The organism is Bacillus sp. z60-11 (genome assembly GCF_046464135.1).
Classification (GTDB): Bacteria; Bacillota; Bacilli; order Bacillales; family Bacillaceae; genus Bacillus; species Bacillus sonorensis_A.
Genome location: NZ_JBIYSN010000004.1, coordinates 1 through 230,686 on the forward strand (window position 1 = coordinate 1; position 230,686 = coordinate 230,686).

Annotated in this window: 217 protein-coding genes, 7 tRNA genes, 2 rRNA genes, 4 pseudogenes, 1 riboswitch and 1 other annotated feature; of the genes and pseudogenes, 155 read left to right on the forward strand and 75 right to left on the reverse strand. The window is 45.4% G+C overall.

What is annotated here, in order from left to right:
- From ACINLD_RS12345 to ACINLD_RS12360, 4 genes are all read left to right on the forward strand, one after another.
- Positions 1–120 (forward strand): 23S ribosomal RNA (locus ACINLD_RS12345); the annotation flags it as partial.
- Between the two features lie 55 nt (positions 121–175).
- Positions 176–291, forward strand: a 5S ribosomal RNA gene (rrf, locus tag ACINLD_RS12350).
- Positions 292–333: 42 nt separating this feature from the next.
- A tRNA-Asn gene (locus ACINLD_RS12355) sits at positions 334–408 on the forward strand.
- 2 nt (positions 409–410) lie between these two features.
- Positions 411–483, forward strand: a tRNA-Thr gene (locus ACINLD_RS12360).
- Between the two features lie 534 nt (positions 484–1,017).
- On the opposite strand, the gene ACINLD_RS12365 is transcribed toward ACINLD_RS12360, so the two are convergent.
- Entirely contained in the window at positions 1,018–2,193 is a 1,176-nt protein-coding gene (locus tag ACINLD_RS12365) for a serine hydrolase domain-containing protein (protein ID WP_077735851.1), read from the reverse strand.
- A 154-nt stretch (positions 2,194–2,347) separates the two neighbouring features.
- Between ACINLD_RS12365 and ACINLD_RS12370 the strand changes: the two genes are divergently transcribed.
- The 3 genes from ACINLD_RS12370 to ACINLD_RS12380 all read left to right on the forward strand — a co-directional run bounded on the left by ACINLD_RS12370 (position 2,348) and on the right by ACINLD_RS12380 (position 4,145).
- Positions 2,348–2,572 (forward strand): hypothetical protein, encoded by a 225-nt coding sequence (locus ACINLD_RS12370; protein ID WP_026585602.1) that lies wholly within the window; start codon positions 2,348–2,350, stop codon positions 2,570–2,572.
- 118 nt (positions 2,573–2,690) lie between these two features.
- A complete protein-coding gene (locus tag ACINLD_RS12375) occupies positions 2,691–3,668 on the forward strand; it encodes a bile acid:sodium symporter family protein (RefSeq protein ID WP_077735850.1) in 978 nt (325 codons plus the stop codon).
- A 60-nt stretch (positions 3,669–3,728) separates the two neighbouring features.
- Positions 3,729–4,145, forward strand: coding sequence for a DUF5391 family protein (locus ACINLD_RS12380; protein ID WP_372708730.1), 417 nt, complete (start codon positions 3,729–3,731; stop codon positions 4,143–4,145).
- Between the two features lie 49 nt (positions 4,146–4,194).
- Here ACINLD_RS12380 and ACINLD_RS12385 read toward each other — a convergent pair whose 3' ends face one another.
- From ACINLD_RS12385 to ACINLD_RS12420, 8 genes are all read right to left on the reverse strand, one after another.
- Positions 4,195–5,064, reverse strand: a complete 870-nt coding sequence (locus tag ACINLD_RS12385; RefSeq protein WP_026585605.1) for a PhzF family phenazine biosynthesis protein — start codon at positions 5,062–5,064, stop codon at positions 4,195–4,197.
- A gap of 123 nt (positions 5,065–5,187) precedes the next feature.
- Positions 5,188–6,417, reverse strand: coding sequence for a DUF1343 domain-containing protein (locus ACINLD_RS12390; protein ID WP_277692283.1), 1,230 nt, complete (start codon positions 6,415–6,417; stop codon positions 5,188–5,190).
- A gap of 12 nt (positions 6,418–6,429) precedes the next feature.
- Positions 6,430–8,346 (reverse strand): glycoside hydrolase family 3 protein, encoded by a 1,917-nt coding sequence (locus tag ACINLD_RS12395; protein ID WP_077735847.1) that lies wholly within the window; start codon positions 8,344–8,346, stop codon positions 6,430–6,432.
- Between the two features lie 15 nt (positions 8,347–8,361).
- Positions 8,362–9,717 (reverse strand): penicillin binding protein PBP4B, encoded by a 1,356-nt coding sequence (gene pbp4b, locus ACINLD_RS12400; RefSeq protein WP_077735846.1) that lies wholly within the window; start codon positions 9,715–9,717, stop codon positions 8,362–8,364.
- Between the two features lie 31 nt (positions 9,718–9,748).
- Positions 9,749–11,116: a PTS transporter subunit EIIC gene (locus tag ACINLD_RS12405; RefSeq protein WP_277692287.1), complete on the reverse strand. Its 1,368-nt coding sequence runs from the start codon at positions 11,114–11,116 to the stop codon at positions 9,749–9,751.
- 14 nt (positions 11,117–11,130) lie between these two features.
- Positions 11,131–11,988: a MurR/RpiR family transcriptional regulator gene (locus ACINLD_RS12410; protein ID WP_026585610.1), complete on the reverse strand. Its 858-nt coding sequence runs from the start codon at positions 11,986–11,988 to the stop codon at positions 11,131–11,133.
- A gap of 16 nt (positions 11,989–12,004) precedes the next feature.
- The gene (gene murQ, locus ACINLD_RS12415) at positions 12,005–12,922 is read right to left on the reverse strand and encodes an N-acetylmuramic acid 6-phosphate etherase (protein WP_077735845.1); all 918 of its coding nucleotides are present in this window, start codon (positions 12,920–12,922) and stop codon (positions 12,005–12,007) included.
- 174 nt (positions 12,923–13,096) lie between these two features.
- The gene (locus tag ACINLD_RS12420) at positions 13,097–13,549 is read right to left on the reverse strand and encodes a DUF523 domain-containing protein (protein WP_026585612.1); all 453 of its coding nucleotides are present in this window, start codon (positions 13,547–13,549) and stop codon (positions 13,097–13,099) included.
- Positions 13,550–13,722: 173 nt separating this feature from the next.
- Between ACINLD_RS12420 and ACINLD_RS12425 the strand changes: the two genes are divergently transcribed.
- From ACINLD_RS12425 to glmS, 12 genes are all read left to right on the forward strand, one after another.
- Positions 13,723–13,797: transfer RNA gene (locus ACINLD_RS12425), tRNA-Glu, on the forward strand.
- A gap of 81 nt (positions 13,798–13,878) precedes the next feature.
- Positions 13,879–13,954 (forward strand) — tRNA-Val (locus ACINLD_RS12430).
- A gap of 52 nt (positions 13,955–14,006) precedes the next feature.
- Positions 14,007–14,079, forward strand: a tRNA-Thr gene (locus tag ACINLD_RS12435).
- A 9-nt stretch (positions 14,080–14,088) separates the two neighbouring features.
- Positions 14,089–14,173 (forward strand) — tRNA-Tyr (locus tag ACINLD_RS12440).
- A 4-nt stretch (positions 14,174–14,177) separates the two neighbouring features.
- A tRNA-Gln gene (locus tag ACINLD_RS12445) sits at positions 14,178–14,249 on the forward strand.
- Positions 14,250–14,375: 126 nt separating this feature from the next.
- Positions 14,376–15,290 (forward strand): arginase, encoded by a 915-nt coding sequence (gene rocF, locus ACINLD_RS12450; protein ID WP_077735844.1) that lies wholly within the window; start codon positions 14,376–14,378, stop codon positions 15,288–15,290.
- A gap of 229 nt (positions 15,291–15,519) precedes the next feature.
- A complete protein-coding gene (gene sigW / locus ACINLD_RS12455; protein ID WP_026585614.1) occupies positions 15,520–16,083 on the forward strand; it encodes an RNA polymerase sigma factor SigW in 564 nt (187 codons plus the stop codon).
- A 13-nt stretch (positions 16,084–16,096) separates the two neighbouring features.
- Positions 16,097–16,735 (forward strand): anti-sigma-W factor RsiW, encoded by a 639-nt coding sequence (rsiW, locus tag ACINLD_RS12460; RefSeq protein WP_026585615.1) that lies wholly within the window; start codon positions 16,097–16,099, stop codon positions 16,733–16,735.
- Between the two features lie 138 nt (positions 16,736–16,873).
- Positions 16,874–17,695, forward strand: coding sequence for a diadenylate cyclase CdaA (gene cdaA / locus ACINLD_RS12465; RefSeq protein ID WP_026585616.1), 822 nt, complete (start codon positions 16,874–16,876; stop codon positions 17,693–17,695).
- Positions 17,688–19,004: a YbbR-like domain-containing protein gene (locus ACINLD_RS12470; RefSeq protein WP_026585617.1), complete on the forward strand. Its 1,317-nt coding sequence runs from the start codon at positions 17,688–17,690 to the stop codon at positions 19,002–19,004. Before cdaA ends, ACINLD_RS12470 begins: the two co-directional genes overlap by 8 nt.
- Before the next feature lie 20 nt (positions 19,005–19,024).
- Entirely contained in the window at positions 19,025–20,371 is a 1,347-nt protein-coding gene (glmM, locus tag ACINLD_RS12475) for a phosphoglucosamine mutase (RefSeq protein WP_077735842.1), read from the forward strand.
- A gap of 450 nt (positions 20,372–20,821) precedes the next feature.
- Positions 20,822–22,624, forward strand: coding sequence for a glutamine--fructose-6-phosphate transaminase (isomerizing) (gene glmS, locus ACINLD_RS12480; protein ID WP_026585620.1), 1,803 nt, complete (start codon positions 20,822–20,824; stop codon positions 22,622–22,624).
- A gap of 283 nt (positions 22,625–22,907) precedes the next feature.
- On the opposite strand, the gene ACINLD_RS12485 is transcribed toward glmS, so the two are convergent.
- Positions 22,908–23,597 (reverse strand): DUF6273 domain-containing protein, encoded by a 690-nt coding sequence (locus ACINLD_RS12485; protein WP_026585621.1) that lies wholly within the window; start codon positions 23,595–23,597, stop codon positions 22,908–22,910.
- Between the two features lie 194 nt (positions 23,598–23,791).
- On the opposite strand from ACINLD_RS12485, the gene ACINLD_RS12490 reads away from it, so the two are divergent.
- A complete protein-coding gene (locus ACINLD_RS12490) occupies positions 23,792–24,493 on the forward strand; it encodes a TioE family transcriptional regulator (RefSeq protein ID WP_026585622.1) in 702 nt (233 codons plus the stop codon).
- A 161-nt stretch (positions 24,494–24,654) separates the two neighbouring features.
- On the forward strand, positions 24,655–25,215 hold the full coding sequence (locus ACINLD_RS12495) for an NAD(P)H-dependent oxidoreductase (RefSeq protein WP_409444774.1): 561 nt from the start codon (positions 24,655–24,657) through the stop codon (positions 25,213–25,215).
- A 33-nt stretch (positions 25,216–25,248) separates the two neighbouring features.
- Here the strand turns inward: ACINLD_RS12495 and ACINLD_RS12500 are convergent, their stop codons facing one another.
- Complete coding sequence (locus tag ACINLD_RS12500) at positions 25,249–25,593, reverse strand: winged helix-turn-helix transcriptional regulator (RefSeq protein ID WP_026585624.1); 345 nt, start codon at positions 25,591–25,593, stop codon at positions 25,249–25,251.
- A gap of 451 nt (positions 25,594–26,044) precedes the next feature.
- Between ACINLD_RS12500 and ACINLD_RS12505 the strand changes: the two genes are divergently transcribed.
- The 3 genes from ACINLD_RS12505 (at position 26,045) to ACINLD_RS12515 (ending at position 28,127) form a co-directional block, all read left to right on the forward strand.
- Positions 26,045–26,365, forward strand: a complete 321-nt coding sequence (locus tag ACINLD_RS12505) for a hypothetical protein (protein ID WP_277692303.1) — start codon at positions 26,045–26,047, stop codon at positions 26,363–26,365.
- 148 nt (positions 26,366–26,513) lie between these two features.
- Positions 26,514–26,816: an ArsR/SmtB family transcription factor gene (locus tag ACINLD_RS12510; protein WP_026585626.1), complete on the forward strand. Its 303-nt coding sequence runs from the start codon at positions 26,514–26,516 to the stop codon at positions 26,814–26,816.
- Positions 26,817–26,951: 135 nt separating this feature from the next.
- Positions 26,952–28,127 (forward strand): MFS transporter, encoded by a 1,176-nt coding sequence (locus ACINLD_RS12515; RefSeq protein WP_277692304.1) that lies wholly within the window; start codon positions 26,952–26,954, stop codon positions 28,125–28,127.
- A gap of 111 nt (positions 28,128–28,238) precedes the next feature.
- Here the strand turns inward: ACINLD_RS12515 and ACINLD_RS12520 are convergent, their stop codons facing one another.
- Positions 28,239–28,763, reverse strand: coding sequence for a DinB family protein (locus ACINLD_RS12520; protein ID WP_145608037.1), 525 nt, complete (start codon positions 28,761–28,763; stop codon positions 28,239–28,241).
- Between the two features lie 246 nt (positions 28,764–29,009).
- Between ACINLD_RS12520 and ACINLD_RS12525 the strand changes: the two genes are divergently transcribed.
- The 5 genes from ACINLD_RS12525 to ACINLD_RS12545 are packed head-to-tail and all read left to right on the forward strand — an operon-like array spanning position 29,010 to position 33,277.
- Complete coding sequence (locus ACINLD_RS12525) at positions 29,010–29,714, forward strand: lantibiotic protection ABC transporter ATP-binding protein (RefSeq protein ID WP_410207017.1); 705 nt, start codon at positions 29,010–29,012, stop codon at positions 29,712–29,714.
- A gap of 11 nt (positions 29,715–29,725) precedes the next feature.
- Positions 29,726–30,484, forward strand: coding sequence for a lantibiotic immunity ABC transporter MutE/EpiE family permease subunit (locus ACINLD_RS12530; RefSeq protein ID WP_026585630.1), 759 nt, complete (start codon positions 29,726–29,728; stop codon positions 30,482–30,484).
- On the forward strand, positions 30,484–31,251 hold the full coding sequence (locus tag ACINLD_RS12535; protein WP_026585631.1) for a lantibiotic immunity ABC transporter MutG family permease subunit: 768 nt from the start codon (positions 30,484–30,486) through the stop codon (positions 31,249–31,251). The genes ACINLD_RS12530 and ACINLD_RS12535 overlap by 1 nt, the downstream gene beginning before the upstream one ends.
- A 14-nt stretch (positions 31,252–31,265) precedes the next feature.
- Entirely contained in the window at positions 31,266–31,934 is a 669-nt protein-coding gene (locus ACINLD_RS12540) for a response regulator transcription factor (RefSeq protein WP_026585632.1), read from the forward strand.
- A complete protein-coding gene (locus tag ACINLD_RS12545; RefSeq protein ID WP_410207018.1) occupies positions 31,925–33,277 on the forward strand; it encodes a sensor histidine kinase in 1,353 nt (450 codons plus the stop codon). The genes ACINLD_RS12540 and ACINLD_RS12545 overlap by 10 nt, the downstream gene beginning before the upstream one ends.
- A gap of 62 nt (positions 33,278–33,339) precedes the next feature.
- Here ACINLD_RS12545 and ACINLD_RS12550 read toward each other — a convergent pair whose 3' ends face one another.
- A complete protein-coding gene (locus tag ACINLD_RS12550) occupies positions 33,340–35,079 on the reverse strand; it encodes an ABC transporter ATP-binding protein (protein WP_026585634.1) in 1,740 nt (579 codons plus the stop codon).
- A gap of 168 nt (positions 35,080–35,247) precedes the next feature.
- On the opposite strand from ACINLD_RS12550, the gene ACINLD_RS12555 reads away from it, so the two are divergent.
- Positions 35,248–35,892 carry a DsbA family protein gene (locus tag ACINLD_RS12555; protein WP_277692311.1) on the forward strand — a complete coding sequence of 215 codons (645 nt, stop codon included), beginning with the start codon at positions 35,248–35,250 and terminating at the stop codon, positions 35,890–35,892.
- A gap of 842 nt (positions 35,893–36,734) precedes the next feature.
- Entirely contained in the window at positions 36,735–37,787 is a 1,053-nt protein-coding gene (locus ACINLD_RS12560) for a tellurite resistance/C4-dicarboxylate transporter family protein (RefSeq protein WP_026585636.1), read from the forward strand.
- 332 nt (positions 37,788–38,119) lie between these two features.
- Here ACINLD_RS12560 and ACINLD_RS12565 read toward each other — a convergent pair whose 3' ends face one another.
- Positions 38,120–38,812, reverse strand: a complete 693-nt coding sequence (locus tag ACINLD_RS12565; RefSeq protein WP_077735839.1) for an aspartate/glutamate racemase family protein — start codon at positions 38,810–38,812, stop codon at positions 38,120–38,122.
- A 455-nt stretch (positions 38,813–39,267) separates the two neighbouring features.
- Here ACINLD_RS12565 and ACINLD_RS12570 point away from each other — a divergent pair, with 455 nt between their 5' ends.
- From ACINLD_RS12570 to ACINLD_RS12580, 3 genes are all read left to right on the forward strand, one after another.
- Entirely contained in the window at positions 39,268–40,092 is an 825-nt protein-coding gene (locus tag ACINLD_RS12570) for a pentapeptide repeat-containing protein (RefSeq protein ID WP_026585638.1), read from the forward strand.
- Between the two features lie 38 nt (positions 40,093–40,130).
- Positions 40,131–40,838, forward strand: coding sequence for a YjjG family noncanonical pyrimidine nucleotidase (locus ACINLD_RS12575; RefSeq protein ID WP_410207019.1), 708 nt, complete (start codon positions 40,131–40,133; stop codon positions 40,836–40,838).
- A gap of 246 nt (positions 40,839–41,084) precedes the next feature.
- Positions 41,085–42,455, forward strand: a complete 1,371-nt coding sequence (locus ACINLD_RS12580) for an amino acid permease (RefSeq protein WP_026585640.1) — start codon at positions 41,085–41,087, stop codon at positions 42,453–42,455.
- Between the two features lie 248 nt (positions 42,456–42,703).
- On the opposite strand, the gene ACINLD_RS12585 is transcribed toward ACINLD_RS12580, so the two are convergent.
- Positions 42,704–43,918 carry a DUF5667 domain-containing protein gene (locus tag ACINLD_RS12585; RefSeq protein WP_277692317.1) on the reverse strand — a complete coding sequence of 405 codons (1,215 nt, stop codon included), beginning with the start codon at positions 43,916–43,918 and terminating at the stop codon, positions 42,704–42,706.
- An 86-nt stretch (positions 43,919–44,004) separates the two neighbouring features.
- A riboswitch (cyclic di-GMP riboswitch) is annotated at positions 44,005–44,089 on the reverse strand.
- Between the two features lie 312 nt (positions 44,090–44,401).
- Here ACINLD_RS12585 and ACINLD_RS12590 point away from each other — a divergent pair.
- The 3 genes from ACINLD_RS12590 to ACINLD_RS12600 all read left to right on the forward strand — a co-directional run bounded on the left by ACINLD_RS12590 (position 44,402) and on the right by ACINLD_RS12600 (position 49,353).
- Positions 44,402–45,397: a zinc-dependent alcohol dehydrogenase family protein gene (locus ACINLD_RS12590; protein ID WP_026585642.1), complete on the forward strand. Its 996-nt coding sequence runs from the start codon at positions 44,402–44,404 to the stop codon at positions 45,395–45,397.
- Between the two features lie 175 nt (positions 45,398–45,572).
- On the forward strand, positions 45,573–47,627 hold the full coding sequence (locus ACINLD_RS12595; protein WP_277692320.1) for a BglG family transcription antiterminator: 2,055 nt from the start codon (positions 45,573–45,575) through the stop codon (positions 47,625–47,627).
- Between the two features lie 4 nt (positions 47,628–47,631).
- Positions 47,632–49,353 carry a PTS transporter subunit EIIC gene (locus ACINLD_RS12600; protein ID WP_410207020.1) on the forward strand — a complete coding sequence of 574 codons (1,722 nt, stop codon included), beginning with the start codon at positions 47,632–47,634 and terminating at the stop codon, positions 49,351–49,353.
- Positions 49,354–49,469: 116 nt separating this feature from the next.
- On the opposite strand, the gene ACINLD_RS12605 is transcribed toward ACINLD_RS12600, so the two are convergent.
- Positions 49,470–50,741 carry an MFS transporter gene (locus ACINLD_RS12605; protein WP_410207021.1) on the reverse strand — a complete coding sequence of 424 codons (1,272 nt, stop codon included), beginning with the start codon at positions 50,739–50,741 and terminating at the stop codon, positions 49,470–49,472.
- 221 nt (positions 50,742–50,962) lie between these two features.
- Entirely contained in the window at positions 50,963–51,856 is an 894-nt protein-coding gene (locus ACINLD_RS12610) for a LysR family transcriptional regulator (protein WP_026585645.1), read from the reverse strand.
- A 206-nt stretch (positions 51,857–52,062) separates the two neighbouring features.
- On the opposite strand from ACINLD_RS12610, the gene ACINLD_RS12615 reads away from it, so the two are divergent.
- From ACINLD_RS12615 to ACINLD_RS12630, 4 genes are all read left to right on the forward strand, one after another.
- Complete coding sequence (locus tag ACINLD_RS12615; RefSeq protein WP_236251298.1) at positions 52,063–53,196, forward strand: ATP-grasp domain-containing protein; 1,134 nt, start codon at positions 52,063–52,065, stop codon at positions 53,194–53,196.
- Positions 53,180–54,403 (forward strand): MDR family MFS transporter, encoded by a 1,224-nt coding sequence (locus tag ACINLD_RS12620; RefSeq protein ID WP_026585647.1) that lies wholly within the window; start codon positions 53,180–53,182, stop codon positions 54,401–54,403. The genes ACINLD_RS12615 and ACINLD_RS12620 overlap by 17 nt, the downstream gene beginning before the upstream one ends.
- A gap of 69 nt (positions 54,404–54,472) precedes the next feature.
- Positions 54,473–54,721 carry a sigma-G-dependent sporulation-specific acid-soluble spore protein CsgA gene (locus ACINLD_RS12625; RefSeq protein WP_077735831.1) on the forward strand — a complete coding sequence of 83 codons (249 nt, stop codon included), beginning with the start codon at positions 54,473–54,475 and terminating at the stop codon, positions 54,719–54,721.
- Between the two features lie 16 nt (positions 54,722–54,737).
- The gene (locus tag ACINLD_RS12630; RefSeq protein ID WP_026585649.1) at positions 54,738–54,929 is read left to right on the forward strand and encodes a YbxH family protein; all 192 of its coding nucleotides are present in this window, start codon (positions 54,738–54,740) and stop codon (positions 54,927–54,929) included.
- Positions 54,930–55,177: 248 nt separating this feature from the next.
- Here ACINLD_RS12630 and ACINLD_RS12635 read toward each other — a convergent pair whose 3' ends face one another.
- Both ACINLD_RS12635 and ACINLD_RS12640 read right to left on the reverse strand, forming a co-directional pair.
- The gene (locus tag ACINLD_RS12635) at positions 55,178–55,453 is read right to left on the reverse strand and encodes a hypothetical protein (RefSeq protein ID WP_026585650.1); all 276 of its coding nucleotides are present in this window, start codon (positions 55,451–55,453) and stop codon (positions 55,178–55,180) included.
- Between the two features lie 52 nt (positions 55,454–55,505).
- The gene (locus ACINLD_RS12640) at positions 55,506–57,557 is read right to left on the reverse strand and encodes a thioredoxin domain-containing protein (RefSeq protein ID WP_410207022.1); all 2,052 of its coding nucleotides are present in this window, start codon (positions 57,555–57,557) and stop codon (positions 55,506–55,508) included.
- A 282-nt stretch (positions 57,558–57,839) separates the two neighbouring features.
- Between ACINLD_RS12640 and ACINLD_RS12645 the strand changes: the two genes are divergently transcribed.
- The 9 genes and pseudogenes from ACINLD_RS12645 to ACINLD_RS12685 all read left to right on the forward strand — a co-directional run bounded on the left by ACINLD_RS12645 (position 57,840) and on the right by ACINLD_RS12685 (position 63,060).
- The gene (locus tag ACINLD_RS12645) at positions 57,840–58,187 is read left to right on the forward strand and encodes a sulfurtransferase (protein ID WP_077735869.1); all 348 of its coding nucleotides are present in this window, start codon (positions 57,840–57,842) and stop codon (positions 58,185–58,187) included.
- Entirely contained in the window at positions 58,177–58,437 is a 261-nt protein-coding gene (locus ACINLD_RS12650) for a metal-sensitive transcriptional regulator (RefSeq protein WP_026585655.1), read from the forward strand. The genes ACINLD_RS12645 and ACINLD_RS12650 overlap by 11 nt, the downstream gene beginning before the upstream one ends.
- Before the next feature lie 125 nt (positions 58,438–58,562).
- Positions 58,563–59,045 (forward strand): DsrE/DsrF/DrsH-like family protein, encoded by a 483-nt coding sequence (locus tag ACINLD_RS12655; RefSeq protein WP_077735826.1) that lies wholly within the window; start codon positions 58,563–58,565, stop codon positions 59,043–59,045.
- Between the two features lie 25 nt (positions 59,046–59,070).
- Positions 59,071–59,439: a rhodanese-like domain-containing protein gene (locus ACINLD_RS12660; RefSeq protein WP_409444783.1), complete on the forward strand. Its 369-nt coding sequence runs from the start codon at positions 59,071–59,073 to the stop codon at positions 59,437–59,439.
- A 68-nt stretch (positions 59,440–59,507) separates the two neighbouring features.
- Complete coding sequence (locus ACINLD_RS12665) at positions 59,508–60,077, forward strand: sulfurtransferase TusA family protein (protein WP_077735824.1); 570 nt, start codon at positions 59,508–59,510, stop codon at positions 60,075–60,077.
- Positions 60,040–61,207: pseudogene (locus ACINLD_RS12670) on the forward strand (MBL fold metallo-hydrolase). The gene ACINLD_RS12665 and the pseudogene ACINLD_RS12670 overlap by 38 nt, the downstream one beginning before the upstream one ends.
- Before the next feature lie 25 nt (positions 61,208–61,232).
- Complete coding sequence (locus ACINLD_RS12675) at positions 61,233–61,460, forward strand: sulfurtransferase TusA family protein (RefSeq protein WP_026585659.1); 228 nt, start codon at positions 61,233–61,235, stop codon at positions 61,458–61,460.
- 61 nt (positions 61,461–61,521) lie between these two features.
- On the forward strand, positions 61,522–62,298 hold the full coding sequence (locus tag ACINLD_RS12680; protein WP_026585660.1) for a sulfite exporter TauE/SafE family protein: 777 nt from the start codon (positions 61,522–61,524) through the stop codon (positions 62,296–62,298).
- Between the two features lie 219 nt (positions 62,299–62,517).
- Complete coding sequence (locus tag ACINLD_RS12685; protein WP_026585661.1) at positions 62,518–63,060, forward strand: cupin domain-containing protein; 543 nt, start codon at positions 62,518–62,520, stop codon at positions 63,058–63,060.
- A 270-nt stretch (positions 63,061–63,330) separates the two neighbouring features.
- On the opposite strand, the gene ACINLD_RS12690 is transcribed toward ACINLD_RS12685, so the two are convergent.
- Positions 63,331–63,684, reverse strand: a complete 354-nt coding sequence (locus ACINLD_RS12690) for a winged helix-turn-helix transcriptional regulator (protein WP_410207023.1) — start codon at positions 63,682–63,684, stop codon at positions 63,331–63,333.
- Between the two features lie 97 nt (positions 63,685–63,781).
- Between ACINLD_RS12690 and ACINLD_RS12695 the strand changes: the two genes are divergently transcribed.
- Positions 63,782–64,444 carry an MBL fold metallo-hydrolase gene (locus tag ACINLD_RS12695; RefSeq protein ID WP_410207024.1) on the forward strand — a complete coding sequence of 221 codons (663 nt, stop codon included), beginning with the start codon at positions 63,782–63,784 and terminating at the stop codon, positions 64,442–64,444.
- A 39-nt stretch (positions 64,445–64,483) separates the two neighbouring features.
- Here ACINLD_RS12695 and ACINLD_RS12700 read toward each other — a convergent pair whose 3' ends face one another.
- Complete coding sequence (locus tag ACINLD_RS12700) at positions 64,484–65,203, reverse strand: MerR family transcriptional regulator (RefSeq protein WP_410207025.1); 720 nt, start codon at positions 65,201–65,203, stop codon at positions 64,484–64,486.
- A gap of 149 nt (positions 65,204–65,352) precedes the next feature.
- Here ACINLD_RS12700 and ACINLD_RS12705 point away from each other — a divergent pair, with 149 nt between their 5' ends.
- Together ACINLD_RS12705 and ACINLD_RS12710 are read left to right on the forward strand one after the other, a co-directional pair.
- On the forward strand, positions 65,353–66,225 hold the full coding sequence (locus ACINLD_RS12705) for an alpha/beta fold hydrolase (RefSeq protein ID WP_409444784.1): 873 nt from the start codon (positions 65,353–65,355) through the stop codon (positions 66,223–66,225).
- 342 nt (positions 66,226–66,567) lie between these two features.
- Positions 66,568–66,723 (forward strand): hypothetical protein, encoded by a 156-nt coding sequence (locus ACINLD_RS12710; protein WP_236251296.1) that lies wholly within the window; start codon positions 66,568–66,570, stop codon positions 66,721–66,723.
- A gap of 22 nt (positions 66,724–66,745) precedes the next feature.
- Here the strand turns inward: ACINLD_RS12710 and ACINLD_RS12715 are convergent, their stop codons facing one another.
- On the reverse strand, positions 66,746–67,501 hold the full coding sequence (locus ACINLD_RS12715; protein WP_077735816.1) for a class I SAM-dependent methyltransferase: 756 nt from the start codon (positions 67,499–67,501) through the stop codon (positions 66,746–66,748).
- 33 nt (positions 67,502–67,534) lie between these two features.
- Complete coding sequence (locus tag ACINLD_RS12720; protein WP_077735815.1) at positions 67,535–68,974, reverse strand: pyridoxal phosphate-dependent decarboxylase family protein; 1,440 nt, start codon at positions 68,972–68,974, stop codon at positions 67,535–67,537.
- A gap of 434 nt (positions 68,975–69,408) precedes the next feature.
- Between ACINLD_RS12720 and ACINLD_RS12725 the strand changes: the two genes are divergently transcribed.
- Positions 69,409–70,029 (forward strand): nitroreductase family protein, encoded by a 621-nt coding sequence (locus tag ACINLD_RS12725; protein WP_256860245.1) that lies wholly within the window; start codon positions 69,409–69,411, stop codon positions 70,027–70,029.
- Positions 70,030–70,063: 34 nt separating this feature from the next.
- Here ACINLD_RS12725 and ACINLD_RS12730 read toward each other — a convergent pair whose 3' ends face one another.
- Together ACINLD_RS12730 and ACINLD_RS12735 are read right to left on the reverse strand one after the other, a co-directional pair.
- Positions 70,064–70,720 (reverse strand): GntR family transcriptional regulator, encoded by a 657-nt coding sequence (locus ACINLD_RS12730; RefSeq protein WP_077735868.1) that lies wholly within the window; start codon positions 70,718–70,720, stop codon positions 70,064–70,066.
- A 112-nt stretch (positions 70,721–70,832) separates the two neighbouring features.
- Positions 70,833–71,570, reverse strand: coding sequence for a sulfite exporter TauE/SafE family protein (locus tag ACINLD_RS12735; protein ID WP_077735814.1), 738 nt, complete (start codon positions 71,568–71,570; stop codon positions 70,833–70,835).
- A gap of 256 nt (positions 71,571–71,826) precedes the next feature.
- Between ACINLD_RS12735 and ACINLD_RS12740 the strand changes: the two genes are divergently transcribed.
- The 4 genes from ACINLD_RS12740 to ACINLD_RS12755 all read left to right on the forward strand — a co-directional run bounded on the left by ACINLD_RS12740 (position 71,827) and on the right by ACINLD_RS12755 (position 76,714).
- Positions 71,827–72,702, forward strand: coding sequence for an SDR family oxidoreductase (locus ACINLD_RS12740; RefSeq protein WP_410207026.1), 876 nt, complete (start codon positions 71,827–71,829; stop codon positions 72,700–72,702).
- A gap of 155 nt (positions 72,703–72,857) precedes the next feature.
- Positions 72,858–73,313: a MarR family winged helix-turn-helix transcriptional regulator gene (locus tag ACINLD_RS12745; RefSeq protein WP_026585681.1), complete on the forward strand. Its 456-nt coding sequence runs from the start codon at positions 72,858–72,860 to the stop codon at positions 73,311–73,313.
- On the forward strand, positions 73,310–75,970 hold the full coding sequence (locus tag ACINLD_RS12750) for an MMPL family transporter (protein ID WP_077735812.1): 2,661 nt from the start codon (positions 73,310–73,312) through the stop codon (positions 75,968–75,970). Before ACINLD_RS12745 ends, ACINLD_RS12750 begins: the two co-directional genes overlap by 4 nt.
- 102 nt (positions 75,971–76,072) lie before the next feature.
- Positions 76,073–76,714, forward strand: coding sequence for a DUF4396 domain-containing protein (locus ACINLD_RS12755; protein ID WP_026585683.1), 642 nt, complete (start codon positions 76,073–76,075; stop codon positions 76,712–76,714).
- Between the two features lie 85 nt (positions 76,715–76,799).
- On the opposite strand, the pseudogene ACINLD_RS12760 reads toward ACINLD_RS12755, so the two are convergent.
- Together ACINLD_RS12760 and ACINLD_RS12765 are read right to left on the reverse strand one after the other, a co-directional pair.
- Positions 76,800–76,910 (reverse strand): annotated as a pseudogene (locus ACINLD_RS12760) (DUF2798 domain-containing protein); the annotation flags it as partial.
- Positions 76,911–76,972: 62 nt separating this feature from the next.
- Positions 76,973–77,479 (reverse strand): DUF1648 domain-containing protein, encoded by a 507-nt coding sequence (locus ACINLD_RS12765; RefSeq protein ID WP_026585684.1) that lies wholly within the window; start codon positions 77,477–77,479, stop codon positions 76,973–76,975.
- A gap of 223 nt (positions 77,480–77,702) precedes the next feature.
- On the opposite strand from ACINLD_RS12765, the gene ACINLD_RS12770 reads away from it, so the two are divergent.
- A complete protein-coding gene (locus ACINLD_RS12770) occupies positions 77,703–79,337 on the forward strand; it encodes a Na/Pi cotransporter family protein (RefSeq protein ID WP_026585685.1) in 1,635 nt (544 codons plus the stop codon).
- 149 nt (positions 79,338–79,486) lie between these two features.
- Entirely contained in the window at positions 79,487–79,747 is a 261-nt protein-coding gene (locus tag ACINLD_RS12775; protein ID WP_026585686.1) for a YiaA/YiaB family inner membrane protein, read from the forward strand.
- Between the two features lie 17 nt (positions 79,748–79,764).
- Here the strand turns inward: ACINLD_RS12775 and ACINLD_RS12780 are convergent, their stop codons facing one another.
- From ACINLD_RS12780 to ACINLD_RS12820, 9 genes are all read right to left on the reverse strand, one after another.
- Positions 79,765–80,244: a hypothetical protein gene (locus tag ACINLD_RS12780; RefSeq protein ID WP_026585687.1), complete on the reverse strand. Its 480-nt coding sequence runs from the start codon at positions 80,242–80,244 to the stop codon at positions 79,765–79,767.
- Between the two features lie 63 nt (positions 80,245–80,307).
- The gene (locus ACINLD_RS12785) at positions 80,308–80,754 is read right to left on the reverse strand and encodes a hypothetical protein (protein WP_026585688.1); all 447 of its coding nucleotides are present in this window, start codon (positions 80,752–80,754) and stop codon (positions 80,308–80,310) included.
- A 36-nt stretch (positions 80,755–80,790) separates the two neighbouring features.
- Entirely contained in the window at positions 80,791–81,258 is a 468-nt protein-coding gene (locus ACINLD_RS12790) for a hypothetical protein (protein WP_003178521.1), read from the reverse strand.
- 98 nt (positions 81,259–81,356) lie between these two features.
- Positions 81,357–83,555 (reverse strand): glycoside hydrolase domain-containing protein, encoded by a 2,199-nt coding sequence (locus ACINLD_RS12795; RefSeq protein ID WP_077735811.1) that lies wholly within the window; start codon positions 83,553–83,555, stop codon positions 81,357–81,359.
- A gap of 113 nt (positions 83,556–83,668) precedes the next feature.
- On the reverse strand, positions 83,669–84,088 hold the full coding sequence (locus tag ACINLD_RS12800; RefSeq protein ID WP_026585690.1) for a DUF2000 domain-containing protein: 420 nt from the start codon (positions 84,086–84,088) through the stop codon (positions 83,669–83,671).
- A complete protein-coding gene (locus ACINLD_RS12805; RefSeq protein WP_277692359.1) occupies positions 84,085–84,993 on the reverse strand; it encodes a DMT family transporter in 909 nt (302 codons plus the stop codon). Before ACINLD_RS12805 ends, ACINLD_RS12800 begins: the two co-directional genes overlap by 4 nt.
- Positions 84,990–85,826: an AraC family ligand binding domain-containing protein gene (locus ACINLD_RS12810; protein WP_026585692.1), complete on the reverse strand. Its 837-nt coding sequence runs from the start codon at positions 85,824–85,826 to the stop codon at positions 84,990–84,992. The genes ACINLD_RS12805 and ACINLD_RS12810 overlap by 4 nt, the downstream gene beginning before the upstream one ends.
- Positions 85,827–86,450: 624 nt before the next feature.
- Positions 86,451–87,182, reverse strand: coding sequence for a putative immunity/bacteriocin fusion bifunctional protein (locus ACINLD_RS12815; protein WP_179115669.1), 732 nt, complete (start codon positions 87,180–87,182; stop codon positions 86,451–86,453).
- 51 nt (positions 87,183–87,233) lie between these two features.
- The gene (locus ACINLD_RS12820; protein WP_077735806.1) at positions 87,234–87,500 is read right to left on the reverse strand and encodes a hypothetical protein; all 267 of its coding nucleotides are present in this window, start codon (positions 87,498–87,500) and stop codon (positions 87,234–87,236) included.
- Between the two features lie 324 nt (positions 87,501–87,824).
- Here ACINLD_RS12820 and ACINLD_RS12825 point away from each other — a divergent pair, with 324 nt between their 5' ends.
- Positions 87,825–88,292 (forward strand): helix-turn-helix transcriptional regulator, encoded by a 468-nt coding sequence (locus tag ACINLD_RS12825; protein WP_026585695.1) that lies wholly within the window; start codon positions 87,825–87,827, stop codon positions 88,290–88,292.
- Positions 88,293–88,714: 422 nt separating this feature from the next.
- Here ACINLD_RS12825 and ACINLD_RS12830 read toward each other — a convergent pair whose 3' ends face one another.
- Positions 88,715–89,761 (reverse strand): helix-turn-helix transcriptional regulator, encoded by a 1,047-nt coding sequence (locus ACINLD_RS12830; RefSeq protein WP_026585697.1) that lies wholly within the window; start codon positions 89,759–89,761, stop codon positions 88,715–88,717.
- Positions 89,762–89,871: 110 nt separating this feature from the next.
- Here ACINLD_RS12830 and ACINLD_RS12835 point away from each other — a divergent pair, with 110 nt between their 5' ends.
- The 5 genes from ACINLD_RS12835 to ACINLD_RS12855 all read left to right on the forward strand — a co-directional run bounded on the left by ACINLD_RS12835 (position 89,872) and on the right by ACINLD_RS12855 (position 95,678).
- Positions 89,872–90,564, forward strand: a complete 693-nt coding sequence (locus ACINLD_RS12835; protein ID WP_051290322.1) for a class I SAM-dependent methyltransferase — start codon at positions 89,872–89,874, stop codon at positions 90,562–90,564.
- Entirely contained in the window at positions 90,558–91,631 is a 1,074-nt protein-coding gene (locus ACINLD_RS12840) for a saccharopine dehydrogenase family protein (RefSeq protein WP_077735805.1), read from the forward strand. Before ACINLD_RS12835 ends, ACINLD_RS12840 begins: the two co-directional genes overlap by 7 nt.
- 65 nt (positions 91,632–91,696) lie before the next feature.
- Positions 91,697–92,752 carry an iron-containing alcohol dehydrogenase family protein gene (locus ACINLD_RS12845; RefSeq protein WP_077735804.1) on the forward strand — a complete coding sequence of 352 codons (1,056 nt, stop codon included), beginning with the start codon at positions 91,697–91,699 and terminating at the stop codon, positions 92,750–92,752.
- 129 nt (positions 92,753–92,881) lie between these two features.
- Positions 92,882–94,588 carry a methyl-accepting chemotaxis protein gene (locus tag ACINLD_RS12850; RefSeq protein ID WP_077735803.1) on the forward strand — a complete coding sequence of 569 codons (1,707 nt, stop codon included), beginning with the start codon at positions 92,882–92,884 and terminating at the stop codon, positions 94,586–94,588.
- Between the two features lie 25 nt (positions 94,589–94,613).
- The gene (locus tag ACINLD_RS12855; RefSeq protein WP_026585702.1) at positions 94,614–95,678 is read left to right on the forward strand and encodes a sugar ABC transporter substrate-binding protein; all 1,065 of its coding nucleotides are present in this window, start codon (positions 94,614–94,616) and stop codon (positions 95,676–95,678) included.
- A 238-nt stretch (positions 95,679–95,916) separates the two neighbouring features.
- On the opposite strand, the gene ACINLD_RS12860 is transcribed toward ACINLD_RS12855, so the two are convergent.
- Positions 95,917–96,657: a SurA N-terminal domain-containing protein gene (locus tag ACINLD_RS12860; protein WP_026585703.1), complete on the reverse strand. Its 741-nt coding sequence runs from the start codon at positions 96,655–96,657 to the stop codon at positions 95,917–95,919.
- A gap of 139 nt (positions 96,658–96,796) precedes the next feature.
- A complete protein-coding gene (locus ACINLD_RS12865; protein ID WP_026585704.1) occupies positions 96,797–97,561 on the reverse strand; it encodes a sulfotransferase family 2 domain-containing protein in 765 nt (254 codons plus the stop codon).
- A 469-nt stretch (positions 97,562–98,030) separates the two neighbouring features.
- On the opposite strand from ACINLD_RS12865, the gene ACINLD_RS12870 reads away from it, so the two are divergent.
- On the forward strand, positions 98,031–98,912 hold the full coding sequence (locus ACINLD_RS12870) for a hypothetical protein (RefSeq protein WP_026585705.1): 882 nt from the start codon (positions 98,031–98,033) through the stop codon (positions 98,910–98,912).
- 13 nt (positions 98,913–98,925) lie between these two features.
- Here the strand turns inward: ACINLD_RS12870 and mmuP are convergent, their stop codons facing one another.
- Positions 98,926–100,356 carry an S-methylmethionine permease gene (mmuP, locus tag ACINLD_RS12875; protein ID WP_077735802.1) on the reverse strand — a complete coding sequence of 477 codons (1,431 nt, stop codon included), beginning with the start codon at positions 100,354–100,356 and terminating at the stop codon, positions 98,926–98,928.
- Positions 100,356–101,300, reverse strand: coding sequence for a homocysteine S-methyltransferase (gene mmuM, locus ACINLD_RS12880; RefSeq protein WP_409444795.1), 945 nt, complete (start codon positions 101,298–101,300; stop codon positions 100,356–100,358). The genes mmuP and mmuM overlap by 1 nt, the downstream gene beginning before the upstream one ends.
- A gap of 358 nt (positions 101,301–101,658) precedes the next feature.
- Between mmuM and chbG (ACINLD_RS12885) the strand changes: the two genes are divergently transcribed.
- From chbG (ACINLD_RS12885) to ACINLD_RS12905, 5 genes and pseudogenes are all read left to right on the forward strand, one after another.
- Entirely contained in the window at positions 101,659–102,399 is a 741-nt protein-coding gene (chbG, locus tag ACINLD_RS12885) for a chitin disaccharide deacetylase (protein ID WP_410207027.1), read from the forward strand.
- A 13-nt stretch (positions 102,400–102,412) separates the two neighbouring features.
- Positions 102,413–103,792 carry a PTS transporter subunit EIIC gene (locus ACINLD_RS12890; protein ID WP_410207028.1) on the forward strand — a complete coding sequence of 460 codons (1,380 nt, stop codon included), beginning with the start codon at positions 102,413–102,415 and terminating at the stop codon, positions 103,790–103,792.
- Between the two features lie 33 nt (positions 103,793–103,825).
- Complete coding sequence (locus tag ACINLD_RS12895) at positions 103,826–104,134, forward strand: hypothetical protein (RefSeq protein ID WP_077735866.1); 309 nt, start codon at positions 103,826–103,828, stop codon at positions 104,132–104,134.
- 67 nt (positions 104,135–104,201) lie between these two features.
- Positions 104,202–104,324 (forward strand): annotated as a pseudogene (locus tag ACINLD_RS12900) (MerR family DNA-binding transcriptional regulator); the annotation flags it as partial.
- Between the two features lie 7 nt (positions 104,325–104,331).
- Positions 104,332–104,520: a hypothetical protein gene (locus tag ACINLD_RS12905; protein WP_179115657.1), complete on the forward strand. Its 189-nt coding sequence runs from the start codon at positions 104,332–104,334 to the stop codon at positions 104,518–104,520.
- Positions 104,521–104,550: 30 nt separating this feature from the next.
- On the opposite strand, the gene ACINLD_RS12910 is transcribed toward ACINLD_RS12905, so the two are convergent.
- On the reverse strand, positions 104,551–105,273 hold the full coding sequence (locus tag ACINLD_RS12910) for a DUF421 domain-containing protein (protein ID WP_077735799.1): 723 nt from the start codon (positions 105,271–105,273) through the stop codon (positions 104,551–104,553).
- Between the two features lie 324 nt (positions 105,274–105,597).
- Between ACINLD_RS12910 and ACINLD_RS12915 the strand changes: the two genes are divergently transcribed.
- Entirely contained in the window at positions 105,598–107,739 is a 2,142-nt protein-coding gene (locus ACINLD_RS12915; RefSeq protein WP_410207029.1) for a SpaA isopeptide-forming pilin-related protein, read from the forward strand.
- 21 nt (positions 107,740–107,760) lie between these two features.
- Here ACINLD_RS12915 and ACINLD_RS12920 read toward each other — a convergent pair whose 3' ends face one another.
- A complete protein-coding gene (locus tag ACINLD_RS12920) occupies positions 107,761–108,153 on the reverse strand; it encodes a DUF2809 domain-containing protein (protein WP_026585712.1) in 393 nt (130 codons plus the stop codon).
- A 128-nt stretch (positions 108,154–108,281) separates the two neighbouring features.
- Between ACINLD_RS12920 and ACINLD_RS12925 the strand changes: the two genes are divergently transcribed.
- On the forward strand, positions 108,282–109,007 hold the full coding sequence (locus ACINLD_RS12925; protein WP_077735797.1) for a vWA domain-containing protein: 726 nt from the start codon (positions 108,282–108,284) through the stop codon (positions 109,005–109,007).
- A gap of 24 nt (positions 109,008–109,031) precedes the next feature.
- Here ACINLD_RS12925 and ACINLD_RS12930 read toward each other — a convergent pair whose 3' ends face one another.
- Both ACINLD_RS12930 and ACINLD_RS12935 read right to left on the reverse strand, forming a co-directional pair.
- Positions 109,032–110,462, reverse strand: coding sequence for an alanine/glycine:cation symporter family protein (locus ACINLD_RS12930; protein ID WP_026585714.1), 1,431 nt, complete (start codon positions 110,460–110,462; stop codon positions 109,032–109,034).
- A 26-nt stretch (positions 110,463–110,488) separates the two neighbouring features.
- Complete coding sequence (locus ACINLD_RS12935; RefSeq protein ID WP_077735796.1) at positions 110,489–111,472, reverse strand: glutaminase; 984 nt, start codon at positions 111,470–111,472, stop codon at positions 110,489–110,491.
- 383 nt (positions 111,473–111,855) lie between these two features.
- On the opposite strand from ACINLD_RS12935, the gene ACINLD_RS12940 reads away from it, so the two are divergent.
- Both ACINLD_RS12940 and ACINLD_RS12945 read left to right on the forward strand, forming a co-directional pair.
- Positions 111,856–113,184 carry a sensor histidine kinase gene (locus ACINLD_RS12940; RefSeq protein WP_077735795.1) on the forward strand — a complete coding sequence of 443 codons (1,329 nt, stop codon included), beginning with the start codon at positions 111,856–111,858 and terminating at the stop codon, positions 113,182–113,184.
- Between the two features lie 8 nt (positions 113,185–113,192).
- On the forward strand, positions 113,193–114,128 hold the full coding sequence (locus tag ACINLD_RS12945; protein ID WP_026585717.1) for a response regulator: 936 nt from the start codon (positions 113,193–113,195) through the stop codon (positions 114,126–114,128).
- Positions 114,129–114,172: 44 nt separating this feature from the next.
- On the opposite strand, the gene ACINLD_RS12950 is transcribed toward ACINLD_RS12945, so the two are convergent.
- Genes ACINLD_RS12950 through ACINLD_RS12960 form a run of 3 tightly spaced genes read right to left on the reverse strand, consistent with a single transcriptional unit; the run spans position 114,173 to position 116,932 of the window.
- Entirely contained in the window at positions 114,173–114,709 is a 537-nt protein-coding gene (locus ACINLD_RS12950) for a GNAT family N-acetyltransferase (protein ID WP_026585718.1), read from the reverse strand.
- A gap of 35 nt (positions 114,710–114,744) precedes the next feature.
- Positions 114,745–116,544, reverse strand: a complete 1,800-nt coding sequence (locus ACINLD_RS12955) for a BlaR1 family beta-lactam sensor/signal transducer (RefSeq protein ID WP_077735794.1) — start codon at positions 116,542–116,544, stop codon at positions 114,745–114,747.
- Between the two features lies 1 nt (position 116,545).
- The gene (locus tag ACINLD_RS12960; RefSeq protein WP_026585720.1) at positions 116,546–116,932 is read right to left on the reverse strand and encodes a BlaI/MecI/CopY family transcriptional regulator; all 387 of its coding nucleotides are present in this window, start codon (positions 116,930–116,932) and stop codon (positions 116,546–116,548) included.
- Positions 116,933–117,366: 434 nt separating this feature from the next.
- Here ACINLD_RS12960 and bla point away from each other — a divergent pair, with 434 nt between their 5' ends.
- The 19 genes from bla (at position 117,367) to ACINLD_RS13055 (ending at position 139,387) form a co-directional block, all read left to right on the forward strand.
- Complete coding sequence (gene bla, locus ACINLD_RS12965) at positions 117,367–118,299, forward strand: class A beta-lactamase (protein ID WP_026585721.1); 933 nt, start codon at positions 117,367–117,369, stop codon at positions 118,297–118,299.
- A 369-nt stretch (positions 118,300–118,668) separates the two neighbouring features.
- On the forward strand, positions 118,669–120,420 hold the full coding sequence (locus ACINLD_RS12970; RefSeq protein WP_026585722.1) for an alkaline phosphatase D family protein: 1,752 nt from the start codon (positions 118,669–118,671) through the stop codon (positions 120,418–120,420).
- Positions 120,421–120,441: 21 nt separating this feature from the next.
- The gene (locus ACINLD_RS12975; RefSeq protein WP_026585723.1) at positions 120,442–120,654 is read left to right on the forward strand and encodes a twin-arginine translocase TatA/TatE family subunit; all 213 of its coding nucleotides are present in this window, start codon (positions 120,442–120,444) and stop codon (positions 120,652–120,654) included.
- A 72-nt stretch (positions 120,655–120,726) separates the two neighbouring features.
- On the forward strand, positions 120,727–121,461 hold the full coding sequence (gene tatC / locus ACINLD_RS12980) for a twin-arginine translocase subunit TatC (RefSeq protein ID WP_026585724.1): 735 nt from the start codon (positions 120,727–120,729) through the stop codon (positions 121,459–121,461).
- 191 nt (positions 121,462–121,652) lie between these two features.
- Positions 121,653–122,594 (forward strand): 5-dehydro-4-deoxyglucarate dehydratase, encoded by a 942-nt coding sequence (gene kdgD / locus ACINLD_RS12985; protein WP_026585725.1) that lies wholly within the window; start codon positions 121,653–121,655, stop codon positions 122,592–122,594.
- Positions 122,595–122,596: 2 nt separating this feature from the next.
- Entirely contained in the window at positions 122,597–124,069 is a 1,473-nt protein-coding gene (gene gucD / locus ACINLD_RS12990; RefSeq protein ID WP_026585726.1) for an alpha-ketoglutaric semialdehyde dehydrogenase GucD, read from the forward strand.
- A gap of 84 nt (positions 124,070–124,153) precedes the next feature.
- Positions 124,154–125,530: an MFS transporter gene (locus ACINLD_RS12995; RefSeq protein ID WP_077735791.1), complete on the forward strand. Its 1,377-nt coding sequence runs from the start codon at positions 124,154–124,156 to the stop codon at positions 125,528–125,530.
- Positions 125,531–125,567: 37 nt separating this feature from the next.
- On the forward strand, positions 125,568–126,935 hold the full coding sequence (gene gudD, locus ACINLD_RS13000) for a glucarate dehydratase (protein ID WP_077735790.1): 1,368 nt from the start codon (positions 125,568–125,570) through the stop codon (positions 126,933–126,935).
- Between the two features lie 108 nt (positions 126,936–127,043).
- Complete coding sequence (locus ACINLD_RS13005; RefSeq protein WP_372708732.1) at positions 127,044–127,745, forward strand: FadR/GntR family transcriptional regulator; 702 nt, start codon at positions 127,044–127,046, stop codon at positions 127,743–127,745.
- 104 nt (positions 127,746–127,849) lie between these two features.
- Complete coding sequence (gene garD / locus ACINLD_RS13010; protein ID WP_077735788.1) at positions 127,850–129,382, forward strand: galactarate dehydratase; 1,533 nt, start codon at positions 127,850–127,852, stop codon at positions 129,380–129,382.
- A gap of 172 nt (positions 129,383–129,554) precedes the next feature.
- Positions 129,555–130,235: a response regulator transcription factor gene (locus ACINLD_RS13015; protein WP_142246063.1), complete on the forward strand. Its 681-nt coding sequence runs from the start codon at positions 129,555–129,557 to the stop codon at positions 130,233–130,235.
- Position 130,236: 1 nt separating this feature from the next.
- Positions 130,237–131,172 carry a HAMP domain-containing histidine kinase gene (locus ACINLD_RS13020; RefSeq protein WP_077735786.1) on the forward strand — a complete coding sequence of 312 codons (936 nt, stop codon included), beginning with the start codon at positions 130,237–130,239 and terminating at the stop codon, positions 131,170–131,172.
- 95 nt (positions 131,173–131,267) lie between these two features.
- Positions 131,268–132,191: an ABC transporter ATP-binding protein gene (locus ACINLD_RS13025; protein ID WP_077735785.1), complete on the forward strand. Its 924-nt coding sequence runs from the start codon at positions 131,268–131,270 to the stop codon at positions 132,189–132,191.
- Positions 132,192–132,205: 14 nt separating this feature from the next.
- Complete coding sequence (locus ACINLD_RS13030; RefSeq protein WP_026585734.1) at positions 132,206–132,904, forward strand: ABC transporter permease; 699 nt, start codon at positions 132,206–132,208, stop codon at positions 132,902–132,904.
- A gap of 970 nt (positions 132,905–133,874) precedes the next feature.
- Positions 133,875–134,585, forward strand: a complete 711-nt coding sequence (locus tag ACINLD_RS13035) for a lipoprotein YvcA (RefSeq protein ID WP_077735784.1) — start codon at positions 133,875–133,877, stop codon at positions 134,583–134,585.
- Between the two features lies 1 nt (position 134,586).
- Positions 134,587–136,509: a DUF6792 domain-containing protein gene (locus tag ACINLD_RS13040; protein WP_410207030.1), complete on the forward strand. Its 1,923-nt coding sequence runs from the start codon at positions 134,587–134,589 to the stop codon at positions 136,507–136,509.
- Between the two features lie 15 nt (positions 136,510–136,524).
- The gene (locus ACINLD_RS13045) at positions 136,525–136,875 is read left to right on the forward strand and encodes a hypothetical protein (protein ID WP_077735782.1); all 351 of its coding nucleotides are present in this window, start codon (positions 136,525–136,527) and stop codon (positions 136,873–136,875) included.
- A 138-nt stretch (positions 136,876–137,013) separates the two neighbouring features.
- Positions 137,014–138,087 (forward strand): DUF3900 domain-containing protein, encoded by a 1,074-nt coding sequence (locus ACINLD_RS13050; RefSeq protein WP_077735781.1) that lies wholly within the window; start codon positions 137,014–137,016, stop codon positions 138,085–138,087.
- Between the two features lie 391 nt (positions 138,088–138,478).
- A complete protein-coding gene (locus ACINLD_RS13055) occupies positions 138,479–139,387 on the forward strand; it encodes a macrolide 2'-phosphotransferase (RefSeq protein WP_077735780.1) in 909 nt (302 codons plus the stop codon).
- A gap of 228 nt (positions 139,388–139,615) precedes the next feature.
- Here the strand turns inward: ACINLD_RS13055 and ACINLD_RS13060 are convergent, their stop codons facing one another.
- Positions 139,616–140,035, reverse strand: coding sequence for a MarR family winged helix-turn-helix transcriptional regulator (locus ACINLD_RS13060; protein ID WP_026585745.1), 420 nt, complete (start codon positions 140,033–140,035; stop codon positions 139,616–139,618).
- A gap of 258 nt (positions 140,036–140,293) precedes the next feature.
- Here ACINLD_RS13060 and ACINLD_RS13065 point away from each other — a divergent pair, with 258 nt between their 5' ends.
- The 9 genes from ACINLD_RS13065 (at position 140,294) to ACINLD_RS13105 (ending at position 148,408) form a co-directional block, all read left to right on the forward strand.
- On the forward strand, positions 140,294–141,805 hold the full coding sequence (locus tag ACINLD_RS13065; RefSeq protein ID WP_256860233.1) for a class I adenylate-forming enzyme family protein: 1,512 nt from the start codon (positions 140,294–140,296) through the stop codon (positions 141,803–141,805).
- Positions 141,806–141,895: 90 nt separating this feature from the next.
- Entirely contained in the window at positions 141,896–143,125 is a 1,230-nt protein-coding gene (locus ACINLD_RS13070) for a serpin family protein (RefSeq protein WP_236251173.1), read from the forward strand.
- A gap of 111 nt (positions 143,126–143,236) precedes the next feature.
- A complete protein-coding gene (locus ACINLD_RS13075; protein WP_026585748.1) occupies positions 143,237–144,064 on the forward strand; it encodes a PPC domain-containing protein in 828 nt (275 codons plus the stop codon).
- A gap of 22 nt (positions 144,065–144,086) precedes the next feature.
- Positions 144,087–144,908 (forward strand): DUF4885 domain-containing protein, encoded by an 822-nt coding sequence (locus ACINLD_RS13080; protein ID WP_077735778.1) that lies wholly within the window; start codon positions 144,087–144,089, stop codon positions 144,906–144,908.
- A complete protein-coding gene (locus ACINLD_RS13085; RefSeq protein WP_077735777.1) occupies positions 144,901–145,227 on the forward strand; it encodes a hypothetical protein in 327 nt (108 codons plus the stop codon). The genes ACINLD_RS13080 and ACINLD_RS13085 overlap by 8 nt, the downstream gene beginning before the upstream one ends.
- Positions 145,228–145,333: 106 nt before the next feature.
- Positions 145,334–146,086, forward strand: a complete 753-nt coding sequence (locus ACINLD_RS13090) for a MerR family transcriptional regulator (RefSeq protein ID WP_026585751.1) — start codon at positions 145,334–145,336, stop codon at positions 146,084–146,086.
- Between the two features lie 318 nt (positions 146,087–146,404).
- The gene (locus ACINLD_RS13095) at positions 146,405–146,482 is read left to right on the forward strand and encodes a putative holin-like toxin (RefSeq protein ID WP_003180750.1); all 78 of its coding nucleotides are present in this window, start codon (positions 146,405–146,407) and stop codon (positions 146,480–146,482) included.
- A 470-nt stretch (positions 146,483–146,952) separates the two neighbouring features.
- Positions 146,953–147,205, forward strand: a binding site (T-box leader).
- A 71-nt stretch (positions 147,206–147,276) separates the two neighbouring features.
- On the forward strand, positions 147,277–147,438 hold the full coding sequence (locus ACINLD_RS13100; RefSeq protein ID WP_026585752.1) for a tryptophan RNA-binding attenuator protein inhibitory protein: 162 nt from the start codon (positions 147,277–147,279) through the stop codon (positions 147,436–147,438).
- 16 nt (positions 147,439–147,454) lie between these two features.
- Positions 147,455–148,408: a DMT family transporter gene (locus ACINLD_RS13105; RefSeq protein ID WP_026585753.1), complete on the forward strand. Its 954-nt coding sequence runs from the start codon at positions 147,455–147,457 to the stop codon at positions 148,406–148,408.
- A gap of 1 nt (position 148,409) precedes the next feature.
- On the opposite strand, the gene ACINLD_RS13110 is transcribed toward ACINLD_RS13105, so the two are convergent.
- A complete protein-coding gene (locus tag ACINLD_RS13110) occupies positions 148,410–148,799 on the reverse strand; it encodes an RDD family protein (RefSeq protein ID WP_077735776.1) in 390 nt (129 codons plus the stop codon).
- A gap of 211 nt (positions 148,800–149,010) precedes the next feature.
- Between ACINLD_RS13110 and ACINLD_RS13115 the strand changes: the two genes are divergently transcribed.
- Complete coding sequence (locus ACINLD_RS13115) at positions 149,011–150,075, forward strand: YecA family protein (protein WP_077735775.1); 1,065 nt, start codon at positions 149,011–149,013, stop codon at positions 150,073–150,075.
- Positions 150,076–150,177: 102 nt separating this feature from the next.
- Here the strand turns inward: ACINLD_RS13115 and ACINLD_RS13120 are convergent, their stop codons facing one another.
- Complete coding sequence (locus tag ACINLD_RS13120; RefSeq protein WP_410207031.1) at positions 150,178–151,317, reverse strand: flagellin; 1,140 nt, start codon at positions 151,315–151,317, stop codon at positions 150,178–150,180.
- A gap of 923 nt (positions 151,318–152,240) precedes the next feature.
- Here ACINLD_RS13120 and ACINLD_RS13125 point away from each other — a divergent pair.
- The 5 genes from ACINLD_RS13125 to ACINLD_RS13145 are packed head-to-tail and all read left to right on the forward strand — an operon-like array spanning position 152,241 to position 156,538.
- Positions 152,241–152,957 carry a lantibiotic protection ABC transporter ATP-binding protein gene (locus ACINLD_RS13125; RefSeq protein ID WP_026585758.1) on the forward strand — a complete coding sequence of 239 codons (717 nt, stop codon included), beginning with the start codon at positions 152,241–152,243 and terminating at the stop codon, positions 152,955–152,957.
- Entirely contained in the window at positions 152,954–153,712 is a 759-nt protein-coding gene (locus ACINLD_RS13130; RefSeq protein ID WP_035427835.1) for a lantibiotic immunity ABC transporter MutE/EpiE family permease subunit, read from the forward strand. The genes ACINLD_RS13125 and ACINLD_RS13130 overlap by 4 nt, the downstream gene beginning before the upstream one ends.
- 1 nt (position 153,713) lies before the next feature.
- On the forward strand, positions 153,714–154,484 hold the full coding sequence (locus ACINLD_RS13135; RefSeq protein WP_277692383.1) for a lantibiotic immunity ABC transporter MutG family permease subunit: 771 nt from the start codon (positions 153,714–153,716) through the stop codon (positions 154,482–154,484).
- A gap of 21 nt (positions 154,485–154,505) precedes the next feature.
- Positions 154,506–155,168, forward strand: a complete 663-nt coding sequence (locus ACINLD_RS13140) for a response regulator transcription factor (RefSeq protein WP_410207032.1) — start codon at positions 154,506–154,508, stop codon at positions 155,166–155,168.
- Positions 155,159–156,538: a sensor histidine kinase gene (locus ACINLD_RS13145; protein ID WP_026585762.1), complete on the forward strand. Its 1,380-nt coding sequence runs from the start codon at positions 155,159–155,161 to the stop codon at positions 156,536–156,538. Before ACINLD_RS13140 ends, ACINLD_RS13145 begins: the two co-directional genes overlap by 10 nt.
- 59 nt (positions 156,539–156,597) lie before the next feature.
- Here ACINLD_RS13145 and ACINLD_RS13150 read toward each other — a convergent pair whose 3' ends face one another.
- Positions 156,598–157,482, reverse strand: coding sequence for a LysR family transcriptional regulator (locus tag ACINLD_RS13150; protein ID WP_026585763.1), 885 nt, complete (start codon positions 157,480–157,482; stop codon positions 156,598–156,600).
- Between the two features lie 108 nt (positions 157,483–157,590).
- Between ACINLD_RS13150 and ACINLD_RS13155 the strand changes: the two genes are divergently transcribed.
- The 5 genes from ACINLD_RS13155 (at position 157,591) to ACINLD_RS13175 (ending at position 161,606) form a co-directional block, all read left to right on the forward strand.
- The gene (locus tag ACINLD_RS13155; protein ID WP_026585764.1) at positions 157,591–158,004 is read left to right on the forward strand and encodes a tautomerase family protein; all 414 of its coding nucleotides are present in this window, start codon (positions 157,591–157,593) and stop codon (positions 158,002–158,004) included.
- A complete protein-coding gene (locus ACINLD_RS13160) occupies positions 158,004–158,318 on the forward strand; it encodes a carboxymuconolactone decarboxylase family protein (RefSeq protein ID WP_026585765.1) in 315 nt (104 codons plus the stop codon). The genes ACINLD_RS13155 and ACINLD_RS13160 overlap by 1 nt, the downstream gene beginning before the upstream one ends.
- Before the next feature lie 76 nt (positions 158,319–158,394).
- Positions 158,395–159,123 (forward strand): SDR family NAD(P)-dependent oxidoreductase, encoded by a 729-nt coding sequence (locus ACINLD_RS13165; RefSeq protein WP_077735771.1) that lies wholly within the window; start codon positions 158,395–158,397, stop codon positions 159,121–159,123.
- Positions 159,124–159,141: 18 nt separating this feature from the next.
- Positions 159,142–159,492, forward strand: a complete 351-nt coding sequence (locus ACINLD_RS13170; protein WP_372708729.1) for an SDR family oxidoreductase — start codon at positions 159,142–159,144, stop codon at positions 159,490–159,492.
- A gap of 35 nt (positions 159,493–159,527) precedes the next feature.
- The gene (locus ACINLD_RS13175; RefSeq protein WP_077735770.1) at positions 159,528–161,606 is read left to right on the forward strand and encodes a class I SAM-dependent methyltransferase; all 2,079 of its coding nucleotides are present in this window, start codon (positions 159,528–159,530) and stop codon (positions 161,604–161,606) included.
- Between the two features lie 38 nt (positions 161,607–161,644).
- Here ACINLD_RS13175 and ACINLD_RS13180 read toward each other — a convergent pair whose 3' ends face one another.
- On the reverse strand, positions 161,645–162,712 hold the full coding sequence (locus ACINLD_RS13180; RefSeq protein WP_077735769.1) for a DUF4352 domain-containing protein: 1,068 nt from the start codon (positions 162,710–162,712) through the stop codon (positions 161,645–161,647).
- A 601-nt stretch (positions 162,713–163,313) separates the two neighbouring features.
- Positions 163,314–164,714 (reverse strand): YfcC family protein, encoded by a 1,401-nt coding sequence (locus ACINLD_RS13185; RefSeq protein WP_026585770.1) that lies wholly within the window; start codon positions 164,712–164,714, stop codon positions 163,314–163,316.
- A 120-nt stretch (positions 164,715–164,834) separates the two neighbouring features.
- Here ACINLD_RS13185 and ACINLD_RS13190 point away from each other — a divergent pair, with 120 nt between their 5' ends.
- A complete protein-coding gene (locus tag ACINLD_RS13190) occupies positions 164,835–166,001 on the forward strand; it encodes a M20 family metallopeptidase (protein ID WP_410207033.1) in 1,167 nt (388 codons plus the stop codon).
- A 175-nt stretch (positions 166,002–166,176) separates the two neighbouring features.
- Positions 166,177–167,307, forward strand: coding sequence for a type II asparaginase (locus ACINLD_RS13195; protein ID WP_372708728.1), 1,131 nt, complete (start codon positions 166,177–166,179; stop codon positions 167,305–167,307).
- 25 nt (positions 167,308–167,332) lie between these two features.
- On the opposite strand, the gene ACINLD_RS13200 is transcribed toward ACINLD_RS13195, so the two are convergent.
- On the reverse strand, positions 167,333–167,785 hold the full coding sequence (locus ACINLD_RS13200; RefSeq protein WP_077735768.1) for a GNAT family N-acetyltransferase: 453 nt from the start codon (positions 167,783–167,785) through the stop codon (positions 167,333–167,335).
- 87 nt (positions 167,786–167,872) lie between these two features.
- Between ACINLD_RS13200 and ACINLD_RS13205 the strand changes: the two genes are divergently transcribed.
- Positions 167,873–169,363 (forward strand): amidase, encoded by a 1,491-nt coding sequence (locus ACINLD_RS13205; RefSeq protein ID WP_077735767.1) that lies wholly within the window; start codon positions 167,873–167,875, stop codon positions 169,361–169,363.
- Between the two features lie 56 nt (positions 169,364–169,419).
- Here ACINLD_RS13205 and pepF read toward each other — a convergent pair whose 3' ends face one another.
- On the reverse strand, positions 169,420–171,234 hold the full coding sequence (gene pepF, locus ACINLD_RS13210) for an oligoendopeptidase F (RefSeq protein ID WP_077735766.1): 1,815 nt from the start codon (positions 171,232–171,234) through the stop codon (positions 169,420–169,422).
- Between the two features lie 114 nt (positions 171,235–171,348).
- Positions 171,349–171,606 (reverse strand): GlsB/YeaQ/YmgE family stress response membrane protein, encoded by a 258-nt coding sequence (locus ACINLD_RS13215; RefSeq protein WP_026585778.1) that lies wholly within the window; start codon positions 171,604–171,606, stop codon positions 171,349–171,351.
- Positions 171,607–171,772: 166 nt separating this feature from the next.
- On the opposite strand from ACINLD_RS13215, the gene ACINLD_RS13220 reads away from it, so the two are divergent.
- Complete coding sequence (locus ACINLD_RS13220) at positions 171,773–173,491, forward strand: serine hydrolase (RefSeq protein WP_077735765.1); 1,719 nt, start codon at positions 171,773–171,775, stop codon at positions 173,489–173,491.
- Between the two features lie 60 nt (positions 173,492–173,551).
- Here the strand turns inward: ACINLD_RS13220 and ACINLD_RS13225 are convergent, their stop codons facing one another.
- The 6 genes and pseudogenes from ACINLD_RS13225 to ACINLD_RS13250 form a co-directional block, all read right to left on the reverse strand.
- On the reverse strand, positions 173,552–174,883 hold the full coding sequence (locus tag ACINLD_RS13225) for a (Fe-S)-binding protein (protein ID WP_026585780.1): 1,332 nt from the start codon (positions 174,881–174,883) through the stop codon (positions 173,552–173,554).
- On the reverse strand, positions 174,880–176,292 hold the full coding sequence (glcD, locus tag ACINLD_RS13230; protein ID WP_077735764.1) for a glycolate oxidase subunit GlcD: 1,413 nt from the start codon (positions 176,290–176,292) through the stop codon (positions 174,880–174,882). Before glcD ends, ACINLD_RS13225 begins: the two co-directional genes overlap by 4 nt.
- A gap of 133 nt (positions 176,293–176,425) precedes the next feature.
- A complete protein-coding gene (locus ACINLD_RS13235) occupies positions 176,426–176,728 on the reverse strand; it encodes a PTS sugar transporter subunit IIB (RefSeq protein WP_026585782.1) in 303 nt (100 codons plus the stop codon).
- A pseudogene (locus ACINLD_RS13240) lies at positions 176,725–177,046 on the reverse strand (PTS lactose/cellobiose transporter subunit IIA). The gene ACINLD_RS13235 and the pseudogene ACINLD_RS13240 overlap by 4 nt, the downstream one beginning before the upstream one ends.
- 30 nt (positions 177,047–177,076) lie before the next feature.
- Entirely contained in the window at positions 177,077–178,360 is a 1,284-nt protein-coding gene (gene celB / locus ACINLD_RS13245) for a PTS cellobiose transporter subunit IIC (RefSeq protein ID WP_026585784.1), read from the reverse strand.
- A complete protein-coding gene (locus ACINLD_RS13250) occupies positions 178,357–179,682 on the reverse strand; it encodes a 6-phospho-beta-glucosidase (RefSeq protein WP_077735763.1) in 1,326 nt (441 codons plus the stop codon). Before ACINLD_RS13250 ends, celB begins: the two co-directional genes overlap by 4 nt.
- A 163-nt stretch (positions 179,683–179,845) precedes the next feature.
- Between ACINLD_RS13250 and ACINLD_RS13255 the strand changes: the two genes are divergently transcribed.
- The 5 genes from ACINLD_RS13255 to ACINLD_RS13275 all read left to right on the forward strand — a co-directional run bounded on the left by ACINLD_RS13255 (position 179,846) and on the right by ACINLD_RS13275 (position 185,668).
- The gene (locus ACINLD_RS13255) at positions 179,846–180,562 is read left to right on the forward strand and encodes a GntR family transcriptional regulator (RefSeq protein WP_026585786.1); all 717 of its coding nucleotides are present in this window, start codon (positions 179,846–179,848) and stop codon (positions 180,560–180,562) included.
- A gap of 14 nt (positions 180,563–180,576) precedes the next feature.
- Positions 180,577–181,311: a chitin disaccharide deacetylase gene (gene chbG / locus ACINLD_RS13260; protein WP_026585787.1), complete on the forward strand. Its 735-nt coding sequence runs from the start codon at positions 180,577–180,579 to the stop codon at positions 181,309–181,311.
- 469 nt (positions 181,312–181,780) lie between these two features.
- Positions 181,781–183,517 carry a glycosyl hydrolase family 18 protein gene (locus ACINLD_RS13265; RefSeq protein WP_077735864.1) on the forward strand — a complete coding sequence of 579 codons (1,737 nt, stop codon included), beginning with the start codon at positions 181,781–181,783 and terminating at the stop codon, positions 183,515–183,517.
- Between the two features lie 64 nt (positions 183,518–183,581).
- Positions 183,582–185,201, forward strand: coding sequence for a glycoside hydrolase family 18 protein (locus ACINLD_RS13270; RefSeq protein WP_256860232.1), 1,620 nt, complete (start codon positions 183,582–183,584; stop codon positions 185,199–185,201).
- Positions 185,202–185,224: 23 nt separating this feature from the next.
- Positions 185,225–185,668, forward strand: a complete 444-nt coding sequence (locus tag ACINLD_RS13275) for a chitinase C-terminal domain-containing protein (protein ID WP_256860231.1) — start codon at positions 185,225–185,227, stop codon at positions 185,666–185,668.
- A gap of 49 nt (positions 185,669–185,717) precedes the next feature.
- Here the strand turns inward: ACINLD_RS13275 and ACINLD_RS13280 are convergent, their stop codons facing one another.
- Positions 185,718–186,671 (reverse strand): trypsin-like serine peptidase, encoded by a 954-nt coding sequence (locus ACINLD_RS13280; protein ID WP_051290328.1) that lies wholly within the window; start codon positions 186,669–186,671, stop codon positions 185,718–185,720.
- 369 nt (positions 186,672–187,040) lie between these two features.
- On the opposite strand from ACINLD_RS13280, the gene ACINLD_RS13285 reads away from it, so the two are divergent.
- Positions 187,041–188,405 carry a YcdB/YcdC domain-containing protein gene (locus ACINLD_RS13285; protein WP_077735762.1) on the forward strand — a complete coding sequence of 455 codons (1,365 nt, stop codon included), beginning with the start codon at positions 187,041–187,043 and terminating at the stop codon, positions 188,403–188,405.
- Positions 188,406–188,472: 67 nt separating this feature from the next.
- On the opposite strand, the gene ACINLD_RS13290 is transcribed toward ACINLD_RS13285, so the two are convergent.
- A complete protein-coding gene (locus ACINLD_RS13290) occupies positions 188,473–189,315 on the reverse strand; it encodes a sulfurtransferase (protein WP_256860230.1) in 843 nt (280 codons plus the stop codon).
- A 159-nt stretch (positions 189,316–189,474) separates the two neighbouring features.
- Here ACINLD_RS13290 and ACINLD_RS13295 point away from each other — a divergent pair, with 159 nt between their 5' ends.
- Positions 189,475–189,903 carry a cell wall hydrolase gene (locus tag ACINLD_RS13295; protein ID WP_026585793.1) on the forward strand — a complete coding sequence of 143 codons (429 nt, stop codon included), beginning with the start codon at positions 189,475–189,477 and terminating at the stop codon, positions 189,901–189,903.
- A 69-nt stretch (positions 189,904–189,972) separates the two neighbouring features.
- Here ACINLD_RS13295 and ACINLD_RS13300 read toward each other — a convergent pair whose 3' ends face one another.
- Positions 189,973–190,965 (reverse strand): LLM class flavin-dependent oxidoreductase, encoded by a 993-nt coding sequence (locus ACINLD_RS13300; RefSeq protein WP_077735760.1) that lies wholly within the window; start codon positions 190,963–190,965, stop codon positions 189,973–189,975.
- 320 nt (positions 190,966–191,285) lie between these two features.
- Here ACINLD_RS13300 and ACINLD_RS13305 point away from each other — a divergent pair, with 320 nt between their 5' ends.
- Positions 191,286–192,614 carry an NlpC/P60 family protein gene (locus tag ACINLD_RS13305; protein ID WP_026585795.1) on the forward strand — a complete coding sequence of 443 codons (1,329 nt, stop codon included), beginning with the start codon at positions 191,286–191,288 and terminating at the stop codon, positions 192,612–192,614.
- A gap of 256 nt (positions 192,615–192,870) precedes the next feature.
- On the opposite strand, the gene ACINLD_RS13310 is transcribed toward ACINLD_RS13305, so the two are convergent.
- Together ACINLD_RS13310 and ACINLD_RS13315 are read right to left on the reverse strand one after the other, a co-directional pair.
- Positions 192,871–193,683, reverse strand: a complete 813-nt coding sequence (locus ACINLD_RS13310; RefSeq protein WP_077735759.1) for an ABC transporter permease subunit — start codon at positions 193,681–193,683, stop codon at positions 192,871–192,873.
- A complete protein-coding gene (locus ACINLD_RS13315; protein ID WP_077735758.1) occupies positions 193,680–194,567 on the reverse strand; it encodes an ATP-binding cassette domain-containing protein in 888 nt (295 codons plus the stop codon). The genes ACINLD_RS13310 and ACINLD_RS13315 overlap by 4 nt, the downstream gene beginning before the upstream one ends.
- 151 nt (positions 194,568–194,718) lie before the next feature.
- Here ACINLD_RS13315 and ACINLD_RS13320 point away from each other — a divergent pair, with 151 nt between their 5' ends.
- Together ACINLD_RS13320 and ACINLD_RS13325 are read left to right on the forward strand one after the other, a co-directional pair.
- Positions 194,719–195,306, forward strand: a complete 588-nt coding sequence (locus ACINLD_RS13320) for a TetR/AcrR family transcriptional regulator (protein ID WP_026585798.1) — start codon at positions 194,719–194,721, stop codon at positions 195,304–195,306.
- A 134-nt stretch (positions 195,307–195,440) separates the two neighbouring features.
- Positions 195,441–197,330 (forward strand): DUF2207 domain-containing protein, encoded by a 1,890-nt coding sequence (locus tag ACINLD_RS13325; RefSeq protein ID WP_026585799.1) that lies wholly within the window; start codon positions 195,441–195,443, stop codon positions 197,328–197,330.
- Between the two features lie 37 nt (positions 197,331–197,367).
- On the opposite strand, the gene ACINLD_RS13330 is transcribed toward ACINLD_RS13325, so the two are convergent.
- The gene (locus ACINLD_RS13330) at positions 197,368–197,838 is read right to left on the reverse strand and encodes a DUF4188 domain-containing protein (protein ID WP_077735757.1); all 471 of its coding nucleotides are present in this window, start codon (positions 197,836–197,838) and stop codon (positions 197,368–197,370) included.
- A complete protein-coding gene (locus tag ACINLD_RS13335) occupies positions 197,831–198,397 on the reverse strand; it encodes a PadR family transcriptional regulator (protein WP_077735756.1) in 567 nt (188 codons plus the stop codon). Before ACINLD_RS13335 ends, ACINLD_RS13330 begins: the two co-directional genes overlap by 8 nt.
- A 299-nt stretch (positions 198,398–198,696) precedes the next feature.
- Between ACINLD_RS13335 and ACINLD_RS13340 the strand changes: the two genes are divergently transcribed.
- From ACINLD_RS13340 to ACINLD_RS13395, 12 genes are all read left to right on the forward strand, one after another.
- Complete coding sequence (locus tag ACINLD_RS13340) at positions 198,697–199,299, forward strand: TerD family protein (RefSeq protein ID WP_026585802.1); 603 nt, start codon at positions 198,697–198,699, stop codon at positions 199,297–199,299.
- 27 nt (positions 199,300–199,326) lie between these two features.
- Positions 199,327–199,908 carry a TerD family protein gene (locus tag ACINLD_RS13345; protein ID WP_026585803.1) on the forward strand — a complete coding sequence of 194 codons (582 nt, stop codon included), beginning with the start codon at positions 199,327–199,329 and terminating at the stop codon, positions 199,906–199,908.
- A gap of 57 nt (positions 199,909–199,965) precedes the next feature.
- Positions 199,966–200,544, forward strand: a complete 579-nt coding sequence (locus ACINLD_RS13350) for a TerD family protein (RefSeq protein WP_026585804.1) — start codon at positions 199,966–199,968, stop codon at positions 200,542–200,544.
- A gap of 70 nt (positions 200,545–200,614) precedes the next feature.
- Positions 200,615–201,388 carry a TerC family protein gene (locus ACINLD_RS13355; RefSeq protein WP_026585805.1) on the forward strand — a complete coding sequence of 258 codons (774 nt, stop codon included), beginning with the start codon at positions 200,615–200,617 and terminating at the stop codon, positions 201,386–201,388.
- Positions 201,389–201,473: 85 nt separating this feature from the next.
- Entirely contained in the window at positions 201,474–202,667 is a 1,194-nt protein-coding gene (locus ACINLD_RS13360; RefSeq protein ID WP_026585806.1) for an HpcH/HpaI aldolase/citrate lyase family protein, read from the forward strand.
- A complete protein-coding gene (locus tag ACINLD_RS13365) occupies positions 202,657–203,979 on the forward strand; it encodes a phosphoribosyltransferase family protein (protein WP_035427883.1) in 1,323 nt (440 codons plus the stop codon). Before ACINLD_RS13360 ends, ACINLD_RS13365 begins: the two co-directional genes overlap by 11 nt.
- Positions 203,969–205,078 carry a cysteine protease StiP family protein gene (locus ACINLD_RS13370; protein ID WP_277692394.1) on the forward strand — a complete coding sequence of 370 codons (1,110 nt, stop codon included), beginning with the start codon at positions 203,969–203,971 and terminating at the stop codon, positions 205,076–205,078. The genes ACINLD_RS13365 and ACINLD_RS13370 overlap by 11 nt, the downstream gene beginning before the upstream one ends.
- On the forward strand, positions 205,075–205,884 hold the full coding sequence (locus ACINLD_RS13375; RefSeq protein ID WP_277692395.1) for an HAD family hydrolase: 810 nt from the start codon (positions 205,075–205,077) through the stop codon (positions 205,882–205,884). The genes ACINLD_RS13370 and ACINLD_RS13375 overlap by 4 nt, the downstream gene beginning before the upstream one ends.
- 11 nt (positions 205,885–205,895) lie before the next feature.
- On the forward strand, positions 205,896–206,132 hold the full coding sequence (locus ACINLD_RS13380) for a helix-turn-helix domain-containing protein (RefSeq protein WP_026585809.1): 237 nt from the start codon (positions 205,896–205,898) through the stop codon (positions 206,130–206,132).
- Positions 206,122–207,726, forward strand: a complete 1,605-nt coding sequence (locus ACINLD_RS13385) for a YceG family protein (RefSeq protein WP_409444827.1) — start codon at positions 206,122–206,124, stop codon at positions 207,724–207,726. Before ACINLD_RS13380 ends, ACINLD_RS13385 begins: the two co-directional genes overlap by 11 nt.
- Before the next feature lie 16 nt (positions 207,727–207,742).
- Positions 207,743–208,831 carry a toxic anion resistance protein gene (locus tag ACINLD_RS13390; RefSeq protein WP_077735753.1) on the forward strand — a complete coding sequence of 363 codons (1,089 nt, stop codon included), beginning with the start codon at positions 207,743–207,745 and terminating at the stop codon, positions 208,829–208,831.
- Between the two features lie 143 nt (positions 208,832–208,974).
- Positions 208,975–209,676 (forward strand): cytochrome c biogenesis CcdA family protein, encoded by a 702-nt coding sequence (locus ACINLD_RS13395; RefSeq protein WP_077735752.1) that lies wholly within the window; start codon positions 208,975–208,977, stop codon positions 209,674–209,676.
- Positions 209,677–209,914: 238 nt separating this feature from the next.
- Here ACINLD_RS13395 and ACINLD_RS13400 read toward each other — a convergent pair whose 3' ends face one another.
- Together ACINLD_RS13400 and ACINLD_RS13405 are read right to left on the reverse strand one after the other, a co-directional pair.
- On the reverse strand, positions 209,915–211,120 hold the full coding sequence (locus ACINLD_RS13400) for a nitrate/nitrite transporter (protein ID WP_026585813.1): 1,206 nt from the start codon (positions 211,118–211,120) through the stop codon (positions 209,915–209,917).
- A 119-nt stretch (positions 211,121–211,239) separates the two neighbouring features.
- Positions 211,240–212,487, reverse strand: a complete 1,248-nt coding sequence (locus ACINLD_RS13405; RefSeq protein ID WP_051290329.1) for an MFS transporter — start codon at positions 212,485–212,487, stop codon at positions 211,240–211,242.
- Between the two features lie 253 nt (positions 212,488–212,740).
- Here ACINLD_RS13405 and ACINLD_RS13410 point away from each other — a divergent pair, with 253 nt between their 5' ends.
- The 3 genes from ACINLD_RS13410 to ACINLD_RS13420 all read left to right on the forward strand — a co-directional run bounded on the left by ACINLD_RS13410 (position 212,741) and on the right by ACINLD_RS13420 (position 216,106).
- Positions 212,741–213,703: an L-lactate dehydrogenase gene (locus ACINLD_RS13410; protein ID WP_026585814.1), complete on the forward strand. Its 963-nt coding sequence runs from the start codon at positions 212,741–212,743 to the stop codon at positions 213,701–213,703.
- Between the two features lie 30 nt (positions 213,704–213,733).
- Positions 213,734–215,356 (forward strand): L-lactate permease, encoded by a 1,623-nt coding sequence (locus tag ACINLD_RS13415; protein WP_277692397.1) that lies wholly within the window; start codon positions 213,734–213,736, stop codon positions 215,354–215,356.
- A 111-nt stretch (positions 215,357–215,467) separates the two neighbouring features.
- Positions 215,468–216,106 carry a LysE family translocator gene (locus ACINLD_RS13420; RefSeq protein ID WP_409444876.1) on the forward strand — a complete coding sequence of 213 codons (639 nt, stop codon included), beginning with the start codon at positions 215,468–215,470 and terminating at the stop codon, positions 216,104–216,106.
- 6 nt (positions 216,107–216,112) lie between these two features.
- Here the strand turns inward: ACINLD_RS13420 and ACINLD_RS13425 are convergent, their stop codons facing one another.
- A complete protein-coding gene (locus ACINLD_RS13425) occupies positions 216,113–217,444 on the reverse strand; it encodes an amino acid permease (RefSeq protein WP_026585817.1) in 1,332 nt (443 codons plus the stop codon).
- 163 nt (positions 217,445–217,607) lie between these two features.
- Between ACINLD_RS13425 and nadE the strand changes: the two genes are divergently transcribed.
- From nadE to ACINLD_RS13465, 8 genes are all read left to right on the forward strand, one after another.
- A complete protein-coding gene (gene nadE / locus ACINLD_RS13430) occupies positions 217,608–218,426 on the forward strand; it encodes an ammonia-dependent NAD(+) synthetase (protein ID WP_026585818.1) in 819 nt (272 codons plus the stop codon).
- 270 nt (positions 218,427–218,696) lie between these two features.
- Positions 218,697–219,254, forward strand: coding sequence for a shikimate kinase (locus ACINLD_RS13435; RefSeq protein ID WP_026585819.1), 558 nt, complete (start codon positions 218,697–218,699; stop codon positions 219,252–219,254).
- A gap of 33 nt (positions 219,255–219,287) precedes the next feature.
- A complete protein-coding gene (locus tag ACINLD_RS13440; RefSeq protein ID WP_409444828.1) occupies positions 219,288–219,917 on the forward strand; it encodes a Vat family streptogramin A O-acetyltransferase in 630 nt (209 codons plus the stop codon).
- 250 nt (positions 219,918–220,167) lie between these two features.
- Positions 220,168–220,938 carry a nucleotidyltransferase domain-containing protein gene (locus tag ACINLD_RS13445; protein WP_026585821.1) on the forward strand — a complete coding sequence of 257 codons (771 nt, stop codon included), beginning with the start codon at positions 220,168–220,170 and terminating at the stop codon, positions 220,936–220,938.
- 381 nt (positions 220,939–221,319) lie between these two features.
- Positions 221,320–222,231, forward strand: a complete 912-nt coding sequence (locus ACINLD_RS13450; protein ID WP_179115672.1) for a proline dehydrogenase family protein — start codon at positions 221,320–221,322, stop codon at positions 222,229–222,231.
- A gap of 23 nt (positions 222,232–222,254) precedes the next feature.
- Positions 222,255–223,805 carry an L-glutamate gamma-semialdehyde dehydrogenase gene (gene pruA / locus ACINLD_RS13455; RefSeq protein ID WP_026585823.1) on the forward strand — a complete coding sequence of 517 codons (1,551 nt, stop codon included), beginning with the start codon at positions 222,255–222,257 and terminating at the stop codon, positions 223,803–223,805.
- Positions 223,806–223,919: 114 nt separating this feature from the next.
- On the forward strand, positions 223,920–225,368 hold the full coding sequence (gene putP, locus ACINLD_RS13460; protein WP_026585824.1) for a sodium/proline symporter PutP: 1,449 nt from the start codon (positions 223,920–223,922) through the stop codon (positions 225,366–225,368).
- A 166-nt stretch (positions 225,369–225,534) separates the two neighbouring features.
- Positions 225,535–226,779 carry a PucR family transcriptional regulator gene (locus tag ACINLD_RS13465; protein ID WP_026585825.1) on the forward strand — a complete coding sequence of 415 codons (1,245 nt, stop codon included), beginning with the start codon at positions 225,535–225,537 and terminating at the stop codon, positions 226,777–226,779.
- Between the two features lie 43 nt (positions 226,780–226,822).
- On the opposite strand, the gene ACINLD_RS13470 is transcribed toward ACINLD_RS13465, so the two are convergent.
- Complete coding sequence (locus ACINLD_RS13470; RefSeq protein WP_026585826.1) at positions 226,823–227,665, reverse strand: TIGR03943 family putative permease subunit; 843 nt, start codon at positions 227,663–227,665, stop codon at positions 226,823–226,825.
- 4 nt (positions 227,666–227,669) lie between these two features.
- Positions 227,670–228,557, reverse strand: coding sequence for a permease (locus ACINLD_RS13475; protein ID WP_026585827.1), 888 nt, complete (start codon positions 228,555–228,557; stop codon positions 227,670–227,672).
- A 189-nt stretch (positions 228,558–228,746) separates the two neighbouring features.
- Here ACINLD_RS13475 and ACINLD_RS13480 point away from each other — a divergent pair, with 189 nt between their 5' ends.
- The 3 genes from ACINLD_RS13480 to ACINLD_RS13490 all read left to right on the forward strand — a co-directional run bounded on the left by ACINLD_RS13480 (position 228,747) and on the right by ACINLD_RS13490 (position 230,556).
- Complete coding sequence (locus tag ACINLD_RS13480; protein ID WP_026585828.1) at positions 228,747–229,703, forward strand: acetylxylan esterase; 957 nt, start codon at positions 228,747–228,749, stop codon at positions 229,701–229,703.
- 98 nt (positions 229,704–229,801) lie between these two features.
- Positions 229,802–230,224 (forward strand): MarR family winged helix-turn-helix transcriptional regulator, encoded by a 423-nt coding sequence (locus ACINLD_RS13485; protein ID WP_409444829.1) that lies wholly within the window; start codon positions 229,802–229,804, stop codon positions 230,222–230,224.
- The gene (locus tag ACINLD_RS13490; protein ID WP_409444830.1) at positions 230,215–230,556 is read left to right on the forward strand and encodes a DUF3147 family protein; all 342 of its coding nucleotides are present in this window, start codon (positions 230,215–230,217) and stop codon (positions 230,554–230,556) included. The genes ACINLD_RS13485 and ACINLD_RS13490 overlap by 10 nt, the downstream gene beginning before the upstream one ends.
- The last annotated feature ends 130 nt before the right edge of the window (positions 230,557–230,686 follow it).

Below are 230,686 nucleotides of genomic sequence, written 5' to 3' on the forward strand. Positions count from 1 at the left end.
AGATTTCCCATTCCGTTAAGGAAGTAAGATCCCTGAAAGATGATCAGGTTGATAGGTCTGAGGTGGAAGTGTGGTGACACATGGAGCTGACAGATACTAATCGATCGAGGGCTTAACCAAATGAATGTCTTACGACACCGTTATCTAGTTTTGAGAGAACACCTCTCAAATAAGGTTTGGTGGCGATAGCGAAGAGGTCACACCCGTTCCCATGCCGAACACGGAAGTTAAGCTCTTCAGCGCCGATGGTAGTTGGGGGCTTCCCCCTGTGAGAGTAGGACGCCGCCAAGCCATTTATATATTTTACCTTGCATGAAATGAAGCTTAATTTATTCCGCAGTAGCTCAGTGGTAGAGCAATCGGCTGTTAACCGATCGGTCGTAGGTTCGAATCCTACCTGCGGAGCCAATGCTTCCATAGCTCAGCAGGTAGAGCACTTCCATGGTAAGGAAGAGGTCAGCGGTTCGAGCCCGCTTGGAAGCTTAATAAAAACTGACGATCTGGTTTCTCAAGAATGAGAAAGCTTTTTTTGTTTTGATGATGAATTATACAGCGGTCGCTTTAACGTAAGGTTTAAACAAACGTTTAAATAAGTGATCACAATAGGGAAGAATCCTCAAATCACGGTCTCTTGTTAAAAGCTAGAGGCCGTGTTTTTGTTTTGCCAGCAATAATTAGGTTATCGGGAAGTTTTCCTTATGTGTTATTTGTAGTGGGAATATATTCTGAACCCTCGTTAGAGAAAAGACAAAAGCAGGCACGATGCCTGCTTTTGTTATCCGGAGCCAAATAATACGATTGCCGCTATTTCTAAAACCAAGAGATAGATCATGTACCTGCCGTATTTGAATATTTCCTGATCGAAATGCTTTTGGCCTCTAAAAGTCCAAACAAATAAGCCTAAAACTGTGATGACAAGCAGTAATTTGCTAATCGTTAAAGCTGACATTCTAAACAACCCTCATGTCTTTTTAGTCTTATTACTTCTTCGACGAAAGCGAATAAATCCCTTTCAATTTAAGATCCGTTTAAAATAGAGAAGATGCGATTGTTGACGGTCCCAAATGATTTAATATTATTTTGGATATTGGAAAAGAGTATCACGTATCTGTCCCCTGTCAGGCTGAAGCTGTTTAAAATATTATACCCGGGCATCACGCCGTGGCTTGAATAGCTTCCCGGAGAAATATAAAAGCCCATCCCGTATGTGGCTTTGTTTGGCGTAAACATTTTTGTGAAACTTTTATCGCTAATAATTTTTCTGTCGTAAAGCGCCTTATCAAACAAGTACATGTCATAAGCGGTCATGTATATATCCCCTGCTCCGTAAAGCTGTGATAAATCAGGCATATCAGGCGTATACAGCTTTTTAAGTGCATTGAGCTTATAACCTGTTGACTGGTAAGACTGATCGGAAAAGGTTTTATAAAACCCTGCATGCTTCATGCCGGCAGGTTTAAAAATATGTTCTTCGACATATTGATCTAAAGGTTCGCCGCTTACCTTTGAAACAATGTAAGCCAGAACAGAATAGTTGGAGTCTTTGTAATTCCATTGTCCGGGCCCTGATTTAACCCCGCGATCCTCAATGTCTTGTATAAGGTCGTCTGGTGAAATATAGCCAGTGCCTTCTTTATGCCCGCGAATGCCTGATGTGTGTGTCAGAAAATGATAGAGGGTGATGTTTGTGCCATTTGGAAAATCCGGAAGGTATAACGAAACCGGGTCGTTTACTGACAGCAGTCCTTTTTCTTCAAGCTGAAGAATGGCAGTTCCAATAATCGCTTTTTGAGAAGAACCGATATAAAAGACGGTATCCGGCGTATTCGGCACCTGTTGTTTCCGGTTTGCATACGAATAGCCCTTGCTTGTAACAACTTCTCCTTTGTCTACAATCAGTGCTGTACCGCTGAATTCAATGCTTTTTAAATAGTCGTCCAATTGTGCATTATCATTTTTTGTTATGATATGACTTTGTTTTTCTTCTTTTTTCTTATGAGACGTGCTCTTTTTCTTCTCTGGTTTTGTTTGTTTTTCAGTTGCCTGCACATGATGTTCCTGTTGATCATTTGGGGCTTTTGGAAAAGCGATATAAATTAATCCGCAAATAAGGAGAGAGGCGAAAATGAGCAGTCTCCGATTTCTGTTATGCCTTTTTCTTTTTTTTATTCGTGTTCGGTACGTTCTTGACATGGCGGTACTCCTTCTAAAAGATGTGACGTATTTACTGACGCATGATCTCCTTAAAAAGTTTCTTATTTACTGCTAAAATTTTCATGTGTGCCAAAATTTACTCTTGAAACAGAACGAGTGTTCGTATAAAATAATATATGAAAGGAGTGAGAAGATGCAAAACATGCTGCAGCGGGCCATGGAAGACTGTTTTCCGGTCGATATCATTTATATGAAGAAAAGCGAATTCACAAAAAGGACGATTCTCGTTAAACAAATCAAAAATGGTTATGTGAAGGCATTCTGTTTCCAAAAGCGCCAGATCAGAATGTTTAAAAGCGAGGCCATTTTGGCTGTGCTTCCGCATAAAAAAAGAACAAATCCGGCTTATTATGCATAGATACGTGTTCTCCTCTGTACACAGTCTTCCGCTTATTCAATCCCTTCCTGTTTTAATATTCCATCTTTTGTTATAATTAATGTAAATATGTTTTAAAGAGAGCGGGCGTTTTACACCTATGCTTCAGACCATCAATCAAACACTTGGAAAAATAATGCCTTTACTGACGCCTGTCAGCGTTGTCAGCGGGGTGCTGCTGTCAGCCTATTTAAATGGGTTTGCGGATTTTGTACCGTGGATTTTTGCTTTTATGACGTTTGCCGGAAGTTTGGCAGCCAACTTTCAGTCTCTAAAGGCAGCGGTGATTCATCCCCTGCCAATGCTGCTGGCTCTGTTTGTTTTGCATATATTTATGCCGCTGTTGGCATTGGCTACGGGTCACCTTGTGTTTCATGGGGATTCATTAACGATTACGGGGCTCGTTCTTGGCGTTGTGATACCAACCGGTATAACAAGCATGATTTGGGCGGCCATGCATAAAGGGAATGTCGGCTTGACCCTGTCGATTATTTTAATTGATACAATCCTCTCTCCTTTTATTGTGCCGTTCAGCCTTTCAGTGCTTGCAGGTGCTCATGTGGAAATGGATGTGGCGGGGATGATGAAGGGCTTGTTCGGAATGGTTGTCATCCCTTCCTTGTTGGGCATGCTCGTCAATCAGTTTTCAGATCCGGAAAAAACAGCGCGATTAAGCGCCAATTGTGCTCCGTTTTCTAAAATCGGCTTGGCCCTCGTCGTTGCTATTAACAGCTCAGTTGTCGCTCCTTACCTGAAATCTGTTGACCTTCGGTTTTTAACAATAGCGGTGACGGTATTTTTAGTGGCCTTCACAGGCTATGTAACAGCGTGGCTATTAGGCAGGCTGTTGAAACGGCCGCAGGAGGAAATCACTGCTTTAATTTTTACTGGCGGCATGCGTAATATCAGCGCAGGCGCCGTCTTGGCCACCAGTTTTTTTCCGGCGAAAGTGGCCGTGCCGGTCGTGATCGGCATGCTGTTTCAACAAATATTGGCGGCGTTGTTTGGCCAAATGCTGGCAAGAAGCGAGTTGAAGAAATCGTGTCATGTCGATAAAAAAACGAGTCTGCCTTCATAGAAGGTCAGACTCAATGTTTCCGCCTGCAAGTTTAAATTGAAGTTCGTTAAGGAGAGAAAAATGATTAAAACGAATAAAGTAAGTGTGATGATCATGACTTTAATCTCTGCAGTCCTATTTTGTTCTTTGTTAGTCTCTGCTTCACTTTCCCCGCTTGCGGATTCAGGACCTAACGTTAATCAGTTTGGTTCATTAGGTATGTGGGCGGCAATGGCAACCGTTTTGCTATTTTATATGCTGCCTCTTATTGTATATATGATTGGAATTAATGCAATGAAGTTTGTGATGGCCGTTCTTTGCGGAATCGGACTATTGGCCGTTATTGCGATGATTCCAATTATTTTGATATTTGGAGCCTTTAGTGGAACGACGCCTTCATTATTAGGAATCATCGGTATCTGCATTGTGTTAGCCTTCGTGAATGTTATTTGGTTATTCGTCGCTTTTCGCCGGCCGTCAGTGAATACTTCTTTCTGATTTTGCCTCTTTACAGGCTTAAGACGAATAAAAAGACCCCGCGCTATCTTCAAGTTCTCCAAGTTCCTTTTGCGATCAGGTGAACGTTTCCGCCGACATGGATCTCTATGCTGTTTTCCGTTGTTTGCGCTTCAATATAAAGCAGGGAAGGTCGGTTTATTTCAAACCCTTGTTCAGCCCTTATGCTGAGATGATTTTTACTTAAGTAACTGTTATGCAGTAAATATCCTGCGAGATCCCCGATTGCGCTTCCTGTTGCAGGATCTTCCGGAACGCTGAAACAGTCGCAAAATACCCGGGCATTGATGTCGTTTTGTTCATGATATGTTTCCGTAGAAAAAACGAGCAGACTGGCTTCTGTTTCTTTTATAAAAGCTTCATACCGTTCTCTGTTGACTTTGCATTTTTTAACTGCATTCAGCGAATTTAATGGAACAATAACCGCGGGAAGACCTGTGGAAACCTCCTGTATCGGGAAATTCGCGTCTATATCGCATATATCGATTCCCAGTACGCCTGCCATCATTTCTTTGTCAAAGGTTTTGTTAAACACAGGAGGGTTTTGTTTCATCCAAATGACCTGATCTTCACTTTTGTCAAACGTCACTGGAATGGCGCCAACTTCTACATTCAAAATGATCTTTGAAGAAAGTCCAGTTTCGATTTCATTTTGAATGATAAATGCTGTGCCCAATGTCGGATGGCCCGCAAACGGAATTTCTTTTTCCGGGGTGAAAATTCGGACGTCATACCCGCCGTTTCTCTGTTTTCCAAAAATAAATGTTGTTTCGGAAAAATTGATTTCCCTCGCGATTTTTTGCATCTCGTCACTCGATAGGTCCTTTTCGACTTTAAAAACAGCGAGCTGGTTTCCTGTGTATTTTGCCTCTGCAAACACATCTACAAGATAAAATTCCATGTTGAAATCTCTCCCCCTTAAAATGCCACTTCCTGCCTCAAGCAGTTTTACATATCTTACACGAGATGGGGGCTATTGAACAGTCTAAGCCTAAAAAATAAAGAAGAGCGCCTGCCGCTCTTCCTAATAAAGCAAATACTTGTTTCTGACATTCATAAACCGTTTCTGCTCCGCTTCATATTTTGCAACGGTGTCGTCTAATGAAGCACCTTGTTCAATCATTGTTTTGACCCATCCGTTGCCAATGAGGCGGTTGAAATGGCTGTTGGGGAGGAATTCAAAGTCGTTTGGATAAAGATCATGAATCGTTTTTATGATCGCGATGCCGGTTTTGACAGGCTGAAAGGCGGTGCGGTTTTTCACGTAAAGCTCAACACCGTGACACAGTTTGTTTTGATGCTTTGAAAACGTCGGTGTAAAGGATGCTGCTCTGAATACAACGCCGGGCAGCTTCAGGCTGTTTAGTTTGTCTGCCAGCTCTGTACTTTTCATGTAAGGTGCGCCTATGAGCTCAAAAGGCTTGGTTGTTCCTCTTCCTTCGGAAACGTTGGTGCCTTCGATTAAGCCTGTGCCGGGATAAACGATGCTTGTGTCAGCCGTCGGCATATTTGGAGAAGGAAGGACGAAAGGAAGCCCTGTATCCTCAAAAAACATCTTCCGTTTCCAGCCCTTCATTTTGATGACGGTTAAATCAGCTCCGATGTCAAACTCCCGGTTGAAAAGCTTTGCCAGTTCTCCAGCTGTCATGCCGTGTATTAAAGGGATCGGATATCTTCCGATAAATGATGAATAATCAGGGTCGAGAACCGGGCCTTCCACTTTTGTGCCGCTTTGCGGATTTGGCCGGTCCAGTACGATAAACGGAATGTCGTTTTCTTTGGCTGCTTCCATTGCGTATGCCATGGTGTAGATATAGGTGTAAAAGCGTGTTCCGACGTCTTGAATATCAAAAAGAAGAACATCAACATTTTTCAGCATTTCCGGTGTGGGTTTTTTCGTATCACCGTAAAGACTGTAGACGGGCAGACCGGTTTTTTCGTCAATATATGATTCAACTTCGTCGCCGGCTTGCGCGTCTCCCCTGACGCCGTGTTCCGGGCCGAAAAGCGCTGTCAGCTCAATATCTCGGTCTTGGTAAAGCAAATCGATGCTGCTCGTCAACTCAGCATTTACACCGGTAGGATTTGTGATGAGCCCCACTTTCTTTCCTTTTAAAAAACGTTTCTTTTCTATGAGCACTTCGATGCCTGGTGAAACTTTCGCTTTCTTTTCTTTTTCCGGATAGGCAGCCGCCGCCGTCAGTGTGCTTAAGACAACCAATCCAGTGATCAGCCAAAACGCTTGTTTTTTCATTCAATCCCCTCCTTATCGAAGCGGTTTACCGTTTTTGAGATTTAATCCAAATCCATATTCGTACAAAATCTCCCCTGGCTTTGTAACGGAAGGGATGTCGACCGGCAATGTTCCTTTAGGTTTTGCTTTTCCGAAGATGACTTCAACACCCGCCGGGATGTTCGGCTGCCTGAACCGCCCGTTTGAATAGCCTTTAAATCCATACACCGCAATCACCGCCTGGGCTTCTTCAAAATTTGCCGTGTCATAGGGATTGCGAAGGCTCATGATGACAAATTTTTTCTGTTTGGATTGGGCGTATTTCATGGCTGCGCGCGGAAAGACAGTCGCCCATTTACTTGAGTCTTCAATGGTATCGTCGATGATTCCGTCGTTGACAACAGGGTCGTTTTTGACGACGTATGAGCCTGTAATGACATAATCAGCCTGGTCGATTTGTTTTTGGACATCTTCATTAAAGGTTTTCTCTGCAAAGGAATATTCGTTTAATACAACCTTTTTCTTGATGCTTTTGATTGTTTTCGAGATCGCTTTTGTTTGGTCTTCATAAGGAGCGAGAATGAGAATGGTGTCCCCTTTTTTTGGCTTAAACGGAAGGATGCGGCTGTTGTTTTTTAATACGGTGACGCCTTCTCTAGCCATTTTCATTTCCGCTTTCGCGTGTTTTGGATTGCCGACCGTTTTTAAAGCGTGTTTGATTTTTTTCTGAAGCGATTCGGATGACGCGCTGTCAAGGATGCCCCTTTTCAATTTGAGGGAAAGGATTCTTTCCACCGAGTGATTGATTTGTTCAACCGGAATCTCTCCTTGTCTGACAGCTTTGAGAAGGGCATCAAATACAGCGGCAAGGTTTTTTTCCGTCTCCAGGGATGTGACCTGTGCCGGCATCAGTGCGATGTCGACCCCTGCTTTGACGGCCATGACGACGGCTTCCTCCTGACCGAAATTGTCGGAGATGGCTTTCATGTTCAAGGCATCAGTCACGACAACGCCGTCAAAACCGAGATCTTTACGTAAAAGATCTGTCATGACTTTTTTGGAGAGTGTTGCCGGAACCATGATGTCTTTTCCGTCTTTTTTGCTTTTATAGGTTGTATCGTCAAATGCGGGGAACTGGACGTGCGCCGTCATGATCATGTCCATTCCGGCATTGATCGCTTGTTGAAATGGGACGAGTTCGACGCTTCTGAGCCGTTTTTCATCGTGTGGAACAAGCGGCAGGCCGTAATGGCTGTCAACCGCTGTATCGCCGTGGCCGGGAAAATGTTTCGCGGTGGCTGCGATTTGCTCGCCTTGAAGACCTTTCATTGTCTGGATGCCGAGCCGGGCGGCCAGTTCCGGTTTGGAGCTGTAGGAGCGGACGCCGATCACCGGGTTGTCGGGATTGTTGTTCACATCCAAGACAGGGCTGAAGTTGACGTTAATGCCCAATGCTTTTAATTCTTTTCCGATGATTTGTCCTGACCGGTAAGCGTTTTTCCTGCTTTTTGAAGCGCCGATCGCCATATTTCCGGGCAAGTTCGTGCCTGATTCCAGCCTTGTGACAATTCCCCCTTCCTGGTCAATTGCAATCAAAAGCGGAATATCCGGGCTCGCTTTTTGCAGACCGTCGGTTAATCGGACTGTCTGCTCAGTGCCTGTCACATTCTCTGCGAACAGAATCACGCCGCCGAGGTGATACCTTTGAATGATTCCGGCTACTTCCTCATTCATTCTCGTAAACCCTGTTGCGCTGGAATCGTCTTTTTTCTTCCAGTTCCTGAAATCAGGCATCAGCATCTGCCCGATTTTCTCTTCCAGTGTCATTGCGCTCACCATTTGTTGAATGCTCTGTTGCGATTGTTTTGCTTCCGCACCGGAAGTGCCAGGCTGCAATGCAAGGGATGACAGCAATACAATGACCAGTGTGCATCGAAAAAATGTTTTCATTCGGAGAATCGCCTCCTATTGATTGTTCAGCGCTTCATAAACAGCAGTGATCACACTGCCGTACTTTCCCGTTGAAAATAAATCACCCTCGAACTGATTCGGGTTTTTCGCAGGATCGATGACAGGTGAATGTTTTTTGTTGGTCAATAAGACAATCCCCAATTGATATGCTGGATCAATGATGGTGACAGTCCCCGTCCAGCCGGTATGTCCATATGCCCTGCTTGAGGCATGCTTTCCAAACATCCATTCCATATCGGTATTGCCGTTGAGACGCCACCCTAGACCATATGTTGCATCTGTTTTTGACGGTTTCGTAAACTGCGCAATAATCCTTTTGCTGAATAGCCGCTCCTCGCCGTATCCTCCTCCGTTCAGCATGACTTGGAGAAGCACCGCCATGTCATCTACTGTTGAAAATAGACCGGCATGCCCAGAAATGCCCTCCATCGAGTAAAACGCTTTTTCGTCGTGAACCTCCCCTTGTAATGTATATGTTCGAATATTGGGAAACCATACCGTTCCGTCTCTCGTATTTCCCATTAACTCTGTGGCGGCGAATTGGGCAGGCTTAAATCCCTTTTTTAGAGGATTGAACATGGTATGCCGCAAACCGAGAGGACGGTAAAGTCGATTTTCCGTATAATGATCTAAAGGCTGGCCTGTGATTTTCTCGATGACGAGTCCGAGCAGCATATAATCGACGTCGCTGTAAAGCTGCTTTGTGCCTGGTTCATATGCCAAGGGGGTTTTTGAAAGAAAGGACAGCGTTTTCTCCCGCGTTTGGGAATAAAGCCTGCCAGCCGTTTTTGGATCGTAGTAGTTCCAGCTTGCCGGGAATCCTGCCGTATGATGAAGCAGGTCTATCACCCGAATTCGATTCTTTCCTTTGATGATGTCTTCGGGCCGGTCTTTAAATTCGGGGATATAGCGCGAGATTTTCGCATTTAGATCAAGCTTTCCGCTGCTAGCCAAATGCTGTAAAGCGAAGTTGACGGCATACATTTTTGTGTTGGAAGCCAGGTCGAACATCGTATTTGTTTTCATCTTTCTCGGATGTTTGAGCGGATTGAGTCCGTTGTATTTTTGCTTGTAACCGTATGCTTCTTTTTTTACGATCTTTCCGTCTTTGATGATGATAAGCGCAGCGCCGGGGAAACCTTTGCTGATATCCTGCTCGATTAAATCGTCGACCTGTTTTAGTTTTTCTGAAGAAAAGCCGGCTTCTTCAGGCTGCTTTGCTTTCTTTAAGGTGGGGTATGTCTGCTGCTGCCTGTCCTTAGCTATTGTCGTCTCAGCGGAAACTGAGGAAGGCAGAATCAATGAAAGAGATAAGAAGGCTGCGATGCTTCCGGTGATCCATTTTCTCATGCCGACACTCCTTTTTTGTTTAAACAAACGTTTAATCAAATTCAACGGCCATTTCGTCGTTGAAGCCAAAAGCATATGTGAAAAGAAATCCGGCGGCATACGAAATCAATAAACCGACCACGTACAGCAAGATTTGATGTGTATGAACAAGGAACGAAAGAGGGAGTCCTGAGACGCCGATTGATACGGTCGCGATTTTGAAATAGGCTTGAAATGCTCCGCCGATTCCCGCCCCAAGGCAAGCGGTCAAAAACGGCCGTCCAAGCGGAAGGGTCACACCGAATATCAGCGGTTCTCCGATGCCGAGCAAACCTGACGGGAGACCGCCGCCAATCGCTCTTTTTAACCTGGCTTTTTTCGTTTTAAAGTAGATGGCAAAAGCGGCCCCTACCTGACCCGCGCCTCCCATGGCCAAAATCGGCAGCAGGGGATCGTCTCCGATGGAATTGATCAATTCCATATGAACGGGTGTCAGTCCCTGATGCAGCCCGGTGACAACGAGCGGGAGAAATGTGGCGCCCAATATGAATCCCGCTGCAATGCCGCCAATATTTAATATGGCTAAAAGTCCTGAAGTAATTGCGTCTGATATAAAGCCGCCGACAGGCATGAAGATGACGTAGGTGACGATTCCTGTGAGAAGAAGGGAGACTGTAGGTGTCACAATGATATCAAGTGAATGAGGGGTGCGGCGCCTGACTCGTTTTTCGATAAAAGCGATAAAAGCGGCAGCGAACAAAACGCCGATCAAACCGCCCCTTCCAGGGAGCAGGGCTTCACCGAACAGTTTAATGTCGCCTGCGGCAGGGTTCATGATCAATATCCCTGCGAGACCGCCGAGCGCCGGGGAACCGCCGAATTCTTTCGCTGTATTTACCCCGACGAGGATGCCCAAATAAGCAAACAAACCTGAGCCGATGACTGTTAAAATGATTGCGGGCTGAGACGTTTCGGCAAGCCAGCCGGCTTGGACAACGGCTTTTGTAATTCCGGTAATTAAGCCGGAGGCAACAAGCGCGGGGATCAGCGGAATAAAAATGCTTGCGATTCGCCGCAGAAACAGTTTAAAGGGTGTTGCGTTTTTCTTTGAGCGGGCCGCTTTATGTTTGGCCGCCGCCTCTTTTAAATCATCTTGTTCAGATGAAACCAGCAGCTTGCCAAATTCATCTGAAACACGCTGAACAACGCCAGTGCCAAGAATGATTTGCAGCGTTTCTTCTTCGACAACACCGATGACGCCTTCAAGCGCTTTGATCGATTCGATATTTGCCTTTTGACGGCTGACGGGTGTGATCCGCAGACGAGTCATACAATGGGTGAAGCCGGCGACGTTTTCTGCACCGCCGATTTGTTCTAAAATCTGCTTTGCCAGGATGGCGTATGTTTTGTTTCCGCTCATCACAGGTTCCCCCTTTAGTCATCCATTTTGCCTAGCAAGCTGATGGCCGCTTTTGTTTGATCAATATATTGAATGATTTCTTCGTATCGCTCAGCGGCCATTCCTAAAAACAACACATCGATCATATAAAGCTGAGTTAAACGAGAGGAGGTTGCGGCGCTTCGAAACGGCGCTTCATTTGAACATGATGTATACAGTATGATATCGCTTAATGAAGAAACGGCAGACTGGCCGAAGCGGGTTAATCCAATCGATTTGATGCCGTATCTTTTGGCAAGCTGTAATACATTAGCGACTTCCTGCGTTTCACCGGAGTGGGAGATGGCAAATACGATATCATGTTCATCCGCATTGGCGATTAATGTTGCGACAAGGTGCATGTCTGTAAAGGCGGTTGCTCTTTTATTAATTCTTAAAAATTTTTGCTGGGCGTCTTGTGCGACGATGCCGGAGGCGCCGATTCCGCAAAAGTGAATCGTATTTGCACCGATCAGTAATTGAATGGCTTTTTGCAGCTGTTCGTGATCTATGTTTTCACATGTATCGCGAATCGCCTGAATCGAATTGTTGGCCGTTTTTTGCACGATTGAGTAAAGCTGTTCTTGCGGTTCAATATCCCGGTATCCCTGATCAGTCGGTTTCATCAGGTCTCCGGCGACGCGCATTTTTAAGTCCTGGAATCCTTTCAGTCCGAGTGATTTGCACAGCCGGATCGCAGCCGCGCCGCTTGTCTTTGCCGAAGCGCTGACTTCGTGGATGGTGCTGTTTACGATGTCATGCGGATTTTCTAAAATGTACTCAGCTAGCTTCCGTTCGGACTGCGGCAGCTTGTGAAGCATGGTTCGAATGATTTCCAATCCTCCTGTAGCCATCATTTCTTCCTTTCCTTTAAGAGTGTTCTCCATGAATGGTTAATGCTTTTTCAATGCTGCCATCTGATTCTTTCAGCAGTTTTTGCGCCGTGGTTAGATCGGCATTTGTTTTGAGCATGACGATTGCGGTTTTGACTTGATTTTCGGCAGCAGCCAATGCTGTTTCCGCTGTTTTTTGATCGGCCCCTGTGACAGTTTGGATGATTCGGATTGCGCGCTGTTTCAGTTTGGCATTGCTGACACTGACATCGACCATCAGATTCTCGTAGACTTTTCCCATTTGGATCATGGCTGTCGTCGAGATCATATTTAAGATCATTTTATGAGCAGTTGCCGCTTTCATTCTGGTTGATCCGGCAACGACTTCCGGTCCGACGACCACTTCGATCGCATGGTCGGCTGATTGGCTGATGGCAGAGCCTTTGTTGCAAGTGAGGGATACAGTTTTTGCGCCGATTTGTCCGGCATATTTCAGTCCGCCGTGAACATATGGGGTACGGCCGCTGGCGGCAATTCCGATGACCGTGTCGTTCTTAGAAAGGCGGATCGATTTCAGATCACGCACTCCAAACGTCTCACGGTCTTCGGCGCCTTCGACAGCTTCGAACATTGCTTTTTCCCCTCCGGCGATCACTCCTTTTACAGTATCTGGAGGGATGCTGAATGTCGGCGGACATTCAGCAGCATCGAGGACACCGAGCCGTCCGCTTGTTCCAGCGCCAATGTAAATGAGCCGTCCTCCTTTTTTCAGCGAATCGACCACATAGTCGACGGCTGTTTTGATGTCGGGCAGCACGGCTTCGACCGCTTCAGCCACTGTTTTGTCCTCTTCATTCATGATTTTGAGTATATCGATTGTCTCAGCTCGATGAATATGCTTCGTCTTTTCATTTCGGCGCTCGGTCGTTAAGGAGCTTAAATTGCTGTTTTCCATCAACAAATCCTCCTGACACAAATGCGAATGATTTCTTAATTTTCAGTATATTAACTCTGGAATTTTATTTCAACATGAAAAGAAAAATAATGAAATTTAGTTTTATAATGGTTCTGAATCAGTTGAAGAGCGAATAAAATAGAGCGCAGTTGCAGACTGCGCTCTGACGGGCATTTACAGCTCATCAAGCTGATGTTCGGAAACCACCCTGAAACCTTCTCTTTTCAGAAGGGCTGCTGTGATTCCGTTTCCGGCTACTTTTTGGCTGGAAAAGCTTCCATCGTATATGTGGCTGCTTCCGCAGGACGGACTGTTTTCTTTTAATACAACGGTGTCAGCCTGGATGTCCCTGGCGATTTCCAGCGTTTTGTAAGCGCCTTTTATATAAAGGTCTGTTACGTCCTCGCCTGACCTTGTGATGATGGCCGCATTTCCATTTAAAACATCTTCTCCCGTCCCGCCGGATATTTCGGCGGGTTCCCTTGGAGTGGCAAAACCGCCGAGGACTTCTGGACAAACAACCGCTGCTTTCTTTTCTTGAACGAGTTTGTTGATCTTTTCGACATAGCTGTGCGTCCCGTTATAACGGCATTCAACACCTGCCAAACACGAGCTGACCAATATCATTCAGACGTTCCCCTCTCCTCTAAATCAGATATTCATATTTTATATCATCTCCCGTCTTTTTCAGCTGAAAAGTTGGAAAATAAAAATTTTAAATTACCCCTTTACAAATGGGGATGATCCTGTATATAATAACTTTTGTCAGCTTTACGAGAGCTGTCTGGACAAACGATTTTGGCCCGTTGGTCAAGTGGTTAAGACACCGCCCTTTCACGGCGGTAACACGGGTTCGAATCCCGTACGGGTCACCATTCTTTTTTGGACAGAAGAGGAAGGCTTGCTAAAGGCGCAACGTCCTGTTACAACGCATGCACTTGTACGTCCTGTACTTCGGAGGATTAGCTCAGCTGGGAGAGCATCTGCCTTACAAGCAGAGGGTCGGCGGTTCGATCCCGTCATCCTCCACCATTTTTCGGAGCGGTTTTCACATCCGCACGAGTTAAAACATAAGATAAAATATGCCGGTCTAGCTCAATTGGTAGAGCAACTGACTTGTAATCAGTAGGTTGGGGGTTCAAGTCCTCTGGCCGGCACTGTTTTTTGGAGGGGTAGCGAAGTGGCTAAACGCGGCGGACTGTAAATCCGCTCCCTCAGGGTTCGGCGGTTCGAATCCGTCCCCCTCCACCATTTTTGGGCTATAGCCAAGCGGTAAGGCAACGGACTTTGACTCCGTCATGCGCTGGTTCGAATCCAGCTAGCCCAGTTTTTGGACATCCTGTGTCGGATGTCCTTTTTATTTTGCCTTTTTGTATAACTATTCAAAAACATGTCGTGTTGAGTCAATTTTGTATTGGACGGTACAATGAAGGTCTGAAAGGGGGATACACACATGTTAAAACAACGGATTTCAATGGTTGGTGTGCCGATGGATCTCGGACAGCTGAGGCGGGGAGTCGATATGGGACCGAGCGCGATCCGCTGTGCGGGGGTAAATGAACGTTTGGAATGCCTTTTCCGCGAGATTGAAGATTTGGGAGATTTGACAATCGGGCAGAGAGAGGATGAGAAGGAAGGCGGAGAAGAAGCCGCGGAGGAATTACGAAATTTGAAAGCGATTACAAAAGCGAGTTTGAAACTTGCTAACACCGTTGACGAGATCGTTGCAAAAGATTCATTTCCTCTCGTGCTTGGCGGAGACCACAGCATTGCGATCGGCACGCTTGCCGGGCTTGCGAAACATTATCGAAATCTGGGTGTCATTTGGTATGATGCGCATGCAGACTTAAATACAAGGGAAACGTCTCCTTCAGGCAATATTCACGGAATGCCGCTGGCCATCAGCCTGGGGATCGGCCATAAGGAGCTGACCGGTCTCTGTGGAAAAGGTGCCAAAATCAAAGCGGAAAACATCGTCATCATTGGAGCGAGATCTCTTGATGATGGGGAAAAGAAATTGATCCGTGAAAAAGAAATCAAAGTGTATACGATGCATGAAATTGATCGCCTCGGTATGACGAAGGTGATGGAGGAAACGATTGATTATCTGCGTGACCGGACGGACGGCGTTCATTTGTCGCTTGATTTAGATGGTCTTGATCCGCATGATGCACCTGGCGTCGGGACTCCTGTGGCAGGAGGGATCAGCTATCGTGAAAGTCATTTGGCGATGGAAATGCTTGAGGAATCCAATTTGATTACATCGGCTGAGTTTGTTGAAGTCAATCCGATCCTTGATGAGAAAAACAAAACCGCGGAAGCGGCAGTTGCTTTAATGGGATCATTGTTTGGCGAAAAGTTACTATAAACATTACATTGGCAGCGGCTTACGGAGGCCGCTGTTATAATCGGCATATGTCTCGGATTCAATCTATTTACTACGTATAATAATTTTAAGCTAATATTAAGCGCTCGATCCAGCGGAAACCGTCTACACCCTGTCATTTATTTGATAAAATATTTTTATGCATTTCATGAAACCTTTTAAAAATCAATTCGTATACATAAAGACCGGTGAAGGCAGAGGTTAGATAAATATGGAAACAATGATAAAAAAGAGAATCAAACAGGTGAAAAAAGGCGACCGTAACGCATTTGCAGACATCGTGGATATCTATAAAGACAAAATTTATCAGCTTTGCTACCGTATGCTCGGCAATGCGCATGAAGCGGAAGATATTGCGCAGGAAGCATTTATTAGAGCATACGTGAATATCGACAGTTTTGATATCAACCGGAAGTTTTCCACGTGGCTTTATCGAATCGCAACCAATTTAACCATCGACCGCATTCGCAAAAAAAAGCCGGACTATTATTTGGATGCAGAGGTGGCAGGGACAGAAGGACTGACGATGTATTCCCAAGTTGCGGCGGATGCTGCGCTTCCAGAGGATGAAGTGATTTCTTTGGAGCTGCACAGCACCATTCAGGAAAAAATCTTAAGGCTTCCCGATAAATACAGGACGGTCATCGTATTAAAGTACATTGATGAGCTCTCACTCATTGAGATCAGTGAAATTTTAAATATTCCCGTGGGAACTGTAAAAACGAGAATACACAGGGGCAGAGAGGCTCTCAGAAAACAATTAAGGGATCTTTAAGTGGGGTGATGAAATGAGCTGTCCGGAGCACATTGTTCAGCTTATGCATAAATATCTTGACGGAGACATTCTACCCGAAGATGAAACGCGACTAAAAGAGCATCTGCAATCATGTGAAAGGTGCAAAAAACACCTTCGTGAAATGGAGAAGTCTATCGCTCTAGTGCAAAGCACGTCGCATCTTACAGCTCCGGCAAACTTTACAGCTAATGTGCTGGCAAATCTGCCGAAGGAAAAGCGGACGGTGTCCATTAACAGATGGCTGAAAGCCCACCCGTTTATTGTGGCGGCAGCTTTATTTGTGATTTTAATGGGCGGCAGCTTTTTTTCGAGCTGGCAAAATGACCACGACTTCAGTGTGTCCAGCCAGCCTAATCTCGTCGTGAAAAACAACACGGTCATCGTACCTGAGGGCGAAGTTGTCAAAGGCGATGTAACCGTGAAAAACGGCAAGCTGATTATAAAAGGTAAAATAGATGGCGACGTAACCATTGTAAACGGAGAAAAATATACGGCTTCAGCCGGACAAGTCACCGGTCAGATCCACGAAGTCAATAAGGTGTTTGACTGGATCTGGTACAAAATCAAGTCAACAGGAAAAGCGGTTTTCGGCGGGGGTCACTCGAAAGATCAAGAGCAAAGCGGACATTAGGGGCTTTGCTCTTTTTTTAGGGAAGGCAGTCATTTCACTTGGAAAATCAAATTGTGCTATAATAGCCTCTGTATAAATATCATACGATTTTGTAACATATTAACTTTACTAATGACTGAATTCTTGGAGGACGAGGAAATGGCTTTTGAGGATATCCCTTTCTTGCAGTACCTCGGCGATGCCGTTGATATTCTCCTTGTTTGGTACGTAATATATAAATTAATGATGGTCATCCGCGGGACGAAGGCGGTTCAGCTTTTGAAGGGAATCGTAGTCATTGTTCTCGTCCGGCTGGCCAGTCAATATTTAGGCTTAAGCACCCTGCAGTGGTTGGTTGACCAGGCGATAACATGGGGGTTTTTGGCAATTATCATCATATTCCAGCCTGAATTAAGGAGAGCGCTGGAACAGCTTGGACGGGGACGGTTTTTTTCCCGGAGCGGAACCCCTGAAGAAGAGCAGCAGCAGAAAACGATCGATGCGATTACAAAGGCGATCAAATATATGGCGAAACGGCGCATCGGTGCTCTGTTAACCATTGAACGGGAAACCGGAATGGGCGATTACATAGAAACGGGGATTCCTTTGAATGCAAAGGTCAGCTCTGAACTATTGATCAACATCTTTATTCCGAATACACCGCTTCACGACGGCGCTGTGATTATGAAAAATGACGAGGTGGCCGCAGCCGCCTGCTACCTTCCGCTGTCGGAAAGCCCTTTTATTTCTAAAGAGCTCGGCACGAGGCACAGGGCGGCGGTAGGGATCAGTGAAGTGACCGACAGCTTGACGATCATCGTATCCGAAGAAACCGGCGGAATCAGCGTTGCCAGAAACGGGGACCTTCATCGTGATTTATCGGAAGAAGCTTTGACGAACATGCTTGAGGCGGAGTTCAAGAAAAATTCGCGGGAAGCTTCCTCAAATCGCTGGTATTGGAGGGCGAAGAAAAATGGATAAGTTTTTAAACAATCCTTGGGCCGTCAAGGTTGTCGCGTTATTGTTCGCGTTCCTGCTTTACTTTGCGGTCCACAGTGCGCAAGCTCCGACCCCGAAGAAACCAGGTGAATCGTTTTTCCCGACAACGACGACAGATGAAGCAACGCTCACCGATATACCTGTAAAGGCGTATTATGATGATGAAAACTACGTTGTTACAGGCGTACCGCAAACCGTGAATGTCACGATCAAAGGGCCGACTGGAACTGTAAAGAAAGTAAGACAGGTTAAGGATTTTGAGGTCTACGCAGACATGCAGGACTTGAAGACAGGAAGACACAAAGTCGAACTGAAAGCCAGAAACGTTGCCGACGGGCTAAGCATCTCCATCAATCCATCGGTAACGACTGTGACGATCGAAGAAAAAACGTCGAAAGAGTTTCCGGTTGAAGTCGACTTTTACAATAAAAACAAAATGAAAGACGGCTACACGCCGGAACAGCCGATTGTCAATCCGAAAAACGTCAGTGTCACAGGCTCCAAAGCCGTGATCGACAGAATAGCAAGCATAAAAGCGACGATTAATTTGGAAGGCATCGATCAATCGGTTGAAAGGGAGGCCAAGCTGACGGTCTATGACCGGGACGGCAATGTTCTTCCGGTGGAGGTTGATCCTTCCGTCGTCAACATCACCGTTCCGGTTACAAGCCCCAGCAAAAAGGTCCCGATCAAACTTGATCGGAAAGGGAGCCTTCCGGACGGCATCAGCATATCCAGTGTGGATACAAGCCCTGGTGAAGTAACGGTCTACGGACCGGAAAATGTTCTCGATTCGTTAGAATTTGTCGACGGCCCTGAGCTTGATTTAAGTAAAATTAAAGATGACACTGAATTGGAAGCTGATGTTCCGGTGCCTGACGGCGCTAAAAAAGTGTCGCCCGAAAAAGTCAAGATTAAAGTGAAAGTAGACAAGGAAGAGGACAAAGAACTGAAAAACGTTTCAATCAAGGCCGTTGGGCTGAATGACAGCCGCAACCTCGAGTTTCTCGACCCAAAGACGGGTAAGCTTGATATTACGGCAAAGGGGTCTGAGGCCTCGATTGAAAATCTGCAGCCGTCAGACATAGAGCTGTATATCAATGTGGCTGATCTCGATGACGGTGAGCACGATGTCAAGCTTGAAGTGAACGGACCGCAGAATGTAGCGTGGTCGCTGCCGCAGAAGAGCATTAAAGTGAGAATTTCTTCTAAAACATCTCAAAAAGAAAATGACAAAGGTCAGGATGAAAAAGAACAGGATCATTCTGAAACAGATTCACAACCTTCATGAATCAAAAAGGAGCGATATTAATGGGCAAGTATTTTGGAACAGACGGTGTGAGAGGTGTGGCAAACAGTGAACTTACACCCGAGCTGGCCTTTAAAGTCGGACGTTTTGGCGGATATGTCCTAACAAAAGATAAAGAACGTCCCAAAGTGCTGATCGGCCGTGACACACGTATTTCCGGACATATGCTGGAAGGGGCCCTTGTCGCCGGTCTCCTCTCGATAGGAGCGGAGGTCATGCGCCTTGGCGTCATTTCGACGCCCGGTGTCGCATATTTGACAAAAGCCATGGATGCTGAAGCGGGAGTGATGATCTCGGCTTCCCACAACCCTGTCCAAGACAACGGTATCAAGTTTTTCGGCGGCGACGGCTTCAAGCTGTCCGATGAACAGGAGCTTGAAATCGAGCGTCTGATGGATCAGCCGGAAGATACTCTCCCAAGACCGGTCGGCGCTGATCTCGGAATGGTTAACGACTATTTTGAAGGCGGACAGAAATATCTGCAATTTCTTAAGCAGACTGCCGATGAGGACTTTACAGGCATTCATATCGCGCTCGACTGCGCACACGGGGCGACATCGTCGCTTGCAACCCATTTATTTGCCGATCTTGACGCAGATGTCTCAACGATGGGGACGTCTCCGAACGGATTAAATATCAATGACGGGGTAGGATCGACACACCCAGAAGCTCTGGCGGCATTTGTGAAAGAAAAGGGAGCGGACGTCGGCATGGCGTTTGACGGAGACGGCGACCGTTTGATCGCTGTGGATGAAAAAGGACATATTGTCGACGGCGATCAAATCATGTACATATGTGCGAAGTATTTGAAGAATGAAGGCCGTTTAGCAGACAATACCGTGGTTTCAACCGTTATGAGCAACCTCGGCTTTTACAAGGCGCTTGAAGCGGAAGGCATTAAAAGCGTTCAAACCGCTGTCGGCGACCGCTATGTAGTGGAAGCGATGAAAAAAGACGGGTTTACGCTCGGCGGTGAACAGTCCGGACATCTGATTTTCCTTGATTACAACACAACTGGAGACGGTTTGCTCTCAGCGATCATGCTGATGAACACGATCAAGATGACGGGCAAGCCGTTATCAGAGCTTGCGGCGGAAATGCAGAAGTTTCCGCAGCTTTTGATCAATGTCAAAGTGACGGATAAATATAAAGTGACAGAGAACGAAAAAGTTAAAGCCGTCATCGAACAGGTGGAGCAGGAAATGAACGGCGACGGCCGCATCCTCGTGCGTCCGTCAGGAACGGAGCCGCTTGTCCGCGTGATGGCCGAAGCCAGAACGAAGGAGCTTTGCGAGCAATATGTAGGCCGCATTGTCGATGTCGTGAAGGCGGAAATGGGAGCGGAGTAATTTTCCGCAAAAGACGAATGAACAAGACAAGCTGATTCGGCATACGATAAAGGGAACCGGTGCAATCTTGAAAAAAATGTGAACCATTTTAAAAATTGTTTGACGGTTCAATTATGCGTGTAGTAAAATCAGCTTGTCTTGTTTTATTTAAAAGGAAAGGCAGGGTAGAGAGAATTTTTGATAGTTATAGCGCCCGGACTAAGCGTACGGATGACAAAGCTTAGTTGACGAGGATGGAGGTTATCGAAGTATTCGGCGGATGCCTCCCGGCTGACCTCAAAGATCACAGCCGCAAGGATTTCCTCAAACCAAAGAGGCGACTCTTTGAACAAAGGGAAATCGCATGATCTTCCAACAAATAAAAACATGTAGGAGGGGACGGAGAAATGTCCCCGCCTTAAAAGCAGACTTTCTTCGTCTCCTGCCTGCGACTTTAGGAGGAAGAAACATATGTGTGGTATTGTAGGTTATATTGGCCAGCTTGATGCAAAGGAAATTTTATTAAAAGGCTTGGAAAAATTGGAGTATCGCGGCTACGATTCAGCCGGAATCGCTGTAGCGAACGAAGACGGCGTGCACGTATTCAAAGAGAAAGGCCGCATTGCCGATCTGCGCGCAGCCGTTGATGAAAACGTGGTATCCCAGGCGGGAATCGGACATACACGCTGGGCAACCCACGGAGAGCCAAGCCGCTTAAACGCTCACCCGCATCAAAGCGCATCAGGCCGTTTTACACTTGTGCATAACGGTGTCATCGAGAACTATGTTCAGCTGACACGCGAATATCTGCAAGGTGTAACCCTTAAAAGTGATACGGATACAGAGGTTGTTGTGCAAGTGATCGAACAATTCGTCAACAAAGGTCTTGACACTGAAGAAGCGTTCCGCCAAACGCTCATGCTGCTCAAAGGCTCTTATGCGATTGCATTATTCGATCATGAAAACAAAGAAACCATCTATGTTGCGAAAAATAAAAGCCCGCTTCTTGTCGGCCTTGGAGACAATTTCAATGTTGTCGCGTCTGATGCGATGGCAATGCTTCAAGTGACAAATGAATATGTGGAGCTTATGGATAAAGAAATGGTGATTGTCACTGACAAAAAGGTCATGATTAAAAACCTTGACGGTGAAATCATGTCCCGTGCCTCTTATATTGCAGAGCTTGATGCCAGCGATATCGAGAAGGGCACATACCCTCACTACATGTTAAAAGAAATCGATGAACAGCCGCTCGTCATGCGGAAAATCATTCAAACATACCAGGATGAAAACGGCAAGCTCTCCATTCCGGGAGATATCGCCGCAGCCGTGGCTGACGCTGACCGCGTTTATATTATCGCCTGCGGAACGAGCTACCATGCCGGTCTTGTCGGTAAGCAATTCATTGAAACATGGGCAAAAGTTCCGACTGAAGTTCATGTCGCAAGCGAATTCTCTTACAACATGCCATTGCTTTCTGAGAACCCGCTGTTTATCTTTATCTCTCAAAGCGGAGAAACGGCTGACAGCCGCGCCGTTCTCGTACAGGTAAAAGAGCTCGGCCACAAAGCGCTGACGCTGACAAATGTACCGGGATCAACGCTTTCCCGTGAAGCGGACTACACGCTTCTGCTGAATGCCGGACCGGAAATCGCGGTTGCATCAACGAAGGCGTACACAGCGCAAATCGCCGTTTTGGCCATCCTGGCGGCCGTCACTGCGGAAAGCCGCGGCAATGAACTCGGCTTTGACCTTGTTAAAGAGCTCGGCATCATCGGAAACGCGATGGAAGCCCTTTGCGACCAAAAGGATGAAATGGAAATGATCGCGCGTGAATACTTGACCGTTACTCGCAATGCCTTCTTTATCGGCCGGGGACTCGACTACTTCGTCTGCCTTGAAGGCTCCCTGAAGCTGAAAGAGATTTCCTACATTCAAGCTGAAGGCTTCGCCGGCGGCGAACTGAAGCACGGCACGATCGCTTTGATCGAAGAAGGCACACCGGTCATCGCTCTTGCGACACAGGCACACGTCAACTTAAGCATCCGCGGAAACGTCAAAGAAGTGACCGCCCGCGGCGCCAACCCTTGCGTGATCTCCCTGAAAGGTCTGGAAGAAGCAGACGACCGCTTCGTCCTGCCTGAAGTGCATCCGGAGCTCGCACCGCTCGTCTCCGTCATCCCGCTGCAGCTGATCGCATACTACGCAGCACTGCACCGCGGCTGTGACGTTGATAAGCCAAGAAACTTGGCGAAGAGTGTGACGGTGGAATAGGCGTTCACTTCGCAAAATATCTACCCATGAAAGCATGGGTAGATATTTTTTATTTTCTGGAGACTACATGCTAGACAATACGTGTGATGGAGAAGAAGGGAAAGGACAACCTGCTATAATGAATAGAGTTGAGAAGTCGGTAAATCCACAGAAACGAGGGATTCGTTTGAAGGAACTCACTTAGAACTCTTTCATCAGGATGTAAAAAGTCCAATTTCTCAGCTATACTGTGTTATGTTTATCACGGCGAAATGGGGTCTTCCCACGAAGCCTGTGGAACTTATCATTGAAGATTGATGTTTAAAGCGGGACGAACACCATAACCAGCTATACTGTTGTTTCCATAGCTGCGAATGCTGAAATTTGTCCCGATAAAAAACGCGCGCGAAGGCTTGTTTCCTTGAGTTCGCAGCCACCACCAGGAACAGCCGAATTCTTCGCCGTTTCTGATGATATAGTCATTTTTATTCGTTTTATCGTACACATATAAGTTGCATCCATCGGGTTTTTTCGTTTTGGCAAAGTCCGTTCCAACGGCGCGCCGAAAATCGTTGCCGAGTATATCAGATAAATTCTTTATCTCGCTAACGCTAAGCAAAAAAATCTTGTCCTCTGTATCCTGGCTGCTCTCTCCGTTGTCCGTGCAATAAGTCGTTTTTATCAATTCTTTTTCGGCGGTATTGAATGCGGTGTGATAGAATTCATCGTTCAGCCACTTGCGCAAATCACAGTCACGCCAGGTTATATCTACGCAATCACGCCACGTCATATTTACGGACTTGCCGTGATACCGCTTGCAATCCAAAATGTACTCGCTCACAATGAACAGCTCTTTACCTGAATGTTTCAGCACCCGCCACTTGATCGGCGATCTGTCTGTGCCGTCAGCAGTCTGCGGATAAGTGCCAAAAGTAATGATTTCGCCGGGCTTTGCATTCCAATGCGGTGTTGAAGCAATATGATCACTTTCCAATGAAATCTCCTCCATTTCGTATCTAGTTTCATTGTATAACATTTATGCAAGTGCGAAGGTTAAGTCAGCATACCCTTGATTTTCTTCATATCAATATAAAAAACTTTTTCAATGTACTTTAATGTTTTTCTCTAAGGTTTGTGTATGGGGTATCGTGAAATTTACACTTGTGATGATGAAAGGAAGAAGAAGAGATGCGTTACTACAAACCGATTGAGATTGCCAGAGAACTCAACATCAGCACAAGCGCGTTGCGGCACTACGAATCCTGGGGAGTGGTTCCCAAACCCGCTCGGGATGTCAACGGCTATCGCCTCTATACTAAGGTGCACTTCGCTTACTTTCGGTGTCTGCGTACCATGTTTGCCGGCTTTGGGGTGGGGGTCACCTGTGAAGTACTGCGATCCATACAAAACGCTGAGATGGACAAAGCGTTTTGGCTTGTCAACAAAGAACAAGCCAACCTGCAACAAGAAAAAAACTCTGCAGATCAGACCTTGGCGTTAATAGAGAACTTGGAGTTGCCGACTGACGAAACAAATATAAAACAAATGATGACAATTGGTGAAGCCGCAGACTTTACGAAGGTGAACGCATCAGCGATCCGCCATTGGGAAAAGGAAGGGTTATTGACTCCAAAACGTGATCCGGAGAATGGTTATCGGCTGTTCACGCCTCTGCACATACGAAAGATCCTCCTCATAAGCACACTGAGAAAGACCGTCTATTTTCTCAAACACATGGAAGAATTTGTGGAGGCTATTGAAAACCAGAGTCTTGAACAAGTGAAAAAAGTCTTGGAAAAGGCGCTTTCCAGCATCAATAAGCGTAACCGCGAGCAATTACGCGGCGTGCATCAGCTGATTGAGCTTTGCAATGTGTTGGACCTTATGTAACGAAATAGCGCTGATTTCACCTTGATATAAAAGATAAACGATAGCTGGAACCGCTTGATGCTTACCTCTATGTAAGTACCTGTAGTAAAAGTGCATACTTACATATTTTCCGTGTGCCCTTTATACTCAGAATGAAAATATCCTTTTAGGAGGGCAAGTCTTTGAAAACTCTTGTTATCGTTACACACCCAAGGATCGAAACATCAGTCGTTAATAGGCGTTGGGTAAAAGAACTCCAAAAGTATCCGGAAAAGTATACTATCCACGAATTGTCCACGGTTTATCCTGATGGAAACATAGATGTAAAAGCAGAGCAAACATTGGTTGAATCCCATGGTAACCTTGTGCTTCAGTTCCCTATCCATTGGTTTAATTGTCCGCCTCTTCTTAAAAAATGGCTTGATGATGTTTTGGTTTATGGATGGGCTTACGGTTCAAATGGCGGGAATCAATTAAAGAATCGCAAAGTGGCTTTAGGTGTAACTGCCGGAATCAAAAAAGAAGATTATCGTGAAACCGGAAGATACCGATATACGCTCGAGCAAATATTAGTTCCGTTTGAAACGACATTTCTGTATTGCAATGCCGATTATCGCTCGTTCTTTGCGTTTTACGGCAAAGAAAGCAATCCCGGCGGAAACGAAGAAGAAGAACATGCACCTGGCGCAAGCGAATTGGAAAAAAGCGCACAAGATTATTTGAATTTTATTGACAGCCTGTAATGGGAGCATAAAAAAGAGGCCCTAAAGAGCCGGCTATTTGTTTTTCTCTCCCCACTCGCACATCATATTCAACAAAGGAACAAGAGAAAGACCGCGTTCAGATAATGAATACTCAACCTTTGGAGGTATTTGAGGGAATTCTCTTCGTATGATAAGGCCGTCTGCCTCCAGCTCCCTTAACATGATGCTGAGCGTTTTAAAGGAAATGGTACCGATGCTTCGCTTCAGCTCATTATGCCGCATCACCTTGTTTTCAGACAGCCAATAAATAATGATCATTTTATATTTGCCGCTTATTAAGGATAACGTATATCCAAAGCCCGTGTCCTTGAGGTCAACGCCAGTCGGAACACACGTTTTTCCGGTTTCACTTCGCATCACATACACTCTCCTTTGAAAAAATGTCCTACAATAGATCATTATGTAATCTTAAGGAAAGGATGTAAAGCAAGATCGCTTTCCATCATGCTGCCTTCATAAACGCAGTTGAGACAATGCCGCGGAACGGCTTGCTTATGTCTGAATGGCTTTTCCTTAGGTGAAAACGAGAAGCTCATTTCCGGAGGGAAGCTTCTGACTCTACCTGATGATGGAGAGCTGAAAAAGAGCATAGAAATGTGTTTTAACGATCAAGCGATCATATTTTTTCATTCTATTATTTTCACTGATAGGTTATATCATAGGCTGTCGGGTTCAGTCTCGTTAGAAACCAATAGATCACGCGGCCTTTTTTTGGTAATCTTAAAAGGGGTTAAAAAGCCCGTAGATAGGGAGCCGGTCTTATTGATGCTCTTATAATAGATTTTAAAATTCCTGAGGATGTGTAATCGTGAATCAAAAGACATACATTGAAGTGAGCAGGACATCACAGTACATGAATAAATGGAGAGGATTTTCTGTACTGATTGATGGGGTTGAGGCAGGAAAAATCAAAGATGGAGAGAGTGTGCGAATGGATTTACCGCCTGGCGAACATACTATCCAAGTGAAAATTGATTGGTGCACAAGCCAAATATTAAGGTTTACTTTAGATGAAGGAGAAGTGCTGAAGTTTAGATGCGGAAGTCCGATCCGGGGGTGGAAGATATTCGCGGGGCTGTTTTCTGTTTTGGGAAGTCCAGAGAAGTATCTGTTTATCGAGCAGGAATAGGCGGGGATCGTGCTGACGGGGATTTAAACTGCGGACAACACCGTTTTGGGCAGGCTAATGGCCCGAATAGAATTGGTCATCATGGGAAAGGGATGTTTTGGTGTAAACACATATTGACATATCGGGATATTACGATATAATGATTCCTATGGAACCAATTGAAATTTTCAAGGCGTTATCAAATGAATCAAGGCTGCAGATTTTGCAATGGCTGAAGGAGCCTGATCGTCATTTTACACCCCATGAAGGGATTGATATGAACACAATCGGGGTCTGTGTCAGCCAAATCACTGACAAATTGAAAATGACGCAATCAACGGCTTCCCAATATCTTACCATCCTTTTAAGAGCCGGCCTGATTAAGGCGGAACGAATCGGAAAGTATACGTACTACAAAAGAGACGAAGAGGCCATTGAAAAACTTGCTGACTTTCTGAAAACAGAGATATGATGATAAAAATAAACATCTCAAGGTGTTTATTTTTACGCCCTATACATCGACATATTGCGATGTGTTTATTTTTTTAAATCAAAATATCGATATTTCGCGATATGTTGATTCATAATGATGAAGGAGTGAACATTGATGTCTAACACCTGGAAAATTTATATTTTAGCCATTGTGAGCTTCCTGGTAGGAACCTCAGAGTACATCATTTCCGGTATTTTGGATCAGATTGCTCATACACTTGGGATCACATTAGCTGCTGCGGGCCAGCTGATTACGATCTTTTCACTTGTATATGCTATTTTCACACCGATTCTCATGGCGCTGACCGGAAGCATGGATAGACGGAAAATCATGATTTATGCACTCGGTTTATTTGTGGTTGGAAATATCCTCGCCTTTGTCCTGCCTGGTTATGGATGGTTTATTGCAGCACGGGTCATAATGGCGATGGGGGCAGGTATGGTTGTTGTAACCGCATTGACGATTGCCGCCAAGATCGCGCCTGAAGGTAAGCAGGGCAGTGCGATTGCTACTGTCGTCATGGGATTTACCGCTTCCCTCATCATTGGTGTTCCACTCGGAAGAATGACAGCGGAGACGTTGGGCTGGAAATCTGTATTTGGCGGAATTGCTCTATTGGGATTCATCGCAATGATCATTATTTCCTTTATGATTCCGCATACGGAAGGAGATAAGCCCGTACCTATACGTCAACAGCTTTCCCTTTTGAAGAAGCGAAAAGTTGCGATGGGGTTATCGATCACTTTTTTCTGGCTCGGGGGGTATTCCGTTGCTTATACTTATTTATCACCATATCTCCTGACCGTTTCAGGGATAAGCAGCCATTTGCTGAGCGGCGTTCTGCTGATTTTTGGCATCGCCAGCTTGGTTGGATCGAAGTTTGGAGGATACAGCACAGATAAGTGGGGAGTGCCCTTTACACTCGTCGGCGGGATGACATTACATGTCATCACACTGATTTTGCTGTCGCTTGTCACCCATTCCTATATCGGTGTGTTGGTGATTCTCATTCTATGGTCGTTTGCCGCATGGTCTACCGGCCCGACACAGCAATATCATCTGGCTACAATCGAACCGGAATTATCAGGTGTATTGCTTGGCATCAATCAGTCGATGATGCAATTTGCCATGGCTGTAGGTGCAGGAGCAGGGGGGATTTTTGTAGAGAACGTATCATTGGCTTCGATCACCTGGATTGGTGCATTGGGGGTTATGATCGCGATTGTCGCTGCTTTGATGACGTCTCATTTTAAACAGAAAGCGCCACATTTAAAAGAAATCAATCAATAATACTCTGCCTTGATTTGCTTCTGAAGATTCAATGGTTTCATTTGCTTCTTGCAGCCCGACAAATCGAAAAATCTGACATCCGCTCGTTACAGACGCGAGCGGATGTTTTTGTTAGTCCGCCAAAATCCGCAAATAAGCCTTCCAAGGTCCGACATCGTCCTGATACCGCTTTGCCAGCACTCTTGCGATTTGCGAGATGTGAGTGAGGTCGTGGGCCACCCATGTCGAGATCTGTTCTCTAAGCTTGACGATTCCAAATTCGGGGTGCACTCCCGTTTGTTCGAAGTCGGTTTCTGAATCAACGAGTTGCCGTAATGTCTTCAGGTTCTCCCGGCGGAGCGCCGCAAACTCGCCAAGTAATTGCTCAATGGTCTTCCCGGCGTTTTGCTGCATCTGCCCGACGCGGTCGAAGGGCGGAAATGTTTCCGTTTCTCCTTTTGTCAGGATCATCTCGATCCGCGGAATCCAATTGTTTTTTTCACCTTCGATTAAATGTCCCACGACATCAAAGGCGTTCCAGGTACCCTCGCCTTCATCACTGCTGATCCACTCACGCGATAATCTAGTCAGCAACTGACTCAGCGTTTCCGGCGTGCGTTCGAGGATTTCGATTGCTTCATCAAGCTGAAAGTTCATGTTTATGACCTCCTTTAACAATTTAAAATAAAAGCTTTTGGATTAATGAAGCGGTATGGTTTGAATTACATTTTATTTTAATTGATTGTGTGGAAAACAGAAACATAGAGTCGGCTTTTTTCTGACGAATAGAACAACTCAGACAGATGGTTGAACAATTGGTTTAACCATTTTTTTAATGTTGGAAGAGTCTTGATTTTTAATTGCTAAACTCTTTTTATAAAGGCGAAAAGGAGTTATTTGAAGATGAATCATGAGTTTATTTTGCAAACGAGGCACTTAACCAAGAAATACAAAAAGTCGATTGTTTTAAACGGTGTATCAATGAATGTAAGAAAGAACACTGTTTACGGCCTGCTGGGGCCAAATGGGGCAGGTAAGTCAACGACGCTAAAAATAGTATCCGGTTTGCTCAAACAAACATCAGGAGAGGTAATTTTCAATGGAAATCAGTGGACAAGGAAAGATTTGCTTTATATCGGTTCTTTAATTGAACATGCTCCGCTTTATGGGAATTTAACTGCTATAGAAAATCTTGAGGTGATAAATACGATTCTCGGCCTGCCAAAAGAGCGAATTCAGGAGGTTCTTCAAATTGTTGGGTTAACAAATACGGGAAGTAAAAAAGTGATGAATTTTTCTATGGGAATGAAACAACGACTTGGCATTGCCCTTGCCATTTTGAATCGTCCCAAGTTATTAATTTTAGATGAGCCTACTAATGGATTGGATCCTATTGGGATTCAAGAATTAAGAGAATTGATCGCTTCATTTCCGAAGCAGGGAATGACCGTTCTTTTATCCAGCCACTTGTTATCGGAAGTTGAACATTTAGCTGATGATGTCGGCATTATCAGCAATGGAATACTCGGTTATGAAGGTAAATATCATTCATATGATAACTTAGAAAATCTATTTACAGATGTTGTGCGAAAGCATAGAGCCCGATAGGAGGTTGCCGAATGTATTTATATTTAAAATCAGAAATCATAAAAACAAAAAGAACAATGATTAGAAAAATGTTGTTGGTGATACCCCTAATATGTTCCATTCTTGCACTAGGTTTTAATTTTCTAGGCGGTCCGGAGATCGTAAGGCTGAGTGCAGAAACGATCATTAATCATTGGGGAATATTATGGCTATCCGTGTTTGCAGCCCTTTCCACTGGGCTTTTAAATCATCTCGAAAAAAAATCGACGAATTTTAAAACGATTATTGGCTTACCCATAGATCTTCAAAAAAAGGAAATGAGCAGAGTTTTATTGACAACTGGATTAATGGGGCTAGGGTCTCTTCTGTTAATCATTTTTATCATCCTAACGAGTTTGCTGGTTAAGACAAGTCCATACTTGGTTTCACTTGCCTCTTGTATTTTAGCGGTGATCCTGATGTTTATCACTTCACTATGGCAGATCCCGTTTTGCTTGTGGCTTTCTAGAAAAACGAATCTTTTTATCACCTTACTGTTAAATAGCATGCTTCATTTAAATCTAGGTTCAGTTTTTGCCCCTACGGAATATTGGTGGTTTGTTCCATACAGCTGGCATTTAAGAGTGCAAATGCCGTTAACGAAACTGCACTCAAACGGAATCCCTTTGCCGCAAAATGACGAACTTCTGAGCTATTCAGTAATTCCAACCGCTCTAGTTTTAAGCATTACACTTTTTACTATCCTTACTTTGATTACGGTTAAGTCGTTTAATAAACTTGAGGTGAACTAATGCTGCAATTTTACAGATGTTTGCTGGGCGAATGTAAAAAAAGAAAGCGAAGTATATTTTTATTATCCCACTTAAGCATTCCGCTCGTTTTATCTGGTGCTTTGGTGATGTACTTCTTATTCAGGAATGTACCCGTAGGTGCGGAAGCAAGCTATCTCATTTTTTTCGAATTAATTGGAGTCGGTACACCGGTCATCATTTCGATTATTTGCGGGCTGGTGGCCGATTCTGAAAATGAGGCAGGCCATTTTCAAAATATACTTGGATTGATTCAGAGCAGGACCGTTTCATTCATCAGTCAAACAACAATGATGATATTCTTTTATACTGCTGCACTGTTTTTAACAATATCAATCTATACCCTGGCTCTGAAACAACTGGCCGGCGTCGATGAGGTTGACCTTTCTCTCTACTATGTAACAGGTATGATTTTTGCAGGAGCTTCCATCTTTCAATATTTCTTCTATCAAGTCGTTGGTTATAATTATGGGATAGGGATGTGCAGTATATCCGGGTTTGGAGGAGTGATAATCACCGCTCTTTGCTTGACCACAATAGGAGATAAAATCTGGTGGCTCCTGCCTTGGGCGTGGGCAAACCGATTCGGAGAATATGTAACGGAGTATTTGAAAATCAAAGATGTAAAACCGGTGGGTAATCCCACAATTCTAATGGGAGGTTATTCTTTTTTACTTATGACAACAGGCATAATTCTACTAAGTATCGTTTGGATAAATAGGTGGTCAGGTAGGAAAACAAACGATTAAAGGGTGGTTCAAATATGGCCAAAATCTTGGCGATTGATGATGATGCTGCAATTCTAAGACTGATCAGGAAAATGCTGAGCTTAAAAAAACATGAGGTTACAACTTTGCAAAGTATAAAAGATATGACGATAGAGGAATTGAATCAATATCACCTCATTTTATTAGATGTCATGATGCCGGATGAAGATGGATTTAAAATTTGTGAGAAGATGAGGTCTTTAATTGATATACCGATCATCTTTATGACTGCCAAAAGTGATGAATCTTCAATAATTAAAGGTTTATCCATTGGCGGAGATGATTATATTGTAAAGCCATTCAGCATTCATGAAGTGAATGCCCGTATTGAGGCCCATTTAAGGCGGGAGGCAAGACCGAAAAAGGGGGTTAAAAGTGTATTTATCGATGGTGACATTCTGATTGATTTAGAAGCGAAAAAAGTAATGATCAAAGGGGAGGAAGTAAGCTTTACTAAAACTCAATACAAAATTTGTGAACTGCTTGCATTACACAAAGGGAAAATCTTTTCCAAAGAAGATATCTATGAGTCTGTCTATTCAATAGAAAGCGATTCTCAAATTTCAACGGTTGTTGAACATATCAGAGTCATAAGGAAAAAAATTGCCCAGTTCAATTTAGCCCCTATCAGTACGGTCTGGGGTGTGGGGTACATATGGGAATAAGGAATACGTTATCGGCTTATTTTGTTAAATGGATCATAAAATTAGGTTTTGCAGGTTTGTTAATGTTGGCTCTGAATATCGGGTTCGTAACTTGGGGACTCAATCATCAACTTTTTCTCCCGGCGAACGAACCGATAAAAAAAGCGGAAAAAATACAGAGTAAAGTTGAAAGCGCCGATTATATTGATCCCAGCATCATTCCTCCAGAACTGGATTACGCCGTTTTCAATAAGCAAACAAACAAAATCGTAAAGAGTAATATGAGCTCAAGAAATAAAGTAAAAGCAAGAGAAGCTTATCAGCATCCTAGTCAGGATAACATGAGCTCCTTTATAAGGTATGACAGTCGCTATGAAACGATTTTGATTCATTATAGTTTAAAAATTCAATTCGCTAATATTGAATTAAGAAGGGTATTTCCGAACCCTGGCGTATGGCTATCCATTTTTTCAATTTTAATTTATTGTGTTTATTTAGTTTGGCATATCAGAAGTTTTTCTCGAATGATTGTCCAAGAAAACCAAAAGCTTATCCAAGTAGCCCGTAAAATAAAAGAAAGAGACTTAAATATCGAATTTCCGCGAGTTCGGTTTAATGAGTACAAAGATGTAATGGGCGCAATGGAGAGTTTATCAAAAGCGCTTGTTAAATCCATTCAGAAGGAAATTGAGATTACCAATTCAAAGGCAGAACAGATCAGTTATTTAATCCACGATATAAAAATTCCGCTGACTGTGATAAAAGGGAATATAGAACTTTTGGAAGCAATGGGAGATGAGGACGAGAAGGAAAATTTGAGCGACATTATGAATTCTATACAGCAGATTGAACGATACATTCAGGAAGTGATCGATATCAACCTGGACAACAAACAAGCCAATACGAATATGGAAGAAGTATCGGTAACCGATTTCTTATGCAAGCTAAAAGCCGAAGTTAAAAGCTTGGGCAATAATATCATTGTCGAAGATTGGACACATAAAGAGGCTAGCCTTTATATAGACGTCATCCTGCTTATTCGAGCAATCAATAATATTGTATTAAACGGAATAGAAAGAACACCGCCGCCTAAAAAAGTGCAAATGATCGTCAAGCAGGATAAAGACCATATTCAATTTGTTATCATCGATCAAGGACCCGGTTTTTCGGAAGAAGCTCTAAAAAAAGGTACTGAACTTTTTTACACCGAAAACTTTGGACGGACGAATAACAGCCATTATGGATTGGGATTAACGTTTACCGAAAAGGTCATCAAGCAGCATAATGGAAGAATGAAGCTTGATAATAATGCTAACAACAACGGAGAGGTATTGGTGGAGATACCTGTTCTTTCGAAGGATTAATCAAAAAATCATAAAGGAGTCCCGCATTTATCAATTGAAACTCCTTTATATTCGAGGAAAACCTACGTCAACTGCCGCTCCGCAAACTCCCGATACAGCGCATGCGAAGCAACCAGCTCATGATGCCGTCCCATCCCGGTAATCTCGCCTTTTTCGATAAACAAAATTTGATCCGCGTTTACAATCGTCGAGAGGCGGTGAGCGATGACGAAGGTTGTGCGTCCTTTCATGAGGCGGGTGAGGGCCTGCTGGACAATGCCTTCGGACTGGCTGTCAAGGCTGGCTGTCGCTTCGTCCATCATTAAAATTTTCGGATCGCGCAGGAAGGCGCGGGCGATAGCGATGCGCTGTCTCTGTCCGCCTGAGAGCTTGACGCCGCGTTCACCGACTTCTGTATCCAGCTGGTTTGGAAACTGTTTGATGAATTCAGCGGCAAAGGCCATTTCTGCGACTTCCCATAGCTTCTGATCGTCAATTTCGCCGGCGTTGTCCAATCCGTAGCAAAGGTTCTCACGGATTGTCCCCGCCATCATCGGGCTGTCTTGGGAGACGTAGCCGATTTGGCTGCGCCACGATTTCATCGACAGTTCGTGAATGGGTGTGTCTCCGATTTTAATCACGCCTGAATCCGGTTCATAAAAGCGTTCGAGCAGGCCGAACATCGTTGTTTTCCCGCCGCCGCTCGGACCGACAAAGGCGATCATTTGCCCGGGTTCGACATCAAAGGAGATATTGCGCAGGACGGGTTCATCATGGCTGTAGGAGAAAGAAACATGTTCAACGCGTATCGGCTGATTCGCAATATCGCGTTCGATCCCTTTCTGTCCTGCCTCTTCTTCCGTATTGAGAATGTCGACAATCCGTTCTGTGGCGCCTTTTGCTTTTTGCAGCTGAGTAAAAAACATTGTAAATGATGTAATCGGAAAAATGATTTGAAAGAGATAAAGCAAAAACGCGATAAGCGAGCCTGCCGACATCGTTCCGTCGGCGACGCGGATGCCGCCATAGCCGATGATAGCAACGATGACAATCATGATCACAAGGTGCATGAACGGAGAGACGAGCGCAAAAATACGGGCTTCTTTCAAGCCGTATTCAAACAGCTTTGAAATCCCTGATAACCCTTTCATTTTTTCTGTCTCCTCCGCGTTGGATGCTTTCATCAGTCTGATTTCGCTTAATGTCTGCTGGACATTCCCCGTAAAGGCGGCGGTTTCATCCTGCATCGTTTTCGAGATGTTGTGCATCTTCATACCAAGCGGGATCATAATCACGGTTGTAATCGGAACGGCAATCAGCATGAGGAGCGTCATTTTCCAGTCCATGATCAGCAAAATGACAACGGCTCCGATAATCGTGATCATCCCTGAAATGAATTGCGGAAAATGGTCGGATATTAAGTCTTCCACGATGCCGGTATCATTGACAACGCGGCTGACGGTTTCGCCGCTCGTCTTTTCGTCAAAGTACCGAACGGGGAGTCGCAGCAATTTAAACCACATCCGCTCACGCAAGGAAGCGACGACTTTTTGCCCGGCATAGGCAAGAAAATAGGTGGAAAACCCGTCGCAAATCGCTTGAATGATAAAAACGAGCGCGAGGATTCCCGCTAAGGCGATGTTGATCGATTGGGCGGAAAAGCCGTCAACCATTTCCCTCGTTAAAAGCGGGATGGACAGCCCCACCAATGTCGTAATCAGGCTTGTGCTTAAGCCGATTGCTAATGCGAGTTTAGGGACGTTGGATGAGAGAATCAATGAGAAGAACGGTTTTATGCTGGTTGGTTTGTTCTCTGTTTTCATTTGCTTGCCTCCTTTCTGTAACGAATCATACTACGAGATAGGCGGCAAAAGGTTTCCAAGCCTGCCGTTTTTTTTATTTAACTTTAAGGTTGACAGATGAAAGAGGTGTAACTATTATTATTACATAATGTAACTTGTGTAGTTACAAATGAGAAAGGAACAAAAAACATGACCTTGAACATTAAAGTCTATTCAGATTACGTCTGCCCGTTTTGTTTTCTTGGAAAAGACCAGTTTGAGAAAGCGATCGAAGGGAAGGATGTTGAAGTCGAGTGGCTGCCGTTCGAGCTGAGGCCGCGTCCAACGGAGCAGCTTGATCCTTTAAACGATCCGTCAAAATTGGCGATGTGGGACGGCGCCATTAAGCCGAGAATTGAAGCGTGGGGCGTCGATATGAAGCTCCCGAATGTCTCTCCGCATCCTTATACAGATTTGGCCCATGAAGGTTACCACTTTGCGAAAGAGCATGGCAAAGAGAAAGCGTACAATGACCGGGTCTACAAAGCGTTTTTCCAAGAAGACCAAAATATCGGCGATATCGATGTGTTAACAACACTCGCCAAAGAAGCGGGACTGGATGAACAGGCATTTCATGACGCTTTGGCTGAAAGAAAGTATCAAGACGTACAGCGGCAGGCGCTAAGGCATGCCTATGAAGAAGCCGGAATTACAGCCGTCCCGACTTTTATCATCGGCAATGAGCGGATCGCCGGAGCTGCAGCTCGGGAAGTGTTTGAACAGGTAATTGAAAAGGAAAGCAAACAAAAGTCTGTTGACGGCTTGCAGTGCGATCTTGACGGAAACAGCTGCTAAGCAGGAATATGATCGATTTGAAGAACCCTTTAACAGGGTTCTTTTTTATACAGGAAGGAAGAGAGAAGACACGGTAAGGAGCTTCCGCTGGGGAGTTTTCGGAATCAAACAGAAGAAGGTTTGATTGATATCGACGAGATTGATCAAGGGTACGAAATGGCCAAAACAATATGCAGCAAGCTATTTGTATATGAGGCAACGGCTGTTTGCATCAGCCCGGAAATGACATAAGGGCGTTATTCAACTATACCAATTTAAATATTGCCGAGGACGAAGATATTGAAGTTTACTCTTGCTGGGACGTGAGGAAGACAGAGAAAAAGACGATCGCTTAGATGTATTCATTCATTTACAGGCTCTTCAGTTAGGCAAACATATCAAGCTGAATACACAGTAAATGACTTTGGTTTGTTACGAATAAGAATTATCGAAGATTAGTTGTTGTAAATATAATCCAATTACACTATCACCCTTAACTATCTTTATCCTTTGAAACCCGGGAGATTGTTTTTCTTTCAAATGTTTTAATGCTAAATTTGTTATTAGACATGTATGTTAATGATATAACTAACAGTTGTTCGTTTGTATATTTGTTATAATTTTTATATTAATCATCAAGAATGGAATAATTATTTGGAGGATTTTGTTTTAAAAAAGCTTGAATATAGTGTCTTAATGATGGGGGTATCGTTACTGATCTGCGCTTTGATAGAATTTGTTATCGCCTTTACAATTAATAAGCCGCCTGCAGGAAGTTTGGATCTACATTTCTTTTTATTAGTCGAGAAAAACAACATAAAACTAAGTTAAGGTTAGTGAAATAGTGAATTAGGAGTGAGCCTGTGTTACGGTATATAAAAATTCATTTAAAAGATTTATTTCCAGGATATTTTGCACTAGTTATGGCGACTGGTGCCTTGTCTATCGGATCTTACCTTCTTGGTATGACAATCTTTGCAAAGCTTTTGTTATACGTGAATATAGTTGCTTACATTGCTTTATGGGTGCTTACTCTCCTGCGCATTTATTTCTTTTTTCCAAGAATGCTAGTAGATATCACTAGTCATACTCGAGGACCCGGTTTCTTTACGTATGTTGCCGGAACATGTGTGTTCGGTAGTCAGATTATTGTCGTTACTGAACAATATTCAATTGCTGTCTATTTGTGGGTACTTGCAATCCTATTGTGGTTACTTATCATGTACACCTTCTTCACAGCTGTTACGATTAGAAAAAATAAACCTTCTGTCTCAGAGGGAATTAATGGTGCATGGCTAATAGCTGCTGTTGCAACACAGTCTATTTCCATCCTAGGTACGCTTCTTACCCCATATGTAGACAATGTAAAAGTTGCTGTTTTATTTTTTACATTATGTATGTATTTTCTCGGGTGTATGCTTTATTTAAATATTATTACGTTAATTTTTTATCGCTTTACTTTTTTAAAACTTGAATTCTCAGCATTAACACCACCATATTGGATTAATATGGGTGCGGTTGCAATCACAACATTAGCAGGCTCCACCTTAATTCTTCACGCAAAAAGTTGGTCCTTGTTAAGTGAGATTACTCCTTTTTTAAAAGGCTTTACTTTGTTTTTTTGGATTACTGGGACATGGTGGATTCCATTATTATTTATTCTTATGATTTGGAGACATCTGATCAATCGTTATCCACTTTCATATGACCCTCAGCTTTGGGGGATGGTTTTTCCGCTTGCGATGTACACAACAAGTACACTGCAATTATCAAAGGCATTAGACTTCGGTAAATTAATGATAATACCCCATTTTATGGTTTATATCGCAATCACAGCTTGGATTTGTGTGTTTTTTAGTCTACTGCAGCAAATTTATCAAAATGCACGAACCCATTACAAATTAAAAGCTAAATAGAAAGTTAACCTTTAACACAAAAGCTCGTTCGCAACAGAAATTACTGATGTTCACGAGCTTTTCACATATTAGTTTATATTTTTTGTTTTGGCTTAAGTAAGCAAATGCAAGGAAACACACATAAATTATCAGAGAGCTTACTGACAAATATGTTAGCAGCCTTCTTGTGGTTTATGTTGTTCCCTTTCATCACACTTAAAGCAAAGATAGTCATGGTCTGAGAGTAATACCCCATTAAAAAATCCATTTTCACAATAAATTTCTTTTCCACAGATTTTACATTCACCGATATATTCCCTCAAACTAATACCTCCAATCTACACACTTTAAACTTAATCTAATCGTTCGACGAGAGTAGAGACATGGATAGCTGTTGTGTTGAATTGCGGCAGGGAGGTATCTGCCGGTTTAATAAGCATAGGGTGCTCCGTGCATCCTAAAATTAGACCTTCTATACGGTCCTCGTTTTCCATCCGATTGATAATATTTAGGAAAACTTCTTTAGTGTCCTCATTTACAATCCCGTTTTCCAATTCTTCAACTGTTTTTTCATGGATTAGCGCTTGTTCGTTTTCGGTGGGAACAATTACATTTATACCTGCATTTCGGAAAGGTTTTTTGAAAAAATCGTTTTCCATCGTGAAGCATGTGCCAATTAGTCCTACACTGTTTAGATGATATTGACGGACAGCCTGAACCGTTTCCTCAACAATACTGATCATAGGAAGCCGGGTTTGTTGGTTAACTTGTTCAAACACTATATGTGGAGTATTTGCCGAAATGGCAGCAAGTTCGGCGCCGGCCGCTTCTAATTCATTAACTGCCTTAGTAAGATAATCAATTAAACCTTGAGTGTTGTGTTCATCGATAAACGCAAACACTTTATACATATTGATGCTGTTGATGACAAGATGTGGTAAAACTTTATTGTTTCCATGTTTTTCTTGGTAGCCATTAATAATAGATTGATAATAATCAACTGTCGATTCGGGCCCTAAACCGCCGACCAAACCGATTTTAGCCATAAAAATCCTCCTTTAAACGTAAGTTCGACTAAATAGATAGGAATAGAAACCTTTAATACCTTAATTTTACTACACATCATTTTAATAGCAAATGAATAACTAACCATTAAGAGAGGATTACCAAAATGAATCGTCTTTTTCGATCCTTATATTTACTCAAAAGGCCATATGATTGCCATCAAAATGGACCGAGCGGATGTTGCGAAGATGTCGTGTATTGCTACTCAATCTTTTCTTTCTTTATCAGTGAAAGCGGAGACTTCAGTCGGGATCATTGCATGATGAAGCGGTACCTCGTCCATGTTCAGCATCTGCGATCCGGCGCCAAGGAGATTGATTTTAGCTGAGATGCAAGCCTTGCACATCACGTGCAAGGCTTGTTTCAATTCCCGATTGTATTTTTTCCAAGATCAGACTATGATTAAGCATAGCCATTTTCAGAAGGAAGTGTAAGTATGAACAACGACAGTATTCCCGGTCATTTAAGAGCGGACTGTGAGAATTGCTTCGGGTTGTGCTGTGTTGCTTTACCTTATGCAAAGTCTGCTGACTTTGCTTTTGATAAAGACGGAGGCGATCCTTGTCCCAATTTGCAGCCGGATTACAGGTGCGGCATCCATCACGATTTGCGGGAAAGAGGGTTTCGGGGCTGTGCTGTTTATGAATGCTTCGGCGCCGGACAAAAGGTATCGCAAGAAGCCTATCAAGGAAACGATTGGCGCGATCACCCGGCATTGGCGGAAGAAATGTTTGCCGTGTTTCCCGTGATGCAGCAGCTTCATGAAATGCTGTATTATCTGAATGAAGCGGTTCATGTAAAAGCGGCCCATCCCATTAAGGAAGATTTGCAGATTGCTATAGAAAAAACGGAATCCCTCACGAATCTGGATCCAGCATCACTTCTTGATCTTGATGTTCCAGGGCATCGGGCGATGGTGAATGACCTGCTTCTCTCGACAAGCGAATTCGTTCGGGCAAAAGCGAAAAAGCAGAACCGGCGGATGAAGATAGGCAGGGGAATCGATATGATCGGTGCCAATTTAAGAGGAGCCGACCTTCGGGGAGCGGATCTCAGAGGGGCGTTTTTGATTGCGGCTGATCTTCGAGGGTCTGATATGAGGATGACGGATCTGATCGGAGCCGATCTGCGAGACGCTGACTTGAGCGGGGCTAATCTTTTGGGAAGCATTTTTCTCACGCAAGCTCAGGTCAATTCGGCTAAGGGTGATCGCAAAACGCAACTACCGCCTGCTTTAAAGAAACCTGGGCATTGGCTGTAGGGCACTGGCCAACAAAAGACAAAAGCGGAGGCATACCTATGAAAACGTATCGCACTTTATTGTTTGATGTCGATGACACACTTTTGGATTTCGGCGCCGCGGAAAACACCGCGCTGCGCCTGCTCTTTGAGGAACAAAACATTCCTTTCACAGATCAAATCAAAGCTGATTACAAAAGAATCAATCAGCATTTATGGCGGTCTTTTGAAGACGGCGGCATCAGCCGCGATGAAGTGGTGAATACCCGTTTTTCCCTTTTATTGAAGGAATATGGCTTGGAGGCTGACGGGGCGCTGCTTGAGAAAAAATATCGCGGTTTCCTGGAGGAAGGGCATCAGCTGATAGACGGAGCTTTTGACTTGATCGAGCGCCTGCGCCGGGATTATGATCTGTACATTGTCACCAACGGCGTTTCCAAAACACAGTATAAGCGCCTGCGTGATTCAGGGCTGTACCCAAGTTTTCAGGATATTTTCGTTTCGGAGGACACCGGCTTTCAGAAGCCGATGAAGGAATTCTTTGACTATGTGTTTGCGCGGATCCCTGATTTTTCCCCAGAGCAGGGGCTGATCATCGGCGATTCTTTGACGGCCGACATCAAAGGGGGACGGCTGGCGTGGCTTGATACATGCTGGTTTAATCCAGGCAGAAAAGCGAGTGATCCAGACATTGTTCCGACGTATCAAATCCAGCATCTCGATGAGCTGGAACAGATTTTAAATGTTGAGAGGAAGACGCCTGTTTGAGCATTGTTCAGCAGGCGTTTTTTGTCTGGAATGATCTCAATATTATTCATATTAAAATAATATATTTTTAAACAGTCAATATATCAAAAAAGTGTTCTTCTGAAAAAAACAATTGTATTCACTGGGGAAATTTATTATGATAAAATAAGTAATTTGGAAATAAAACGATTAAATGATAATTTTCAGATTTTTATAACATAATAATGCGGAGTTCCAGATATTTGGCCGTAAAGAGGAGGAAATGAAGTGGCGAAGGAAGAACTGAAGCGGGGCCTGGGAGCGCGTCATATTCAGATGATCGCTTTAGGCGGCACAATCGGTGTTGGTTTATTTATGGGATCAGCCAGCACGATTCAGTGGACAGGCCCGTCCGTCCTGCTTGCCTATGCAATCTGCGGGATTTTTATCTTTTTTATTATGCGTGCAATGGGAGAAATGTTGTATGTCGAGCCCAGCACAGGCTCATTTGCGACATTCGGCCATCAATATATACATCCGCTTGCAGGGTATATGACCGCATGGAGCAACTGGTTTCAGTGGGTCATTGTCGGGATGAGCGAGATTATCGCCGTCGGTGAATACATGCAGTACTGGTTTCCGGATCTGCCTGCCTGGATACCGGGCATCATCGCGATGGCGATTCTTGGAGGAGCCAATCTGATTTCCGTGAAGTCATTCGGCGAATTTGAATTTTGGTTTGCCATGATTAAAATTGTCACGATCATCCTCATGATTATCGCCGGACTGGGGATTATTTTCTTCGGTTTCGGCAATGACGGACAAGCGATCGGTTTGTCCAATCTCTGGTCGCACGGCGGTTTCTTTGCAGGCGGCTTCTCAGGCTTTTTCTTTGCGTTGTCTCTTGTGATCGCGGCTTATCAGGGAGTGGAGCTGATCGGCATTACTGCCGGCGAAGCAAAAGATCCGCAAAACACGCTAAAGAATGCGATTCAAAGCATCATCTGGCGGATTTTGATTTTTTACATTGGTGCCATCTTTGTGATTGTTACGGTGTACCCTTGGGATGAACTCAATTCGATCGGAAGCCCGTTTGTATCAACATTCGCGAAAATCGGCATTACCGCGGCAGCCGGAATCATTAACTTTGTCGTGATTACGGCGGCTATGTCAGGCTGCAACAGCGGGATTTTCAGCGCGGGCCGCATGCTTTACACATTGGGTGTAAACGGGCAGGCGCCGAAGTTCTTTACGAAGATTTCCCGAAATGGCGTGCCGTTGTACGGTACGATTGCCGTTTTGATCGGCCTGGCCGTCGGTGTTGTGTTAAATTATATTGCACCGCCTAAGATCTTTGTGTACGTATACAGTGCGAGTGTTCTCCCGGGGATGATCCCGTGGTTTGTCATTCTGCTCAGCCATATTGGATTCAGAAAGGCGAAAGGAGCGGAACTCGACAGTCATCCGTTCAAAATGCCTTTCGCTCCTGTGACAAACTATGTGACGATCGCCTTCTTATTGATGGTGTTGGTCGGCATGTGGTTTAACGATGACACGCGGGTGTCTTTGATTGTCGGAATCATTTTTCTGGCGGTTGTGGCTGTCAGCTACTATGTGTTTAGGATCGGAAAGCGTTCCTCGACAGATGTGCAAAAATGAAAAAAGGACCCGATATGTTTTCGGGTCCTTCCAGATTGTTGACAAAATCCCAAAACGGCTTTTAGTTTTGGGATTTTGTCATCCTTCTTTCAGCGTGATTGAAAACCCTTGCAGTCTAGGAAGGTCGAGCATCGTAGCGGAGCGAATGTTGCAATTCGTGAGCACCGACGCGCAGGCCTGACAACGAATGCGAGGGTTTGTCGACACGCTGAGGGTCACACGTATTGTGTGACCCATTGTTTAAGATATTACTCTTCGTCTTCTTTTTCTTTTTCCTTAAGTGCCTTTTCTTCTCTTTTCTTGGCTTCTTCCCGCTGTTTTTCAGCGCGTTTTTCTGCTTCTTCGCGTTGTTTCTCTTGAGCTTTTCTAGCTTGTTCTTCTTTTTTCTTGGCTTCCTCCCGCTGCTTTTCAGCGCGTTTTTGCGCTTCTTCGCGCTGTTTCTCTTGAGCCTTTCTAGCTTGTTCTTCTTTTTTCTTAGCTTCTTCCCGCTGCTTTTCTTCTTGTTTTTTCAACGCTTCCCGTTGTTTTACTTCTGCATTCGTACGCGCATCTTTTTTATCTTCATCATCTGTTTTATTGTCGGAGTCTTCTTTATCCTCTTCATCTGCTTTACTGTCAGACTCCTCTTTTTCGTCTTTAACCGCTTCTGCCGTTTCTTCGTTGATTTCTTCAGCAGCATCGGCTTGTTCTTCTGCCAGCTCTTTATTCAATTCAAGAAGTTCCTCATTGTACTCTTTTTCATCCATTTCACCGGACGCCAGTTTTTCTTCAAGTTCGGCGCGTTTTTCCTCAGCCTTTTGCTCGATTTTCGCTAATTTTTTGTTGAGTTTCTTTTCTAACTTCTCTTGTGCTTTGACGATATTTTTTTGCAGCGCTTTTTTTGCTTCCGGATTGTTGATTTGATTTAACACGTTTTGCAGCGCGAGGATGTTAGAAGAAAATTGTTCTTCAAGCTGGTCAGATGTATCTTCTTGTTTGTCACCATCATCCATTGGTTCGGATTGCTCGTATTTTTCCAGTGCTTCCTCTTGAAGCTCAACGGCCTCTTCAAGAATGTCACGGGCTAATTCTTCCTGACCTTCCGCAAGCAGCGCCTCTGCTTCTTTGATGCGTTCTTCAGCGAAAAACGCCAGCAATTCAGCCTCTTTCACTTCATCAAAGGCCAGGGCCAGCTGGACATTTTCCATGAGTCTTTTTGAGAAATAGAAGAAATCATCAGGCAGAAGTGAAGGTATGTCCTCATCATTTACAGATGTTGATTGTTCGGTATCCGCTTCATCTGTGTTTTTCGTTTCTTCGGCCTCATTTTCATTTGTGTCTTGTTGAACGGTTTCTTCTTCTTGTCCGTCAGATTGGTTGTCCTGCTCTTCTGCAAAAGCTTGTCCGGTTCCAAATACAAAAGCGAGAAGTGCGGCGGCAAAACCGGTCGAAACAATCATGCGGCCTTTTTTGAATAACGACATAAAAAAATCCCTCCAAAACAAAGTTTTTGTAAAGGAAGAATCGCTGAATCCACTCTGTAAAAACGGAGTGTTGACCCGATTCTTCATTTGGCAGCCCAGCCACCGTAGTGAATACACCGTAGGTCTGTGACTTTGCGCCTCTATTTTTCAATAGATTTGCCTTTTTCAAAAGAGAACGGTTCATTTGGTTAAATCGTTCAACTTTATCAAAATGAGTATACATTAAAAAAAGATGGAGGAATAGGATTAATTATTTATATATTTGTAATTTTCTGTTTAATAGAATTATTTACCTTCTTTTGTATGATAGAAAATCAGTGAAGACGCGGGCAGCCAGAGAGGGATTTTGATCAATCGAGTTTCTTCAATTCTGTCACATAACCCGGTGACAAATTACGGTCAACTGACGGCCGTTTGCAAAAGCTGAACATGCTACAATCGTATTGAAAGCGGAAACATTTAAATATCGGGAGGTCTGCCAAGATGAAAGCACTTGTAGTTGAAGCACCGTTTCAAGCGGTGGTAAAAGAGGTGCCATATCCATCACCGGGTCCGAAAGATGTTGTAATTAAAGTTGAAAACATCGGAATATGCGGAACCGATATTCATATTTTCAAAGGTGAGTTTCTGTCACCTTATCCGATTATTCCTGGGCATGAATTTTCCGGAACGGTATATGAAACAGGCCAGGACGTGACTAATGTAAAAATTGGTGATCGTGTGACAGCTGATCCGTCTTTGTTTTGCGGTGAGTGTGATTATTGTTTAACAAACCGCGGCAACCAATGCAGCAATTGGGGAGCCCTTGGGAATACAACAGATGGAAGCATGGCCGAGTATGTAAAAGTGCCGAGCCGAAATGTCGTGAAGCTCCCTGATACAATGAGCTTTGAGGAAGGTGCCTTTATTGAGCCGATGGCTTGTGTTGTACATGGGATGAATCGGCTCAATCTCCAAGTTGGTGACCGGGTTATTCTGTTTGGCGCAGGGGCGATGGGGCAGCAGTTGATTCAGTCGTTAAAAATGGCGGGTGCTTCAGAACTTGTGGTTGTCGACATCTCTCAAGAGAAACTCGACATGGCGCTGAAGTGGGGCGCGACAAAAGGTGTGCTGAGCGAAGATCTTAGACCTGAGGAATTTCCGACCGGATTTGATGTCGTGGTTGATGCCACTGGAATTCCTGCCGTGATCGAAAATGCCTTTCAGTTTATGGGGAAAACAGCGACATATCTGCAGTTCGGTGTGACGGCGCAAAATGAGTCGGTACGCCTTGATCCCTTTAAGCTGTACAACAATGACTGGACGATTTTAGGATCGATGGCCATTAATTATACATTTTTACCAGCGTTCCATTGGGTGAAAGAAAAGCGAATTGAGGTGGAGCATTTGATCTCGCAAAAGCTTACGTTGGAAAAAGCGGTCGGCTTTTTAAGAGGACCGAGAAGCTCTGATTTGTTTAAAGTTCAGATTAAGATGTGAAGCTCCATTCCCCTGGTCATGAACAGGGGATTATTTTTCTTAATGATGTGGATGAGGAATTGACATAGGTGCTGGATCAAGATGGATATATTGACGTTTACATGATCTTCATGTGATGGTGGATAAATATGGAATTTACGAACGTTGAAACGCGCTTAAGAAAGGAGCGGTCACAATGGAGCAACAAATTGTTATGAATTCACGGCAAAAACAGATCATCCATCGTCTGCTCCATGTAAGCAATCCTGTCCCGTTAAAAGAAATCGCCGAAGACCTGAATATTAGTGTCCGTACGGTTCAGCGGGAAATGAACGCCATCAAAAACATTTTGAAACACTATCAGCTTCATATCTCCAAAACATTTGGCATGGGAATGGTTCTGAAAGGAGAAAAAGCGAAGAAAGAACGTCTGGCATCTGATCTTGATTTTTTCTTTGAGATGAAGGACTATTCTCCGGAAGAACGAAAGCAGGGGTTAATTTGTGATTTGTTAAAGCTGGATGAGCCTGCGAAGCTGTTTGTTTTCAGCCGCCAATACCATGTGTCAGAATCAACGATCAGCCATGATCTCGAAAAATTAAAAGCATGGTTCGCTTCTTTTCAAATTCAGCTTCATCGTAAACCGGGCATCGGGGTGTACATACAGGGAGAAGACATGGACATACGACAAGCGATTGCGGCTGTGCTGCTTGAACAAATGCTTCCCGAAGCGTGGATTGAGCTGTTTCATAAAATGGATCATGCGAAAACGTGTGTAAAACAGCTGTTGCCTGATCGCTATCAGCGGCTGATCGACATTGAGCTGCTTCATAGAGTGCATCGTGTCATCACAGGTGTACTCTCACAAGAAGGCGTCCGGCTCGACGAGAGAGACATGCTTCATTTAAGCATTCACCTGGCACTTGCGATTACCCGCTGTTCGGGACGCCAGATCGAACACAATCGAACACTGCCGGTGGGTTACCCGCTGACCTCTCATGTGCTGAAGCGCATCGAAGCTACCTTTGATATTCAACTGTCACCAGACGACATCAACCATGTTAAACATCATTTGGCAGGCGTGGAAAAAGAGCAGCAAACCGTTAAGATCGATGACGCGTTTGCGGCCTATCTCACACAGCTTTTTATTTTGAAAACAGAGGAAGCGCTCCAAGAACCGTTAATGAATTCCTCTTTGCTCGAAGGACTGAAAAACCACTTGCGGTCTGCCTTGACACGCATCATAGGAGGACTGGCGATTCATAATCCGCTGCTGCGGCAAATTCAAGAAAAATACAAGCCCGTCTATAACGCCTGTGAACAAGGCGCCAAGGTCATCGCCGCGGAAATCGGCACACCCGTTCCCGATGCGGAAATCGCGTTTTTAACATTGCATATCGGCGCCTCTTATTACGACAGGCAGACGAAACAATCGGAATGCAGGGCGATTGTGGTCTGCGCAAGCGGTTTTGGCACTTCCCGCTTTATATCCGCTAAATTGAAAAAAGAAATCAGAAATCTTGTGATTGTTGATATCGTCGCTTCTCACCAGCTGGCAGAGTGGCTGAATGATCATGATACCATTGATTTGATTATCTCGACCATTCGTCTCGACCAGATGAAGGAAAAGACGGTCGTCGTTTCGCCTCTCTTAACCGATAAGGAAATCGGCCTTTTACAAAACCGCATCGCCAATTGCCGTCATGATAAAACAAACGTCAACAGCCCGATCGATGTGAATAAGGAGATGAAATATCTGCAAACGGCGGCATTTGGAGAGGGGATGCTGCAGATTTTCCGGCATTTTTCCGTCAGTTCGATCAGCATTCCGCCTAAAGTCCAATTTGAGATCAAGCGCCACCTTGATGTTTCCGATTTGCCTCTGGAAAACAGCTCTGTTTTTGTCGAGGATTTACAGAAACGGGAGGGAAAAGGCGGATTTATCGTGAATAAATTGGCTGTGCTTCATACTCGATCAACGGGAGTTTGGAGTTTATTTGTGCAACTGATCCGCTCCGATCGGCCGCTTTTTTGGAATGGGAAAGAAGCAGACGCTATTTTGGTGATGGCCGGTCCGGCGGATGCACCGGCCGAGCATTTTGCGGCATTGGGCGAAATCAGCCAATCGTTTATTGATGAACAGCATATCGAGGTGTTTTTAAAAGGAAGTGAAGAAGAGGTGAAACAGCAAATCAAACACACACTCGTCAAAGCATACAAAACAAGACTTCAGCATATTGGGGAGAAGTAACAGCGTGAAAAAGATATTCAGAATGTACAGCGCCGTCGTCTATCAAAACATGATTCTTGTGATCACAGCGGGAGTCGTCAATATAATGTTTGGCGAACACGGGTGGCTGCCGCTTCCCCGATTCGCCCCTGTCATCGACAGCCTGTATCTTTTTGTCATCCCGCTCATTTTTGCATTCACCGGAGGCAGAATGGCGGCAGGGCAAAGAGGCGGCATTGCGGCAGCGGCAGCCACGCTCGGGATCATTTTGTCCAGTGATCTTTCGATGATTCTCGCCGCTATGCTTTTTGGTCCGTTGTTTGGCTGGCTGTACAAGTATTGCGAAAGATGTACACAGAACAGATTTCCGATTGGAACGGAACTGCTGGTCAGCCACGTGACGGGTGCGTTTTTGTCGACCGGGTTTTTGCTTTTCTGTTTTTACGCTGCCGGTCCGTTTTTAAATACCGCGATGACACATTTTTATCACTTGGTGCTGACTGTGGCAAATTCTATATGGCTTCCGGCAGCCGCTCTTTTGATTGAACCGGGAAAGGTGCTTTTTTTAAACAATGTGATGAATCACGGCCTTCTTGGGCCGCTCGGCATCCAGCAGACGAAAGAGCTGGGCAAATCCATTTTCTTTCTGCTTGAAGCTAACCCGGGACCGGGATTAGGCGTGCTCATCGCCTGTCTTTTCCGTCTTAAAAAGGAAGAGTGTCTGGCGTTAAAAACAGCCATTGGGATTCATGCCATCGGCGGCATCCATGAGGTTTATTTTCCATACATTTTAAAGCGCCCCTTGCTCTTTCTGCCGTTAATCGCAGGCGGCGCGGCGGGCACCGCTGTGTTTTCTTTATTCAACGCGGGACTGGCTTCCACCGCTTCCCCGGCAAGCGCGCTGCTTATCTTATTGTTATCACCAAAAGGGGATATACTGTCTGTAGCTGCTGGCATGGCCGTTTCCTGTGCAGTCTCATTGATGTTATCTATACTGATTTTGTCCCCTTCAAGACATCATGATGAGCCGATGTCATCCGACGATGATGAGCCGGTTCCTGCACGTCACCCCCGGAAGCTGATTGTGACATGTGATGGCGGACTTGCTTCAAGCGCGATGGGCGCCGCTATTTTAAAAAAGCTTACAACCCGTAAATATCCGAATTTGCAGATTGGCTATGCCGCCATCCATCAAATCCCCCAAGATGCGGATGTTATCATCGGACAACAGGAACTAAAGCCGGAAGTGAAAAAATACAATCCTAATGTTCCGTATATCGGCCTTTTGTCATTGGCTGATGAAAGAGAATATGACAAGGTCCTTTCATATCTTGCGCCAAATCGTGATGAACGGCTGATCCTGCTGAAGCAAACAGCCGAAACAAAAACGGAAGCGATCATGATGCTGGGTGAATGCATGCAGACCCTCGGCTTCATAAATCGTACGGACGGAACGCTGGAAAAAGATCCCGTTCTCAGAAATGGAGCGGCTGTTTTCCGCAGTTCCGGCAAGACGGCGGGACTTGTGATCATCCAGTTTCCCGAAGGGGTTTATTTTAAAGGCGCGCCGGTTTATCTGCTGATCGGACTTTCTGGGAGCAGCCCTCAACAGCTTCGTGCGGCGAATGAAATCAAGGCGGTGTTGTCAGATGAAAGCATCAGCAGCCGATTGCGGCATACCGACGACAAGCAGGAGATCCTGAAGGCGTTTCGGCCTTTTTTCCTGCAAAGTTTTTCTAAAACATGATACGGACAATCTGACAGACGCTGTTTTTCGTTTTGTATAGCATCCCAGCGTCTGTTTCATTTGTAAATGTCAATAAGTAGTGACCAGTGTCCTGACGGCGCCGTCCCCCGCACAGGCTAGGCCTTTGTTTCTCTTATACAGTCTATCTGCTGCCGTGTCGGCTGTTCAGACTCCGGCAGGGTGATAAAAACAGTCAAAATCGAGCTGATAACATAAAGGATGGCCAGCACCCAAATGACCCCGGCCGAGCCGATCGTTCCGATGAGCAGCCCTACAAGTGCAGGCCCTACAAAAACAGGCAGGCCGGCGCCAAGATTCAAGATGGAAATCGCGGCACCTTTTTCTTCTTGAACAAGTGAAGGAACAAGTGCGGACAGCGGGACATAACCGGCCAAAGAAGCCCCCCAAAGCATTCCGGCTATCGTAATCATGACGATATTGCCATTCGTCCATTCCGGTGAATAATATAACAGCAACGTAGAAATGGCTGCCGATACGCCGCCGAACCAAATAACGGTATTCCGCCATCCCAGCTTGTCGCCGATGACGCCAAAGCAAACATTGAACAAAATATTACTTGTGAAAATAGCGCCCCAAATCTGCAGCCATGTTGTTGTGGAAATACCGAAATCCGCCATATGGAGCGGCAAAAAAACCGGAAAGGCAAACTGCGAGGTTGTGTTAATGGTTCTCACGATGCCGCCGAGCAGCACTTTAGGCTCCCGTTTAACAATCGTCACACCTTTGAAAAGCTCTTTTACTTTTTGTTTCGCTGTTGTATCTTTTTTTCGTTCAAGCTTGTCACGGTTTAAGACGAGGGCAAAAAATGCCCCAAGCGTCACCCAAAACAGCGAGCTCCACATTGTGTTTAAATGCCCCATATATATGATGGCCCAACTCGAGTAATATGCCCCAAGCACATTTAATCCGCCTGTAAAGAAAAACCAAAACCACCCTGCGGCCGTGCTGAGTTTTTCTTTCGGGCTGCGGTAGGCGATCCAAACGAGAAACGAATAGGCAAACAGCGGATAGCCGAAGCCGCGTACGGCATATGTCACAAGCATGGTAGAAAACGACAGGTCAGGCATCCCGAACCCGACAAAGCCTATTGTTCCGAGAATATAAAGCAAAAGCCCTGTCAACATTGTTTTTTTCGCACCAAGCGCCTCGAACAGCACACCGGAAAACCAGGAAGAAATCGCGATCGTTACTCCATAAGCCGTAAATAAAGTCGCTGAAAGCTGAACTGTCAGACCACGATCAACCAAATAAGGGCTAAGCCAGCCGATCTCGATGCCATCTCCCATCATAAAAATTAGGATCCCCAAGTATCCCCAGCCGATTTTACTTGGAATGCCGATTTTATCTAAAACATTCTGTGGTTTCATTGCATTCATTCCTCTCCATTACCTCATATTGTTTGCGCTTTCATTGCTAATATTGTAACGTGTTTGCACATAAAGCCGTGCCCATACTTCCGGCAGTTTTGGCGAAGAAACTTGTGACAAAATCAAGCGAGCACAAAAAAACCAATTGCTTGGTACGAACAATTGGTTTCGCTTTAAAACCCATGTCGACTGATTGCAGGCATATGCCAAAAACCTGCCGATTAAGGTGTATACGGAGCGGTTTTCATCATTTGCATAAAGTTAATGGCAGAAGCAGAAAGGTAATCTTCTCTTCTCATGCATAATGAAATCGGATTTTTCAAGTTGATTTTCTCGACATGAACCGTTGCAATATCCCCGCGGTCCATATATTCGTTCACTTCAAGAGCGGAGGCGAACATCACGCCATACCCTTCCATAACCGTTCTGATCGTTTCGTTCAATCCGTTGATTTGTACACCTATTTTTGGTTTGTCTACATGATGCAATGTACATAACGAAATCAATTTCTCCCGGGAAAAACTGCCTTCTTCCCGAAAGACAAACGGTTCTTTCACAACTTCTTCCAATGTTGTGTGCTGTGATGCAAGCTTGTGGTCTTTATTGACGACAAACAGCATGTCATCTTCCAAAAGCAGCGTTCCTTTTATGAAGGGGCCGAATTCCGTTGTTCCGCCGATCAGGCCTATGTCCGCTTCATAGTTGATCAGCTGTTCACAAGCCTTTTGAAAATTCGTGGTCGTAATTTCCACTTCTGTCTTGGGAAATAGCTGTTTAAATTGGCTGATCCATCTTGGCAGCAAAAAATTGGCGGGGAGAAAGGTGGCGGCAATGCGCAGCTTTCCCATTGAACCCTCTTTTAACTGTTTGACATATGATTCAATTTCTTTTTCAAGTGAAAACAGCCGCTTTGCCTGTTTTGCAAGCTCTGCGCCGGACTGTGTCAACAAGATGCCTCTGCCTTTAGGAACGAGTAAGGTACAATCGATATCGCGTTCTAAATTCTTAATTTGAGAAGTAACGGCCGGTTGGCTGATGTTTAACTGTTTGGCGGCTTGGGTGACACTGCCTGTTTCAGCGACCGTATAGAACAGCCGCAGTGCATGAAGATTCATGTTTCACACCTCTAATCATAAATAAGATTTATGAATATCTAATAAAGATATATTAGAGTTATCTAAATACTTTCATTATTATAAAATTGAAAAACGTCTTTTACAAGAAAGGAGAACCTGTTATCAGTACGCTTATTCTGAATAAAACCGCTTATGGCAAATCTCCGTATGATGTATGGCTGGAGGAACTAGACGGACCGGTGGTGATGCTGACTTCAGCAGACCGTGTGAATGAATGCCGAAATTATGATGTGATCGAAGCGTTTGACGATTATCCGGTGAATGGGTGTATCGAAATGCGCGCTTTGGAGCTGAATGAAACGTATCACTTTAAAACGATTATTGCCTCATCGGAATTTGATATGTTGAGAGCGGGGAAGCTGAGATCGCTTTTGGGGATAAAAGGGCAGTCTTATGAAAGCGCCCGGCTGTTCCGCAACAAAGTGTTGATGAAAGAGCATGTTAAAAAAGCGGGTGTAAGGGTTCCTGATTTTAAGAAAATCGACTCGGCCGCCGACTTATCTATGTTTGTTCAAACTTTCGGTTTTCCTGTGATCGTAAAGCCTGTCTACGGCTCAGGATCTGTTGATACAACCGTTTTGAGGAACCGGCAGGACATGTGGGATTTTCTTGCGAAAGGTCTTCCCGATCATCTGGAGGTTGAGGTGTTTATCGAAGGAGATATGTATCATATAGACGGCCTCATTTTAGGAGGAGAGACTATCCTGAGCTGGCCGTCCCGTTATATCAACGGGTGTCTGGCGTTTCAAGAGCAACAGTTTTTAGGCAGCCTCCAGCTTGAACGGAAAAATCCGCTCACCCGCCGGTTGATTGATTTTGTTCAAAAAGTGCTTGATGCCCTGCCTGTTCCCGAGACGACAACATTTCATGCTGAAGTATTTCACACACCGGACGATGAGTTGGTGTTCTGCGAAGTGGCCAGCAGGACAGGCGGCGCTATGGTGCGTGAAGCAACTGCGCAAACTTTCGGCTTTGATATCAATGAAGTGTGTGTCAAAGCGCAATGCGGCCTGGACTTTCATATTCCCGAGATGAACAACGGTCCGCGTCATTTAAGCGGCTGGCTGTTGATTCCTCCAAAAGACGGCGTGCTGAAAGAAATTAAGGCTGCTCCGTCAGCCGGCTGGTTAGCAAAACAACACATTTCCGCTCAACCCGGGGACAGGTTTCACGGCTCATCCTCCAGTGTAGATGCGATTGCAAGCTGCCTGGTTACCGGGCGCACAGAAGCTGAATTGAGCGGCAGCATTGACCGGCTTGCAATGTGGTTTCAAGATCATACCGTATGGGGAAAAGCTTCTGATGTTTACACAATTTAAAGCATTCAGCCGCCTTCATCCGCTGATCCGGTTTTTGCTGATAGGCACGCTTGTCACGAAGGCGGCTAAGTCGATGACAACGCCGTTTTTGGCGCTCTATCTGCATATGAAAACGGGAGCTGATTTTGCAGCCATCGGGCTTGTGATCGGTTTAGGCTATTTTTCAAGCACTGTAGGAGGGGTAGTCGGAGGAGCGCTTTCAGATAGAGTCGGCAGAAAAAAGGTGATGCTTTCAGCGATTTTCATCTGGAGCTTTGTGTTTATTTTTTTCGGGCTTGTCCATGATTTCATGTGGTTTTTATTGTTAAACATGTTAAGCGGGCTGTGCCATTCGTGTTTTGAACCTGTATCTAAGGCTTTGATGGCCGAGTTATCGGAACGGGAAATGAGATTCCGCATCTTCTCTTTGCGGTATTTGGCCATCAATATCGGAGCCGCAGTCGGCCCTTTATTGGGAACTTATTTCGGTTTTGCCAAAACAGGAGCTCCGTTTATCATCACAGGTCTTGTCTATTTTGGCTATGCTGCATTTTTGAGCGTAATGATGCGGCACATCACGGTGGAAGAGACAAAAACCGCTCCGAAGCCAGTTCGGGCAAGTTCCGTTGTGAAAACGTTAAAGCAGGACAAGGCACTTCGCTTTTACATAGCCGGTGGCATCCTTTTGTTGTTCAGCTACTCGCAAATGGAAAGCACTTTGCTGCAGTATTTGAATCACGACATTGCAAACGGGGTTAACATCTTTTCGGCTTTAATCACCTTAAACGCGGTTACCGTCATCCTTTTACAAGTTCCGCTCACCCGTTTGTTTGAAAAGTACAAATCCTTAACCACGATATCAATAGGAACCGTTTTTTGCATTTTGGGGTATATCGGATTTTCTGTCGCAAATGGCTTGATTTTTTTCATGTTTTCGATGTTTGTCCTGACAATCGGCGAAATTTTATGTTTCCCTTCAATGAATGTCCTTTTGGATGAGCTGGCTCCAGATCATATGAAGGGCGCTTACTACGGCATGCAAAATGTGTACAACATCGGCGAGTTTTTAGGGCCGTGGCTGGGTGGGATGATTCTTGGCTTGTACGGAGGAAAGGTCATCTTTCTCATTGCCGCGTTTTCGGTCTTCTTGGCTTTAGGCGCTTACCATATGGGAAGGAGAAAGTTTTTATCTGCACAGCATCATGGTGTATCGCCTTTTTCTTATTGAAAATTTGCGCCGCTCATGCATGAATCATCACGAATTCACCCAACCTAAAGGAAAAAAGGAGATTGAATCATGGATACCACATTAGGCTACCTCCGGGAATCGCTGTCCAATCATCTTGAGCATGACACAGGACAGAGCATTTACAGAAAAATCGCCTCCCAGCAATACGCGAATGAGGAAGAATTCGTCAGACACTTGGATGAGCGCGAAATGGCTTTTCTGAATAAAGTGCTCGAACATGAGATCACATATGCGCTGAATGAACAGGATCACAAACGGACGCAAGAACTAAATGAAGTGTATGAACTGCTGTTTTGAAAGGCGGGCCGAATAGATGGGAGCGATCGAAAGGAACGGCTATACATTTGAACCGGAGTACAGTGTCACAAGGCAAAACGGAGCGATTCACGTGTACCGGCGCGGGGAGTTTGTCGAGGAGATTCCGTTTGATTTTCGCGGGGAATTTCCGGAGCATGATTTGATCGAAGAGCTGGTGAATCATTATTGTTATGAGAATAAGATATAGCAAAAGGACTGCCGTCGGGATACGGCAGTCCTTTCAGCGTGTCGACAAACCCTCGCATCCGTTGTCAGGCCTGCGCTTCGGTGCTCACGAATTACAACATTCGCTCCGCTCCGATGCTCGGCCTTCCTAGACTGCAAGGGTTTTCAATCACGCTGAAGGGAAGACAAAATCCTAAAACTTTAAACCGTTTAAGGATTTTGTCAACAATCTAAAAGGACTGCCGTGGTGATACGGCAGTCCTTTTATGCTTATTTTTTCTTTTGATCATAATAATGGACCGGATACATCGATCCTTCCGAAACCATCTTATTGTCCTCAATATCCTGCGGAGACGGGTTTCCTGCTTTCTCGACCGGGAATGAGGTTTTTTCTTGTTTACCCGAGAAATAAGGGATTTTTTCTTTTGCGTTTTCGATGTACGCTTTGAGCTTTTGGCGGTTGGCCTGATCCTTCAACATATACACGGCGACTCCGGTGATAACGGTTGGAACTGCGAGACGTGACATGACGTTTTTTTGCTTCATGCATCCAAACCCCTTTCTGGTTTTTAAATGCTATTCCCATGATCACCGCCTCTTAAACGGAAAGGAGCCGGTTCAGCGCTTCGTCTATATCAGTCGTCGGCTGCTGGCAGGCGAAGTTTTCGCAAATATAAACCGTTGTTTGGCTGTCGACAGCTTTGTATTCTGCCGCGAATTCGGCAACGCCTTTAAAATCATCCGGCGATTCCGCGGCCAGGATGGCGTAGTTCGGCTGAAAGGCCTGCTGCAACGCCGTGATGATTTTTTGCCGGGCAGGGTCATCTTGTTTTCCAAGCACGACAATTTCTTTTTGCGGCATCACATGGCTTAACAGGCTTTGGAGAAAGTTTGTATGGCCGCTCGGGTAGGATGAGATGTCACCATAAAATGCAGAAAACATTTTCGTAACCTGGTCGATTAGTGACAAATCGCCCGTCAGCCGTCCGAGCCGCAGCAGCTGTACGGCCGCGACGCCGTTTCCGGAAGGGAGGGCGCCGTCGTATACTTCTTTATCCCGGACGATTAACGCTTCGGCGTCGCTTCCGGTGAAATAAAAGCCGCCATGCTCTTCATCCCAAAACAGCCCGGTCATGTCTTCGGCCAGTTCTTTTGCCTTCCGCAATTCATTCAAATCGAATGATGCTTCATACAATTCGAGATATGCCCACAGCAAAAACGCGTAGTCGTCGATGAAACCTTTATGTTTAACTTCACCGTCGCGATAGCGCACCATCACCCGTGCGTCTTTGATCAGCTCGCCTTCGATAAAAGAAGCGGCGGTCCGCGCCATATCAAGGTATTCCGGCATCTCGTACACCTTCGCCGCTTTGGCGAGGCCGGCGATCATCAAGGCGTTCCAGGATGTCAGCACTTTATCGTCAACATGCGGGTATGTCCGGGTCTGCCGTTTTTCAAACAGTTTGTTTCGCGCTTCTTCAAGCTTTTCTTGAAGCGCTGCATCTGTTATGGAGAACTCGGCCTTCACATCTGCCCATCTCGTATAAATCAAGTTCGGAATATTGTGCCCCTCAAAGTTGCCTTCGGGTGTGATGTTGTAGACGGCGCAGTACAAGCGGCCGAGGTCGTCTCCGAGCGCTTCCAGGATTTCGTCTTTTGACCATACATAATACTTGCCTTCTACACCTTCCGTGTCGGCATCAAGCGCTGAATAAAAAGCGCCTTTGTCATCGGTCATTTCCCTTTGGACAAAGGTGATGATCTCTTCGGAAATCCGGCGGTACCGTTCGTTTTTCGTCAATTGATAGGCCTCTGTATAGGCGATGAGCAACAATGCATTGTCATAGAGCATTTTTTCAAAGTGGGGGACGAGCCATTCGTTGTCGGTCGAATAGCGGGCGAACCCGTAGCCGATATGGTCGTAGATGCCTCCGTCCGCCATGCTGTCAAGCGTTTTCGTGACGCTGTACAAGGCGTTTTCTTCCCCGCTGTATTGGTGGTAGCGAAGCAGAAAGGACAGCATATGGGGAATCGGAAACTTCGGCGCGCTGCCAAAGCCGCCGAACGCCGCATCAAAGCTGTTGATCATCTGTTGATACGTGCGCATGAGAATATCCTCGCCAAGTGACTCGCCGCCTTCGCTTTTCGCTTTGATTCTTAAATTGTTGGCCGCCTTTTCGGCGATGTCTTCCACATGATCGCGGTTTTTCGCAAACGTATCAGAAAGCTGCTTCAATACTTCGACAAACCCCGGTCGGTTAAAACGGCTTGTCTTCGGAAAATATGTACCGGCATAAAACGGCTTCTGCTCAGGCGTCAAAAAAACATTCAACGGCCAGCCGCCCTGCCCCGTCATCATCTGGCAGATCGTCATATAAATCGAATCGACATCAGGCCGCTCCTCGCGATCGACTTTAATGGAGATAAACTTCTCATTCAAGAGCTTCGCGACTTCTTCGTCTTCGAAGCTTTCGTGGGCCATGACGTGACACCAGTGACAAGTCGAATAGCCGATGCTCACAAGAACCGGTTTGTTCTCGCGCTTCGCTTTTTCAAATGCTTCTTCACCCCAAGGATACCAGTCAACGGGGTTGTGGGCGTGTTGGAGCAGGTATGGGGACTTCTCATCGATCAGTCTGTTCGTTGGCATGGGGTCACCTTCTTTCTTTGTTTTAATTTACCACACTTGGATAAAAAAATACCATGAATGCATAAATGAACTCGCAGGAACCTTTTAAAAAATCAGTACCAGTTAAATGGGCTAAAGCAGGTATGGCGACTTCTCACCGATCAATCTGTTCTTGTATCTATTCAAAAGGAAAAACCTTCACACTTGACCACAATACCCATTAGGGTATATCATGTTCGTGAACAAAAATTCGTTCATAAGGTGGTGTGTTAAATGAGTTATTTGCTGATCCCGCTCCCGTTCATGATCATCTTTGATGCGTATAGACGTTATGATCCTGTTAAAGGAATTGCTTGTATCAACAGGGATGAATTAAAGAGCTTGGACATGACGATCTTGGATATTCGTCATTATCATGATACATCCAACTACTCTGATGCTGCACTTTTACACATTCCCTATGCGTATTTAAAACGTTATTATTTAGATATTCCACAAGATAAGATACACATAATTGCTGGGGATAGGGTAGAATTAAATTTAGGAGTGCGTTTTTTAAAACGCAAAGGTATTCATGTGCATAGTTATGAGGTGGCAAAATGCAAATGTATAAATCAATCAAAGAAAGGATTTCTGCGATATGGAGTATAATCAACAGATTAAAAACCGTCTGCGCCGGATAGAAGGACAAATTAAAGGTGTGTTGACGATGATGGAACAAGAAAAAGATTGTCGAGATGTTGTGACCCAATTGGCAGCATCACGAAATGCCATCGACCGTGCGTTGGGTGTGATTGTCAGCACCAACCTTGAACACTGTGTTCGTGAAAGCCTGACAAAAGGAGAGGATACAGAAAACTTAGTCAAAGAGGCTGTTGAGTTATTGGTAAAGAGTCGATAAAAAAATTCATCAGCCTATATGGTTGACGGATTTTTATAAGCGTTATAAAATACCCATACCGGTATATGCATATATTTTTTGAATCAAATATACCCCATAGGGTAATTAGAGATAGGAGGAGAAGCATGACAGAACAAACAAAACGCACAACAATTGTTTTATTTAGCGGGGATTATGATAAAGCGATGGCTGCTTATATTATTGCAAATGGAGCGGCCGCCTATGATCATGAAGTGACCATCTTCCATACGTTTTGGGGATTGAATGCTTTACGTAAAGAAGAGCTGGTTCCTGTGAAAAAAGGATTTCTTGAAAACATGTTTGGGAAAATGATGCCTCGAGGCGCTGATAAGATGGGCTTGTCCAAAATGAACTTTGCAGGTATGGGACCTAAAATGATTAAACATGTCATCAAAAAGCACCATGCACTTACATTGCCTCAATTAATAGAATTGGCTCAAGAACAAGGTGTAAAGCTCGTAGCTTGTACGATGACAATGGATCTGCTTGGCTTGCAGGAAAAAGAATTATTAGATGATATCGAATACGCAGGTGTAGCTGCATATTTAGCAGACGCTGAAGACGGTCATGTCAACTTATTTATTTAATTGAGAGAGGGGTGGATTCAATCCGATGGATAGCAGAGTCATCATCTATACCTTGCTTATTTTGTTTTTACTATGGATCATGATTCGGAACTTTGCACCAGTAAAAGGTGCGAAACAAATCACAACGACAGAATTAAAATCAGAGCTGAAAAATAAAGGGAAGCAGTTTATAGATGTTCGAACACCTGGTGAGTTTCGTACAAAGCATATTAAAGGGTTTCAAAATATTCCCTTGTCAATACTGCCTCAACAAACTGATCAGCTTTCGAAAGATCGGGAAGTATTGGTTATTTGTCAAAGCGGCATGAGAAGCATGAAGGCGAGTAAGGTATTGAAGAAACAAGGGTTTAAACATGTCACAAATATAAAAGGCGGTATGAATGCATGGCATTAGACGGAAAAAGATATTTTTTTGACTGTTCATATACCCCCACCCCTATAAAAGTATGAGGAGGAAGTAAAATGTTCCAAGCAAATGTTGTATTAGATGCCACAGGCTTAGCATGTCCAATGCCTATCGTCAAAACGAAGAAGAAAATGAAGGATTTAGAGGCTGGCGACGTATTAGAAATTCAAGCAACGGATAAAGGCTTTACCGCAGATCTAAAAGCATGGGCGAGAAGCTCAGGTCATGAGTATCTAGGTACTGAAACAGAGGGAGACGTCCTTCGTCACTTTCTTCGTAAAGGAGGAGAGCGTCCGTCAAAAAGCGGATCTTCGGTTCCGGAGATTTCATTAGAAGCTTTCAAACAGAAAGTCGAAAGTGCTGAGCCTCTTAACATCTTAGATGTTCGGGAGGCGGAGGAGTATGAAGAAGCTCATATCCCCGGTGCAGCGCATATTCCTCTTGGTGAAGTGGAACAGCGCTCTCATGAGTTAAACAAAGATGATGAAATGTATATCATTTGCCATTCGGGAAGAAGAAGTGAAATGGCAGCACAAACGATGAAAAAACAAGGCTTTAAAAAGTTAATCAACGTTGTCCCAGGTATGCGTGACTGGACAGGTAAAACAGAAAAAGGAGGTATTTAAACATGACCGTACAGGCACTTACCGCAAAAGAAGTGACACAAAAAATCTTGAATAAAGAACCGTTATTCATCCTTGATGTGCGTAATGAAAATGATTTTAGCGATTGGAAGATTGAAGGGCATCATGTTGAGCATTTGAATATTCCTTATTTCGACCTTTTAGATGGCGTGGAAGATATCTTGGATATCATTCCTTCGAATAAAGAAGTACTTGTCGTCTGCGCCAAAGAAGGCTCATCCGTGATGGTGTCCGAGATGCTTTCAGAAGCCGGTCTTTCTGTATCGTATCTTAAAGGCGGTATGAAGGCGTGGAGCGAGCATTTAGAACCGGTAAAAGTCGGCGATTTAAAAGACGGCGGAGAGATTTATCAATTTGTTCGAATCGGTAAAGGCTGTCTATCATACATGGTTTTATCTGATGGGGAAGCCGCGATTATCGATGCTACACGTATGGCGGAGGTCTTTTTAAATTTTGCGAAGGAGAAGGGTGTGACGATTACACATGTGTTTGATACACACCTTCACGCAGACCATATTTCTGGCGGCAGAGCGATTGCCGAAAAAACAAAAGCAACTTACTGGTTACCGCCGAAAGACGCCGAAGAAGCGGTATTCGACTATCAGCCGCTGGAAGAAGGAAATGATGTCGCCATTGGGGATACAACAATTGCGATTCAGCCGATTTATTCTCCCGGCCATACCATTGGCTCCACTTCTTTCATTGTCGATAATCAGTATCTCCTTTCAGGCGACATCCTGTTTATTGACTCGATCGGCAGGCCGGATTTAGCCGGTATGGCAGAAGATTGGGTAGGTGATTTAAGAGAAACACTTTACAGCCGTTACAAAGCGTTATCAAATGAGTTCATCGTGCTGCCGGCACACTTTATGATCATTGACGAGTTAAATGAGGATGGAAGCGTTGGTAAAAAACTAGGGGCATTGTTTGCGGAGAATCACGGTTTGAATATCGAGGATGAAACAGAATTTAGACACTTAGTGACAGACAATCTGCCGCCGCAGCCAAATGCATATCAAGAGATTCGCGAAACGAACATGGGAAAAATCAACTCGGATGAAGAAAAACAGCGTGAAATGGAAATCGGACCAAACCGTTGTGCGATTCGATAAAGACCTAAACAGAGGAGAGATGAACTTGAAATCAGATCAATTATTAGATGCAAAAGGGCTGGCATGTCCAATGCCAATCGTCAGAACAAAGAAAGCGATGAATGAATTAGAATCGGGGCAAATTTTAGAGGTGCATGCAACAGATAAAGGAATCAAAAATGACCTGGCGGCTTGGTCTCAATCAGGCGGCCATCACCTTTTAGAACATGTAGAAGAAGGCGGGGTCCTGAAATTCTGGATTCAAAAAGGCTAATCAATGTGAAAGGGTATCGAATGAAAAGATGCCCTTTTCCTTTGAAAAGGAGGGAATCCGAATGGATATGGCCTTTGTGATCACACTTTTCATCATAGGATTTATGGGTTCCTTTATCTCCGGAATGGTTGGTATAGGAGGATCTGTTGTGAACTATCCAATGTTATTGTACATTCCCCCTTTAGTGGGAGTCATGTCACTAACCGCCCATGAAGTGTCAGGGATTGGAGCTATCCAAGTTTTCTTTGCCGCTATCGGCGGTGTTTTGGCTTATCGCAAGAGTGGAGCTTTACATCAAGCATTAATTGTTTATATGGGAAGCAGTATCCTGATAGGAAGTATCATGGGGAGTTACTTTTCTTATCTCATACCTGAAAAAGGAATTCATTTCATATACGGAATCTTAGGCCTTATAGCTGTTATCTTAATTTTGATGCCTAAAAAAGGACGAGAACATAGAGAAGGAGAAGAAGTCACATTTAATAAATGGCTGGCTTCTTCCTTAGCCTTCATCATTGGGGGAGTATCAGGTATTTTAGGAGCTGGAGGCGCCTTTATCCTTGTTCCCGTTATGTTGTCCGTGTTAAACCTTCCTGTAAGAATCACCATTGCTTCCTCGCTTGCGATTACCTTTCTTTCATCAATTGGCGCAGCGGTTGGAAAAGTAATCACAGGTCAGGTGCTTTTTTTACCTGCTCTGGTTCTTATGATCGCTAGTTTAATTGCTTCCCCTATAGGGGCAAAAGCGGGGCAGAAATTAAATGCAAAATTCCTGCAATGGATGTTGGCTCTTTTCATTTCAGCAACAGTCGTTAAAATTTGGCTGGACTTTTTATAAATTACGTTATGGGAAAAGGAAGGCCGATCCCAGTGCTGGATGGGCTTCTTTTTGCTCGTGTTGATTTGGGCCAATTTTGATTATTGTCTTGGCATTTAGGACAGTTCTCTTCTTTTTTAAAACGATGGTTTGAACAGGTCAATATAAATCTGAGTACATTCCTTTAACCGTTGCATAGGATAATTTCATGACATGTTTAAAACTGTGGGGGATGAAAAAGTGTATTATGCACCTTATCTGTATCCATATTACGTGAATGGAGCAAACTATGACGATGGAAGATTTCCGTACAATGTAAACCAGTTTGATGATTGTCGCTCGTCGAATGGTCATGGAAGACTTTTGTTAACGGACTATGGGTCAAAATCGTTTGTCATTAATATTAATGAAGCAACGAAGCAAAATAACACTTTTCGTACGGCTTTATGGACGGGAACAAATTTACAAGTTACTTTAATGAGTCTAAATGTAGGCGAAGATATCGGTTTGGAAATGCATCCAAACGTTGATCAGTTCTTACGGATAGAACAAGGCCGGGGGATTGTTCAGATGGGCAAGAGCAGTGATCATTTACCCTTTAAAAGAAACGTCTACGATGATTCTGCCATCGTAATACCAGCCGGAACATGGCATAATCTCATCAATACTGGCAACATACCGTTAAAGCTATACTCGATTTATGCTCCTCCTAACCATCCATTTGGTACCATTCATGCAACCAAAGCGGCTGCAGCGGTTGCGGAAGAAGGAAGAAGGCTATAGATGATGGCAATGAAAATAAAGTAGTGTTTGGCGGGATTAGTCAAAGTACTATGAGTTCTTGCAGGGAAAGGGGATTCTCCTGAAAAAGCATCAGCTTGTGTAATCATCTCGTTAAGATTAAAAAATTGTTCAGGTTTTGCCAGTTTGGCAAAACCTTTTGATGTTGTGTTTTTGTCTATATTTCACTTCACGAATATAAGTCAAAGGGAGCGTGGACATGTTGAAAAATAACAGGATTTTACCTTATTGCCAAGTTGTATCATTCGAACTTCAACTATTTTTACTCAAATATTGATTTCCCCACATTCTCATGGCTGCAATAATCGGATAAAGCTTCTCACCTTGTTCTGTTAAAGAATATTCCACTTTCCTAGGTAGAGTATTCTCCACTTTTCTCTTTACAATCCCATCAGCTTCGAGTTCCCTCAGCTGTAATGTCAACATCCTTTGTGTGATGCCCGGTATTAATCGTTTCAGTTCATTAAACCTGACCGGTTGATCAGACAGGATGTCGATGATAATCCCTTTCCATTTCCCGCCTATCATATGTAAAGTCAGCTCCACGGGACAAGCCTTTTTGACTTCTGTACTGCAGACTCCAAAACCATTTAAACGGTTTGCCATATCATCCGCCCCTTAAGTTACAAAAATGTGCGTCATTACATGATCCATTCATTTGTATTACATTAATGATATCAAAATGCAAAGGAAGTGGTCTTACTTGAACATGATGCAAATATCAGAACATGTATTTAAATGCGGATTTGTGCTTGATGAGCCTGTTCACTTTCCCATTAATATTTGGTTCATTCAAGATGGTGATGATGTTTATATCATCGATACAGGAACAGAAAAGTTAGCAGATGCTCAAAGGCAGGCTGCATTAGCTATTGGAACGCCAAAAGCGATTTTGCTTACCCATGGCCACAGAGATCATATTGGAGGTGCGTCAAAGTGGTTAGAGCAGTTTAATATTCCGATTTATGCACATCAAAAAGAATTGATGTATATCAATGGAGAGGCGCCTTATCCGAATAAACATACAGTGGAAAAAACAGGGGTGGCCAATATTGTCCGGCCGCTGACAGAGCAAGCGCTTGATCACTTGCCCATCCAATTTTATTTAACGCCCGGGCATTCTCCAGGGCATGTTGTCTATCATCATGAAATCGACAACATCCTTTTAGCAGGAGACCTTTTCATTACAAGTCAAGAAGATTTACATCCGCCCATCAGAAAATTCAGCGTTGACATGAATGAGAACATAGACAGCGGAGCTGTGATGGATGAAATAAAGCCGGCTCTCATCAGTTCTTCACACGGACAAGATATTCTCTACAATGATGAATTGTATAAAAGATATGTTTTAAGGTATAGAGACTAAAGGAAAAAGAGCAGGTTCAAAAGCCTGCTTTTTATCATATCAGTGTTTTTCAGGTGACGATTTCTTATAAAAGTTCATGTATGTCGTCAACTCCGTGATTCCGATAAATTGAAGCAGCAGCTTGTGATTCAGATTTTCCAGTGCCAATTGAAAGGAACGTTCGATTTGGCCGTAGCTTTGATTGTCTAATTCATCCAAAAGCTGCTTCATGTTTTCAATATAATAAATCGTCTTCCTCAAGCTGCTGATAACTAAAATCTTCCGCAATTCAGATTGCGTAAACATTCTATAACCATTGTCTTGGTTTCTTTCCGAGCGAACCAGCCCTTCATATTCCCAATGACGAATAGCCGAAGTGTTGACACCTGCAATTTTTGCGGCTTCTCCGATACTCATATATTCTTTTAATTTTATATGTTGATATGTTGTAACATCAGCTTTTTGAATCATGGTGAGTATTTCTTCGACTCTTTGCTTTTCCACCTGTATATGGAATTGCTGTTCGTTTACTAACCAAAGGGCTTTTTCAAAATGTCCGTTCTTTATCATACGCATGGCTTGATAAACAACTGGGATGTCATAGGCTTTTAGCAATGCTCTAATTGCCGTAAAGGCTTGAACATGGATCGGTGTATAAACACGGTGTTTTCTTTTCGTTCTCGGTACATTCGGAATCAGCTGCTGTTCTTCATATCTTCTCAAGGTGGTTGTGCTTACATTGAGTTTTTTGGCCATTTGTTTGGGTGTATATGTTTCCATCCCTTCACTCCTTATTTAAAGTAAAACCTTCAAGTGCTACGGCAACATATTTTAAATGAAATCCTATCATATTAAGGGGAAAAAAGCACAAAACCGAAAGATTGCATGAATGTTATATGGTTGTAGTATAACGAGTTGGGAGTGAGATGATGGAGAAATTCATAAAACTGATCGATGAATCAGACATCAAGGTTGGTTTAGTTGGAAATCCCGGCGGCAAAACTGTCATGCTGCCGACAGCCAAAGAGACCGTATACGGTCAAGAAGCTGAACTTTTAAAGCAGTGGGGAGTAGACCCTGAATTAGGAAAACACGTTGTCGAGGGCCTCTGTGATACATTTCAAGTGTTGTATTTTGACTATGAAGGCCATCGCCTTCAGCATCCGAACCCGGAGAATCTTACACCTGAAAACATCGTCCAAGATTTGTTGGCCATTGCTGATAAAATGAACATTAAAAAGTTTCACTATTACGGATACTCATGGTTAGCTTTAGTAGGATTGCAGCTAGCGACTCGGACAAACCGATTAGAAAGCTTGATCATGGGCGGATTTCCGCCGATTGAAGGTCCGTATCAAGAAATGTTGACGGTGACCGCTAAAACATACGAACAGGTGTTGTCTCATAAAAATTCTCCTGGATCTGATGGGCAACAAAGCCCCGAACAAGTCGATTGGGATCATGTACAGGTCAAGATTGATGAAAATCAAACGAAACAGTTTTTCACAATGTATAAGCATTTAGCGTCATTTGATGATCGAGCAATTCAGCATCTGCTCACGATTCCAAGACTGACGTTCGCCGGTGAGAAAGACACGATTATGTATGGAGAAAACTTCGGCAATGTCACCGTCGATATTGCCGGTATCATCCAACAAAATAAACAAGAGCTAGAATCCCTAGGGTGGGATGTGGAAATCTTAAAAGGAGAGGATATGGATCACACGAAAACGATGCAGCCTGAAACGGTGCTGCCATTCATCAAACCTTGGTTGGTTAAAAATTCAAATGGGGGGAGGTGATGTGACATCAGTGGCATTCTCAATAAACAAGGGCTACATCTAATCCGCAAAGAACAACACAACATAAGCTGCACTGGTTAGTTAAGCTAAGCTTATCCTATTAGTTTTTTAGGCCGCAATAAAGTTCCTTATAAAATGGTTTGTAACCAATTGATAATAAGATGGATTCATTTTTATATTTTTATTTGGAAATCCCACGGATGCGACTTATTTTTTATGTTAATTTATGATTGGTGGTGTCGGCGGAGGCTTGACCGGTGCTGCGGCTTCTTGTAAAAAGAACAGCTAACGAGGGGAAGATGTAGGTTCCCCGTTATTTTAATTTGGTAAAGGTGATGTCATCTGAATAAATTAATATTACCTTCTATAACTGTTATTTTTGTTTTGTGGATTCTTTTGCAAATCGCTTTAAATATGAGTATTTTTAGTAATCCTTTAAATTATGGCATCGTGATCGTAATATTTTTCTTGTTTATAAAGTTAGCAAAGGAAAAATGAAGCAGGCAAAGCCGCCTGCTTTTTAGTTTGTTAATTGAAAAACAATAAAATCAGGGCACCTCAAATCCTCTGCAAATGAAGGGTATTTTTCGAGCATCTCTTTTGCCGGCTTTGGTTCGACGATGCTTTCTACATGAAAACCTGTGTGAAGCAAAGTATTGATATAGCTTGTCAGGGTTCGATGGAAGAATAGTATTTTTTCTTGATCACCCAGCCTTTGTTCGTACGCACCTTCATAAAAGTATCGGTCAACATTCCAGTGGAGCTTATGGCCGTCGGCTGTTTTCTCCCAGCCGCTTTCCGGGGTGATAAAACACGGATGTAAAATCGAAAAAATAAAACAGCCCCTGTCTGCGAGTAAGCGATGCATTTCTTGGAAGGCTTTTTCATAATCGGCGAGGTCTTGAATCACCATGTTGGACACGATCAAATCAAAGCTTTGATCCTCCAAGTCATGCAAGTTCTCGAGGTTTCCCTGTTGATAACGAATCGGCAGGCCGTTCGGCGTTCTTTCTTTGGCGATTTCGATCATTCTCGGCGAGTAGTCCACTGCCGTTACGCGAGCCCCCGCTTTGGCCAGCATTCTGCTTAAATACCCTTCACCACAGCCGGCATCAAGCACGTTTTTGTTTTTGACGTTTCCCATTAAGGAAAATAAAGCCGGGTTTAAAAAAACTTCTTTGTGAATGTCTCCTTGTTCGGTATGATTGGCGGCATACGCATCCGCAAATCGGTTCCATCTTTGAATGGCTTCCTCTGTGCCAACTTTCCTTGTCATATTTCTCCTCCTTTTCAAAGTCTGTTTATTCATTTAACGCGATATCCCCTGAGCATAAAACTCATCAATTTTTTCAAATACCCTTTGAATAAGGGTATTTGAGATAAAAGGATTTAACAAAACGGCCCGGAGCCAGCGGTTTCCCCTAAATGCAGGCAATGAAAAGAAGACGTTTTCTTCATTCAACAAAAACTGCTGCAATTTGAGATTCCAGTTATCCCTTTGAGCTTCATCAAGGCCCTGCGGGATGCCTCTAAAGCAGACAACGTTTGTATCCGGCTCGCCGGACAGTTCGAGATAATGGCGCTGTTTCACTTGATTGATAAACTCATCTTTTAATGCAAGGCTTCCATGCAACAGCTCCCTGTATCCTTTTAATCCGATGTGTTGAAGCGATAAATATAATTTTAGGATATCCGCATGCCGGGTGCCTTGAACGCTTATTTCACCCAGGTTTGTAAAGTCGGTTTCGTTCATATATGGGGCGGAAATGCGAAAATCGGTTTCCAAAACGCCGCGATTCTTGAATAGAACCATTGCACAGGTCTTTGCAATGTACATCCATTTTTGCGGATTGAATGTGATGGAATCGGCCATTTCGATACCGTTCAGCTTGTCGCGGTAAGCTTCTGAAAAAATGAGTGCTCCCCCGTACGCTGCGTCTACATGCAGCCACAATCCGTTTTCCTTTGCGATGTCAGCGATCGATCGAATGGGGTCGATGCTTCCTGTGACCGTCGTTCCGGCCGTGGCTGCAATCGCAAATGGCAACTTGCCTTCATTTTTTGCCTGACTGATTTTCTTTTTTAAATCGTCAAGATCCATTTTCGAATCTCTGTTGCTTTTCACTGGGATAATGCTGGAGGTACCGAGGCCCAACAACATCGCTGCTTTATGCAAGGAAGTATGGCTGACGTCTGAAGCAAAGATGACCGGCTGTTCGGAAAGATCGAATAATCCCGATTCCTTTACCTTTAATTGATGATTGCGCGCTGCTGCAAGCGCTTGAAGATTCGCGAGGCTCCCGCCGCTTGTCATCACGCCCCCTGAGTTATCATCGTATCCAAACATACGGGCGATGGTGCCCATAAGCTGTACTTCCATTTTTGAAAAGACAGGCGACATTTCCAGGCTCAGCATATTGTTGTTCACTGAAGTGCTGACGAATTCGCCCAGACAAGACATTAGAGTCGGAATGGAATCCATATGACCCATATAATTCGGGCTTAGAGGATTCATGGAGCTTTTTACAATCGCCTGCAACTTTTTTAAAAGCTCTTCTAATTCGACCCCAGTCTCGGGTATATTGCCGTAATGCGATGGTTCCGGGGAAGGCAAAGTGCGGTGATTCCCGGCGCTTCTTGCGTGCTCAATGACGAATTTGACGATTTGATCAACAAGAATTGAGATTTCCTTAATATTCTGGCCATTTGGATCAATAAAAGCGCTACTGGGCAAAAAGGATGGCTGCATAGTTCACACGCTGCTTTCTTTCACATTTTTTCTCAATTATAGCATTTTGATTTTGGCGTATCATGGTTGATTGATGAGTAATACGAGGGTCGAAGAACAAATAAAATGAACAAGTTATCATACAAAGTTATTTCTGAGTTCGTTTGAGCGCATTATGATATTACATAATGTGATAGTTAAGGTAAGTTACCCCTCTCAGTTTTACCTTCATGCTGAACGAAAGTGTGATGACAGAAGCTGCAATAGCGCCGGTCACAAGGCATTTGTACATGTCTATCAACAGAAGCCCGACACTACCCGGCGGTTTCCGATTGTAACGCGTTCTCTTTGATTCATTCCTCCATTTTCGAGAGCGTCTCTAAACAATCGGGAGCTTATCGCCGATCATATAAGTAAGGAAATTTATGCAAAAGGATAGATGAATGGAGTTTTTGATAATGGAATTTAACGAGCTTATCGAAACGCGCCACTCTGCAAATAATTTTCTGGAAGATGTTCAAATCACGGTGAAAGATTTGGAGCCTATCTTTGAGGATATCAAGCTAGCGCCTTCGGCGTTCAATTTGCAGCATGCAGAGTATAAAGTGGTATTGGATAAGGATTTAAAAGAAAAAGTCAGGGAAGCTGCGAATGGCCAATATAAAGTGCATTCAGCCTCTGCTGTGATTTTAGTGACGGGAGACCGCTACGCCTACCGGCAAACGGAAAAAATCAATGAAGGCATGAGGGATCTAGGAATTATTAAGGACTTTGAGCTGCAGGAAATGATCGAAAACAATACCGATTTTTACGAGTCGCGAGGGGAGCAATTCATGAAGGAAGAGGCGATTCGCAATGCTTCTCTTTCTGCGATGATGTTTATGCTCGCCGCCAAGAACCGGGGATGGGACACGTGTCCGATGATCGGATTTGACAGCGATCAGGTCCGCGAGTTGCTAGAGATCCCGGATACACATGAAATCGTCCTCATGATAACGATCGGCAAAGAAAAAGAAAGCAGCCGACGCTTGAGAGGATATCGCAAGCCGGTTAATGAATTTGTTTCTTTCTATTAAAAATAGGGGGCGGCCGTAAGAAAGGCCGCCCTTTTTATTGATGAGACAGCACTTCGACTAAGTGGTCAAGATCAAGCTGAAGGTGGCGGATCATCGCTTTTGATGCCTGCTCATCGTCTCTTTGTTTCATATGGTGAAAAATTTCGCGATGCTGTTCCAAAATGGCTTCAGCCCGTTTTTCTCCTTGAAAATTCAAAATGCGGAAATAATAAATTAACCCTTCCAAATCGTTGAGCTGTTTCCGCAATAGATTGTTTTGTGTATATTGGATAATTAAGTCGTGAAATGTATCATTTAATTCGATAATTGTGTTTTGATCCTTGGATTGAAGGATGGCTTCTTCCGTTTTTTGTAAAATATCTTCAATCGTTTTCAGTTCCTCTGCCGTTGCAATTCTTGTCGTCAATCCCGCAGCGAATGATTCAAGCGCCATCCGGCAAAAATAGATTTCTTCAACGTCCTTTATTGTCGGCTGATAGACCTTCACTCTTGAGTCGATGACGATGAGCCCCTCTTTTTCCAGAACCCTGATCGCTTCTCTTAAAGGGCTTTTACTGACGCCGAGCTCTTTGGCTAACTTCGCTTCGGCGATTCGTTCACCGGGTTTTAATTTCCCTTCAAAAATCATTCGCTTAATCGCGTGGTAGGATTGTTCATAAAACGGTTTTGGTTTTTCAATCACGCTTCTCATCCTCGTATTCGTTCTCATTTCGTATTTTACCACAGGTTCCTTCGTTATCTCCCACTATAACCACTGCAAGTGCAGGATAAACAAAATGCCCGGCTGCAAGCCGGGCACTGAATTAAAACAAGAGAATGAACCCTGAAACGGCAGGAGTTAAAAATAAACCTGATTTCAAGACGGCTTTCGGCAGGACATTGGTGAATTTAGCCCCGACATATGCACCGCACATCGTACCGGCCAAGATTTTGAGCAATAGAATATAATCGACGAATCCCTCTGAAATATAGCCGGCCCCTCCGCCTAACGAGAGCGGAATAATGACGAGCATCGTCGTTCCTACGGAATGGCGAATCGACAGGTTCAGCATCATCATCAACCCGATTTGAATAAAAGGCGCAGAGCCGATTCCGAACGTTCCGGACAGAATGCCGGCCATGATTCCCAATAAACTGGCCTTGATCCAAAAGGCAAGGTTCGTTTCCTGGGTAGCTTCTTTTGCTTTCAAAAAGAACAATCTGATTAAAATCAGGATGGCTGATAAAAATAACATTCCTGCGGTCATATAATGCAATGAACTTGAAGGTATAAGAGAAGTCAGCTTAGCCCCTCCAAAGGATCCGGCTGCAGCAAAACAGCCGACGGTTAAGCCGATTTTCAGCTTGATATTTCCTTCGCGAAAGTGGCTGTACGTGCCTGATAAACTTGTAAAAGCCATGCCGGCCAGAGACGTTCCCAACGCTGTATGAATCGGAATGTGAAACAGCATCGTTAACAGTGCGATAACGAATCCGGCTCCGCCGGCTCCGACAAAGCCAAGCACAAGACCTAATAAAAACATAACGAGCACAATCAACATGTTCCTTCTTCTCCTTTATGAATACCTGATTTCGTGCAATCTAATGGTCGACGGTATACAGTCGACCAAAATCAATAACAACATCTTACTCTATTATTTCCATATTGACAAGACGGCCGAGAGGGCATATGTCGTCTACTTCCAAGTTAAAGGACATTCCTGTTGACAAAGCAGCCTATTTGTAATTATGATAGTTACATAAAGTGTAACAAATTTTGTTACAGATAGAGGTTAAAACATTCAGGAGGAATTTGAAATGAAAATGCTAGTAACGAGGGCAACTGGAAAATTAGGATCAAAAATTGCGGAAAAACTGCTGGAAACTGTACCGGTGGATCAGCTGGCGGTCAGCGTCCGCAATCCGGAAAAAGCGGAAAGCTTAAAAGCGCGCGGGGTGGATGTGCGCCATGGAGATTTTGATCAGCCGGAAACATTGGATGCCGCGTTTAAAGGTGTCGACCGTTTGCTGATGATTTCTGCGGATGGCGATAATGAAACAAGAATTCGGCAGCACGGCAATGCGGTAGCTGCCGCAGAGCGCGCCGGGGTTCAATTCATCGCTTATACGAGCATCGCGAATGCGCGAGAAAGCGAAAACTTCCCGGCGCCGACGCATAAGGCGACAGAAGAGGCCATTTTAAAAACGGGAATTCCTTATTCCTTTCTGCGCAATAACTGGTATTTGGAAAACGAAATCTCAAGCATCCAAGGCGTTCTGGCAGGTGCACCTTGGGTAACATCGGCCGGCAATGGCAAAGTGGGCTGGGCGCTGCAGCAGGATTATGCAGACGCAGCGGCAGCAGTGCTTGCGGGAGACGGACACGAAAACACGGTCTATGAGCTTTCCGGCCGCTTATTGACGCAAGATGAACTGGTGTCCGTCCTGTCCGAAGTATTGGGCAAAGAAGTGCCGCTTCAACACGTTGACGACGCCGGCTATGCCGAAGTGATGAAAAACGCCGGTTTACCCGATTTCCTTGTTCCGATGCTTGTCGACATCCAAAAAGGGATTCGCGAAGGCACACTTGCAGTCGAGAGCGATGACTTCGAAAACGTCCTTGGCCGCCCGTTGACTCCGATAAAAGAAGCGCTTGCGCAAATCGTTGCTGGAATGTCTGAGACAAAGTTATAAGCGGCGTTGTCCTCCGCAACAATAAGAGAGCCTGTAAAACTTCAGGCTCTTTTTTTATGTCTAAACATCCAGTTGACATCATATAGTTTACAGGTATAAACTATATTCATTATGAATAAAGTTTAGAGGTATAAACCAATACAGAGGTGAAAATGTTGGATGAAAAAAAGTTGTGTCAAGCGATCGATCTGTTTGCAGAGGTATTGTTTGAAGGCACGGAGTTTGTACAGCGTGAAATCAATGACGATGTCTTTCAGCACATCTCCAGGGAACAGGCTGACCTGCTGACGATTCTGAAAATCAAAGGACCTTGTTCACCTGGAAGTTTGGCGCTCATCCAAAACGTACATAAAAGCGCTATATCCAACAGATTGAAGAAAATGCTGGAAAAAGGGTTTGTCGAATGGGATGATTCGCAAGTCAATCGTGACAAACGATCCAAGCTGATCAACATAACGGAAAAAGGCGAAAAAATGATGGAAGAATTAAATTCAGCCGTTTTTCAATCATTAAGAAAACTGATTGATGATACAGATGAGGAACATTTGGACGCTTTTATTGAAATATTCAAAATTTTAAAGAATAAATTTAAAGGAGACCACACGCCATGAGATTTATCGTCAAAAGTAAGTGGATCATCGCGGCGGTTGTTTTAGCGTTGACGGTCATATTGAGCATATTTTCGCCAAACTTGACCGAGCTCGCCAATGAAAAGGGGCAGGCTCAGCTTCCGGCTGATTCCATCTCCGAGAGGGCGAAGGATATTCTCAAAAGCGCCGGGGAAAACAACAACACGGTCAGTGTTGTCTTTGCGCTGGATCATGCCTTAAAGAAAAATGAAAAAGAGAATATGCAGGAATTCATAGACCAAATTCAAAAGATTGATGGAGTGGAAGGTGTCACATCTCCTCTGTCAGGCGACAAGCAGATCCGCGATCAATTGATGTCAAAGGATCGGAAAACGGTCCTCATTCCTGTAACGGTGACGGGGTCTGATCAACAGGTGGAAAAAATGGCGGATCGTATGTATCAAATGGTTCCCGATGATATGACCGCCTATATTACGGGAGCGTCCCTTATCAATCAGGATTTTGCCCACAGTTCAGAAGAAGGGCTGAAGAAAACGGAAGTCATCACGGTCATTTTGATTATCGGCTTGCTTCTGGTCGTTTTCCGTTCAGTGGTCACGCCTTTCGTTCCGATTATTGTTGTCGGTTTTTCCTATTTGATCAGCCAATCCTTATTAGCGATTTTAGTCGACAATGTTGGCTTTCCGATTTCGACCTTTACGCAAACGTTTCTCGTCGCCATCTTGTTCGGGATTGGGACGGATTATTGCATCCTGCTTTTGACGCGTTTCCGCGAAGAGCTGGCCAACGGACATGACAAGGTCGAATCGACGCTGATCGCTTACCGTACGGCGGGGAAAACATTGTTTATCAGCGGTTTTGCCGTATTGATCGGATTTGCCGTTTTGGGATTTGCCAAGTTTGCCGTCTTCCAATCCGCTGTAGGCGTCGCCGTCGGAGTCGGCGTCTTGATGATCATCTTGTATACGCTCTTGCCATTGTTTATGGCAACACTTGGCGATAAATTATTTTGGCCGTCCAAAAAGGTTCTTTCTCATCATGATAATCGATTGTGGGCTTTTCTTGGAAGGCATTCGGTGGCGCGGCCATTCCTGTTTCTCGTGATCACAGCCATCATAACCGTGCCGTTTATGCTGACGCATGATGATCAAATCTCCTTTGACTCGACTTCAGAGATTAGCAGCAGCTATCGATCGGTTAAAGGCTTGGAGGCGATTAAAGAAGGTCTTGGCGAAGGAAGAGCTTTTCCTGTCAATGTCGTCATCAAAGGGGATGACAAGCTGACGACGGCGGAAACGATCCCCTATCTCAGAAACATCAGCAAAGCGATCGAGAAAGTCGAGCATGTTGATTCGGTCATGACCATCACACAGCCGACTGGAACAGAAATAGAAGATTTAAGTATTGATCACCAGCTGAAAGCCGTATCAGACGGCCTGGATCAAACAACAAAAGGACTTGCTGATGTTCAAAGCGGTCTAACAACTGTGGAAGATGGGCTGAGAAAAATCGCGGGGCAAACGGGCGGTTCATCAGCAAATGGATCATCCGGCGGCTCGCTTGCTGATACGGCGGATGGATTGGGGAAAATCAACAGCCAGCTTCAGCTCGTCAGCGGGCAGATGGCCCAAACAGGCGATGTCTCACAAGCGGTGCCGCAGCTGACGGCCATCAGCGGACAGCTGGGACAGATTCAAAACGGGCTTGAGCAAGCCGACCGCGAGCTCTCGTCACAGCAAAAGCAAGCCGGCGCTTTAACAGGTAGTCTCGGCCAGCTGGCGGACGGTGTGAAGAGCGCAAACGACGGTCTTGTGAAAATCACCGATGGTGTGACGGCATCCGCTGACATGCTGGAGAACATGAGCAAAAGCTCTGCGGTGAAGGACACAGGCATATTCCTTCCCGAACAAGTGATGAAAAACAAAGATTTTAAAAAATCGATTAACAACTACTCGTTTTCAGATGGCAAAGGTGTTCAATTAAGCGTCGTCCTAGACATCAATCCTTATTCAGAACAGGCGATTGCGACCGTCAATCAGATTAAAAAAGTCGTGAATGAAGCGGCTGACGGCACACCTTTTGATGATGCGGATATTGTATACGGCGGGGTATCGAGCCAGAACGCGGATTTAAAAGACATCTCCACAACGGACCTGTCCCGGACGATGGTCATTATGATCATTGGGCTGTTTTTAGTATTGACCATTTTGTTCCGCTCTATGATTATGCCGATCTATATGATTGCATCTCTATTTATCACGTATTATACGTCGATGTCGATCACGGAGTTCATGTTTGTTGATCTTCTGGGAAATGACGGAGTCAGCTGGGCTGTGCCGTTCTTTAGCTTTGTGATTCTGATTGCTTTAGGAATCGATTATTCGATCTTCCTTCTCGATCGGTTCAAAGAAGAGGTGCACCTCGGCATCCATGAAGGCATCGTCAAGTCAATGGGCAAGATGGGCTCTGTCATTATAACAGCAGCGATCATCTTGGCCGGCACATTCGCGGCGATGATGCCGTCAGGGGTCAATACGCTCATGCAAGTGGCTACCGTTGTGATTGTCGGTCTTCTGCTTTACGGACTCATCATCCTTCCGTTGTTGATTCCGGCGCTGATTGTGACATTTGGAGAAGGGAACTGGTGGCCGTTCGGCAGGAAAAAGACAATTGAATAAGAAAAAAGAGTGGTGGATCATGTCCATCACTTTTTTTGTGTTTTAAATGGAAGCCTTCCGGGTATGGTTTTCTCAGAAGGTTGAAGTGTGGGGGGATCATATATGGCCGTTCTAGAGATGTTTTCTTATATAGGAATCGCCATAGGCCTTGTTCAGGCAGCCGTGATCACAATAGATGTCATCAGGCGACCGCAGCATTTGCCGATCATGAATGTTGTCTGGCCGGTGACTGGTTTATATTTTCCGATTATCGGTTTTTGGGCGTACGATTCATTGGGAAGACAAACTGAACAAGCGGGAAATGATCATAAACCGTTTTGGCAAAGCGTTTTCATATCAACGACGCATTGCACGAGCGGCTGTTCATTAGGAGACTTGATCGGCGCTCCTCTTGTTTATCTCCTTGGCTGGACTGTTTTGGGGAGCATGCTGTTTGCAGAGTTTGCAGTCGAATTTATTCTGGCGTTTATTCTTGGGATCGTCTTTCAATACTACGGTATGGGCGCCCATGGGAAAAGCCGTTTATCAGCCGCCCTTAAAGCGGATACATGGTCATTAATCGCGTTTGAGATTGGGATGTTTGGCTGGATGGCGCTTGTGCACTTTGTATTCTTTGCGGAAAGTCCGAAACCGGACAGCCCTGTTTTTTGGCTGATGATGCAAATCGCCATGATCATCGGTTTTTTCACCAGCTATCCAGCCAATTGGTACCTAGTGAAAAAAGGGATTAAGCATGTGATGTAAAAAAGGGAGCGGGCATGAAAGCCCGCCTTTTTGCGGTGGTGTTCCTTCGGGGCCGCTCGTGTCTTTTTTTAATGAGGCGCCGCCTGAGCTTGCTTTGAAAAAACCTAGTGAAGAGACTTCTGACTAAGGGCCCCATAATGAATAGCTGCAGCGGATAAGCCAGGACAAAGTTTTTCAGAACGATTGCCATATAGGCCGGTGCTGTTGTACCAAATCGCGATCGTGTCTCATAAGTTTGTGAACGAATAGTAGCGAACATTATTTGATCTTTTTTTGCTGAATGACGCTTATTGCGATAAGTATGACGATGCCGAGTATGATCACCGGAAGAAACCATCCGCCAAATCCGCTTCCCCATCGCAAAGCAATCGATGCCGATTCAAATAAGATGAGGGAAAAAATGATGAAACAGGCGTTTTTGATTCGATTGACCAGCTTTCGGCTGAGCAAATAAAACTGTCCGGCGTTTTTTTCGTTCAGGCGTTTGGGGTAGTTGTGCATCTCAGGGAATTTCTCAAGCAATTGCATGAACAGAAGGATAAAGAATCCGATTCCGGGTAAAATAAGGAGCTCCCACTTCGATCCCCAGCGATCGATGTCACCGAGAGCATTGTAATGTACGGGCACTTGTTCGGGAAGCGTTCCCCAAACGGCGATCAAAAAAATAATCGATCCAATGTAAAAGAGATAGCCAATTCCATCGCAAATCCGTTCGCTTTTCGTTTTCGGAATTTTGATGTTTGAACCGTCGGTTGAATGTGGCATATCGTGTCCCCCTTTGTTTTGATATACGGTTTACTCATCCAAAAGTTCTGATCAATCCACATCGTATTTTTATTCGGAAGTGGGTAATGTTAAGAGAATGTAAATCCAAAAGGGCTAATGTTAAGTTATTGTAAATTTTAAATATGAATCGTTTACATAAGCTTTAATCTCCATCATAATCATACATGTTTGTTGATTTATGTCGAATTAGGAGGGTAACACTTTGGAAATAGATGTGCAGAAATTGCTTTTTGAATTTATTGGCGGCCTCGGTATTTTCCTTTTAGGTATTAAGTTTATGGGAGATGGGCTCCAAAAGTCAGCAGGAGATAAGCTGAGAGACATCTTAGATCGTTTTACAAGCAACCCTCTGATGGGGGTTTTGGCAGGTATTATTGTCACGGTTTTAATTCAAAGCAGTTCCGGCACGACCGTTATCACTGTCGGTCTCGTCAGCGCCGGCTTTATGACCCTTCGCCAGGCGATCGGCGTCATTATGGGGGCAAACATCGGAACGACGGTTACGGCATTTATCATCGGTTTTGATGTCGGTGCGTATGCGCTGCCGATCATCGCCATTGGATCGTTTTTGCTATTTTTCTTTAAGAACAAAAAATTTCAAAACCTCGGACAAGTTTTGTTTGGATTTGGTGCGCTTTTCTATGGCTTGGAATTGATGAGCAGCGGAATGAAGCCGCTTCGAACGTTTGAAGCTTTTCATGATTTAACGGTCAGCATGAGTACGAACCCTGTTCTTGGCGTGCTTATCGGCACTCTGTTCACGGTTCTTGTCCAAAGTTCAAGTGCAACCATCGGTATCCTCCAAGGGTTGTTTGCCGATTCATTAATTGATATTCACGGCGCTCTGCCTGTACTGTTCGGGGACAACATCGGAACGACGATTACCGCTGTATTGGCATCGCTTGGCGCTTCCGTCGCTGCAAGACGGGCGGCTGCCGTTCACGTCTTGTTCAACCTGATTGGAACAACGATTTTCCTGATCTTGCTAAAGCCTTTCACAGCGTTGATCCTCATGCTTCAATCTTCTTTAGGGCTTGACCCTAAGATGATGATCGCGTTTGCCCACGGGATCTTCAACACGTCGAACACACTGATTCAGCTGCCGTTCGTCGGTGTCTTGGCTTTTATTGTCACAAAGCTAATTCCAGGCAAGGACTCGGTCGTCGATTATAAAGCAACACATCTTGACCCGCTGTTTATTCAGCAGTCACCGTCTATCGCTCTCGGCCAGGCGAAAGAAGAAGTCTTGCGGATGGGTGAATTTGCGGTAAAAGGGCTTGAGGAAACAAAGGAATTTTTAAATACAAAACAGGCAAAGCATGCACAAAACGCATTTCAGATAGAAGATGCGATCAACAATTTGGACCGGAAGATTACGGATTATTTGATCGAACTGTCAGCCACTACGCTTTCTGAACAGGAATCTGAAGAACATCATAAGTTGATGGATACCGTCAGAGACATTGAAAGAATCGGCGACCACTTCGAAAACTTGGTTGAGCTTGGTGAGTACCAGCAATCCAACCGGGTGAAAATTTCCGAAGCAGCGATGGCCGATTTAACGGAAATGCTTGATCTGACGATTTCTACCGTTAAGGAGTCCATCACCGCACTTGGCGAAAATAATGAAGAAGCTGCAAGAAGTGTCATCGAAAAAGAAAATCAAATTGATAAAATGGAACGCAAGCTTCGCAAAAAGCATATTCTTCGCTTAAACGACGGATTATGCAGCGGACAAGCCGGCGTGATCTTCGTCGATATCACCAGCAACCTGGAAAGAATCGGCGACCATGCCGTCAATATTGCAGAAGCTGTTCTTGGAATCGAAAAGCATTAAAAACCGGGGATATCCCCGGTTTTTTATATGCATAGGCCTATTTGATCACGGTGTGACAATTTTACTAAATTGTGTGTGAAAAGGAAGATCATTCTTCTTCTGGAGATGTAAATCAAGTATAATAGTTGTATTCTTTAGGAGGTATTAAGATGCAGAAATACAGAAAAAGAAACACAACGGCATTTACAGTCATGTCATATTTCACATTTTTTGCGGGGGTCTTTTTGTTCGGCATCGGTCTTTACAACGCCGATAACTTGCAGCTCAATGAAAAAGGCTATTACATCGCTGTGATGATTCTCGTTGCGGTCGGTGCGATTTTGACGCAGAAAGTAACGAGAGACAATGCGGAAGATAATGAAATCATCGCCGAGCAGGAGAGAAGACAGAATATGTCTAGTGGCGAGTGATATGATGAGGGAAGGCATCAGAGGATGCCTTCTTTATTTTTTATGGTTAACATATCCTTATATTTATTTTCCAGAATGACATTCATCATCCCGATGATTTTTGCATGGTCTGATTTTTTTCTAAAGTGTAAAAAGTTTTGGTCTTTGTTTCTTTGCGATTTAGTGATCGTGCCGAACACCCAGATGGAGCTGGCTAAAAGTAATATGGTTAATATCAAAGGAAAAAAAGTATGCTCGATGTCATATGAAATGGAGACGACTTGACCAGAAAATATAGCAGTCATAATGCCGGCGGTAATGGAGCTATAAAGCGAAGCTTTGATCACGTGGCTGATTTTAAGCGTTGGACCTGAAAAATAAACTTTCAGCCGGTTTAACGTGGATAAATCTTGTTTTTCGAGGTATGCCATCAGCTCTTCATCGTTTTCAGCTTTCGATGACAATATAGCTTCAGCCGTTTGTTTTGTTTCTTCGAATAATTGTTTGTCTGTTTGCATGTCTTTTGTCCTTCTTTTTTGTTTAATAGACCAACCAAAGCAGAGGTAATGTTTCTCTGCTTTTTAATCAAAATCTTTTTTAAAACGTTCATCTAAAATAAAATCAATCATACCCGTGATTCTGGAATATTCCGCTCTTTTTTGGAAGTGCAGGATTGTTTGCATCGGTCCTTTTCGCGAGGAGATCAGCATCTTGACGATCCAAAGAAAAGAGAAGATCAGATAGAACATGAAGAAGAATGAAAATAGCCTTGAAAGACCATGGTTGAGGGAGGAGATCTGACCAGATAAAAAGGTCGCCATAATGACAGCAGTCATACTGCTAAAAAAAATCCCTTTAATCAAATACGTTAATGTAAAACTTGGATTTGAAAAATAGATTTTTAGCTGATTTAATGTAACAGATTCTTGATTTGCAAGGTATGTAAGCAGCTCTTCGTCACTTTTGTGAGACTCAAGGAGTTTGGCTGTATGTTCAGCTTTTTGAAATAATTGTTTTTCGTTTCTCATTGGATTGTCACTCCTATTCATAAAAAACATGAGATTTTATTGGTTCGGTATATTTTTTAATGCCTTTTTGTATTTTTGTTGTAAAACATAATCAATCATTTTTACGATACGTGCAAACTCGGCTTTCTTGGAAAAGTGTGTAATGAATTGAATCGGCTTTTTTTTCAGGATGACAAGCTGTTTAAGCACCCAGAATAAACACCCCGTAAATATGACAGCTAATATTATAATGGAGATGCCGGAAATGAAAGGGAATATCGAATCTGCTTGACCAGAAAGAATTGCAGTTATGAACGAAGCCAATATTATACTGAAAAATGCTGCACTGATGAAATAATGAAGCGCAAATGAAGGATCTGAGTAATAGACTTTCAGCTGATTTAAGGTCAGTGAATCTTGTTTAGCGAGAAAGGCTAATAGCTCTTCGTCGCTCTTATCGCGGTAAGTTTTAAGGGTTTTGGCTGTTTTCTGCGTTTCAATGAATACTTGTTTGTCTGTGTTCAATATGAATACCTCCACGATATTTTATATATTAAAGATTTGGAAAAACTGCATAAATACATTATATTATGTATTTATGCAGTTTTCATTAAATAAACAAATTAATCAGTCGTTTCACCAAATATTGCAAATAACACAGCGGACACTGCCGTGCCAATAGCGATTTCAGGTGCTGCAATTCCCGCTATGACAACAGCTGCTACACCCACAGCAGCTACCATAAATCCTCCGACTGCAACCCCAATTGCTCCCCAATCGATTGGTAACGCTTCTACAGGAGCTGCAACTGGTTTGTTAGGTGAGACATATAATTTCTTAATTTTAAAGGTAATTGTAGCCGACATTTCAGTTTTTGTACCATCGACTACCGGAATTTCATCGCTGAATATCGTTAATGAAAGATCCAAAGATTCAACAGAAGGTGAAACGTCTACCATGATATATCCGTTACGAACCGACAAGCCGATATTCTTTAAAAGCTCATCATACGAATGAATTTGTGAAGAACTCAATGATGTTTTTGAGTTTCCTAATACTTCGGTAATGGATGCTCCGACCTTTCCGTTTTTAACTTGTAGTGTGCCCGGTGATGTTTCACTTGGCTTTTTAAATCTCAGTGAAGTAGATAACGTAATATCTAAGTATAGAGACTCGTAAACTGTCTCAGTTTTATCAAAAATAAACATTGTTGTAAATAGTTCAGAAATACTGCTCAGTGCCGGGATATTTGCCAAAACATTTCTCAACATTCTTACTCGTGCGTCATAGACCGGATCTGACGACGGGGTGACATTAGCTGTTCCCTTGTCTCTGCCAGAATAAGCGTCTTTATCAATACCGATGGCGCCGCTGCCTGTGCCGATTGAATATTCGTAGAATTGGTCAAAGGCCCAGTTTTGCGGCATCGTGTAGCCGAGGTTGCCGCTGAAGCCGGTTGACATGTCGGCGACGAAGCTGTATTCCGTCAATCCGGCGTCGGCTGTTCTGATACAGATGTTTCTAGGCCCGTACACGCCGATCTTATATGTTGGCGAATTCGGAATGCTTTGCATTTTGTCAAACACTGCTCTGATTTCATTAAAATACGGGATGATTTTGTCTGTGACTTCATAATCATAAGCGTCGAAATCAACGGCAAAATAAATGGTGGTGCCGGATGGGAAGCCTAATCCTTGCGCTGCGTTGACAGCGGCATACGCATCTGTTGTTCCTTGGTTTGGTACGAAATAAGAGGATTCGTAGCCGCCGTCCTGATAAATCGGAAACACTCTCAAACCTTCATTAAAGATGATTGAAAGCTCGGCAGGTGTCATCGCTTTTGATTGAAGCCCGCTGCTTGTCCGCACATTGCCTGTCAAATATCTGCCGACCACTTTATATCCGTTGCTTCGTAAAGTTTTTGCAGTGGCGGCCGTTAGGATCGTGGCAGTGTCACAGGCCGCGGCAGCACGTGAAGTATCGCCGGAGCTTGCCAATAATGCTTTGATCGTCGCCATGTTGGCAATTCCCGTTACAGGCAAGCACATGAAGCTTTGAAAACGTGAGACGGCAGATTCGACTTCCGCATCATAAACACCGTCAAAATCACCCGAAGGATAGCCGTTGCAATATAATGCGTATTGAAGAATCAGCACGAATTTGGTTCTTGAATCACCTGGTTTGAGTGTCGGACATTTGCTTGTTGTACCTGGGCCAAAAAAGCCGTTTGCCACACTTGTACTCATGCCTTCTTCTTTTTGCAAAGCATAAATCAGCGCCTTATTTGTCTCTCGGGAATAAACACCATCACAAGGCATGAGTCCGAAATAATGATTGTAATCCCGATTTAGGTTTTGCTGAATTTGACGAATTTTTGTATCACCGTTTCGAACCAATGTAAAAGCGCTCATGTTGAGCAGTGCTTTCATGAGCTGTGCTGTGACAACACCGTCTTGTTTAGCCAGGCCCGCGGCTTTCTGAAATCTTTTCACGGCATCCTCTGTACCCTCAAAGAAGTTGCCTGTTAATCCGCCGGGATTAAATCCTTTTCCTTTCACCCAAAAAGCACCTTGCAGAATATAATTTAAGTTTGTCGGTTTTTCAGTTTTCTCCTGCTTTTTTAGCGGAACAAACTTACTTTCTGTCGCCGGTCCGAAATTGTCAGCGGGCTCTGCGATGCCTAACTCAATCTGCAATGCTCTCGTTAAACCGTAAATCGTCTCCCAGCTTGGTTTACCGTTCTCTTCAACCTTGTTGTAACCGTGTTTTCCGCTGTAGGTTTTGTTTAGCCATTCCTGCGTTTTCAACACCATTTGATCCATAAATGATCCCTCTTTTCTTTATTAGTGCTTTCACTATTAGGTGGCAAACGTATGACATAAAAAATACGGACATTGACTCTGCTTTATTTGCAGAGTCAATGTCCGTATCTTGTTTATCTCAACAATCCCAAACTCCCGGTCAGCCGATTGACCTTCTTTTTATCCCCGCATATGCCAATGCCAAAATAGCGGTAATCGGCAGCTGTTGATGCTTGAAGTTTCTCCGTATATTCATCATAGTGATGAATACTTTGTGCAACATCGGTGAAGTCAACTGTCAGCAGGTCGTGAAAGTCGTCGGCCTGAAGCTTGCTTCTTAATTCATGAAGCAGCTCGGCATTCCCTTTTAAGATGGGAATGGGGACTTTAACGATTCCAAGGTGTTCGATCCCGGACCCGTCTTTTATATTTTCCCCGAGCAGGCCGGGGTTGTTTTTGCCGAGCGCCGCCCCCAGGATCGCCGCTGTATTGGCGATCAGCCCGAGCGGCAAAGTTTCGTCGATCACAAGTGCGCACTTTGTTTCATTCATCAGATTTGTTCCTCCTTCAGCAGCGGTTTTGGCTTCATTTCTGAAATATAGAGGCCTGTTAATGTAAGCGATCCTCCGACGAGTGCGATCCATGTCAGCTTTTCATGGAGAATGATGATGGATGCGGCAATCGTAATCACGGGCACCATATATATGTAGGCGCTCGTTTTCACGGCTCCCAGGACACCGACTGACCAGTTCCACGTCACAAAGCAAAGCGCTGATGCGCCAGCCCCGAGAAACAGCATGTTTAACAGGTTGATGGAGGAAGCGAAGGGGCTGAGTGTGAAGCGGAAGTCAAACAGGAATAGGGCTGGGATCATGAATATCAGTCCATAAAGGAAGATCCGCTGTGTACATTGAATCGTGTGATACCGAAATGCGCTGATTTTTTTCATGAAGATGGCGTATACGGCCCAAACGAGCGCTGCGGCACACGCAAGCATATCACCGAGCGGATTCAGTTTAAGCACCGCGTTTCCATTGAAAAAAATGAGTGCGAGGCCGGTAAAAGCGGCGGCAAATCCAATGAAAAAATGCGGTTTGAGCCTCTCGCCGGCAAGGAGAAAATGGGCCAGAACCGCGGTGATCATCGGAATGATGGCTACAATCATGCCGACATTTGAGGCATAGGTAAGGGTGAGCGCGATGTTTTCCAGCAAAAAATAGAGTGTTACACCGCAGAGCCCGGCCCCGGCAAAAAGCAATTCTTCCCGCCAGCTTTTCACTGTCAGAACGTGCGGATGGACGATGATCAGCACGATCAACCCGAGCAGAAAACGGTAAAACAAAATCTCCATTGGCGAAAAATCCTCAAGCAGCACCTTTGTCGAAACAAAAGTCGTGCCCCAAATCAGAATGGTTAAAACAGCCGCAAGGTGTCCGGCGGTTTCACGTCGAGTATTCATCCTTTAATCTCCTGTCTGTCACATTCAAAGATTTTCATATATTGCTTCGGTGTCAGTCCGACCTGCCGCTTGAAAAATTTGGTCATGTGGCTCTGATCGCTGAAGCCGGTCTGAAACGCTGTCTCAATCGGTTTAACTCCTTGTTCCAGCAGCTTTTTCGCATGGTTGATGCGAACGGTCTCCAAGTAGCTGTAAGGAGAAATCCCTTTTTGCTTCGTAAACGACCGCAGCAAATGGTACTTGCTCCAGCCCGTCAGCCGGCTGAGATCGTCCAGCGTAATATTTTCCGTGTAATGCGCTTCTAAATAATCGCAGACCGCCTTCACTTGATCGGACGGCTCAGGCGCGTTTTCCAAAAACGCGACATCAGAGCAGGTCCGGATCAGCTCTTCAAGCAGATGGAGAAACAATTCCTCTTTTTTCAACGCTTTTTCTTTCTGCAAAATGTGGATGTGCAGTTCCTTCAAGCTTGAGGTCAGTTCATGGCGGAACAAGACGTTTTGCGTGAAGTATGGCAGATTTTCTGCTCCCGTCAGTTCCTTGACGGCTTTCATCATCACATCCGGCATAATATTGATGCAGCGGTAATCGAGCGCCTTCCCGTCAATCTGCTCGCAGCTGTGGGTGTCATGCGGATTAAACAGCACAAGATCACCGGGATTGATGATGTATTCCTGCCCCTTGCAAAGCAAATAGCGCTGCCCCTTCTCGATAAAGCCGACCACATAATATTCATGAAAGTGATTCGGAAACTTCTGCATGATGCCTTTGAAGCGGTAAGCTTCAACCTGCAGATCGGGATCCAGAAAAAGCGTCCGGGTTTCGTTTCGCATGAGCGGGCCTCCTGTGTATGATGATTTTTTTAGTTTAGCATGTTTTTGGGGGATTTCTTGTATGATGTTGCTGTAGTGCACCTTTTTATCATTTGCGTTTTTGATATTAAGGAGTGGTAAAGATGATAAATAAATATTAAAGCGGGAATAAAAGATGGATAAATGAAGAAGGGGAGACTTTATAGTTGAAGTGATAGATCGTTTGCGTAATCTACTTACTTGGAGCTAAAGTAGAAGTTGATGCTAAGTAGAGGGAATCCGAGGTGATGAAAAATGTGCCATTTAATAGAATTTCACCTCGTTCATTCAGTTATAGAAAAGATCAAATTGAAATATACGATGATTTTCTTGTGTATAATTCCAGGAGTTTCACGTTCCAGATACTATAATTAATCATGGAGCGCCTTAAATATGATGAATCAGAAAAAACAAGACATTAGGGGCGTGCTGAAAAAAGAAATCAAAACTCATGACATATTACAACGATCACAGATATCAAAGGGGTTAAAAGAAGATGAACCCTGTTCAATAACAGAGATCATCCCATTAACTCTACATCGTCTTTTTCAAAAATATCCTTTACAAAGGGTACACTTTCATAATTCCTGTCTCCATGCTTGAATTCTATGAACAGGCTGCAGTCATCGCTGCTCCACAAATTAATTCACATGCAGCTCCTGCACCTACATTTACCATAGCAACAGCCCCACAGTATTGGGAGCAAGCTAAAAAACCTAACATTCCACAAGCAAAGTTCTTTCCCCAAACGCTGAAACTTTTTAATTGAAATTCACCCTGTTGGATATCATGGGGATTTTTTCCGAAAACTTTAAATGAGTTATTATGATCTTGAATCAGTATATCAAGGTCGTCATAATTGCCGCTGAAGTCTTTGGGTATACCTATTAGACTGAAATTAAAAAACTCTTCAGTCTCTTTACTGTATCCTAAAGTATAAATTATGGAATCCCCTTTATCATTTTTATAAGCTCCATAAACAAATTCTAAGTCAGATATTGTACCTTCTTCGTCAATTTGGGCACCCTTGAATAACAAACTTTTATCCTTAAGATCTACTTTTTTATATCCTGCATCTTTATATTCTTCAATGTATTTTTTAAAATTTTCTTTCCTATCAAGAGCTATCTGCTCAACATTATTCACTTCGTTTTCACTAAGCACTTCAGTTTTCACATTGTAAACGTCTTCAATTTCCGTGATGATTTGTTCCCTATCTTTTTTATTCGTACAAGCTGTACAATCTCCCTTGTCATTACTTCCATTTTCAATGGCTACGACATGAATAGGCATGATAGACACAACAGAAATCAAGAACATTAGCATAAATTTTTTCATACTGCTTTTCTTCCTTTCTAGTAATATTTTCAAAATACGCATAAGCGTATTTTAATCATTACGATCATCTATCCAAGCATCTCCTATCTTTAAATAGAAGTATCTTAGAGTAAAACCTAATACAACTCCGAAGATGATAAATCCGATTGAAAAAATAAGAAATTCAACTGTAAATACTGGTTTGCCTTTTAAATATCCTATCAGCAACTGTCCTAAGACAAATATCACAGACGCAGCAGTTGTAAGAAGAGGTAAGAGCCTAGCCCATGTGATAAAATTTTTTTTCATCTGTTTTATTGTTAACTTTCCTTTTGCCATTTTCATCACCTCGTAAATGAAGGTAACATAAATTTATTTTCAAAAAAATGAACATGAGGAACTAAATTCCATTCAATTTCATTACTTAATTTCTAGTTTTAAATAAAGGCACTTTACACCCTAAGAGCCTGGTCTGAGTGATCCTTCAACTCTTAAAGAAGCGAAAAAAGGGGGTTTCTTGTATGATGAAAAAAAGTGAAGATGGAGCGGGCATCCCTATTTGTTTATGGATGTCGCGGAGCACAAGAGATCAATTACGAGTTGGTTGAATGAATTTCACTTTTAGTATAAAATTACACTAAAAGTGAAGAGTGGAGGTCCGTCATGGACAAAGACTACATAACAGCACTCATCTCATCAAAATTAAGGTTAATCCGCACGGAAAGCGGTTATACGCAGGAGAAAATGGCTAATGTCCTGGGGATTTCGAAGAAGACGCTTGTTCAAATCGAAAAAGGGAGGTCAACGGCTGGCTGGGCGTATATTGTGGCTGTGTGCGCGCTGTTTCGAAACAGTGAGGTTTTACAGTCTGTGCTCGGTGATGAACCTTTGGAGGTTGTTGAAACTGTGGCACACCGAAGCATTGACCGGCCGAAAAGGAAGACGCTTGGCGGCAGGGTGTGGTGGCGAGAAGTCGCAAGAAAGGGCGACTTTCGTCTGCAGCAAAATTTGATTTCTCACCACTACCGGATTCTCGATTCCTATGACGATCTGTGGTTCAGCACGTTCGAAAAACAGGATGCACTGGCGCGTTTGGACGAGCTTATACATGAGAATGACGGTGTTGAATGATGAAGAAATTAAATGTGATATTATGAACAATTAGTTTTCTCTTGTTAATCGGCCCGTATGCTGTTCTTTATTTGCTTGACCATGGCAATCCGATCATGAATGCGTGGGTACAGGCAGATGCTGAAAAACATTTGGACAGCTTGGGCTATCATGTTCATGACTATAAAGAGCGTCATGTGATGTTGCCGAAGACAGCTATCAATCAAGACGATTTCCAAACACAATATATGGTCGTTTTTCATGATGAGCCTCATGTGGTGTATTACTATGGAAAAAACAAAAAACGGGGGGAATCGTCCAGTTCTGTGAGAAGGATGAACTCGGGTGATATGTCTGTTGGAACAAAGAGACACAGTGAAAAACAGTGTGTATTCAGTTTGCAGAACCGAGATTAAAGGGCGTGCTGTCCGCCGCCCTTTTTCCTACACCAGAACATCATCAAGCAGCTTCCACAGCAACTCCCGCCGATTTCCCGCTTTCATCTTCAAAAAAATCGACTTCAGATGGTCTTGAACGGTGTACACGGAGATGTGCAAGTCGTCAGCGATGTCTTTTGTGGAAAGTCCGCGGATGATCCGGTATACGATCTCCTTTTCCCGTTCAGACAGGCCGTAAGCGTCTGCAACGAGCGGTATCGTATCCGCGGGTGAAGCCGGCTCGAAGGAAACGGCAAGTTGTCCTGAGGGGCCGAAACCGTCCAAGCGGCTCGCTTTGAGGGACAGGAGGGGACGGCCCGGAATGGAAATAACCGTTTTCGCCGGATCATCTGTCTCCGCTGCGGCGCGGGAGCAGACGGCTCTGATCGGTCTCGGTATTGACGTGCCGCCGATCTTTTCCCAGTCTCGGAGGATGTTTAGCCAATGAAGCGCGGCGTCATTGCATGAGATAGGTCTGAGCTCCTTCGACATAATCAGAATGCCGCCGGCATGTTTCATGTGAAACAAGTCCTTTTTTGGTTTTTGATGTCGAAAACGCTGCAAGTGCCGGCCGATAATCGGTGCAAGTGAAGCGAGAAGGGATCGGTCCTTCTCATGAAATGGCGGCTGTCCGCTTTTTCGCCATAGTGTAAGATAGCCCCAGCAGTCCCCCTTGCTTAACAGAACGGCCCGCATTTCGTCCCCAAAACCCGCCGGTTCGAGAACCATGCGGTATCGTTTGCTTTTGTGAAGATCCCCTTCCAGCGCCCCGCTTAACATCGCCGCTGTCTGCTTTGTTTTGATTAATGTTTCGTATTGATTCACATCATCATCCATATATTCAAGTGCAAATAATTGCGGATGCATCCTTTCAATTGGCTCGTCTGTGATCGCTCCGATGGACAGGAGGGTGTTCGGATCGACGGCTGTACAGCATGACGCATCAAATGGAATGGCGCTTCGCAGCGCGGAGAGTACGGCTTCCATGTATTGCGGTGAAGTTTGCGATGTTCGTTCAAGCTCATTGAATTGGTCTTTTAAGGCCCGTTCCATTTGCTTCCCTCCTCTTAAAAATCCCATATTTGTGGGATGGTGCTGTTCAAAAACCTCTTTATAATTGAGAATAATTCTTAATTATTTTACTAAAAGGAGTGCGCCTTGTCATGAATATGGATTGGAATCATCCTGATGTGCAGCAATATGAAAAAAAGATCGCTTTGAAAATCCCTTGTTATCACATGTTATACGATATGATGGACCGTCTGCTGACGGTTCGGCTTGATCAAGATGAAGCCGATGTGCTGGTTGTCGGAGCGGGAGGAGGACAGGAATTGCTGACACTGGGCAGAAGGCATCCGAATTGGTCGTATACAGGGGTCGATCCATCGGCTCATATGCTCAATTTGGCGCGGCATCGGCTGAAAAACGCTCGTCTCCAGCTCAAAGCTGACTTCATTGAGGGAGAAGTGAAGAAGCTGAAGCGGGAGCATCAATATGATGCAGCGACTTGCATGCTTGTCCTCCATTTTGTTCGCGACAAGCGGACATTTTTGCAGAATATTGCGGCCCGCTTAACGGAAGGGGCGCCGTTTTTTCTGGCTGCGATTCAAGGCGACCTTGATTCTGAGTCATTCAGGTGGCAGATGGAAGCCTGGAAGGAGCATATGCTGGGAAACGGAATTTCTGAACCGGAGTGGGAAAGCTTTGCGGCTTCAATCGGCAGACAGTCTCATCCGGTTCCGGCTGAGGAGGCGGAAGCTTTGCTGAAGGAATCAGGTTTCACGAATGTGACGCGGTTTTTCAGCGCTTATTTAATTGATGGCTGGTTCGCTGTCAAAGGAGGCGGCACATGTTGAAACAGCATATTGTTGTCATTGGCGGTTACGGACATGTCGGCGGTCACATCTGCCGGATGCTCGGAGAGACATACCCCGGGCTTGTGTATGCGGCGGGGAGAAACTTGGACCGCGCGCAGCGGTTTTGCCGGGAAACGGGCGGGAAAGTGAAGCCGATGCATTTCAATAGAGATGATGCGGCTGATTGGGATTGGCTTGAACAGACGAAGCTTGTGATCGTGTGCATTGATCAGGTGGATACGGTTTTGGCTGAGACATGTTTGGCAAACGGTGTGAATTATTTGGACATTACGGCGAACGGTCCGTTTTTGGCACAGCTTGAACGGCTGAATCACGGGCATTGTGAGGGCACAGGTTTGCTGAGCGTCGGTTTGGCCCCGGGACTCACCAATCTGCTGGCGCAGGAAGCGGCAAAGACATTAGATGAGACGAGCCGCATCAACATCACAATCATGCTCGGTTTGGGAGACAGCCATGGGAAAGCGGCGATTGAATGGACGGTGGATCATTTGCATACGGTGTTTGACGTCACCGAAAACGGTGACATCAAAAAGGTGAGCAGTTTCACAGACGGCCGGCAAACAGACTTTGGCGGCCGTTTAGGATGCCGGACTGCTTATCGGTTCCCTTTTTCAGATCAGGCCACATTGCCGCGGACATTGGAGATCCCCTCCGTTTCCACCCGGCTTTGTTTTGATTCCAGGCTGGCGACATTGGCAATTGCGGGCTTGAGAAAAAGCGGTGCTGTTCGCCTTTTAAAAAACAGCGTCATCCGCGGGTGGACCGTCAAGCTGCTGGAATCGCTGAAAATCGGTTCGGCGGAGTACGCGGTCAAAGTGGATGCGGAAGGACTGAAAGGCGGCCGGCATCACGCCGTCGGTCTTTCCATGTACGGTGAGAATGAATCATTGATCACGGCGCGGGTCGCGTTTGCCGCTGCTTCCGCTTTGTATGCCGGAGCTTTTCAGCGGGGAATGTTTCATCTGGAGGAGTTGTTTGAGCTGGAGCGGACAGACGATGTCATGTATGTAAAACGAAAGGAAACGGGAGAACGCTTTGTTATATAATTTGACATATTTTTAAAGAAAGTGAGATGATAAAAATTAGAAAATAATAGAAGGAGATGGGGATTATGCAGCCGGAAGATATCGTCAGAAGCGGACCGAACCAATATATATGCAAAGCCGGCATCACGAAAGAGCTGCCGTCGCTTTTAGAAAGATTTAACCGTCCTGTCATCATAACCGGTGTTCAATCGTTTGCGGCTTTTACAAAACACGTGCAGCTGCCCGCTGATTGGACCGTCATCCAGCATAAAGGCTACAGCTCACTGGAAGGGATACGACGTGCGGCTGAGCGCGCCGGCACAGCCGATATCATCATCGGCATCGGCGGAGGCACTGTGTTAGATACGGCGAAAGCCGCCGCTGATCTGTTACACATTGAAGTCATGACAATCCCGACGATTCCGGGGACATGTGCGGCAAGCACGCCATTGAGCGTGATCTATGATGATGAAGGCAACTTTTCCGGGGTGCAATACCATAAGCGCTCAAGCTATTTAACATTGGTTGATCCGCTGCTGCTTTTATCTTCACCGCTCGCTTATGTGAAAAGCGGGATCGGTGATACACTGGCGAAATGGTATGAAGCGGAAGCGATTATCAGAAATACGGCTGATTCGCTTTCGATCATGGTTCAGACGGGGCTGAGGCAATCCGTCTTCATTCGCGACATCTTGTTGAAAGATGGCCTCAAGGCTGTGGAAAGCATTGAAAAAGGCGAGCCGTCTCCAGCTTTAACAAATGTTTTGGAAGCGGTTATTGCGCTTGCGGGAACGGTTGGCGGCTATGCAGGCCGGTACGGCAGAATGGCCGGGGCCCACGCGGTTCATAACGGTCTGACATTTATTCAGGAAACCCATCATGTCCTGCACGGCCAGAAAGTTGCCTATGGAATCCTGGTCCAGCTTGCTTTGGAAGGACGGATGGACGAAATTGCTGAGCTGCTTCCGTTTTACGAGTCGCTCGGCTTTCCGAGAAGGCTATGTGATTTAGGTATTACAGAAAACGTGGAGCAGGCAAAACAAACGATAGCGGCCCATGCGGCCAGACCTGAAGAATCATTATCCCTCATGGGATCGTTTCGCGAAGCTGACGTGATCGCGGCGATAGAATCGCTTGAATAATCGGGAATCCGCCCTTGAAGATGGCTTCAAGGGCGTTATTTGTATGGCTCCTCATGTTATTTCTGAAAAAGTTCAGTCTTTTACCGATATAAATAAAAAATGACTTTGCAAAAAAGAAGGGGGAGCAATGTGAAAAAACCGAGGTGGAACAATATCACGATCGGCGGCAAATACGGCATCATCTTTTTTGTGATGTTAACCGCTTTTTTAGCATCCGTTTTGATGACGTACAGTCTGTTGAAGAATACAAGCCAGACGATACAGGATACAAAATCAAAAAATGAAACGGCGGTTCAGTCAGCTAAGCTGATGTCGCTTTATCAAAATAAATATTTACATATACCCGAATATATTATCAACGCCAAGGATGAAAAATTATCGGACTACATGACATACAGCCAGGAGTTTGTCGATACAGCAAAAAAGCTGAAAAAAGAGCTTCATTCAGATGAACAGCTTGAGATGTTTCATCAAATTATCGATAACAACCATGCTTTAGATGAATATTTTTTCAGTAATATCGTACCGAATGTACAGCAGATCAATACCAAAAAGTTTTTGGAGCTGCAGCAAAAAGCGAATCAATTAAAAGAGGAAACTTTGGCGCTCGGTGACAAATTGAAAGAAAACGCTGTCAGTTCAAATGTAGAGGCAATAGGGGACGCACAGTCCAATATTTCGCGGACCATTATGATCCTCGTGGTGTCGATTCTTGTGTCAGCCGTTGTTTCCGCAGGACTTCTCATGATTGTCAGCAGACAGATTAAGAAAAATCTCAATCGGGTGGTTGCCGCAAGCGATGAGATTGCACAAGGCCATTTAAACTTTACAGCCCTTGACTACAAAGGGAAAGATGAAATCGGACAGCTTTCACAATCGATTAATGATATGGGGGAAAGCCTGCGCGAGATGATCGTCGAGGTGTCCAAGATCGCCAATGAAGTCGACAAGCAATGCCTCACGTTTACGAATGTCTCCAGCGAAGTGAAAGAGGGAAGCGAACAGGTCGCCGTCACGGTCGAAGAGCTGGCAAACGGTGCAAGCAATCAGGCCAATGAAGCGGCCAATATTTCCGAACAGACGCAAGAGCTGGCTGGACAAATACAGAAAGCCGATGAAAATGGAGAAACATTGGCGAAGTTTTCTAAAGAAGTGCTGAACGTTTCGGTCGACGGTGATCAACAAATGACGCAATCCTTGCAGCAAATGCACGTCATCAACGATGTGATGGAGGCGTCTGTTGAAAAGGTCAGCATCCTGGAAGAACAAACGCAATCTATCCATCAGCTTGTCGAAGTGATTACGGGCATGGCTGAGCAAACGAACCTGCTGGCCTTAAATGCGTCGATTGAAGCGGCGAGAGCCGGTGATGCCGGACGGGGATTTGCGGTTGTGGCCGGCGAGGTGAAGCGGCTCGCGGAAGAAGTGAAAAACTCTGTCGGAAGCATCACGGAGATCGTCAGTACGATTCAAACGGAGACATCGTCTATGGCAGCGGATTTGAAAACCGGTTTTTCTGAAGTAAACAAAGGAAAAACCCAGATTGAAACATCGGGCCGGTATTTCTCAGAGATCAAGCATAAAGTGACGGATATGGAAGAGCGGGTGTCGGACATTTCCGCCGCATTATCCAATTTCAAACGTTCAAGCGAAGAGATTAACGGCTCAGTTGAGCATATCGCGGCGATATCTGAAGAAAGCGCGGCTGGTTCTGAAGAAATCTCCGCATCTGTTCATGAACAAAGCGGTTCCATTGAAAAAATGGATGAAAGCGCCCGCCTGCTCGGAGAAATGGTCGAGCGGATGAACGGGATGATCAAGCGGTTTAAACTGTGATGTTTCAATGAAATGGGAGGTTTTCATGTTGACAGCAAATTTGAAAAGAGGACTGTTTGCGCTCGTCCTGTTCGGCCTGCTGTTCGCCGCAGCGGGGTGCTCGTTCAATACTGTGCAAAAGAGTGCTGAAAAAGAGGAAAAAGTAAAGCTGACTGCCGATTCTGACAAATTATATGTCGGCTTTGCGATCGACACGCTGAAAGAAGAGCGCTGGTACAAAGACAAAGCGGCATTTGAAAAAGAGGTGGAAACCCTCGGCGGAGAAGTCAAAACGCTCGCGGCAAACGGGAATCAAGATGTTCAGCTCCAGCAAGCCGAGCTTTTGATCAACGAAGGCGTTGATGTGCTCGTCGTTGTCCCGACGAATGCGGATGCTGCGGCTGAGATTGTCGACATGGCTCATAAAGCCGGTGTCAAAGTGATTTCTTATGACCGGCTGATTCGCAATGCCGATGTTGATTATTATGTTTCATTTGATAATGAAAAAGTCGGCGAACTGCAGGCAGAGGCCATTGTCAAAAAAGCGAAGAAGGGCAACTTTGTCTATATCGGCGGATCATCTCTCGACAACAATGCCGTATTATTCCGCAACGGGGCCATGAAGGTCCTCGAACCGCTGAAGAAGCAGGGGAAAATTGATATCGTCTTTGACGAATATACGAAAGACTGGCTCCCTGAACAAGCGAAAAAGAATATGAAACAAGCGTTAAAGCAAAACAAGGATATCGATGCCGTCATCGCCGCCAACGACGGTACGGCGGGCGGAGCAATTGAAGCCCTCAAGGAAGCGGGACTGGCCGGAAAAATACCGGTTTCGGGACAGGACGCCGAACTCGAAGGAGTTCAGCGGATCGTGAAGGGAACGCAGACGATGACCGTTTACAAACCGATTCCGACAATCGCCAAAAAGGCCGCCGAAACAGCGATTCAAGCGGCAAAAGGCGAAGAAATCAAAACCGATACAACCGTTGAAAACGGAAAAACAAAGGTGCCATCGATTCTGCTTGAGCCATATGCGGTCACGAAAAGCAATATTAACGAAACCGTTGTGAAAGACGGACATTTGTCAAAAGAAGATATTGATAAATAATGAAACAGCCATCCTGTCGAAAGGATGGCTGTTCGGTTTATTGGAAAGCTTATTTATTTTTATATTTGAACCTCATAAAATAGACAAGGCTGAAAGCTAAAGTAAAAGCAAGGGATTGCAGAACGTAACCTGCTGTTATGCTTCCGGTGTTGAGGTACGAATCCATATACCGGCAGCAAAGATGAGAACAGCAATGAAAACCCACAGTACAGACTTAGATTTCATAGATGCTGGGCTGCTAAATTTCCACTTTCACATCAGCGTTCTTCTTCAGCTTCTCCACTTGCTGTCCGAGTTTTTCCTGCCGTTTTTGCTGTTCAAGCAGTTCTTTAATCTGGGATTTGACATCCTCGAACTTTGGCGTGTCTTTTTGATTGCTTTCTTTTTGCTGTGCTGCATACTGGTCGTAATAGTCCTTGATTTCTTTGTCTGTAACTTTATCTTTTGGCAGCTCTTTGTCGATGTATTTTTCGGTTTTGATGCTGTCGGCAATGTCAGATTTAAGGGTTGTTAAGCTTAAATCGGCTTTTTTTAAGGCTTCATTGAATTCTTTCTCATCTTTATATTGCTTTTTCGTTTGGTCGAGCTGTGTTTCGATCTCTTTTGCAGTGGCTTTATAGCCTTTTTTGTCCGCTTCCTGGGAAATGAGTGCTTGTCCGACTAAGCTGTCGATCGTTTGTTTTTTGATCTGCTTGGCGGCATCAGCTGATGTCGGATCCTGACCGGTTTGCTGATACTGCATTTGTGCGGTTGACAGCAGCCTGTTATAGTCTTGGCCGGTGATCTTTTGTTTGTTTACGACAACAACGGTTTTCGTATCATCGACTTTTTGCTTGTCGAGCTTTTTCTGCAAGGCTTTCATTTGTTCTTCCTGGTTCGGCTGCCCGCTTTGAGACGCATCCTTATCAGGCTGAGAAGCGCAAGCGGCTAATACGGCAGCCATTAAACCGATCATGAGAGAGGATATGATTTTTTTCATGGATATCTCCTTTCTTCTCATCAGAAGTCGATCTTGAAGAGTTGATCTAATGTTGCATTCTAACCGATTTGTTCTTAAAAATAAACCATTTGCCATCAATTTTCCAATTTGTCATCGAATTGAAAGGAGATCGTAATGTTTATTTTAAATGTTTCGTATCAAAGCCATATATCTGAAAGTCCTTCATAAATATATCTTGGACCAATTGTTTTGTTTCCTGATTGTAAAAGCTCTCATAAGTTGGCAGGACCCAGTCGAATGATGAGATGGTCAGGACCGTGTCTGCGAACTTCCCTTTTTTCAGCATCAGATCTGACAAATGGTGCGGTGACTTTGACAGCTGTGACAGCGGTGATTTTAACAATTTGTATTTATTTTCGATTTCTCGGATTTGCGCGGTGAATTGTTCGAGGTAGATATAATGATTGACAAATTCCTCTTCCCCTTTTATATACTGGGGCCCGAGATGACGGTCAAGAGCATGAATATCAGAGCCTAAATCCTTTAGGTGATATAAAAATTCTGTAAACGACAATCCGGTGTCGATGTCTCGGTCAAAAAGACAGATAAAATTCGGCGAGCAGATCGTTGTCAGAAAAGAACTGACTGCCCGTTGGAATGGATTGCGCACGAGTTTGTAGGTATCTTTTTTTCTTCCAAGCAATTGCAAAGAAAGATCATTCATGTAGTCGGGTTGTTGTGTAAAGATCTTATTTCTGTAATGGTGAATGTCTCCTTCAGATGTTTGCGCCGCATCTTCCCAGAGTCCGTTTTGGAAAAAGAACCAGCGATTCAACGTCGTGCAGCCGCTTTTCGGGATCCAAAAGAGAATGATGGGAAAGTCTTTTTGATAAAGCGGGGTATAGGGAAATATCAAATGCTCCAGTTTATCATCTTCAAACATATCGACCACATCCACTCCAATTTAGTTTTTGGCCTTCCCGGGAAGGGACAGCGACCATCTTCATAACAAAATATGCCGCAGCTATTGAGTTGATAGGGCGAAAAAATGAATTATCTGTCAAATAATAAGATGGAAAGATCAAGCTGTCCGCTAATATTCCATCTTTTGAAAAATAAGGTATTCGATGAAACCATCTTATTAAATCGAGGCGGGGCTGTATAGGTCATTTCGATCTAGTATGTTTTGCGGATATGATATCGACAGACTGGAATTAAAATCAATTTCCTATTTAACTAAATTACCCTATAGTGTAATCTTAAAAAGAATACAAGGACATTTAGGCCATTCGAATGAAAAAATGAATTTGTGGAAAAAAGAGGTTCGCCATGGAAATGGGGTATCGGCAGATGGGATGCCAGCTGCCGCAAGCTTCGGTTTGTTTGGATAACACTAAAAGGGGGGGGATAGCATGCAGGTCAGCATAAATGAATATCCGGTTCCGGATCTTGCATCAGGTCCGTATGGAATCGCTTCATGTACGGACGGACATATTTGGTTTACGGAGCAAAAGGGAAATCGGATCGGCAGGATGAAGCCTTCCGGAGAAATGATAGAATACGCTGTTCCGACTGCGAATGCAGGCGTGTCGATTATCGTTCAGGGGACAGACGGCAATCTATGGTTTACAGAATATAAAGCGGGCAAAATCGGGACCATCACGGCTCAAGGCGTGATCGCCGAATACCCCCTTCCGGCCGGAGCGGCGCCGTTTGGGGTCGCTGAAGGACCAGACGGCGCCATCTGGTATACGGATATGGGGAATCATCAAATCGGCAGGATGTCGCCATCGGGGCATGTTACACAGTATGGGCTGCCAAGTCCGGGATCATTCCCTTCGTTTATTGTGAAAGGGTCTGACGGAGCGCTTTGGTTTACACAGAATCAAAGCAATTCGATCGGCCGGATCACGGTGAACGGAGATATTTCTGAATACCCGATTCCGAAGACGCAATCCGGTCCTGTCGGCATCACATCGGGCCCTGACGGAGCATTGTGGTTTACGGAAATTAACGGAAATCAAATCGGAAGGATCACTGCATCCGGAACCATCAGCGAATTTCAGATTCCATCCGAAAATGCCCGCCCCCATGCGATTACTGCCGGCGGAGACGGGGCGCTGTGGTTTACGGAATGGGGAACCGGTCAAATCGGACGAATCACAGTGGATGGAAAAATAACAGAATATCCGATTCCGACGAAGCACTCCGAGCCCCACGGCATTGCTGCCGGACCTGACAAATCGATCTGGTTTGCAGAAGAGTGCGGCCAAATCGGCCGGATCGCGTTTTAAAGCACGCCTATCATCAGATGGGCGTGCTTTTTTGAATGTTCTTTTTCTCATCTATATTTTCGGGATGTTTTTTCCCATTTTTGACGTAATAAATCAAGTAGCATGCCGCCATAAAAGGCACACCGCAAAAAAGGGCGATCCGCTGGTTCGGATCAAAGGCGATGCCGATGCAGGACGCCAGGCACAAGAGAAATGCGGCAATCGGCACGGCCGGATAAAGCGGTGTCCTGTACTTTAAAGCGTCTGCGTTGTTTCCTTCAGATAAAAAGCGTCTGCGAAACATGTATTGTGAGGCAGCGATACTCATCCAGACAACAACCACGGCAAACCCTGAAATCGACACAAGGACAATGTAAACCGAGTCGGGAGCAAAGACGCTCGAAAGAAGCGATAAAATTCCTCCGATCATGCTGAAGATCAGTGCGTTAAACGGTATCCCCTTTGACGTCAGCTTCCGAAAAGCAGGATGGAGCGTGTTTTCTTTGGAGAGCGACCACAGCATCCGGGAACAGGCGTATAAGCCTGAATTGGCCGCGGAAAGCAAAGCCGTCAGAATGACAAAGTTCATGATATCAGCGGCAAATGGCACGCCGATGCGGTCAAAGACAACCACGAAAGGGCTTTTGACGACGCCGGCTTCTTTTATCGGAATCAGGCATGAGAGCACGAAGATCGTACCGATGAAGAAAAGCACCAGCCTCCAAATCGTTGTTTTGATGGCTTTGGGAATGTTTTTTTCCGGGTCGGCGCTTTCCCCGGCCGCGATCCCGATCAATTCCGTTCCTGAAAAGGCAAAATTCACAGAAAGCATCGCCATAAAAATGGGAAGCATACCGTTTGGAAATAGTCCGCCTTCTCCGGAAAAGTTTGATAACAGCGGGGCGGAATCGCCATTTTGTAAGGGAATAACGCCGAATATCGCTGAACCGCCTAAAATAATAAACAATAAAATGGCTAACACTTTAATGCTGGAAAACCAAAATTCCGACTCGGCGAAAAATTTCACTGAGAAAGCATTCAACAGGAAAATCAAGGCGGCGAAAACGGCGCTCCACATCCAGACTGAAGTATGCGGGAACCAGCGCTGCATCAATAATCCGGCTGCGGTGAATTCCGAGCCGAGGGCGACGGCCCAGGTCAGCCAGTAAAGCCAGGCGACCGTGAATCCCGTGCCGGGGCCGATGAATTTGGCGGCATACATATGAAACGACCCTGTGACAGGCATTGCGACCGATAATTCGCCGAGACAAAGCATGACAAGGTAGACGATCAGGGCGCCGACCAAGTAAGCCAAAATCGTCCCGGCCGGCCCGGCCTGGGAAATTGTATAGCCTGAGCTTAAGAAAAGTCCTGTTCCGATGACACCGCCCAATGAGAGCATCACAAGGTGTCTGCTTTGCATTTTTCTTTGAAAGTTCTGATGATTGCTGTTTGATTGTTCCATCATACCTCCAACTTTCTTGCCCATTCGGCAACAGCATTGATGTCTTCCGGGCTTGTCCGGCAGCAGCCGCCGATCAGCCGTGCGCCTGAGTCGTACCAGAGGCGGGCGCTGTCTCCGAATGATTCGCTGCACGCGGGACCATGCCATGTTTTCGTTTCGGGATCGTACGCTTCCCCGGGGTTCGGATAGGCGATGAGCGGTTTATCCGTATGCTTTTTCATTTCACTGATCAGTGATGGAATGTGTTCGAGCGGCGTACAGTTGATTCCCGCCGCGGCGACTTGTTCTTGCCGGTCAAGCCATTCGGCGCATTCGGCGGCAGGCGTTCCGTCGCTGATGAGGTGGCCGTCTTTTGCACTGAAGCTGATCCACGCATACGTTTGGGGGAATTCTTTTAATAGCTTGACGATGGCTCTCGCTTCTTGAAGACACGGGATCGTTTCACAGGCCAAAATGTCGGCGCCCGCATCAATCAGCGCTCTCATGCGAGGTCTGTGGAAATCGACTAATTCGTCCTCGGATACGCCGTAATCCCCCCTGTACTCTGAACCATCGGCAAGAAAAGCGCCGTAAGGGCCTACTGAAGCGGCAACCAGCGGCTTCGGTCTGCCGTTCCGATTTTCAGGAAGAGACCAAAATTCATCCCGCGCTTCGGTGGCAAGCCGGACGGACTCTTTTATCAGGTGAAGCGCTTCTTCTTCGCTCAGACCGCGCTTTAGAAAGCCTGCAATGGTAGATTGGTAGCTGGCGGTTATCGCGCAATCTGCCCCCGCGCTGAAGTAATCCGCATGCACCTGTTTGATAAGGCCGGGATTTTCGATCAGGATTTTGGCAGACCACAGACTGTCATTCAAATCACAGCCATGGCGTTCAAGCTCTGTGGCCATTGCACCGTCAAGGATGATGAGCGGGAATTGATTCAAGATTGACTGGATGGGATTCATAAAAAAATGAGGTTCTATCGTTCGAACCCCAGCCTCCTTTCAGAGTTTTTAAAAATATATGAAAAATAGTTTAAAAGACAGGATCATTTTTGTCAATTGGTGAAACATGACGAATCCGCAACAGAAACGATCTGTTCATGGTATTCGTGAATCGCGGGATGTGGCGTTTGTCTTCAGGTCAAGCGAGAGCACAAAATCATCCAAAGTAGAAGAGCCTGTTACTTGATTTTTCGGGAGCAGGTTCTTTTTTTGCGGTCAATCAAAGCGGCATCCGAGACAATGATAAAACCGGCTGCTTGTGCATATTTTGAAAAGAGCAGAACGAATGCGAATTCAAAATAGAGAAGGGGAATGGGAGATGAAAAAGTTAATCATCAATGCTGATGATTTTGGTTATTCAAGAGGTGTGAATTACGGAATTATCGATGCCCATAAGCTGGGAATACTGACATCGGCCACATTAATGACGAATATGCCGGGTGCAGGTCATGCCGCCCGCTTGGCCCGTGAATCTCCCGAGTTGGGAGTCGGCGTTCATCTGGTTCTCACTTGCGGGAGGCCGCTTTTGCCCGGTCATCGGACCATTGTCGATGCGCGGGGAAACTTTCGCGATCTCGACTTTTTTCAAGGCGCATATACGATAGATGCTGATGAAGTGTACGACGAATGGAAAGCGCAGATTGAAAAATGCCTTGCTTTTGGCCTTGAGCCCGACCATTTGGACAGCCATCATCACATCAATCGTTATCCGCAGATTTCCGACGTGTTTTTGGCGCTTGCCAAAGAGTACCGCCTGCCGGTCAGACATAATATCGAGACAGACGTTTTACGAGAAAAAAATGTGAATACCACAGACTTTTTCGCGACGGTTCTCGAAACCGCTTTAAAGGATGATGAAGCTATTGCAGGGCTGTTTCAACACCATGATACAGTTGAGGTCATGACACACCCTGCTTATCTCGATAAGGAGCTGTTGGCGGGCTCTTCCTACACTTATCCGCGGGTCGATGAACTTGAATTTTTAATCGATCCGGATGTCGTCCTCCGTTTGCGGAAGCTTGCAGATGTCCAGCTTGTACCTTTCAGAAATCTGACATAAGGAGAAACGCGGTATGAAACATTTTCTGCAGTTATTAGGAAAGTCATTGCTGATCCCGATTGCCGTTCTTCCGATAGCAGGCCTCTTGCTGCGTCTGTCGGCCGAAGACATGCTTGATATTCCGCTCTTTCAGGCGTCAGGCGTGATTTTAAGCAATATGGATGTGCTGATTGCTATCGGCATCGCCATGGGGCTCTCCAAAACCAAAAATAAGGGAATACCCGCACTGACGGGATACTTGGCGATCACCATATTAAAAGAAGGGCTCGGCATTATGAATCAGGACCTTGACATGAGCGTGTTCGGCGGAGTCATCGCCGGTTTGGCGGCCGCTTTCATTTACAATCGCTTTCATGACACACGGCTTCCGAGCATGTTCTCATTTTTTGGCGGAGAAAAGTTTCCGCTGACGATGATCGTTTTGCTCATGATCCCGGCTGCGGGCCTGTTTTCCATCGTCTGGCCTTATGCACAGGCAGCCATCGATACTTTTAGCCAGACGCTTGTGGGGCTCGGCGCTTTCGGGGTGTTCGTTTTCGGTTTTTTGAACCGGTTTTTGCTTCCGTTCGGCCTTCACCATGTGATGAACACGTATGTATATTTTGGTCTTGGTCGGTATCAAACGGTTTCCGGTGAGACGGTCACAGGAGAAATTACGCGGTTTTTAAACGGAGATCCTACAGCCGGGTATTTCCTCGGCGGCTTTTTTATCACGATGATCTTCGGCATCCCGGCGATTGCCTTGGCGATTTCACGCGCCGCCAAAAAACGAAAAAAAGAAACGAAAGCCCTGATGTCGTCCGGAGCAGCGACATCAATGATCACCGGAATCACGGAGCCGATTGAATTCACGTTTTTATTTACTTCACCTTTATTATATTTTCTTCATTCTGTCTACACGGGGCTCGCCGGAGCGGTGCTCTGTATGCTGGGCATCCGCCACGGCTTTTCATGGGGAGCGGGCGCCATCGACTATTTGCTGAACCTCAATTTATCAGATCGCGGATTATGGATCATACCGGTCGGACTTCTCTTTTTTGCTCTTTACTATGTGACGTTTTACTTCATCATTACAAAGCGCAACATACCGTTGATCGGAAGAGAACAAGATGCACTTGAAGCAAACACATCCCATCCATCGATGGCTCACGGTATTCTCCACCATATTGGCGGCCCGGAGAATGTCCTATCATGCGACAACTGTATGACGCGTTTGCGATTGAAGTTAAGAGACGCGTCATTGGCGGATGAAGCCATGTTGAAGGACTTGGGGGCGCACGGCGTCGTCAAAATTGATCAGCATCATATCCAGATCGTGATCGGCACAAAAGCGGGGAATGTCAAAAAAGAAATGGAGACAATTATAGAGCAGCTCCCGCCAGATGAGAAATAATCACATGCTATAATGTCGGACGAAAAGAACGTATTGAAAACGTACACGAGGCTTTATGTTGACAATCTGGAAACCGCTCTGCCGTTTTATGAACAGATGTTGGAACTGAGATGTCAATATCCCGAAATGAAGCTGGGAAATCGCGGCTGTCGGCGGTTAAAACCATTCACCGAGACAAAAGCGACCTTGATCGTCGATTCTGTGGAAGAATGGAAAGAATACCTCATAGGCAGAGGCGCTTCTGTCATTCGCGATATCAAAGAAGTTCCGACCGGTAAAAACATGACACTGAAGCATCCCGACTCCTCGGTATTCGAATATGTGGAATTTTTGAGCGGATAAAGCCCTTGCACCTCCAGCAGCGTGAGGCGGTATGATTGGTATGAACCGTTCGTTGGAGGTGTCTTACATGAAACAAGAACCTTATTATTCAATTGGCGTTTTCTCAGAAATGACAGGTACATCGATTCGGACGTTGCATGATGATGATGAAATCGGCCTGCTGAAGCCTCAAAAAGCGCCCGGTTCCGGATCGCTATATGAAGGCGAGCCTCGCATTTGTCGGAGAGGATGTTCTGGCGGGCTTAAGCAAAATCGAGGCGATCGAATCGCAGCCGTATGCAAATAAGCTGCCATCGCCATTTACAAAAGAGGAGGAAGAGTGGCTGCAGAAAGTGTTCGGACATTATATCATGCACAATGATATGGATGTTGAAAAAGAGGAATGAAAACGGTTCCGGCTGCTCGGCCGGAACTTTTTAATGCAAAATGTCCGGCTCGACTTTCGTCATATCATTTTGAAGTGAAACATGAAGTTCATGTTGTTGATTGACTGAAGCGAAAAAAACCGCGCTGATTTGTTCGATTCCCCTCTCTTTCAACTGATCGATGAGCCAGCTTTCCGATATATGTAATTGGCGAAGGACGGAAGCGTATATTTTTCCGTCGACGATGACAGGGTAGGAAAATCCGCCGCGGCTTTTTTGGATCCCCAAATCTTCTGCGGTAACCTCCATCTTATCCGGTTTTTTGTAGACCGTTAAATTTCCGTTTGCCTCTATAAACGCCATTTCAACGTCACCGACATTAAAAACGTCTTTTTCCCGAAGCATCTGCAAAATATTATCGATCGAATAACGGATCCGCTTTAAATTGCCGACGATGAATGTTCCATCTTTAATGACAATGGTCGGTTCAAATGTGATCAGACGCCCTAGTGTTCTGCTTTTAATCATGATTTTTGATGTGAGCCTTTGCAAAAGTGCGATCCCCAAAACCGCAAAAGCGGTATGCAAATGTTCGATTTTTGGATCGGCGATATCCGCCCCCACAACGGCTCCGAGCGTAATAATGATTAAAAAATCAAAGACCGGCATTTCCCCGATCGAACGCTTACCCATATACAATGTGACCATTAACAAAAACGGTAAAATCGTAATAATCCGACCATAAACGAGTAAAATTTCTTTCACAGTTTCCATTGTTTTACTTCCTTTTTCGCTTTTTCTGCTTCGACCATTTATATTTTGGCTGAAATAAAGGATCTTATTTAAGAAATTAGCCGGAAGGAAAAGGCTGACCCGTGAGAAAAAAGCGCTAAAACGAAAAGGAGGAAATAATCCGAAATTCTCTCAGAATTTTCTGGTAATTATGGTATGATGAAGCGGCAGGAGGGAGGTGTTTGATATTCCGGCATCTTCTTCAACACTCCATTGCCCGGTCTTCTTTTACGATTCTGGATAGGTTCATCACTTCCTTTTAGAAACGACTGTAAAACGCTTTTTAAAAGAAAGGGAAGTGAGACCATGAATGTAAAGAAGCCATTTCTGCTGATTGCGGTTTTTTTGATGATCTTCAGCTCGATGTTGTCTTTCATGCCCCGTCAGGCATTCGCTGACACATTTGCCGGTGATCCGAGTACAAAGGTGTCCGGCTGGGCTTATGACGAAAGCATTGGCGGCTATCTGCCGACTGAGCAAATTAAAGCAGCCGATGATCCATCAAGGCTCGCATACTGTTTGCAGCCGGGGAAAAGCTCGCCTGACAATGCCGATATGCCGTCAAGCGGCCGAATGAATGATAAGGTGTACCGGATTTTAACATACGGCTACCCCAGCGCATCCCCCTCTGAATTGGGTGTGACAAGCAAAGCGAAAGCCCACTATGCGACGCAAGTGGCCGTCTGGATTGCTGTCGGCGAAGTGACAGAAAAAAACCTTACATATCGTGATGAGAGGATTGAAGAAGCAGTCCATTTCCTTTTGGAAAAAGCGGACCGTGCGGATGATACACAGGACATAACGCTTACCGTGACGCCAAAGGACGCCAAAGCGTCAATTCGCGGTCATGATTTGCAGACACCGCCTTATACAGTCAAAAGCAGTGCGGCCGGTACATACACGGTATCTTTAAAACATGCGCCGAAACAGGCGGTGGTAACGGATATCGAAGGAAACGTGAAGAAACGGTTTAAAACAAATGAATCATTTCAAATCATGTTGCCGAAAAACACCCCGACATCAACGATGGACGTGCACATCGATGCAGAACTGAAGCAATTGATGACGATGAAATATCGATCTGACGGCACATATCAAGACGTTGTGACATTAACGAACGCCAAGAAGCATATTCAGGCGGCTGCAGCGGCTTCATGGGAGACAAAAGGCGCCATCCAAATTGTAAAAACCGATGACGAAGACAAGCCTCTGTCAGGTGTCGCATTCGATTTGAAGGATGAAAGCGGCCGGAAAGTCGCATCGCTTGTGACCGATGATTCCGGACAAGCCACAGCCGAAAACCTGCCGCTTGGAACATACACAGTTGTTGAAACAAAAACAAAGGAAGGGTTCGTGCTGAATCCTGATCCTCAAACCGTGGTTGTCAAAACCGAAGAAACCTCTGTACTGACTTTTGTCAATCAAAAGGTGACAGGCGGCGTCAAAATCAAGAAGACGGATGAAAATGGACGCGCTCTGCAAGGCGCTGAATTCACACTGTTTGACAAGAACGGAGAAAAGCTGAAAACAGCGCTTACAAATGATCAAGGAGAAGCCTTTTTCGATCATGTCGAGTACGGACAATATACAGTCCAAGAAACAAAGGCACCGCAAGGATTTGTGCTTGATCCAACGAAACATCTGCTGAACATCAGAGGGGACGGGCATGTCGTTAAGTTTCATATTGAGAACAAAGCGATCAAGGGCAGCGCAGAATTGATCAAGGTGGATGAAAAGCAGCCGCAGAAAACATTAGAGGGTGCCGTGTATGAGCTGAAACATGAGGACGGCGCGGTCATCGGTGAATATCGTACAAATGAAGACGGAAACATCTCTGTTGACAACCTGCCATCCGGTTCTTATATTTTTACAGAGAAAAAAGCGCCGCGCGGATATGTACTAGATCCTGAACCGCTTCGATTTTCGATTTCAGAAAACGGTCAGACAGTAAAGCTTAAGGCATCCAATCACAAGATGACAGGCTCGCTTGAGCTGACCAAAACCGATGCAGCAGATGGGAACACCCGTTTAAAAGGCGCGGAATTTGTTATTCGCAATGAAAAGGGAGAGGAAGTCGCCAGAGGAAAAACCGGTGAAAACGGAATCGCCCGATTCGACAGGCTTCCTTACGGGAAATACACTTATACGGAAACAATCGCCCCGAAAGGATATGTTTTAAATGAAGAAACATTCGCATTTGAAATCAAAAAAGATGGGCAAATCGTAAAGCATACGGTAGAAAATCATAAGGAAGAGACAAATACCGCAGCTCCTCCTGCCAAAAAGGATAGAGACACTGGACATGTCGAAAAAACAGGAGGACACCTGCTGCCGAATACAGGAAATGACGGCCTGTATCGTGCTTTACTCATTGGACCCATCCTTCTTATTATCGGATGTGTCACATATGTTTTAAACCGCAAAAAGACTCAAAATCAAAGGGTGTAAATCTTCACGAAAAGGACAGCTTTACGGCTGTCTTTTTCGCGAAAAGAGCTCGAGGACAGACCCTGCGCCCACGCCGAGCAAATAAGCAAACAAATCGCTCCATAAAAATCCGTATCCAAGGATGAGGCCGCCGAGCGGAATAGTTCGCAAACGGTCGATCCACGGAGCGTGGTAAAGCTGGCTGAACTCTATTAAAAAGCAAAACAACAGCGCTCCGAGCGCTACCGCTCGTGTGCCGGCTTTGTTGAACAGAAATCCAAACCCAAAGAAAATCATCAGCGCCCAAAGCGCATCTCCTGCATAAGAATTCACAATATCCGGCAGCATGCCGGCCATTTTCCTTACACCTAACCCCGCTGCCATGGCCGCAAACGTCAATCCTGCCTGCCGGGTGCGGCTGCGTTTTTTTGTCATGATAAACCCCATTTCTCTATATGTTCCAAGAACATTTTAGCACTGATCAAGTTTCACATTGAAACTTTCATTTGCCGTGTTCGTAAAAAGTAAGGTAAATCAGCATTTCACAAAAAGGAGATTGGGCAATGTCAATAGACCTGCAAAAGAAAAGTCTCAATATCGTCCTCGAGAAAAAACAATTAACCGATGTGAAGGCAAAGGTCGGTTTAGTGCTGGATATCACCGGTTCGATGAGGGGGCTTTACAAACAAGGAACCGTACAAAAGACTGTCGAAAGAGTGCTGGCTGTCGCCGATCGGTTTGATGACGACGGAATGCTCGATGTTTGGGTGTATGACAATGAATTTTCCCGGCTGGCACCGATAACAGAAAAGGATTTTAGCGGGTATGTCAATAGGGAAATCATCAACAATGCCGAGGTGCATAAATTTGGAAGGAATAATGAACCGCCGGTCATGAAAGATGTCCTGCAGAAATACACCGTTGAAGAAGGCAGTGAATATCCTGCTTTTATCGTTTTTATCAATGATGGCGGCTGCAAAAAATCGATCAAACCGATTATTGAAGCATCCTCAGATAAACCGCTTTTCTGGCAGTTTGTCGGAATCGGCGGGGGGAATTTCGACTTTCTCAAAAAAATCGATGAGCTGGAAGGGCGTTTTGTCGACAACGCCAATTTTTTTCACATTGAAGAGATTGACCGGCTGACAGATGATGAATTATATGACTCGCTTCTCAATGAATTTCCCAAATGGTTAAGAGAAGCAAAGCAAAAAGGTATTGTCAAAGAAGAGCTTCAGGCTGAAAAGCCGAAGAAAAAAGGGATTTTCAGCAGGTTGTTTGGAAGATGAAAAAGCCGCCATACCGGCGGCTTTTTATATCGCATTTTTGCTTTCAGCATCGCGTACAGTGTCTGAATGCTCCCAGCACTCTATGCTTTCATGGTGTTCGACGACATCCTTGTAAAAGACCGGGTCTTTTCCGGCTTTTCGTTGTCTCACATAGTCGTTCAAAGCGGCGAACGCTACCTTGGATAAGAGGAAAATCGCAATCAAGTTGACGATGACCATCAAGCCCATGAACAAGTCGGCCAGATCCCAGACAAGCTGAACCTTTGACACGGAGCCGAAGATGACCATGGCAAGCACGCTGATTCTGTAAACCATCAGCCATGCTTTATTCGTATGCAGAAATTCGATATTCGTTTCCCCGTAGTAGTAATTGCCGATCAAGGTGCTGAATGAGAACAAAAACACCATGATGGCGAGAAAGCCGGACGCCCATGAGCCGATGTGGGTGCTGAGCGAGGCTTGCGTCAATTCGATACCGCTCAGTCCCGGCTGTTTGTAGGCATCGGAAAATAAAATGATAAACGCTGTACTTGAGCAAATCACTAATGTGCTTGTAAAGACCCCTAAAGCCTGGACAAGACCTTGTTTGACGGGGTGGCTCGTCGCAGCTGCGGCGGCCGCGTTCGGCGCGCTTCCCATCCCGGCTTCATTTGAGAAGAGTCCGCGCTTAATCCCGTTCATCAGCGCCGCGCCGACAGCTCCCCCGGCGGCCTGTTCGAGGCCGAACGCATGTCTTACAATCAGAGAGAGCACTTCCGGCAGTTTTGTCATGTTCATCAGCATCACGAAAACGGCAACACCGATATATAAAACGGCGAGAAAGACGACGATATATTCCGATAATTTGGCGATCCGTTTGATTCCGCCGAAGGTAATGATGCCGAATGCGATCGTAATGATGAGCCCCAATGTCAGCCGGTCCGTCCCGAATGAGTTTTCAAAAGCAACCGTTATCGTGTTTGACTGGACGGCGTTAAAGACGATGCCGAACGACAAGGTGATAAGCACGGCAAAAAGGGCGCCCATCCAGCGTTTTTTCAGCCCTTTTTCCATATAATAAGCAGGGCCTCCGCGGAAGCCGTTTTTGTCCCGCACTTTATAAATTTGTGCGAGTGTGCTTTCGACAAGGCTTGAAGCCGAACCGATAATGGCGATGACCCACATCCAAAAGATGGCGCCCGGTCCGCCCAAGGCGATCGCGATAGCAATCCCCGTAATATTACCCGTGCCGACTCTCGCGGCCATGCTGATGCAAAAAGCCTGAAACGGCGAGATCGCATGTTTGTCAGGCGCTTTTTCTCTTAAAACCCGGAACATTTCTTTCAGCAAACGAACTTGAAAGAACTTCGATTTGAACGTGAAAAATAGACCGGAAGAAAGGAGCATAATCATCAATAGTTTTGACCAGAGAAAATCATTTGTTATTCCGATGATGTCTTGAAGGAATTGCTGCATGCTTTCACCTCTTTTTTGATTGTGTTTTAGAAAATGCTAAGATCCCATTCCCGGGCGATATGTTTTAAAAGCATCCCGCCTGTCAGGCTGTTGCCGTACTCGTCAATGGCCGGTCCATAGATGCCGATTCCGCAGCCTTGCTGAAAAGGCTGCTTTCTTTTGAGACTGGCAGGGACCGCACACATGATGCCGCCGGAAACGCCGCTTTTGGCAGGGATGCCGACAAAGGCGGCAAATTTCCCGGATGCATTGTACATGCCGCATGTCAGCATTAACGCTTTTGTCAGCCTGGCGACATCCTTTGGAATGACCTGCTCTCTTCGGAAAGGGTGATATCCGTCGTTGGCAAGAATCATGCCGATCAGAGCGATGTCTTCTGTGGTTCCTTCCATGGCGCATTGTTTGAGGTAGACTTCAAGCGTCTGTTCGACATCGGCTTCCAAAAAGCCGGTTTCTTTTAAATAATGAGCTAAAGCTCTGTTCCGATGGGCGGTCTGCCATTCGGACCGAAAGACTTTCTCATTGATATTCGGGCGTTTTCCGACCATTTTGTCCATGAGCGCATAAAGCGCTTCTGTTTTTTCCCGAGCCGATTCACCGGGCAGAATCGAAGCGATCGTCAGGGCACCGGCGTTGATCATCGGATTAAACGGTTTTCCCGGTTTGTGCATTTCAAGGCGGATGATCGAATTAAACGCATCGCCTGTCGGTTCGACATCGACGCGGTCCAATACATAAGAAATCCCTCTCGTCACACAGGCGGCGATAAAGCTGATCACCTTTGAGATGCTTTGCAGTGTAAAGGGCACATTCCAATCCCCGGAGGTGATCTTCATTTGATCCGTGCCAATGAGGCAAATGCCGAGCTGATTTGAATCGATTGTTCCTAAAGCGGGGATATATTCGGCGGTGCGCCCGCTCGCGGAAAAAGGCCGGTAATATTCGGCCAGATTCTTCAGGCGGGATTGCCAGACATCGGCGTCATAACGTTCTTTCACGGCTTCATTCATCAAAATTCCTCCAATCTGACGTTTTGACAAAGCTTACGGCTTTCTAGAAAAATGCGAAGACTACGGCTGCGACTTTTCAGGCATGGCGGCAGAACAGGCGTAAAAGCTAAAGGGGGGCCTGTACACTGTCGCAGCTTGCCTGATAAAAGGGGTTTGGATATAACACAAGGGAATGATGTGCGGAAAAAGTTAGCGTTTACAAATTGAGAAAATATAAATTCAATTTATAATAGAACCTACAACATCATACAAAAACCGACAAAGATATGATAAAAATAAGCCGATTGATTTAAAAATGAAATTGTTCATGGGTCAAATGGGTGTTGCGTACAAGTGTGATTGACGCCAAAATAAAGCATCACGGTTTTTAATGGAGGATCAGCATGATAGATGAAAAATGGAGGAATTTGATCGGAAAGGCCGGGCGGCTTATCAAAAAAGACGGCTATATTTTGATGTTGATGCTTTTAACGGTTCCTTTGGCGGGGGAATTGAAGTTTTATCCTCTGAATGAGACCTTTCGGATCAGTTTTGGCGTACCGACATTCTTCTTTTTTCTGCTGCTGTTAAGAAATGTGCCGGCAGTTCTTCCCGGTCTTTCAACAGGGGCGGCGGTTGTCGCCTTCCGGGTGATGCTCGATGTTTTCGGCCGAAATCAGCTCGATTGGCAGTCGGCTTTTTATGACCATTATCCGACCTTTTTCTTTTACTTCACGTATGCCTTTCTGTTTGATTTGGCTAAGGTGAAGAGGTTTCAATATCAGCCGCTTTTGATTGGATTTCTCGGTTTTGCGATTGAAATCATTGCCGACGGAGCGGAGCTGGCTGTTCAATATGCGGCGTTTTCATCCACCGTCACACCGGGAAAAATACGCGATGTGATGGCGATTGCCTTTTCACACAGCTTCATCGTCCTGAGCTTTTTTAATGTCATGAAGCTGTATGAATCACAATCAAGGGAGAAGCAAATCCGCGAGCAAAATGAGCATATGCTGATGATCATTTCAAACTTATATGAAGAAACGATTCATTTGAAAAAAACGCTGAAGAATACAGAACAGATCACGAATGAGTCATATCAGCTGTACCGGATTCTCAATCAGCGCAGCCGGGAACATCCTTCAGAAAAGCCGCTCAGCCAGAAGGTTTTGCGGCTCGCCGGCGAAATCCACGAAGTCAAAAAGGATAATCAGCGTATTTTTGCCGGCCTTTCAAAACTCATTTCCAATGAGAGCTTCCGGGACTATATGGGGGCCGAAGACTTAGTCCGTCTTGTGATCGGAATCAACCGGAAGTACGCTGAATCCCTCGGCAAGGACATCGAGTTTCAATACACCGTCTCTGGAGAGCATCCGAAATATCATGTCTATACGATTTTATCAATGATCAATAATATTATGGCCAATGCGGTGGAAGCGATAGAGAAAAACGGCCGCATCCGCCTCAGCCTGTTTCGGAACGAAGAGGGGATGCTGGAATGCCGGATCGAAGACGATGGCCCCGGGATTCCCGAGAAGATCGGGGATGTGGTGTTTGAGCCTGGCTATACGTCAAAGTATGATGAGTTTGGCACCCCATCCACGGGGATCGGCCTTTCCTATGTGAAGGAAGCCGTCGAAGGGCTCGGAGGCGGGATTACGTTTTGCAACCATCGAAACGGTGTCGTGTTTGCGATCAGACTTCCCGTTCAACAATTGATTCAGAAAGGGTGAACCGCCTGATGCGTTTTTTTATCGCCGATGATGACCGCGCTGTGCGATCGATTTTAAAGCAGATCATTGAAGACGAAGATTTGGGGGAGGCAGCCGGAGAAGCGGAGGACGGCTGTGAATTGGAAGGGCATGTTTTAAATTTACAGCAGATTGATATTTTATTTGTCGATCTTTTGATGCCGATTCGCGATGGGATTGAGACGATCCGCCATTTGCACGGATCTTTTTCTGGGAAAATCATCATGATCTCCCAGGTGGAGTCAAAGGAAATGATCGGCGAGGCTTATTCCCTCGGGATCGAATATTATATTCAAAAACCGATTAACAAAATTGAAATCTTAAGTGTCATTCAAAAAGTGAAGGAACGGATTGAGCTTGAAAGGTCGATTCAGGATATCCAGTCCTCCATCAGCCGGCTGGTGGATACAAATGGGGGACGGAGGAACGCGATCCGGGAAAAAAGCATTCAAGAAACGGGCGAATTTCTCCTTTCTGAGCTTGGCATCGTCGGGGAAAGCGGATCGAAGGACTTGATCGCCATCCTTCAATATCTATTTGACGATGAACAGACATCATTATATGAAAAGAATTTTCCCCCGCTTAAAGACATTTTTATGAACATCGCAGAAGAAAAGCTTGGACCGTCCGCATCGCCCGTTGACATCAACCGGGAGGTCAAGGCGTCGGAACAGCGGATACGAAGGGCTGTCAGCCATTCGTTGAACCATTTTGCCTCACTCGGGTTAACAGACTTTTCAAATCCGAAGTTTGAAAGCTATGCTTCAAGATTTTTCGACTTTACGGTCATCAGCAAAAAAATGAAAGAGCTCCAGAAAGACTCTGCCGCCTCGATGACATCAGCCCGCGTCAACACGAAAAAGTTCATCCAGGTTTTCTTTTTGGAAGCCAAGCGCTTAAATGAGAGCGCCGGAAAAAGGGGTTAAAAAGAGCTTCCTCTACCTTTGAGGAAGCTCTTCTGCATAACCGGTTATCCAGCGTATTCTCTTTTCAGCAGTGAAAACATGTACACATCAATCAGTCTGCCTTTTGCTTTCTCGTACTCTCTTAACAGCCCTTCCTTTTGAAAGGATAGAGATTGCAGAAGTTTGATTGAAGGTGTGTTTTCGGGCTCCACCTTCGCTTCGATGCGGTTGAGGTTCATGCTTGTGAAGCCGTAGTCGACCAGCTTTTTAACCGCCTCTGAAGCAAAGCCTTTTCCCCAATGATTTCTTCCTAAGTCATAGCCGATTTCAGCCCTGCCGTTTTCTTGGTCGATCATATTAAAGCCGCATGTCCCGATGACTGCATTCGTTTCTTTTACAATGATGGAAAAGCGGTTTGCCTGTCCTTCAAGGCTTAGATCATTGATCATTTGAATCATGTCACGCGCTTGTGAAACGCTTGTGAAAGGCGTGATGTTCATATGTTTTGTAACTTCCGGATCTGACCAGTATTCACAGAGGATATCCGCGTCTTCCAATTCCATTTTTCTCAAAGTCAATCTGTCTGTATAAAGCGTTTCCATGGTCTGGGCCTCCTAGTGCAATTTTGTTTGTTTGATTATTGAGAACCTGATTGATAAATTCCTTTCTCTTCTAAAATGGAAAGTGCAATCTCGGCGGCAGAGCTTCCGGCAGCCAGCTTTCCATCTTGAATATGAACAGAAAAGAAAAAGGTATGATCGACAGTTTCTACATATCCGATAAACCAACCATGATGCTCCCCGTTGATCACTAATGTTCCGGTTTTGCCAGATAAAACACTGCCATTGGATTCTTCTAAGCGGATGGAATCTTTCACAGTTTGAATACTAGATTGTTTAAAATCAAATTCATTATAATAAAACTTTTTCAACATATTGACCTGTTCAAAAGGGGAAATTTTAAGAGAGCCATCCATCCAATAATGAGCTGGATCCGAAAACTCCTCATTTCCATAATGTATGGATTTGAGATAATCACGTACACGCGCTTCCCCAATTTGTTGATCAAGTTTTTGAAAATACCATGTGGCGGAGCTGCTCATCGCTGAAAATAAATCATGGTCTTGATTCCATTCTTGATACGGATACCGGATTCCGTCCCATGCCATTTCAGAATCGTTCTTCGTAATTATCCCGGATTCAAGCGCAAGCAGTGCGCTAAACACCTTGTAAGTTGAAGCGGGTGCGAATCTAGTGGTGCTTTCTTTCTTATTATATATTGTATACTTTTTCCTGTCAGAATCAAACAATACAAAACTCCCTGAAAATTTATCAAAAAAAGTACTGTAATCTTTGTAGTCTACATTGGTATTAGAGAAAGAGTATGTTTCTTTGTGCATGGCCAATATGGATACAGAAGGAATACCGGCTAAAATGACTGCAGCAACAATGGCGAACACCAGGGCGCTTTTCACTTTTAGCAAAGGGGATTCCGCCTGGAATTTGGTGATTGTCACAATACGTCTTTTGACGTGTTTGTATGAGCTGCTGAATTCAGAAGCGGCTAACAAAGGTGATGTTCTTTGCTTAAGTGAAGCGAATTTTAAAATAACCTCACCATATTTGAGATGTAATGTTTGATCAATCTTTTTTAATACTGCGAAGTCGCAAGAAATCTCCATCTCTGTTTTGATTTCCCTTGATAAATACCACACAAGAGGATTAAACCAATACACAATTGTAGACAGGCAAAGAAAATAGTTTATGAGCATATCTTTCCGTTTACAATGGTACAACTCATGAAGCAAAACACATTTCATTTCGTCAGCAGAAAACATTGAAATATCTTTTGGTAAAATAATGTATGGACGGATGACTCCAAATGTAATCGGGGATTTGATCAATGGAGAATATCCTAAAATCACTTTTCGACGACAAGCGATTTCCTCTTTGCATGTATCAAAAAGGGTTAACAGCTCTTTGTTTTTCACAATTTGCAGGCTCTTTTTTAGTTTGCCGATTCTTAGATTGCTATAAACAGCAGTCATGAGCATAAGCGCTATGCCTAATATCCAAACAGCGAAAAAGGCGGAATCTATCATTTTAAAAGACGATTGTTCAAACGACATGGCAAAGTCTTGCACCCAATTTGCGTTTGAACCAATTGCTTCTGCCATCTTACCTGCAGAATCGCGATGAGATAATCCTGAATGTGTTCCTCCTAAGTTTACGATCCAGCCAAAAAAATCATTTGTTTTTGGAAAATGAAAGGGGATAAAAGGAGCGATCAATGCCAAAAGAGAAATCACACTGATATGATATTGGGTGCTTACAGTGATTTGAATCTTCAAGGTTCTTTTAATGAGTATGATGATAGAAAAAATCACGGACAATAGAATATTGCTCAGCAAAAAGAGAATAAAGAAAGAGTCGCTCATCTCATTCCTTCTTCCTGTTCTTATGTTCTTCTAATATTTGATATAACTCATTAATTTCTTCTCCTGACAGCTGATCATTCTCCAAAAAGTTTAATACCATCGAATGAAGCGCGCCATTGTAAAACCGGTTTAAAAAACGATGGCTCTTCACTTCTATATAATCGCTTTCGTCAATATTTGGTGTATAAACAAATACCCGTCCTTCTTTATGATGGTTTAATGCACCTTTTTTGATGAGGCGCAACAGCATGGTTTGGATTGTTTTAGGGCTCCATTTACTCGTTTTCGATAGCTCTTTAATCACTTCATTGGTATTGATAGAAGAATGTTTCCAGATGACTTTCATCACTTCTAATTCCGCATCAGAGATTTGAGGTATATTTTTCATTTTCAATCATCCTATACTTACAATTGTAATACTCTCATTATATGGTTGCCATTTTAAGAAGTCAATCAAGTGTATATTGACCACAACCTCACAAAAGCATTTGAAAAAACCTCTGCTGTTCTTCATGTACCTGTCTTCCATTTTAAAGGCGAGCACGTTCATAAAAAACTGTTGCAATTAAAACTTACATGTGTAATACTTTCAAAGACTACATTTGTAAGATTTGATCTTTCATCATCAAAATTCGAAGTTGAACACGCTCCAATTGAAAAGAAGGGGGGATATCGAGATAGCACGAGGTTGTAGAAGCTGGTGTTGAAAAGTAAGCAGAAATGGGGCTTCAACGGATAAATGTATGTCAACTGTTGCTTGAAATGCTGAACTGCACGAGTGGTTTCTATAAATAAGATATTCATACAAAGGAGACGGTTTTGATGAAATTATGGAAAACAATTTTCAGTAATTTAAAATTGGAAAAAGTTGCACCCTTGCTGCTTGTCTCATGTGCAGCCCTTGTCGGATGCAATGACAATAACTTGGATGCTTCACAATCTGACCAAAAAAAGGAAAAGACGGAGATTAAGGCTGATTTTGCAAAACTTGAGGATCAATTTGATGCAAAACTCGGTGTCTATGCAGTAGATACGGGTACAAATCAAACCGTAACGTATCGGCCGGATGAGCGTTTTGCTTTTGCATCAACTATTAAGGCTTTAACCGTAGGCGTGCTTTTACAACAAAAATCAATAGAAGATCTGAACCAGAGAATAACATATACGCGTGATGATCTTGTCAACTATAATCCTATTACGGAAAAGCATGTTGATACAGGAATGACGCTTAAAGAGCTTTCAGATGCCTCACTTCGATATAGTGACAATACCGCACAGAACCTGATTCTCAAACAAATTGGCGGACCTGACAGCTTAAAAAAGGCGCTGAGGGAGATTGGTGATGATGTTACAAACCCTGAACGATACGAACCGGAGTTAAATGAAGTAAATCCGGGTGAGACCCATGATACCAGTACGGCAAAAGCGCTTGCCAAAAGTCTTCAAGCTTTTGCTCTTGAAGATACACTTCCAAAAGAAAAACGAGAGCTTTTAATCGATTGGATGAAACGAAATACCACCGGGGATGCATTAATTCGCGCCGGAGTGCCGGAAGGTTGGGAAGTGGCTGATAAAACCGGATCGGCATCATATGGAACTCGGAATGACATTGCAATCATTTGGCCCCCAAAAGGAGACCCGATCGTTCTTGCCATCCTTTCCAGTCGCGATCAAAAGGATGCGAAGTATGACGATAAGCTTATTGCGGAGGCGGCAAAGGAGGTAATCAAAGCCTTTAACGCGACTTCAAAGTAGACACCTTACATAAAGCTCATATCATTGTTTTCACAATGGTGTGAGCTTTTTCCGTATTGGGTAAACAACACATCTTTTCAGAATAGCTGAATACATCGATCCGTTGCTTCTTCATATGTTTTGTTTTCTCTCTTTAAAGAAAATGTGAAGAAAAACAGGAGAATCGGTCTGCGGGAAATGACCGGGTTTTTGTCGAAATCATAGGCTGATCGATTGATTTTAGACAAAATTCGACACAGGTCTTGGCAGTGTGACTCGATGATCCATGTATCGCCTGTCTTCATTCATTAACAATACTTTACGGCTTGTTAACAAACACTCCCTATAATAGAACCCGATCAATCATTTGTATAGAGAGGGGTAATACGAATGACACATGAAGGGCCGATGGAGGAATGGATAAAGAAGCTGAATGAAGAAAGTCTGAAGGACAATACGTTTGACCGCCGCCGTTTTATTCAGGGAGCCGGAAAGATTGCGGGCCTTTCACTCGGGCTTGCGATCGCGCAGTCCATGGGGGCAATGGAAGTCAATGCAGCGCCGACATTTTCCGAGTATCCTTTCACGCTTGGTGTTGCGTCTGGAGACCCGCTGTCAGACAGCGTCGTGTTATGGACAAGATTGGCGCCTGATCCGCTGAACGGAGGCGGCATGCCGAATGAAGCCGTGTCTGTGAAATGGGAGGTTGCCAAAGATGAACGCTTCCGCCATATCGTAAAAAAAGGGAAGGAAAAGGCAACACCTCATCTGGCCCATTCCGTGCACGCCGAAGTGACCGGGCTGGAGCCCAACCAAGTTTACTATTACCGCTTTAAATGCGGCAGCCAGCTGAGCCCTGTCGGAAAAACAAAAACACTCCCGGCGCCGGGGGCTGACGTCTCAAAGCTGACATTCGCTTTCGCATCATGCCAGCAGTATGAACACGGCTACTATACCGCCTATCATCACATGGCAAAAGAAAAGCTCGATCTCGTCTTTCATCTCGGCGACTATATTTATGAGTACGGTCCGAATGAGTATCTATCAAAAACAGGCAATGTCAGAACACACAGCGGTCCGGAAATCATCTCGCTTACCGATTACCGCAACCGCTATGCCCAATATCGTTCAGATGCCAATCTGAGAGCCGCTCACGCCGCATTTCCATGGGTCGTGACATGGGATGACCATGAAGTGGAAAACAACTACGCGAATACGATTCCGGAAAAAGGCCAGTCTGTTGAAGCGTTTATCAAGCGCCGCGCTGCCGCATATCAAGCGTATTACGAGCATATGCCGCTCCGCCGCAAATCGTTGCCGAACGGCCCTGATATGCAGCTGTACCGGAATTTTTCCTACGGCAACCTGGCCGAGATCAATGTTCTCGATACCCGTCAATATCGCGATGACCAGGCGAACGGCGATGGAAACAAACCGCCTTCTGATGAATCAAATGATCCGAAACGGACGCTTCTCGGTACAGAGCAGGAGGCGTGGCTGTTTGACAATCTGAGCCGTTCCGAGGCGCACTGGAACATTTTAGCGCAGCAAATTTTCTTTGCGAAATGGAATTTTGGGACTCCGTCGGCACCGATTTACAGCATGGATTCATGGGACGGATATCCCGCTCAGCGGAAACGAATCATCGACTTTATCAAAGCTCGGGACCTGAATAACATCGTTGTTTTGACCGGTGATGTCCATGCAAGCTGGGCGAACAACCTGCTCGTCGATTTTGACGATCCGAAATCAGCCATCTTTGGAGCGGAATTCGTCGGCACATCGATCACATCGGGAGGAAACGGCGCAGATAAAAGGGCGGATACGGATAAAATTTTATCAAACAACCCTCATATTCAATTTTTCAATGATTACCGCGGCTATGTGCGCTGTACGGTCACACCTGAGGAATGGCGGGCCGACTACAGGGTTGTACCATTTGTATCAGAACCGGGTGCAGCGATTTCGACAAGGGCGTCATATGTTTACCATAAAGATCATACCGGATTAAAACGCACGGCTTCCAATGTCGTTCCGGGAGGCGTGAAAAAATCGAATGAAGTCGAAGAAGACCGCTTTACTGCACATACAAGAGCCCATCAAAAGCAAATGAAGCATCAGCAGAAAAAAGTAACCCAGTAACATAAGAAAGGATGACAAAAGATGCTGTCTAATATCGGTATTCCGGGACTGATTTTAGTGCTCGTGATTGCGCTGATCATATTCGGACCTTCGAAGCTTCCCGAGATCGGCAGGGCATTCGGCAAAACGCTGACCGAATTCAAAAGCGCGACGAAATCGCTGGTTGGATCTGATGAAACTGAACCCGTCCGCGATTCTGAAGCAAACAAGAAACGGGATCAATCGGCAGGATGAATCAGGCGGGCGGGTGATCCCGCCCGTTTCTTTTTTGACAGATACGTAAGATGAAGCGGGAGGCATCCAAAGATGAAAAGCAGGGAAACACATTTGATTGCCCATCTCGAAGAGCTGCGGCAGCGGATCATTAAAACGCTGCTCGCGTTTATTCTGTTTCTCATTACAGGCTTTATGTTTGTTCAGGATATTTATGAATGGCTGGTCCGCGACCTTGACGCCAAGCTTGCCGTCTTGGGGCCGGGAGATATTTTATGGGTATATATGATGATTGCCGGGGTTTTGGCGATTGCGGCGACAATTCCAGTGGCCGCTTTCCAAACATGGCGCTTTGTTGCGCCGGCGCTTACCGAACATGAACGGAGGGTGGCTTTATTTTATATCCCCGGGCTGTTTATCTTTTTTATACTGGGAATCTTGTTCGGCTATTTCGTGCTGTTTCCGCTCGTTCTTCAGTTTTTAATCAGTCTGTCCGCCGGCCATTTCCAAACGATGTTTACGGCGGAGCACTATTTTCGTTTTATGATGAACCTGACCGTGCCGTTCGGCTTTTTATTCGAAATGCCCCTCATCGTCATGTTTTTAACGAGTTTGGGAATCTTAAATCCGACGCGGCTGGCCAAAATGAGAAAGGTGTCGTATTTTGCGCTGATCGTGGTCTCGGTCTTGATCACCCCGCCTGATTTTATTTCAGATGTCTTGGTGATCGTGCCGCTGCTTGTTTTGTATGAATTAAGCGTTTCGTTGTCCGCATTGATTTACAAAAAAAGAATAACGGCTGAAACCGGGATGGAAGCCCAAGGCTGAAGGACATGATGCTCTTCAGTCTTTTTTTATTTCAAAAAATCAGAAAATAAAGATATTGACAATTTGTTTATTTGTCTTACAATTATACAAAAAGATAAATGAAGAGGGGAGTGAATCGATGAGATGCTGTTTTCTTTTGAATGACAGCGCTTTCTTAATGGTTGAAAATTGAGTGACAGGGGGTTGCGGTAATGAGTCAAATACGAAAAGCGCCGGAAGGGATACTGGGTTTTCCTGTAGCACCTTTCAATCGGCAGGGAAACCTTGAGGAAGAAGCGCTGTTTCAAAACATCCAGTTTTTGCTTGATGAAGGGCTTGAGGCGATTTTTATCGCTTGCGGTTCGGGAGAATTCCAATCCCTCAGCGGGAAGGAATACGAACAGATGGTCGAAATCGCTGTTTCGGCGGCAGGCGGGAAGGTACCGGTTTACACCGGGGTCGGAGGGAATTTAAGCACCGCTTTGGAATGGGCGCAAATCTCTGAGGAGAAAGGGGCCGATGGCTATCTGATCCTGCCGCCATACTTGATTCGCGGCGAACAAGAAGGTTTGTATCAGTATACGAAGACGATCATTGAGAGCACGGGCTTAAATGCAATTGTTTATCAACGCGATAATGCCGTGCTGACGCTGGAACAGATACAGCGGTTGACCAATTTGAAGCAGCTTGTCGGTCTTAAAGACGGTATCGGAGATATGGCTTTGAATATCAGTTTGGCCTATACGGTGGGAGACCAACTGGGATTGCTTAACGGCATGCCGATGGCTGAAGTGACGATGCCGGCATACGCGCCGATCGGCTTTACATCCTATTCTTCCGCGATTTCCAACTATATTCCCCACATTTCAAGGATGTTTTACGAGGCCTTGTTAAACAGGGAAGACCAGCTTGTGAAGGAGATTTATGAACATGTCATCATGCCGATCAATGAGATCCGCAAACAGCGAAATGGCTATGCCGTCTCTTTGATTAAAGCCGGCATGGAGATCATGGGGCTTCATGTAAAAAACACGGCGAGACCGCCGATCGTCCCGGTTGAGAAGGAGCATTACAGGGAGCTTGAAAACGTGTTGGAAAACGCATTGGCGCGCTATCCGAAAAAAACCGCTGCCTTAAAAACAAAGGAGGTATGAAGATGTCTGTGACAACAGAAAACGAAACGTACTTTAACTTTATCAACGGCCGCTGGGTGAAGACTGAAGCAAATGATTTACTACAAAGCGTAAATCCCGCTGATACAGAAGATGTCATCGGATTTGTGCAAAAATCTTCACAAGAAGATGTGGACCGGGCGGTCGAGGCGGCGAAGCAGGCGCAAGCCGCATGGAGAAAGCTGTCCGGTGCAGAGCGCGGACAGTACTTATACACAACGGCTGATATCATGGAGCAGCGCCTTGATGAAATTGCTGAATGTGCGACAAGGGAAATGGGAAAGACGCTTCCTGAAGCAAAAGGAGAAACGGCCCGGGGGATCGCGATTCTCAGATATTACGCCGGGGAAGGGATGAGAAAAACAGGGGATGTCATTCCGTCGACAGACCGGCGTGCTTTCATGTATACAGACAGGGTTCCGCTCGGCGTCGTCGGTGTGATCTCCCCGTGGAATTTTCCGGTGGCGATTCCGATTTGGAAAATGGCGCCTGCGCTCATCTATGGAAATACAGTCGTCATCAAGCCGGCGACGGAAACGGCGGTCACTTGCCTTAAAATCATCTCATGTTTTGAAGAAGCCGGCATTCCAAAAGGAGTCGTCAATGCGGTGACAGGGCCGGGGTCTGTAGCCGGAATGCGCCTCGCCGGGCATCCCGATGTAAACGGTATTACATTTACAGGCTCCAATCAAACGGGAAAAATCATCGGCCGGACGGCTTTTGAACGCGGGGCGAAGTACCAGCTTGAAATGGGCGGGAAGAACCCGGTGATTATAGCGAATGACGCCGAGCTTGACCTCGCGGTTGACGCCGTGATCAGCGGCGCGTTTCGTTCAACAGGGCAAAAATGTACGGCAACAAGCCGCGTCATTGTATTAAGCGATATTTATAACCGCTTTAAAGAGAAGCTGCTTCAGCAAACAAAAGAGATCACGATCGGCGACGGTTTGAGAGAGGATGTCTGGATGGGACCGCTCGCCAGCAAACAGCAGCTTGACAACTGCCTGTCCTATATTGAAAAGGGAAAACAGGAGGGGGCGGACCTCATTTTTGGCGGAGAGAGGCTGACCGCAGGAAAATATGAAAAAGGCTACTACATTCGTCCCGCCATTTTTGAGCGGGTCACAACAGACATGACCATCGCCCGGGAGGAAATTTTCGGCCCTGTCATCGCCTTAATCAAGGCCGATACGTTGGAGGAAGCGCTGGAGATGGCCAATGATACGACATTTGGTTTGAGCGCCGCCATTTTTACGCAAAACATCGGCCATATGATGCCGTTCATTCATGAAATTGAAGCCGGGCTCATCCGTGTCAACGCAGAAAGCGCAGGTGTCGAACTTCAGGCGCCATTCGGCGGTGTCAAACAATCCAGTTCACATTCGCGGGAACAAGGTGAGGCCGCAAAAGAGTTTTTCACATCTGTCAAAACCGTTTTTATCAAACCGCCGTCCTGATCTTGCCAGAAAGAGGCTCCCTCTTTCCGAGAGGCTCCGAAATCGATACTCCTTCAATAACAAATGAATAAAGGAGAAGATGCTATGAAGAAAAATCGTGCTGCCTTGTCCGACACCGCTGGGAAAAAAAGCTCTGTCCGCTGGTTGATCGTGTTTATGCTGTTTTTCGTCACATCCATTAACTATGCCGACCGCGCGACGCTGTCGATCGCCGGTGATTCTGTTCAGCATGAGCTTGGATTGAGTTCGGTTGCGATGGGATATGTTTTTTCCGCGTTTGGCTGGGCTTATGTGATCGGACAAATTCCCGGAGGCTGGCTGCTCGACCGCTTTGGATCGAAAATCATCATTGCCGCCAGCATCTTCTTTTGGTCATTATTTACTTTTTTGCAGGGAACGCTCGGATTTTTTGCCGCCGGCACGGCGATCATCCTCTTATTTGCGCTCCGTTTTCTCGTCGGTTTGTCAGAAGCGCCGTCATTTCCGGGAAACAGCAGGGTGGTGGCCGCCTGGTTTCCCAGCGCTGAACGCGGAACGGCGTCGGCGATCTTTAATTCGGCGCAATATTTCGCCCTGGTGATCTTCTCGCCTTTAATGGGGTGGCTCACGCATTCTTTCAGCTGGCATACGGTCTTCGTTGTCATGGGCGTTTTAGGCATGCTGATGTCTTTTGTCTGGCTGAAAACCGTTTATGATCCTAAACAACATCCGAAAATCAATGAAGCGGAATTGGCCTACATTGAAAAAGGCGGCGGGCTTGTTTCAATGGATGAGGGCAAACATGCGAAACGAAAGGAAAGGGAATCGCAGTGGCCATATATGAAGCAGCTTTTAAAGAGCAGAATGCTGATTGGGGTTTATATCGCCCAATACTGTATCACAACCTTGACGTATTTCTTTTTGACATGGTTTCCGGTCTATTTGGTGCAGGCCCGCGGCATGTCGATTCTTGAAGCCGGATTCGTCGCTTCACTGCCTGCAATATGCGGGTTTCTGGGCGGCTTGTTAGGCGGATTTGTCTCCGATTTTCTTTTGAAAAAAGGCTTTTCTTTAACGGTTGCAAGAAAAACGCCGATCATCCTCGGCATGCTCATGTCATGCACCATGATCATTTGCAATTATGCTGAATCGGCCTGGCTAGTCGTCTTGATCATGTCGCTCGCTTTCTTTGGAAAAGGCTTCGGCGCATTGGGCTGGGCCGTTGTTTCCGATACTTCTCCGAAAGAATGCGCGGGACTGAGCGGCGGCATCTTCAACACCTTCGGCAATATCGCGTCCATCACAACCCCCATTATCATCGGCTATATTGTCAGTGCGACAGGTTCATTTAACGGAGCGCTTGTATTCGTCGGCGCCAACGCGATTGCCGCCGTACTGAGCTACCTTTTTCTCGTAGGACCGATCAAGCGCGTGAAACTTGTGAAAGAAGAAACAGAAGCGGATACGTCATTGTCCATTTAAAATGTAAGCGCTTTTATAAAAAGGAGGATCATTCGAGATGACTTCACACATCAGCGAGCAGGTGAAAGAGGAGAAAACAGCAAACACCCCGGCTATTATCGATATGAAAGTCATTCCTGTGGCGGGACATGACAGCATGCTTTTGAATTTAAGCGGGGCCCACGGGCCGTTTTTCACACGGAACATCGTCATCTTAAAAGATTCGTCGGGCGCCGCAGGCGTTGGCGAGGTCCCTGGCGGCGAACGGATACGGCACACTTTGGAGCAGGCAAAGCCGCTTGTCATCGGCCGATCAATCGGCACATTTCACTCCATTTTGCAGTCGGTCAAACGCCGGTTTGCAGATCAGGATGCGGGCGGCCGCGGGATGCAGACCTTTGACCAGCGCACGACCATTCACGCTGTGACGGCATTGGAAGCGGCTCTCCTGGATTTGTTGGGAAAGTTTCTCGGCGTTCCTGTGGCGGCGCTGTTGGGGGAGGGGCAGCAGCGGGTTAAGGTGAAGATGCTCGGCTATTTGTTTTACATCGGCGACCGGAAGCGGACGACATTGCCGTATATCAGTGAACAAGACGCGGAAGATGAATGGTTCCGGCTGCGGCGGGAAGAGGCGCTTATCCCCGAAGCGATTGTCCGCCTGGCTGAAGCAGCCCATGAGCGCTATGGTTTTCACGATTTTAAATTAAAAGGCGGCGTCTTGGAAGGACAGGACGAAATCGAGGCGGTCACCGCTTTGGCGAAACGGTTTCCTGATGCGCGAATCACCCTTGATCCGAATGGCGCCTGGTCATTGGCCGAGGCGATTGAGCTTTGCAAAGACAAGCGCGATGTGCTGGCATATGCGGAAGACCCTTGTGGAGCGGAAGCGGGATACTCAGCACGGGAAATCATGGCCGAATTCCGTCGCGCGACAGGCGTGCCGACGGCGACCAATATGATCGCGACAGACTGGAGGCAAATGGGCCACGCGATACAATTGCACGCTGTGGACATTCCGCTGGCAGATCCGCATTTTTGGACGATGCAAGGCTCTGTCCGCGTTGCTCAAATGTGCCATGAATGGGGATTGACATGGGGTTCCCACTCAAACAATCATTTCGACATCTCACTGGCGATGTTCACCCATGTGGCAGCCGCCGCCCCGGGCCGGATAACAGCGATCGACACGCACTGGATTTGGCAGGATGGGCAGCGTCTGACGAAACAGCCATTTTCGATTGCTGACGGATATGTTCACGTGCCTGATCGGCCGGGGCTCGGCATTGAGATTGATATGGAGCAGGTCGAAAAGGCGCATGCGCTGTATGAGAAAATGAATTTGGGCGCAAGAGATGACGCCAGCGCGATGCAGTTTTTAATTGAAAATTGGCGCTTTGACCCTAAGCGCCCGTGCCTTGTCCGTTAAAACGTTTCCAATCGCTCTAAAGCGGCCCCAAAGACGACATTGCCATATGCTGTATTTTGTCTTACAATATGAACAACTGAAAGGGGGCCCACAGTCGTGGAAGAAGAGATGGAAACATTACAGGTAGAGTCAGTCAATCGCAAAACATTGGCAAAGCAGGTTGTGGAAAGGATCGTCCATTTATTATCGAGCGGCCAGATGAGGCCGGGGGACAAACTCCCGACAGAAATCGAACTCATGGAGAAATTGAATGTCAGCAGACCGGTTCTCCGGGAAGCTTTAATATCACTTGAAACGCTTGGGATTATCAAAAGAAAAACGCGTGAAGGCACGTATTTTAACGATAAAATCGGCATCCAGCCGTTTTCGGTCATGCTGGCTTTGGCGGTGGATAATTTGCCGGCGATTATCGAAGCGCGGATGGCGCTTGAACTCGGACTCGTTACGATCGCTGCGGAGAAGATCAACGACAGTCAGCTGGAAAAACTCAAGGAAACGATTGATATCATCGCAAACAGCACCGATAATGACTACGGCGAAGCGGATAAAGAATTCCACCGGATCATCGCGTTAAGCGCGAATAACCCGGTATTGGAGGGAATGATTCAATCACTCCTGATCACACATGCCAAAATAGACAGCCAGATCCCATACAGAGAAAGGGACCGGACTGTCGAATTTCATACGAATATTTTAAAGGCCCTTGAACAAAGGGACCCTAATCAAGCCTACCATCATATGTATGAGCATTTGAAATTTGTGCGCGATAAAATTTTGAACGGACTAAATGACGAAAACACCGTTCATTAACCAAAAAGAATATTGTCTCATTTGACAGCGCTTTCTTGGGAGGACAGTGTGGCGTATTGCTGTCCCTTCCCAATGGTACATGATCAAAATGGGGAGTTGATCCTATGGATGCACATGTAAACGATAATGAAACCCCGCTATACATTAAGGTGAATGAAAATGACAATACAGCGATGATCGTCAATACAGGAGGCCTTACAAAAGGAACGGTTTTTCCTTGCGGGCTCAAACTGCAAGAGCGTATTCCTCAGGGACATAAAGTCGCTTTGGAAGAGATCAACAAAGGCGGCGCGATCGTCCGCTATGGCGAAGTGATCGGCTATGCCGCCAAGCCTATTCAAAAAGGCGGCTGGATTTCCGAATCGCACATTACACTGCCGAAAGCGCCGCCGCTTGATGAGCTTCCCATTGCAAACAAAATACCAAAGCCAATGCCGCCTCTTGAAGGGTATACATTTGAAGGATATCGAAACGAAGACGGAAGCGTCGGCACGAGAAACGTTCTCGGCATCATGACAAGCGTGCAATGTGTCACAAGCGTTCTTGCACATGCGGTGAAACGGATTAAAGAAGAACTCCTTCCCAAGTATCCAAACGTCGACGGGGTGGCGGCGCTGGATCATCAATACGGATGCGGAGTGGCCATTCATGCGCCCGAAGCGGAGATTCCGATCCGTACGATTCAAAATATCACCAGGCACCCCAATTTTGGCGGTGAAGCGATGGTGGTCGGACTGGGCTGCGAAAAACTGCTTCCGACGAGGATAGCGCCCGAAGGGAACGGGGGAAGCATCTTGTCATTGCAGGAGCACCAAGGGTTTTCCAACATGATTCAATCGATCATGGAGATGGCTGAAGAGCGGCTGAAAAAGCTGAATGAGCGAAAACGGGTGACATGCCCGGTCTCGGATTTGGTCATCGGTTTGCAGTGCGGAGGCAGCGACGCTTTCTCAGGGGTTACCGCCAATCCGGCCGCCGGGTATGCGGCAGATTTACTGGTGCGCGCAGGAGCCGCTGTGTTGTTTTCTGAAGTCACAGAAGTTCGCGATGCCGTTCATTTATTGACACCGCGCGCCGCCAATGAAGAAGTCGGGCGCGCCTTGATTCGGGAGATGGACTGGTATGACCGCTACCTGGCAAGAGGCAAAGCTGACCGGAGCGCCAACCCGTCCCCCGGAAACAAAAAAGGCGGGCTGGCAAACGTGGTCGAAAAATCGCTCGGGTCGATCGCCAAGTCGGGAACAAGCCCGATCAATGCCGTATTGGCCCCAGGAGAAAAAGCGGAGCAGAAAGGCCTCATTTTTGCCGCGACACCGGCAAGCGATTTTATATGCGGCACCTTGCAATTGGCGTCAGGGATGCATCTGCAGGTCTTCACCACCGGCAGGGGCACACCGTACGGCCTGGAGATGGCCCCGGTCATCAAAGTGGCAACCCGGCAATCGTTGTCAGAAGATTGGCGCGATTTGATCGACATCAACGCCGGAAGAATCGCAACCGGTCAAGCCTCAATCGAGGAAGTCGGCTGGGAAATCTTCCACACGATTTTGGATGTCGCAAGCGGCAGAAAAACATGGGCTGAACATTGGGGACTCTCCAACGACTTGTGCTTGTTCAACCCGGCGCCTGTGACTTGATCCGAGTTAGCAGGAAAGGCAGGTTGATATCGGTCAAAAGATCCGGAGATTCAAGAGGCTTCAACTAGAAATATAAATAAATTTGTAAAAAACACACGTTTTTCAATTACAATGAGTGTAATTGCACGTGTGTTTTTATTTTTAAAAAGGATGATGAGAGATGCAGCGTATATTGCTTGTTGAAGACGACCATTCAATCAGTGAAATGGTCAATCATTATTTAACAAAAGAAGGATTTCAGGTCGTACTTGCTTTTGACGGAGAAGAGGGCATCCGCTTGTTTCAGCAGGACAATTATGATGTGATCCTGCTCGACATCATGCTTCCTAAGCTGAACGGGATGGATTTTCTGAAAATGATCCGTGAACAGAGCAAAGTCCCGGTTTTAATGATTTCTGCAAAAGACGGGGATGTGGATAAAGCGCTTGGGCTGGGCTTTGGTGCGGATGATTATATCGCCAAACCGTTTTCGATGATCGAACTGACCGCAAGAATAAAAGCCGCCATTCGGCGGGCAACGCAATATTCCGTCAGTGAGCACACAAATCAAAATATAGTACATGTTCACGAGCTTACAATTGATATAGAAAATGTATCCGTACAAAAAAATGGTGAACCGCTTCAGCTGACATCGACGGAATGGAACATGCTGACTTTGTTTGTGACAAACCCTAAAAAAGTATTTACAAAAGAACAAATCTATCGTTCGGTTTGGAATGAGGATTATTTTGGCGATCAAAATATTATTAACGTCCATATGAGGCGCCTGAGAGAAAAGATAGAGGATGACCCTTCCTCCCCGCAATATATTAAAACGCTTTGGGGCATCGGATATAAATTAGGAGAGTTTTAGCATGACGATGTTATGGATTGGCATTCTTATGATGTTGGCATTTCTCAATATCGTTCAATATAAAATGAAAAAGCATCGGGACCGAAACTTGGAATACATCACGGAAAAGCTCAGTGTGATGCTAAATAAGCATGCGGCTGATCAAATTTTATTAGGAACGGATGACAAAATACTGCGGGCTCTGCTCGTGCAAATTAACCAGTTTGTTGAGGAGCATCAGCACATAACAGCCCGTTTTGCAAAAACGGAGCAGTCAATGAAACGAATGCTGACCAATATGTCCCATGATCTGAAAACTCCGCTGACCGTCGTGCTCGGATATATCGAAGCGATCCAAAACGATTCGGACATGGCGGAAGAAGAGCGTGAAAGGCTGCTGGAAAAGCTTTCTCAAAAAACAGGTGAAATTATTCGGCTGATGAATTCTTTCTTTGACTTGGCCAAGCTAGAATCAGAAGATAAGCAAATACTGCTCACTAAAATACATATCAACGAAATATGCAGAAAAAACATTCTCCAACACTATGATGCTGTTCAGGCAAAAGGTTTTAAAGCAGTCATCGACATCCCGGATACCCCGGTTTATGTACATGGAAATGAAGAAGCGCTTGACCGGATTCTGCAAAACCTTTTGTCAAATGCAATTCAATATGGTGCGGACGGAAAGCTGATCGGATTGTCCCTTACATATGATGAAACGCGGATTGTCATTACCGTCTGGGATCGTGGAAAGGGGATCAATGAGCTTGATCAGCAGCGGGTATTTGAAAGACTTTACACTCTTGAGGAATCAAGAAATAAAGCGTTCCAAGGAAGCGGACTCGGCTTAACAATTACAAAAAGACTTATTGAGAAAATGGGAGGGGAAATCTCGCTCCAAAGCAAGCCGTATGAACGGACAGCGTTTTCCATCACGTTAAAACGAATGACCTATTAACAAACGTAAGAATTTCTTAAGAAACAAGAAATAAAAAAGACAGTGTCCATCGCTACAATAGACACATGAGCAGAGACAGGAAAGGAGAAACAAAGTTGACTTACATCGTACAAACAAGCGGGCTCACTAAAACATTCGAAGGTCAAGAAGTTGTTTCAAATGTAAGCATGCATATACGAAAAGGAGAAATATACGGTTTTCTCGGCCCAAACGGAGCCGGGAAAACGACCATCATGAAGATGCTGACGAGCCTTGTAAAACTGACAAGCGGCGAAATCAATATCCTTGGGCATAAGCAGACAAATCGATCATACGAGATTCTCGGCAAAATAGGCAGCATGATCGAATATCCGATTTTTTATGAAAATCTGACAGCTATAGAAAATTTAAATCTGCATTGTGAGTATATGGGGTATCACAATAAAACCAAGATTCAAGAAGTGCTAGACATGGTGAACTTAAAAAATATTGACAGCAAACCCGTCAAAACATTTTCGCTTGGGATGAAACAACGTCTTGGAATAGCGCGAGCCATTCTCACTAAACCCGACTTGCTCATCCTAGATGAGCCGATCAATGGCCTTGATCCTGTCGGAATTAAAGAAATCAGAAATTTATTTCATGTGCTGAGCAAAGAGTATGGCATGACATTGCTGATCTCAAGCCACATCCTGAGCGAGATAGAGCAAATTGCCGATACAATCGGAGTCATTCGGGACGGCAGGCTTATTGAAGAAGTGTCTATGGAAAGCGTAAGGGGCCAGAACACAGAGTACATTGAACTCGTGACGCCGAATCAATTGCAGACTTGCTTTGTGCTTGAACATGAGCTTCAGATTGCTAATTTTAAAATACTAAATGATAAAACGATCCGAATTTATGATGCCGAAGCTTCTCAAACAGCCATTTCTAAAGCGCTGGTTTTGAATGATGTAGAAATTGAAGCGATGAATAAAAAGTATACATCACTTGAAGAATACTTTGTTAGCTCAATCAACGACAATACGATTACCACGTAAAGGGGGAGAACACCTTGTTGAACTTGATAAAATTAGAGATGAAAAAAACAAGATTGGCGTGGTATTACAAAGGTGCAGTAATCGCAAATCTATGTATTCTCGGTTTTATGTGCCTGATCGGATCAGAGGAGAAAAACCTTCCGCAAGCAGAAATGTCGATGGCAGATACAGCTTCAACACTGTTGGTTTTGGGAGCTTTTGTGAGATCAGTATTTATTGTTTTTGCAAGCGTGCTGATTGCAAAACTCATTATCGGCGAGTACAAAAACAGAACGATCACGGTCATGTTTACATACCCAGTCAGCCGCAAAAAGCTGATGGCCGCCAAACTTCTACTAATAGGAGGACTTACGTTTTTTACAATTGTTGTATCGGAAATGATGATTGCAGTTGCCTTTTCATATCTTAATGAATCTTTTTCATTCAGCTCGGCTAAGCTGACCCTGCACGAGATAGGGAACGAGGTCGCCAATATTCTCATCTATGCGGTTGCCTCCGCGGGATTGAGCTTTATCCCCTTATACTTTGGAATGCGCAAAAAATCAGTTCCTGCAACTATTGTGGCATCATGCATCTTGATTACGCTGACTAGTCAGCAAAGTCCTGGATTTTCACTCGCATCGATTATTTATATTCCTCTTACATTGGCGGTAATAGGGGTTTTTATTGCCTATTGGTCTGTTCGAAAAATTGATCGCGAAGATGTCTTATGAGACCGGCGATTTGACTACTAATGAAGCTAGGGTTAGTTCGCCATTTATAGAAAACAACAAGGAAATCGGGTGAACATGGTGAGTTTTGAAATTCGCGGCATCTCTTTTTGCGTCATTCAAGTCGATGGAAAGGATGAACAGGTCAACTGATAGGCATGAATCCGATATTGTTCGGGGCTCATGCCTTTTTTAATCCGCTTATGATCCATGTATTATGCTTGACATGTTCAATGTTTTGAATTTCTCAAAATAAAGAAATTCTGATTTTACTTCGTTTTTTTGGGTGTGACGATACGGATTCATTTGGCATTGCCAGCCTTTGATCCGAGAAATCATGAGCTCATTTTCATCTGTCAGCCCGTTCACATAAAATCTCGAACCGATGGTATGGCTTAAAAAGAAACTTTAAATGAAAATTTGCAGAATTGAGAAATGGAAAGTGTATGTCCAAAAGAACCTCCCCACTAAATAATCGGTCCAGCCGTCTTCGCCTCACCCTTTTAAATCGTTTCCATAATTCCTCTACTTTTCCCGTGTATCAAACATACAGCCTGTCTTGCAGCAAATCTGATGAACCTCTCAATCAAGACTAATTGAAGCGAAACTTCGTGTCATTCATTTCGTATACATATTAAGCGAAGAGTGATTGGGATTGAAAATACATCAAATATTCACTTTTAAGTAAGGAACTGCTTAGTGGAAATGTTTATCGTCAGATAAGACTTTTGTATGATTTATTCGGTTTGAAGAACAAACCAAAGACCTTTCTTATTTCCCGTCACAATCACCATTTAGCCTATTTTCTAGATGAATTATCCTCTCATTGGCAGAATGTTCGAGACATTTTTCCTATTCATCTAATTTATTCCATGTTGTAACATAAGAAAGGATCGTTTTCAAGTGGGTCAATCGCATCAAAACGAAATATTTGAATGTCAGTTTACCATAAAACCCTTGGAGGTTTTCAAAAATGAAAAAAATCATGATGATGTGTTTTGCTATAATACTAGCTTTTACAGGGGGATGCAGTATGAGCGACAGCCAAAAGAACGGCAATCAAGAAGAAGCCGTCAAACCGAAAGACATGGACCCGAAAGACCTGCCGCAAGTTCCGGCGTTTCAAGACGAGAAAACAAGAGAATACATGGCATCAACGAAGGAAATAGAGCCTGGATATTATCTGCTTGAGTCTAAGTTGAAGGGGTTTACGATGTTGTTTCCGGAGGATGGGGAATATGACGACAATTTATCGTCACTCGGAAAGGATGAGGAGATAATATCTTTCTATAGCTATAATAAAAAAACAAACGTTGCTCTTAATGCATCTGTAGAGTATTATCGCAATCAATCTTTCATAAACAATCCAAATGAAATGTTAGAGCAAGTTAAAGAGGAAAATGGATATAAAGGGGATTTTGAAAAGATTGAGAAAAGTGATAAGGATGTTTATTTTGCATTCATGAAAACTGTTCATGATGATATAGATAAAAAAAATAATGAGACATATTCTTATATTGGTTATCTAAAGTCTAAAAAACAGGATTATGTTGGTATTCAATTTACGTTTGATTTCACTTGTCTTAAAAGTTCAAAATCTTGTTCTCTAAATGTTGATGCTGCTAAAAAGAAAGCTAAGAAATTAGTTAATTCCATCACATTTTTAACTATGAAGGAGAAATAGGATGGCGAATAAAAATATATTTCAAAATGAAAATGTGAAACTTCGTTTGATTAATTTAGAGTATAGCTATAAAAAAAGATTTGCCTCACAAAATCCAAATGAAGTAGCGAAAGCTAAAGAGGATTTCAAGACAGATATTCGTAGAATTTACAAAGAAGAAACAAATCATGAACTTACAGAAGAGATAGAGATTTATACATCAAAAGAAATTCTCCAGCAAAACAAAGACAAAGCACTAAAGAATTCAGGATATGACGGTACGGCTATTCACTTAAAAGATAAGAAACGACATATTGACCAGCTCCATATTATATCTGAAGGCAGTGCAGATAATGAAGATTGGAAATATAATTTCTTTGGTTTGTTTTTGGGAATGGATAAAAAACAATACAAGGCTACAAGAGAGTTTACGAGGGTTTCCAAGAGGAAAGCTGGGAACTCTAAGGAACTCAAAACGTATGCCATGGGACATTCTCTTGCGAATAATAACCAAGTTTTAGTACAGCTTGTGAATGGTGAATTTGATGAGGTGTATGGGGTAAATGGGGCACAAATAAGTGTAGATCATTTATTGCTTGTTGATAAAAAAATGGCAAGAGAAATAAGAAAAAAATATCAAGTGAACGATCTTTCATCTATCCCAAAAGAAAAACTCAAAAAAGCCATCCTCAAATACTACAACGACAAAGGCGTCACCGCCAACATCACCCAGCGCGTCTCCAAAGACGACCCGCTTTACGGGGTCAGTAGCAGAGGGGATTTCATCACGTTCGGCGATGTGAGGATGACGGATACAAATCCGAATATCAAAGGACTGCGAAGTGTCATTGATCATATTCCTGATGAAGATGTGCGGAAATTGAAAAGATACTTTCAGAAATATGCGGCTGATTATCGAAAGGGTGGTATTCAAGGTTTTGCTATGAGTGCAATAGGCGCTGATATGGACTTTTTAAACGGTTTAATGAATGAAGAGGGTACAGCTCAAAAAATCGCATATTGCGTACAAAACCCGATCCGTTTATCAAATATGATTGGTGCACTGGATCAAAAGCTGCCTAAATTCAAAGAATTTTTGAAAAAAGTCAAGGATTACAGCGGCCCTATTCTCGATCAGCTTGAAGAAAACGGTTATATTGATAAAACGAAAAAAAAGACCATCCAAAAAGACATAGACGAAGTAGATCGGCTGACTGGGAAACTGGATGTTTTATATGAAAAGATCAAATTCCTTGTCGACTGGAAGACCGTTATATTCACTCTTAGTGATCGTCAACTTTCTCAATCACTAATAAACGATTTAATCGCATTTTATGCTACTTGTACAGAGTTGGGAAAAGCCCTGGGCAAACTGGACCAAGATACAAAAGACCTTCTCAGCCTCATCGGCGAAGGCCATGGATTGACACCGATGTTAAACGCTTTATCCAAAAAGAAAGGCATCAGCTACCAAGGCGGGGATCTTTATTTTTCCAAGAAAGGCAAGGACGGAAAAGAGATTAAAGTCAATCTGTCGTCGGCCGTCAGGGTTTATCAGGTCGGGATGGCCGCCATTTCCAAGATTGAGGATGAAATCGACCGTTATCAGCGCGTTTTTCACCACGAAATTCACGATCACTTCGCAAATCAAAAAGCCGCGCTTACGAAAGCGATTCATGACATGGAAGCCAACCCCTCCCAATATCAATATGACCTTCAGTTCAAACTTGCCTCAGACATCGCCGGATTCGGCAGCAAGCTGGAAAAAATCAGTGTCAACGAGTCGTTCCACACAGCTGCGCTTCCAGAGTGTGACGGAGTCGTCAGCGAATTAAAAAAACAAACCTCAGACAAAAAACGATTTGTGAAAGACATCCGCTCAAGCATTGAGACACTTTGTGATGAGGACAAGCAAATCTCGGCGTTATTTGATTTTAAGGCATAGGAGGATTCAATAGAGATGGTAAAACCGTTGTTCGAGGAAACTAAAACGGTTTCGGCAACATATATGTTTTTAAGCAGCATTTCGGCAAAGGAAAAAGCGGCCCGTCTGAACGCTCCGCTGAAAGGGATTTTGAAAGAGCTGAACGAGTTTGACAAGAAGCTAAAAAGTGAGATTGAAGGGCAAAAAGGCATGATCATTACGAAAATCAAAGAAGAACTGGATCACAAAAGCGAAAACCGCAAAACGGTCATCACCCGCATGAAACAAGATAATGAGCAGTTTGCCGGCAGCTATCATGACATCATTGAAAATCTGCGGAAACAAAGCGTGACACTCCACTATAAAAAGAATAAGCCCCTGGATTAAAAAGATGGCCCCTGCAATCAGAGGGCATCTTTTTTCAACAAAACGGCCATTTCCTCTCATCCGACTAAAATTGACGGACGTTCCGGATTTACCTATACTTGAAGAACTGAAACAACAAGGAAAACGGGTGAACATGTCATGGAATTTGAAATTCGCTATATTTCTTTTTACGTCATCCAGGTCGACGGCAAGGATGAGCAGGCCAACAAGCAATATAAACATTTTCAGACGCTGGATACAGAGGAATTTGAAAACAGTGAGCTGAAGGATTTCTTAGACGGGGAATTGAAAAAAATCGTCAAGCGGAAAGCCGAACGCCATCCGAAGTCAGAACAGGTGCCGACGAAAATCGGCCGCTTCATCACAGAGCCGGGGCATGAGCTCGACTCCAATCCAAACTATAATCTGTTTCACAAGACAAAGCTGGCCGAGACAAAGGAAGAATTCAATGAACTGAGCGAACAGTTCGTCCGCACATACCTCGATACGAGCGCCGTCAGGGGAGGCGTTTTTTTAGTGGCGACAGCCGTACCGCGCAAATACTTCGATGATACATTTGTCTTTGTCATGAAGTGCGATTTTGAACCGAAGGTCGCTTCGATCGCCGATGAATCGTCGTTGATTCGCAAGGTCGAAATGGCGATCACGACGAAAAACATGAAATCGATTCAGTATCCGCACATGCCTGAAGAGGGGATGACAGAGGAAAGCGAAGTGAAAATTCACCAGGCCTCACACGCCCGCTACTTTGAGGATTTCCTAAAGTTCGTTGAGTACGGTGAGTCGATGCCGGAAATCATGAAATCGCAAGTGATGAACATGGTGCAGGAGCACGTGTATGAAGCGTTTGAAGACAAAAGTGAAGAGCTCCAGCAGTTTGAACACGACCTCGAAATCTGGGAAGCGAGCGAGAAGCGGGAGATTCAGGAACGCCTTGACACCCATCAGGTGATCGAAGCTTCCGCTCAAATCGTTGAGCACATGCCTGAAGCAGAACTGAAAATGAAATTGGGAGAAACCGAGATTAAAGGATTGCTGGCCGAATTCGGAGACTCGATCCATCTCGCCAAAGTAAACGGCCGCTATGTGGCGCTGATTGAAGCGGAGACGATTTCCTTTGAAAAGGGGAGCTCGCCGGTGGAGTTTTATAAGCCTGAAGGGCTGCACGAGGTGATTGAACGGATAAGGAATAAGAGCGGCGGAGAGGATTGAGAATAAGGGTCGCTCATGTTGAACAGCCCAGAAGTAGAAGGGCTTTCCTTCATTACGGATTGTGATACTACCATTTTTTAGTTGTTGAATGTAAACGATACTGTTAAAATAAACCTAATCTTACAGGAACGGAGGGATTTCCTTATGGCATACATTCGATTCCGATTTTCGCTAACTAAATAGTGAACAAAGTCTCTGCCTGTGTGCGGGGAAAATCGGAATTGGTCTGCCTTTTTAGGGAACCCTCATCAACATATACAAGGGAAGAGGCGCGATTCGGCGCCTCTTTTTTCTGTGAATGGAAAACACTTTGTCATCTCTTTTTCCGTTTCTTATCAACACAGGCAGACGACCTGTGTTTTTTTATGAAAAAATAAAGGGGAAATCATAGATGACAAATGTTAACAGAAAAATTGAACACATGTTGAGCTTGGCGGAGAAACATGGACTCCGCCTGAAACGGCAACATGCCGAACTGAATGAGTCGGGCATGGATTTTCAAGTCGCTTTTGCCAATGATGAAGATGGTGTCAGGTGGGTGCTGAGAAGACCGAGGCGTGAAGATGTCATCAAAAGGGCAGCCGATGAAGGCAAGGTTTTGCAGCTGTTAAAGAGCCATCTCCCTGTCGATGTTCCGGATTGGCGGATTCATACAGCGGAGTTGATCGCGTATCCGAAGCTTGCCGGTATTCCGGCGGCGGTCATTGATATGGAGATCAAGAATTATGCATGGAATATGAATCACCAGCCGCCGTCTGAAGCGTTTGTGAGGTCATTGGCGAAAACGCTCTCTATCCTGCATGGCATCGATCATCAGACCGCAGCGGCACGGGGCATACAAGTGTTAAGCCCGGATGACGTAAGGCAAACAAAAGGCGAACAGATGGAGCGGATCAAAAAAGAGCTGGGTGTCAGCCGCGAGCTTTGGGAGCGATGGCAAAGGTGGCTTTCCGATGATTCGTATTGGCCCAGTCATACCGCGATGATCCACGGCGACCTGCATCCGCCTCATGTATTGATTGACGATCATGACCAAGTCACGGGCCTTTTGGATTGGACGGAGGCTAAAGCAGCTGATCCGGCTAAAGATTTCCTTCTCTATCAGACGATTTTGGGAGAAACGGAAACGGACCGGCTTATCGCGTATTATGAGGAAGAAGGCGGCCGCGTCTGGCCGCGGATGAAAGAGCACATTACGGAAATGCAGGCCGCCTGCGGAATCGACATCGGCCTGTTCGCACTTGTGACAAAGGAAAAAGAGCACATGGATATGGCGATGGAGGCGTTAGGGATAAAGTAATTAAAGTCAAAAGCTCCCCTTAAGATTTTCTTAAGGGGGAGCTTTTAATGTCGATTGATGAAGAAACGGTCAAAATGGAATTTGGAGTGATCAATCCCAGTGGTACCTTCATCTCACAATGTATATACATAGTATAGTCGTAATATGCTCAATTTGTGCTTGCTGTAAACCAGCCAAACGCAAAAAAGGCTATCGATCTAATCGATAGCCTTTTCATGTTCATGGATATTATAAAAACACCTTTTCAATCAAATCAAAAAAAGCGGTTTTCTCTTCTTTTGGCAGCTTGTCAAACATCTTGTCTATCAGCGCCTGGCGGTTTTCCACCATTTGCGCGGCGATCCGTTTTCCCTCTTGTGACAGCTCGAGCCAGACGGTGCGGCGGTCTTCGTTATTTCTCGACCTGATGACAAGTCCGTCTTTTTCCAAATGATTCAGAGCGGTCGTAGTCGCCGAGGGAGACAGTGAAACGTCCTGCAAAATGTCCTTTACCGTACATGTTTGGCGTCTGTAGATGATGCGCAAAATAAACCCTTTAACACTGGTGATGTTTTTGGGGATCGTTTCTTCGTCTATTTTCTTTGAATAACGCAAATACTTCGTCAATGCATGGTCCAATAGATTGGCTTCTATCCTATGGTGCTTCATAAAGGTTTCCTCTTTTCCGGCATCATGTGAAAGGAGATTTCTGAACTAATCATACATAGGTCAATTTTATCATAAGGACGGCCGGCAAAAAACTTTTGCAGCTTTAAAAATTAATTATCTTCATTATCAATTCATAAACATAACAATTCCAATATGAAATAGTTTTACAATGGATATTTTTTGTTTTAGAATGAATTTGTGCGTCACAAAATCTCACCAAGATTTGTGAGAAACAATGAAAATTTGGAGATGAAAATGTTGGGTACACTTCAGCAATTAATCAATCATCATATGGAATCTTCTGATGAGTTGGAGGCATTGTCAGGGGGAGGACGAACGTTTACGTTTCAGGAATATCATCAACGCGTTAACCAACTGGCACACTATCTGCTGGAGGAGGGTGTTCAAAAAGGAGATCATATCGCGATTTTATGTAAAAATAATCACCACTTCCCGGTTATTTTGCTGGCGGCATTAAAAATCGGTGCGACTGCCGTTCCTTTAAGCTGGCAATTGACACCTTATGAATTAAAGGGAATCCTGGATAGCTGCCGGCCTAGGGCCATGTTTTATGACATGGAGTTCGCCGATACATTGTCGCCTCTTCAGAAGGAGCTTCAGTTCTGCCTGATGATCGAAGCAGGGGCGGGAATGAACACGACCGAACAGTTTGAACGTCTTTTTAAAGACCGGCCGTCACGGGTAGAGGCGGCGCAGGTGACTGAACATGATTTGGCTTTAATGCTGTTTACGTCAGGCACGACAGGGAATCCGAAAGGCTGCATGGTCAACCACGGCAGTCTGGCTGCTTATTTGAACGATATCAGTGCGAAAGGAAAGCGGCTGAAAGGAACCCGCTTTTTGGCAAGCCATCCGCTATATCATATGAGTTCGCTGAATCATGTTTTGCAGGCCGCGTTTGACGGTGCGGCGCTGTATTTCTTATGGGACCCTGAACCGTTTGAAATCCTGCAGGAGATCGAGAAAAAACGCATCCATATGATGATGGCGTTTCCTTCCGTTTATACGTACATGCTCGAGGAAATGAAACGGCACCGGTTTGATCTGTCATCCATCATGATGCTTGCTTCCGGCGGTACAAAAGTGCCTGTGCGCTTGATTAAGGAATACAAAGATTTTGGAATTCAAATGGTGCAAGGCTATGGAAGTACAGAGGCATGGACGGTCAGTGTGTGGAGGCCGGAGATGGGCTGGGATAAAGCCAATTCAGCCGGCCAGCCGATTCCAAATGTCATAGTGAAAATCAAAGATCCGGACACACAGGAAGATCTTCCAACAGGTGAAGTCGGAGAGGTCGTCATCAAGAGCCCTTATGTGTTTGAAGGGTATTACCAAAACGCGGCCGCTACCCAAAGAGTGCTGAAAGATGGATGGTTTTACATGGGAGATTCAGGTTTTCTTGATGAAGACGGGTTTTTATTTATTACCGGTCGCTATAAAGATGTCATTGTTTACGGCGGTGACAATATATACCCGGATCAAGTCGAAGAGATCATCGACCAGGTGCCGGGTGTCATCGAGTCGGCTGTGATCGGTGTTCCCGATGAGATGTACGGAGAGGTTCCGCGGGCATATGTCGTCAAAAACGACAACTCTGACCTGCGGGAGGAAGACATTATCGCCTATTGCAAAGAACGTCTCTCAGACTATAAAATTCCTGAAGTCGTCTTTACGGATAGCCTTCCGAAAAACAGACTCGGCAAAATTGTCAAAACAGAATTGCGGAAAAAGGCTGTTAAAGGGCAGTGAGCCATTCAAAAGTGCATCCAGACACGCTGGATGCGCTTTTTTTTGTAACGTTTTCCAGCGCCAAACACACTACAACATTAGGGGGTGAAAATGGAAATGAAATTAAACTGGAAAACGGCAGCTGTGTGGATCGCGCTTTTTTTAATAGCCGGCTGCGGAGGTGCGAAGAATACCGGGCCGGCGCCTGTTCCCAAACAGCAGTCAGCGCCGGGTGCAGAACCATCATTTGCCGCAGCTGAACAGCAATTTGCTTTCGAGCTGTTTCGCGAATTGGTGAAGCAAGAAGGGTTGTCACATAACATCTTCCTCTCTCCGTACAGTGTGCAGCAGGCGTTGGTCATAACCGCCAACGGCGCCGCGGAAGACAGCCGAAAAGAGCTGCTGGATGCTTTGCATCTTAAGCGGATGAGGATGACATCGATCAACAAAGCGTCCCGTTCTGTGAAACAATTCTTCCATACGCTGGAGCACGGCGAGCTTTCCGTAGCAAACTCGATATGGTCCAGGCCTGATGTGAAGAAAAGTTTTGCAGATACCATTAAAGGGCTCGGACATGCTTACCAGCTTGACCGGGATTTACAGAAGGCGGCGGACAACATCAACGACTGGACGGCAAAGGAGACGAAAGGACGGATTGAAAAAATCGTCGACCGCGTCTCTCCTGACACACTCGCCTTGATTATCAATGCCGTTTATTTTAAAGAAAGCTGGAAACAGCCATTTGACAGCAATCTGACGGTTCCTCAGAAGTTTTATTCATCGGACGGCTCTTCAACAAAACATCCTATGATGATGCAGACAAACCGCCTTCCATATCTGGAAAACAAGGATTTCCAAGCCGTTAAGCTTCCCTATCAAGACGAACACTTGGCTTTTGTCGTGATCCTTCCGAAGAAAACGAAAACTCTTCAGTCACTGCTTCCTGTGATGACGTATGAGCATTGGCGGGACTGGCAAAAGGAGTGGGAATTGAAGCAGGTTGAGCTCAAACTGCCGAGGTTCTCTTTTGCTACAGAATATGTTTTAAACAAGCCTCTCAAAAATATGGGAATGCAAACGGTGTTTCATCATGCCGACTTTTCAAATCTGTTTGCGGAAAAAACGGGAGGTTTCATCAGTGAAGTCAAGCACAACACGTTTATTCAAGTGGATGAGAAGGGCACTGAAGCCGGGGCGGCCACGAAAGTCGAGATTGTTGAATCGGCCGCGGTTCCGGATGTGGCAATGACGGTCGACCGTCCGTTTTATTTTGCGGTAACGGATGAGAAAACCGGGATGCTTCACTTTTTAGGCAGCATCGCCAAGCCGACGGAAAAGTGAAATTGTTAAAATTGAGTATCGCTTCTATTATTTTCTTTAAAATGACATTTAATTGCCGATATAAGGAAAGGGAGTTCCTTTTTGGTGATGAATGAAAGGGAGGCAAGACAAATGAAAAAATGTTTATGTTTTTTGATGTTCGGTCTTTTGTTGTTAGCGGTGCCGACGTTTTCAGCCTCAGCGAGCGTATACGAAGATGAGTACGAACCGAATAATTCAGCAGCTTCCGCGCATGATATCGGATTGTGGAAATATAAGACGATTTCCGCTACGATTCATAGTCCCGAAGATCAAGATTTTTATAAGTTTTATGCAACAAAAGGGGAACAGCTTGCCATTCACCTTAAGAACATCCCTGCAGGTACAGACTACGACCTTGCTTTATTTAAAGACACCTACGGCTATCCTGAAATTGACGCTTCTGAAAGAACGGGAACCCAAAATGAAATCATTCGTTTTGATGTTCCTGAAACGGGAAAGTATATCGCCGCCGTCAAATCGAAAAACGGCACATATGATGGATGGGGATTTTACAGGCTTGAATTTATAGACAGAATGAAAAGCGGCACATATACGGCCAGACTATCTCCAGCCGCAATATCCAGCCCTGGAAAAGGGGCCGTTTCGCCAACGGCTGTCGTAAACTTGGCAAATGTCTCAGCCATCCCTGACGGAGCGGTCGTCAAGAGCGTATCGGCAGAAGGAACGATTTCCCCGAGTCTTGGCAACACCTTTAGAGAAGTGATGAACAAGGAAGAAGGCATCTGGCATACGACCGTCTCTGGTGGAACATTGTTCCCGGACATTAAATTGGAAAACGGACTGCCTGTCAAAACGACATGGAATGCCAGATATTATTCGCTTGCATGGAGCAGTTCTACTTGGAGATCGCCGGAGCTAAAGATCAACTACCAATATGACCAAACATACGGCTGGTAAAAAATAATTGAAAGGAGCTCCCATGAATATTCGAGATACGGTAAAACTTACGCTCTTTACAGAAAAGCTGAAGGATTCACTTTCATATAAACAGCAGTCAAACACAAAAAGGTCTGAGTCCGAAGCCGTTGCTAAAAAGGATACGCTGACCATCAGCAAACAGGCTGAAGAAGCGCAAAAAAACGGACAATCGGGAAAACCGCGAATGAATGGTGCACAGTTTGCCATTTATTCTCTCTATGTAGACAGACAGCGCCTCAGCAGCACGATCGAAGAAACTCTCAGCGAAAACGGTATCACCCTTGCGGAAAATGAAAGCATCCAAATTCATATTGATGAAAAAAATAACATTACAGTTGAAGGGACTCTTGACGATCAGAAAAGAGTGCAAATCGAAAAGGCGCTGAATGGCGTAGAACAGCTGGGAGCGCGGCTGTTAAGCCATTCGGATTATGTCGATGAACAGAATGGAAAGCCGGTAGACAAAGCCGCTTACGAAAAATGGCATGTCAATGAGTTTTTAAAAACGATGGCCGGGCTGACGCTGTCGGATGTCAGCTTGAATGAAGCGGGTGACATCATCGGCGGAAATGAGAAGCTTGAAAAAGTCATGCAAGCGGCCGCAAACCCGAAAAGCGATTTGGACAGAAGCTGCCGAAGCATGCTGAAAAAACTGAAGAATGTATTGGCAAAAGGTCCGGACACCATCCCCGACAGATCCGCTACTTTTGGCTATTCCGGCGGAACGCTCATGGATCTGAATGTTTCAAAAGGATTTTCCACCGGAGAGCTTGAAGAATGGCTGGATGATCCGCTGTTAAGAAAGGCCATCCTGAATGGCTGATCTGATATATAACGAGCCTTTTGAGCCTGAAGAATGGGCTTGGAAAATTGGCAGTGACACATATTTGCTGAAAAAACACCGGCAAATTGACTGTGAATATAGTGAAGAAGACCATGAAGGGTTCTTTGAGTATGATTACGATTTTATGACTCTTTCTTGTTTTGATGAAAAAGGGACCGAGCTATTTACCGCCAGAACATATTGCGATGAGGATGAGATGCACTTCCTTTCCCGTCCGAACGGCAGCCTTAAGGACAATGAACGTCAAGTGATAGAGAAAATTAAAAAAAAGTTTCATGTTATAGATATAAGATATTAAGCAGGCCGAAGGGCTTGCTTTTTTTAAGGCGAAAAAATTTAAATTTTCGCATTGACTCTCACGTTGCGTGATACTTTATAGTCAATAACAAAGGGAGGTCAAATTCATGAAAATGAAAGTGAAAGAAGTTGCTGACTTAGTCGGCATCAGTGTGCGCACATTGCATCATTATGATGAAATCGGACTTTTGAATCCGTCGGAGACAACTGAATCGGGCTATCGGCTGTATTCAGATGACGATCTGGAAAAGCTGCAGCAGATTTTGTTTTTTAGAGAGCTCGACTTCCCTTTAAAAAAGATTAAAAACATTCTCGAAAGTCCTTCTTTTGACCGCAATGAAGCGCTCCAGATGCACCGCAAAATGCTTTTGGAGAAACGCAGACGGCTGGATCAAATGATTGACACCATCGACAAAACGATACAATTTGCGAAAGGAGAAATTGAAATGACGAATGAAGAAAGGTTTGCAGGCTTCGATTTCAGCCAAAACCCATATGAAGAGGAAGCGCGTGAACGCTGGGGAGATGAAGCCATCGACAAAACGAAGGCCCATATTGAGGCTATGTCCGAAGACGAACGAAAAGCAATGGAGCAGCAATATGATGCCATTTACAGAAAAATCGCCGCCCTTCGAAATGGTGCGCCTGATTCAGAAGAGGCGCAGGCGGCCATTCAAGAATGGTATGATTTTTTAAACCAAAATTCCGGTCATCACTTTTCGCTTGAGACTTTCAAATGCATCGGGCAAATGTATGTCGATGATGAACGCTTCACAAAAAATATCGATCAGTACGGAACCGGTTTGGCGAAGTTTATGTGCGACGCCATGGCGGTTTTTGCGGACCGGAATAAGCAATGATAAATGGGGCTGTCCCAAAAGGTCATGACCATGACCTCTTGGGGCAGGCTTTTTAATTTTACAGAACTTTAAGACGGGGAGATGCTTTTTCGCGTAACCAAAAGGCTGTTTTTCGATAGAATACCGATTGAATTCAAATGCTGTATTCTCACGTTTTGTTAATTGGTCCCTTCATTCAGCCTCATAATATATTGTTTTGGAGTAAGAAAATGCTCTCGGCATTTGAGAGCGTTATGGTAAAATATTCTTTGTACACAAAAGCTAAGTGCTCACTTGAGGGAGTTCTTGCTCATCCCCATTTGAAAGGGGGTGATGCATATGACAACATTCGAAACAATCTCTTTAATGATTGCTTTCGGCATGTTAATTGCCGTGTTGTCTAAGAAAGAAAAATAGACACTCCCTTAAGCCTTGGCAAGTGAAAGGGATAGTGTCTGTGTTAGAGCTATCTGAGCAAGCCCCTTGATGGGCCGCTTGTGTGCAACGACTCGACTGTTGGCGCAGTCGGGTCTTTTTTATTTTATGCATTTCTTAAAGAAGAAATACATTTTACATGCAGCAATCATACTGTGTTTGTTCCTAAGAAAGAAGAATGGGGCTTAATGAAAATATGTTATTCCATATATTTATATTACTAATTCGTGCCTGTGAAAGCAACTCATAATGCATGATGGGTTCATTCAATTAATGAAATGCCTGACAAAAATAGTGAACGGCAGCTTCTCTTCCCATGTTTGAGCTCGTCATTTTGACGGAGTCAGTATTCACGTCAAATAATGTGCACTGTTTATTGATCATTTTTATGGTAACGCTGATTGACACAAGCCCATTTTCAAAGTAATATATTTTTATAATTCATGAACGGTCAAACGATATTGAAGAAGAGTAAGTACGTGTCAGTTCCGGGGTTTTAGAGAGTCGGCGGCTGGTGAGAGCCGATACCCCCCTGATGCCGAATGGGCTTCTGAATCGCTTCGCTGAAATGCCAGTAGGCGCTGCCGGGATGTTCTCCCTGTTATCAAGAGAAGAATATCGAAAGGGTAAATCCTTTCCGTATTTTTGTGAGCGAATCGTTAATGCGATTCATAAAGGTGGTACCGCGAGACCCTCGTCCTTTTGTGACGGGGGTTTTTTGCATGTTAAGGAGGTGGTGGCCATGTCAATTTTCAGTCGGAATGGAGGTGGACCAAATGGTGATTGCAGCAGACGACCTGGAAACCCCTTGCCCGCATTGCGAAGGGAGCGGCGAGGAAGACCGGCTCCCGTGCCCGAAATGCTCGGGTAAAGGCGTTATTCTGACCGCGCAGGGTAATACATTGCTTCATTTTATTAAAAAGCATATCGATGAGTAAGGGTGGTTGTAAGTCGTTGAGAAGAGCTGAGATAAGCATAGCTGAGAAGAAAAACGATGTGCAAGGCGGCATTCAGTCCGCTTTCGGTATATGTTTTATGGTATTTGGGACGATGTGTTTTGCGTCCAAATCGATCTTTGTCAAATGGGCTTATGAACAAGGCGCAACACCGGATGCCGTTTTATTGTATAGGCAACTGATCGCCGCACCCATGTTTTGGCTGATATTTATAGTCTATCGGGCAAGGTTTGCGGCCAGACCGAAAAAAACAGAGGTCATAAAGGCCTGCACTGTAGGCCTGCTCTGTTTTTTTCTGTCACCGCTGTTTGATTTCATCGGTCTTCATGATGTGTCTGCAATTGTTGAACGGATGCTGGTGATGAGCTACCCGATCTTTGTGTTGATCCTGTCGGCTTTATTGAACAAACAGATGATGCCGATCCGCGACTTTGCCGCGGTCTTACTGGTGATTGGCGGGCTGTTTTTAGCCGTGGGCGGCTGGGATGCACAATTGGTTGAAGCGAACATGACGGGAGCGGTTTTGATTATCCTGTCGGCTATTTTTTATGCCGTTTATTTGGTTGTATCAGGACAGCTTGTCCACAAAATAGGGGCTGTGCGAATGAATGCTTACGGTATGTCGGCGGCAAGCCTGGCGATGGCCGGATATGCGGGGATTCGGGCAGCTGAAGGTGAGCCGGTCAACCTTGTTGCTTATCCCCCTGCAATGTACGGCTTATTTATCATGATTGCGGTTGTAACGACGGTCATACCGTTTGTCTTCATGCTTGAAGGCATCAAGCGGATCGGAGCGGAACGGGGAGCCTTCATATCAATGGCCGGCCCCGTCCTGACCATTTTTTTCGGCGTCTTGTTTTTGCACGAACATTTAAGCTTGATCCAGTGGTTGGGCTGCTTTCTTGTGCTGTTGGTCATTAGTTTATTGGAATACCGAAAACAAAGGAGTTAATTTAGTCTTTCAAAACGTCTGCTTTGATCACATATGTTTTTGCCGCTAAGTCGGCCTGTTTCTTTTCCGAAAACAGGACTGCAAGGTAAAACAGAACCGAAATGAAATGCACCCATGCGGCGCAATAGCGGACGATAGCCTGCCACAACTTTAGCCGTCCGCCGCTATCGGCGGATACGATGGGAAGCCGGAAAACGGCTTTTCCAATCGTGCCTTGAAGCTTAGTTAACGGCATGAACAGCGGGCAGAACACATAGACGAGAACGGCTGTTGCCAAAACGCCGGGAGAGCCGCCTCCGAATATCAAATCCGAGGAGAGGTGCAAACCAACCGCAATCACACAATCGGTCACTAGCGCCCCTGCCCGGACCCAAACGTCTGCATATTGCAAAATGTATAACGTCCTTTCTGAATGAAGTTATAAATGAGTAACAAAGGGCATGAGCTATTTTATTTCTTCTCGTTTTGAATGGGTGATTCGCTTGTTTTTGATAAAAATTTACTATTTCGCTAAATCATGCTCATTTTTATTAACCGATTTCCCCTTCTCCAAAGATTTGATAAAATAAATAAGTTGTAGTATATGATACGGAGGTTTAAACGTGGGAAAAGTTAAGAGAAACGGGCCTTGTCCATGCGGAAGCGGGCTGAAATATAAAAAATGCTGCGGCAGCAAAGAGGCGGGATTTCCTTCTGTTGCTGTGCAGGAACTGAAACAAGTTCAGAAAGATGTCATGGAATTTGCTTTTACTGAACATAAAGAAACGATCGATCAATTTTTAAATGAATATACTTTTCTATCAGATTTGGAACAGTCTGCCCAAAAAATCTGCGTCTTCAATTTAGGGGTGTGGGGTGTATTTTCCCAGCCGCTTGCAGAAGGCGGATTGACGATTTTCGAAGATTACTTGCAGCGGAAAGGGGCGTCCATTCTCAGATCGCAGACAAAAGAAGCTGTTCAATCATGGAAAAAGATGTCCCCGGCTTTCATGCGGGTGAAGCATTTTACTGAAGCAGGGGTTCGTTTTGAGGATGCTGTTACACATGAAGAGGTCACCGTGAAGATGAATGTGAAGCGGGAAGGGCCTTTTGTAGGCGAGTATGTGCTCGGTTTTCCAATCAAGGTCGCGAGCCATACAGAATTTTTCCTGCAATTCACGATTTATCCGGCAAAAATGGCGGATGTTCTGCAAAGCAGGCTGAAGGAAGCTTTGGACCGCTTTACAGGAGAAGGCGGTGTGAAAGAACAATTGATGAGAGAAGATTTCCCTCATGTGTTAATGAAGCTTTGCCGACAAGACGACAATACGTCTCAATCCGCTTCTCAAGAGATGGAATGGGCCAATGATATGGAAAAAGAGACAGCGGGCGTCATCAGAAAGGGAATGCTTGAAGAAGGCCATTCGGAATCCTTTGTTTGCTGGGCGGTCGGTGTTTGGAAATCGTATTGCGACAAAAAGGCGCCGATCATCAAAAAAACCGAAGCATTTGCGGCGGCATTGGAGTACTTTGTCAATACAGTGTCCAAATCGGAAAAATCCGTCTCCCAAGCAAAGCTTGCGAAAAAATACGGTGTCAGCGCATCAACCGTATCGAATCGTTTTAAAGATATTGAATCTGTCTTGGAAGAAGAGCTTGATCAGCATCTTGAGCTGATGCCTTCTTAACATGACAAAAAAACCTTCTGATTGATTCCGGAAGGTTTTTTTAATAGTGTTCATACATGAACAAAATAAAACCGGCCGGATGGCCGGTTTTGTCTTAAGGTGTTATCTCAGAAGCTGCAGCACGCCCTGCGGCTGTTGGTTAGCCTGTGCAAGCATCGCTTGAGAAGCTTGAGTCAAGATGTTGTTTTTTGTATACTCCATCATTTCCTTCGCCATGTCTACGTCGCGGATGCGGGACTCGGCAGCCGTCAAGTTTTCAGAAGATGTATCAAGGTTGTTGATTGTGTGCTCAAGACGGTTTTGCACCGCACCAAGTTTGGCGCGTTCAGCGGATACGGTATCAACTGAACTTTTAATCGTCGTTAATGCTGCAGATGCTGAATCTTTGGAAGAAATATCGATTCCTTTTGTCACTCTGTCTCCGGCAGACAGCTTTTCATCAGCTTGTACAACGAGTTTTCCGCTAGCATCAGAATATCCTGATTTTTGTTCGACTGTGCTGCCGCCTTCAAGTGCGGAATCGGCTTGTACAACGAGTTTATCGCTAGTATCGTAGTATCCTGCCGGGTTCGTACCATCAGCGTCTTTCCAAGTTGCCGCATCAGTGCCGCCTGTTTGCAGTTTTGTTCCGTCAGCTGACACCGTATAAGTTTTTTCGTCTTTCCAAGTCAGCGTTTTGGTGTTGTCGCTAACGGCTGTCAATGTATCTGAGTCCGTAGCTTCGTAAAGCGTACCAACCTTTAATGTTTCGGCATCCATTTTATTAACGGAAAGGCTGATCGTTTGGCCTTCGTTAGCCCCGATTTGGAAAGTCAGATCTTTAGCTGATCCGTCGATCAGTTTTTTCGTGTTGAATTCGGTGTCGGTTGAAATTCTTGTGATTTCAGAAGCAAGCTGATCCATTTCTTTTTGCAGCTCGGCACGGTCAGTGTCCGTGTTTGTGTCGTTGACCGCTTGTGTTGCAAGCTCGTTCATCCGTTGAAGGATGCTGTGTGTTTCGTTCAATGCGCCTTCAGCTGTTTGGATTAAAGAAATGCCGTCTTGGGCGTTTCTAGAAGCCATGTCTAAGCCGCGGATTTGCGCGCGCATTTTTTCGGAAATCGCAAGTCCGGCAGCGTCGTCTCCGGCGCGGTTGATGCGAAGTCCTGAAGACAATTTCTCCATGTTTTTGCTGGCAGCGTTTGTGCCAGAAGTCAGTTGGCGGTGCGTGTTCAGCGCTGCAATGTTGTGGTTGATTCTCATTTTTCTTACCTCCGTGTGAGTTCTGTTTTGTCAAAAATCTCTTCGGCATCCTTGCCTTGTGAGATTTCCGTCCGGTGAACGAGAAACTCCTAGGAGCATTCATGTTATATAAGCCCTTTAAGTTGTTGAGGCCGTTTCAATTGCGGATCCGTTGTACATCAGTTTTTGCTCCTGGGTGAGCTCGTTGTTCACCTCTGACATTCCATATATCGGCATGAAATTAGAATTTTTAACATAAAAACAAATTTTTTGATGAAAAGATAAAATTTAGGAGTTTAGTAGGAGGTTAATTGAATTGACAAATAAATTGGAAATCAAAAAAGGGGGATCATATGACTTTTGCATCATTAAAATTATATCGCCATGACCTATATATGTCAAAAAATAACCATTATTCCCATCGTGTCTGAAAAATGTGAATTTATTAAGGATATTTAAAGGGTGAATGACTGAAAAATCGAGGTGGAATGAATCGACATTATATAAAAATAAAATTTGATAGATGTTTGTTTTAATTCGATTTCCAGATGCGGACAGAAGCAGTGGGAATTTTTTCTGACTGTTTCAACGTTCCTCAAGGAATCCTTCATTATTGTCGGCCTCCTTAAACGAGTTTCACCAATCAAATGTCCCCGCCAAGCGCTCCAAAATCATTGACAATTGTTAACTTCGGTTCTGCTGCACCCCAGACGGATGTATCCCGCTTCTTCTTCAGTAAGTCTTCTATGTTGTTTTTGAAGATGCTTCGAGTCTTTCTTTGATCAAGACAAAGCCGTCCAGCTTCAGGCCATTTGCATGTTTTTCCCGGTTCCAGCAAAGGAATGGACGATTCTGGAGTCCGGAAAGGTTTTCATTTTGATTAAATCTTGAGAAAGATATTTTAAGATATCGTAGCCAAACAAAAACAGGGAGAGGGTTATACGATGGATACGATTCTGCTGGAAACAAAGCAACTTCAGAAAAAGTTTGGAAGAGCTAAGGCTCTCTCAGATGTCTCACTGAAAGTCCATAAAAACAGCATTTACGGGCTTTTAGGACCTAATGGAGCCGGAAAGTCGACGACCTTAAAACTATTAACCGGAATTTTGAATCCGACCTCCGGGGAGATTCTTTTTGAGGGACGGAAATGGAAGAGGTCTTTTTTAAAAGAAATCGGCTCTTTAATAGAATCCCCGCCGCTTTACAGCAATCTGACAGCCTTTGAAAATGTTAAGGTCCATGCGACATTATTGGGTATTCCGGATGCGCGAATAAAGGAGGTGCTCAAAATCGTTGATCTTGAGCATACCGGGAAAAAAAGAGCGGGTCAGTTTTCGATGGGAATGAAGCAAAGGCTGGGAATCGCCATTGCTCTTTTGAATCATCCGACATTATTAATACTTGATGAGCCGACAAACGGACTTGATCCGATCGGCATCCAAGAGTTGAGAGAACTGATCAGGTCATTTCCCGAGCAGGGGATGACCGTTATATTGTCAAGCCACATTTTGTCGGAAGTAGAGCAGATCGCAGACCATATAGGAATTATCAGCAGCGGCTGCCTCGGATATCAAGGGAAGATCAATAAGGGGGACGATCTTGAGCGTCTCTTTATGGATGTTGTCAAATCAACACGCGGGGAAGAAGGCGGAGAAAGATGATCAGGCAATATGTAAAAGCGGAGAATTTGAAGTTTAAAAGAACCTTTTCGAGAAAAATGATTTTTCTTGTCCCTTTTATCAATATGTGCTGCGCCTTTTTCATGAACCTCGGATACTTTGTATCAGGTACATATAATTGGTGGTCTATCATTTTGATGCCGGTCCTGATTGCATTGCTGTGTGCATTGTCACATCAAAAGGAAAAGAAAGCGGCAAATTACAACGGGATTTTTTCGCTGCCGATTCAGTTGCATATGATGTGGTATGCAAAAACAGGGGTTATCGCTATCTATTCATTGGCGTCTCAAATGGTTTTCTTAGGCTTCATGTTTGTCATGCAGCTGATCATTCCTCAATTTGCAACTGTCAATTTAACGGTTATGACTGCGAGTCTGCTGCTTTGGATCACGACGTTATGGGAGATACCGCTCTGTTTATTCATCGCTCGAAAGTTCGGGTTTATAGCTGCTGTCATTTTGAATCTGCTGGCTAGCGTCATGTCCGTCATGATGTCGGCAGCAAGCGCTTTGTGGTGGCTGAACCCGTGGAGCTGGTCGATCAGGGTGATGTGCCCCGCGATTGGCATTCACCCAAACGGTTTGCCGCTTGAAACCGGTGATCCTTTGAAAAGCTGGTCGGTTGTTCCATTGGCGGTGGTGCTTTCTGTTCTTTTATGTGCTGTTTTGTTGATGTTGACCAGGCGGTCTTTTTCGCCTGCTGGCGATCGTGGAGCAATAAAACGGGAGGCGGTTTAAGGTGTTGTCATTTTTTAGATGTCTCCTTGCTGATATTAGAAAGAAAAAACGCACTTCCTTTATATGGATGCATGTCACGATTCCTTTTATATGCGCCGGTTTCTTTCTGCTTTATTTCTGCCACAGGGAGCATCAGCCGTATCAATTATATCGGGCGTATATTGAAGCGATTGCGGTTGCTCTGCCGCTGCTTATTGGGATTGTCTGCGGAATGACGGCTTCTTTGGAAGAGCAGGCAGGCAAATTTCAAGTGCTGTTAGGGCGTACATCACCCAAATTTGTGGCTTATGTCAGTAAAATGACGCTGCTGCTTTTCATGAACATCTGCGCCATTTACCTGGCTATCGGGCTGTATCTGTTGGGGTTGAGATTTCTTTTTCATGTGCCGAATCTCCCGTATTTTCTTTTTTTAGAGGGCGGGGCCTGGCTGGTCGCTGGAAGCGTTGCGCTCTATTTTATCTATTTTTTGATCAGTTGTACAATCGGAATGGGAGCTTCCGTTCTATTGGGAGGAGCGGGACTTTTGCTGACCGCTCTCATGAATACCGGGCTGGGTGATGCGATTTGGAAATATAATCCTTGGGCATGGGGGATTAGGCTGGCGGAATATAAAGGAATCGAGCAATTCAGCCAAGTCGAAGCTTCCTTCATCACTCTCCTGCATCAAGAAATAAACAGCGGAGCGTTGATTATGGCATTTGCTATAATAGCTTTATTCATTGTGAGCATCATCTGGTTTAGTCGCTGGGAGGGAAAAAAGGCTTATGAATAATGTGAAAAAGGTGGTTGCCAAGTGGCAAAGATTTTGGCAGTAGATGATGAAAAAGATATATTGATCCTCATACAAAATATTTTGCGCCGAGATGAGCACCAAGTTCATACGCTCGATCAGGTGCCGATGGACAATCTCAGCGTTTTTGAAGGCTATGATTTGATTTTGCTTGATGTCATGATGCCGGAAGCGGACGGTTTTGATCTGTGCGGGAAAATCCGCCCGATTGTAGACTGTCCGATTCTGTTTCTCACAGCTAAGACGGAGGAAGAAGCCATTGTGAAAGGCCTTATGACAGGAGGAGACGATTATATTACCAAGCCGATTGGCGTTCTTGAACTGAGCGCCAGAGTAAACGCCCATTTAAGAAGAGAACAGAGAGAAAAACACCAGACAAAACGGCTGATTTCCGGCTTTTTATTTCACTTTGACAGCAAGGAAGTCTGGATTAACGGACAAAAATTACATTTAACAAAAAATGAATATAAAATATGTGAGCTATTGGCTGTACATAAAGGGCGCATTTTTACAAGAGAAGAAATTTATGATCAGGTGTATGGGCTGGATGGAGATGCCATGCATTCCACGATAACCGAATTTATCAGAACGATTCGAAAAAAATGCAAAGAATATGATGCAGACCCCATTAAAACGGTATGGGGTGTTGGATACAAATGGGAATAGACAAAAAGAAAAAGACGCTTCGCAAAGAACTGATCAAATATATGATGACTTTGTCCTTCAGCTTAGCCGCCGTCACAGCGCTGTATGTTGCCGTCAATACGCTGGGAATGAATGCCGGCTTATTTTACCCGGCCAACTACTATGAACACGAAGCTGAAAAGCTGAAGCCCATGCTTCAATCAGCGGAACGAATAGAGGAAGACATGATCCCGGATGCGATGAAATATGCCGTTCTTGATAAAAAATCAAAGCAAAAAAAGGCGGGGAACATAAAGGAAACCGAGCTGTCTCTCGTGCGGAAAAAAATAGACAACAAGCCGTATGTCAATTATAAGCAAAAAGGATACATGATCATTGATAGAAAAGACGAATATTGTGTATTGGAGTACTCCGTTCGGGCTGAATTCCGTTCTTCTTTTCTGAGGAAGCATTTTCCGAATTATGAGATGACAAGTTTATGCATCATGGTGATCCTTCTTATTGCCGTTATTTTTATCGTGACGACTCTCTTTGCCAATCGCTTAAAAAAACATTTTGAAACATTGAACACAATGGCAAAACAAATCAAGCAGCAGAACCTACATTTCACACCGGAGTTTTCAAATATCAAAGAATTTGATCATGTGATTGAATCGCTCATCGATATGAGGGATGCCCTGCAAGCGTCTCTACAGGCGCAATGGCACTTAGAGAAAACAAAGAAGGAACAAATCGGGGCCCTGGCCCACGATATTAAAATTCCCATGACCATTATTAAAGGAAATGCCGAATTGCTGAGTCTGTCGCCGCACAATCAAGATCAGTCCGATTATATAAAATATATTCTTGCTGCGGGAGATAAAATCGACCAGTACATTGACCAATTAATTCATCTGTCTAAAGCAGAGGAGACATTGCATATCAAGCTCAAAAAAGCAAAGGTGAAAGACCTGGTTGAAAGCGTGCTGAATGATGCGGAGGCGTACATAGGGGGCAAAAACATTGAAATCGAATTAAAAGCACGGAATCTGGAAGGGCAAAAAGCGGCAATCGACCGCAGCCTTCTTCACCGGGCGCTGATGAATATTCTTTCGAACGCCGTAGACTGCACGCCTGAAGGCGGGAAGATTGATTTCGAAGCCGCCTGTACAAACGATACGCTCATATTTACGATAACAGACAGCGGAAAAGGCTTTTCTCCGGAAGGGCTAAAAAAAGCAGCCCAGCTTTTCTACATGGAGGATAAAGGCCGGACTTCCAATGGACATTACGGCATGGGCCTAACCTTTGCACTGAGCGTTGCCAAGCTTCACCAGGGCGATTTAACGATTCAAAATGCGGAAACAGGGGGCGGCCAAGTCAGCATAACCATGCCATTGGTTCAAGATTAAGCGCTTTTTTTGAAAACGCTGTTCAGTTGTTAAACCTTCCGGATGCTCGGAAGGTTTTTCTACGCTTTCTGAAGTTCCTGCTTGAGCCATTGATAAAGTCTTGCACCCGCCTGTTTCAGCGGATAGGCGGACGATTTGCAAAGGATGCCGAACGTCACGCTGATCGGGTTGTCCTGAATCAGGCGGACGGCTGTTTTAGGGGGAGGAGGAGAGATGATGCTTTTGGGAATAAGGGCGATACCGAGCCCTGCCGCTACATAGTTTTTTAAAGCGGTCATACTGCCGATTTCCATTGTATTCATTTGGCTTCCCGGCAGCTCCTGAAAAGCGATTTCGATTTTTTTACGGTATGTGCAGTTGTTGGCCGTGATCAGCAGGCGATGATCCCTGATATCCTGCAGATTGATGAACTCATTTGTTCCGGCGGGATATCCTTCAGGAATCAGCACCGCCAGTTCTTCGCTATAAAGCGGCTCAAAGTAGAGGTCTGTCCCCATGGCCGGCGTTGAACAGACGGCAAGGTCGAGCTCTCCTTGAATAAGCCGTTCCGCCAAGACTTGCGAGTTTGCAATATCGACGGAAACCCGTACTTTTGGATAATCTGTCAAAAACCTCCCCAACATCTCCGGCAATTGGCAGCTCGCAATCGGTTCCACCGCTCCTAACCGAATATTCCCCGCTTCTCCAATCAGTAAATCCGCCATGTTGTTTTGAAGATGATCCATATCTTTGACAATGTGTCTGCTTTCTTCAAAAAAGAGCCTGCCGGCTTCAGTCAGCCGGAATGTTTTTCCCCGCTCAAGCAAACGTATGCCAAGATCTGCTTCAAGTTTTTTGATCTGCATCGTAACGGTGGACTGGGCGTAGTTCAATTCTTCGGCCGCCCGGTTAAAACTCCCGCAGGCCACGATTTTATGAAATGTTTTTAACGTTTTCAGATCCATCATGATCACTCTCGATTCAATAAAATTGAATTTATCATTCAGATGATTCAATTATACAAATCAAAGTCGCGAAAGTACAATAAAGTTATGAAGAAAGGAAGTGAATATATGCCGTTCGTCCATGTTTATTATCGAGAAGGTCTATTGAATAATGAGGAATTAAAAAAGGTGAGCAATAGTATTCATCATTCATTAATTGAGCATTTTAAAATTCCGGAAGATGATTATTTTCACATGTGTTTACCCTACCCATCTAATCAATTTTTTTTCGATCCGAATTATCTTTTAGAAGGGGAGAAAAAGAGATCAGATAAAATGATCCATGTTTCCATTACATGTGCGCCAGGAAGAACAATCAATCAGAAAAGGAATTTGTATCAATCCATCTCGGAAGCTTTTTATCATCATTTAAACATCTCTACAACTGATATTTTTATTACATTAAACGAGTCATTTGCTGAAAACTGGTCATTTGGTCAAGGAATAGCACAAATGGTGAATACGGAGGAGGAAAAAGATTAGTGAATGACCGCATCGAATCCAATATACCAAAGAAAATGAGAGATATTGCTCCCGATTTTGTTGATTACGGAGAAAACATATTGTTCGAAAAAGTATGGAGAGATCCTGCTTTAACATCAAAAGAAAGAAGTTTATGTACTCTATCTGCTCTGATTAGTATGGGCAATACTGAACAACTGCCATTTCATTTACAATTAGCTGAAAAGAATGGAATCAACGAAAAGGAAATGACTGCTTTGATTACACATATGGCCTTCTACGCTGGATGGCCTAAAGCAGCTGCAGCGCTAAATGTAATCATGAGTAAAAAATGACGATATGATCTCTTTTTAAAGCCATCTCACGCTAATAAAAGTAATCATATTGATAGAAAAAAGAGGTGCAGAACCTATGTTTAAAAATAAAGTGGTATTGGTAACCGGTGGTGCAACAGGAATTGGGAGTGCAACCTGTATAAAGCTGTCTTCTCTAGGAGCTAATGTGGTTGTAAACTATTCAAAGTCACTTCAAGAAGCACAGAATACGTACGATCAATTATCAAATTCCGGGCTGTTGTATCAGGCAGATATTAGTGATGAGCGTCAAGTAAACGAAATGATTCTGACTTGTATTCAAAAGTTTGGAAAGTTAGATTACCTCGTTAACAATGTTGGGATTACGCATCAATTGGCGATGGATGATTTTGATGGAGCCACTGATGAAATCTGGGATAAACTTTGGCATGTAAATGTGAAAGGAACATTTTACTGTATTAAGGCAGCAGCACCTTATTTAAAAAAAGGAGAAGATTCAGCAATTGTTAATGTTGGAAGTGTAGCAGGCATAACCGGGTTAGGTTCCTCCGTCCCATATGCAGTGACAAAATCAGCTGTTCATGGATTGACAAAATCGCTTGCGTTTTCACTAGCACCAGACATAAGAATTAATAGTATTGCTCCCGGTGCTGTTGATACAAGATGGTGGAAAGGAAATGAAGAAAAAATGAACGCCCTGGCTGGAAATATTCTATTGAAAAGAATTTCCACACCTGAGGACATTGCTGAAACCATTTGTTATACACTTCTTCAAAAGTCACTAACAGGACAAATCATAACGGTAGACAATGGTCAAACGATGTAGAATTCGATTCCCTTTTTATTGATAACTGAGGATTCAAATTCTCGGCAGTATCGCCGGGCAGACAGGCGCGGTTCTTCGCTTCCGTATGCTGTGTCTAAAGCGGCGGTCCACGGGCTGACGAAATCGTTGGCACATGCGCTTGCCCCGGAAATCAGAGTATGCAGTGTGGCTCCCGGTGCGGTTGCGACAAGATGGCGGGAAGGCCGAGAAGAAAAAATGAAGCAGCTCAAGCCAACAACTCCCGCTCAGATAGCAGTGCCGGAAGATATCGGGCTGATCTGCGACATTTTGGAACAAGAAGCGCTCACAGGCCAGACAGACATCATCATTCTTTTTTTCTATTCCTATATGAGACGATTTACCTTATGATGAATCATATAGATGAGAAAAAGAGGGAAGACTTTATGAGACGTATTCAATCTTTAGAAGCAATTGAGCAGGTGAAAAACGGAGATTTGCGTGTTTTGCGGGAGGCAGAATGGTTGAAATATCTGTTTTTGACCGAGGAGCAGAATGTGAATTTGGAACGGGTCTCGTCCTTGGAAAAGATGCCGCCCCGCCCCGTTCTTCTTTATGTTGAAAAGACGCTTCGCATTCTAGAGCAAACCGATATCCCGAAGCGGGAGAAAGACATCATCGAAGAGGTTCTTATTTGGAGTGAGGCCGCTAAATGCGGGCAGCCGCATAAACGAAAGGAATGGCGCGAGAAAGGGTTTCAGCTGGAGATTCACAATATAGGCTCGGCGCAAATTTACGCTGAGCGGAATCGTCCATTTGCGCCTGACCGGGAAGATGTTGAGGAGCTCGTATACGTGTTGATTTTGACGCACGGCCTTGTCGGACAGTACATTCGCGGGGAAACAAGATACCGGCAATTCGCGCCTTTGATCGACTGGATTGCTGCAGCTAAACCGTTGGACATCGATATCAGACGGGTTCTGTCCGTCCTGAACAAATGTATTATTGCGGGTGTGTCCTTTGAGCTCTGGGAATCGATTGAGCATGATGTGAACGATGTCATCGCTCGTATTGCCGGAGGAGAGCGGGACAAGGATCTGCCGTTTGCGGAAAGGCTGAAAAAACTGCGACGGCAGGCGATCAATGCGGGAGAAGACAGCAGCCTTTATCAGCCGTTTCTGAAGGAGCACTCGGCCGAAGACGCGCTGCGGCGTTTCTTAGAAAAAACGGACTTGTGGTATGTGGAATCTGCGCTTTCCTCATTCAGTTTCGAAGAGTTTGTCAAAATCTTTCTGCTCACCCTTCGTTCGGCAAATCCTTTATCCGTCAAGCACATCAGCTTTGAACCGTTGATGAAAGATATCTACAGGGATTATCAGGGTGTACGGCATCCAAATATTTATAAGAAACGCATGATTGAAGCGTATTTGAAGGAGCTGTCCATCAAGGGTTTGCTGAATGGGAAGCTGCCCGCCAACGAACATGTTTCCTTAACCGTCAAGACCTTTGATCATGCTTCTGAAATTGTCGGCGTGTTTTTTTCTTTTTCAAAAGCGGGCACTAAGCTGATCGAATTTTGCCAGGAAGCGGAGAAGTCACCATTGTATGAACGTGCGATCGTGCTGCTGTATGACTTCTTCGAGTTTCGCCGGGATTCATTTGACCGCCTCCAAAATGAACAGACTTATTTGTCTGATATGAATCGTGCGGAAGATTATAAAAAGAAGATTGCCGATTATGCCGTAGGGGAGAAGATGCTTGATATCGGGGCCGGCGGAGGCGTGATGCTTGACTTGCTGACCGAGCACCACCCGGAAGCTGAAGTCATCGGAATCGATCTGTCGGTCAATGTGATAGAAGAGCTGCAAAAAAGAAAAGTGCGGGAGCATAAACCGTGGCAGGTCAAACAAGCAGATGCATTGGATTTGCCGGAGTACATCGAAAAAGAAAGTGTCGACACGATCGTTTTTTCATCGATTTTGCATGAAATGTTTTCATATATCCCTTATGAAGGCAGAAAATTTAATCAGCGGGTCATTGCTAAAGCTTTAAGAAGCTCCTTTGACGTGCTGAAGCCTGGCGGCAGAATCATTATCAGAGACGGCATCATGACGGAAGCCAAGGATGATACGCGCCGGATTCGCTTTAAAGACCCGCGCGGAATCGATTTTTTAAAAAGGTATGTCCGTGATTTTAAGGGACGCAGCGTGCAGATTCTCAAGTTGGAGAACGACGTGGCGACGCTGTATGTCAACGATGCGATGGAATTTCTCTATACATATACCTGGGGGGAAGAAGCATACCCCCATGAAGTGCAGGAGCAATTCGGCTATTTTACCCCTTCAGAGTTTCAAGCGTGTATTGAGAAAGAGCTTGGCGATCGCGCCAATATCCTCGTGTTCGAGCATTATGTGCAGGAAGGGTATGAAGAGCATCTTTCTCCTAAAATTGAATTGACCGACAGGCATGGCGCTCCTGTTTCTTTGCCTGACAGCACCTGTTTTATTGTCGTTGAGAAAAGATAGCAGAAAAAAAGCACCTTTTTGAAAGGTGCTTTTTTGCGTTAGTTTTTAAAGAAGTTGCCGAAGTAGTCTTCAGCCGTGTAATCATTAAGGTCAAGCTGCCATTTGCCGTCTTTTGTTTTGTTCATTTTGACTTCAACGGTTTTTTCGCTTGAAGCAGTTTCTAATTTTTTAAGTTCTTCCACCATGGCGTCGATGGTAGGGCTGATCAGTTCATCGCGGGAGATATAATCCTTCCCGCTGTTTTTGACGTATTCTTCCATTCTCTTTTGAACCCTTTTTTCGAGGTCTGAGCTGTCGATCGGTGTGATTGTTGCTTCAACTGTCGCCTCGTCACTTGAAATCGTTTTTGTAACCGCTTTGACTTTTGCTTTGTCCTGATAGGCGTTTTGAATGGCGCTGATCAGTTTGTTCAATTTCTTTTTATCGACTTGATCTTCATCATAGATGCCCATATTCTCGATAAGCGATTTTTGCCCGCCTTCAAGATAATCAGTAACGATTTCGCGTTTGTTTTCACCCGTCAATTTTTCGAAGTTCTCGTTATCCTTGCCGAAAAGTGTGATATCTGTATAAGCGAGCAAGGCTTTGGCCGGATCGTCAAGCTTTTTGGCCGTATCTAAAATGTCGCTGCTGCCGCCGTCGATTGTGAATTCAATCGGCTCGACTTTTTCGTCGCCATAGACTTCAGGTGTGTATTCAAGCTGGTATTTTTCGCCTTTATCAACCTGGTAGTAAAGGTACCCTTCGGTTGATTTATCCGGGTTTAGCGAGGCGGATGAAAGCCTTTCATTATCAGTATACATTGACACATCGGACACTTTAGAGTCGTTCTGGTAAAGACTGAACGACCTCTTGTTGACGTTCAATGGTTTATCACTTGTATTTTTTACGGATACTTTTACTTTTAAAATAAGTTCGCCTTCACCTAGTTTTGTTGTTGAGTCCTCAGGCAGTGTATATTCTGAGCTGACGACTTTAACCTCTGCATTGTCCGCTTTTTTTGTATCTTCTTTTTCACCGCTTGCGCTTTTATTGCCTCCGCAAGCTGCTGACACGACGGCTACGATCATCAAAAGCATCATCAGAAAAAACTTTTTGCTTCGCATGGTCTGTCTCCTTTTTTTTATTAATTTTTTCAAGTGTTATGTAAATGAAAAGAAAATGGCGGATTAGGGATAAAGCCCTTTTTTCGGGATGAATTTGATTAAAGTCCCGATCCTTTCATTTATCTAACAGTGAAAATTTGATTATAAATCTTTCTTTTTCCTTAGTTTCTTAAAAAAAACAGAAACAACATCACTCATTTTAAGGTTTAAAGAATCATTGATAAATAGGTTGTAAATCCTAATTTCGGCCAATGTTTTGCAAGATTAGACATGATTTCAATCTCCTGATGGTATAAAGAGACTAAAACTTAAGGATTACCTTGAAGTACATTTAATTGAAATCAAACCATTTTTAAAAAAACAGGAATGTGTCTTCTTAAGCGGAAAACATAAGAAATTATGGGATTGGGAAGCCGGAAAACAGAAGGTGAACTCCAATTTGCTGCAAGTGAGTCGATAGTCCCGTTTTCGGGTTTCCTTAACGGAAGCTTAAAATTTAGTGGATCAATCGGTGTGGATGGGGTTGGCACGGTTTTTTAACAGTGATGAATAGGGGGAAAGGCCGCATCGCCGGCGGCCAGCTTAAAACGGAAAACGCTCTTCACTTAATGCCGATCATCATGGCGATAATAATGGCTGCAGCGCCGATGATAAACCAGCCAGCGATCAGTTTCCAGACAAATTTGACCCAGCGTTCATAAGGAATGCCGGCAATCGCAAGCGAAGCCATCAATACACCCGATGTCGGAATGATGGAATTGGTTATGCCGTCTCCATATTGATAAGCAAGCACGGCGATTTGCCGTTCAAATCCCAAAAGATCTGCCAGGGGCGCCATAAGAGGCATTGTTGTGGCAGCTTGGCCGCTTCCGGACGGAATAAATGTATTAATGGCGACTTGGACGATAAACATACCGACGGCGCTGATTTCATTTGGAAGTGTGCTGATGGCAGAAGCGAGGCTGTTGATCATCGTATCAATGATGCGGCCATCTTCCAATACAACGACGATGGCTCGGGCAAATCCGACGATCAACGCTCCGTAAACAACCTGTTTCATCCCGTCAACAAACGAATCGAAGGTCTTGTTGATGGTGAGTCCGCCGGCAAGACCGGAAGCGAGTCCGATAATTAGAAACCCGGCCGACAGCTCACTTAAAAACCAGCCCCATTGAAACACACCGAATATATTGATCGCAAAGCCGAATGCAACGATGAGAAAAACGAGGCCGTGCCGCGGTGTGAAGGAAATATGAGAATGCGCCGCCGCCGCTTCTTCACGCATCTCGGCAGCGGTTCCATACATCAGTCCGTGTTGCGGATTTGCTTTGACTTTTTGCGCATATGTCATGACGTAATAAATGGCGTATCCAAGCATGGCCGTATAAACAACGAGTCTGTAGCCGACGGCGCTGAAAATGGGTACTTCGGCAATCGTCTGCGCGATTCCGACAGTGAAAGGGTTGAGCATGCCGCCGGTAAATCCGGCTGCAGCCCCGAGGGAGATCATCGCCAGGCCTGTCATTGAATCATAGCCGAGCGCTCGTGCAACCGCGATGCCGATCGGAACAAAGATGATCGTCTCTTCAGATAAACCGATGGTAGCGCCGCCAAGCGAAAAGGCGAACATGATCGCCGGGATTAGCAGGGCGCCCCGCTTCTTCAGGCGCTGCACCAAACAATTGACTCCGGCGTTGATCATCCCTGTCTGGTGAATGATGCCGAAAGCGCCACCGATCAAAAAGATGTAAAAAATGATGTCCGCCGATTGCATCATGCCTTCGGGAACGGCTTTAAACAAATCAAACATACCGACGGGGTCGGCGTCTTTCTGCTCGTAACTTCCCTGAACGATCACCGTTCGGCCGTCTTCTTCAACCCGTTCAAATTGACCGGCAGGAATCAGGTAAGAAGCGACAGCGGCCAGAATCATGATCAGAAAAATCAACGCATATGTGTGTGGAAAGCGACATGTTGTTTTCTTCGGGGCGTCATTGCTCATTCGGCAAATCTCCTTTATAATGTATTAATATACAAAGTTTTATATATTTAAACATTTTTAATATATGAGAATCGATTTGTCAATCCCCTGGAATTTTATATGGAGAAGGGAGAACAGCGCGTGAAAAAACAAATTGAGAAAGAAATCGAACATATCCGTGAAGAGCTGCTGCATATCAGCCAGTATATTGGCAACAACCCCGAACTGGGTCATGAGGAATTCAAAGCTGCAACGCTCTTGACCGAGGAGCTCAAAAAGCACGATTTTAAAGTGCAATTAGGAACAGCAGGTCTTGCCACCGCATTTACAGCCGAATATGACAGCGGCCGGCCCGGCCCTTCCATCGGGTTTATGGCGGAATATGATGCGCTTCCCGGCCTGGGCCATGCCTGCGGCCACAATTTGATCGGGACAATGGCTGTTGGCGCCGCCATCGGCGTCAGCAAAGTGATGAATTCGTGCGGCGGCAAAGTGTATGTATACGGAACGCCTGCAGAAGAAACAAAAGGCGGAAAAGTCACCATGGCGGAACAAGGGATTTTCGACCACCTGGATGCCGCCATGATGGTGCACCCATATTGCAGACATGAAAAAAGCGGGACATCGCTGGCGATGGATGCCATTCAATTTGAGTTTTTCGGAAAGGCATCACATGCAGCAGGAGCTCCGCATGAAGGTATCAATGCCCTGGATGCCGTGATTCAGACATTCAACGGTATAAATGCGCTCAGACAGCATATCCTGCCTGACGCGCGGATTCACGGCATCATTCCCGAGGGAGGAAAAGCGGCGAATGTCGTGCCGGATTATGCAGTCGCACAATTTTACGTCAGGGGAGCCGAACGCTCCTATGTCAATGAACTGCTGGAAAAAGTGAAAAACTGTGCGAAAGCTGCTGCGCTCGCGACAGGGGCCCGGCTTGAAACCTCTTTTTACGAATTGTCTTATGACGATATGAAAACAAATGAAACGTTATCAGACATTTTTACAAAAAACATGATCGAATTAGGCGTTGAGCCCGATTCCATTTATGAAAAAGCGGATGGAGGGGGATCGATTGACATGGGGAATGTCAGCCAGATCACACCATCGATTCATCCATATGTGCAAATTTGCGATGAACCATTTGCCTGCCATACACCGGAGTTTCGCGAAGCAGCGATGAGCAGCAAAGGATTTGAAGGATTGATGCTCGGCGCAAAGTCATTGGCGTTAACCGCCTATGATCTTTTGACCAATGCAGAGCTTTTGAACAAAGTGAATGAAGAATTCAAGCTGTTAAAATAAGGATGGAAGAGGAAAACGATGTTTTCCTCTCTTTTTTTGGACTGAAAGTCAGTGAAGAAAATCTAACGAATAAATAGACAGAAAATGATGAAAATTTAAACTGGTATGAAAGGGATGGAGTCAGAGAAAATACAAATACATAAGCTACATACGAAGAAGCAGGGGGAGATCTAAAATGATGATGAAACGGCGAATGTTGTTTATTGTTATAGGCTTATTGCTGATGATGACCGGGTGCTCCGGTGCAAATGAGTCTTTAAATGAAACAAAAGCTGAAGCGAAAACGGGAACAAAGACAGTCAGCACAGGTCAAAAAAATAAAGATTTGCCCAATATCAAAATCCTGGCTACAGGTGGAACGATTGCGGGCGCGGATAAGTCGAAAACATCGACAACCAATTATAAAGCGGGGGCACTCGGGATTGATACGTTGATCGAAGCCGTTCCGGAGATGCAGGATCTCGCCAATATCAGCGGCGAACAGATCGCCAATATCGGCAGTCAAAATATGACCAACGACATTTTGCTGAAGTTGAGCAAGCGTGTCGGGAAGCTGCTGGCTTCTGACGATATCGACGGGATTGTCATCACGCACGGCACAGATACACTTGAAGAAACGGCCTATTTTTTAAACCTTGTCATCAAAAGCGATAAACCGGTCGTCGTTGTCGGATCTATGAGGCCATCAACAGCGATCGGAGCGGATGGACCTGCGAATCTTTACAACGCCGTAAAAGTAGCGGCGAGCGAGAAGGCGAACGGGAAAGGAACGCTGATCGTCATGAATGACCGCATCGGAGCCGCGAGGTATGTAACAAAAACAAACACAACGGCTCCTGATACATTTAAGTCGGAGGAAATGGGCTTTCTCGGCAACATTGCCGACGACATCTATTTTCATAATGAAGTGACGAAAAAGCATACGACGGAAACAGACTTTGATATTTCAAAAATCGATAAGCTTCCTCAAGTCGACATTATTTACGGCTATCAAAACGACGGGCGCTTTTTGTTCGATGCCGCTGTCAAAGCGGGGGCGAAAGGCATCGTCTATGCGGGAAGCGGAAACGGCTCGATTTCCGATGAAGCGAAAAAAGGCGCGACAGCGGCTGTGAAAAAAGGAGCGGCCGTCGTCCGCTCGAGCCGCACCGGGAGCGGAGTCGTAACACCGAATCCGGATCTGGAAAAGAAACAGCTGTTGTCCTCCAATTCGTTGAACCCGGAAAAATCCCGGATTTTACTGATGCTTGCTCTGACCAAAACAGATGACCCTGAAAAAATCCAGAACTATTTTAATGAGTATTAGAAAGCTGCCGGTGATTCGGCGGCTTTTATAAATCCTGCGATAACCGGATCATATCGATGCATTGAATGCCATTTTCATAAATGGGTTCTGAATAATGCCTGATAAAAAAATCCCGGTCTATCCCTGTGATTCTGAACCCGCATTTTTGATAGAGAGCCAGCTGTCCGATGCTTGAATTTCCGGTGCCGATTTCCATCGTTTTAAACCCTTCTGATTTTGCCGTTTTTAGCGCATGCATGATCAGCTGTTTTCCGATTCCCTTTCCCTGCATCTCCTCTTTGACTGCAATATTGACCAATTCGGCCGTTTCCGGCCTTGTCGCCAGCAGGATATAAACCCCGGCTATTTCCCGGTTGATTTCAGCAGTGAAACATTGCCCTCTTTCGGCATAGTCTTTGACCAGTTTTTCCGACGGATCTGCCGACAGCAGCAAATCCATCGGCAGCGTGTTTTCACGTGAAAGCTTTTGAATGATCATTTCTCTTTCCCCCTATCTGAAACAATTGAAATCCTTCAGGGTCTCGTGCAAAATAAACATTAGCGAACCCAAAGGAGAGGTGCAGATATGAATATATCTGAATATATGGCGTATGACGCCGTAGGCTTATCTAAGCTTATCAAAAAAAAGGAAGTCACAGCAGCCGAATTAACCGACATCGCCTTTGCCCGCCTGGAGCAAGTCAATCCGGGAATCAATGCGGTCGTGCGGACGAGAAAAGACCGGGTCATGCATGAAAGCGAACAGCTTGATGTTTCCAGGCAGCCGTTCGCCGGTGTGCCCATTCTCTTAAAAGATATTTCCCAAGCGATAAAAGGAGAGCCGCTGACAGCCGGGGCGAAGCTGCTCAAGTCCTATACCGCAAAGCGCGATTCGAATTTTGTCGCAACCTTGCGCGAGGCAGGGTTTTTATTTCTCGGGCACACGAATACACCTGAATACGGGTTGAAAAATATTTCTGAACCTGAGCTGTACGGGCCGACGCGGAATCCGTGGAATACCGCTTATTCGCCGGGAGGATCAAGCGGCGGCTCGGCAGCGGCGGTGGCGGCGGGAATCGTGCCCGTGGCTGGAGCGAGTGATGGGGGAGGCTCCATTCGGATTCCGGCTTCTTTTACGGGGCTGTTCGGTCTGAAACCGACCCGCGGCAGAACGCCTGTCGGCCCTGGAGCCGGTCGTCAGTGGCAGGGTGCGTCGATTGATTTTGTTCTGTCACGGACTGTCAGAGACAGCGCGGCACTGCTGGACATTCTGCAAACGATCCAGCCGGAAGCTGCTTTTCAAACGCCTTTATTTCCCGGACGATATGCCGATGATCTGCAAAAAGGGACACAGCGCCCTTTGAAAATCGCTTTTTCTGTGGAAAGTCCCGTAGGAACGCCTGTCAGCGATGAGGCCAAGCGCGCTGTTTATCACACCGTGAAATGGCTTGAAGCTGAAGGGCATCATGTTGAGGAACAGACGAACGGAGTCGACGGGCTCCGCTTAATAGAAAACTACTATTTGATGAACAGCGGTGAAATCTCGGCAATGGTTTTAGGAATGGAAAAAACGCTCGGACGGCCGATCACGGCACAGGATGTGGAAATCGTCACATGGGTTCTGAATGAAGCCGGCAAAAAAGTGACGGCGGCGGAGTTTACCGCGAGCTTAGCTTCTTGGGATAAAGCCGCCGCACAAATGGCGGCGTTTCATGAAACCTATGATGTATACGTGACCCCTGCCTCGGCCTATCCCGCGCCAAAGGTCGGCGAGCTGACCCACACGCAAAAAGAAGCGGAAGAGCTCAAGAAGGTAAGCGGCATGGAAAAAGACGAACAGCAGGCGCTTATCTATCAAATGTTTTTGAAAAGCCTGACATTTACCCCATTCACACAGCTTGCAAACTTAACCGGCCAGCCGGCGATGAGCGTGCCGGTCCATATGACAAGCGATGGGCTTCCGCTGGGGGTTCAATTTACGGCTCCGAAAGGAAAAGAGCATTGGCTGCTTCGGATCGCCTATACATTAGAGCAGTCCGATTTATGGGTTGGAATGAAAGGAAACCCGATGTTTTAGCCGGCACATCACCGCAACAAAAGAACGGACGCCTGAACAGGCGCCGTTCTTTTGTTTTAACCATACAGCATTTCCAGCTCATCCACCAATGACCCGACATAGCGGACGGCCCGGCGGATCGGTTCGTCAGTCGACATATCGACGCCGGCATGCTTTAACAGGTCAAGGGGTTTCATTGTTCCTCCTGCTTTTAAGACAGACAGCCATCTGTCCACCGCCGGCTGCCCTTCATGCTTGATCATCTGTGAAACCAATGTTGAAGCAGTCAATCCTGCTGAATAAGTGTAGGGGTACAAGCCCATGTAATAATGGGGCTGGCGCATCCATGTCAGGCTGGCGCCTTCATCAATCACGACTTCTGCGCCCCAGAATTCGGAAAGCACTTTGCTTGTTTGTTCAGACAGCGCAGAGGCGGTAAGAGCGCGCCCCTGTTCTGCAAGCTGATACACCCTGCGCTGATACTCCCCTTCGAGCAGGTGGGTGACAAAGTTGTGGTAATACGTGCCCAGCAGCTGATTGATGACCCAGCGCTTCATCTTTGAATCATTTGTTTGTGAGAACAGGTGCTGTGCGAGCAGCATTTCATTCATCGTCGAAGGAGCCTCCACGAAAAATAAAGTAGGGCTGATGTTCATGATCCGCTGATCGCGGGCTGCGAAATAAAAATGGCCGGCATGGCCCAGTTCATGGGCAAGGGTAAAGACATCCCGCATCGTATCCGTCCAGGTCATTAAAATGTAAGGATGAGCGCCGTACGGGCTTGAGCAAAAGGCGCCTGTTGATTTGCCGACATTGTCAGCCAAATCGAACCACCTTTCAGTTAAAGCGGTTTTCATCACTTGTGCATACTCAGGGCCCATCACTTGTAAAGCATCGAGAATCATGTTTTTTGCATCTGCAAAAGTAGTTTGAGGGTTGAAGCCATGGTCGAGCGGGGCCTGCAAATCGCAGAAGCGCATCTCGTCCAGACCGAGTACACGTTTTTTTAGGCCGGCATACCTTCGCATATGTGGCGCAAGCTCCTGTTTGATGACATCCAGCTGGTTGTGGTACATCTCAAGTGTCACGCTTTGCGGCTGCAGGAGCATGTGGGTGACTGATTCATATCCGCGCAAGGAGGACATCGCCACTTGTTTTTTGACTTCTGTTTCATATGCGGCGGCAATTGTGTTTTGATATTGCTTTAAGGTATCGACAAATGAGTCAAAGGCTTTTCTGCGAATGTCCGTATCAGGGGAAAACATATATCTGCCTTCATATAGCGCAAACGAATTGGCGAGTTCACGGCCATTTGAATCGGTAATCGGTTCAAATCGCATATCTGCCAGTTTCGCCATTCCGAAGATTTTGCAGGGCGCTTCATACACTTCGCCCAACATGGCCAGCGCTTCTTCCGTTTCCGGCAAAAGCTTGTACGGCTTGCGCTCTAACATGTCCGTCAGCATGTTTCGGAAAGGTTCGAATTCTTCTTCACTTTTTATGTACGACTCAATGACAGCCTCGGGAAGTTGTAAAATCTCTGATTCGATAAATGAAAGGCCCGCATTGATTTTCGCCTTCAGCGCGGCCATTTTTGAAGCATTCGCTTGATTGATGGGGTTTGTCAAATCTTCTGACTTTTTGAGGTAGATATAGGCGATAGCCTTGCTTAAACGCTTCATGATCTGTTCTTCCATCAGCAAACAATCGAGCAGGACTTGTGCGCCTTCATGAAGTCTTCCTTTAAAAGATGTGATCGCCGATAAGTCATCCTCAATGTTGGCCAGCTCGTCTTTCCAAGCTGCGTCTGAAGAAAACAAATCTGTCAGTTTCCATGTCATCTCTTTCGCAACTTCTGAACGGTTCAGTCTCTTTTCAGCCGCTTTTTTCAATCGATCTCCCCCAATTCCGATTATTTCGTGTTTCTAATTAATTATATAAAAGACAGAGGCTGAATGAAACAAAATAAAAACGACGATTTCTGATGAAACCGCCGTTTTATTGCTTCACTTGCGTTCACTCATGCTTCGCATCACAAGGCTCACGATAAAGATCAGGATGATCGCCCCAACCAGAGCGGGGATGATATTAAATCCGCCAATCATCGGCCCCCAGTTTCCTAAGATCAGTGATCCCAGCCATGAACCGACAAATCCGGCGATGATGTTGCCGATGATTCCTCCAGGTACATCCCGTCTGATAATAAGGCCCGCAAGCCAGCCGAGAATCCCTCCGATGATTAAAGACCAAATCAGTCCAAACACAGATATTGCCTCCTTGATATTTTCCGTCTTTCCCTTAGCTTTTGACATTCATGAGGAACTATACCACTGTTTTTTCTCAATGAAACCATTCTCAGAAATCAAACGTATGACATACCAACACCAAGAAAAGGCATACAACTCATAAAAGAAGAGAGAGGAGTTTGGCATGAGACACCCCCTGAAAGAGTTGAAAGGTTTTCGCGAGTTTGCAGAAGAAGAAATGAAGCGGTGGAAAGTGCCCGGCGCTGCGGTTGGCATCATTAAAGACGATGAGATCATCATGGCGGAAGGGTTCGGCTATAAAGACAAAGAAAGGAATTTAAAAGTGAATCCGGAGACCGTGTTTGCCATCGGTTCGGCGACTAAGGCTTTTACAACAGCAGCGATGGCGATTCTGGCTGATGAAGGAAAGCTGGAATGGGATAAGCCTGTCAGGGAATACCTGCCGGAGTTTCACATGCATGATCCTGTAGCGACTGAACGGATGACCCCAAGGGATTTGACATGCCACCGTTCCGGACTTCCCCGGCATGATATGATGTGGTACAACTCCCCTTTTTCAAGGGAGGAGCTCCTCAGGCGCATTCGCTATTTGGAGCCGAACAAGGATTTTCGTTCGATTTGGCAGTATCAAAATCTCATGTATATGACAGCCGGTCTTCTGGCGGGAAGAGTGGCCGGCACGACCTGGGAAGGGCTTGTGCAAGAGCGGCTGTTTGAGCCTTTAAAAATGACATCAAGCAATTTTTCGGTTGAGGATATGAAAAAGCAGCCGGATCATTCCTTGCCATATCAAGAAAAAGCCGGATCAGCAGAACAAATTCCATTTCGCAATATCGATGCGATCGGGCCGGCAGGTTCCATCAATTCGAATGTGCTGGATATGGCCAACTGGGTGAGGTTCCAGCTTGGCAGCGGAGAGTTCAGCGGCATTTTATCGGCCGGGAGCCTGAATGAAATGCATACTCCTTATATTCCATGCGACCCGTTCATGAAAGCGAAAGAGATCCCAATTTCAAGCTATGGGCTTGGCTGGATCATCGAGCCGTACAGGGGATACCGCATGATTCACCACGGAGGAAATATCGACGGCTTTTCATCGCTTGTCTCTTTCATGCCTGACGAAAAAATCGGCGTCGTCATTTTGACCAATATGAACGCCAGCCTGCTCCCAAATGTGCTGGCATACCATATTTTTGATCGTATGCTTGGTCTCTGTGACATCGATTGGAGCAGCCGCTTGAAAGGTGAAGCGGAAAAAATGAAAGCGGCTCTCATTAGACAGGATCGCACCGCACATTTAAGCAAGATCGAAGGAACGCAGCCGTCCCATGCTCTTGAGGATTATACGGGGATCTATGAGCATCCGGGCTACGGAGAATTAAAAATAGAGCTTACCGACGGAACATTGCAGGCGCTGTTTCATTCGTTTGTCATGCCTTTGACTCATTATCATTATGATACGTTCGAAATGGAGCTGAAGCTTTCTGAGACGACCAAGCTTCTGGCATCCTTTACCATTGATGTGAACGGACATATCAGCCGTTTCTCCGTACCGTTTGAAATGGCGCCCGGTGCAAAAGAAATCGAGTTTGTGAAAAAGCCTGATGAGCGATTGTCCGATCCTGAATTTCTCGCTTTGCTGACTGGAGTGTATGTGCTTGAAGACGGAACAGAAGTCGCTGTTTCCCTCGGAGGGGAGCGGACACTAAGGGTAACATTGCCTGGTCAGCCGGTATACGAGCTTGTGCCTTACCGTGAGCTGACTTTTCAAATCAAACATCTGCCTGGATACAGCATTCGGTTTGAGACGGATGATTCCGAACAGGTGAAAGGCCTTCGGTTTATCCAGCCGAACGGCGAGTTTCCTGCTGTCCGGAAATAACCTCTCATAGAAACGATTCGACTTTATTTCCCGAGAAATAGATAAGAATGTCGAGTCCATTTAAGTCATCTTTCCGGCGCTGGCTTCCCATAGTAAATCAGCGAGATGGACGGCTCTGACATGATCCGACAGTCCAGCCCGTTCAATGCCGAGTTTCATTTGCAGGAGGCAGCCGGGATTAGCGGTGACAATCGTTTCCGCTTGAACCGCTTGTGCTGCTTCCATCTTGGAATCGAGTATTGTCATCGACATGTTCGCTTCCACGATATTATAAATGCCGGCCGAGCCGCAGCAGCTGTCAGCGTTTTTCATTTCTTTGAATTCAATTCCTTTGATGCTGCGGAGGAGCCGGCGGGGCTCGGCAGACGTTTTCATCACATTGCGCAGGTGGCATGAGTCCTGATAGGTGACAGTCTGAACAGGCAGTTCAAGGGATTTTTCAGCAAAGTCCAACTCCAATAGAACGGAGGAAAAATCTCTCAGCTTGCCTGTGAAGGATGCCGCCCGTTCCCACCAGTCGGGATCGCTTTTGAGAAGATGATCATATTCGCTTAAAAATGCTCCGCATCCGCCGGCGTTTGTCACGATATAATCGGCGTCCAATGCCTCGAATGCCTGAATATTCCGTTTTGCCAGTTGAACGGCCAGATCCTTCTCGCCGCTGTGGCCGTGCAGAGCGCCGCAGCAGGCCTGCCGGTCGGGGATGACGACTTCGCACCCCGCCATTTGCAGCAGTTTGATCGTGGCCATATTTGTGTCCAGGAACAAGGTATCCATTAAACAGCCTGAGAAGAAAGCGGCGCGCTTCTTGTGACCGCCGAGCGGCGGCAGATGGTCTGGGCGGCTTTTCAGCTGCTTCATATCCGGGACTTTGGGCAGGATGCTTTCCATTTTTGCCAGGTGTTCCGGCAACATCCGCAGCATGCCTGATTTTCTGATGATGGTTTGCATGCCGGAGCGCTGATAGAAGCCAAGCATTCCGGTCAGCGCCCGGATTCTCTGTTGATGAGGGAACAGCCCTTTAAATACAGCACTGCGCAGCACCTTTTTAGGAAGGGAGTGTTTTTTATGCTGCTGAATAATGTCTCTTGCCTCCTCCAATAAACGCCCGTACTGAACTCCTGACGGACATACCGGTTCACAGGCGCGGCAGCCGAGGCAAAGGTCAAGAGAGCGTTCGACATCTTTATCAGGCTCAATCACCCCGTCTGCGACCGCTTTCATTAAGGCGATCCGCCCCCGCGGAGAATGGCTTTCCTGAAAGCCCGATTCTATGTAGGTCGGGCACGATGGAAGGCAGAAGCCGCAGCGCATGCAATTGAGCAGTTCTTCTTCATCCATCCGCTCTTTAAACTGCTGCTGGATGACTTTTTGTTCTTTTGCTGTCGTCATTTTGCTACCACCACCCGTTTGCGGGAGTCTTTCGCAAATATTTTCCCTGGATTCAAAATGTTGTATGGATCAAATGCTTGTTTCAAGGCTTTCATCGCAGCGATTCCAGCCTCACCGATTTTAAGCTCCAAATAGGGGGCTTTCATTTCGCCGACTCCGTGTTCGCCAGTGATGGTTCCTCCGAGTTCAACGGCTTTTTTGAAGATGTCTTCAAAAGCTTTTTCGACTCGTTCCATTTCTTCGCTGTTTCGTATGTCAGTCGTGCAAGTCGGATGCAGATTTCCGTCTCCGGCATGACCGAATGTGCAAATGGTGATGTTGTGTTTTTTGGCGATGTTGTTGATCGCTTTAACCATTTCAGCGACTTTTGAGCGGGGGACTGTGGCGTCCTCCAGAATGGTCGTCGGCTTTAAACGGGCCAAAGCAGATAGTGCCGCACGGCGCGCGTTGCGCAAATTTTCCGCTTCGGCTTCCGTCTGTGCTGTTTGCACGGACACGGCATTTCCTTTTTTGCAGATGTCTTCAATGATGCCGATGTCCCGGCTGACCGTTTCAGCCGATCCGTCCTGTTCAATCAAAAGAACAGCTTTGGCATGGACGGGGAGGCCGATTTTTGCAAAGTCTTCGATGACTTGAAGCGTCGGCTGATCAAGAAATTCAAGGGTTGTCGGAATGATTTTGTGAGCGATGATGTCTGATACAGATTTGGCTGCAGCGTCGATGTCTTGATAGAGAGCGAGGACGGTTTTCTTTGTTTCGGGAGCAGGGATTAATTTTAACGTAGCTTCAGTGATGATGCCGAGCGTCCCTTCAGAGCCGACAAATAAACGCGTCAGATCGTAGCCGGCGACGTCTTTGGCAAGCTTTCCCCCGGTGCGGATGATATCCCCGTTGGCCAAAACGATTTCTAAAGCCATGACATAATCACGGGTCACACCATACTTCAGCCCCCGTAAACCGCCCGAATTTTCATTGATATTTCCGCCGATTGTGGAAATTTTCATTGAACTGGGGTCGGGAGGATAAAACAGCCCTTTTTCCTCTGCTGCACGAATCAAGTCCAGTGTGATGACTCCGGGCTGAACGGTCATAGTCAAATTTTCTTCATCGATTTCCAATATCTGATTCATATGTTTAAACAGGAGCACGATCCCGCCTTCTGTCGGGCAAGTGCCTGCACAGAGGTTGGTGCCGGAACCCCGCGGCACAATCGAGATGCGGTGGGCGCTTGCAATTTTCAATATGTGCGATACTTCGTCCTTGCTGCGCGGCGCAATGACGGCGTCAGGCATTGATTGGAACTGCGGTGTGGCATCATACGAGTAGACGAGCCGTCCGGCATTGGAATCATCATAATTCTCATGCCCGACGATATCCATCAGTTGGGATTTGATTTTGGTGGAAATCATTTGTGATCACATCCTTTACCAATCATTATACAAAATTGAAACGATTTCAAAAAATCATTCTTTTAAACGTATAAAATAAAAACAACCCGCTTCCGGAAAGAAAATGGGTTGTTTTTAGTGTGGAGAGACGGCATTATTGCGTCAGTTCGATCGCTTGATCCAGAACTTTTGCTCCGTTCATCATTCCATATGCGATTTGGTCAATGATATCCACGGGCGTCTTGTACTGTGCGGCTCGTTCTGTCATTTGTTTTTTTAAATAACGGACTTGCGGTCCGATCAGTATGACATCAATATCCTCCAGATGGCTTTGTAAATCTGCTTCAGCATAAGCGTTGATTTCTGCATTGATGTCACGGCTTCCCGCTTCTTCCCTCATTTTTTTTACCAGCATGCTAGTCGACATTCCGGCGGAACATACAAGTGCTATCTTCATGCTTCACTTCCTCTCCTCAGGGCTTGATATAAATGAATCATTTCGTTCGCTAAATCTTTTAAAGTCATGGACGTCATCAAATGGTCTTGTGCATGGATTAATAATAGATTGGGTGAAAGGCGTTCGCCTTGCGCCTCTTTTTGCAATAAGCGGGTTTGCGCCTGATGCGCTTGAAGCAGTTCCGCATCTGCTTTCTTGGATCTTTTGATTTGCTGACTCGTACTCGCTTTTTTTCACACACTGCAATGCTTCCATTGCAGATGAACGCGCATTTCCAGCATGCAAGATGATTTCAAATGACACCTGTTCCAGATTCAATGGATGTGTCAAAAGCCTTCACTCCTTTATTCACTTTCGGTTTGTTAACAGGGCGGCTCTCTCTGCCGCTTTAATGAATGGCAGGTAGAGCAAGACAGCCAGCGCCAGATTGAAGATTTGCAAAAAAACTCCCCGGATTGATCCTCCGGTTACAAGATAACCGCTGACAATCGGCGGTGTCGTCCATGGAAGGATGGCTACCGTTTTCGGAACGAGCCCGGAGGCTAAAGCGATGTATGATGTAACCGTTAAAACTAATGGAATCAATATAAAAGGAATGAACATAATCGGATTTAATACGATGGGAAGGCCGAACAGGACAGGTTCATTAATGTTAAAAAAGCCTGGTGCGGCGGATACCTTTCCGATCGTTTTGTAGTGCTTCGATTTCACGCCGATAAAAATAGCAGCGAGCAAAGCCAATGTCGTCCCCGATCCTCCCATAAACACATAAGAATCAAAGAAGGGCTTGGTCACGATATAAGGCACTTCAAAAGCGCTCATTCCTTGCGAGAATAAATGCTGGTTTTCCTGAATGAGCGGAAGGTAGATGGATTCCATAATCGGTCCGAGGATATTTGTTCCGTGCAATCCGAAAAACCAAAGCAAGTGATTCAAGAAAGTAAAAACCAATGCTGATCCAACCGTGTTGGAAAGGCCTTGAAGCGGTTCCTGGATCGTGCTGAAGACCAGCTCGTGTAAGCTTTGTCCGGAAAAATAAACGATCAGAGTGTTCAATAATCCTGCTGCCGCCAAAATCACAGCAGCCGGCAATAAAGCATTCAAGGATTTTGTCACGCCATCAGGCACGCCGTCAGGCATTTTAATTTTAAGTTTCTCATTTTGAGAGAAGAGCCTGAATGCTTCTGTTGACAGCAAAGCCGTGATCAATCCGACGAAAAGGCCTTGAGCCCCCAGCCAAGTCATGGAAAAGCCAAAGTCTTCCGTCGTCGGTGTAAGGACGGCGAATGCCCCGACCCCGATTAATGCGGCAGAAAGACCATCAGTCCGATAAGATTCTGCTAGCTTGAAGCTGACAGCCGCAACGGCCAGCAAACTTAAAATGGCAAATGAACCATTCCACACAGCTCCGCCGGCTGCCGTCCATCCTTCGCCAAAAAGGCCGGTCATGAAATCCTGAAATGCCGGTATTGGGAATTGATTGACCAGAATGGCAAGAGAGCCGATGATGATTAAAGGCATAATGGCAATGAACCCATCACGTATGGCAATTAAGTGCCTTTGAGAGCCGATTCTACCAGCGATCGGCATGATTTTAGATTCGATGAACGTCATGATCTTATTTTGTTTCATCGTACTTTTGCCTCCTCAAAGAACTGCGGAAGATCATGTTTATGAGCCTCAAGCATTTCATTCATCACCGTCTGGGCTTTATGATCAGATGGAATCAGCGGATTCATGATCATTGCGGAGTACAACGTGTTTTCATCACCTGTGACCGCTGCTTTGATGACCAATTGCTCGAATTTTTTCATAGAAATCACCGCCCCGCTGATTGAATCCGGCAGTTTTCCGACTGTCAGCGGCATAGGTCCGCTTTTTGTGATGACACTGTTGACTTCAATCACCGCATCATGCGGAAGATCTGGTATGCTTCCTTTATTCAATGTATTGACGGTCTGAATATCCAGCGAATGTTGATAAAGCGAGGTCATTAATGAGCAGGCTGATTCACTGTAATAAGCTCCTCCGCGGCTTTCTAATTCTTTGGGCTTTTCATGGATGTCTGTGTTTTTGTATGTTTCAAATAGCTGTTTTTCTATTTCCATGACGGCATCTGCGCGTGTCCCGTTGTTTTGGTATGCTTCGATATCTTTTGCAAGCACATCTTCATACTGGTAATAGTACTGATGATACGGGTTCGGAAGCATGCGCAAAGAGCGTAAAAATTGGCGATTCCAAGGCAGCATCGCAATATTGGAAGGAGAATAGTCGAGGGTGTCATTCAATAAATGATCGATTGTCTCCTCTGTCCGGTCCACTCCGTCTATCCATACCCTTTGCCCGAAGACGAAATGGTTGAGCCCCGCGAATTCAATCATGACACGATCCGCATCCACGCGGAAAATTTCTGCGATGCTGTTTTTCATGTTATAAGGAATATTGCAAACCCCGATGACTTTTTGATGGGGGCCATGCTTCAATAATGCTTCAGTCACGATGCCGGCCGGATTTGTAAAATTGATCAGCCACGCTTCTGGACAAATCTCTTTTATATCGCGAGCGATATCCAGCATGGCGGGAATCGTCCGCAAAGCTTTAAAAATACCGCCGGCTCCATTTGTTTCTTGGCCGATCAGACCATGGCTGAGCGGAATTTTTTCATCCAGCGCTCTGGCCTTTAATCCTCCGACTCTTATTTGAACCGTGACAAAATCGGCATGCTTAAGCGCTTGCGCACGATCTGTTGTATAGCTCAATTCAATCGGAACATCCGCACGTTTGATCATTCGCTTCGCAAGTTCTGAAGTGATGCGTACTTTTTCTGCTCCTTCCTCAATGTCGACGAGAACAATCTCCTTCACTGGAAAATGATGATGCCGCTTGATGACACCTTCGATGATTTCTGGTGTGTAGCTTGATCCCCCGCCTATCACGACTAATTTCAACCCCATAGTCCCCCTCCTCCAATCTCTTTTTTTGAAAACGCTTAACACAATTGAAACTTAACATGTAGTAACAAATTTGTCCACACATATTTGTTATAACAAATTATTTTTTTGGCGAACGTTTTGTGTTATTCTATAGTTACTAATTTCACTCCAAAGGAGAAAATGAATGGCAAAACAACCACAACTCCACAGCCGAATTAAACAAGATATTGTAGATAAAATAGAGAGCGGCTATTACCCGCCTGGCAGTCTGCTTCCGACGGAGTCGGAATTTTGCAAAATCTATGATGTCAGTCGAACAACACTGCGGACCGCCTTGAATCATTTGCTTATGGAAGGGGCCATTTACCGCAAACAGGGGAAAGGGACATTTGTCGCCAAAGGAAAAGTGAAGCAGATCTTAAGCTCCAGCCATCTCCGTTATGCAGATCAATTAAAAGCGCAAGGCATGAAACCGAAAATCAAAGTTGTGGATTTGCAAAAAATAAAACCATCAAAAAAAATCCAAGACCGTCTTGGGATTGATGGTGAACAATTGGTCTATCAGGTGAAGCGGATTCGCTATGCGGATGAGGAAGAAATCCAGTTCGAAACGGCCTTTGTCAGAGCCGACCTCGTCCCCGAGATAACGGAAGAAATGGCCAATATTTCACTGTACCAGTGCATTAGCAGCCAAGGCAATACGATAAAAAGAACCGAAGAGCAAATCAAAATCTTGATTTCCGATGAAGAAATTGCACAGCATTTGAATATCACACAAGGCACGCCTTGTTTCCAGATTGCAACGCAAACATTTTTGGCGTCTGAAGAAGTCGTGGAGTTTTCTCTGGCCTATTTCCGCGGAGACCGCGTTGAATTCTTCATAGAACGCGACTATGAATAGAGGGGGATTGAAGGATGAAAGCTTTAATCATAAACGCCGATGATTTTGGACTTTCAAGAGGAGTGAACCTCGGCATCATTGAGGCGTTCCAGCGCGGAGTTCTCACATCGACGACGATCATGACCAATATGTTAGAAATGGAGCATGCTGTCTCTCTTGCACGGGAAAATCCCGCACTTGGGGTCGGTGTTCATTTGACATTGACAGCAGGCCGTCCGCTTCTCAGCGATCTGCAAACGGTTGCGGATGAGGATGGGAATTTTCGCAAGCTTTCATACTATCAAGGTTTTTTCGACATCGATCTTGATGAAGTGTATAAGGAATGGAAAGCACAGATAGAAAAAGCCCTCACCTGCGGCTTACATCCGACACATATCGACAGCCACCATCATATCCATACATACGGAAATCTTTCCGAGGTGTTTGTAAAGCTGGCGACAGAGTATCATCTGCCCTGCAGAAAGGTGAACGATGACCATCCTTCCTTGTGGAAAAATGTGAAATCGAATGATGCCTTTGAGCTGAAAGTGGACAGACTGAAAGACTTATCATCCTTCCTCGATCTTCATCAAGAGGCGTCGGTCATTGAAGTCATGTGCCACCCGGCTTATGTCGATAAACGGCTGCTCGAGAAATCTTCATACCATTATCCGCGGGTCTATGAGCTTTCATTATTGACAGATCCTTCGTTGAAAACAGCTTTCATACAATGTTCGGATATTCGCCTTATATCTTATGCCAGTCTGTAAAACTGCAATTCTTGTAAAAGCATGTACCCCGGAAATGCCATGGACATTTCCGGGATCAAATAAATAATGACGTTGACAATTCAGAATATTCTAATTATTATTAATTTGTCATAACAAATTTTGCGGTCAATCAAACGTTTGCTTAAAAGTGTTCTTGCCATATAAGGTATAGACAACTATACGTATTTTCGTAAACCCGCTATTTTTTCCATCCAGGATCAATCGCCATTTGCAATGTGTGACCGCATCAAGACTTACAGTTTAAATCCACATATCGATTAATGTAAGCGTTTTCTCCTTGTGATCTTCTTTGTCACCACTGCTATGTCTTACAAGGTGAATATAAACCTATTGAAAAGGTGGTGAACAAAATAAAGTTTCATTGATTGACAGCAAAAATTTGATGAAAAGGGGATGGGAATAAGTGTTTTCAAACAAAAAGTTTCTTGTTTTTTCGTTCATTTTTACGATGATTCTAAGTCTGTCGTTTTTTAATGGGGAAAGTGCGAAAGCAAGCTCTGACAAAAACTATAAAATCATTGGCTATTATCCATCCTGGGGTGCGTATGGAAGGGACTTTCAAGTGTGGGATATGGATGTCTCTAAGGTCAGTCATATCAATTATGCATTTGCCGATATTTGCTGGGAGGGAAGACATGGAAACCCTGACCCGACAGGTCCCAACCCGCAGACGTGGTCCTGCCAGGATGAAAGCGGAGTGATTGATGTTCCAAATGGATCGATCGTTATGGGGGATCCGTGGATCGATGCACAAAAGTTCAATCCCGGCGATGCTTGGGACGAGCCGATTCGGGGCAACTTTAAACAACTGTTGAAGCTGAAAAAGAGCCATCCTCATTTGAAAACATTCATATCAGTCGGCGGATGGACTTGGTCAAACCGCTTTTCAGATGTTGCGGCAGATCCTCGTGCAAGAGAAAATTTTGCTGCTTCAGCGGTCGATTTTTTAAGAAAATATGGGTTTGATGGCGTTGACCTTGACTGGGAATACCCGGTTAGCGGAGGACTGCCGGGAAACAGCACCCGTCCGGAGGACAAAAGAAACTACACGCTGCTTTTGCAGGATGTACGCGAAAAGCTTGACGCCGCAGAAGCGAAGGATGGCAAGGAATATTTGCTGACGATCGCATCCGGTGCCAGCCCCGAATATGTGAGCAACACTGAATTAGATAAAATTGCTGAAACGGTTGATTGGATTAACATCATGACCTATGACTTTAATGGCGGATGGCAAGGGATAAGCGCCCACAACGCTCCGTTATTCTATGATCCAAAAGCGAAAGAAGCCGGCGTTCCAAACGCTGAAAGCTATAACATTGAAAACACCGTCAAGCGTTACAAGGAAGCCGGTGTCAAAGCGGATAAATTAGTGCTTGGAACACCGTTTTACGGCAGAGGCTGGAGCGGTTGTGAATCTCAAGACAACGGAGAATATCAGAAATGCGGACCGGCTAAAGAAGGGACCTGGGAAAAGGGAGTATTTGATTTTTCAGATCTTGAAAAGAACTACATCAATAAAAACGGTTATAAAAGATATTGGAATGATCGAGCAAAAGTGCCGTTCTTGTACAATGCGGAGAATGGAAACTTCATTACCTACGATGATGAAGAATCCTATGGATACAAAACCGATTTCATTCAAGCAAACGGACTAAGCGGGGCTATGTTTTGGGATTTCAGCGGTGATTCAAATCAGACTTTGCTCAACAAATTAGCAGCCGATTTAGACTTTGTGCCTGACGGCGGCAATCCGGAGCCCCCGACATCCGCCCCGAAAAATGTGCATGTAACAGAAAAAACCGCAACCAGTATCAGCCTGGCATGGGAGGCGCCGAATGCCGGAGCCGATATGACAGAGTATGTCGTGACATATGGAAACAAGTCCGTGTCGGTCAAGGAAACAATGGTGACAATAAGCGATTTAAAGCCGAATACGACCTATTCATTTACAGTGTCAGCAAAGGATGCGGACGGAAAGCTCCATACCGGACCAACGATAGAGGCATCGACAAGCTCAGACCAATCATGTGCATATAACGAATGGAAAGATACCGCCGTCTACACAGGCGGAGATCGTGTCGTTTTTAACGGCAAAGTATACGAAGCGCAGTGGTGGACAAAAGGAGATCAGCCGGATCAGACCGGCGAGTGGGGAGTATGGCGGTTAGTCGGTGATTGCAAATAAATAGAAAACGATAAAGAGAGATTGGGATTCCCGTCTCTCTTTATAAGAAAGGAGTGTGAATGAAGTGAAAAGAGCCGCTTTATTTCTATTATTAGGGATGCTGTTTCTCTCGTTTTTGATCCCGGCTCAGACCATTTCCGCAGACACCCGAAGTAAAAAGCAGGCATGCCGTCCTGAAGGGCTCTGGGACTCCGGCGTTGAAAATGTTCCTTATTGCGACGTCTATGATCAAGAGGGACGCGAAAAGCTGGCCAATGATTTAGACCGCAGAATCATCGGCTATTTCACAAGCTGGCGTACGGGAAAGGGTAATCAAGACCGTTATTTAGTCAACGATATACCTTGGCAATATTTAAGCCACATCAATTACGCATTTGCTCATATCAGAGAGGATCATCGCATTTCAATCGGCAGCGGAAATGATGAAAACAACCCGTCCATTGGCATGGACTGGCCGGAATATCCGGATGTGAAGATGGATCAATCCCTGCCGTACAAAGGTCATTTTAATCTGCTTCACCAGTTTAAGGAGAAATACCCGGATGTCAAAGTGCTGGCGGCTGTTGGCGGCTGGGCCGAAACCGGCGGTTATTTTGGCAAGGATGGAGAGCGGATTCCAAGCGGCGGTTTTTACTCGATGACAACGAATAGTGACGGGTCTGTAAACGAAAACGGAATCAACACCTTTGCCGAATCTGTCGTTGATTTTCTCAGAACATATGAATTGGATGGCATTGATATTGACTACGAATATCCCACGACGATGAAAGATGCCGGGAATCCGTTGGATTGGAACATATCCAACCCGAGACGAAAGGGGTTAAACAAAAGCTTTGACGTCTTGATGAAAACATTAAGGCAAAAGCTTGATCAAGCGTCTGCCGAAGATCAAAAGTACTACATGCTGACCATGGCGGCACCGTCATCAGCCTATTTGCTGCGGGGCATGGAAACATTTCAGCCGCTTCGGTATGTCGATTATGTAAACATCATGTCCTACGATCTCCATGGAGCCTGGAACGAGTTTGTCGGGCCGAACGCGCCATTGTACGATAGCGGCGAGGATGCCGAATTAAAGCGGTCCAACATCTATAGCACGCCGGAATACGGCAGGATCGGGTATTTAAATGCGGACTGGGCGTACCATTACTTTAGGGGGGCGATGGCGTCGGGCCGAATCAATATCGGTGTTCCTTATTATACAAGAGGCTGGAAAAACGTATCCGGCGGATCAAACGGTCTGTGGGGGAGCGCCGGAAGCACTGACTGTCCTCAAGGTTTGACAACATGCGGTGATGGTGCGGTCGGCATCGATAATATTTGGCATGATCAAGACGAAGAAGGAAAAGAAATCGGAGCAGGGGCGAATCCGATGTGGCATGCCAAAAATCTTGAAAATGGCATTGCCGGATCATATTTGGAGAGGTACGGACTGAGCGAAGCTGATTTAACAGGCGCCTACACGAGACAATATGATAAAACGCTGGCGGCGCCCTGGCTATGGAATGAAGAAAAGAAGGTGTTTCTTTCTGCGGAAGATGAGGAATCAATAGAAAAAAAGGCGGACTATGTCGTTGCAAAAGGAATCGGCGGTGTGATGCTTTGGGATTTGAGCGGTGATTATGACTGGTATCCCGACAGAAATGACAACAGGGGAGAATACTATATCGGGGCAGCGCGTTAACGAGAACTTTATACCGTAAATTTGTGGACGCGACGCCATACGATCATCGATTCAGCAAGTCGCCTTTGCCTTCAGAATCACTTGATATCAATATAGAGTTTTCCGATTTTCCGTTAGGAGATCAAAACTATCCGATCCATCCGAACATGAGGTTGACAAACAACAGTGATGTGACGATTACAGGAGGGTCTGTCATCGAATTTGCTGTGCCGACGTCCACTTCGCCCCGGTTCGGAAGCTGGAGCGGTGATCGGGTTGAAGTGATTTCTGCAGGGCATACAGGACCGAACATTGGAGGGCTGACGGGAGATTTCCACCGCGTTCGGGTGACGCTGTCAAATTGGAAGGCGATTAAACCGGGTGAATCAGAGGAATTTCAGCTTGTTTATTACTTGCCGATCAGCGGCCCTGCGAACTTCACCATCACGATAGAAGGAAAAAAGTACAGCCTCAAGAGGCGTTCATAAAATCGAAGACAGCTCGTCCAAGAGGAAGCGGGCTGTCTTTATCTGCAATTTATTGCGCGCTGTTTTTCCAGTTGGTCAAATTATCAAATACTTCTTTTGTGATGCGTGTCCCCCGATTGTATGAAGAGCCTCCGTACACCCCATTCGTATGAACAGCCAGTGAGCAAGGACCGCTGCAGTTTGTTCTTGAACTGCTTTGTTCAAATACAGGTGAACCGCTTTGTCCGCCGTATGTGTCGATCGAATATTGCAGTTTATAAGTTTCTGAGACTGTGATCGGCCCTGAATGCTGCCATTGGGTGCCTGACGGCTTGTCCCCGGGATAGCCGCTGATCGTCACATTTGTCCCTGTGAGGGAGGAAGTGGTGTAGGAGTATCCGAAATAGCCGACGGTGTTGCCGATCGGTTCGCTCAGTTCGATGGCCGCGTAGTCATAATTGGTGTTTCCGCTTCTCCAGCCTGACGGAATGAAATAACGCGTCGATTTCACCGATCCGTAAGGGTAGCTTGAGCCATTGCGCCCCGGCGATACAGTGGCCGTCCCCGCAAATGAACCGCTAGCTGTGTCATAGACGCAGTGCCCCGCCGTTGCAACCGTTTTCGGGCCGATCAGCCAGCCGGTGCAGGAGCCGATGCTGCTTGAAATATGAACGATGGCCCTGTAAGGGTATGCCGTTGTATTGGAGACTCTTGTCCGATTATCTGTACCGATGACAGATTTAAGATTGTAAGGGGCTTTGGCAGGCGATGATTTCGCTTTTTCGTGCTGGGCTGACCCGCTTCCTTTCCCTGTTCCTTGAAACGCTTTGGAATATGTTCCATTTTTGTCGCTTTTAATGTTCGGATCGTAGACAACCTTTGACTCAGGCTGGTAAGAAGGATCGTTTGAAACAGGGGTATGCGGTGATGGTGCAGCTTGAGCGGAGTGCATCCCCATAGAATAAAGAGAAATACCCATAAGACCGGTGATCAACGTTCGCTTCACGCTTTTTTTCATAACCAACTCTATCACTTCCTTATTTTGTTGTATTAACAAGTTAGATATTAACAAAATAATTCTGAATTTTCCGTATAATCAAAAAAGATCATGCTAAGGATATAGAGAATGAATGATAGAAAGGCGACAGTAAATTCGCTGCCATTTTTAGATTTTATATGATATGATATTTTATGGTAAATTAATAATTTTATGGTTTAATTAGTTATTTAAGAAACATATGCAAGGAGGGCGGGAAAGTTGAAACGGTTGATACCTATGGCGTTTCCTGCTTCATCCTAGTTTTACTATGGTTCATAGGATTTTTCTGTAAGAGTCTGGTGCTTTTTGATTCAGGTGCATATCTTATATCGAAAAAGAGAGGAAGTGACCCATTTGGCCCCAAAACTAAAACAAAAAGCGCGTCATATCGGTGCAATTCCCGAAAACTATCAGCTCATCATCGAAGATCTCGATAGAGAACGAGCTTTTTTTGTTTGGCAAGACCCTGAGCATCCGGACAACGACATCGCTGTGGAACTGGATTGCGAGGGGCGCTTCATCAGTCTTACGAAAGAATATGCTCCAGTTGCAGAGAACGAGCTTCCGGAAGGCGAATTGCAGCAAATCGCCCTTCAATTTGTCGAGCGCCATTATCCGAGCGCCGCTGCCAGTTTTGTTTTTCAAGAAAAGAAGGTAACAGAACAAGCCGTTCGATATACATACGCACAGATGGCTCTTGATCTGCCTCTGCCGCAGACGGGCTTTTTCGTGGACATCGCGAAAGATGGAGAGGTGTTGAGGTTTCGCTACCACGGCGGTGCGGATTCGGTTTCCATTCCAAAACAGCTGGCCGATCGACAGCAGGTGATCTCCGAGTATCTTGATCAAGTCGATTTTGAACTGACGGTGGAACATATTCGCCGTGAACTGTATGAAAGCGGAGATGACCAGCCGCACCTCATTTATGAAACGAGACTGCCGTTTATCAGTTATCCAGCCGATTCGTCGGCGATATGTGAGAAAACTACACCCGTTGATGATGAAGAAGAGGAGGAAACCCTGCCGCTTCCTGTATTGTCTGAAGCAGACCGGGACGTTGATTTGCACGAGTTGATCGGTTTCAGTCCTTCTTTTCGAAAGATCCGCGAAGCGGATTTAGGCGATTCAATCGGAACCGTTTGGCGCGAAGGGAGCGATCCTGATCAGGAAGACTTTGGCATCGAAAGCTATTTTAAAATCCGGAATCATAATACCTTGAAAATCAAGAAAGATAAAAAGACGGGAAAGCTAAAAGGGCTTTTCTCTTTTATCGAAGCAGAAGGGTCTCCTGTTTGGACGGAAGAAGCCTGCCGCAAACGGGCCTTGCAGTTTCTCTATTTGCTATACCCGGATGCCCGGCAGTATTTCCGGATGCATCCCTTGGAAAAAGACGAGGAGGAGCAGAATACCGCTGCTTTTCAGTTTGACCTCACATATGAAGGAGTGCCGCTCAGGCTGGGGTTTGCCAATATCATCATCAATCGCATCAACGGCCTGGTCGTCGGGTTTTTCGCCCCTGAAATCGAACCGGAAACATTGAAAGATCTGAATCCGTCACCCGCTATTACACGCGAAGAGGCAAAAGACATTTTTGCTTCGGTTTTTGATGTGGAGCTCGAGTGGGAAGAAGATGATCACTACACTCTCGTCTACCGCCCGGTATATCCCGTGTTTATCGATGCCCATGACGGGAAAGCCTACAAGCGGAACATGGTTTGAAAAAAATGGCGGCGGGCCTCCCGCCGCTCAATAAAAAGCCCGCTTCAAAGCCGCGGTCTTTCTGCCGTTATTCCTCCCCGGACACCACCGGGTTCTCCTTATAACTGATCCAATCGCTCCAGCTGCCGGCATAGAGCTTTACATCTTGAAATCCGGCTTCCTTTAAGCCAAGGACATTTGGGCAGGCAGATACTCCCGATCCGCAATAGACGACGATTTCACTGTTGCGGTCTAAAGAGGCGTAATGCTGTCTTAACTGTTCTTGGCTTTTCCAGCTGCCGTCTTCCGTCAAATTGCCTTTCCAAAAATAGTTTTTAGCGCCGGGAATATGACCTGCCTGATGATCAAGCGGTTCGGTTTCTCCAGTGTATCTGGCCCGCTCACGGGCATCGATCAGGATCGTATCTTTTCGGCCGATCCGGTCTTTGACCTGTCCGGCATCTAGCAGTTCTTCTTTTGCAAGTTCCGGCGAAAATTCCCGGGGGACGGGCCGCGGAATCTCGGTTGTGATGTCGTATCCGGCTTTGACCCAATGGGAGAAGCCGCCATCCAATACATAAACGCTTGTATGGCCGAGATAGCGGAGCTGCCACCAAAAACGCGCCGCAAACATGCCGCCGCTGTCATCATAGGCGATAACGGCTGTATAGCGGTCAATGCCGATTTCACCAAGTGTTTTTGCGATTTTCTCGTGAGGCGGAAGAGGGTGTCTTCCTCCGTGTTTTTCAACTTTGGCGGATAAATCCTTTTTCAAATCAACATAAACGGCTCCGGGCAGATGTCCTTGTCTATACGCTTTCCGCCCTTCTTCCGGGTTTGTCAGATGAAACCTGACATCGACAATGACCGTTTGGCCCGGTTTTTCCTTCAACCGTTTCCACACCCATTCCGGACTTTTGACTGCTGCCAATTTGCACCCCTCCGCTTCTTTATGAAAACAATTCTGATAATAGAAGAATAGCCTGATTTCGGCAAATATGTCAAAGACAAACCTGAAGGTGATTTTGGTGGTCATCACGCAAATAAAACAGAATATGATAGAGGTGATGACACATTGGGGGTGAAACAAATGGGAGTGGTTAAGGCTACATCTAAAGACGTCGCCCTTTTGGCAAGGCTTTTGCGGGCGGAAGCTGAAGGTGAAGGTGTACAGGGGATGCTGCTTGTCGGAAATGTCGGAATCAACCGGATCAGGGCAAATTGTTCCGACTTTGTGGGGCTGCGCACCATTCCGCAGATGATTCATCAGCCGCATGCCTTTGAGGCTGTGACACACGGCTATTTTTACCAAAGGGCGAGGGAAAGCGAAAAGCGTTTGGCGCGGAGAGCGATCAACGGAGAAAGGTTCTGGCCGGCAAAGTTCAGCCTGTGGTATTTCAGACCGGCGGGTGCATGCCCGGCGCAGTGGTATGATCAGCCCCATGTCGGGCGCTTCAAAGCACACTGTTTTTATGAACCGACAGCCGAAGAGTGTCAAAATGTCTATAATACGTTTTAACATGACAGGTCCCTTTTCAGATGGAGCAGCACCGTCTCAAAAGGGATCTTTGTTTTTAAGCGGGCATTCTTAAAAAAGCTCGGCAAGCATTTCGAAAGACCGCTTTTTATCTTCAAACCGGTATACATTTGTCAATACCATGATCTCCTCTGTTTGATAGTGTTCCGAGAGCTCATCAAGCTTTGTTTTCACTGTCTGGGGCGAGCCGATGACCATCCGTTCGCGGTTTTTGAGGATCTTCTTTTTATCGGCGGTGCTGTATGCCGCCGATTTCGCTTCCTCAATGCTTGGCACGCGGCTGTCGAGACCTTTTTCAACCCGAAGAAGCCAAAGGTCCTGGCTCAGGCAGAGTTCTTTCGCTTGTTCATCGGTGGCTGCACAGATGACGAATACGGCGGCCATAGCATGAGGCCGATCAAAAAAAGCCGAAGGCCGATAGCTTTCATTATACGTTTTGAAAGCATTTCGCCCTCTTTCAGGGTGAATGAAGTGGCCGAATACATATCCGATTCCCATGTCCGCCGCCTGTTTGGCGCTGTTTTCTCCAAGACCTAAAAGCCAGGGGGCGGGCGGCGCAGCTGTCAGCGGAGCGGCTTTAATGCCGGCATAGTCATGTCCGGAAGGGATGGCGTCCGTCAAATAGTAAAGCAAATCTTGAAGCTGTCTCGGAAAATCCCGCAAACTCTTATTGACTCCATCCGTCAGGGCGAGCCGGGTTTTGGCGGTGCCGCCTGGCGAGCGGCCGAGTCCGAGGTCGATTCGTCCGGGGTAAAGCGCTTCAAGCTGCCGAAAGCTTTCGGCCACTTTAAAAGGACTGTACTGCGGAAGCAGCACACCGCCGGAACCGATGCGGATATTTGCGGTTTTTGCCGCAATATGGGCGATCAAAATTTCCGGCGCAGTGCTTGCAAGCCCGCGTGTACTGTGATGCTCGGCAAACCAGTATCTTTTGTAGCCCCATTCATCGGCTAACTTGGCCAGTTCAGCCGTCTGCTTTAATGCGGTGTAGGCATCTGATCCTTTGGATACAGGAACCTGGTCGAGTATGCTGAGTTGTATCATCGTGTCCCGCCATCCTTTCCGTTTCCTAATAAGTGTAAATCAAGCATATGAAAAATGGCTGCCAGGGTCAAATGAACCGATTCGGGCGGATTTAAACAGAATCAGTCAAAACATGACAGCGCTGAAACAAAAACGAAATATAAATGTAATATAACTTGGCACCTATTGTCGAAAATAGATGTTATAATAACGTCTGTACATCAGTTTCGGATATATAATTCATAGGTCGTAAGTCTTGAATGTTCATTTTTAACATATTAATATTTTGCGAATTTACATAATGAAACAAAAAGAATACATAAAGGAAAGAGGAGTAGAAAGTGAAGAAAAAAGTTTATGCTGTTGGTTTAGCGTCGGTTCTTGGAGCAGCTGGTCTATTTACCCCCTTTATGAACAACACGGCATCTGCGGAAACATCTCAGCAGAAGCAGGAAATTCAGAAAAAGCGTTCGGAAGTTGATTCAAGCATCGAAAGCAAAAGAAAAGAGATTGCAAAGCTTCAGGAAGAGCAGAAAAAACTTGAAGACAAAATAAAAGATCTCGATAAAAAAGCGCTTGAAACAAGCAACAAAATCGAAAAGAAGCAAGAGGAAAACAAAAAAACAAAAAAAGAAGTGGATTCTCTGAAAAAAGAAATCAAAGAAACGGAAAAACGGATTGAAGAGCGTTCAAAAGTGATTAAAAAACGCGTGCGCAGCCTTCAGGAAAACGGCGGTTCGCAAAACTACATCGACGTTCTTCTCGGCGCGCAGAGCTTTGGGGACTTCATCACACGCGCGACAGCCGTTTCAACGATTGTCGATGCGGACAAAGATCTGCTGAACGAGCAGGAGAAAGATAAAAACAAGCTTGAAAAAGCAATGTCTGACTTAAATAAAAAGCTGGATGAAATCCAAAAAACGCTGGCTGACCTGAAAACTCTCAAAGCTGACTTGGACAAGCAGCTGAAAGATCAGGCGAGCCTTTCTGAACAGCTGAACGCGAAGCAGTCGAAAGCGGAATCTGAGCTGAACGACCTGAAAAAAGAATCAGGCTCACTAACAAAAGAAGAAGCCGCTCTTGAACAAAAAATTAAAGAAGAGAAAGCTGCTGCCGCTGCGGCCGAAAAAGCCAAAGAGGAGTCAGCATCAGCAAAGTCTGATTCAGCTTCTGTCGGCAAATCAAGCGGATCTTCCAACAGCGGTTCATCAAGCAGCAAAAGCAGCAGTTCATCAAGAAACTATTCTTCAGGCTCTGCTGTAAGCAGCAATTCAGGCGCGATTGAAACGGCAATCAGCACCGGATCAAGCATCGTCGGCAGATCTCCGTACAAATGGGGAGGCGGACGCTCGCAAGCCGATATCAACAACCGTCGTTTTGACTGTTCATCTTTCGTACGCTGGGCTTATGCATCAGCGGGCGTAGAATTGGGCTTCGGAGCGACAACAAGCACGCTTGTCGGCAAAGGCCGCGCTGTCAGCGCATCTGATATGAAACGCGGAGACTTGGTCTTCTTTGACACATACAAAACAAACGGCCACGTGGGAATTTATCTGGGCAACGGAACATTCTTAAACGATAACAGCTCACGCGGCGTATCGATCGATTCAATGAGCAACCCGTATTGGAGTGCACATTTCAGCGGAGTTGTCAGACGGGTCGTTGAATAAAATCATACGAAAAAGCACCATTCCGAAAGGAATGGTGCTTTCAAATTGTTGACAAAATCCTAAAACGGTTTTATGTTTTAGGATTTTGTCATCCTTCTTTCAGCGTGATTGAAAACTTTTGCAGTCTAGGAAGGCCGAGCATCGGAGCACAGCGAATGTTGCAATTCGTGAGCACCGACGCGCAGGCCTGACAACGAATGCGAGGGTTTGTCGACACGCTGTGAGCACCATTCCGAAAGGAATGGTGCTTTTTTCATTACAGCGGCAAATCACGCTTTTTAAAGGAGAGGATGCCGAGCAGAAAGGCAGCCAAACCGACCGCTGAAAGAATAATGGACGCGGCCGCGATATCGGCACTGCCGTTTACAATATCGCTCGGCCTGAACAAAGAGAAGATCGACACGTTTCTTAGCCATTCCGTTTCTTCGCTTAATTTGCCGATCAAATCGAGGCTGAAGAACAGGAATGTAATGCCGCCGGAGAAGCCGAGCGCTTTTTTCTCATCATTCGACATGGCGGATATGAAAAAGGAAATGCCGCTTATCGCAAAAAACAGCAGAAACCCGAGCAGGTTCAAAAGCAGAAATCTGGATACATTAAAATCATAGTCATCGCCAAGCATAAAATGATACCCCGCCAGCCCGGCTGCTGTTGTCACGGCCATGATGACAAGCAACCCTGTCATGAGGACAACGGCCTGTGTGAAGGCGACCTTTCCCCTTGTCGTCGGCGTTGACAAAATATACGCCATAGAGCCTTGATCAACCAACCTCGCTACAAGCTTTGTCGACAGCATGACAGAAAAGATCGAAAGAATCACGATAAAAATAAGGCCGTAATATTCTCCGGACATAAAATCCTCAAGACTCCCGAGCCCGTTTTCAAATCCGAACGCGTTCAGAAAGCCTTCAGGCATCGAAGTGATCAATTTTTCAATATCCTTCGCGCTCTCTGCGATGCTCGGGTAGATTCCCAATATGAAAAGAATGTAGAACGCGGAGCCCGCCGCATAGCTCATGATCCCTTTCAGATTGGTTTTTAACATTTGTTTATACAGGGAAAGATTCATTGCACTGTCCCCTTTCTGTCATAGTAGTTCATAAACACTTCTTCCAAGCTTTGTGATGATACATCAATGTGCCGAATTTGGTATTTGGCCGTTTCCTTAATAAATTGGTCGTGGTTTCCCAAAACGGCGACTTTGACGCGATTGTCCTGCCGTGACTCAATGTGCAGGCCTGAGTCCATAAATGCCGGGATATCGGCAGGGTTTTCAAATGTGACTTCAAACACCTTCCGCTGCATGGACTGCAGTTCGTGAATATCTTTAATGGCAATGATGACGCCGTCTTTTATAATGGCGGCTCTGTCACATGTTTTTTCGATTTCCGGAAAGCTGTGAGAGGACATTAAAAAAGTCGTCCCTTTGGCTTTTTCTTCGAGCACGATATCAATAAATACTTTTTGCATCAGCGGATCAAGGCCTGATGTAGGCTCATCAAGGATGATCACTTCCGGGCTGTGCATGAAGGCGGCGACAATCCCGACCTTCTGTTTCATGCCTTTTGACATCTTTCTAATCGATGTGTGAACGTCGAATTGCAGCCGTTCGATCAGCTCATTGCGCTTAGCCTCATCTTTAACCCCCTGCATATCTGCCATGAAATCGAGAAACGTTTTTCCTGTCATTCCCTCGATAAAGGCGATTTCCCCGGGAAGGTAGCCTATGTGCCGCTGAACCTCGCCTTGATTTTTCATCATGTCCATCCCGTTCACTTTGATGTCGCCTCGATCAGGTCTCATAAACCCCATAATGTGGCGGATAGTAGTCGATTTTCCGGCCCCGTTCGGACCTAAAAATCCAAAAACTTCTCCTTTGTTTATGGAAAATGAGACATCAAATATGCCTTTTCCATTTGAAAATTGTTTTGTCAGCCCTTGTACTGTCAGCATCGTGACACCTCCGGTAATGAAAAATATGAAATATTTATATTAAAAAATTTCATAATTCATTTTACGTTCATAAGAACTTTTTTGTCAATGGAATTTGATGAAATATTTTTATGTTATAATTTCATTAAGAAATATTGATAAGGATGGTTGTATGAACGGATTTGAAAAAAGAGCGTTGCTGATCAAAGAAAAGATCAAGAAAACAACGCTGAAATTGCTGAATACGCGGGACGTAAAGCGAATCCGCATTACCGATATTGCAAAAGAGGCAAACGTGTCCCAAGTCACAATCTATAATTATTTTGGCAGCAAAGAAGCGCTGTTGAATGAAGTCTTTAAGGATTACATTGACCAAGCGATCGCCGAGTTTGAAGAATATATGAAAAAAGATATACCGGTAAAGAAAAAAATCGAATTGATCATTTCGCAAAAAAAGGAAGCGACCAATCAGAAGTTTGCGTTGACAATGGTTAAGGAACTGATGATCGAGGAAAACGAAATGATGAATTACGTGAAAAAACAATATGACGAAAAAATTATTCCGCTGATGCTGCAAATGATTGAAGACGGCCACCGCTCGGGCGAGGTCTCTCCGAAAGTAACCGCACAGGGCTTTCTCGTTTTTATGAACATGATCATTGAACATTCCAAAACATTGGGTGAAGAATATGAAAAGAACAGGCAGTTTGCTGAAGAGATGCAGCACATTTTTTTCTACGGGCTTTGCGGAAGGCCTTAGCCAAGGGCATGAAAAAGGGGTTTCCTTTATTTTCACAAACGTGACATATCTGTCATTTATGTGAATAGATGAAACAATTTCCTGAAGCTTTCCGTATATAAGACGGATACAAAAAAAGAAAGGATTTACCAATGATGAAGCACTCCTTTTTCTTTTTCATGCTTTTTGCTTTTTTTCTTCTCGCGGGGTTTTCTTCTATAGCCGATCAATCTTTTTCAATTGATCGTGTCGATATTCAAGCCAATGTCAAAGAAAACGGCGACTTGGATGTGGAGGAGGTTTACACATACCGCTTCAAGGGTTCCTTCAACGGGGCGTCAAGGTCGTTCAGCAAGGATGAAACAGGGCGGATAAAAGGCTTTAAAGCGTACCTGCTTGCAAAAACCGGCGAAGCCCGTCCGTTAAAAACAACGCAGGAAGATGGAACCTACTTTGCTCATACCGCGGTAAAAGATGAAGCAAAGAAAGTGCTGTTTCACTATGCTGTCGAAGATGCTGCGAAGAAATTTGAGGACACCTCTGTTTTGCGCCATTCTTTTTTCCAAAAAACGAATACAGTGATGCATCATGTAAACATTCGGGTCAGGCTTCCTGATTCGGTTCAGCCGGCGGATATCCATGCGTTTCTCCGTGAAAAAGGCGATGGTGAAATAACAGGGATCAGCTACCATACCGTTATATATCACAGCGGGATGATCCCGGCGGGGACAAGCTCCGAGCTGAGAATCTATTTCCCGCAAAACGCCCTGCCTAAGGCGGTTCGCCATCCTTCCTACCAAACGGTGGACGATTTGTTAGCGGAGGAAAAAAACGAGGCGGAGCGCTATGCCAAGCGGGGTGGACGGCTGGAAAACGCCGACAGGACGGCATCGGTTTTTTCCGGCATCATCGGTTTGATGATTGTCGCGGTCCTGATTCTTTCATTGGTGAAGAAAAGGCGGCAAAAACTGCTCCCGCTTGAAAAGCTGGAAGCCTTTGATCCTGTTCTGGTTGCCTATTTGTACAGAAAAGGCAGCCTCACAGAGCGCGATTTGCTGGCGGGGCTGCTGTCGCTTTATCAGCGCGGGCTTGTCACAATGAAAAAGGTGAGGGCGGAAGAACGATTTCTCCGCGACCGCAAAGCGCCTGATGAGACATATCAATTCGAATTCTCCGATGATCTCATGTCGCTGACAAAACCGGACCGGCTGTTCATTGAAAAGCTTTTTGAGCAAAAGGAAAACGGAGTTTACCTGTTCAGGCTGGACTCGCTCAGCGGACCGACTGAAGAGGAAATTGAGGAAAAGGAAGGGTTGGAGAAATACGAGCGGAAACGAATCATTCTTCAGAATGTTGTTCAAAAATGGACGGAGAACATCAGGCAGGACGCCGTATATAAAGAGTTATTTCAAGAGAACCGCTGGCTGCGCATGCTGTCGCTTACACTGCTCTTCTTCCAAACGGGGTTCCTGCTTTATATCATGGCTGCGGATGTTGTGCCTCAGGCCGGTTTTATGATCGTATGTATGATTTTCGGCTTTGCCTTATCGGCAGGCATCGTTTTGGCCAAGTATAAACTGTATTCGATCATGTTTTTTCTCGGGCTGTTTATCGCATCTCTCTTTACGGACAGCATTTCGACCATTCTGTTTTACGGTATAAGCCTCGCGCTTTCCATCGTATTGATTGCGCTCATTCCGTCCATCAAGGAAAGCAGGTCTGCCTTCATCTACAGAAGGTCGGTTCTCTCATGGAGAAACCAGCTGAGACAAGGAGCAGGCCTTTCAGAGAGAAGCCTGTCTGAAAATGAAAAAATCTTCGTATATGCCATTGTCCTTGAAATCGAGGATGAGTCAATGGCGTTTGTCAAAGGATCAAAAAACGGACTTGACCAAGCCTTCCCAATCCTTGGCATGGCCGCCTGCGGCGATTTTCATTACCCGTTCTTGAGCTGGCAGCAGACCTTGGCTGTTCATGGTCATACGGCAGCCCATCATGCAGGCGGTTCAGGATCGGACGGGGGAAGTGGGCCGGGGGCTTTTTGAAGGCTATCTGAATCCAGATAGCCTTTTTCAGCGCGGCTTATCCCCGCAGCCGCTGTTCCGCTGTTTTTGTACGGTGGGTGACGGGTTGATGGCCGTATGCTTTCGCAAGGCCGAATGCCGGCATATTGTGATAGAAGGTTTCATAACGGCCCTTCGGAACCGTATATGTTTCATGATAAATGCCGACAGCGCCTGATGCCGCTGTTTTTTGATAAAAGCGGCGCCAGGCAGCCATATGTTTTCCGCCTTTCGCATAGGCGGTCAAAGCTTCGAAAGAGCGCCAGTATTGAACCAGCAGGATCGTCCGGAAATTGATGGCCGATTCCATAGAAAGAAAGCCGAGATCTTTGTTTTGGTAAAGCTCGCGAATCATAGGCGGCATGGCGGTGAAAACCGGCCACCATTGGTGAACCGCATGCCATTTGTTGATTCTCATGCCGATCACAAACACGACCACTTCGTCCTCAGGATCTGCCGTAAAAGGCTTGGTGATGATCGTTTTACCCATCTTTCTCATCCTCTCCGTTTACTAAGCGTCCGATTGTCGCTTCACACCACTCGATCCCGGCCATTGTGCTGCGCTTACCGAAATCAAGTGTGAACAGCCAATATTCAGCATCTGTCGAGTGATCACCGCATGACAGAATGGATTGTTCGATCGTTTCATACATCACGTACCGTTCTTGAAGCTTGCGCTGATATTCCCTGACTTTCTCAGCAGTCGCCGGGCGCTCCTGCTGTCTGGAGAAAAAAATCTTCAGCAGAAACTCGTTTTTTTCCGCAGCGATTTCTTTAATCGGTTCTTCAAGCCAGCTTTGCAGCGCTTTTTGTCCTTCTGCGGTTATGCGGTACTCCTTTCTATCCGGTTTCTTATCCTGCGCGGCAGGCGCAGCGGTCACCCATCCGGTATCCGCTAAATGCTTGAGGGCGGGGTAGATTTGGCCGTAGCTGATTTTCCAAAAGTGGTTCAGGCTTTGGTCGATCATTTGCTTCATTTCATATCCGGTTCGGTATCCGGCAGTAATCAATCCGAGCAAAGCGTAGGTCGTCTGATTTCTTTTCGTCATGGGCTGCCTCCATATATCTCTTTGATATATATCTTTTAGATACATAATAGCAAAGGTGTGATGATCATTGCAACACAGCGGAGCATTTTTCTCAGGAAGATTATAAAAAAATATGAAATGATACGAAACCTTTAGGCGGATCAGTCCGTATATATAGTTAAGCAAGTTAAATAATGATTCATTAGTCTTGTATTTATGCAGACATGAATCACGCTGGCGTGATAATAAGGTCTTTAAAACTCTTGATCTCATGCAGCAGAATATGATCCGAAAGTTAAAATAATGAGGGAGTGAATCATTTGGCTATTTCTTTAGAGAAAGGTCAGCGAATCGATTTAACAAAAGGAAATGCGGGGCTTTCGAAAATTATGGTCGGCCTCGGCTGGGACCCTGTATCTTCTGGCAGCGGCGGATTTTTTGGTAAACTGTTTGGAGGAGGCGCCCCGAATATTGATTGTGATGCTTCTGTGCTGATGCTGGAGAATAACAGAATGACAGAAAAGAAGAATGTCATTTACTTCGGAAATTTAAAAAGCAGATGCGGCAGTGTTGAGCATACAGGTGACAATTTGACAGGGGAAGGCAGCGGCGATGATGAGCAGATTATCGTAGACCTTCAAAAGGTTCCCGCAAACATTGACAAGCTGGTGTTTGTCGTCAATATATACGATTGCGTCAAACGCAGCCAGCATTTCGGAATGATTGAAAATGCCTTCATCCGCGTGGTTGATATGAACAATCGCCAAGAGATGGTAAAGTACAATCTGAAGGAGGACTATTCGGGCCGGACAAGCCTGATTACGGGAGAGATATACCGGCACGGAAACGAATGGAAGTTCACGGCTGTCGGAGAAGGTACAAACGATACAAGCATTACGGACATCGTCAAACGCTACGCCTAAAATAATTGAGCAAAAGGAGCGATTTAGATGGCAATTTCATTAGCGAAAGGTCAGAAGGTTGATTTAACGAAAACAAATCCGGGGCTCTCAAAGGTAGTTGTCGGTTTGGGCTGGGACGTCAACAAATATGACGGAGGATTCGATTTTGACCTTGATGCCAGCGTGTTCCTGCTGGATGCCGAAGGCAAGTGCGCTTCAGAGAAAGATTTTATTTTCTATAATCAAACACAAGGCGGAAACGGGTCTGTTGTACATACAGGCGACAATCGGACAGGTCAAGGGGAAGGAGATGATGAACAGGTATCAATCGACTTGAACGCTGTGCCTGACAATATTCAAAAAATCTCTTTTGTCATTACCATTCATGATGCTGAAGCCCGCCGCCAAAATTTCGGTCAGGTGTCTAACGCTTATGTCCGCGTGATCAATGAAGACTCCAACGAAGAGTTGATCCGTTATGATCTTGCCGAGGATTTCTCAATTGAAACGGCGCTGATCACCGGTGAACTTTACCGCCATGCCGGAGAGTGGAAATTTTCAGCGATCGGTTCAGGCTATCAGGGCGGATTGGCGCGGATCGCCACTGATTTCGGCCTGCAGATCGGCTAGCTGACAGACCGCACCGGTTTCCAAGTAGCCTGATAATTCGCGAAGGAGGTTCCATACATGGCTATTCAGTTATCTAAAGGACAGAGAATCGATTTAACGAAGACGAATCCGGGCTTAACAAAGGCATTGATCGGCTTAGGCTGGGATACAAACAAATACACAGGCGGAGCGGACTTTGACTTGGATGCTTCGGCATTTCTTGTCGACGGGAATGACAAATGTGTGAATGACCACGATTTTGTTTTTTACAACAATCTCGAGCATCCGAGCGGCGCTGTCATCCATACGGGTGACAACCGGACAGGCGAAGGGGAAGGCGATGATGAGCAGATCCTTGTCGAATTTTCCAAAATTCCCGCACACGTCGAGAAAATCGGGATCACGGTCACGATTCATGACGCGGAAAGCCGCCGTCAAAACTTTGGACAAGTATCAAACGCATTCGTCCGGCTCGTCGACGACTCTACAAATGAAGAGCTGCTTCGTTTTGATTTAGGCGAGGATTTTTCGATTGAGACAGCGGTAGTGGTTTGTGAGCTGTACCGCAACGGATCAGATTGGAAATTTAACGCCATCGGCAGCGGTTTTTCCGGGGGATTGGCATCCCTTTGCCGCAATTACGGCTTACAAGTTTAGTTTTGCCGACTGAACCGCCTGTGTTCTCGCGGTTCAGTCTTCTCTTTTTAAAATTAGGAGGTAACCAATAGTGGATTTATTTCATCATGTTATATCAGTTTATGCTTCATTCTTTGATTGGGGCATGTGGGTCGAGGTGCTGACCGACCCTGTTTCCTGGGGGCTGATCGGCTCTCTCGTCGTGCTGGAAGGACTTTTATCAGCGGACAACGCCCTTGTTCTCGCCGTTATGGTCAAACACCTTCCGGAAAAACAGCGCAAAAAAGCGTTGACTTATGGATTGATCGGAGCATATTTCTTCAGATTCCTCTTTATCGGGCTCGGTATGATCCTGATCAAATTCTGGTGGATTAAGCTGATCGGTGCCGCCTATTTGGCGTGGCTCGTGATCAAGCATTTCTTTATCGGCGAAGGTGATGACGAATCCGGCGCCATCAAAAAAGACGGCTGGATGGTTCGCGTGTTCGGCGTTTTCTGGGCTACAGTCATCTCAGTTGAACTCATGGACCTGGCGTTTTCAGTTGACAGCATTCTTGCCGCATTTGCGGTGTCTGAAAAAGTCTGGGTGCTTTTGATCGGCGGAATGCTCGGGATCTTGATGATGCGTACTGTCGCGAAATTCTTCCTCACGCTGATTGATAAGGTGCCTGAATTGGAAGCAACCGCATTTGTTTTAATCGGAATCATCGCATTGAAAATGGCGGCCAGTGTATGGCACATTGAAATGCCGCACAGCGTGTTCTTCATCATTCTGATTGTTGCCTTTGCGGCTACATTTGTCATTCACTATATGAACAAACAAAAAGCCGTCAAAGAGCAAACGGCCGCTTCAAAAGAAGAATAAAACTCAGAAAAGGGGGGGAGTGCATCTGCTCCGCCCCTTTTAATCAATAGGAGATATCGTTCCTATTCAAAAGAAGGTGACCCATGTGCAATACTTTCATTTTTTATCCCCCTCTCAAAAAGAAGATATCTTTTTCAAACAGCCGGGGTCGGTGACGAAAGACTCTCCGAAACACATACTTGAGCATGCGCTCGGAGCAACGCTCTATGTTCCGGGAAACCGTAAAGATATTGCCGATATGATCACAAAGCAAAAATATCCCGAACTTTGTTCCGTTGTGTTTTGCCTTGAAGATTCGATCGGCGACTGCGAAGTTCTTCAGGCGGAAAACAATCTTGTCAGTCAGGCTGATATCATTTATCAGGCGCAAAAACTCGGGACCATCACGAGCGAGGTCCTGCCGTTGATGTTCATCCGCGTCCGCGAACCTGAACAAATGCTTGAATTGGGCAATAAGCTCGGACGTGCGCTTCACTTGTTTACCGGGTTTGTATTCCCTAAGTTCTCCACATTTAATGCTGAACACTATCTCGATACACTGTCTACATTATCAAAAGAGTCGGGCATTGCCTTATACGGGATGCCGATCTTTGAGACGCCTGATTTGCTTGTAATGGAAACAAGGATCAAAGCTTTGCACGAATTAAAAGAGACGCTTGTTTTTTATCAGGACGTCATTTTGAACATACGGATCGGCGCCACCGATCTGTGCGGTCTTTACGGATTAAGGAGAAAGCCGCAGACCTCGATTTATGACATTATGGTCATCGCCGATTTTATCAAAGACATGATCAATTATTTTGGATTGCAGTTTGTGATCTCCGGTCCTGTATGGGAGTATTTTGAAGATCGTTCACATACCGCCGCATCTCTTTCGGGACGGACTTCGTATTGGAAGACAGCAGCGGGCGGAGATCTGCACTTGCTCAATCCGTATATGGACGGGCTGATCAATGAAACACGCCTTGATCTCGCCAACGGCATCCATGGCAAAACTGTGATTCACCCGACACATCTCAAACCGGTGCAGAGCATGCATGTCATTTCAATTGAAGAGTACTTGGACGCCGTCAGCATTCTCGAAAGTGCGGACGGCACACGCGGTATTGTGAAAAGCTCTTTTTCCAACAAAATGAATGAAATCAAGCCGCACTTAACATGGGCGAGAAAAATACTGTTAAAGTCAGAGATATATGGGGTGTATCATGAAAACCGCAGCTACATGGACATACTTACCGCAGAAAAGCAGCTTTCAAATATTGAATCATATGGAAGTTGAGTTGACGATTACTGACAATCCGCTCTCCATTCCCCCGCGGGCATTATTTGAAATGGCGGCGAGGGTCAATAAAAAACGGGGGTTTTTGTTTGTCAGCAAAATCCTCGGCAAACACATACCGGTCCATCCATTAAAGCCGCTCATTGCATCAGGGCTTTTAGCGATGGAACACGCCGAGCGGACTTCCGGTTCGCTGATTGATGGGAAAGCCGCACTCGTATCAGGGCTGTTGGAAGAGGATCATGAGCTTGTGAAAATGGCTTACGATCTTCTAAAAAAGCAGCGCATCAAGCCTGCTGCACCTCCGCTTGTCATCGGGTTTGCCGAAACGGCGACAGCGCTTGGACATGGTGTGTTCGACTGTTTAGAAGGCGCGTCGTTTATTCATACGACAAGGGAGGCATTAAAGGATATCGAATCCGCCCTTGTGTTTGAAGAAGAGCATTCACACGCCGTTGATCAGCGCTGCTATACAGACGGGCCCGTGTTCGAAAGCGACAGACCCGTGATTTTAGTGGATGACGAAATCACCACCGGCAAAACGGCGCTGAACATCATCAGGGATATTCAGAAAAAGCATCCGCGCAGGGAATATGCCGTTCTTTCACTATTAGACTGGCGGTCTAGCGAGCATAAAGAAGCGTTCCGCAAAGCGGAAGCAGCGCTCGGCGTCACCATAACGACAACCTCATTGCTGTCAGGATCTGTTGTATTTAAAGGCGAAACGCTTGATCGGTCACACTATGATTATCATCCGCATAGCGATGGCGGAGACCTCTCCATCCGGCACATCGATGTTGGCGAAGAGTTCACAGCGCTCCCCTTTGCGGCAGAAAAAACAGGCAGGGCTTCATTTGTGAAAGAGACCGGCCGGTTTGGCATCTCCGATCATGATCAACAAGCGGTCGAGGAGGCCTGCCGAAAAGCGGGCAGCCGCCTTCAAGCGCTTCGAAAAGGGAAGCGTGCGCTTTGTTTAGGAACGGGAGAGTTTATGTATCTTCCTATGAAAATCGCAGCTTTCATGGGTGAAGGTGTTTCCTATCAATCAACGACGAGAAGCCCGATCCATCCATCTGACAGAGATCAATATGCCGTAAAAAACGGCTTTTGCTTTCCAAGCCCGGAGGATGAGGACATCAGACATTATGTCTACAACCTTCCAAAACGGGGCTATGATGAAGTGTTTATTTTTGTTGAAAAGCCTGTCACGAAAACGTCGCTGCAGCCGCTCCTAGAGGTTTTCAGTGATAGAAAAATAGAGAATGTCACCATTGTGGCTTTTTCTAAAGGAAGTGATCTTCATGACCAATAGAGTTCTGACAATGGGGAGTTATCCCGCATCTGATGTGACATTTTTGTTAAAGGATCTTTCAGGCCTTTCGATCGAAAAAAGCACCCGTGAACGGGAAAACTTGATTCAAAGCGGCACACATTATTCAGAAATGCTGCCTGTTGAATATAAACCGACGGATGAATATATGAGGCTCTTTTATGCTTCGCTTGAAGACAGCAAGCAAAAGGTGGCCGAAGCCGTCGCGATTGTCGCTGAACAAATCGTTCAAAAACGGGGACTGCATACAGTACTGTGCAGCTTGGCACGGGCCGGGACGCCGATCGGTGTCTTGATTAAACGGTATATCGAAGTGAAATACGATGCAGCGCTTCCTCATTACAGCGTCTCAATCATCCGTGACAGGGGAATCGACGAAAATGCGCTTCATTACATTCTCGAACATCATCCCGGCGCTTCTGTCGCGTTTATTGACGGCTGGACTGGGAAAGGCGCGATTACAAAAGAATTGACGCGGGCTGTTAGCGATTTTAACAAAGCGTACGGAACAGCGCTTTCTTCTGAACTGGCGGTTTTGGCAGACCCGGGGTATTGTTCGTCTCTATACGGAACGAGGGAAGATTTTCTCATTCCAAGCGCCTGCTTGAATTCCACTGTATCCGGTCTTGTCAGCCGAACCGTTTTCAATCAAAAGTGGATTGGAAAAGACGATTTTCACGGAGCGAAATTTTATGAAGAGCTATTGGAGGAAGACGTGTCAAACCTCTATGTCGATACCATCGCCGCCGAATTTCCCGCCTTATTCAAAACAGCCGCGGAAACGGCGGCACTGCTGATGAATCATAGCGAAAAGCCGGATTGGCGCGGGCTGGCATCCATCGCAACCATACAAAAAGCGTTTGGCATTGACAACACGCATTTGATCAAGCCGGGTGTCGGTGAGACGACGAGAGTGCTGCTGCGCAGAGTGCCTTGGAAAATCTTGATCAAGCCCGGATCACAGAAACGGCTGAAACACATCTTGCTTCTGGCCGAAGACAGGGGCGTTCCGGTGGAAGAATACAAGGATATGTCCTACAGCTGCTGCGGATTGATCCGTCCGGTCAGGAGGGACATATGAAAGCTTTCGCGAGTGATTTGGACAGAACATTGATTTATTCGAAAAAGATGATTGAAGCATATGGGGCAGAAACTGACTATCAGCTCATCGAAACCCTTGAAGGAAAAGAAATTTCCTATATTTCGGAGAAGACGAAGGAGAATCTTCGCAAGATCTGTGAAAACATGCTGTTTATTCCGGTCACGACCAGAACGACTGAGCAATACAAGAGAATCACTTTATTTCAGGAGACGATCGTTCCTGAATACGCGATTACAACCAATGGCGGCTGCATTTTAAAAAACGGCATGCCGATCAGGGAATGGTCCGGGTACATAGAAAAAAAGCTTCAATCCTGCATGCCGATCAGTGATATGCTGGAGGAAATCGCAAAGCTCCCGGTTTCTCATGCAGCAGAAAGAGTCAGAACAGCGCACCACTATTTTGTATATTTGATCTTTGCTGAGGAAAATGTGTGCAAAATCAACGCTTCCGCCGCCAAAGCATGGGCGGCGGATAAAGGGTGGCAGGTATCATCGCAGGGAAGAAAGCTTTATTTTATTCCGGAGCCGCTCAATAAATGGAGTGCGGTTGACTATTTGAAGCGCGAGCTCAAGCTTGAAAAAGTGTATGCGGCGGGAGATTCGCTGCTGGATTTTGATTTGATCGCACAAGCGGACTACGGTGTTTCACCCGCCCACGGAGAAGTGCTCCATCATGATCCCGATCTCAACAGGACAATGCGTCCGGGCATGAAAGCAGCGGATGAAATAACGAAGCATATTGTGAACCTCTCCAGTCCTTCGGCCAAAGAAAACATATTTTAGGATGATCAGTCATGATTAAAATAATCGATCTCACCAGCCGCGACATTCTCAGTTCCCAGCAAGCCTGTGAAGAGTGGGGGATTGACTCGTCAACGCTCCGCAAAAGAGTACATGATTTTCCCGTGGGAACCATCAGGAAGTTCGGGACGAGCTATGCTGTGACAAGAGCCGGCATGTGTGCCGTCTTTGGAAGGAAAAATGACGCACAAATGAAGAAAGGGGGGACGGGTGAGCGCTATGAGTCATGATGTGAATGTTCAAACTGCACAGTTCAAAGATGAGGAATGGAAGCAGGTCATCCATAAGCCGCTTACAGAAAGAACCCCGTACGAAAAAGGCAGCCAGCTGACGATCAGCCGTGTGGCGGGGCGGATTCTCGGAACGCCCCATGATGAAACAGACTATTTTATTGAACTGCATGAGCTGTATGTGTCAGGGCGTTTTCATATATTGAGTGAAACGCTTGATAAAACGATTGCTCCGGAAAGGTTTCAGGCCATTCAGCAGATCCATATGATCAATCAGAAAGAAAAAGGGCTTTCCGTCAATCGGTTTGTCGCCTTTCTCGACGGTGAGCGGCTCATCGCCGATCATTCCGATCCAGTCATGCACCGGCATTTAAGGAAGGCGCTGATCGAAGTGCTGCAGACGTTTCAGTCTTCACATGAAAAGGGTTTTCATGACCCTGATTTCCGCCGGGTGCTTCTTGATCTTGTCAAATGGATGTGCAATCATCTTGAGAAATGGCTGAAAGAGGCCGATATTGAAAAAGAAATGCCGAAGGTGGTGTGGTACGGAGATGCAACAAAAAGCCAAAGGTATTTTTTATACTACTTGATGCTCATCGGGTGTGATGTGCTGATTTTTCACCCGGAGGGAAAGGATCAATTTCAGGAGCTGGACCGTGATCAACGGCTTTCTTTCGTCTATACGTATCCGGGAGTCTCTGCCGTTGAGCCGTTTCCGACAGAAAAACCGCAGCGCAAATCAACGGTGGCGTACCGGTCAACGAAGGAATTGGACACCGTGCTGCACAATGAAGACTCCCTGATGTATAAGCCGTGGCAATTCAGGGAGCACACGCCGGTTTCCGTCACATTGAAGACCACCTATGATGAACTGTTTTTAATTGCGAAAGAACGCGCTTTTATCCGGCCTAATTTTAAGGCGTCCAAAACAACGGTAGAGATTCCTCATTTATTTGCGATGGTCATGGGGGTCTCCGCCAATGAAAAGGAATACTGGGACCGTTTGCAGACATTGACGGAGTACAAGGAATCCCATACGATCAGGCGCTTTCCGTTTACAGAAGAAGAGAAGGCCAACTATCAATTCCATTACAGCGATACCCTTGACCAAACAGGCGGAATCGATCCCGGCCGGTTGATGGAAAGCCATATATGGCGTTACAAGCATTTGCCTGAGGGCGTACAGCTCGGCATCGCCGAAGCCGTGTCGAGAATGTGCAAAAAACCGAAGCTTTTGCCTTTAAACGGGGAAAAAACGGCGGAGGTGCAGCTGTATTTGTTTACACAGGCAGTCCGCCTTCCGCAAGAGCTTGTCAACCTCATTCAGACCTTTGACTATTCGCAGACCGTGCCAAAGCTGATTTTGTATCATACCGAACAGACCGGCACATTATCCAGATCGGACGCTGTGGCTCTGCTTCTTTTGAATGAAATCGGAATCGATATCATCGTTTATAATCCTCCGGGCCACAAATGCATCGATCATTATATTGATGATCAGCTGTTTGACACACACTGGCTTGATGAGATGTCATTCAATCAGGAGTTCAGGGAGCCATCGATCGTGCGAAAGTTCATCAATAAAATCTTTTAATAAGGAGGCCATCCAAATGGCAAATGAAACAAGCATCGTCAATATCAATAAAGAGGAAGAGATCTCGGTTGAAAAAGCGGAGGATATCCGCGCCAAGCTGCGCCAGGAGCCAGAAGTTCAAGCCCTGGCCCATCAGATCGATGTGAAAAACCAGGTGGCGCTGTTAGAATTCGGGAAGGAGCCTGCACTTGAAATTTCCAAGTTCTCCGACCGCATTCTGTCGATGATGAGATCGAACAGTGTCACAGACTCGGGCGCCATGCTGACCCAGCTCGGCAAAATCATGGACCGCTTTGACAAGAATGATTTTGAAGAACAGAAAGGCTTTCTCTCTAAAATCTTCAAACGCGGAAACAGCATCATCGAGAAAATCTTTAAAAAGTATCAAACACTTGGCGGCGAAATTGAAAAAATCAACGTTGAAATTAACAAATATAAAGATGAAATGACGAAATCGACGGTCACGCTGGATGAAATGTATGAAAACAACCTCCAATACTATGTCGAACTGGAAAAATATGTTGTCGCCGGCCAAATGAAAATCGAGGAGCTGAAACAGCTGCTTCCAGAATATGAAGCGAAAGCGGCCAGCGGGAACCAAATGGCGCAGATGGAGCTCGACACCTTGAGAAACGGCATTCAGGCCCTCGAAGAACGGGTGTATGATCTGGACATGGCGCGGATGGTCGCAATTCAAACAGCACCGCAGATCCGCCTGTTGCAGCGCGGAAACACAAAGCTGATCGGAAAAATCAACTCCGCTTTCATCATCACGATTCCGATCTTCAAAAACGGCATCATCCAGGCTGTCACCGCCAAGCGCCAGAAGCTTGTCGCTGATTCAATGAGCGAACTCGACCGCCGCACGAATGAAATGCTGAAGCGCAATGCGGAGAACATTTCCAACCAGTCCGTCGAGATTGCGAGAATGTCAGGCAGACCAAGCATCGATATTGAAACGATCGAACAATCGTGGAACACGATTGTCAAAGGGATGCAGGAAACGAAACAGATCGAAGATGAAAACAAACGCCTGCGTGAAGAAGGAGCAAAACGGATTTTGGAGCTTCAGGACAATATGAAAAAAACCGCATTGAATGGTTGATGCGGAAAGCCGTCTGCTGCAGGCGGCTTTTTTTGTGTGCAAATATGTCATGAAAATGAAAAAAATCCGGACCTGACAAGCATTCAGGTTATGTTATACTGTTATGGAATAAGATGCATAAAAATGAAGCGGGTGGAAAATTGATGGTTACTTGGTGGTTGGCGTTCGGCGGCGGCGTTTTGTCGTTTATTTCCCCATGCTGCCTGCCGCTCTATCCTTCTTTTATTTCTTACATTACCGGAATTTCTGTCAGCGATTTAAAAGACCAAAACTCCAAACAGATGACTCGTTCTGTCATGATTCATGCAGCTGCCTTTTTGGCGGGGTTTTCCGTCATTTTTTACACGCTGGGTTTCTCCGCGAGCTCACTCGGCCTGCTGTTTGTCAAATATCAGAGCTTGATCCGCATGCTGGGCGGAATTTTCGTGGCTGTCATGGGGCTGTTTTTGCTCGGAGTCTTTCAGCCGCAATTCATGATGAAGGAAAGGCGGTTTTCGTTTAGAAAAGGGAAAATCGGCATATTGAATTCAATGCTGGTGGGAGTGATCTTTGCCGCAGGGTGGACGCCCTGTATCGGCCCGATTTTCGGCACGATCGCATATGCCAATTTTCAACATCCCGATCCGGTACAGACATTGATCACAGTTACCGCTTATTCATTGGGCTTTGCTATTCCTTTTTTGCTGATGGCATTTTTCATCGGAAAAATCAAACCGTTCATGAAATACTCGAAGCTGCTGATGAAAATCGGCGGCGCCATCATGGTCTTCATCGGGGTCCTTCTATATACAGACAAGATGATCTGGTTGAATATTTGGTTTTCGGATTTGACGAACCTGTTTTAGAATGCCTTAATCGGTCATGGGAGGAGAGTTTAAATGAGGAAACTCAACATCGTATTATGGTCTGTTCTTGGCGTTGCCATTTTCCTTATGCTGGTGGGAATAATATCATACTATCAAACAGCAGGTCTTTAGATTGTCACAAATGCAGCACGCACAATGGAGCACCGCTATAAAGGCACAACACAAAAGCTGGAGCTCCGCTCTGGACGGTTTGCCAGCTTTAGTGTTGAGGGTTGTTTTAAATCCGTATCGATTTCTCTTCGGCTTTCCATTGTTTTCTCCAGCCGGCTTGAGCGAGTAATAGCAGTCCAAGCGCTAAAAAAGCGATGATGGTGAAGGTGAGGAAGCCGCTTGAATAGGTGCCGGTTAGTTGTTTTAACGTTCCGAGAATATTCGGCAGAACGAATCCGCCGATTCCTCCGGCAGCGCCGACGATGCCTGTCACCATCCCGATTTCTTTATGGAAGCGTTGGGGAACAAGCTGGAATATCGCGCCGTTTCCCATTCCGAGACAGCCCATTCCGATAAACAAGGCAGCCGTGACAACCCCGAGCGAAGGCAGCATACTGACGGAGAACATGCAAAGCGCCACACCGACAAACAGAAACTGGAGCAGCCGCACGCCGCCTATTTTGTCGGCAATCCAGCCGCCGACAGGGCGAAGGCAGCTTCCCGAGGCCACCACAAGCGTTACAAATTCGCCGGCCCTGACCGCAGGGACGGAATACTGGGACGCGAAGAAATAGCTTAAAAAGTTTGACAGGCCGACAAATCCCCCGAATGTCACACTGTACAAAAGGCAAAAATACCATGTATCCCTTTCTTTAAAGACAGCAAAGTATTCTTTGATCGGCTTTGGCTTTGGCTGATTTGGCGGCTCTTTCGCCAGCAAAAAGTAGGTAAACAACACGATTGTCAACGGAATCAGCGCCAACCCCATCACACCGTTCCAGCCCACATGCTCTGCAATGCGCGGACCGAACAGTGTGGCAAGCAGTGTGCCGCTGTTTCCCGCCCCGGCTATCCCCATGGCAAGACCCTGCAAGTGGGGAGGATACCAGCGGCTCGCCATTGGAAGGGAAGCAGAAAAGCTTGCTCCCGCCACCCCCAGCAAAATGCCGATGACATACAGCTCGCCGATCGTTGATCCGAACTGCCACCCCCAAATCAGCGGAATCATCGTTACAAACATGCCGCCGATGGCCGTCTTCTTCGGACCGTAGCGATCGGTTAAAATGCCTAAAACAATCCGGAAAACAGAACCGGCCAATGTCGGGATGGCCACAATCAATCCAACTTGTGAAGGCGACAAGTCAAAATCCGCCGTTATATAAACGCCGAGCGCCCCGAGCAATACCCAAATCATAAAGCTGACATCAAAATATAAAAAAGATGACAACAAGGAAGGAGCATGCCCGCTCTTCCGCAAATCCGCCAATTTCAATTGCAACACTCCCCATTCGATAGATTCTAATTGTAATCATGACAAAATCAAATGAGGCTGGCAGTATTCTTGTCAGCTTTACTTACAAACTAAAAGATTGAATATTTAAAATACTAATTTTAAACAGCTTTATCGGTTGTGTTTGGAGCAGGTGAAGAATGATCGTCCAAAAATCGAAAGCAGGGCAGCAGTATCCCGAGGCTTCCCGTCACAAAAATGATGGCGCCGATCATGAAAAACAGCGGCCGTATCCCAAGCATTTCGCTGAACCTCCCCGCAAATAAGACACCGATCATCATCGTTCCGCGAATGATAAAGAGGCGAACGGAGAGAACTTTTCCTAAAAAGTGTTGAGGGACCTGTTTTTGGTACAGTGAGGTGTTGTGGACGCTGAAAAAGGGAATTGCAACCCCTGCGGCAGCTTCAATCATGACGGCGGCCCATATCTCCGTCACAAAACCGAGGGCAATGTAGGAAAGACCTCCTGCGGCGAGTGCGCCAAGCATCATCAAGCGGCGGTTTTTCAATCCGCCAAGCCTTCCCGCCGCTATCGAGCCGCAGAAATAACCGAGCGGAAATGCAGCCATAAAGCAGCCGTATTCCAGTTCACTCCCGCCGAGTTCCTCCAGTACATACGGAACGTTGAGAACCATCGTGACGCCTACGCCGAACTGGACAAAGGCGAGAAAAAAGCCGAGCCAGACGAGCAAACGACGCGTAAAGAAATAGCGGATTCCGCCTGATAACTGTGTCAGCCAGCTCTGTCCTCCGCCGGTTTGTTCGATTCGTTCCTCTTTCAGTTTCAAAAGGAGAAATGCGCTTAACAAAAAGAAAAATGAAGCCGCAGCAAGCGTGTTTTCCGGACCGAGCCAGGCGGCCAAAAGCCCTCCGATCGGCGGTGCGATAAATCCCATCAGCCGCAATGTTCCGTCGATATAAGCATTGGCTTTGATGAGCTGTTCCTCTTTCACGAGGGCGGGAATCAGCGCCGTTCCTGCAGGAGCGTAGAGAGGCTGAATGAGCCCGATCACCGCCTGCAGGAGTAAGAGGTTCCAGACTTCAAGCTTCCCGAGCGACATCATCGCGATTGGGAAAAGGAATGCGAATGCGCGTGTCAGCTGGGAGAACAGCATCGTTTTCTTTCTGCTCCACAGGTCAATAAAAGGGCCGATCACAAGCTGCAAGGCAAGTGAAGGGATGAAATAGACCAGCCAAAACCCGCTCATGACAAGCTTGGAACCCGTCAATTCAAAGACAAGCAAAGCATTGGAAAGGGCTCCGATGGCGCCGCCGAGCTCTGATACAGCCTGTCCCAGCCATAGGGAGAGAAACGATTGATTCTGAATAAAAGTCACCGTCTTTGGCATTTCTATTTCTCCTTCTTTTGAAACGATGGTCGTTAATGGTTGAATTGTATAATTTTCGGTGTTTATATTCAAGGAAAAGGAATAATTTTACCAAAAAATGTAGAAAAATAAGGAATAAATGATTAGTGACACAAAAAAGACAAAAATATAAATGCATAAGTATTGAAAAAGTATGTGAAATATTGCACAATTTAAATGTGAAATACTTCACAAACAACTTAGATTGAAAACAATCGGTAAAGGATGATGTAAAATGACAAATCAAAATGTGAATCGTACTGTATTAATCGGTGCCGGATTTGTTGGAAGCAGTTATGCATATACGTTAATTAACCAAGGAATCACAGACGAACTTGTGATCATTGATTTAAATAAAGATAAAGCAATGGGCGATGTGATGGACTTAAACCACGGGAAGGCATTTGCGCCGCATCCTGTGAAAACATGGTACGGCACGTATGAAGACTGCAAAGACGCCGATATTGTCTGCGTTTGTGCAGGAGCAAACCAAAAGCCCGGGGAAACCCGGCTGGATTTGGTAGAGAAGAACCTCAAGATTTTCAAAGGCATCATCGGGGAAGTCATGGCCAGCGGATTTGACGGCATTTTCTTAGTCGCGACAAACCCGGTTGACATTCTCACATATGCGACTTGGAAATTCAGCGGCCTGCCGAAGGAACGGGTCATCGGAAGCGGCACGACTCTGGACACCGCCCGTTTCCGCTACCTGCTCAGCGAATATTTCGGTGTCGCCGCTCACAATGCGCACGGCTATATCATCGGTGAGCACGGAGATACGGAGCTGCCTGTCTGGAGCCATGCCAATATCGGCGGCGTTCCCGTCAGCGATTTGCTGAAAAGAAATGAGAACTACAAAGCGGAAGATCTTGATGAACTGTTTGACAATGTGAAAAACGCCGCCTACCACATTATCGAGAAAAAAGGTGCGACATATTACGGAGTTGCCATGAGTCTGGCGCGCATCACGAGAGCCATTTACCGCAATGAAGAAGCGATCTTGACCGTGAGCGCTCATCTTGACGGTGAATTTGGCGAAAATGATGTTTATATCGGAGTTCCGGCGGTTGTCGGCCGAGGCGGAGCGAGGGAAATTGTTGAACTTGAACTGAATGAAAAAGAAAAAGAGCAATTTAAGCATAGTGCTGGTGTGTTAAAAGCCATTTTAAAACCGCATTTTGAAATGCAGGCGCAATAAAACATCATGAAGATTGTGAGATGATGAACAATGTGGCAGCAGGTATACGATCCGTTTGGGAATCTGTTTCTCAGCGCTTTTGCCGCCATTCTGCCGATTCTTTTCTTTCTCCTTGCACTGACCGTGTTGAAGATGAAAGGAATCATCGCGTCATTTGTGACGCTGGCGGTCAGCTTTATTGTAGCGGTGTTCTTTTTTCACATGCCGGCTGCAAAAGCTGTCTCCGCCGTTTTTCTTGGAATTGCTAACGGCCTCTGGCCGATCGGATATATTGTCCTGATGGCTGTATGGCTTTACAAACTTTCCGTCAAAACCGGAAAGTTTAAAGTGATCAGAGCGAGCATTGCCGGAATTTCGTCTGACCAGCGGCTTCAGCTATTGCTGATCGGGTTCAGTTTTAACGCCTTTTTGGAAGGCGCGGCAGGTTTCGGCGTGCCGATTGCGATCAGTGCCGTTCTTCTAGTCGAGCTTGGTTTTAAACCTTTGAAAGCGGCATCCCTATGTTTGATTGCGAATGCGGCATCCGGCGCTTTTGGAGCGATCGGAATTCCGGTGATCACAGGAGCGCAGATGGGAGGCTTGACACCGGTTGAGCTTTCCAGAACGCTCGCCTTGATGCTTCCGGTCATCGCCTTCTTTGTCCCGTTCCTGCTCGTTTTCATATTGGATGGGTTTAAAGGAATAAGAGAAACGCTGCCGGCCCTTCTCGTATTAAGCGGAAGCTATACGGCGGTGCAGACTCTGACGATGATTGGATTGGGACCGGAGCTGGCCGACATTTTGGCCGCTTTAATCAGCATGGGAGCGCTGGCGCTGTTCTTGAAAAAATGGCAGCCGCGTCACATATACAGGGAAGCCGGGAATGAACATGAACCCGCTGAGAAATATCATGCAGCAGACATTATAAAAGCCTGGTCTCCGTTTTATATTTTGACCGCCGTCATTGCGGTATGGAGCCTCCCCGGTTTCAAGGGGCTCTTTCAGGAAGGCGGGGTGCTGAAGCAGACGACGATCTTATTCAACATGCCTTTTCTTCACCGGGAAGTGCTGAAAACGCCGCCGATATCCCCGGAAGCGGCACCGCTTGATGCCGTGATGAAGCTTGACTTCATTTCAGCGACGGGGACGGCCATTCTGATCGCTGTGATCATCACGATTGTGCTGAGCCGAAACATCAGTTTCCGCGGAGGACTCTCCTGTTTGAAAGAAACGGTCAGGGAATTGTGGCTTCCCGTTCTCACCATTTGCTTTGTGATGGGTTTTGCAAACCTGGCCAATTATGCCGGATTGAGTTCAACCATTGGACTGGCGCTAGCCAAAGCGGGGGACATCTTTCCGTTCGTCAGTCCCGTATTGGGCTGGATCGGTGTCTTTATCACAGGTTCAGTCGTCAGCAACAATGCATTATTCGGCCACTTGCAAGCTGTCACCGGAGCGCAAATCGGGACAAGTTCGGCGCTATTGCTTGCCGCCAATACCGCGGGCGGTGTGATGGCCAAGCTGATTTCACCGCAGTCGATTGCGATTGCAACAGCTGCCGTTCAAAAGACAGGGGAGGAATCAAAGCTTTTCAGCCAAACCGTTAAATACAGCTTGATCCTGCTTCTCATCATTTGCATTTGGACATTTGTGCTTTCAAAGCTTGCCATATAAAGAAGAGCCTTTTCCCGTAATGGGAAAAGGCTCTTTATGCTGCCTGTTCTATCATGTCCTCTTTTTGAATACATTGTACAAGTTATCCGCGGAAGGGGGGGACGCGATGTGTTGAACATCTTCCTAAGCTATGTATTTTTGGGCTTGTCATTGGCTGCGCCGGTCGGTCCGGTCAATGCGGCACAGATTGACAGAGGGATGAAAGGGGGGTTTTTGCATGCTTGGCTGTTTGGACTCGGCGCGGTTTCGGCTGATGTCTTATACATGGTGCTGATTTATTTCGGTGTTGCTCAATTTCTGACTGTGCCATTTTTAAAAACGTTTTTATGGCTGTTTGGTTTTTTTGTTTTAACCTATACGGGAATCGAAAGCCTGATCAAGGCCAAGGAAGTTTCGTTGATGAGAGGCGTCAAAGAGCAAGGGACCTATCGCAAATCCTTTTTGTCCGGATTGGTGATTTCTCTTTCAAACCCTCTCAGCATCATGTTTTGGCTTGGCATTTACGGAAGCATTCTGGCGAAAACGATTGAGGCTTATGCATCCTATCAGCTGTTGATATGCAGTTCAGGCATTTTAATCGGCCTTTTTTTGTGGGATTTGGCGATGTCCTTTCTGGCCGGGACGCTCAGAACATTTTTAAGCCCGGGGATGATACAGGCGATGACATGGATCGCCGGCATCACATTAATCGTGTTCGGCTGCTACTTCGGGTATCAAGGATTTCAACAACTGATCCAGCCGGCGCACTAAAGAAGGTCAGGGCTTGTTTTGCCCTTGTCCGTGATCCCATTTCCTTTTCATCAAAAGCGTTACACATGCGATGATCGCAAGAAACAAAAGACTGACAAAAAAGCCCGGACGGCTGTTTTTTTCAAATAACGTACCGGAAATCGCGAATAAAATCAGTATAAGCGCTGCCGCAATTTGAACATGTCCTTTTAGCTTCGGCTTCGTCAGTTTTTTACTTGAAAAAAGGATGAACATCCAATTGTACAGCAGCATCAAACTGGCGGCCGTAGTCATATGCTCGTACAGCGCTTTTGGAAGCAAGAGCGACAAAATGATCGAAGCGGCGAGCACAAGCACCGTCAGCCCCAGTGCCGGCCATGATACTTTTGCTTGTTCCTTTTTTGCAAAACAGGATGGTGCATCACCGTTTTTCGCCATTGTCCCCATCAGTGTTGTGACGGCAAACAACGATGCGGTCAGCGTAGAAAATCCGGCAATGATGAAGATGCCGTTGAAAATGTCCATCACCAAATTCAAATGGAAATCTTTTAATGAGGTGATAAACGGACTGTTCTGTTCAGTAAAAGCATGATGCGGAACGAGCAGCATGGCCAGGCCGATCGAGACGACGTAAATGGAGGCCAGTGTGATGAGCATCAGACTGCCAGACTTCGGCGAGTCTTTCGGATCCTTTAAATGAATCGCCATCAGTCCCATGACCTCAATTCCGCCATAAGCGTAAAATGTGTATATCAGCCCTGTCCACAACCCCATGAAGCCGAAAGGAAACAGTTCATCCATCCGGTCGGGGAGCTGTGCATCAGGTGTTTTTCCGGGAAGAACACCGCATAAGGCCAGGACAGCGATAATGATAAACATCAAAATAGCCGCCGTTTTCAGGACAGCCAGAAGGTTTTCCGTTTTTTCGAAGCTGCTGCGTCCCGTGAAAATCACGATCAAGCCGAGAACAGCATAAATGGATGCAAACACCCACAGAGGAATTTGCTCAAACCAATGGCGCGTAAACAAAGAAATCGCTGTCAGCTGGCTTCCGATGATCAGCATTTCAGAAGACCAGTAGACCCAGCCGTTGCTGAAACCGGCCCATCTGCCAAATGCTTCTCTTGCATAGGAACAAAAAGACCCTTCAACCGGATGATCTGCTGTCAGTTTAGCGAGCTGCTGAAACACGAGAAAGGTTCCGAGCGCTGCAAGAAGAAAAGCGGCTAGGACGGAAAAGCCGCTTTTCTTTATGGCAATGCTTGACCCCAGAAAAAAACCCGTTCCGATCGTGCAGCCGACTCCGATCAATGACAGCTGCCACCATTTCAAATCACCTTTTGACACTTGTTGTTTCACTAGTTTCAACCCCTCTGATGTCATCGTTATTTTGCCTTGTGCGCCTTTTTTCATGCACCTAATTGTCCATGGCGCCCCGCGTGGATATTCACTTCAAAACGAAACATGTGCTATAGTTAAAGTAGAATAAATCGGTTCATTCACGCATAAGGAGGAATGACGGATGTCTTTGCAAGAAAAAATCATCAATGAACTGAATGTAAAGCCTTCTATTGATCCAAAACAGGAGATTGAGAAACGGGTGGGCTTTTTAAAGAGCTATTTGAAAAAAACCGGAGCTAAAGGCTTTGTTCTCGGAATAAGCGGAGGGCAGGATTCATCGCTTGCAGGACGACTCGCCCAGCTGGCTGTCGAAGAGCTGAGGTCTGAAGGAGTGCAGGCTGAATTTATTGCGGTCCGCCTGCCTTACGGTGTTCAACAGGACGAAGATGACGCCCAGCTGGCCTTGAAGTTTATTCAGCCGGACAAGTCGCTGGCGTTTGATATTGCGTCAACGGTCGAATCCTTTGTTTCCCAGTTTAAAGCTGTTACCGGTGAAGCGCTTGCCGATTTTCATAAAGGCAATGTCAAAGCGCGGGTACGGATGATTACACAGTATGCGATCGGCGGCCAGCATCAATTGCTGGTGATCGGAACAGACCATGCGGCGGAAGCTGTTACCGGCTTTTTCACAAAGTATGGAGACGGAGGCGCGGATCTTTTGCCGCTGACAGGGCTGACGAAACGCCAGGGCAGCAGCCTGCTTGAGGAGCTCGGCGCGCCTGAACGGCTTTATACGAAATCGCCGACAGCCGATTTGCTGGATGAAAAACCTCAGCAAGCCGACGAAACAGAGCTCGGCCTCACATATCAGAATATTGACGATTACCTGGAAGGAAAACCGGTTTCCGGCGATGTGGCCGAGGCGATTGAAAAACGCTACATCGCGTCAGAGCATAAGCGCCAGGTGCCTGCGTCAATGTTTGATGATTGGTGGAAATAAAGAAGCACGAAAATATCTGTGTCCTAACGATGTGAAAGCTGGTGATGAGGGCCTTTGCAGGTTCAATTCGCCAGCTTTTTTAAGTTCAGCATCACCGTGACTAAAATGAGTGATGCTGCTCCGCATTTATTCCGGTGGTCGATTCGTTATCAGCGTTGTAAGGAGAAGAATGGAGTGCGACAGCCTTTTCTTCTATATCATTAAAACGGGATTTGTCATATACTAATGATATTGTTGATTCCTTTAGACAAGGGGGAGTAAAGCCTAGAGATGAATACCAAAAGATCCATCCATGTGGGAGAAAAAAACATCGTACTGATCGGATTTATGGGCGTCGGCAAAACGACGATCGGCAAGTTGGTCGCCAACAAACTGTCCCGCGAGTTTGTTGATATTGATCAAGAAATTGAACGAGATTTTCAGATGAGCATTCCCGAAATGTTCACACAAAAAGGGGAAGCCTTTTTTCGGAAGACAGAAAAAGAATATATTGTTCATATGTGTGAACATACAGAAGGTAAAATCGTTTCTCTTGGAGGCGGCTCTTTTCAGCAGGAGGAGATCAGGGAGAAGTGTCTTGAACACTGCTTCGTCATTTTCCTTGATTTAACATGGGAGAACTGGAAGAAGCGGATCGATTTGCTGCTTGAAAACAGGCCGATTCTTCACAACCGCTCAATTGAACAGGTGGAACAGCTGTTCAATGAAAGAAAAAGCATTTATGCCCATCACCACTTTAGAGTTGAAACCGACAATCGTTCCGCCGAAGAGGTCGCCGACTCCATTGCAGATGCGCTGAAGCAGGGCGGGGAGCTTTCTCAGCCTTAAACAAACGTTTAATTAAGCTGAAGGGTGTACTTGATGAATGGACCGAATCCAAGAGAAGCCCGCCCGATAGCGGGCAATCAACATGTGCAGTTTATTAACAATACGGTCACAAGGCAGAATATCATCGTCGGAGATTATACATATTACGATGCAAAACACGGAGAGTCGTTTGAAGAACAAGTGCTGTACCATTATGAAATCCTTGGCGACCGTTTAATCATCGGAAAGTTCTGTTCAATTGCGCCAGGCGTTCAATTCATCATGAACGGAGCCAATCACCGTATGGACGGTTCGACATATCCTTTTAACATTTTCGGCCATGGGTGGGAAAAGCACACGCCTGCATTGGAGGAACTTCCGTTTAAAGGGGATACTGTCATCGGCCATGATGTATGGATCGGCATGGATGCGGTCATCATGCCCGGCGTGACAATCGGCGACGGTGCGATCGTTGCGGCTCAATCGGTTGTGACAAAGGATGTGCCTCCATATACAATCATCGGCGGAAACCCGGCTAAACAAATTAAAAAACGGTTTTCCGATGATGTCATCGCTGCCTGGCTGGACATCCAGTGGTGGAATTGGGACATCGAGCAGATCAACAGACGGATCGATGACATTGTCAATGGCAATATCGAAGCGTTAAAAAAACACATCAGATGAAACATAGAGACAATGATCAGACAGATGATTGTCTTTTTTCGTTATTTGCCTAGTGTGCTTGTTTGACTGTTTGTCCTTTTGATACAGTATATGTGCCCGGGATGAGTATCACGTTTTCCGCCCCGCCGCCGCTGTTTTTGATAAAGGACGTGTAAACAAGAAAAGCAGCAGCAATCTCTTTTATTCCAATCATTACAAAAATATGTAAAATCCTTAATGATAGAAACGGTAGACTGGCGGTGTATTGATGATGAAACAACAGATTCAAGAAGAGCTGAAAAACATTGAAACAACATATGGCGTCAAAATCCTCTATGCGGTCGAATCAGGCAGCAGAGCATGGGGCTTTCCTTCACAGGACAGCGATTACGATGTCAGATTTATTTATGTCCACCAAAAAGACTGGTATCTATCGATTGATGCAAAGCGTGATGTGATTGAACTGCCGATCGATGATCTGCTCGATATCAGCGGCTGGGAGGTCACGAAAGCTTTAAGGCTGTTTCGGAAATCCAACCCTCCGCTGCTCGAATGGCTTTCTTCAGGAACCGTCTATTATGAAGCCTATTCTTGGGCGGAAAACATGAGAAAGTTGAAGAACCGCGCCTTTTCTCCAGCTTCATGTATGTATCATTATCTCAACATGGCATCGGGGAATTTCCGCCACTACCTGCAGCGGGAAGAGGTGAAAATCAAAAAATATTTCTATGTTCTCCGCCCGATCCTGGCCTGCCAGTGGATTGAAAGCCGTCAGACGGTGCCTCCGATTGAATTTCAGACGTTGCTCGAGGAACTTGTTGAAGACGGACCGCTTAAAGCGGAAATCCATCATTTGCTTGACAGGAAAAGGAAGGGGGAGGAGTTTTCTCTTGAGCCTCAAAATCCCATGCTTCACGAGTTTATCGAAAAAGAACTTGAGCGGCTGCAGCCGGCGGCGAAGGCCTTTAAAACTGGCCGGGAAGATTTGACGCCAGAGCTTGACAGACTGTTCAGAGAAACGCTAGACGAGGTGTGGGCATAACATGATATTCCCTTTAAGTATTCTTAAAGGGGTTTTTTCTTTGCCTTTTTGGGGAAATCGTTCAATATAACAGAAAACGCTTTCAAAATTATTTTTCTTCAATAGGAAAGCACAGCCGTATAAGAGGAGATCATCACCGGCACAGCTGAATAAGCATCCTGTTCTTTACCAAAGTTTTCTCCTGATTCTATTGTCGTATACCTTTTAAAATTTTAGGTATAAAGTTTCTGATTAAATCCCAGCACATGTAAAACATTGTGGGAAAAACACAAAAATCGTCAGCTTTTTTGTTTTTTCGAAATATTGTGAATCGACCCTCAGCTCCTATAAAATGAAGAATATAAAGATAATTTCATGAGATGGCGGGGTGTGATAATGGAAGTGATAACAAGAGACTTTTTTCTATTCTTATCTAAAAGCAGCATCCTGAATCGCCTGGCGAGAAATTGGGGGAGTTCTGTAGCGACCGGAAAAATTATCGGAGGAAAGGATTTTGAAGCTTCGATTCCGATTATCAGAAAGCTTAATGAGCAAGGGTTGACTGTTACAGTTGATCATTTAGGCGAGTTTGTCGACAGCAGAGAAGTCGCAAGAGAACGCACACAGGAATGTATTCGGGCCATACAGTTGATCGCACAGGAAAAGCTGAAGTCACACGTTTCCTTAAAGATGACTTCGCTGGGACTCGATATTGATCTCGATCTTGTCAGAGACAATATGACGAGCATTTTGGACTGTGCTGAGCAGCATCAGGTAATGGTAACGATTGACATGGAGGATGAAGTCCGCTGTCAAAAGACGCTCGACTTGTTTAAGGAGTTCAGACAGCGGTATGAGTATGTCAGCACCGTTCTCCAAGCTTATTTATACCGGACTGAACAGGATTTGGAGGAATTAAATCAATACGATCCGTTTTTCCGTCTTGTGAAGGGAGCTTATAAGGAATCACCGCAAGTGGCGTTTCCTGATAAAAAAGACGTGGATGAGAATTATAAAAAGCTTATCAAAAAGCAGCTTCTGAGCGGCCATTACACAGCCATCGCAACTCATGATGACAAGATGATTGACTACACCAAAGAACTCGCGAATGAGCATCAAATCGGCAAGGACCGCTTCGAGTTTCAAATGCTGTACGGCATGCGCAACAAAACACAGCTCGAATTAGTGAAAGAGGGCTACAATATGCGCGTGTATCTTCCTTACGGAGACGACTGGTACGGATACTTCATGAGACGGCTTGCCGAGCGGCCTGCAAATATTGCATTTGCATTTAAAGGCATGACCAAGAAATAAAACGATAAAAAGGGGAGATTAGAATGACAACACCTTACAAACATGAACCATTTACAAATTTCGGGATCGAAGAAAACCGGACGGCATTTGAAAAAGCGCTGGAAACGGTAAAAAATGAATGGCTGGGTCAGTCCTATCCTCTTGTTATCGATGGAGAAAGATTTGAAACAGAAGACAAAATCATTTCGATCAACCCGGCAAACAAAGAAGAAGTTGTGGGAAGCGTATCAAAAGCGACTCAGGATCATGCTGAAAAGGCCATCCAAGCGGCTGCAACGGCGTTTGAGACATGGAGGTATACAGATCCTGAAGAAAGAGCGGCTGTTTTATTCCGGGCGGCTGCAAAAGTGCGCCGCCTGAAACATGAATTTTCAGCGCTGTTAGTCAAAGAAGCGGGAAAACCATGGAATGAAGCGGATGCGGATACGGCGGAAGCGATTGACTTTATGGAATATTACGCACGTCAAATGATTGAGCTGGCGAAAGGAAAACCTGTCAACAGCCGTGAAGGCGAGCGAAATCAATATGTATATACACCGACTGGGGTAACGGTTGTGATTCCGCCTTGGAACTTCCTTTTTGCCATTATGGCGGGAACGACAGTGGCGCCGATCGTAACTGGAAACACGGTTGTTCTGAAGCCGGCGAGCGCAGCGCCAGTTATTGCCGCAAGATTCGTTGAAGTGCTTGAAGAAAGCGGCCTGCCAAAAGGTGTCGTCAACTTTGTTCCGGGAAGCGGCGCTGAAGTCGGAGATTACCTTGTTGATCATCCGAAAACAAGCATCATCACGTTCACCGGCTCAAGAGAAGTCGGAACGCGCATTTTTGAGCGTGCAGCGAAGGTTCAGCCTGGTCAGACGCATTTAAAACAAGTCATCGCGGAAATGGGCGGAAAAGATACGGTTGTCGTTGATGAAGACTGTGATGTTGAATTAGCTGCACAATCCATTTTCCAATCCGCATTCGGATTTGCCGGTCAAAAATGTTCAGCGGGTTCGCGCGCTGTCGTTCATGAAAAAGTATATGACGAAGTGCTGAAGCGTGTTATCGAAATTACAGAATCCAAGAAAGTCGGAGAGCCTGACAGCGCGGACGTTTATATGGGACCTGTCATCGATCAGGCTTCCTACAACAAGATCATGGATTATATCGAAATCGGCAAACAGGAAGGCCGCCTGGTCAGCGGAGGAAAAGGTGATGATTCAAAAGGATATTTCATCGATCCGACGATCTTTGCCGACTTGGATCCAAAAGCGCGCTTGATGCAGGAAGAAATCTTCGGTCCTGTCGTTGCCTTCTCAAAAGTAAGCAGCTTTGATGAAGCGCTGGAAGTGGCCAACAATACAGAATATGGATTGACGGGAGCGGTCATCACGAAAAACCGCGATCATATCAACCGGGCAAAACAAGAATTCCATGTAGGAAATCTGTATTTCAACCGCAACTGTACAGGTGCGATTGTCGGCTACCATCCGTTTGGCGGATTTAAAATGTCAGGTACGGATTCAAAAGCGGGCGGACCGGATTATCTGGCTCTCCACATGCAGGCAAAAACAATCAGCGAAATGTTCTAAAAAGGGGTAAAATAAGGGGTGAAGGCAGTCGTTAAGGCTGCCTTCAAAATAGAAATATCTGAAAATTTAGACAAAAAACGGCATCTTGGGGGGATTCTTATTCAAAACGCACAATTGATTATTTCAATCGTCATTTATATGGTGGGTATGCTTTATATTGGTTATTACGCGTATAAAAGGACATCAAACCTTTCCGATTATATGCTTGGCGGACGGACGCTCGGCCCCGCTGTTACAGCGCTCAGCGCTGGCGCATCAGACATGAGCGGCTGGCTCTTGATGGGTCTTCCGGGAGCGATGTTTGCCACGGGCCTCAGCGGTTCATGGATCGTAATCGGGCTTGTTCTCGGCGCATGGGCAAACTGGATTTTTGTGGCGCCTCGTTTAAGGTCCTACACTGAAGTAGCGGGTAATTCCATTACAATTCCTGCATTTTTAGAAAACCGCTTTCATGACAAATCAAAGATTCTCCGAATTTTTTCAGGGCTCATTATTATTATCTTCTTTACGTTCTATGTATCATCAGGCATGGTCTCCGGCGGCGTGCTGTTTAACAGCATGTTCAATCTCGAATACCATACTGGCCTTTGGATTATTTCCGGTGTTGTTGTCGCTTACACGCTTTTTGGCGGGTTTTTGGCGGTCAGCTGGACCGACTTTGTCCAAGGCATCATCATGTTTATCGCCTTAATCCTTGTGCCAATCGTGACGATTATTCAGACAGGAGGACCGTCTGAAGCCTTTACAGAAATCCGTACAATCGACCCGAACCTTCTCAATATTTTTAAAGGAACGAGCTTCCTCGGCATTATTTCTTTATTTGCATGGGGTCTCGGATACTTTGGACAGCCTCATATTATCGTGCGATTTATGGCGATATCCTCTGTAAAAGAAACAAAAAAAGCGCGTCGAATCGGTATGGGATGGATGATTTTCTCCAGTGTCGGCGCATTGCTGACCGGATTAATCGGACTTGCGTATTATTCGAAGAAAGGGCTTCACTTGGACGACCCGGAAACGATCTTTATTCAATTGGGCAACATTCTGTTTCATCCGCTGATCACAGGCTTTTTGATTTCAGCTATTTTAGCCGCTGTTATGAGTACGATATCCTCTCAGCTGCTTGTCACTTCAAGCTCTTTAACAGAAGATTTGTATAAGACGTTATTCAAACGATCCGCCACTGACAAAGAACTTGTCTTTATCGGCCGCCTCTCTGTGCTAGCCGTATCGGTTGTCGGACTGTGTCTGGCATGGACAAAAAACAATACAATATTGGGGCTTGTCAGCTACGCTTGGGCGGGATTCGGCGCTTCTTTCGGTCCTGTGATTCTCCTGAGCCTATTCTGGAAGAGGATGACGAAATGGGGAGCGCTTGCAGGTATGGTTGCAGGTGCGCTGACCGTTATTATTTGGGCAAGAGCCGGACTTTCCGGATTTCTATATGAAATCATTCCGGGCTTTGCCGCAAGCTTATTGTTTGTCTATGTTGTCAGCCTTCTGACTGCTAAACCGGATCAGCAGGTGGTTGAGGAGTTTGATGAATATAAAAAAGCGATTTGACGGATGATGATGGAGGTGGCTTGAGGCCATTCTCCGTCTCTCTTTTTAGGGGGTTTTATCCCGATTTGGAAAGGGCCGTGCCCATTTTTTAAAAAGTCTGATATAAGTCTATACAAGACTGTAAAGGAGCAGTATGATTAAGTTAAAAACGGGTAGGAGAAAGGATATGGAAGAGCTATTAGAACAAGTTGTTTCTCTTTCAAATATTAATGAGATCATTGATTTTATCAGCGATGAGTTGAAAAAACCGGTCATTTTGGAAAGCGCGGATTTTTTCCTATTAGCCTACAACTCCTATTATATAAACCATTTTGATGCAGCAAACCAGCAAACGATTTTCTCCAAAAAATGTCCGCTTCCGATATTTGAAAAATTTGTCGAAGAAGGTATCATAGATCAATTGAAAACCATTCCGACTCCTTTTCGGGTGAAACAGATTGAGGAAATCGGCCTTAATCAGAGGGTCGTCGTCAGCGCCAAGCATAAAGATGAAATCATGGGTTATATTTGGATTCAGGAAATTGAAAACGATCTCTCTGATGAAGAGCTTGATTTCTTATATCAGGCTTCCTTTCACGTCGGAAAAATCATTTACAAGAAAAAGCGGCTCAAGCAAGAGAAGGAAGAAGAAGCGGAAGAGCTTTATAAAAGAGCGATAAACGACCAGTTTCAAACGGAGAAAGAACTGAAAGCTGCGGCTGATAAAGCCGGTGTTGTTTTGCCTTCCGTGTTTACCGTCATGGTTCTGCAAGTCGTTGACGGCGAGGATGAGCTGCTTGATGATTTGAAGGAGACGATCAGATCGTATTTAAACTTAAAAGACAACATCAGCCATGTTATAGAGGATCATTCCAACATCGCCATCATTGTCGGCAGCGTCTCGCGCAAGCGTTCAGCCCTAGCTGCGGCTTCTGAGCTGATCAACCGGCTTTTGACGCACCTGCGCTCGCAAATGCTTCCCCTCATTTTCATCGGGGTCGGCAATGAATACAGCAGCATGCTGTCGCTTGGAAAAAGCTACCGGGAGGCCCTGCAGGTCACAAAAGCGGCGGAAATCACGGGAAGCCAGGAACACATTCCTTACGAATACCAAAAGCTTGGGCTTTTCAGATACCTTGACCAAATCGCCGCCAAAAACGATCATCTGCAATATGTGAATTCCGACCTGATGCTGTTGAAAGAAAAGGATAAAGAAAGCCACACTGAATTTTTGCGAACCCTTGAAATTTACCTTGTCAATAACTGCAAAGTCAAACCGTCCGCAGAACAGCTGTTTATCCACCAAAACACGCTGAATTACCGCATTAAACAAATACTGGATATGACGTCGATCGATTTGAATGATTTTAACACGAGGTGTCAATTGTTCATCGATTTGATGCTCATGAAAAAAGCCGGCTATAAATCGTAAAGCCGCAATCCGCAAAAAAGCCGGTGCACCACGCACCGGCTTTTTAATAGGTTCTATACACATACGGATCTTTTGGCTGTTTGATTTTTGACCAATCTGTCACTTTCAAAACCGGAATCACAGATTTGAACGGCTGATAATATTCCGATGACAGCGTCCCTTTCACATGAAGCCATTGGTCGTCTTTGATATTCATTTCCTTAGGAAACTCGACCAGCATACCGTAGACGCCCGAATCCGCGATGCAATGAATGATACCAAAGCGGAGGACAAAGAGCTGTTTGTCGTTGATCGATTCGCCTTTAAAAGCAAAACCGTTGAACTCGATCGTTTTATCAAGAAATTCTCCGGGATAGTTATAGATGGTTTCCATACCCTTCAAATAATCTTCATCTTTTAAGGAAATCTGTTTTTTTTCCTTATATTTCTTCAGCGCTTTTTCCATCAGCTCATCGTAGCCGTCCCGGCCGTAATAGATGCTTGTATCCGGGCGCAGATACTGAGTCTGGGCGTAATTGTCAGGCTGTTCAATCGCTTTGAATGAAAAGCCTTTCGATTTGACGATATTCGAATCGAGTGTTGCCGCCGGAAGAAAAAGCCCGGTGCATAATGGGAAAAGAAACACGAAATAAATCAGCATTCTTTTCAGGAAAGGTTTATCTTTCTCATGATCGTGATCATGTCCGCACCCGCAGTCATGGCACTCTTTCTCATCCGTTCCTTTCACATAGATATAGAATTGAACCACTGTCAGAATGGCCAGCAGAAAAATCGCTATATATGAAAGGTAAGCGTATTTCATATTGATATACTTCGTTAAATTCCCTGACGCATGCAGATGAAAAAAGAAAAACGTAAAAAACATTAAAATGAATGTGCGAAACATGATCTCACCCCTTTACCAAAAGTGATCCGGCCAAGACGATGACAGCGATATAGGCGATTAAAACAAAGACGAACCGTTTTCTGAAGATGCCGAGCATCATCAGCAGGTTTTTGATATCCACCATTGCGCCGAAGACGAGAAAAGCGATCAGGGAGCCGAGCGAAAACGTGCTGCTGAAAGAAGACGCGATAAAGGCATCAACCTCTGAACAAAGTGATAAAACAAACGATAGACCCATCATGACGAGTGAAGATGAGACATCATTTTGGCCGATGGCCAACAGAGTCGATGTTTTAATATATGTCTGCATGGCCGCTGCCACGAACGCGCCGATGATCAAGTATTTCCCCACTGAGAAAAACTCATCGACCGCATGGCGAAGCGTCCCGCCAAGCTTTTTCCAAAAGGATGGCCGGGCATGTCCATGGTGGTGATGTCCGTGCGGGTCTCCTTCAAGCAGTTGCGTCCCTTTAAATTGAAAAGAGATGATCACGCCGACGATAACAGAAACCGCAATCGCAAGCCCGCCGCGGTAGAAGACGACATCCCATTTGTTTCCGAAGGCGATAAACGTTGAGAATAAGACAATCGGGTTAATGATCGGAGCCGTCAGCATAAAGGCGACAGCGGCATGCAACGGAACGCCTTTTAAAAGCAGACGCCGGGCGATCGGCACGATCCCGCATTCACAAGCCGGAAACAAGACACCGGCAAATGTTCCGGACAGCACAGCGAGAAACCGGTTCTTCGGGATGATCTTCGCCATCATTTCCTCCGTCACAAACATTTGAATCAATCCTGATATAAAAACGCCGATTAAAACGAATGGAATTGCCTCTATTAAGATACTGATAAAGATAGAGTTGAGCTGCAGAAAGGATTGTGAAGCCACAAAAAAACCTCCGCAATCAATTTTAGTTTGTCAAACTAGCATTATATCATAAGAGGATCGGTTTGGGAAAAGAGCGGATGACACGTACAGCAAAACCTCGCCATATCGGGTCAGAAAAAAATCCACATTTCTAATGGCGAATGGTATGATAAAAATATTCTAACAATGAAATCAAAAGGGGATGAGAGCATGCAGCAGCCATACGATTTACCGCTTGAGCAGCTATATACATATAAACCGGAACGGACGGCTTTGGAGGATTTTAAAGATTTCTGGAAGGATGCCCTCGCAGAACTAGGTTCGGAGAAAGCAGAACCACAGCTTGAACCGCACGATTATCCGGCTGATGGCGTAAAAGTCTATTGGCTTACATACCGGAGCATCGGGGGAGCGCGAATAAAAGGGTGGTACGCCGTTCCGGACAGCAAGGGGCCTCATCCTGCCATCATCAAATACCACGGCTATAATGCCAGCTATGACGGGAATGTCCATGACATTGTCAATTGGGCCCTTCATGGCTACGCGGCGTTTGGCATGCTTGTCCGCGGCCAGAACATGAGTGAAGATACAAGCGTATCCCCTCACGGACATGTGCCGGGCTGGATGACAAAAGGGATTCTTGATCCGAAAACATATTATTATAGAGGTGTTTACCTTGACGCCGTAAGAGCGGTCGAGGTCGTCAGCGGATTTGCCGAAGTCGATGAAAAGCGAATCGGCGTGATCGGCGCAAGCCAGGGCGGCGGACTGGCCATCGCGGTTTCCGCACTGTCCGATATTCCAAAAGCAGCCGTTTCTGAATATCCGTATTTAAGCAACTTTCAGAGAGCCATCGATACAGCAATCGACCAGCCATATCTTGAAATCAATTCCTTTTTCAGAAGAAACAGCAGCCCTGAGGTTGAACAGACAGCGATGAACACCCTGACATATTTCGATATTATGAATCTTGCGGAATCGGTAAAAGCCCCCGTGCTGATGTCGATCGGTTTGGTCGATACGATCACACCGCCGTCAACCGTCTTTGCGGCATACAATCATTTAAACACGGATAAGGACTTGAAAGTGTACCGTTACTTTGGACATGAATACATCCCCGCTTTTCACATGGAGAAGCTGGCCTTTTTGAAAGAGCATTTGAAATAAGTGAACAAAACATCCGGCAAGAAAGCCGGATGTTTTTTTATGTCTTGATTAAAGATTATATCGTATTATAAGATATAAAATAGAGAGGGGATGTTTTGATGAATATGGAAGAACTCATTGAAGCGATGAATCAAGATTGGACAGACATATACTACAATTTGCACCATACACATGACGACAGCTTGTCCCATCAGGCTGTTCGATTGCTTCAACATATCGAAAAAAAGCAATATGTCACAATCGGCGAATTGGCCAGACTGTTGGATGTGTCCCATAATACCGCGTCAGAGCATGTGAAACGGCTGATTCAAAAAAAGCTTGTTCTTAAAAAGAGGGACAATAAAGATGAACGAAAAGTTTATGTCACATTGTCCGCAGAAGGCGAAGCCGCGGTAAAGCGGCACACCCGCCTTGATCCGCAAAAACTGCAAATGGTCCTTCAGCACTTGAATGAGGAGGAAATCGGATTGGTGAAAACAGCATTTTCTATGTTAAGCCAGGAGGCCAAGTCATGTTTCTGATCACCAAAATTGCCGTTTCTGCCGTTTTGATTGGAATTGTAACCGAAATTGCCAGAAAATCGCCCGAATTTGGAGGCATTATCGCCGCGCTTCCGCTTGTCAGTCTGTTAAGCTTATTTTGGCTGAGCATCCAAGGGGAGTCTGCCAAGCAGTTAAGCCAATTTGCCGCAGGCGTGTTATGGGGCTTTCCCGCTACAGCTGTACTCATTCTCATCGTCGCTGTCAGCTTAAAAGCGTCATTTCCGATGGTGCTGTCTTTTCTGTTTGGAATATGCGGATGGGGAGTCTGCTTACTGCTGCAAAAAGCTGTGGTTCGTGCGGTTTTCGGGTGAGGGTTGCGGGGGATTTGATCGTCTGTAAATATGTGTTCAGGCAGATCGGCTGGCGGTCTATAAATAATTGAGTTTTTTTATGCTGAACGTTCCGGCAGAGATTCGAACTCCCGACCGACGGCTTAAAAGG

Coding starts and splice junctions, on each gene's coding strand:
- ACINLD_RS12660 (WP_409444783.1), top strand. CDS start 59,071: ATGGATAGCAGAGTCATCATCTATACCTTGCTTATTTTGTTTTTACTA.
- ACINLD_RS12960 (WP_026585720.1), bottom strand. CDS start 116,932: ATGAAAAATATACCTCAAATCTCTGATGCGGAATTAGAAGTGATGAAA.
- ACINLD_RS12930 (WP_026585714.1), bottom strand. CDS start 110,462: ATGCAGCAATTCCTTCAAGACATCATCGGAATAACAAATGATTTTCTC.
- ACINLD_RS12410 (WP_026585610.1), bottom strand. CDS start 11,988: ATGGCTACAGGAGGATTGGAAATCATTCGAACCATGCTTCACAAGCTG.
- ACINLD_RS12590 (WP_026585642.1), top strand. CDS start 44,402: ATGAAAGCACTTGTAGTTGAAGCACCGTTTCAAGCGGTGGTAAAAGAG.
- ACINLD_RS12740 (WP_410207026.1), top strand. CDS start 71,827: ATGAAAATGCTAGTAACGAGGGCAACTGGAAAATTAGGATCAAAAATT.
- ACINLD_RS13180 (WP_077735769.1), bottom strand. CDS start 162,712: ATGCGAAGCAAAAAGTTTTTTCTGATGATGCTTTTGATGATCGTAGCC.
- ACINLD_RS12640 (WP_410207022.1), bottom strand. CDS start 57,557: ATGCCAACGAACAGACTGATCGATGAGAAGTCCCCATACCTGCTCCAA.
- ACINLD_RS13315 (WP_077735758.1), bottom strand. CDS start 194,567: ATGCTGACAGTACAAGGGCTGACAAAACAATTTTCAAATGGAAAAGGC.
- ACINLD_RS12370 (WP_026585602.1), top strand. CDS start 2,348: ATGCAAAACATGCTGCAGCGGGCCATGGAAGACTGTTTTCCGGTCGAT.
- ACINLD_RS12540 (WP_026585632.1), top strand. CDS start 31,266: ATGGCCAAAATCTTGGCGATTGATGATGATGCTGCAATTCTAAGACTG.
- ACINLD_RS13410 (WP_026585814.1), top strand. CDS start 212,741: ATGACAAATCAAAATGTGAATCGTACTGTATTAATCGGTGCCGGATTT.
- ACINLD_RS13120 (WP_410207031.1), bottom strand. CDS start 151,317: ATGAGAATCAACCACAACATTGCAGCGCTGAACACGCACCGCCAACTG.
- ACINLD_RS13045 (WP_077735782.1), top strand. CDS start 136,525: ATGGTAAAACCGTTGTTCGAGGAAACTAAAACGGTTTCGGCAACATAT.
- nadE (WP_026585818.1), top strand. CDS start 217,608: ATGTCTTTGCAAGAAAAAATCATCAATGAACTGAATGTAAAGCCTTCT.
- ACINLD_RS13080 (WP_077735778.1), top strand. CDS start 144,087: ATGAATATTCGAGATACGGTAAAACTTACGCTCTTTACAGAAAAGCTG.
- ACINLD_RS13485 (WP_409444829.1), top strand. CDS start 229,802: ATGAATATGGAAGAACTCATTGAAGCGATGAATCAAGATTGGACAGAC.
- ACINLD_RS13390 (WP_077735753.1), top strand. CDS start 207,743: ATGGCAAATGAAACAAGCATCGTCAATATCAATAAAGAGGAAGAGATC.
- ACINLD_RS12585 (WP_277692317.1), bottom strand. CDS start 43,918: ATGTCGTTATTCAAAAAAGGCCGCATGATTGTTTCGACCGGTTTTGCC.
- ACINLD_RS13165 (WP_077735771.1), top strand. CDS start 158,395: ATGTTTAAAAATAAAGTGGTATTGGTAACCGGTGGTGCAACAGGAATT.
- gudD (WP_077735790.1), top strand. CDS start 125,568: ATGACTTCACACATCAGCGAGCAGGTGAAAGAGGAGAAAACAGCAAAC.
- ACINLD_RS12735 (WP_077735814.1), bottom strand. CDS start 71,570: ATGTTGATTGTGCTCGTTATGTTTTTATTAGGTCTTGTGCTTGGCTTT.
- ACINLD_RS12470 (WP_026585617.1), top strand. CDS start 17,688: ATGGATAAGTTTTTAAACAATCCTTGGGCCGTCAAGGTTGTCGCGTTA.
- ACINLD_RS12785 (WP_026585688.1), bottom strand. CDS start 80,754: ATGAGAAACGAAAAACAATTATTTCAAAAAGCTGAACATACAGCCAAA.
- ACINLD_RS12755 (WP_026585683.1), top strand. CDS start 76,073: ATGGCCGTTCTAGAGATGTTTTCTTATATAGGAATCGCCATAGGCCTT.
- ACINLD_RS13470 (WP_026585826.1), bottom strand. CDS start 227,665: ATGTTTCGCACATTCATTTTAATGTTTTTTACGTTTTTCTTTTTTCAT.
- ACINLD_RS12525 (WP_410207017.1), top strand. CDS start 29,010: ATGAATCATGAGTTTATTTTGCAAACGAGGCACTTAACCAAGAAATAC.
- ACINLD_RS13300 (WP_077735760.1), bottom strand. CDS start 190,965: ATGATACAACTCAGCATACTCGACCAGGTTCCTGTATCCAAAGGATCA.
- ACINLD_RS12910 (WP_077735799.1), bottom strand. CDS start 105,273: ATGGAAACTGTGAAAGAAATTTTACTCGTTTATGGTCGGATTATTACG.
- ACINLD_RS12690 (WP_410207023.1), bottom strand. CDS start 63,684: ATGGCAAACCGTTTAAATGGTTTTGGAGTCTGCAGTACAGAAGTCAAA.
- ACINLD_RS13350 (WP_026585804.1), top strand. CDS start 199,966: ATGGCTATTCAGTTATCTAAAGGACAGAGAATCGATTTAACGAAGACG.
- ACINLD_RS12405 (WP_277692287.1), bottom strand. CDS start 11,116: ATGAGCGGAAACAAAACATACGCCATCCTGGCAAAGCAGATTTTAGAA.
- ACINLD_RS12555 (WP_277692311.1), top strand. CDS start 35,248: ATGACCTTGAACATTAAAGTCTATTCAGATTACGTCTGCCCGTTTTGT.
- ACINLD_RS13005 (WP_372708732.1), top strand. CDS start 127,044: ATGGAAACATTACAGGTAGAGTCAGTCAATCGCAAAACATTGGCAAAG.
- bla (WP_026585721.1), top strand. CDS start 117,367: ATGAAATTATGGAAAACAATTTTCAGTAATTTAAAATTGGAAAAAGTT.
- ACINLD_RS12530 (WP_026585630.1), top strand. CDS start 29,726: ATGTATTTATATTTAAAATCAGAAATCATAAAAACAAAAAGAACAATG.
- ACINLD_RS13490 (WP_409444830.1), top strand. CDS start 230,215: ATGTTTCTGATCACCAAAATTGCCGTTTCTGCCGTTTTGATTGGAATT.
- ACINLD_RS12575 (WP_410207019.1), top strand. CDS start 40,131: ATGAAAACGTATCGCACTTTATTGTTTGATGTCGATGACACACTTTTG.
- ACINLD_RS12865 (WP_026585704.1), bottom strand. CDS start 97,561: ATGTTTGAAGATGATAAACTGGAGCATTTGATATTTCCCTATACCCCG.
- ACINLD_RS12810 (WP_026585692.1), bottom strand. CDS start 85,826: ATGCGAAACGAAACCCGGACGCTTTTTCTGGATCCCGATCTGCAGGTT.
- ACINLD_RS13380 (WP_026585809.1), top strand. CDS start 205,896: ATGATTAAAATAATCGATCTCACCAGCCGCGACATTCTCAGTTCCCAG.
- ACINLD_RS12915 (WP_410207029.1), top strand. CDS start 105,598: ATGAATGTAAAGAAGCCATTTCTGCTGATTGCGGTTTTTTTGATGATC.
- glcD (WP_077735764.1), bottom strand. CDS start 176,292: ATGATTTCCACCAAAATCAAATCCCAACTGATGGATATCGTCGGGCAT.
- ACINLD_RS13365 (WP_035427883.1), top strand. CDS start 202,657: ATGGAAGTTGAGTTGACGATTACTGACAATCCGCTCTCCATTCCCCCG.
- ACINLD_RS12620 (WP_026585647.1), top strand. CDS start 53,180: ATGTTTACACAATTTAAAGCATTCAGCCGCCTTCATCCGCTGATCCGG.
- ACINLD_RS12715 (WP_077735816.1), bottom strand. CDS start 67,501: ATGACAAGGAAAGTTGGCACAGAGGAAGCCATTCAAAGATGGAACCGA.
- ACINLD_RS13250 (WP_077735763.1), bottom strand. CDS start 179,682: ATGGGGTTGAAATTAGTCGTGATAGGCGGGGGATCAAGCTACACACCA.
- glmM (WP_077735842.1), top strand. CDS start 19,025: ATGGGCAAGTATTTTGGAACAGACGGTGTGAGAGGTGTGGCAAACAGT.
- ACINLD_RS12935 (WP_077735796.1), bottom strand. CDS start 111,472: ATGAATGAAGCCGTGAAAGAACGTTATGACGCCGATGTCTGGCAATCC.
- mmuM (WP_409444795.1), bottom strand. CDS start 101,300: ATGAATCCCATCCAGTCAATCTTGAATCAATTCCCGCTCATCATCCTT.
- ACINLD_RS12775 (WP_026585686.1), top strand. CDS start 79,487: ATGCAGAAATACAGAAAAAGAAACACAACGGCATTTACAGTCATGTCA.
- cdaA (WP_026585616.1), top strand. CDS start 16,874: ATGGCTTTTGAGGATATCCCTTTCTTGCAGTACCTCGGCGATGCCGTT.
- gucD (WP_026585726.1), top strand. CDS start 122,597: ATGTCTGTGACAACAGAAAACGAAACGTACTTTAACTTTATCAACGGC.
- ACINLD_RS12855 (WP_026585702.1), top strand. CDS start 94,614: ATGTTGACAGCAAATTTGAAAAGAGGACTGTTTGCGCTCGTCCTGTTC.
- ACINLD_RS13085 (WP_077735777.1), top strand. CDS start 144,901: ATGGCTGATCTGATATATAACGAGCCTTTTGAGCCTGAAGAATGGGCT.
- ACINLD_RS13310 (WP_077735759.1), bottom strand. CDS start 193,683: ATGAATCTTTCCCTGTATAAACAAATGTTAAAAACCAATCTGAAAGGG.
- ACINLD_RS13370 (WP_277692394.1), top strand. CDS start 203,969: ATGACCAATAGAGTTCTGACAATGGGGAGTTATCCCGCATCTGATGTG.
- ACINLD_RS12835 (WP_051290322.1), top strand. CDS start 89,872: ATGAATATGGATTGGAATCATCCTGATGTGCAGCAATATGAAAAAAAG.
- ACINLD_RS12940 (WP_077735795.1), top strand. CDS start 111,856: ATGATAGATGAAAAATGGAGGAATTTGATCGGAAAGGCCGGGCGGCTT.
- ACINLD_RS13020 (WP_077735786.1), top strand. CDS start 130,237: ATGACGATGTTATGGATTGGCATTCTTATGATGTTGGCATTTCTCAAT.
- ACINLD_RS12595 (WP_277692320.1), top strand. CDS start 45,573: ATGGAGCAACAAATTGTTATGAATTCACGGCAAAAACAGATCATCCAT.
- ACINLD_RS12615 (WP_236251298.1), top strand. CDS start 52,063: ATGCTGACTTCAGCAGACCGTGTGAATGAATGCCGAAATTATGATGTG.
- ACINLD_RS12805 (WP_277692359.1), bottom strand. CDS start 84,993: ATGAATACTCGACGTGAAACCGCCGGACACCTTGCGGCTGTTTTAACC.
- ACINLD_RS13060 (WP_026585745.1), bottom strand. CDS start 140,035: ATGAAGCACCATAGGATAGAAGCCAATCTATTGGACCATGCATTGACG.
- ACINLD_RS12625 (WP_077735831.1), top strand. CDS start 54,473: ATGGATACCACATTAGGCTACCTCCGGGAATCGCTGTCCAATCATCTT.
- rocF (WP_077735844.1), top strand. CDS start 14,376: ATGTTAAAACAACGGATTTCAATGGTTGGTGTGCCGATGGATCTCGGA.
- ACINLD_RS12765 (WP_026585684.1), bottom strand. CDS start 77,479: ATGCCACATTCAACCGACGGTTCAAACATCAAAATTCCGAAAACGAAA.
- ACINLD_RS12830 (WP_026585697.1), bottom strand. CDS start 89,761: ATGGAACGGGCCTTAAAAGACCAATTCAATGAGCTTGAACGAACATCG.
- chbG (WP_410207027.1), top strand. CDS start 101,659: ATGAAAAAGTTAATCATCAATGCTGATGATTTTGGTTATTCAAGAGGT.
- ACINLD_RS12815 (WP_179115669.1), bottom strand. CDS start 87,182: ATGAAAAAATTTATGCTAATGTTCTTGATTTCTGTTGTGTCTATCATG.
- ACINLD_RS13095 (WP_003180750.1), top strand. CDS start 146,405: ATGACAACATTCGAAACAATCTCTTTAATGATTGCTTTCGGCATGTTA.
- ACINLD_RS13195 (WP_372708728.1), top strand. CDS start 166,177: ATGATGATGAAACGGCGAATGTTGTTTATTGTTATAGGCTTATTGCTG.
- ACINLD_RS13330 (WP_077735757.1), bottom strand. CDS start 197,838: ATGGGTAAAACGATCATCACCAAGCCTTTTACGGCAGATCCTGAGGAC.
- sigW (WP_026585614.1), top strand. CDS start 15,520: ATGGAAACAATGATAAAAAAGAGAATCAAACAGGTGAAAAAAGGCGAC.
- ACINLD_RS13130 (WP_035427835.1), top strand. CDS start 152,954: ATGATCAGGCAATATGTAAAAGCGGAGAATTTGAAGTTTAAAAGAACC.
- glmS (WP_026585620.1), top strand. CDS start 20,822: ATGTGTGGTATTGTAGGTTATATTGGCCAGCTTGATGCAAAGGAAATT.
- ACINLD_RS12520 (WP_145608037.1), bottom strand. CDS start 28,763: ATGAACTTTCAGCTTGATGAAGCAATCGAAATCCTCGAACGCACGCCG.
- ACINLD_RS13175 (WP_077735770.1), top strand. CDS start 159,528: ATGAGACGTATTCAATCTTTAGAAGCAATTGAGCAGGTGAAAAACGGA.
- ACINLD_RS12730 (WP_077735868.1), bottom strand. CDS start 70,720: ATGAGAAGCGTGATTGAAAAACCAAAACCGTTTTATGAACAATCCTAC.
- ACINLD_RS12890 (WP_410207028.1), top strand. CDS start 102,413: ATGAAACATTTTCTGCAGTTATTAGGAAAGTCATTGCTGATCCCGATT.
- ACINLD_RS13050 (WP_077735781.1), top strand. CDS start 137,014: ATGGAATTTGAAATTCGCTATATTTCTTTTTACGTCATCCAGGTCGAC.
- ACINLD_RS12845 (WP_077735804.1), top strand. CDS start 91,697: ATGCAGCCGGAAGATATCGTCAGAAGCGGACCGAACCAATATATATGC.
- ACINLD_RS12905 (WP_179115657.1), top strand. CDS start 104,332: ATGAAGGCGAGCCTCGCATTTGTCGGAGAGGATGTTCTGGCGGGCTTA.
- ACINLD_RS13075 (WP_026585748.1), top strand. CDS start 143,237: ATGAAAAAATGTTTATGTTTTTTGATGTTCGGTCTTTTGTTGTTAGCG.
- ACINLD_RS12655 (WP_077735826.1), top strand. CDS start 58,563: ATGACAGAACAAACAAAACGCACAACAATTGTTTTATTTAGCGGGGAT.
- ACINLD_RS12490 (WP_026585622.1), top strand. CDS start 23,792: ATGCGTTACTACAAACCGATTGAGATTGCCAGAGAACTCAACATCAGC.
- garD (WP_077735788.1), top strand. CDS start 127,850: ATGGATGCACATGTAAACGATAATGAAACCCCGCTATACATTAAGGTG.
- ACINLD_RS13405 (WP_051290329.1), bottom strand. CDS start 212,487: ATGCCAAAGACGGTGACTTTTATTCAGAATCAATCGTTTCTCTCCCTA.
- ACINLD_RS13100 (WP_026585752.1), top strand. CDS start 147,277: ATGGTGATTGCAGCAGACGACCTGGAAACCCCTTGCCCGCATTGCGAA.
- ACINLD_RS12500 (WP_026585624.1), bottom strand. CDS start 25,593: ATGCGAAGTGAAACCGGAAAAACGTGTGTTCCGACTGGCGTTGACCTC.
- ACINLD_RS12395 (WP_077735847.1), bottom strand. CDS start 8,346: ATGAAAACATTTTTTCGATGCACACTGGTCATTGTATTGCTGTCATCC.
- ACINLD_RS12605 (WP_410207021.1), bottom strand. CDS start 50,741: ATGAAACCACAGAATGTTTTAGATAAAATCGGCATTCCAAGTAAAATC.
- chbG (WP_026585787.1), top strand. CDS start 180,577: ATGAAAGCTTTAATCATAAACGCCGATGATTTTGGACTTTCAAGAGGA.
- ACINLD_RS13465 (WP_026585825.1), top strand. CDS start 225,535: ATGGAAGAGCTATTAGAACAAGTTGTTTCTCTTTCAAATATTAATGAG.
- ACINLD_RS12630 (WP_026585649.1), top strand. CDS start 54,738: ATGGGAGCGATCGAAAGGAACGGCTATACATTTGAACCGGAGTACAGT.
- ACINLD_RS12545 (WP_410207018.1), top strand. CDS start 31,925: ATGGGAATAAGGAATACGTTATCGGCTTATTTTGTTAAATGGATCATA.
- ACINLD_RS12610 (WP_026585645.1), bottom strand. CDS start 51,856: ATGAATCTTCATGCACTGCGGCTGTTCTATACGGTCGCTGAAACAGGC.
- ACINLD_RS13265 (WP_077735864.1), top strand. CDS start 181,781: ATGATTCTAAGTCTGTCGTTTTTTAATGGGGAAAGTGCGAAAGCAAGC.
- ACINLD_RS12375 (WP_077735850.1), top strand. CDS start 2,691: ATGCTTCAGACCATCAATCAAACACTTGGAAAAATAATGCCTTTACTG.
- ACINLD_RS12825 (WP_026585695.1), top strand. CDS start 87,825: ATGGACAAAGACTACATAACAGCACTCATCTCATCAAAATTAAGGTTA.
- ACINLD_RS12700 (WP_410207025.1), bottom strand. CDS start 65,203: ATGGAAACATATACACCCAAACAAATGGCCAAAAAACTCAATGTAAGC.
- ACINLD_RS13325 (WP_026585799.1), top strand. CDS start 195,441: ATGAAGCACTCCTTTTTCTTTTTCATGCTTTTTGCTTTTTTTCTTCTC.
- ACINLD_RS12750 (WP_077735812.1), top strand. CDS start 73,310: ATGAGATTTATCGTCAAAAGTAAGTGGATCATCGCGGCGGTTGTTTTA.
- pbp4b (WP_077735846.1), bottom strand. CDS start 9,717: ATGAGAAAATGGATCACCGGAAGCATCGCAGCCTTCTTATCTCTTTCA.
- ACINLD_RS12795 (WP_077735811.1), bottom strand. CDS start 83,555: ATGGATCAAATGGTGTTGAAAACGCAGGAATGGCTAAACAAAACCTAC.
- ACINLD_RS12860 (WP_026585703.1), bottom strand. CDS start 96,657: ATGAAAAAAATCATATCCTCTCTCATGATCGGTTTAATGGCTGCCGTA.
- celB (WP_026585784.1), bottom strand. CDS start 178,360: ATGAAACAAAATAAGATCATGACGTTCATCGAATCTAAAATCATGCCG.
- ACINLD_RS12650 (WP_026585655.1), top strand. CDS start 58,177: ATGGAGTATAATCAACAGATTAAAAACCGTCTGCGCCGGATAGAAGGA.
- ACINLD_RS13040 (WP_410207030.1), top strand. CDS start 134,587: ATGGCGAATAAAAATATATTTCAAAATGAAAATGTGAAACTTCGTTTG.
- ACINLD_RS12550 (WP_026585634.1), bottom strand. CDS start 35,079: ATGAAAACAGAGAACAAACCAACCAGCATAAAACCGTTCTTCTCATTG.
- mmuP (WP_077735802.1), bottom strand. CDS start 100,356: ATGGAACAATCAAACAGCAATCATCAGAACTTTCAAAGAAAAATGCAA.
- pruA (WP_026585823.1), top strand. CDS start 222,255: ATGACAACACCTTACAAACATGAACCATTTACAAATTTCGGGATCGAA.
- ACINLD_RS12680 (WP_026585660.1), top strand. CDS start 61,522: ATGGATATGGCCTTTGTGATCACACTTTTCATCATAGGATTTATGGGT.
- kdgD (WP_026585725.1), top strand. CDS start 121,653: ATGAGTCAAATACGAAAAGCGCCGGAAGGGATACTGGGTTTTCCTGTA.
- ACINLD_RS13205 (WP_077735767.1), top strand. CDS start 167,873: ATGAATATATCTGAATATATGGCGTATGACGCCGTAGGCTTATCTAAG.
- ACINLD_RS12535 (WP_026585631.1), top strand. CDS start 30,484: ATGCTGCAATTTTACAGATGTTTGCTGGGCGAATGTAAAAAAAGAAAG.
- ACINLD_RS12870 (WP_026585705.1), top strand. CDS start 98,031: ATGCAGGTCAGCATAAATGAATATCCGGTTCCGGATCTTGCATCAGGT.
- ACINLD_RS12665 (WP_077735824.1), top strand. CDS start 59,508: ATGTTCCAAGCAAATGTTGTATTAGATGCCACAGGCTTAGCATGTCCA.
- ACINLD_RS13335 (WP_077735756.1), bottom strand. CDS start 198,397: ATGACGAAAAGAAATCAGACGACCTACGCTTTGCTCGGATTGATTACT.
- ACINLD_RS12955 (WP_077735794.1), bottom strand. CDS start 116,544: ATGAGCGACTCTTTCTTTATTCTCTTTTTGCTGAGCAATATTCTATTG.
- tatC (WP_026585724.1), top strand. CDS start 120,727: ATGAAAAGCAGGGAAACACATTTGATTGCCCATCTCGAAGAGCTGCGG.
- ACINLD_RS12565 (WP_077735839.1), bottom strand. CDS start 38,812: ATGGCTAAAATCGGTTTGGTCGGCGGTTTAGGGCCCGAATCGACAGTT.
- ACINLD_RS12975 (WP_026585723.1), top strand. CDS start 120,442: ATGCTGTCTAATATCGGTATTCCGGGACTGATTTTAGTGCTCGTGATT.
- ACINLD_RS13090 (WP_026585751.1), top strand. CDS start 145,334: ATGAAAATGAAAGTGAAAGAAGTTGCTGACTTAGTCGGCATCAGTGTG.
- ACINLD_RS13235 (WP_026585782.1), bottom strand. CDS start 176,728: ATGAAGATAGCACTTGTATGTTCCGCCGGAATGTCGACTAGCATGCTG.
- ACINLD_RS13200 (WP_077735768.1), bottom strand. CDS start 167,785: ATGATCATTCAAAAGCTTTCACGTGAAAACACGCTGCCGATGGATTTG.
- ACINLD_RS13055 (WP_077735780.1), top strand. CDS start 138,479: ATGACAAATGTTAACAGAAAAATTGAACACATGTTGAGCTTGGCGGAG.
- ACINLD_RS13480 (WP_026585828.1), top strand. CDS start 228,747: ATGCAGCAGCCATACGATTTACCGCTTGAGCAGCTATATACATATAAA.
- ACINLD_RS13440 (WP_409444828.1), top strand. CDS start 219,288: ATGAATGGACCGAATCCAAGAGAAGCCCGCCCGATAGCGGGCAATCAA.
- ACINLD_RS13125 (WP_026585758.1), top strand. CDS start 152,241: ATGGATACGATTCTGCTGGAAACAAAGCAACTTCAGAAAAAGTTTGGA.
- ACINLD_RS13345 (WP_026585803.1), top strand. CDS start 199,327: ATGGCAATTTCATTAGCGAAAGGTCAGAAGGTTGATTTAACGAAAACA.
- ACINLD_RS12720 (WP_077735815.1), bottom strand. CDS start 68,974: ATGCAGCCATCCTTTTTGCCCAGTAGCGCTTTTATTGATCCAAATGGC.
- ACINLD_RS12385 (WP_026585605.1), bottom strand. CDS start 5,064: ATGGAATTTTATCTTGTAGATGTGTTTGCAGAGGCAAAATACACAGGA.
- ACINLD_RS12515 (WP_277692304.1), top strand. CDS start 26,952: ATGTCTAACACCTGGAAAATTTATATTTTAGCCATTGTGAGCTTCCTG.
- ACINLD_RS13070 (WP_236251173.1), top strand. CDS start 141,896: ATGGAAATGAAATTAAACTGGAAAACGGCAGCTGTGTGGATCGCGCTT.
- ACINLD_RS12570 (WP_026585638.1), top strand. CDS start 39,268: ATGAACAACGACAGTATTCCCGGTCATTTAAGAGCGGACTGTGAGAAT.
- ACINLD_RS12945 (WP_026585717.1), top strand. CDS start 113,193: ATGCGTTTTTTTATCGCCGATGATGACCGCGCTGTGCGATCGATTTTA.
- ACINLD_RS12645 (WP_077735869.1), top strand. CDS start 57,840: ATGATCATCTTTGATGCGTATAGACGTTATGATCCTGTTAAAGGAATT.
- ACINLD_RS12780 (WP_026585687.1), bottom strand. CDS start 80,244: ATGCAAACAGACAAACAATTATTCGAAGAAACAAAACAAACGGCTGAA.
- ACINLD_RS12970 (WP_026585722.1), top strand. CDS start 118,669: ATGACACATGAAGGGCCGATGGAGGAATGGATAAAGAAGCTGAATGAA.
- ACINLD_RS12925 (WP_077735797.1), top strand. CDS start 108,282: ATGTCAATAGACCTGCAAAAGAAAAGTCTCAATATCGTCCTCGAGAAA.
- ACINLD_RS12635 (WP_026585650.1), bottom strand. CDS start 55,453: ATGAAGCAAAAAAACGTCATGTCACGTCTCGCAGTTCCAACCGTTATC.
- ACINLD_RS13385 (WP_409444827.1), top strand. CDS start 206,122: ATGAGTCATGATGTGAATGTTCAAACTGCACAGTTCAAAGATGAGGAA.
- ACINLD_RS12840 (WP_077735805.1), top strand. CDS start 90,558: ATGTTGAAACAGCATATTGTTGTCATTGGCGGTTACGGACATGTCGGC.
- ACINLD_RS13035 (WP_077735784.1), top strand. CDS start 133,875: ATGAAAAAAATCATGATGATGTGTTTTGCTATAATACTAGCTTTTACA.
- ACINLD_RS13150 (WP_026585763.1), bottom strand. CDS start 157,482: ATGGATCTGAAAACGTTAAAAACATTTCATAAAATCGTGGCCTGCGGG.
- ACINLD_RS12950 (WP_026585718.1), bottom strand. CDS start 114,709: ATGGAAACGCTTTATACAGACAGATTGACTTTGAGAAAAATGGAATTG.
- ACINLD_RS12380 (WP_372708730.1), top strand. CDS start 3,729: ATGATTAAAACGAATAAAGTAAGTGTGATGATCATGACTTTAATCTCT.
- ACINLD_RS13375 (WP_277692395.1), top strand. CDS start 205,075: ATGAAAGCTTTCGCGAGTGATTTGGACAGAACATTGATTTATTCGAAA.
- ACINLD_RS12920 (WP_026585712.1), bottom strand. CDS start 108,153: ATGACAAAAAAACGCAGCCGCACCCGGCAGGCAGGATTGACGTTTGCG.
- ACINLD_RS13185 (WP_026585770.1), bottom strand. CDS start 164,714: ATGAGCAATGACGCCCCGAAGAAAACAACATGTCGCTTTCCACACACA.
- ACINLD_RS12820 (WP_077735806.1), bottom strand. CDS start 87,500: ATGGCAAAAGGAAAGTTAACAATAAAACAGATGAAAAAAAATTTTATC.
- ACINLD_RS12420 (WP_026585612.1), bottom strand. CDS start 13,549: ATGATATTGGTCAGCTCGTGTTTGGCAGGTGTTGAATGCCGTTATAAC.
- ACINLD_RS13435 (WP_026585819.1), top strand. CDS start 218,697: ATGAATACCAAAAGATCCATCCATGTGGGAGAAAAAAACATCGTACTG.
- ACINLD_RS13155 (WP_026585764.1), top strand. CDS start 157,591: ATGCCGTTCGTCCATGTTTATTATCGAGAAGGTCTATTGAATAATGAG.
- ACINLD_RS12995 (WP_077735791.1), top strand. CDS start 124,154: ATGAAGAAAAATCGTGCTGCCTTGTCCGACACCGCTGGGAAAAAAAGC.
- ACINLD_RS12510 (WP_026585626.1), top strand. CDS start 26,514: ATGGAACCAATTGAAATTTTCAAGGCGTTATCAAATGAATCAAGGCTG.
- ACINLD_RS13320 (WP_026585798.1), top strand. CDS start 194,719: ATGAACGGATTTGAAAAAAGAGCGTTGCTGATCAAAGAAAAGATCAAG.
- ACINLD_RS13255 (WP_026585786.1), top strand. CDS start 179,846: ATGGCAAAACAACCACAACTCCACAGCCGAATTAAACAAGATATTGTA.
- ACINLD_RS13295 (WP_026585793.1), top strand. CDS start 189,475: ATGGGAGTGGTTAAGGCTACATCTAAAGACGTCGCCCTTTTGGCAAGG.
- ACINLD_RS13395 (WP_077735752.1), top strand. CDS start 208,975: ATGGTTACTTGGTGGTTGGCGTTCGGCGGCGGCGTTTTGTCGTTTATT.
- ACINLD_RS13445 (WP_026585821.1), top strand. CDS start 220,168: ATGAAACAACAGATTCAAGAAGAGCTGAAAAACATTGAAACAACATAT.
- rsiW (WP_026585615.1), top strand. CDS start 16,097: ATGAGCTGTCCGGAGCACATTGTTCAGCTTATGCATAAATATCTTGAC.
- ACINLD_RS12390 (WP_277692283.1), bottom strand. CDS start 6,417: ATGAAAAAACAAGCGTTTTGGCTGATCACTGGATTGGTTGTCTTAAGC.
- ACINLD_RS13220 (WP_077735765.1), top strand. CDS start 171,773: ATGAGACACCCCCTGAAAGAGTTGAAAGGTTTTCGCGAGTTTGCAGAA.
- murQ (WP_077735845.1), bottom strand. CDS start 12,922: ATGGAAAACAGCAATTTAAGCTCCTTAACGACCGAGCGCCGAAATGAA.
- ACINLD_RS13145 (WP_026585762.1), top strand. CDS start 155,159: ATGGGAATAGACAAAAAGAAAAAGACGCTTCGCAAAGAACTGATCAAA.
- ACINLD_RS13225 (WP_026585780.1), bottom strand. CDS start 174,883: ATGACGACAGCAAAAGAACAAAAAGTCATCCAGCAGCAGTTTAAAGAG.
- ACINLD_RS12365 (WP_077735851.1), bottom strand. CDS start 2,193: ATGTCAAGAACGTACCGAACACGAATAAAAAAAAGAAAAAGGCATAAC.
- ACINLD_RS12705 (WP_409444784.1), top strand. CDS start 65,353: ATGGAGAAATTCATAAAACTGATCGATGAATCAGACATCAAGGTTGGT.
- ACINLD_RS13415 (WP_277692397.1), top strand. CDS start 213,734: ATGTGGCAGCAGGTATACGATCCGTTTGGGAATCTGTTTCTCAGCGCT.